We start from the raw sequence: 230,686 nt of genomic DNA on the forward strand, positions 1-230,686 counted from the left end.
CCGTCGGCGGCGGTGCCGTGGGGCGTCGCTCCGTCGGTGTCCGCCTCGTCCGCCCCGAGGGTGGCGCCGTCGTTGACGAGGGTGAGGACCGCGTCCCCGTCCTCGCGGGCGAGCGTGAGGGTGACCTCGCGGGCGGACGAGTGTCGGACGACGTTCGTCACGCCCTCCCGGACCACCCAGGCAAGGACGTCCTGCGCGACGGGCCCGACACCGTCGACGTCCCCGGTCATCGTGGTGACCGCGCCGGTCGAGCGCAGGAGCGAGCGGGCACCCTCGAGCTCGTCGGTGAGATTGACCGCGCGGTAGCCGGCGGCAACGGTGCGCACCTCGGCGAGCGCGTCGTGGGCGAGGTCGCGCACGCTCGTCATCTCCTCGGCCGCCTCCCCCCGGCCGCGGCGCGCGAGCTCGGCGGCGAGCTCGGACTTGACGGCGATCGCCGAGAGGGAGCGGCCCACGGTGTCGTGGAGGTCCCGGGAGAAGCGCAGCCGCTCCTCGGCGACGGCGAGCCTCCCCTCGACCTCGCGGGACTGCTCGAGGCGGCGCACCACCTCGACCATCCAGGCCGAGAGCCAGATCGAGGCGCCGAAGCCGAAGATGACGAGGCCGTCGGCGACCAGCACGACGAGCGCCTCGCGCCCGGCGGACGCGTCCGAGAGCAGCCGCACGACGCCGCTGAGGGCGGCCGCCGGGAGCACCGCCAGGGCCAGCGTCCGGAAGCTCCACCGCGCCCCGTAGGAGGCGAGCGCCGCCGTGATCGCCACGACGACGACGAAATCGCCGTCGCTCAACGGGTCCTCGGAGGTCGGGACGACCAGCACGGCGGCGACCACGAGGAGGGCGGTCGTCGCGACGAGCAGGACGAGCGTGGTGGCGCTCGACGTGCCCCGCCCGAGGCGCACCGACCAGGACTCGCGCGCGGCACGGACGTCCGCCAGCGCGTGCAGGACGCCGGCGCCCACGAGGACGACGATGGTCCAGGTCCGGGTGAGAGGGACCGGAGCATCCGACTCCGCGACGGTCACGCCCTCGGTGGCGGCGACGGAGGATCCGAAGGCGAAGAAGGGGACGATCCAGAGCAGGACCGCGATCGACCACCACGTGTACGCCTCGAACCGGGCGGCGTCGGTCGAGCTGCGCCAGCGGTCGAGCACCTTCATCGATCGTCCTTCCTCCGGGGTGGACAGTCTTCCAGGCCGGGCCCGCCACAGGTGGCGGACCCGGCCCGGAGGGTCGGCGGGTCGCGGTCGGTCGCTGGTCGGCGGCCGGCCGGCACCGCGGTCAGCGGCGCGGCTCGAACGGCATCTTCTTCGAGACGACGACGGCGAGGACCGCGATCCAGATGGCGAGGACGGCCGCGGGGCGGGCCGCGTGGGTGAAGGTCTCCATGAGGCTGAGCTCCTGTCCGGCCAGCGAGGTGCCCCCGAGGCCGATCGTGACGAGCTCCGTGATCGGCATGACCGGGAGGAGCTCGAGGACGGTGGCCGCGGTGTCGGGGAGGACCGACATCGGCACGAGCGCGCCGGAGATGACGAGGCCGACGAGCATCATCGGCATCGTGGTGAGCTGGGCGGACTCGGCGGTCCGGGTGACGATGGTCGTCACGTAGGCCAGCAGGGCGAAGACGATGGCGCCGAGGAGGACGCCGACGACGGCGACGAGCGGGTTGGTCAGCGCCGGCATCTCCATGCGGGTGGCGACCACGGCGAACGCGATGACGACCTGGGCGAGGAAGACCGCCGTGTTGGGGATCGCCAGGGCGGTGAGCACCTCCCAGGGCCGGGCGGTGCCGGAGACCTGCCGCTTGAGGGCGAGGGACTCGCGGCGGGCGACGGCCGCCGTCGTGAGGTTGAAGTAGATCGCCATGACGATGCCGAAGATCGCGAGCATGCCCAGCGCGCGCACGGACATCGAGGGGCCGGCGACGGACGCGATGTCCTCCCAGACGGGGAGGGTCGTCATCAGCAGCAGCATGGCCGGCGCCATGGCGATCGCGTAGAACGCGGCCACGGAGTTGCGGCGCAGGACCTTGAGCTCGGCGACGGCGAGGGAGGCGATGCGGCCGAGCGGGCCGGTGCGGCGCGGGGTCGCCGTGGGCGGCTCCTCCGCGCCGGCCGCGGGGCGGGGCCGCCCCGCGCCGTACGGGTTCTCGGCGGTGGCGCGGTCGGTCGTCGCGACGGACTGGTCGGTGGTCATGACGTTCTCCTGACGGTCGGTACGGTCGGTGGCGGCCCGGGCGCTCATGCGGCGGCCTGCTGGTCGAGCTCGGAGCCTGCGACGCCGAGGAAGACCTGCTCGAGCGAGGCGTGGCGGGCGTCGAGCCCCTCGATGCGGACGCCGGCGTCGGACGCGGCGGTCAGCAGCGCCGTGAGGGTGGCCTGGAGGTCGTGGGTCTCGAGGACCGTGCGGCCGCGCTCGTGGGCGGGGCGGGCGAGCAGGTGCGGCAGTCCGGCGACGGGCAGGTGCTCGGTGCCGGCGGTGGTGAAGGAGATCCGCTCCGGCTCGTCGGCGACGATGTCCGCGAGCGTGCCCTCCCTGACGATCTCGCCCTGGTGCATGATGGCGATCCGGTCGGCGAGGGACTCGGCCTCCTCGAGGTAGTGCGTGGTGAGGACGACGGTCGTCCCGCTCGCGAGCCGGGCGCGCACGAGGTCCCACAGGACGGCGCGCGACTGCGGGTCGAGGCCGGCGGTCGGCTCGTCGAGGAAGAGGAGCTCCGGGTCGCCCATGAGCGCGAGCGCGAGGTCGAGGCGGCGCCGCTCGCCGCCGGACAGGGACGGGACGCGGACGTCGAGGCGGTGGTCGAGCTCGACCATCGACAGCGCGGCCTCGGGCCCGATCGAGCTGGGCAGCGTGCCGTGCCACGAGCGGGCGGTGTCCATGACGGTGAGCTCGGCGACGAACCCGCCCTCCTGGAGCAGGACGCCGGTGCGGGGACGGATGCGGGCGCGGTCCTTGACGGGGTCGCCGCCGAGGACGGAGACGGTGCCGCCGCTCCTCCGGCCGAGGCCCTCGAGGACCTCGAGGGTGGAGGTCTTGCCGGCGCCGTTGGTGCCGAGCAGCGCGAACAGCTCGCCGCGGCGGACGGTGAGGTCGATGCCGCGCACGGCCTCGTAGGCGTCCTTGCCGGAGCCGTAGGACCGGCGCAGGTCGCGCGCCTCGATGACGGTGTCGGTCTCGGTGCCGGGGCCGGGTCGGTGGGGTGCCTGGGTGCTGGTCGTCGTCGTCATGGCATCCACGATGCCGCCGGTTACCCGCTCCCCCCAGTGCGTGCACTCACCGGCTCTCCTGGCCCCGTCACGGCCGCCCCATGAGGTTTGTCATCCCACCCCGTCGTCGAGATTGCGGTTCGTCGTCGTCGAGATTGCGGTTCGTCGTCGTCGAGATTGCGGTTGGTGCGCGCCGTGGTCTCGGTTCGTGCACCAACCGCAATCTCGATGAACCCCCGTGACGGCACCCGGCCACCGAACGACCCGACGCCGGAGCGCGAGGTGCGCTCCGGCGTCGGGCGGGGTGGTGCTTCGGGACCCGGAGGGGCCCGGCGGTGTCAGTCGGACATCGATCAGTCGGTCATCGAGGCGGCGGCGCCGAGGGCCTCGAGCTTGTCCATGAAGTGCTCGTACCCGCGGTTGATGAGCGTGATGCCGCTGACCCGGGAGGTGCCCTCGGCGGCGAGCGCCGCGATGAGGTGGGAGAAGCCGCCGCGCAGGTCGGGCACGACGATGTCGGCCGCCTTGAGCGGGGTCCGGCCGGAGATGACGGCCGAGTGGTAGAAGTTCCGCTGCCCGAACCGGCACTGCGAGCCGCCGAGGCAGTCGCGGTAGACCTGGATCTCGGCGCCCATGCCGCGCAGCGCCTCGGTGAAGCCGAACCGGTTCTCGTACACGGTCTCGTGGACGATCGACAGCCCCTCGGCCTGCGTGAGCGCCACGACGAGCGGCTGCTGCCAGTCCGTCATGAAGCCCGGGTGCACGGCCGTCTCGAGGACGATCGGCTGGAGGTCGCCGCCGGGGTGCCAGAAGCGGATGCCGTCGTCGCGGACGTCGAACGCGCCCCCGACCTTCCGGAAGGTGTTGAGGAAGGTCATCATCTCGGGCTGGGTCGCGCCCTTGACGAGGATGTCGCCGCCAGTGGCGAGCGCGGCGGAGGCCCAGGACGCGGCCTCGATGCGGTCGGAGAGGCTGTTGTGCCGGAAGCCCTCGAGGCGGTCGACGCCCTCGATGCGGATCGTGCGGTCGGTGTCGACCGAGATGATCGCGCCCATCTTCTGCAGGACGGCGATGAGGTCGAGGATCTCGGGCTCGGTCGCGGCGCCGCGCAGCTCGGTGCGACCCTCGGCGCGCACGGCGGTGAGCAGGGTCTGCTCGGTGGCGCCGACCGACGGGTAGGGCAGCTCGATGACGGAGCCCTTGAGGCCCTTCGGCGCCGTGATGGCGATGCCGGAGGGCTGCTTGTCCACGACCGCGCCGAACTCGCGCAGGATGTTGAGGTGGAAGTCGATCGGTCGGTCGCCGATGCGGCAGCCGCCGAGGTCCGGGATGAAGGCCTCGCCGAGGCGGTGCAGCAGCGGGCCGCAGAAGAGGATCGGGATCCGCGAGGACCCCGCGTGGGCGTCGATGTCCGCGACGTGCGCCGACTCGACGTTGCTCGGGTCCATCCGCAGGACGCCGGCCTCGTGGTCGTGCTCGATGCCGACCCCATGGATGCTCAGCAGGCCGGAGACGACCTCGACGTCGCGGATGTCGGGGACGTTGCGCAGCTCCGAGGGCGTCTCGCCGAGCAGCGCGGCCACCATCGCCTTGGAGACGAGATTCTTCGCGCCGCGGACCGTGATCTCGCCGCTCAGGGGCCGACCGCCCTCGATCGTCAGGACGTCGTTCATCGTCAGCAGGTCGCTCATCGAGCCTCCGATCCGTGCGCCGCGGGCGGTCGCCGGACGCGGTGGGCCCCTGGGCCAGCCGGGGGCGGTGCCGCGCACCGGTCGGCGCGTGACGCCGTTCAGGATACGTCGCGCCTCCCCCGGACCGCCGTGAGGGCACTCACGGGGCGTCGCGGGGAGAGAGCTCTCATCCCCGCCTCACGTCGGGACGGCGAGGACCGGGGCGTCCGACGACGACGAACGGCCGCCGGCGCGGGCGCCTCGTCGGGCGTCCCGCGCCGGTGCCGACCGACGCGGCTCAGCCGAGAGCGGCCTCCTCGCCGACCGGGCGGGCGAGCGTGACCTCGCCCGGGCCCAGCGTGCGGGCGGGCAGCGTCTTGGGGCGCCAGTCGGCGCGCGTCTGCTCGAACGCCTCGATGCTGTCCTCCTTCTGGAGGGTGAGCCCGATGTCGTCGAGGCCCTCCATCAGGCGCCAGCGGGTGTAGTCGTCGATCTGGAACGGCACGGTGACGTCGCCCGCGGTCGCCGTGCGCGACTCGAGGTCGACGGTCACGGGCGTGCCCGGCTCGGACTCGAGGATCTTGAACAGCACCTCGGCGTCCTCGGCGGCGAGCTGGCCGGCGACCAGGCCCTGCTTGCCGGAGTTGCCGCGGAAGATGTCGGCGAACTTCGTGGACAGCACCACGCGGAAGCCGTAGTCCTTGAGCGCCCAGACGGCGTGCTCGCGGGAGGAGCCGGTGCCGAAGTCCGGGCCGGCCACGAGCACGGACGCCCCGGCGTAGGCCGGCTGGTTGAGGACGAAGTCCGGGTCGCCGCGCCAGGCGGCGAACAGGGCGTCCTCGAAGCCGGTGCGGGTGACGCGCTTGAGGTAGACGGCCGGGATGATCTGGTCCGTGTCGACGTTGCTGCGCCGCAGCGGGACGCCGACCCCGGTGTGGGTGGTGAACTTCTCCATGGCGTGCTCCTCCTCAGGCGCCGGCGCCGACGGGCTCGGCGGCCGGCTCCAGGTCGGCGGGCGTGGACAGGGTGCCGCGGATCGCGGTGGCGGCGGCCACGAGCGGCGAGACGAGGTGGGTGCGGCCGCCCTTGCCCTGGCGTCCCTCGAAGTTGCGGTTCGAGGTCGACGCCGCGCGCTCGCCGGGGGCCAGCTGGTCGGGGTTCATGCCCAGGCACATCGAGCAGCCCGCGTTGCGCCACTCGGCGCCGAACTCGGCGAACACCTGGTCCAGGCCCTCGGCCTCGGCCTGGAGGCGGACCCGGGCCGAGCCCGGGACCACGAGGACCCGGACGTCGTCGGCCTTCTTCTTGCCCTTGATGACCTCGACGACGGAACGCAGGTCCTCGATCCGCCCGTTCGTGCACGAGCCGATGAACACCGTGTCGACGGCGATGTCCTTGAGCGGCGTGCCCGGGGTGAGCGCCATGTACTCCAGGGCGCGCTCGGCGGCCTTGCGGGAGTTCTCGTCGGCGATGTCCGCGGGGTCCGGGACGGCGCCGGAGATCGGCAGGCCCTGGCCGGGGTTCGTGCCCCACGTGACGAACGGCTCGAGGTCCGCGGCGCTGAGGGTGACCTCGGCGTCGAAGACCGCGTCGTCGTCCGTGCGCAGCGTCCTCCAGTGCTCGACGGCGGCGTCCCAGTCCGCGCCCTGCGGCGCGTGCGGGCGGCCCTTGACGTACTCGAAGGTCGTCTCGTCGGGGGCGATCATGCCCGCGCGGGCGCCGGCCTCGATCGACATGTTGCAGATCGTCATCCGCGCCTCCATGGAGAGCTTGCGGATCGCCTCGCCCCGGTACTCCAGGACGTAGCCCTGGCCGCCGCCGGTGCCGATCTTGGCGATGACGGCGAGGATGATGTCCTTCGACGTCGTCCCCGGTCGCAGCTCGCCCTCGACGTTGATCGCCATCGTCTTGAAGGGCGCGAGCGGGAGGGTCTGGGTGGCGAGGACGTGCTCGACCTCGGAGGTGCCGATGCCGAACGCGAGCGCCCCGAACGCGCCGTGGGTCGAGGTGTGCGAGTCGCCGCAGACCACGGTCATCCCGGGCATCGTGAGACCCAGCTGCGGGCCGACCACGTGGACGATGCCCTGCTCGGCGTCACCGAGCGAGTGGATCCGGACACCGAACTCCTCGGCGTTGGCGCGCAGCGTGTCGATCTGCTTGCGCGACGTGCGGTCGGCGATCGGCAGGTCGATGTTGACCGTGGGCGTGTTGTGGTCCTCGGTGGCGATCGTCAGGTCGGGGCGACGCACCTGGCGGCCGGCGAGCCGAAGGCCCTCGAAGGCCTGCGGGCTCGTCACCTCGTGCACGAGGTGGAGGTCGATGTAGAGGAGGTCGGGGGCGCCGTCCTCCCCGCGTGCCACCACGTGCTCCTGCCACACCTTCTCGGCGAGCGTGCCGCTCATCCGTACTCCTTCATCCGGTCCGAACCGCACGTCCGTCCAACGTGCGTGCATCTCAGGGGCTGAGATAGTAGTCTTGATCCATGGACAACTCTAGCGGAGTCGGCGTCCTTGACAAGGCCGCGGCAGTGCTCGCGGCCCTCGAGTCGGGGCCGGCCACCCTCGCCCAGCTCGTCGCTGCCACTCACCTCGCCCGCCCGACGGCGCACCGCCTCGCGGTCGCCCTCGAGTTCCACCGCCTCGTCTCGCGCGACATGCAGGGGCGGTTCGTGCTCGGCCCACGCCTCGGTGAGCTCGCGTCGGCCGCGGGCGAGGACCGGCTGCTCGCCGCGGCCGGCCCGGTGCTGCTCGCGCTGCGCGACCACACGAGCGAGTCGGCCCAGCTCTTCCGCCGGCAGGGCGAGCAGCGCATCTGCGTGGCCGCCGCCGACCGGCCGGTGGGCCTGCGCGACTCGATCCCCGTGGGCGCGACCCTGTCGATGCTCGCCGGCTCCGCCGCCCAGACGCTGCTCGCGTGGGAGGAGCCGGACCGGCTCCACCGCGGGCTGCACGGGGCCACCTTCACCGCGACGATGCTCTCCCAGGTCCGACGCCGGGGCTGGGCCCAGTCCGTCGGCGAGCGGGAGGCCGGGGTCGCCTCGGTGTCGGCGCCCGTACGCGGGCCGTCGGGGCGCGTGGTCGCCGCGGTGTCCGTCTCCGGGCCGATCGAGCGGATGGGCCGGCAGCCGGGCCGCCACTTCGCACCCGCCGTCATGGCCGCGGCGAACCGCCTGAGCGAGGTCGTGCGCACCACCGACGAGGACGCCGAGGAGTAGCCGCGTCGGGCCCGTCCCGTCCCGTCCCGGCCAGGCTCGGGACCGGTCCGACGACGAGCGCGCGGCCGGCACCCGGGTGGCCCGCCGGCGCGGCCGCGGCCGGGCATGACGACGGCCCCCGGACCATGTGGTCCGGGGGCCGTCGATCTGTACCCCCAGCGGGATTCGAACCCGCGCCGCCGCCGTGAGAGGGCGGTGTCCTAGGCCGCTAAACGATGGGGGCCTGCGATGTGCTGTTGTGTCCTGCGATCGTGCTGTGCGCCGCGGCGCCCGGGAGACATTACCGGACCGACGCCCCGCCGTCACCCGATGGGCTCCGACGTGCCGGTGAGGTCAGTCACCGTGTACCCCCAGCGGGATTCGAACCCGCGCCGCCGCCGTGAGAGGGCGGTGTCCTAGGCCGCTAAACGATGGGGGCCTGCCACCGAACGAGGCGGTGACGTCCGACGCCGGGGCGCCGGAGGAGCTGGGGTACCAGGACTCGAACCTAGAATAACTGGACCAGAACCAGTCGTGTTGCCAATTACACCATACCCCATGGGGGTAGTCGGTCGTCCGATGGTCAGCTTCCGGAGCACGCTCCGGGGCCGAACTCGCGACCTCGTACCGGCGTTGAACTTTACCCTCTTCAACCGGGTCGTCCAACCGGATCGGGCCTCCGGTGAGGGACCTCACGACCCCGACGTGACGCCGGTCCCCCGCCGGTCCGTCCTACTCCCCCAGCTGCCCGGCGAGCCGGTCGATCCGCGCGAGCGTCTCGTCGCTCCCGAGGATCTCCATCGACTCGAACAGCGGCGGGGAGACCTGACGCCCGGTGACGGCCACGCGCAGCGGACCGAACGCGTGGCGCGGCTTGATCCCCAGTCCCTCGACGACAGCGGCCCGCAGCGCGGCCTCGATGTTCGCCGTCGTGAACCCGTCCGCGGGAAGCGCCGCGAGGGCCTCGCGGCCCGAGGCGAGGACGGACGGCGCGGTGTCGGCGAGCTTGCCGACGGCCTTCTCGTCGTAGGTGAGGTCGGCGCCGTCGACGAAGAGGAAGCCGGCCATGTCGGTGACCTCGCCGAGCACCTGCATGCGGGTCTGCACGAGCGGGGCGACGGCGTCGAGGATCTCGCGCTCGCGGTCGGTCAGCGCCTCGTAGGAGTCCGCTGCCACGAACCCGCCGGAGTGCAGGAACGGCACGAGCCGGCGCGCGAGGTCGCCGACCTCGAGGCGGCGTACGTGCTCGGCGTTGATGGCGGTGGCCTTGTCGTTGTCGAAGCGCGCCGGGTTGGCCAGGACGTCGCGGATGTCGAAGGCGGCGACCATCTCCTCGCGCGTGAACAGGTCGTTGTCCGGCGCGATCGACCAGCCGAGCAGGGCGAGGTAGTTGAGCAGGCCCTCGGGGATCATCCCGCGCTCGCGGTGGAGGAAGAGGTTGGACTCGGGGTCGCGCTTGGAGAGCTTCTTGTTGCCCTCCCCCATGACGTAGGGCAGGTGCCCGAACTCCGGGACCTGGGCCGAGACGCCGAGCTCGGCGAGCGCGCGGTGCAGCGCGATCTGCCGCGGGGTCGAGGAGAGGATGTCCTCGCCGCGCAGGACGTGGGTGATGCCCATGAGCGCGTCGTCGACGGGGTTGACGAGCGTGTAGAGCGGCTGCCCGTTGGCCCGCACGACGACGAAGTCCGGCACCGACCCGGCCGTGAACGTGATCTCGCCGCGGACGAGGTCGTCGAAGGTGATGTCCTCGGCCGGCATCCGCATCCGCAGGGACGGTTCCCGGCCCTCGGCGCGGAACGCGGCCACCTGGTCGTCGGTGAGGTCGCGGTCGAAATTGTCGTAGCCGAGCTTGGGGTCACGCCCGGCCGCGCGGTGACGGGCCTCGACCTCCTCCGGCGTCGAGAAGGACTCGTAGAGGTAGCCGGCCGCACGCAGCTGCTCGATGACGCCCGCGTGGATCTCGCCGCGCTCGGACTGCCGGTAGGGGCCGTGCGGGCCGCCGACCTCGACGCCCTCGTCCCAGTCGAGGCCGAGCCAGCGCATCGTGTCGATGAGCTGGTCGTAGCTCTCCTGGCTGTCGCGCGCCGCGTCGGTGTCCTCGATGCGGAAGACGAACGTGCCGCCGGTGTGCCGCGCCCAGGCCCAGTTGAACAGGGCGGTGCGCACGAGGCCCACGTGGGGCGTGCCGGTCGGGGACGGGCAGAAGCGGACGCGGACGTCGGGGCGCGGGGCGGCAGTGTCAGTCATGGTGCGCCCAGGGTAGTCGGGCGCCCGGTCGGTCTCGGGTCCGGTCCGAGCGCGGCCGGGGCCCGGTCCGGGCTCGGTCCGAGCGCGGTCAGTCCCGGGCCCGCGCGGGCGCCGCGGTCAGTCCCGGCGCAGGATCGGGTTCGTGAACGACCCGATGCCGTCGACCTCGACCTCGACCCGCTGCCCCTCGGTGACGATCCCGTTGCCGGCGGGCGTCCCGGTGAGCACGACGTCGCCCGGCAGGAGCGTGAAGACCTCCGAGACCTGGGCGACGATCTCCCGCACCGTCGAGACGAGCTGCGAGGTGCGGCCGTCCTGGGTGAGCCCGCCGTCGACCCGCGCGCGCACGGCGAGGTCGTCCGGCTCGAGGTCGAGCGCGAGGTACGGGCCGATCGGCGTCGACGTGTCCCAGGCCTTCGCCCGCGTCCACGACGTGCCCGGGGCGAGCTGGTCCTTCGCCGTGTAGTCGTTGGCGGCGGTGTACCCGAAGATGATCTCGTCGGCGCGCTCGACGGGCACGTCCTTGCCCATCCGGCCGATGACCACGGCGAGCTCGGCCTCGTACCAGACCTCGCTGCTCCACCGCGGCAGCACCACCGGGTCGTCGGGGCCGATGACGGAGGTGTTGGGCTTGATGAACAGCACCGGCTCCGGGTCCGGCATCTCGTCGGTGCGGTAGCTGCGGGCGAGGCCGATGACCTTCGAGCGCGGGATGACCGGCGAGAGCAGCCGGGCCGAGTCGAGCGGGACCCGCTCCCCCGTCGTGTCGAACCCGGCGAACAGCGGGTCGGACTTGAGGACCACGAGCTCGGCGGAGTCCTCGTCGAGGACGCCGTAGCGGGGGTTGCCGTCGGTGACGAAGCGGGCGATGCGCATGCCCCGATCCTATGGCTCGCCGAGATTGCGGTTCGTGCTCGTCGAGATTGCGGTTGGGAGCAGCCCCGGTGGTCGAGAGTGCGGTTCAGGCCCACCACGGATGGTCGAGAGTGCGGCTCAGGGCGGCGGCCACCCACGGAACGCGCGGTTCGTCGTCGTCGGGGGCGGTGAGGTGACCTGCCTACCCTGGGCGACGTGCGACTGACGGCGAGGAACTGGCGGGCGCGCGCCGCCGAGCACGCCGCGCGCGCGGACGCGTTCACCGCCGGCCATCGCGCTCGGCGCTCGCGCCACGAGAAGCACGCGGTCGAGGACTTCCTCTACGAGTACTACCCGTTCAAGCCGGGCAAGGCACGTCGGTGGCACCCCGGGGTCGGGGTGGAGCTCCTGCCCGACGACGACGCGCACCCCGCCGATGCCCACCCCGCGGGCGAGGGCGCGGAATCGGTCGCCGACCTCGACGAGCGCTCCGCCTGGCGCTGGCACCGCCGCACCGAGGACGGCGGCGTGACCCTGGACGTGCCCGCGTTCGTGGCCGACCGCGGCGACGGCGTGCGGTGGGTCGACCAGCTGCTGCGCCGCACGGCCGGCCGGGCGCCCACCCTCGGCTGCTTCGGCTGGCACGAGTGGGCGATGGTCTACCGGCAGGAACGGCACCGGCACCCGCTACCGCTGCGGCTCGGGCAGGCGGCCACGGACGCCGCGGTCGAGTCGGCGACGATCCGCTGCAGCCACTTCGATGCGTACCGGTTCTTCACGCCCGACGCCGAACCCCTCAACACCCTCACGCCCACCCGTGAGCGACAGATCGAGCTCGACCAGCCCGGCTGCCTGCACGTCAACATGGACCTGCTGCGGTGGTGCCTCACGCTGGGGCCCGCGGTCCCCGGCGAGCTGCTGCTCGACTGCGCCGATCTCGCCCTCGACGTGCGGCGGCTCGACATGGCCGCGGCGCCGTACGACGTGTCGGGCTACGGGCTTGCGCCGGTGCGCATCGAGGAGCCCGCCGGGAGGGCGGAGTATGCGCGCCGGCAGAAGGAGATGGCGGTGCGGGCGGCGCCGCTGCGGGAGCGACTCATCGAGGTGACGAGCGCGCTTCTCGCAGACGAGTGAGCGCCGCCCGGACCGTGGTCCGGGCGGCGCTCACTCGCCATCAGCTGGTGATCGGTCAGCGGCGGATGCCGACGGTGTCGGTGCCGTTGCCGTCCCAGTCGCCGACGAAGACCTCGTCACCGGAGCGGCCGTAGTCCTGCTCGATCTCGGCGTTGACCGCCGTGAGCGAGTTCGAGACGAAGAACGTGATCCCACGCCGCACCGCGAACGTGTCGACCGCGTCACCGTCCCAGTCACCGACGTACACCTCGTCCGTGGCCCGGCCGTAGGCGAGCTCGGAGTCCGCGTTCCCACCGGTCAGCGAGTTGGCGATGAAGTACCGGTTCCCCCGACGCACCGTGAACGTGTCGATCGCGTCGCCGTCGTAGTCACCCACGAGGACGGCGTCGGGGGCGCGGCCGTAGTCCAGCTCGGTCTCCGCGTCCCCGGACTCCAGGGTGTTGGACACGAAGTAGCTGTTCCCCCGGCGCACGGCGAAGGTGTCCACGCCGTCACCGTCCCAGTCACCCACGAGCACCGTGTCGCTCGCCCGGCCGTAGTCGAGCTCGACGTCCGCGTTCCCGCCGTACAGCGAGTTGGACAGGAAGTAGCTGTTCCCGCGACGGACCGCGAGCGAGTCGCTCCCGTCACCGTCCCAGTCACCCACGAGCACCTCGTCACCGACCCGGCCGAAGGAGAACTCGTGCTCCGCGACCGCGTCCCAGCCGTCGTTGAGGTAGAACCCACGCCCCGGAGTCGGCGGCACCGGGTCACCCGGCTCCTCGGGCTCCTCCGGCTCCTCGGCGCTGCCGGCGGTGGTGAAGCTCGAGACCGGGGAGACGGCCGAGCCGCCGGTGGCGCTCTCGGCGACCGCGTACCAGCCGTAGGACGTGCTCGGCTCGAGGCCGGCCCACTGCGCGGTGGCGGTGCCCTCGCCCGCGACGTCGGCGGAGCCGATGACGTCGTCGGTGAGGACGGCGACGGAGACGGCGTCGGTGGCGATCGAGGTCGTGCGCGTGGACAGGTCGACCGGGACGGTGAACTCGTCCTCGGAGCCGTTGTAGCGCTCCTTCGGGTCGAACTCGGTGGCGCCGTGGTTGTCGAGCCACGGCGAGTAGGTGTCCACGGTCATCTCGGAGCGGTCGACGTCGAACTGCAGCAGGCGCAGGAAGCCGGTCATGAACTCACCGTCGACCTCGTAGGCCTGGTAGTCCGCGAGGAGCTCGACGACGTTGTGCCCGGGCTCGGCCACGTCCGTGCGGACGTTCATGCCGACGCCGTGGATGTGCCCGGTCAGGGTGAGAAAAATGTTCGGGCTCTGCGAGACGACCTCGTCGTAGATCCGCTGGCCGTCGGGGTTGGCGAACGGAGCCCCCCGACCGTCGGGCGAGTCCGAGCCGTTGAGGTAGTCGTGCGAGGCGAGGATCGCGTTGCGGTCCGGGTGATCGGCCAGCGTCTCGCGGGCCCAGGTCAGCTGGGCGTCGGAGGCCCAGAACGGGAGGTGGACCGCGATGAACTCGAGCCCGCCCGCGGTGAACAGGTCGTAGTGCGCGGAGTTGTCCCCCTCGCGCCACGGGCCGCCGTACTCGGCGTTCTCCCAGCCCTCGGACAGCGCCTCGTACCGCTCCGGACCGAAGTACTCGTTGTACAGGTCGTTGTCCAGGCCGTAGACGTTGTCGTGGTTGCCGGGCAGCACGCCGTTCGGCATGCCGGAGTCGTCGAGGATGCCCTGCAGCTCGTCGGCGAGCTCGAACTCGCCACGCACCTGCTCGTTCCACTCCTCGTTCTCGGTGAGGATGAAGTGGTTCTCGGTGATGTCACCGGTGTGGAACGTGTAGGCGATGTTGCGCTCCTCGGCGTTGTCCACCACCCAGTTGACCATCCCGCGGTACGCGGCCTCGAAGTTCGCCCGCTCGGTCTCGTCCTCGCGCTGGATCGCACCCTCGGTGTAGTACTGGGTGTCGGTCATGTGCACGAGCGAGAAGTCGTACGTGCCCGGGTCGCGGAAGGCGCCGTCGGGGGCGTCGTCGATGTCGTCGGCGAACGGGTCGTAGCCCTCGACGAGGAGGTGCACCTCGCCGGCGTCGACGTGCTGCATGCCGACGGTGCCGCCGAGCCGGGTCTCGGCGCCCGCGGTGCCGCGGGTGTCGCCGATCTGCTCCCAGGACGCCTCGGTGACGTCCCAGGCGTAGAGCCGCACGCCGCGGGCCGGGTCGACCTCACCGGCCCACGAGAGGACCATCTCGTCGTCCTCGGCGGCCTCGACGGGCACGTCGAAGCGCTGGAAGGTGACGTCCTCACCGGCAGGGCTGCGGAGCACCTCGCCGTCGACGCTGTCGAGCGCGTCGGTTGCTGCCTCCTCCTGCCCGGTGAGGTCGAGCTGACCGAGCGGGACCTCGCGGAGGGTTCCCTGGTGGGCGGCGCTCGGCGCGGCGCTGTCCGCCGCGTAGAAGGTCGTCGTGAGGTCGGCGCCGTTCGGGTCGGTCACCTCGGCCGACAGCTCGACGGCGTCGCCCACGTCGGTCGTGCCGTCCGCCGGCGCGAGCTCACCGAAGGCGGGGGTGCTCGGGGCGGTCGTGAACGCGACGACGTGGCGCGCGCCGTTCCCGAGCCGGTCCTCGGCCTCGACGACGAGCTCGTGCTCGCCGGCCACGAGGTCGTCGGTGGCGAGGGTGTCGCCGGCCGTGACGGGCTCGCCGTCGAGGGTGAGCACGGTCTCGCCGCGCAGGCCCGCCTCGTCGGCGACCTCGGCCGCGATCGTCAGGTCGCCGATGACAGTGTCGCCGGCGGCGGGGCTCGACGAGACGAGCGCGGGCCCGGTGTTGTCGACCGTGTAGGTGTGGGTCGTCTCGGCGCCGGACTCGCTCGCGGCGGTGACGACGTGCTCGCCGTCCGACAGCGAGGTGGTGTCGAGCCCGTGGAGCAGGCCCGAGTCGTCGCCGGGCTCGCCGGGGATGGTGAAGGTGAGCTCGACGGACTGGGGGCGGTCGGGGATGTGGCCGCAGTTGCCGTCGCCGAGGGTGATGACGGGGTGCTGCTCGTCGTCCCGGATCCGGGTGCCGTCGGCCAGCTCGAGGTTGAAGTTGGAGACGCCGAAGTCGTCGTAGTTGAGGCCGCAGGACCCCGGCGTGGCGCCGGAGTGCAGGACGATCGTGTTCTGGCCGTGCACGAGCAGGTCGTAGGGCACGGGGATCTGCGTGGTCTCGCTCACCCAGGTGTCGAGGATGGCGACGCGCGAGCCGTTGACGATGAGGTAGTTGCCGTTGCCGCGCGCCATGGAGTTCGACCCGACGCCGGCCTGGAAGTAGGCGACCTCGTCGCCGCCGAGCGTGGGCGCGGATACGAGCTCCTCGCCGTCGACCGCGATGGACGCCACCGGGTCGTCGGCCGAGGTGCGGGCGGCGACCAGGGTCTCCGCACCGGCGATGCGGGTCCCGTCGGCCGGGGTGAGCGTGGGGGCGCCGGAGGCCTCCTGCTCGGGGGTGGCCGTCGCGGCCTCCCACTCGGTGGGAAGGACGGGGCCGGCGGCCTCGTCCTCCGCCGTGGCCGGTGCGTCCGGCTCGAGCGGGGCCGGGCCTGGTACGGCGGCGGCCGGTAGTGCGACACCGATGAGGGCGGTGCCGAGCGCCGCCGCGGCGAGGCGGCGCGATCGTGCGTGACTCATGTGACTGCTCCTTGAGGGGTGGAACCGGGCAGCGCAGCCCGGCGCGCGCACATTGCGCCGCGTGAGCGACCCGGGGACGTCCGAGATGTGACGAGCAAGTGAACTGACCTGCGACGATGCGTACGATGTCCCGAAATTCGGCCGGATCATGCGCCTGTCGGACGGCGTGCGCAGATGAGCGTTCTCGCCCGACCGACCTCCGCGACACAGAACCGCTCCGCGGAGCGTGAGCGGCGGCACATGGGGAGCGCTCCCCCGCCCGCGCGGGCACGCGAGGTCGTGCCCACGGCGCCTCGCGCGGCAGGATGCGCGCATGAGTCACACGCCCGCGGCGCCCATGTCCGCACCGGCCTCCGCGGGCCACGCGAACGGCAGCGTCTCGCCGTACGCCGGCGCCTCGCCGTACGGCAACGCCGGACCGAGCACCAACGCCTCGCCGTACGGCAACGCCGGACCGAGCACCAACGCCTCGCCGTACGTCAACGGCCGTCCCGCCACGAGCGGCGCGAGCGCCGCGACCGCCGCACGCACCACGGAGTCCGGCCCCGCGGCCCCGCGCAGCACGGGCCGCCTCGTCGGCCTCGACCTCGCGCGCGGCATCGCCGTTCTCGGCATGGTCACGGCGCACGTCGGCTACACGACCGACGACCTGTCGACCCTGTCCGGCTGGCTCGGGTTCGCCCACGGCCGCAGCTCGATCCTCTTCTGCCTCCTCGCCGGCGTCTCGCTCGGCATCCTCACGGGCGGGCGCACGCCGTACACGGGCGTGCGGGCGCTCCAGTCGCGCACCCGCATCCTCGTCCGTGCCGTCCTCCTGCTCGCGATCACGGCGCTGCTCGCGATGCTCGACACGTTCGTCGCGCTCATCCTCGGCTTCTACGCCGTGTGGTTCATGTTCTCGCTGCCGTTCCACCGGTGGCGCGCCCGCCGGCTCCTCGTCGTCGGAGGGGTGTGGACGCTCGTCGCCGCCATCGCGAAGCCGTACCTGCTCACGCTCATCACGGCGTCGGGGATGGTGAGCGACTCCTGGGGCGTCAACGGGGCCGTCCTCGACGCCCTGCTCGGCCTCTACCCCGGCCTCGTCTGGTTCGGCCTGGTCCTCGTCGGCATGGGGGTCGCGCGGCTCGACCTGCGCAGCTGGAAGGTGCTGCTCATCCTCCTCGGGGCCGGGCTGCTCTCGGCGGGCGTCGGCTACGGCGGCGGGGCGGCGTTGCGCGCGGCGAACGTCGGCACGATGGCGTTCGGCGAGGAGAGCGCGGACGACCCCTTCCCCGGCGAGCAGCAGTCCGGCCAGTTCCTCTGGGTCGGCGAGCAGCCGGATGCGGTGATCGACGAGTCCTCCCCCGGCGCCGGCGACGCGACGACCGGCGGCGGCGAGCCGTGGCACTTTCCCGGGCTCCCGGGGGCCACCTTCGACACGGACGTCGTCTGGCCGGGCACCCTCGACCTGTTCCAGGCCACGGCCCACTCGGCGTCGCCGGTCGAGATGGTCGGCTCCGGCGGCGTGGCCCTGACGATCCTCGCGGCCTGCCTCCTCCTGCCGCGCGTCGTCCACCTGGCGCTGCTCCCGATCCGCGCGATCGGGACCATGTCGCTCACCGCGTACTCGGCCCACGTCATCGCCATCGACTGGTGGCCGGACACCTTCGCCACGTTCGAGGAGACGAACCGGCCGCTCGCCTACCTCGCCGGCGGGCTCGCGATCGGCTGCCTCGCCTGGTACCTCACGCTCGGCCGCGGGCCGCTCGAACGCCTCATGCACGCGGCTTCCGTCCGGGCCGCCCGCACGGACGCCGGGGAGCGAGTCTCCCCGGTCGCGCCCAGCCCGGGCACGCACCCATGGCCGACGACGAACGGCGCCTCCGCCTCGTACGCCGCCCCCGCTCCGTCCCGGGCGCCCGCCGCGGGCCGCCCCGACGTCGAGGACACGTCCCGGTTCGCCCCGCCGCCCGTTCATCCGGCGGACACCGGTCCGGCCTAACCTTCGCGGGTGACCGCACCCCCCACGCCGTCGGCTCCCCCGGGCCCGTCCGGCTCGCTCGACCGGCGGCTCGGACTGCCCGGGGCCGTCGCCATCGGCCTCGGGTCGATGATCGGCGCCGGCGTCTTCGCCGCGTTCGGCCCCGCGGCTGGAGCGGCCGGCGGCCTGCTCCTCGCGGGCCTCGCGATCGCGGTCGTCGTCGCGCTGTGCAACGCCACGTCGACGGCGCAGCTCGCCGCCGCCTACCCCACCTCGGGCGGGGCCTACGTCTTCGGCCGCGAGCGCCTCGGCGAGTGGGCCGGGTTCACGGCCGGCTGGGGCTTCGTCATCGGCAAGACGGCCTCGGCCGCCGCGATGGCCACGACCTTCGCCGCGTACGCGGTCCCGCCGGGGTTGGCGCGGCCGGTCGCCGCCCTCGCCGTTCTCGCCCTCACCGCGGTCAACCTCCGCGGCATCAGCCGCACCGCCCGGGCGGCCGCCGTCATCGCGGGGGTCGTCCTCGCGCTTCTCGTCGTCGTGCTCGTGGCGATGTGGGCCGGCGGGGGCGCGGACCCGGGCACCGCCCTCGGGAGCTGGGACGCCCCCGGCGGCGCGTACGGCGTGCTGCAGTCCGCGGGACTGCTGTTCTTCGCGCTCGCGGGGTACGCGCGGATCGCCACGCTCGGCGAGGAGGTCCGCGACCCGCGCCGGACGATCCCGCGCGCCATCGTCACCACGCTCCTCGCCGTCGTGCTCCTGTACGCGGTCGTCGCGCTCACACTGCTCGGCACGCTCGGGCCGGGCGACCTCGCCGCCTCGGCGGCCCCGCTCGTCGACGCCGCCCAGGCAGCCGGCCTCGGCCCGTGGTCGGAGGGGCTCGTCCGCGTGGCCGCGGCCGCCGCCTGCCTCGGGGCGCTCCTCGCCGGGCTCGCGGGGGTCTCCCGCACGGCGCTCGCGATGGCCCGGCACCGCGACCTGCCCGGGGTCCTCGACGCCGTGCACCCCGTCCACAAGGTGCCGCACCGGGTGGAGATGGTCATCGGCGCGGTCGTCGCCGTCGCGGTCCTGCTCGTCGACCTGCGCGAGATGATCGGCTTCTCCTCGACCGGCGTGCTCGTGTACTACGCGGTGGCCAACCTGTCCGCGCTCACGCAGGCGGGCGACGACCGGAGGTACCCGCGGGCGCTGCAGGTGGTGGGGCTGATCGGGTGCGTGGTGCTGGTGGCCACGCTGCCGTGGACCTCGCTCGTGGCCGGCCTCGCGGTCCTCGCCGTCGGCCTCGCGGGCCGGGCGGTCGTCGTCTTCCGCCGGCGCAGCTGACGGGGCGTGACACCCTGGGCCGGTGACCACCTCCCCCGAGCCCGACGTCGAGACGCCCGCCGCCCCCGCGCCGGAGGCGCCGTCGTCGGACGAGGTCGCCGGTCCGCCGCTCAACGTGCTCCTCGACCGCCTCGAGGACGAGGCCGACGGCACGCCCACCGGCGACGCGATCCTCGAGGGCTTCCTCGACTGGGTCTCCTCGACCGGCCGTGAGCCGTACCCGCACCAGGAGGAGGCGCTGGTCGCGCTGGCCACCGACGCCCACGTCGTCCTCGCCACGCCGACGGGCTCGGGGAAGTCGCTCGTCGCCGTCGGGGCCCTCACGCACGCGCTCGCCCAGGGCCGCCCGGGCGTCTACACGGCGCCGATCAAGGCGCTCGTCTCGGAGAAGTTCTTCGAGCTCGTCGACCTGTTCGGCGCGGCCAACGTCGGCATGGTCACCGGCGACAGCTCGATCAACCCCGACGCCCCGATCATCTGCTGCACGGCCGAGATCCTCGCGAACACGGCGCTGCGCGAGGGGCCCGACGGTCCGACGTCGGAGGCCACCGTCGTCATGGACGAGTTCCACTACTACGCGGACCCGCAGCGCGGCGGTGCCTGGCAGATCCCGCTGCTCGAGCTGCCCCACGCCCGGTTCCTGCTGATGTCCGCCACGCTCGGCGACGTCACGTGGCTGCGCGAGGACCTCACGCGGCGCACCGGCCGTGAGGTCGAGCTCGTCGACGACGCCGTACGGCCCGTCCCCCTCACCTTCACGTGGTCGGTCCAGCAGCTGCAGGACCTGCTCGTCGAGCTGACCTCCACGCACCGGGCTCCCGCCTACGTCGTCCACTTCTCCCAGAAGGACGCGGTCACCCGCGCCCAGGCGCTCACCTCGGTGAAGATCGCGACCCGCGAGCAGCGCGACGCCGTGGCCGAGGCGATCGGGGACTTCCGCTTCGGCCCCGGGTTCGGTGTCACCCTGTCCGGCCTGCTGCGCAAGGGCATCGGCGTCCACCACGCGGGGATGCTGCCGCGCTACCGCCGGCTCGTCGAGCGCCTCGCCCAGCGCGGCCTGCTCCCCGTCATCTGCGGGACCGACACCCTCGGCGTGGGCATCAACGTGCCGATCCGCACCGTGGTCCTCACGGCGCTGACGAAGTTCGACGGCGAACGGGTCCGCCACCTCACCGCCCGCGAGTTCCATCAGATCGCGGGGCGTGCGGGGCGCGCCGGGTTCGACACCCTCGGCGAGGTCGTCACGCAGGCGCCGGAGCACGAGATCGAGAACGCGCGCCTCCTCGCCCGCGCCGGCGACGACGAGGCGAAGAAGAAGCGGATCCAGCGCAAGAAGCCCGAGCCGGGCCTGGTCAACTGGACCGAGAAGACGCACGACCGGCTCGTCGAGGCCACCCCGGAGCGGCTGACCAGCCAGCTCCAGGTCAGCCACACCATGATCCTCGCGCTGCTGGCCCGCCCCGGGGACCCGGTCGCCGCCGCGTACCGCCTGCTCACGGACAACCACGAGCCGGACACGCCGCGGAACATGCACGTGCGCCGGGCGATCGAGATCTACCGGTCGCTGCGGCTCGCCGGCGTGGTCGAGCATGCCGACGCCGCGTGGCGCCGGGCGCACCCCGGCGAGCCCTACGTCCGCCTCACCCTGGACCTGCCGAAGAACTTCGCGCTCACCGCGCCGCTGGCCCCCTTCGCGCTGGCGGCGATCGACCTGCTCGACGTCGAGGACGAGCTGCACGCCCTGGACGTGATCTCCGTCGTCGAGGCCACCCTCGAGAACCCGCGCCCCGTCCTCTACGCGCAGGAGCGCGCCGCCCGCGGCGAGGCGATCGCCGCGATGAAGGCCGAGGGCGTGGAGTACGAGCAGCGGATGGAGGCGCTCGAGGAGGTCACGTGGCCGCGGCCGCTCGACGAGATGCTCACCGCCGCGCTCGCGACCTACCGCCAGTCCAACCCGTGGGTCGCCGACCTCGAGCTCGCCCCGAAGTCCGTGGTCCGCGAGATGGTCGAGAGCGCGTCGACGTTCTCCGAGCTGATCTCCCGCTACGACCTCGGCCGCTCCGAGGGCGTCGTGCTGCGCTACCTCACCGACGCCTACCGGGCCCTGCGCCAGGTCGTGCCCGACGCGCACCGGACCGAGGCCGTGACCGAGATCGTCGACTGGCTCGGCGCGCTCGTGCGGTCGGTCGACTCCTCGCTGCTCGACGAGTGGTCGGCGCTGGCCGACGGCACGGTCGACCCAGGGGACGCGCAGGCGGCGGCGCACGCGGTCGGGGGGCTCGAGGAGCCGCGGCTGGGGGCCGACGCCGACGGCAACGTGGCGCTCACGCGCAACACGCACGCGTTCCGGTCGGCGGTCCTGCGGGCGAGCACCGCGTACGTCCGGCAGATCGCCAACGACAACCCAGGCGCGCTCGCTCGGCTGGTGGCCGGCTCCGGCTGGCCCACCTCTTCCGTCGAGAGTGCGGTTGGGAGCAACCCTTCCGTCGAGATTGCGGTTGGGAGCAAACCTTCCGTCGAGATTGCGGTTGGGAGCGTGGCGGCGGCCCTGGCGCCGGGCGCACCGGTGACCGAGGACGACTGGACGCGGGTCCTCGACGACTTCTACGACGCCCACGAGTGGCTCTCGACCGGGCCCGACGCGACCAGCCGCCAGGTCGTCACGGTGACGACCGACCCCGACGACGCCGACCTCGAGCTCGCGGGCGTGGACGTCGACGCGGCCCCGGAGCCGGGCGAGCGGCGCTGGTGGCTCGTCACGCAGCGGCTCGTCGACGAGAACGAGGAGCTCGACTGGGCGCTGACGGGGGTGGTCGACCTCGCGGCGTCGGACGAGGCGGGTCGCGTCATCCTCGCGGTCGTCCGCGTGGCCGCCGCCTCCTGACCCCCGTTCGTCGAGATTGCGGTTGGTGCACGTCGAAACTGCGGTTGGTGCGACACACACCGCGATCTCGGTGCGCACGAACCGCACTCTCGATGACGGGACCTGTCGAGAGTGCGGGTGTGGCCCGCGAACCGCACTCTCGACATGGTCCGGGCGGGGCACGATTCGCGCTGTTCGTCGTCGTCGGGTCGATCGAAGGGATGACACCGCGCGTCGATCGGACGGCGGACGCCTGCCCCCTCCCCGCCTGCTTGACTCGGTGCCGTGACATCCGACGGCCCGAAGGGCGAGAAGCCCGGCGACGAGAGTGAGCTGCGCCCCGTGACCGGCTGGCAGTGGCTCTGGCGTGCGCAGCTGGGCACGACGCTCGGCGGGACCACCTGGGACGTCGACGTCGACCTGTTCGACCTCTCCGAGAAGGTCCACCTCTACCGCGACGGCGTGCAGGACCGCGTCCAGCGCGGCAAGTCTCGGTTCGAGCTCCCGCACGGGCATCGGATCGAGGTCGCGTGGAGCACGTACGGCCTCTCGCGCGCACACCTCGTCGACGCCGTGGGTCAGGAGGTCCAGCTCGAGCCGCGCCCCGGGACGGGCGAACGGTGGCGGGCCGACCTCGAGCGCGAGCGCCCCGCGGCCAGCAGGCTCCTCGCAGTGGTCTCGTGGACGATCCTGGCCCTCGCGCTGCTGCTGGAGCTTCCTCAGCTCGTGCAACTCGTGTCCGGCTGGACCGGGTGGTTCGACTTCACCTCACCGGTGTCCCTGCCGAGCTGGGCGAACGTGACGCTCATGGTCGCCGGCGTCGTCGCCGCGCTCGAACGGGCCCTCGGGATGCGCAACCACTGGCTGCTCGACGAGTAGGCGCGCCGACGAACCGCAATCTCGGTAAGCACGAACCGCAATCTCGATGAGCACCAACCGCAATCTCGACGACAGCGGGACCGACTGGCACGCGTGAGGTGAGGCTCGCCTCACCCTCTCTTGACGTTGTGAGGTAAGGCTCACCAACCCATCGCCCGACGACGAACGACGCACACCCAGGTCGGCACGTGAGGCCAGCCTTTCCAACGGTGACAAGCACCTGGGCGCGGCGTACGGTCAGTGTCATGACCCTCTTCCTCGACCCCGCCCCGAGCGGCACCATCCGTCCGAAACCTGACGTCCCGACGTCGAAAGGCGCCTCGCCGGACGCCCCCTCCGAGCACGCCCTGGCCGCTGCGAGCGCCCACGACGAGCGCGTGGGGTCGAGCGCGCGCCTCAACCAGCTTCGCGCCGGGGTGCTCGGCGCGAACGACGGCATCGTCTCCGTGGCCGGCCTCGTCGTCGGGGTCGCGGGAGCCAGCTCGTCGGTCACCGCGCTCGCCATCGCGGGCGTGGCCGCGCTGGTGGCCGGCGCCCTGTCGATGGCCGCCGGCGAATACGTCTCGGTCTCCACCCAGCGCGACACGGAGCGGTCGATGATCGCGCGCATCCGCTCCGGGCTCGCCACGGACCCCGAGCGCGAGCGCCTCGCGCTCATGGGGTCGCTCGAGCACACCGGCGTCCCGGCCGAGCTGTCCGGCCAGGTGGCCGACGCGATGACCGCGCACGACGCCGTCGACGCCCACCTCAACGTCCGGCTCGGCATGGACGAGGAGCAGCTCGTCAGCCCGTGGCAGGCCGCCGTGGCCTCGCTCGTGGCGTTCACGCTCGGCGGCCTCGTCCCGCTCGCCGCGATGCTCCTGACCCCGGTGTCGCTGCGGGTGCCGGCGACGATGCTCGCCGTCGTCGTGGCGCTCGCCCTCACCGGGCTCGTCTCCTCCCGCCTCGGCGAGGCCGCGCAGGGTCGCGCGACCGTCCGAACGATCGCGGGCGGACTGATCGCCATGCTCGTCACCTACGGCATCGGCTCGCTCGTCGGCGGCGCGATCGGCTGACGGTCTCGCGCGTCGGGGCCGGCCGGGGACGCCGATCCCGGACCGGCACGACGGGAGCGCCGGATCAGCCCGGTCGTTCGTCGTCGTCCCGGCGAGCGCCCCCGCTCGGCAGGACGGGGAAGATGTCGGGCCGCGGGAAGCCGGCGCCCTCCACCGCGTCGGTGACCTCGGCGGCGATGCGTTCGGCGTCGGCGGCGTCGACGAGCGCGATCGACGCCCCGCCGAACCCTCCCCCGGTGAGCCGGGCGCCGTGCGCGCCGGCGGCCACCGCGGCGTCGACGGCGGCGTCGATCGCCGGCACCGAGACCTCGAAGTCGTCCCGCAGGGACGCGTGCGCCTCGGTGAGCACCGGCCCGACCGCGCGCGGCTCACCCGCCGCGAGGAGGCGCGCGACCTCGTGGCACCGGGCGGTGTCGGTCACGACGTGCCGCATCCGGCGCAGCTCGACGTCGGGCATCCGCCCCGACCAACCGGCCACCTCACCCGGCGCGACCTCGGCCAGGTGCTCCACCCCGGCGATCCGGGCCGCCCGCTCGCACTCGGCCCGCCGCGTTCCGTAGCCACTGGTGGCGTGGTCGTGGCGCACGGTGGAGTCGACGACGAGGATCGCGAGCCCAGCGTCGTCGAGGTCGAGCGGGACCTGGGACACGGTGCCGCGGCCGAAGTCGAGGAGGATGCCGGCCCCGGGCCGGGTGAGCAGCGCGGCAGACTGGTCGAGCGTGCCGGTCGGCGCCCCGGCCACCACGTTCTCCGCGCGCTGGCACACCCGCACCATCGTCTGCCGGTCGAGGCCGAGGCCCCACAGCTCGTCGAGGGCCACGCACATCGCGGCCTCGACCGCGGCCGACGACGACACCCCCACACCGACAGGGACGGTCGAGTCGATCCACGCGTCGAACCCGGACAGGCCGTCGAGCGGTCGGACCTCCCCGAGCGCCCAGACGACGCCAAGGGCGTAGGCGCCCCAGCCCGTCGGGCGCTCCGACCCGCTCGCGAGCCCGCCGAGATCGAACGTGACGGAGTCCGGGGAGAAGCTCGTGCCGGCGCGCACCACCCCGTCCTCGCGCAGGGCAACGGCGACCCGGGCCCGACGGTCGATGGCGAACGGCAGGCTCGCGCCGCCGTTGTAGTCGGTGTGCTCGCCGACGAGGTTGACGCGCCCGGGGGCCGACCAGACGCCCGTCGGTGCGTGCCCGAACGTGGCGGCGAAGGCGTCGCGCAGCCCGGTGGCGCTCAATCCAGTGGAGCTCGACCCTGTGGCGCCCGTGCCGTCACTCATCCGAGCCGTCCCCGTCGCGCGCGGCCTCGTCGGCATCGAACCGAGCCGCGTCCGCGTCGACCCGTGCGAGCGCCTCCCGCAGCCGCTCCGCGCCGGCCTCGGGCACGATGTCGGCAACCCAGGCGCCCATCGCGGCCTCGGAACCCGCGAGGTACTTCAGCCGATCCACGGCGCGCCGCGGAGAGGTGATCTGCCAGGTCAGCCGGACGTCGTCGCGCCCCTCGCGCACGGGCGCCTGGTGCCACGCGGCGATGTACGGCGTCGGGGTGCCGTAGAGGGCGTCGACCGCCCGCAGCAGGCGCAACGACAGTCCCGCGAGCTCGGTGCGCTCGTCGTCGTCGATGGCGGCGAGGTCGGGGATACGACGTCTCGGCTGCACGTGCAGCTCGATCGGCCAGCGGGCCGCGAAGGGCACGTAGGCGACCCACCGATCGGTCTGCGCCACCACGCGAGGGCCGGCGAGCTCGCTCGCGAGCACGTCGCCCTGGAGGTCCCCGCCGTGGGCGCGCACCTGGTCGAGCAGTGCCCGCGTGCGCGGGGTGACGTAGGGGTAGGCGTAGATCTGGCCGTGCGGGTGGTGCAGGGTCACACCGATCTCGACGCCGCGGTTCTCGAACACGACCACCTGCTCGACGCCGTCCATCGCGCTCAGCTCCGCCGTGCGCTGCGCCCACGCGTCGATGATCGTGCGGGCCCGCCGCTCCGTCTGCGTGGCGAACGAGCCCGTGCGGTCGGGGCTGAAGCAGACGACCTCGCACCGGCCGACCGCGTCCCGCACCTGCTCGAGGCCGCCGGTCTTCGCCGGCTCGCCGAGCCCCGGTCCGAACGACGGCGAGCGGTTCTCGAACACCGCCACCTCGTAGTCGTCCGGGATCTCGCTGGGGTTGGTGGGCGTCTGCGGCGCGAGCGGGTCGAACTCGGCCGGCGGCAGGAAGGCGCGGTTCTGCCGCGCGCTCGCGACGGTCACCCAGTCCCCCGTCAGCGGGTCGCGCCGGAGCCGGGGTGTCGCGGGCCGGGGGGCGAGGGTGCGCGGGTCGGGGCTCGGCACGCGCGGAGGAGCACCGGGCGCGTCGAAGTAGATGAGCTCGCGGCCGTCGGCGAGCGCCGCCCGGGTCATCGTCGTCCCGGTCGTCGTCGTCCCGGTCGTCGTCGTCCCGGTCGTCGTCGTCCCGGTCGTCGTCGTCCCGGTCGAGAGTGCGGGTGAGGGCGCGGGCCCGTCGCCCGAGGGGGTGCTGCTGACCACGTCGTCTCCGTCGGAGGTGTCCGGTTCGTCGGCACATGGCATGCCGTTCCATGACGCTACCGCGCCCGCGGGTACCCGTGTCACAGCCCGACGTCGGACGGTCCCGCGCTCCGGCGTACCGACCGGTGCCGGGGACCGAGCACGCGAGCTCACGGACCGGTCGTCCGGCGTCGGAGGCATCTCCGACGCGACTCCCCCGCAGCGATAAGGTGCCCCGATGACCGAGTCCGACCTCTTCGCGCGGATGCGCACCGTGCGCGACCGCGTGGTCGCCGCCGCGGATGCCGCCGGCCGCGACCAGCGCGAGGTCCGCGTGCTCGTCGCGGTCAAGACGCAGGCGATCGCCGACATGCTCGCCGTGCTCGACGCGGGCGCCACGATCCTCGGCCACAACCGGGTCGACGAGCTTGTCACGTCCGGGCCCGAGCTCGCCGCCCCCGAGGTCCACAGCCACGAGATGCATCTCATCGGGCACCTGCAGTCGAACAAGATCAACGCGGCGCTGCCGTGGACCACGTGCGTGCAGTCCGTGGAGTCGCCCCGACGCGCGCGCAAGATCGACGAGGCAGTCGGGCGCCGCCTCGACGCCGGGGACGGGATCGGGCCGCGGGCCGAGCAGCGTCTGCTCGACGTGATGATCCAGGTCAACACCTCGCGCGAGCCGACGAAGCACGGGGTCGAGCCCGCGTCCGCCGTCGACCTCGCCGCCTACGTCGGCCAGTGCGAGAACCTCCGGCTGACCGGTCTCATGACGATCGGCGCCAACAGCCCCGACGCCGGACTCGTGCGGGCCTCCTACACCGAGCTCGCCGAGCTGCGCGAGCGGATCGGTCAGGAGGTCGGCGGGCTCGGGGCGCTCGAGCTGAGCATGGGGATGTCGAGGGACATCGAGCCGGCCGTCGCCGCCGGCGCGACGATCATCCGCGTCGGCACGGCTGTCTTCGGCCCGCGCCCCACCCCCGCGTAGGGAGTCCCGCCACCCGTTCGTCGAGATTGCGGTTGGTGACCGTCGAGATTGCGGCTGGTGACCGTCGAGATTGCGGCTGGTGCACACCCGACACCACAACCCCACGCCCGACGACGAACGGCACCCGTCAGGACGAGCTCCGCTCGTCCGCGACGAAGGCCGTGATCTCGTCGGCGACCTGCGTCCCCTCGCGGACGAACAGCGCCGGCCGCCCGATCGGTGCGTCAACCTCGACCTCGGTCACGCCGTCGTCCTCCCCGTGCACGCCCCCGCTCCACGCATGAACCCAACGACCGGGCGGCAGCACGGCCTCCACGCTCTCCGCCCCGGGCTCGAGCACGGGCGTGAGCAGCACGTCGGGCCCCATCGCGATCTCGGCACCCGCCCCCTCGAGGAGCTCCGCACCCCCGTGGATCATCCACGGGTGGTGCTGCGCGGCGCCGAGCGGATCGTCCTCCGTCAGCCGGGCCCGCTCGGGTGCGAGCGCGACGAACAGCCGCGCCGACGCTGCGAGATCCGCGGCAGTCTCCGCCGATCCCGCCGCCTGCACCACCTCTGCCGGCCGGTTGCCCTCGTGCGTCCTCAGCACCGGCCCGAGCACCGAGAGCTCACCCCATCGGGCGAGCAGCTCGTCGTCGCGCCCGATGTCCGGGACCACGGGTAGGGCGAGGGAGGTGTACCCGCCGACGTCGGAATGCATCTGCGCCATCCCGCTCGCCGCGGTCGCCTGCAGCATCGCCGGGACCGAGGCCAGCCCGTCCTCCGCCGACCAGTCCTGCATCTGGTCCCCGAGCCACAGCGCGTCCGCGGCCCCGGCGGACGCCGAGTGCCCGCTGCGGTGCCACACGAGCCCCTCGGACTCGAGCCCGGCAAGCTCGAGTGCCCGGGCGTTGACCTCCTGCCAGAGCACGGGCCAGGCGGCGCGCCACTGCTCGCCGGACCCGGCGTCGAGCACGGCGTCCGGCGGCGGCCCCTCGGCGAAGTCGGCCATCCACCCGCTCGCGCCCGCGTCGGCCACCTCGTCGGCGATCACGCGGGCGAACCACTCCCGGGCGTCCTCGCTGGTGAGGTCGACCATCGCCGCGTCGAACCCCTGCTGGTCGAGCTCGTACACCTCGCCCGCGGGGTCGAGGACGAGGTGCCCGAGCTCGGCGGCCTCGGCGTGCAGGTCGCGCCCGCCCCGCTCGGCCGCGGCCGCCCCGCTGTCCGCCGTGACGAACGCGTTCGTGTACGTGAGTACCCGGATCCCCTCGGCCTCCAGCTCCGCGACGAGCTCGTCCCACCCGGGATAGCGCTCCTCGTCGAGCACCCAGTTCCACTGGAGACGGTCGCCGAACGAGGTCACGCGCCGCCCCGTCCAGTCCTGCAGCCACACCGCGGCGACCGGCACGCCCGCGTTCCGCAGCGTCTCGAGCTCGGCGCGCACCTCGTCGGTCCCGCCCTGGAGCCCGACGATCGCGCCCTCCTGCGTCCAGCTCGGCGGCGGGTCGGCCGCCCCCGCCCAGCCCGACTGGATCTCGACCGCCTCGAGCGGCGTCCCCGCGGCAGCGAGCGAGAACGACGCCTCGTCCGCCCAGACCTCCCACACGAGACCCTCACCGGTGAGGTCGACGCTCGCGATCCGCTCGCCCCGGTAGGCGAGGCTGCGCGCCTCGCTCGTCACGTTGACGCCGCTGACCAGGTAGGTCGTGTCCTGCCCGCCCGCGGCGGCCTCCGCCAGGTCAACGGCGAACGACAGCGGCTGGTTCCCGCGCCCGACTCCCTGCTCGCGAGAGACGATCGGCACCCGCCGGCCGCGCAGGTCGAAGTCGCCGCTCTGCGCGCCGAGCCCATGCACGCTCTCGTCCTCGGCCAGCACGGAGGAGAGGTAGAGCCGGTTCGGCGCGCGGCCGTCCGCCTCGCCGTCGCCGGACTCCCCAGCGGCCCCCTCCGCAGCGATCCGCACGTCGACGTCGAGCCGCCCGGGCGCCCCCTCGCTCAGCGCCATCTCCCAGCCGACCGGGCCGAGATCGCCGTCGTCCCCGGTCAGGGTCCCGGTCAGCCGCAGGGTGTCGCCGTCGGGCTCGACGGAATCGATCGTCTGCGCCGCCCACGTCGCGTCGTGCTCGTCGTCGATCCGCAGCAGTCCGACGTCGTCCCGGTAGGTCGTCTCCCCAGCCGCCGCGGTGAGGAACGCGTCCCCGGGCGCGGTCTCCCAGACCGGGCCGTCGGCGTCGTCGTGCGTGACCGTGAGCGAGTCCCCCACGACGACGTCGAACCCCCCGACCTCCCACGTCCCCCCGTCCCCGGCATCGAGGTCGCCCGTGGGCGGATCGGCGAGGTCGGTCGCCGGTGGGGGTAGTCGCCACAGGATCCCCGCGGTCACGCCGACGACCAGGACGAGTGCGACGACGAGCGTGATCCGGCGCCATCGCCTCGGGCGTCGTCGCCCCCGTCGTCGCCCGGCATCGCTGCTCGTCACCGCGTCATCGTAGGTCCGCGTCGCGTTGTGGCCCGGACCGCCTGGTGGCAGCGTGGAGACACTTGCCGACGAAGTGGGCACGACGATGACCATGCGACCGCAGGAGACCGCCACCCGCGACCGCCGTCCGCTCGACGGGATCTGGGACTTCGCCCTCGACCCCGACGGCCGCGGTCGCACCGACCGCTGGTTCGCCGGACGGCTCCCCGGCGCCCGGGACATGGCCGTGCCCGCGAGCTACAACGACCTCGTCCCCGACCGTGCGGTCCGGGAGCACGTGGGCGAGGCCTGGTACCAGCGCACGGTCCGTGTCCCGCGGGGCTGGGCCGGCGAACGGATCGTCCTCCACCTCGAGTCTGCGACGCACCGCGCCACCGTGTGGGTGGGCGAGACCGAGGTGGTCTCCCACGAGGGCGGCTACACGCCGTTCGAGGTCGACGTCACCGTCCACGTACGCCCCGGGGAGACCGTCCGCGTCACCGTCGTCGTCGACAACACGCTGACCTTCCGGTCGATCCCGCCGGGCGTCGTCGAGGACACCGAGGACGGGCGCCGCCAGACCTACTGGCACGACTTCGTCAACTACGCCGGGCTGCACCGCTCGGTCTGGCTCCACTCGACGCCGCGCGACCACCTCACCGACATCACCGTCGTCCCCGGCCTCGACGGCACCACCGGGACGATCGACTGGCTGGTCGAGGCGTCCTCGCAGGCCACGGAGACGGTCGCGGTCATCCTGCGGGACGCCGACGGCCGGGTCGTCGCGGAGGACGACGCCGAGGCCGGCCCGGGCGGCGCCGCCGGCACGCTCACCGTCCCGGACGTCCACCGCTGGGCGCCCGGGAACGGCTACCTCTACGACCTCGAGGTGCGGCTCATCGACGGCGAGGAGGTGCTCGACAGCTATCACCAGAGCGTCGGCGTCCGCACGGTCGAGGTGCGCGGCACCGAGCTCCTCATCAACGGCGAGCCGTTCTACTTCCGCGGCTTCGGCATGCACGAGGACCACGACGTCATCGGCAAGGGGCACTCCGACGCCCACCTGGTCCACGACACCGAGCTCCTGCACTGGATCGGCGCCAACTCCCTGCGCACCTCCCACTACCCCTACAGCCAGGACGTCCTCGAGCACGCCGACCGGCACGGGCTGGTGGTCATCGACGAGGTGGCCGCCGTCGGGCAGAACATGGGACTGGGCGGCGGGATCTTCGGCGCGCAGGGGTACACGACCTTCTCGCCGGAGACGATCAACGACGAGAGCCGCGAGGTCCACGCCCGGGCGATCCGCGAGCTCGTCCACCGGGACAAGAACCACCCGAGCGTGGTGCTGTGGTCGATCGCCAACGAGCCGGAGTCGGACACGGAGGCCGCCGAGGCGTACTTCCGGCCGCTGTTCGCGCTCACCCGCGAGCTCGACGCCACGCGCCCGGTCGGGTTCGTCAACGTCATGCTCGCCCCGCACGGGACGTGCCGGGTCTCGCAGTTCGCCGACGTCCTCATGCTCAACCGCCACTACGGCTCGTACGTCCACACCGGGGAGCTCGCCGCCGCCGAGCGAGCCTGGACCGAGGAACTCCAGGCGTGGGCGACCGACCGCAAGCCGATCATCATCACCGAGTACGGCGCCGACACCCTGGCCGGGCTCCACTCCGACCCGGCCGAGCCGTGGAGCGAGGAGTACCAGGTCGAGTACCTCGAGATGAACCACCGGGTGCTCGACTCGATCGACGCCGTCATCGGCGAGCACGTGTGGAACTTCGCCGACTTCGCGACCAAGGCCGGGGTCATGCGGGTGGGCGGCAACAAGAAGGGCGCGTTCACCCGCGACCGGCGCCCCAAGGCGGCCGCGCACGCGCTGCGGGAGCGCTGGCGGGCGGCTCGCGATCGAGACGCAGGGCCCGACGACGACCACCGCACCGACCGACCCGCGCGGTAGTCGCCGCCGAGCGGTCAGCGGATGGTGAATCCGCCGTCGACCACGAGGTCGGCGCCGTTGATCATCGCCGCAGCATCGGAGGCGAGGAACACGGCGGTCGCCGCGATCTCCTCGGGGTAGGCGAAGCGGCCGGTCGGGATCTCGGCCTTGTGCGCGTCGCCCTTCGGGCCGGCCCACGCCTTGCGGCCCATGTCCGTGAGGACGACGGTCGGCGAGATCGTGTTGACCGTGACGCCGCGGCCGCCCCACTCGTTGGCGAGGTTCCGCGTCAGGCCGATGACGCCGAACTTCGAGGCGCCGTAGGCCACGTGCTGGTCGAGGGCAACACTCCCTCCCTGGGAGGCCATGTTGATGACGCGGCCCTGACCGGCGGGCAGCATGTGCCGGGCCACGGCCTGGGCCACGAGGAACGAGCCCGTGAGGTTGATGTCGATCGTCTTCCGGAAGTCGGCCGCGGGGAGCTCCTCCGCCGGGCCGAGGAGGGCGATCCCCGCGCTGTTGACGAGGATGTCGATGCGCCCGGTCTCGGCGATCACCGCGTCGACGGCGCGCTGCACCGACGCCTCGTCGGAGACGTCGCAGGCCTCGGCGAGCCCGCCCTCGAGGTCGGCGACCTTCGCGGCGGCGGCCTCGCCGTCGAGGTCGAGGACGGCGATCCGGGCGCCCTTCGCTGCGAAGGCGTCGACGATCGCGGATCCGATGCCGGCGGCTCCGCCGGTGACGAGCGCAACCTTCCCGGCGAGGCTGAAGTCGAGGTCGACGGTAGGTGCGGTCTCGGACACGGTGGTCTCCTTCGTTCGGTCGACGATCCGGCGCCCGGCACTCGACCGGCGCCTCGTCCACCGTCTCACCCCGGATGGGTTCGTGCACCAGGACCTCGGTCCTGTGCCGCGTCCGAGGCCGACGGCGACATCCGGGCGTTCATCGACGACGAAGTGACCTCTGCGATTCGCGGGCTCCTGCTGACGGCACAACCCAGAGCCCGGCTCACTCCGGCGCGCCGAGCAGATGCTCGAGGATTACGCGGACCTGGCTCTAGCGAGGCCGCCAGGGTCTGCCCCTCGTCAGGCCGAGGACGCCGCCGCGAGGTCGTCCGCGAGCAGCTCGGCGGCGTCGTCGTCGAGGTGATGGACCGTGAGGCGGAGGTGCCGCGACCCCTCGGCGTCGTCGATCGCGAACTCGTCCCCGGGGCGGGCGAGCCAGCCGCGCCGCATGAGGCGCTCGGCGACCTCCCGGGCGGGCGCGGCCACCGGCACCCACAGGCTGAGCCCGTCGGAGCCCGGCACGTCGATGCCGCGCTCGGCGAGCAGCCCCGCGAACGCCGCGTTCCGCGCCCCGTAGTGAGCCGCCGCCCGCTCGATGGTGGCCAACGCGTCCGCATCCGTGAGGAGCGCGTGCGCGAGCCTCTGGAGGACGTGGCTCACCCACGTGGTGCCCGGGCTCAGGCGCAGGGCGAGCCGCTCGGCCGTGCCCGGGTCGGTGGCGGTGATGGCGAGCGACATGTCCGGGCCGAGAAACTTGGACACCGACCGGACGAGTGCCCACCGCCGGTGGTCCGGCCCGACGATCGTGCGGAACGGGCGGCGCGAGAGCCGGGAGAAGTGGTCGTCCTCGATGACGAGCACGTAGGGGTGGTCCACCAGCAGCGCCCGCAGCTCGGCCGCCCGCGCCTCGCTCAGGCTCGCGCCCGTCGGGTTCTGCGCCCGCGGCGTGCAGACCACCGCGCGCACGCCCTGCTCGAGCGCGGCCCGCAGCCCCTCGACGGTCATCCCCTCGGCGTCCACCGGGACCGGGACGGGGCGGTAGCCGGCCAGCCGCACGGTACGCAGCGTGGCGAGGAAGCACGGGTCCTCGAGCGCGACGGCGTCGTCCCTCGTCAGCGCCTGCGCGAGCAGCCGCTCGACGGCATCGAACGCCCCGCCCGTGACGGTCAGCCGGGCCTCGCCCTCGGCCCCGACGTCGGGCAGCAGCCACTCCCGCGCCAGCCCCTCGAGCCCGGCGTCGATCACGCGCTCCCCGTACATCACCGGCCGGCTCGACAGCGTGGCGAGCGCCCGCTCGATGCCCGGGACGAGCGTCGGGTCGGGGTTCCCGGTCGCGACGTCGCGCAGCACGCTGTCTGCGGCGTACCCCTCCTCGGGGACCGACGCGAGCCCGGCGACGTGCGTCCCGGCGCGCCCGCGTGTGACGACGAGCCCCGCCTGGCCGAGGAGCCGGTAGGCGGAGACCACGGTGTTGCGGTTGAGCCCGAGGCGGTCGGCGAGGGACCGGACCGACGGGAGCTGCTCCCCCGGCGCCAGGCGTCCCCGCTCGACGAGGCCGCGGACGCTCTCGACGATCTCGGCCGCCGTCGAGCCCGTGATCTCGCGGGCGGTCTCAGATGTCGTCATCGGGTACGAGCCTACTGACAGGACAGGTAGGCTGTTTGGCCTAGGTCAAAACCCTGCCCCCGCACGACGACGAACGGATCCCTCGCCATGACCACCGCACCTGCCTCCGCCACCCGCCTCTCCCCCGACGCCCTCACCGACTCCCTGCGCGGCGGCGTCATCATGGACGTCGTCACCCCGGAGCAGGCGACGATCGCCGAGAACGCGGGCGCGGTCGCCGTCATGGCCCTCGAGCGCGTGCCGTCCGACATCCGCGCCCAGGGCGGCGTGGCGCGGATGAGCGACCCCGACCTCATCGACGGCATCATCGCCGCCGTCTCGATCCCCGTCATGGCCAAGGCGCGCATCGGGCACCTGGTCGAGGCGCAGGTGCTCCAGCACCTCGGGGTCGACTACGTCGACGAGTCCGAGGTCCTCTCCCCCGCCGACTACGCCCACCACATCGACAAGCGGAAGTTCACCGTGCCGTTCGTGTGCGGGGCGACGAACCTCGGCGAGGCCCTGCGCCGCATCACCGAGGGCGCGTCGATGATCCGCTCGAAGGGCGAGGCCGGCACCGGCGACGTGTCCGAGGCGACCAAGCACATCCGCCAGATCACCGGCGAGATCAACGCGCTGCGCTCACGGTCGGCGGACGAGCTCTACCTCGCCGCCAAGGAGCTGCAGGCGCCCTACGAGCTCGTCGTCGAGGTGGCGCGCGAGGGCCGGCTGCCCGTCCCGCTGTTCACCGCCGGCGGTGTCGCCACCCCGGCCGACGCGGCGATGATGATGCAGCTCGGCTCCGACGGCGTGTTCGTCGGGTCCGGCATCTTCACGTCCGGCAACCCCGAGGCGCGCGCATTGGCGATCGTCAAGGCGACGCAGTCCTACCAGGACCCGGCCGTCGTCGCGGAGGTCTCGCGCGGGCTCGGCGAGGCAATGGTGGGCATCAGCGTGGCCGACCTGCCGGCCCCGCACCGGCTCGCCGAGCGCGGGTGGTGACGGCGGGCGCGGGCCGGCGGCGGTTCGACCATCCGCCGGCTCACGGCACCCGGTAGGTCCACTTCTCGTCGGTGAACTTCTCGTCGACGAGCCTCTGCGCGGCCTCGAGCTCCTCGGGCCGTATCCCCGACTCGACGGTCGAGTACCGCAGCCGCAGATGGTCGAGGAAGGCGGAGATGATCGCCTCGCGCGCCATGCCGGTCTGACTGCGCATGGGGTCCACGCGCTTGGCGGCGGACCGCACGCCCTTGTCGGACAGCTTCTCGCGGCCGATGCGCAGCACGTCGAGCATCTTCTGGGCATCGATGTCGTAGCTCATCGTCACGTGGTGGAGCACCACGCCGTTCGCGAACCGCTTCTGGGCTGCTCCGCCGATCTTTCCGACGTCGGAGGCGATGTCATTGAGCGGCACGTACCGGGCGTTGACGCCGATCTCCTTCAACGCATCGAGCACCCACGCGTCGAGGAAGGCGTACGACTGCTCGAAGCTGAGGCCCTCGACCAGCGACGTCGGCACCACGAGCGAGTACGTGATGCAGTTGCCGGCCTCCATGAACATCGCGCCGCCGCCGGAGACGCGGCGGACCACCGACATGCCGTACCGCTCGAGCGCCTCCTCGTCGACCTCGTTGCGCACCGACTGGAACGAGCCGATGACGACCAGCGGCGCGTCCCACTCCCAGAACCGCAGGGTGGGGCCGCGGCGTCCGGCGGCGACCTCGGCGGGGAGCACCTCGTCGAGGGCCACGTGCATCGCCGGGTGGAGGGTGGGGCCGTGGACGAGCTCGAGGGTGAGGTCGTCCCAGGAGATCGCGCGGCCGAGCGCCCGGCGGACGGCGATGCCGACGCCCTCGGCGGTGAGCCCGAACGGGTGCACGTCGGGCCGGTCGAGGACGGTGGCCGCGACAGCGGCGAGGTCCGCCGCCGACGCCGACTCCGGCTGCCCGGTCAGGGCCGCGTCGAGGTCGGCGAGCGCCGAGTCGGGCTCGAGGAAGAAGTCGCCGGCCAGGTGGACGTCGCTCAGGCGCCCGTCGCTCACCTCCATGTCGACGACGACGAGCTTGCCTCCGGGGACCTTGTACTCACCGTGCACGCGCTCGAGCCTACGCACTCACCGAGATTGCGGTTCGTCGGCATCCATGCCGAGAGTGCGGCTCAGGGGCGCTCTCACCCGCACTCTCGACATGCCGTGGGGCTCCCAACCGCAATCTCGACGTGCACCAACCGCAATCTCGACGAGCGGGGGACGGTCACGAGCCCGACGCGTGGCGGTCGAGGAACTCGTAGACCTCGGTGTCGTCGACCCCGGGGAACGTGCCCGGCGGCAGCGCGGCGAGCAGGTGGGAGTGCGCACGGGCGCTCGGCCAGGCGTGCGACTTCCACCGGCCGGCGAGCTCGGCGGGCGGGCGCCGGCAGCAGGCCGGGTCCGGGCAGCTCGACCGGGCCCGCTCCCCCGTCTCGCGACCGCGGAACCACTTGGCGTGGTCGAACGGCACGCCGACGTCGATGGCGAAGTCCCCGGCGTCCGTGCGCTCCACGTGGGTCGTGCACCAGTACGTGCCCCGCCCCATGTCCGTGTACTGGAAGTGGGTGGCGTAGCGGTCGACGTTGGCGAACACCCGACGCGAGGCCCACCGCCGGCAGACGATCTGGCCCTCGACGGCGCCGGTGACGTCGGTGGGGAACGTGACGTCGTCGTTCTCGTAGGCCTTGTAGATCACCCCGTCCTCGCCGACCCGCATGAAGTGCACGGGCAGCCCGAGGTGCTCGGTGGCGAGGTTGGTGAACCGGTGGGCGGCGGTCTCGTAGGACACGGCGAAGGCGTCGCGCAGGTCGTCGATCGCAAGCGCCCGCTCCTTCTTGGCGGCGGCAAGAAAGTCGACCGCCGCCCGCTCGGGCACGAGCAGCGCGGCGGCGAAGTAGTTCGCCTCGACCCGCTGGGCGAGGAACTCCGCGTACCCGCGCGGGTCGGCGTGGTTCAGGGCGAAGTGACCGAGGGTCTGCAGGACGATCGTGCGCGGGTCGTGCCCGCCCTGGGCGGTGAGCGGCAGGTAGATCCGGCGGTGGTGGAGGTCGGTGACCGAGCGGGTCGAGCGCGGCAGGTCGTCGGTGCGATGGATCGTGAAGCCCAGGTGCTCGGTGACGGCGGAGACGCCGCGGTCGGTGAGCGGCCCGCCGCGGTGCCCCACGGCCGCCGAGATCTCCGCCGCCGCCGTCTCGATCTCCGCGAAGTAGTTGTTCCGCCCCCGCATCGACGCGCGCAGCTCGGCGTTCGCGCGCCGCGCCTCCTCCGGTGTGGCCGAGCGGATCGTCGCGCTGCGGGCGAGCTCGACGTGCAGGCCGACGAGCGCCTCGAGCGCGTCGGCCGGCAGCTTCGCGGTGGCGCGCACGGACGGCAGGCCGAGCGCCGCGTACCCGGGGTCGGCCTGGGCGCGCTCGAGCGCGAGCTCGAGGGCCGCCCGGCGCGAGGGCGGCTCGGACCGCATGAGGTCCGCGACCGGGACGTCGAGGGCCCGCGCGATCGCGTGGACGAGCGCGAGGCGCGGCTCGCGCTTCCCGTTCTCGATCTGGGAGAGCAACGACGGCGCCCGCTCGACCCGGACCGCGAGCTCGGCCAGCGTGAGCCCCGCCTCCTGACGGGCGTGCCGGATCCGGCGGCCGAGCACGGCGAGGTCGAGCTCGTCGTCGGAGGCGTTCGGGTCGACCTCCCCGCGAGAGTGCGGCCCGCCCGGCAGGGCGCCGGCGCGCCGCGCGGGTCCGTCGTCGTCGGGCGTGGTCGTTCGCGTCGTCGCGGCCATCTCTTCTCCTTCGGTGAAGATCGCTCGAACTTTACACATTCTCCTGCTGGCCGCGGCCAGAACGAGCCACGAGCGTGTACTCATCGCGGATTTCACCCGAGGTTCGCCGACCGCCACGAGGAAGAGGCACACCATGAGCATCGACGTCGAGACGCACCAGACGCACACGACGACCACGCCCCGCCCCGAGCCCCGCTCCGTCGAGGGCCGCATCCGCTCGGAGGCCGCGGACCTCGCGCAGGACTGGGCGTCGAACCCGCGCTGGGCAGGCGTGCGCCGCGACCACTCGGCGGAGAACGTCGTCCGGCTGCGCGGCACGGTCCGCGAGGAGCCCACGCTCGGGCGGCGCGGCGCCGAGCGCCTGTGGCAGCTGCTCCACACCCGTGACTACGTCCACGCGCTCGGCGCGATCACCGGCAACCAGGCCACGCAGATGGTCCGCGCGGGACTCGAGGCCATCTACCTCTCGGGCTGGCAGGTCGCGGCCGACGGCAACTCGGCCGGCCAGACCTACCCCGACCAGTCGCTCTACCCCGTCAACTCCGTCCCCGCGGTGGTCCGACGGATCAACAACGCGCTCCTGCGTGCGGACGAGATCAGCTTCTCCGAGGGCACGGACCCCGGCTTCGACTGGCTCGCCCCGATCGTCGCGGACGCAGAGGCCGGGTTCGGCGGGGCGCTCAACGCGTTCGAGCTGACGAAGGCGCTCATCGTCGCGGGCGCGGCCGGTGTCCACCTCGAGGACCAGCTGGCCTCGGAGAAGAAGTGCGGCCACCTCGGCGGCAAGGTCCTCGTCCCCACCTCCCAGCACGTGCGCACGCTCTCCGCGGCACGCCTCGCGGCGGACGTCCTCGATACGCCCACCCTCGTCGTCGCCCGCACCGACTCGCTCGCGGCCACGCTCATCACCTCCGACGTCGATCCCCGCGACCAGGTCTTCACCACCGGCGAGCGCACGGCGGAGGGGTTCTACCGCACCACGCCGGGCACCGAGGCCGTCATCGCCCGCGCGCTGGCCTACGCCCCGTACGCCGACCTGCTGTGGGTCGAGACGTCGACGCCGGACCTCGAGCACGCCCGCGAGGTGGCCGAGGCGGTCCACGCCGAGCACCCGGACCAGATGCTCGCGTACAACTGCTCGCCGTCGTTCAACTGGCGCAAGCACCTCGACGACGACACGATCGCCCGTTTCCAGCGCGAGCTCGGTGCCATGGGCTACCGCTTCCAGTTCATCACCCTGGCCGGCTTCCACCAGCTCAACCACGGGATGTTCGAGCTCGCCCGCGGCTACTCCCGCGAGGGCATGACCGCTTACGTCGACCTCCAGGAGCGCGAGTTCGCCGCCGAGGCCGACGGCTACACCGCGACGCGCCACCAGCGCGAGGTCGGCACGGGCTACTTCGACCTCGTCGCCACCGCGCTGAACCCGACCGCCGAGACCCTCGCCCTGCGCGGGTCCACCGAGGAGCAGCAGTTCCGCTGAGCGGCCCCGCCGCCCCGTCACGAAGGAGTGCACCGACATGACCCTCACCGACTTCCCGATGACCGCCCCGCTCCGTCGCGTCCCCGCCTCCCGGGTGCCCGACGTCGGAACCCCCATGCCCGACGACGAACGGCCCGCCCTCTCCGCCGACCGTGGCGCCCGCGTCGCGGTGGTCCGCCGGCCCGCCGGCCGTATCCCTTCGCCGGTGGCCCTCGCGCTGGTCGGCGCCCTGCACGAGCGGTTCGACGACGAGCGGCGCGAGATCCTGCGCGAGCGCCGGTGCCGCGCGCAGTCCGCGGCCGACGGCGCACCGATCGCCCCGGACCGCCGATCCAGCGGCGCGCACGAGGACCCCGCGTGGCGGGTGCTGCCGGGCTCGGCGCGCGCGGCGGTCGTCGCGCGGCCCCGCGGGTGGGAGGAGGCCGAGGACCGGCTCGAGGTCGGAGGCCGTCCCGCGTCGGCGACCCTCGTCGACGTCGCGTTGCACGTGGCCGACGCGCACGCCCGTCGGGCCGACGGCCCCGGCATCGAGGTCCGGCTGACCGGCCTGCAGGGGCGCCGGGAGGCGCGGCTGTGGGACGAGGTCCTCGCGTTCACCGAGCGGTGGCTCGGCCTGCCGGGCGGGACCGTGCGGGCGCGCATCGTCCTCGGCTGCGTCCAGGCGGCCACGGAGGCGGAGGAGGTTCTCTTCGAGCTCCGGGGCCGGGCGGCGACCTTCGCGCTCGGCGACCTCGACGCGCTGCAGGCCGAGGCCGCCGACGCCCGCGCGCGCACGGCCGCGGTCCAGCCGGGCTGCGGGGAGGTCGGCCCGACGCCGGCGTCCGTGCGGGCGCTGCCGGAGCGGGTCGCGCGGATCCGGTCGCGGCGCTACGCCGAGCCGGTCAGCGGGAGCGTCGCGATGGCCTCGTGACGCGGTCCGCCGCCGCGTCCCTCACCCAGGTGGGAGGACACGAGCTCGACGACGTCGGCCCGCCACGTGGGCCCCTCGTAGATCGCGAGCGCGGAGGCGAGGCCGGCCAGGTCGGTCCCGCGCGAGCGGCGTGACTCGCGGGCGACGGTCAGGTGGGCGCGGCGGCGGTCCTGGCCGGCGTGGGCCGACCGGCCGCGGCTCGAGCGGGAGCCATTGGGCCGGGAGCCGTTCGACCTGGAGCCGTTCGGCCGAGATCCGTTCGGCCGGCCGCGGGCCGGGGCGCCACCGGGGCGTCCCGGCTCGTCGTCGTGCTCCTCGTCCTCGTCGGCGTCGTGCTCGGGCTCGTACGGGGCTCCCGCGACGTCGGACATGAGGGCGGCGAGCGGGTCGGTGTCGCCGCCGACCCCGACCCACAGGGTGCGGCCGGTGAAGGAGCCGGCGCCGCGCAGCCGCAGGTCGAGCGGGGCGTGCCGGGCGGCGGCCTCGGCGAGGGAGTCGGCGGCGGCGTCGGCTGCGCCGTCGGGGATCTCGCCGTAGAAGGCGAGCGTGAGGTGCTGCTGGTCGGGCGGCACCCAGCGCAGGGGTGCGCCGGCGCCGAGCCGGAGGTTGGTCAGCGGGAGCTCGAGGTGGTCGAGCACCTCGGCGGGCGGCCGGATCGCGGCGAACAGGCGCATCGGGTCAGCCTCTCCCCCGCGGCGCCCGGCGTCCATCCGAATCGGGCGCCGGGCGGGATCCTGCCACGGTGCTCGGCGCGCGGTGGCCGGTTCGCGGCGGCCGGCGCGCGACTACCGGCTGAAGCGGGCGATCGCGTCGGCGACCTCCTTGAACTTGGCGTCCGCCTCCTCGTCTCCGGCGATGACGGCGTCGCGGACGCAGTGCCGCATGTGGTCGTCGAGCAGCCCGAGGCCCACGTTGCGCAGCGCGGAGGTCAGCGCCGTGATCTGCGTGAGGATGTCGATGCAGTACTTCTCCTCGTCGACCATCCGCTGGAGGCCGCGCGCCTGCCCCTCGATCTTCCGCAGCCGCGCGACGTAGCGGGCCTTGTCGTTGATGTAGCCGTGGTGGTGCGCTGGGTCGCTCTCCACGGAGTCGGTGCTCGCCCCGGTGGAGGCGGTCGCCGCGCCGGGCTCGGCGCCGACGGGCGGGTCGATGTCGGTCGTCGTCATGGTTGTCTCCCGTTGCTCTTCTGGTTCGCTGGTTCGCTACTTCGCCTCGACGAGCTCGCGGTCCCCCGCCGCGGTCTCCGCGCCGTGCTCGGCCCCGGTGGCGTCCGCCGGGCGGCCCTCGCCCAACGTCGACCGGAAGCCGCGCAGCGTCAAGGAGTTCGACACGACGAACACCGACGAGAAGCCCATCGCGATGCCGGCGAGCCCAGGGTTGAGCAGCCCGAGCGCGGCGACGGGGATCAGCGCGACGTTGTACGCGAACGCCCAGAACAGGTTGCCCTTGATCGTCCGCAGCGTACGGCGCGAGAGACGGATCGCGTCGCCCGCCGAGCGCAGGTCGTTGTTCATCAGCGTGATGTCGGAGGCCTCGATCGCGACGTCGGTGCCTGCGCCCATCGCGAGGCCGAGGTCGGCCTGCGCCAGGGCGGCCGCGTCGTTGACGCCGTCGCCGACCATCGCCACGCGCCTGCCCTCGGCCTGCAGTCGTTCGATGACCGCGACCTTGTCCTCCGGCATGACGTCGGCGATCACGTTGCCCTCGCCGACCCCGACCTCGGCCGCGACAGCGGCGGCGGCCCGGGCGTTGTCCCCCGTGAGCAGGTACGGCGTGAGCCCGAGGTCCGCGAACTGCGCGACCGCCTGCGCCGACGACGCCTTGATCGTGTCGCGCACGACCACCACGCCGGCGGGGACCCGGTCGATGGACACGACGACGGGCGTCGCGCCGCGGCCCTGCGCGTCCTCGAACGCCTGGGACAACTCCGCCGGGAGCTCGCCGTCCGGGCGGCCGACGACGACGGTCCGACCGTCGACGACGGCGCTCACGCCCCGTCCGGCGGAGTTCTCGAAACCGGTGGCCGCGGCGAGCTCGCCGCGCTCGGACGCGGCGGTGACGATCGCCTGGGCGATGGGGTGCTCCGAGCCCGACTCGACCGCGCCCGCGAGCGCGAGCACCGCGTCCTCGTCGCCGCCGGCGGCGGCGTGCACGCCGGTCACCGACATGACGCCCTCGGTGACGGTGCCGGTCTTGTCCATGACGATCGTGTCGACCTGACGCGTGGACTCCAGCACCTCGGGGCCCTTGATGAGCAGGCCCAGCTGGGCGCCGCGCGAGGTACCGACGAGCAGGGCGGTCGGCGTCGCGAGGCCGAGCGCGCACGGGCAGGCGATGATGAGCACCGCGACGGCGGCCGAGAACGCCCAGTTGACGTCGTTGCCGATGAGCAGGTGGACGATCAGCGCGATCACGGCGAGGACGATGACGGTCGGCACGAACACGGCCGAGATCCTGTCGACGAGGCGCTGCACGGGGGCCTTCTTCGACTGCGCCTCGGTGACGAGCTTCGCCATCTGGGACAGGGTCGTGTCGGCGCCGGTGCGGGTCACCTCGACCAGCAGCCGGCCGGAGGTGTTGATCGTGGCGCCGGTGACGAGGCTGCCGGGCGACGCGTCGACGGGGACCGACTCGCCGGTCAGCATCGACTCGTCGATCGCGGAGGTGCCCTCGACGACCCGGCCGTCGGTCGCGATCTTCTCGCCGGGGCGGACGACGAAGACGTCGCCGACCGCGAGCTGTCCGACGGGCACGCGGACCTCGCGTCCGTCGCGAAGAAGCGCCGCGTCCTTCGCCCCCATGTCGAGGAGCGACTTGAGCGCCGCCGAGGAGGCGCCCTTCGCGCGGACCTCGAACCAGCGGCCGAGCAGCAGGAAGGTGACGACGACGGCGACGGTCTCGAGGTAGATGTGGTCCATGCCGTCGGCGCGCGGCAGCAGGCTCATCTCCATCGTCATGCCGGGGTGGCCGGCGGTCCCGAAGAACAGCGCCCACAGCGACCACACGTACGCGGCGGTCGTCCCGAGCGACACGAGGGTGTCCATCGTGGTCGAGCGGTGGCGCAGGTTGAGGAGTGTGGCGCGGTGGAAGGGCATGCCGCCGTACAGGTAGATGAGCGTCGACAGCACGAGGATCGCCCACTGCCAGTTCGGGAACTGCAGCGCCGGGATCATCGAGATCGCCACGACCGGCACGGAGAAGATCGCCGACCAGATCAGGCGATCCTTGAGGTCCTTCTCCTCGGCGAGGCGTGCTTCCTCGTGCCGGTCGACGATCTCGTCCCCACCCGACTCGTCGACGGCCGGCTCCTCCGCCGCCGTCATCGCGAAGGCGTCGTACCCCGCGCCGCGGACGACCTCGATGAGCTCGTCCTCCGTGATCCTGCTCGGGTCGTAGTCGATCGTCGCGGTCTCGGTCGCGTAGTTGACGATCGCGTCCGCGCCGTCGACCTTGTTGATCTTTCGCTCGATCCGGGAGGAGCACGACGTGCACGTCATGCCCGTCACCCCGAGCTCGAGGTGGACGAGGTCCGTCGCGTCGACCGGTGCAGCAGTCTGTGCCATGTGCTCTCCCCTTCCCTAGGAGGTCGCTGGATCGTTCGTTATGCCCGGTATGGGTATCCCACGGGCGGCGGCGCGGGGCGTCGCGAAGGTCAGGCCTTGAGCGAGTAGCCGGCCTCGCTGACAGCTGCGGCGACCTGCTCGTCGGTGAAGTTCTCGCCCGTGACGCTGACCTTGCCGGACTCGTGCGACGCCTCGACCTCGGAAACGCCCGCGATCTCGCCGATCTCCTCCTTGACCGACATCTCGCAGTGCCCGCAGGTCATGCCGTCGACGAGGTACTCCTTGGTGCTGGCAGCCATGACTGTTCCTTTCGTCTCGAACGGCAGCGCTCACTGCCGTTACGACCGAGCATATACCCCCTATAGGTATCAAACAAGGGCAAGGAGCGGCCTGGCACCGGGCGTGCGTCCGAGCATGGGCGAGGGCCCGACGAGCGGAAGCGGCCCGGACAGTCACGTACACGTAGAAGCACCGACGGGTCAGAATGGTTAGCCTCGAGACGAACCACGACGACAGGCCGATTCATCGACACCCGAGCTTTCGGCATGCGATCGGGCCATGGAAGGAGCTGACGACCGATGCCGACCTGGTCGATCGAGTCGTTCCCCTTCGACGAAGGGTCCGTGACCAGCTGGGCCGGCCAGGATCCACGGCATCGCAACTGGCCGGTCGTCTACAGCATCAGCGGCACGGGGTCCGTCTACGTCGGTGAGACCGGTAACGCCGCCGGCCGTATGCGCCAGCATCTGTCGACACGGGACGGGCTCGACACCGCCAACGTCATCGTCGACGACACGTTCAACCGGTCGGCATGCCTCGACCTGGAGTCGACTCTTATCAGGCTCTTCAGCGGCGACGGCCAGTTCGAGGTGCTCAACCGCAACGACGGGATCGTCGACGCCGAGTACTACGACCGCGGCCGGTATCAGCTGCTGTTCGACGAGATCTTCGAGTCACTGCGCGAATCCGGGTACTTCACCCGGTCGATTCCCGAGATCGTCAACAGCGACCTCTTCAAGCTGTCGCCGTTCAAGGCGCTGAGCAACGACCAGGCGATCGTCGTCGAGAGCATTCTCGACGGGCTCTTCGAGGACCTCTCGAACGACGCCGACAGCCGAAGCCTTGTCGAAGGACACCCCGGCACCGGGAAGACGATCGTCGCGATCTTCCTCGTCAAGCTGCTCGTCGACATCGCGCTCTCCGACGACGAGGAGCAGATCTCGTCGGACTCGTTCCTCGCCGAGTACTTCACGCCCGGCCACCGTGAGCTTCTCGCGGACTTCCGAGTCGGACTCGTCGTCCCGCAGCAGTCGCTCCGACACTCGGTGCAGAACGTGTTCAGGCGGACGCCCGGGCTCGAGCCGGGCATGGTGCTCACGCCGTTCGAGGTCGGACGGAGCACCGACACCTTCGAACTCCTGATCGTCGACGAGGCTCACCGACTCACCATCTACTCGGCCCAGGCGATGGGAACGATGACGAAGGCCTACAGAGAGATCAGCCAGGAGCTGTTCGGGGAGGACTGGCAGGCAAAGACGCAGCTCGACTGGATCACCGCGAGGAGCAGGCACCAGATCCTGCTCGTCGACACCGGGCAGAGAGTCCGTCCCGCCGACATTCCCGAACAGACGCTGGCGGCACTGCAGGACGACGCGCACCGTGACGGCCGTCGTTACACCCTCACCTCGCAGATGCGAGTCAGGGCCGACGCCGACTACGTCGGATACATCCGTCGGGTCCTGGCCGGCTCTCAGCCGGGACGACAGGAGTTCGGCGAGTACGAGCTCGAGCTCTTCGACGACTTCGATGCGATGTACGAACGCATTCGCACGCAGAACGAGGAGTACGGGCTGTCGCGCCTCGTCGCCGGCTACGCATGGAGGTGGGTGAGCAGGCGCGACAACGCCGCCCACGACATCGAGCTCGGCAGCCACAAGCTCGCCTGGAACCGCGCAACACGGGACTGGATCAACTCACCAGGCTCGATCGGCGAAGTCGGATCGATCCACACCGTCCAGGGATACGACCTCAACTACGCGGGCGTGATCATCGGGAACGACCTGCGTCTCGACCCGCTCAGCGGACGAGTCGTCGCCGACCGCTCCTCGTACTTCGACGCCAAGGGCAAGGCCAACAACAACCTGCTCGGCATCACCTACTCCGACGACGACATTCTCGGGCTCATCCGAAACATCTACGGCGTGCTCCTGACCCGAGGGATTCGCGGGACCTACGTCTACGTCTGCGACGCACCGCTGCGCGAGTACCTGCGCCGGTTCTTCTGACGCCCCCGCACCTCACACGATCGCGGTCCCGTCCTCCCGCCGGTCCCGCAGGTCCTTCACGGCCACGGCCAGCGCGGCGAGCAGCATTTCGAGCCCCGTGCCATCCATCAGGCGTCGTCGTCGGACTCCTCGCGCTCAAGATGCGTCATGAACCAGGTCAGGCTCTCTGCAATCACGTCGAATGCGGCGGCATCCGCCAGCACCTCGACCGAGAAGCCGGGCCTGGGCCGGTCCAGCAGGTCCACTCCGGGCGCGCCGTTCAGTCGCTCTCTGAGCTCGTCCCGCAACAGCACGTCATCGAACGGCGGTCGACTCTCGAGATATTGGAAGACCACTTCAACCTTTCCGCTGGGGTACAGCGCGAACGGCCAGACCGAACCATCTGCGCCCTGAGCGTTGAAGAACGCCGTGACCTCCGAGGCTCGGCCCCAATCCATCTCGCCACCGATCGTTTCCCAGTGAGCGATCAGCCGGTGGACAGCGTCCACAATATCGGGCCCCTGGTACGAGCTGAGTTGTCTCTCGAACTGTTCAGGTCGCAGTTGGGGCACCGAAAGGCCAGACAGTTCGGCAAGGTCGATCGCCCTCAGGCGATCAGCCTCCAGGGCGCGCCCATCCTGACCGAACAACACCCCTTCAGCCCGCAGCACGTCGTGCGGGTCGTCCGTGCGCTGTGGATCGATCCACCTGAACCCGGACGCGACCCGCCCGTCTGCGGTCAGGACGCGGTGAGCGTTGGCCGTGGGGACGCGAGCGAGCCGCTGACCGACGGGAACAGGGTGCGTACCCGCAACGATGGCGACGTCTCCGTACGAGGTCCATCTACCGGCTGGAATCTCGGCCAGAATCTCGGCGACCGTCAGCCAGAGTTCCTCCGACGATCCGTCATCGACAAGCGCCTCGACCGGTCCCGGCCAGATCTCGATGATCGCATCAGCAATAGCCGACGCCCGCCGCTCGATCTCGTTCGGGCCCCACGTCTCGTGAGCGCCGATCAACTGATTCAGACGCAGCCCGCTGCGCGCGAGCTCGACCCGTTTGCGCGCGAACTCATCGTTGCTGAGTTCGCTGTTGTACCCGGTGAGAGTGAGGTTGCCGATCGCGTGCACCTTCGATTCGTGGAAGGCATGAATCTCCTCGACGCTGAGCCACTGCGACAGGTCTGCACGCCACTCGTCGGACAACGACTGAGGCATGACGTGCTCGATCGAGAGGCGTTTCATGTCGACCGGCTCCTTGGAGCCGAACGACTCCTCCAACCACTCGAGGATGAGTCGCTTGTGCAGCCCACGTCCCTGCCAGTAGTAGGGAACTGCATGCACCGCCTCGCGGACCTCGCGATCCGTCCCGTAGTACTTGCGACCACGTGACAGGAACTCACGAAGCCCGGCAGCGACATCATCTGCGGCGACGACTGCCTGGACGGCCTGGAGGAGAGTCCGGTTCAGACTGGCGGTTGCACGCCCGATGACGATCCGGCGCACGAGGTAGCTCTCGAGGATCCGAAGCGCGTCGGCTACCTCTTCTGCCGTCGACGTCCCGTCGGCGCGGCGAGACAGCAGCTGGAGCATGACGGGGAACGCAGTCTTCGTACCCCAGGTCCACAGCCGTTCGAGCCGCACCCGCACTCGTGGGTCCTTCTCTCGATCAGGCTCGAGAATGAGGACGAGCAGCTCCCCGAGCGCGGCGATGCGTCGCACCTCCAGCTCGATCTGCTCCGTCTCGACCATCACGTCGAGACGCCTCTGCTGCTTGTCGTAGGTCTCCGACTGCTTGACGCGCTCGTCACGCTGGACGGAATCGAGCCAGAACAGCAGCTCGATGTTGTCGGACGACAGCAGTCTCTCGAGCGGGAGCCATACCGACTGGTAAACGGAGTCACCGCTGTCGCCAAGCCGCATGAACAGGTAGTTCTTGAGCAGGTCAGCCTGGGTCAGCTGCAGACCGGTGTTGTTGAGCGACTCGAAGATCCGATGGACGTTGTCACCCTGCTGAGCGGTGACCGAGACAAGTGACAGGCCGGCAAGAACTGCATTCTCGATGCCCTCAACCTGATCGGCAGGAACCGAGCTGAGGACCGATCTGAAGTACCGGTACGCGGCCCCCACATGGTCCGTGCCGCCCGCGCTCGGGGCGGCACGGATGACCGCGAGATAGGCGTCCCTGTCCGCCTGGGTCGGGAGAAACTTCGTCGGTGTGCCCTTGTCCCAGACGTTGACGAGGTACTGCGAGTTGAGTCGGTCGAAATGCTCGCGACCGGTGTGCTCCGACTGATGGTCCCGCAGTGCCGCCAGCAGCAGGGTCAACGTGGTCAGTCGCTGCTGACCGTCGACGACAAGGAACTGCTGCACGCCCACCGGTCCGGCTGCCGGGCTCGTCGCCAGGACGAGCGACCCGATGAAGTGCGTGGCCGCCGGGTCGGTCCGACGAGTCTCCTCGAGCTCGACGATGTCGGACCACAACTTGGTGAGTTGTCTAGGCCCCCATTCGTACCGCCGCTGGAAGAGCGGGACGACGTACTGCTTCTTGCCCTCGAAGATGCTCTGGAGGTTGGCCTCCAATGCCGTAACCACTGATGTGTCCCCCGAACGTGTGAGCGTGTCGTCCACCCTATGCGGACGGGGCCCCACACCTCAGACCATCGCTGTGCCGTCCTCCCGCCGGTCCCGCAGGTCCTTCACGGCCACGGCCAGCGCGGCGAGCAGCACCACGGCGATGACCCCGAACCCGAGCGACGCGGCCGTGGGCCAGTCCGTCGCCTCCAGCGTGCCGAACACGGCCGCGGTGATGACGGCGATGCCGATCGAGGTGCCGATCCGCTGCCCGGTCTGCATGACCGCCCCCGAGCTCCCGGCGTACGCGAGCGGGACCTCGGCGAGCGTGAGGGTCTGGTTGGGGCTGACCACACACCCCTGCGCGGCGCCGATGAAAGAGAGGGACAGCAGGAGCCACCAGACGCTCAGCCCCGCCGACGCGTGCAGCTGGACCACGACGATGCTCAGCACGAGGCCCACCAGCCCCATGAGCAGCCCGCCGATCACCAGCTTGCGGCCGTAGGTGAGCACCCGCTTGCCGGCCCAGTTGGCCCCGAACGCGGACAGCACCGCCGACGGCAGCCCGATGACGCCGGCCTCCATCGCGGAGCGGCCGTCGCCCTGCTGCATGTACAGCGCGACGAGCACCCACACGCTCGTCATCCCGAGGAAGTAGAGCGTGATCATCAGGGACCCGTTGGTGAAGCTGCGGGTGCGGAAGATGGCGAGGTCGACCATCGGGCTCCGCCCGGAGCGCGCGTACCGCTTCTCCCACCACACCCAGGCGACGACGAGCAGGACACCCGCCGGCACCAGCAGCCACAGCGCGGCCGACCCGCGCCCCTCCATGAACGGGAAGAGGATGGCGAGGACCGCGGCGCCGAGCAGCAGCGCGCCGACGGGGTCGAGGGAGCGTTCTGCGCGCGTGGCGGGATCGGCCCGGCGCAGCGACCGGATGAGGGGCCGCGGGAACCACCGCAGCCCGAGGGCGATCGTCACGAGCCCCACCGGCACGTTGACGAGGAAGGTGAGGCGCCAGCCCAGGTCGGTCCCGCCGGCGCTGATGAGGACCCCGCCGAGGACCGGTCCGATCGCGACCGACACCCCGACCGCGGCGCCGAAGTAGCCGAAGGCCCTCGCCCGCTCGGCGCCCCGGAAGTATTGCTGGATCATCCCGACGCCCTGCGGGTTGACGAGCCCGGAGCCGACCCCCTGCGCGAACCGCGAGACGTTGAGCCACTCGGCGTTCGGCGCGAGGCTCGAGGTGATCGAGAAGACGGTGAAGATCGCCATCCCGACGAGGAAGATCCCGCCGCGCCCCATGACGTCGCCGGCCCGGCCGGCCGCCACGAGCACTACGCCAAACGTCAGCGCGTAGCCGGACAGCACCCACTGGAGGTCGGACTGCGAGGCGCCGAGGCCCTCCTGCATCGACGGGAGCGCCACGTTGACGATGCTCACCGAGATGAGGGCCATGAAGATGGCCCCGAGGGTGACCACGAGGATCCGCCAGCGCGCAGGGTCCGGGGTGTCGGGCGACCGGTTCGGATCGTTCTCGGCCTGCACCGACGAGCTCCTCCCTCCGAGGCGTGGGCACCTGCCGCACGCCACTCCCCGACGACGAACACCCCGCGTCGACCCGCCGAGCCTACGTCGGCGCCCGCTCGATCACCCCTCGACGTTCACTTCCGGTCGGCGCCGTCACGCACGAGGTGCGACCGAGCACCGCGCAGGCAGGACAGGGCCTACAGGCAGGACGTGATGGGCGACGGGCCGAGGTGCCGACCGTCGAACCCGGGCGACGCGCGCACTCGCGCGGTCCACCTGGCATTCGCCGCCCGATCACCCGAGATCCATGTCGGCGGTTCAGGCTCGAGGGTATGGACACCTCGGACCGGCAGCAGCTGACGAACTGGATCCGCCGTCACGGGCCCGACTACCTCGCCGACCCGAACATCACCTCGGTCGGTATCGGCTACAAGGAGACCGGCGGGGAGCGCACGGACGAAATCTCGCTCCAGTTCACCGTGACGCGGAAGGTCCCGCTCACCGAGCTCGAGGCGCTCGGTACGCGGGCGATCCCCGAGACGATCGAGGCCGAGCGGATCTCCGTCCCCACCGACGTTCTCCAGCGCGGCTTCCGGCTCTCCTACGAGATCGTGCCCGAGGCATTCGACGACGCGCGCCGGAGGCGCGTCGATCCGCTGGTGCCGGGCGTGAGCGTGTCCCACCCTCGGGTCTCGGCCGGCACCGCGGGGGCGATCGTCCACGACCGGCACACCGGGGAGCCGGTGCTGCTGTCGAACTGGCACGTCCTGCACGGTCCGGACGGCGCGATCGGCGACGCCGCGCTGCAGCCGGGCACCCACGACGACAACCGCGCCACCGACAACCGGTTCGGCCGCCTGCTCCGGTCGCACCTGGGTGCTGCGGGGGACGCGGCGATCGCGACGATCGACAACCGCGGTGCCGACCCGACGATCCTCGAGCTGGACATCGTGCCGGACCAGATCGGCGACCCGGACCTCGGCGACCAGGTGGTCAAGTCCGGACGCACGACGGGCGTCAGCCACGGGCAGGTGTCGCGGATCGAGACCCTGGTGTCGATCGACTACGGCGACGGGACCGGCGAGCAGCAGATCGGCTGCTTCGAGATCGAGCCGGACCCGCGCCGCTCCGGCACCTCCGACCGGCTCAGCGACGGGGGCGACTCCGGCGCCGTCTGGATGCTCAAGGCGGGCAACGGGCACACCTCGACGGTGATGGGCGGGCTCCACTTCGCCGGGTCCGACTCCGCCGAGGGGGAACGCGCCCTGGCCTGCTACGCCTCCTCGGTGCGAGACAAGCTCGAGTTCTCCCTGTCCGCGGAGGTCGCGGACGAGTCCGCCACGGCCGAGGCCACAGGCGGAGGATTCGACGAGGAGTTCCTTTCCCTCCCGGTCGCGGTCCCCGAGCTCGGGAAGGATCTCGCGTCCGACGCCGTCGAGGTCGACGGCTCCCCGGTCGTCCCCTACACCCACTTCAGCCTGACCCAGTCCCGGAGCCGCCGGCTGGCCCGGTGGGTCGCCTGGAACGTCGACGGCACCGGCCTGCGGCGGCTCAGTCGCGACGGGATCGAGTTCCGCTACGACGAGCGGATCGACGAGGAGTTCCAGGCGGGTGACGACCTCTACGGGGCGAACGACCTCGACCGCGGCCACATCGCGCGTCGCTCGGACCTGCTCTGGGGACCGCGCGGCGAGGCGCAGCGCGCCAACGAGGACTCGTTCAGCTTCACCAACATCGCCCCGCAGATGAACACCTTCAACCAGTCCGGCCTCGCGGGCGTCTGGGGCAAGCTCGAGGACGCGCTCTTCGACCGGGTCGAGGTCGAGGACCTGCGGATCGCCGTGGTCGCAGGACCGGTGTTCAAGGAGTCCGACCGCGAGTACCGCGGCTTCCAGGTCCCCCGCGAGTTCTACAAGATCATCTACTACGTGGTCGGCGGCGAGCTGCGGGCACAGTCCTTCCTGCTCTCGCAGGACCTGTCCGACCTCGAGGTGCTCGACCTCTCCGAGTTCGCGACGTACCAGGTGGCGCGCGCCGAGCTCGAGGAGCGGACAGGGCTGACGTTCGCCGCAGCCGCGGCCGGTGACGGTCCCGACGGGTCGGGTCCGGAGGCGGAGCGCAGCCGCGCGCTGGGGTCGGTGGACCAGATCGCCTGGTGAGGGCCTCCCGCACGCGGCGAACGCCCTCGGCGAACCGCACTCTCGATGACAGCGGGCCGAGCTAGCGCGGCGCGACCTCCGCGTGCACGAGGCCCCAGACGAACGAGTCGACGAGCGCCTCCCAGGACGCCTCGACGACGTCGGTCCCGACCCCCACCGTCGACCACGAGCGCACGCCGTCCGAGGACCGCACGAGCACGCGGATCGAGGCGTCGGTTCCCTGCTGGGAGTCGAGGATGCGCACCATGTAGTCGACGAGCGCGAACTCCTCGATCTCCGGGTAGGTGTCCACGAGCGCCTCGCGCAGCGCGTGGTCGAGCGCGTTGACGGGGCCGTTGCCCTCGCCGGTGCGGACGATCCTCCCCTGCCCGGTGCGGAGCTTGACGGTGGCCTCGGCCTCGGTCCGGCCGCGGCCGTCCAGCGAGGTCACCTGCGCACGCCAGGACTCGACGTCGAAGTACGCGCCTGCTCCGCCCTCGCCGAGCTCCTCGCGCAGGAGCAGCTCGAAGGAGGCGTCGGCGGCGTCGTAGGTGTAGCCGCGCGCCTCGGCCGCCTTCACGCGCTCGGTGACGCGGGTGAGCAGCTCGCCCCGGCCCGAGAGGTCGAACCCGAGCTCGCGGCCCTTGAGCTCGATCGAGGCCCGCCCGGCCATGTCGGACACGATCATCCGCATGTCGTTGCCGACGGCCGCCGGGTCGGTGTGCTGGTAGAGGTCCGGGTCCACGCGGATCGCCGAGGCGTGCAGCCCGGCCTTGTGGGCGAACGAGCTGTGGCCCACGTAGGGCTGGCGCGAGAAGGCGGGGATGTTCGTCAGCTCGGCGATCTGGTGGCTGATGCGGGTGGCCTCGCGCAGACGGTCGGGCCCGATCGTCTCAAGCCCGCGCTTGAGCTCGAGGTTGGCGATGACCGCCACGAGGTCGGCGTTGCCGGTGCGCTCGCCGTAGCCGTTGACGCAGCCCTGGACGTGGGTCGCCCCGGCGTCGACCGCCGCGATCGAGGACGCGACGGCGGTGCCGGCGTCGTTGTGCGTGTGGATCCCGATCCGGCCGTCCACGCCCGCGCGGACCTCGGCGACGATCCGCCCGACCTCGTCGGGCAGGGTGCCGCCGTTGGTGTCGCACAGGACGGCGGACGTCGCGCCGGCCGCGAGCGCGGTGGCGGCGACCTCGCGCGCGTACCCCGGGTCGTGCCGGTAGCCGTCGAAGAAGTGCTCGAGGTCCACGTGCACCTCGCGCCCGAGCCCCACGAGATGGGTGACGGTGTCCCGCACCATCCGCAGGTTCTCCTCGGGCGTGGTACGCAGCGCGCGCTCGACGTGCCGCGAGTCCGACTTGGCCACGAGCGTGAGCACGCCGGCGCCGGAGTCGACCAGCGCCTGGACCTGGGCGTCCTCGGCGGCCGGAACGCCGGGTTTCGCCGTCGACCCGAAGGCCGCGAGCCGCGCGCGGGTGAGCGTCAGCTCCTTCTCGGCGAGCTGGAAGAACTCCGTGTCGCGCGGGATGGCGCCGGGCCAGCCGCCCTCGATGTAGTCGACGCCGAGCTCGTCGAGCAGGGCGGCGATCGCCATCTTGTCCGCGACGGTGAGGTTGATGCCCTCCTGCTGGGCGCCGTCGCGCAGGGTGGTGTCGTAGACGTGCAGCTCGCTGGTCATCGTGCCTCCCGCCGGCTCAGACGAGCCGGTACATCCACTCGTGCGCGTCCGCCGCGCGGCCGTACTGGATGTCGGTGAGCTCGGCGTGCAGGGAGCGGGTGACCGGCCCCGGCCGACCGTCGCCGACGGTGACGTCGAAGTCCTCCCCCGCGAGCCGGCCGATCGGGGTGACGACGGCGGCGGTCCCGCAGGCGAACACCTCGGCGACGGCGCCGGAGCGGATGTCCGCGAGCAGGTCGGCGAGCGCGATCGGCTCCTGGCGCACCTCGCGGCCGGACTCGGCCAGCAGGGTGAGCAGCGAGTCCCGGGTGCCGCCCTCGAGGATCGTCCCCGTGAGCCCGGGGGTGCGGACGGTGCCGTCGGAGTCGACGACGACGAGGTTCATCCCGCCGAGCTCGTCCACGTAGGTGTTCGTCGAGGCGTCGAGGAACAGGACCTGCTCGAAGCCCTTCTCGTAGGCCTCGGCCTGCGGGAGCAGGGACGCGGCGTAGTTCCCGCCGGTCTTCGTGTCCCCCATCCCGCCGGCGCCGGCGCGGTGGTAGGTCGAGGAGACCCAGATCCCGACCGGCTCGAAGCCGTTGACGAAGTACGGCCCCACGGGCGAGGCGATGAGCAGGTACTCGACCTGCCGCCCGGCCCGCACGCCGAGGAACGGCTCGGAGGAGAACATGAACGGTCGCAGGTACAGCGAGGCGCCCTCGTCGCCGGGCACCCAGCGCTCGTCGTGCGCGAGCAGCGCGGCGAGGGAGGCGATCATGTCCTCGGCGGGCAGCTCGGGCAGCGCGAGGCGGCGGGCGGAGTGGGCGAGCCGAGCGGCGTTGAAGCCGGGCCGGAACGTGCGCACGGAGCCGTCGGCCCAGCGGTAGGCCTTGAGCCCCTCGAAGACCTCCTGCCCGTAGTGCAGGACGGACGCGGCCGGCGAGAGCTGGAGCGGGCCGTAGGGCTCGAGGCGCAGCGGCCCCCACCCGGAGTCGTGCGTCCAGGTCGCGCGGACCATGTGGTCGGTGAAGGCGGTGCCGAACGCGAGGTTCCCCATGACGTCCGCGTACGCGGCGTCGTCGGCGGGGTGGTCGCTGCGCTCCCCCGTCACGCGAGCGGCGAGCTCACCGGCGGGCGGCAGGGCGGCGGAGTCCAGGCCCGGCATCTCGAGACCGTGGCCCCGGCCGGGCAGGGGAAGGCCACCGGGCGTCGTGGCGTCGCCGGGCTCGCCGGCGGTCACCTGGGCGTCCCCGACCTCCTGGCCGACGGCGATGGGCGTCTCGTCGCTCATCGCTCGGCCCCGGTCGTGGCCGTGGCGTCGGCCGTCAGCGAGACGGCGGCGGCGATCGCGTCGCCGACCTCGCTGGTCGATCGCGGGGCGCTCCCCCGGGCGGCGAGGTCGGCCTCGACAGCGGCATCGATCCGCGCGGCCGCCGCCTCCTCGCCGACGTGGGTGAGCATGAGCGCGGCGGACAGGATCGCGGCCGTCGGGTCGGCCTTCCCGGTCCCGGCGATGTCCGGGGCGGAGCCGTGGACGGGCTCGAACATCGACGCCGACGTGCGGTCGGGGTTGACGTTGCCGGACGCCGCGAGCCCGATCCCGCCGGTGACGGCGGCGACGAGGTCGGTGACGATGTCGCCGAACAGGTTGTCGGTGACGATGACGTCGAACCGCGCCGGGTCGGTGACGAGGTAGATCATCGTGGCGTCGACGTGGGCGTAGTCGACCGTGACCTCGGGGTGCTCGGCCGCGACGGCGTCGACCGTGCGCCGCCACAGGTGGCCGGCGTGGACGAGGACGTTGTGCTTGTGCACGAGCGTGAGCTTCTTGCGCGGGCGGGCCTGGGCACGGGCGAAGGCGTCGCGGACCACGCGCTCGACACCGAAGGCGGTGTTGACGGAGACCTCGGTGGCGAGCTCGTTCGGGGTGCCCACGCGCAGCGCGCCGCCGTTGCCGACGTAGGGGCCCTCGGTGCCCTCGCGGACGACGACGAGGTCGATCGCACCGGGGTCGGCGAGCGGCGTGCCGACGCCGGGCAGGAGCTTGGCGGGGCGCAGGTTGACGTAGTGGTCGAGCTCGAAGCGCAGGCGCAGCAGGAGGCCGCGCTCGAGGACGCCGGAGGGGACGCTCGGGTCGCCGACGGCGCCGAGCAGGATCGCGTCGTGCTCGCGCAGGGCCGCGACCTCGTCGTCGGTGATCGTCTCGCCGGTGCGGTGCCAGCGCTCGGCGCCCAGCTCGTAGGGCGTCTCCCTGAGGGTGACGCCCGTGCCGTCCAGCGCGGCGCGCGCGACCTTGAGGGCCTCGGCCACCACCTCCGGGCCGATCCCGTCGCCACCGATGACGCCCAGGTCGATCTCGCGCTGCTCGCTCACAGTTGTCCTCTCCACATTCGTGCGGGCCTCGCGGCCCCGATGATCATGACGGGCCGCCCCGGCCCGGCCCACCACGCGAGGTGGCGGGCCGGGCCGGGGCGAGCTCCGGCGTCGGGCAGGTCAGCGACCGACCTGGCCCTGCGTGTAGTCCGCGTCCCGGGTCTCGACCCAGGAGAACAGGTTGCGCAGCTCGAGGCCCGTGGCCTCGATCGGGTGCTGCTCGCCCTTCTTGCGCAGCGCGGCGAACTCCGGGCCGCCCTGGTCCTGGTCGGCGATGAAGCGCTCGGCGAAGGCACCCGACTGGATGTCCGCGAGGACCGCCACCATGTTCTCCTTGACCTGCGGCGTGATGACGCGCGGGCCCGAGACGTAGTCGCCGTACTCGGCCGTGTCGGAGACCGACCAGCGCTGCTTGGCGATGCCGCCCTCGTACATGAGGTCGACGATGAGCTTGAGCTCGTGGAGGACTTCGAAGTAGGCGATCTCCGGCTGGTAGCCGGCCTCGGTGAGGACCTCGAAGCCGTACTGCGCGAGCTGGCTGACGCCACCGCAGAGCACGGTCTGCTCGCCGAACAGGTCGGACTCGGTCTCCTCGGTGAACGTGGTCTTGATGCCGCCGGCGCGCAGGCCGCCGATCGCCTTCGCGTAGGAGGCGGCGATGTCCCAGGCCTGGCTCGAGGCGTCCTGCTCGACCGCGAGGAGCACCGGCACGCCGCGCCCGTCCTCGTACTGGCGACGCACCGTGTGGCCCGGGCCCTTCGGCGCGACCATGGCGATGTCGTGGCCCGCGGAGGGCTGGATGAGGTCGTAGCGGATGTTGAAGCCGTGGGCGAAGAAGATCGCGGCGTCGTCCTTGAGGTTCGGCTCGACCTCCTCGGAGAAGATCTTCCGCTGGTGCTGGTCCGGGGCGAGGATCATGACGACGTCGGCGCCGGAGACGGCCTCGCCGACCGTCGCGACCGCGAGGCCCTGCTCCTCGGCCTTGGCGCGCGAGGACGAACCCTCGCGCAGACCGACGACGACCTCGACGCCGGAGTCCCGCAGGTTGAGCGCGTGCGCGTGCCCCTGGCTGCCGTAGCCGATGACGGCCACCTTCTTGGACTGGATGATCGACAGATCGGCGTCGTCGTCGTAGTACAGCTCGGCCACGAGGGCCCTCCTTCGTTGTGTGCTGCTGGGCTTCGTTCGATGGTGCGTTCGTGCGTGCCGCCGGCGCCGGCCGGCGGGGTGCGCGGTGGGCCGGTGGCTCCCGCGCGGGTGAGGTGGCCGCCCGCCGTCAGGCGGAACGGACGCGGTCGAGCGTGCGGTCCGTGAGCGAGCGGGAGCCGCGCGCCAGCGCGACCGACCCCGACTGCACGATCTCACGGATGCCGTACGGCCCCAGCGCGGTGAGCAGGGCCTCGAGCTTGGCGTCGCCGCCCGTGGCCTCGATCGTCACGGCCTCCGGCGCCACGTCCACCACGTGGGCGCGGAAGAGCTCGACCACCTGGAGGACCGCGGTGCGCGACTCGTCGTCGGCCCGGACCTTGACGAGCAGGAGCTCCCGCTCGACCGTGTTGCCCGGGTCCAGCTCGACGATCTTCAGCACGTTGATCAGCTTGTTCAGCTGCTTGGTGACCTGCTCGAGCGGCAGCTCGGCGGCGTCGACCACGACCGTGATGCGGGAGACGTCCTCGCGCTCGGTCGGGCCGACCGCGAGCGAGTGGATGTTGAACGCCCGCCGGGCGAACAGGGCCGTGACCCGCGTGAGGACGCCGGGCTTGTTCTCGACCAGAACGGACAGCGTGTGCCTGGTGCTCATGTCCTTCCCCTCAGTCCTCGTGCTCGAAGTCGGGCGTGAGCCCGCGCGCGTACTGGATCTCGTCGTTGGAGACGCCCGAGGCCACCATCGGCCACACCATGGCGTCCCTGCTGACGACGAAGTCGATGACGACCGGGCGGTCGTTGATCGACATGGCCTTCTCGATCGCGGCGTCGATCTCCTCGACCTTGGTCACGCGGATCGCCACGCAGCCGTAGGCGTCGGCGAGCTTGACGAAGTCCGGGATGTGCACCGTGTCGTGCCCGGTGTGCAGGTCGGTGCTCGAGTACCGGCTCTCGTAGAACAGGGTCTGCCACTGGCGGACCATGCCGAGCGAGGAGTTGTTGATGATCGCGACCTTGATCGGGATCTGGTCGAGCACGCAGGTGGCGAGCTCCTGGTTGGTCATCTGGAAGCAGCCGTCGCCGTCGATCGCCCAGACGGGCGTGTCCGGCAGCGCGGCCTTCGCGCCCATCGCGGCCGGGATCGCGTAGCCCATCGTGCCCAGGCCGCCGGAGTTGAGGAAGGTGCGCGGCTTCTCGTAGCTGATGAACTGCGCCGCCCACATCTGGTGCTGGCCCACGCCCGCCGCGTACACGGCGTCCGGGCCGGCGAGCTCGCCGAGGCGCGAGATGACGTGCTGCGGCGCGAGCTGGCCGTCGTTCGTCGGGGCCCAGCCCAGCGGGTAGCGGCTGCGCAGGTCGCTCAGCTGCGCCCACCACGCGTCGAGCTCGGGCTCGCCGTGCTGGGCCTGCGCGTCTCGCAGCGCCGACGCGAGCGCCGGGATCGTCTCCGACAGGTCGCCGACGATGGGCACGTCCGCGTGACGGTTCTTCGAGATCTCCGCCGGGTCGACGTCCGCATGGATGACCTTGGCGAGCGGCGCGAAGCTGTCGAGCCGGCCGGTCACGCGGTCGTCGAACCGGGCGCCGAGCGCGACGACGAGGTCCGCCTTCTGCAGCGCGGCCACCGCAGCGACGGTCCCGTGCATGCCGGGCATCCCGACGTTGTTCGGGTGCGAGTCCGGAAACGCGCCGCGCGCCATGAGCGTGGTGACGACGGCCGCGTTCGAGACCTCGACGAGCTCGGCGAGCGCGTCGGTGGACTGCGAGCGAATGACGCCGCCGCCCACGTAGAGGACGGGGCGCGACGCCGACGCGATGAGGCGGGCCGCCTCCTTGACCTGACGGCCGTGCGGCTTGACGGTCGGCTTGTAGCCGGGCAGGTCCATCGCCGGCGGCCACACGAAGTCCGACTCCGCCTGCTGGGCGGACTTCGCGACGTCGACGAGCACGGGGCCCGGCCGGCCGGTCGCCGCGAGGTGGAACGCCTCGGCGATGCGCGCGGGGATCTCGTCCGGGTCGGTGACGAGGAAGGAGTGCTTGGTCAGCGGCATGGTGGCGCCGACGATGTCCGCCTCCTGGAAGGCGTCCGTGCCGATCGCCGCCGCGCCCACCTGGCCGGTGATCGCGACGATCGGGACGGAGTCCATGTTCGCGTCGGCGATGGCGGTGATGAGGTTCGTGGCGCCCGGGCCCGACGTCGCGATGCACACGCCGGTCTTGCCGGTGGCGGCCGCGTAGCCGACGGCCGCGTGGCCGGCGCCCTGCTCGTGGCGGACGAGGATGTGGCGGACCTTGTCCGACTGGAACAGCGGGTCGTAGGTCGGCAGGATCGCGCCGCCCGGGATCCCGAAGATCGTGTCGACGCCGAGCTCCTCGAGCGCACGGACGATGTTGCGGGCACCCGTGGACGGCTCGACGATCTGGGCCTCCTCCGCGACGGCCTCGATGCGACCGCCCCGCAGGACGACTCCCGTGCCGCCCGTCCCGCCGTGCGCGAGCGTGCGCTCCGCGACGGCGGCCGTGGCGAGGATGTCGGCCTCGACCGGGTCGATGCCGGGCGTGGGGCCGCGGCGGGCCGGGGCTGCGCCGTTGGAACCGGAGTCGCCCGCGAGTACGGCGTCGTCGGTCCCGGTCCTGGCAGCGTCGACGACGGGGCGTGCGGCCTCGTCGTCGGGCGCGGTACGGCCCGGCGCGCTGTGCGACGTGCTCGTCATGGTCCCTCCTTCGCCTGTCCGGCCCGCGGGGCCGGTTCGTCCGCGACCCGGGTCCGGGTCATCGGGGTGGTGCTGGACATGCAAAAGCCCCTCGACCCGATGGGTGTCGAGGGGCGCGGCCGGACCAGCTCTCAACGAGGGTCGGCCGCGCGGCCGACTACGAGAATGCTGATCCGAGGCATGCATGCACTGTACGCCCGCGCGCGAAGGGGAAGCCACCCGTCTCGCATCGTGGTTCACGTTCCCACTCTGCGAGACAATTCATTCGCCGAGATTGCGGTTCGTCGTCGTCGAGATTGCGGTTGGGAGCGCCCGTCACCCCTTGACTCCCTCACGTCCACCCCCAACACTTAGGTATATGCCGAAGTATCTGGCGGAGCTCGACGCGGTGATCCGGCTCTTCCGGATTGAGGGTGTAGACGGCCTGGCGCGGTGGTGAGCGAGGTGCCGGCGTGTCAGCGTCCAGATAGGGGTCGAGGTCTTCCGATGATGGGGGTTCTCACGCCACCCACCGGGAAGACCTCGACGTGCCTGACGCTACCTTCGCCCGCCCTGATCTGACCACGTTCGCTCGTCTGGACGAGCTCGGCTTGGAGGTCGTCGGCCAGCGCATCGAGCCTGGTCGGGCGGTCCTGGCCTGCAGGGTCGTCGAACCGGACAGCTGGTGCCGGCGGTGCGGGTGCGAGGGCGTCGCGCGGGACACCGTCACGCGCGAGCTCGCTCACGAGCCTTTGGGGTGGCGTCCCACGACGCTGGAGGTGAGGGTGCGTCGGTACCGGTGCACGGGCTGCGGGCACGTGTGGCGTCAGGACACGACCGCCGCGGCCGAGCCGCGCGCTCGGCTCTCCCGCCGCGGGTTGCGGTGGGCGCTGGAAGGGATCGTGTGCCAGCACTTGAGTGTCGCTCGTGTCGCCGAGGGGCTGGGGGTCTCGTGGAACACCGCCAACGCCGCGGTCCTGACCGAAGGACGCCGCGTCCTCATCGATGATCCGACCCGGTTCGACGGCGTCAGCGCCATCGGTGTCGACGAGCATGTCTGGCGCCACACCCGCCGCGGCGACAGGTTCGTGACCGTGATCATCGACCTCACCGCTGTTCGCGAGGGGACCGGCCCGTCCCGGCTGCTGGACATGGTCGAGGGCCGCTCGAAACACGCCTTCAAGCAGTGGCTCGCGGGCCGGCCGCAGGACTGGCGCGACGGGGTCGAGATCGTCGCGATGGACGGCTTCACCGGGTTCAAGACCGCCGCCGCCGAAGAGCTGCCCGACGCGGTCGCCATCATGGATCCTTTTCACGTGGTCCGCCTCGCTGGCGACGCGCTCGATGACTGCCGGCGCCGTGTCCAGCAGGACACCTGCGGGCACCGGGGCCGCAAGGGCGATCCGCTCTACGCCGCCCGCCGGACCCTGCACACCGGCGCCGACCTGCTCACCGAGAAGCAGTCCCAGCGCCTGGAGGGCCTGTTCGACGGCGACACCCACGTAGCGGTCGAGGCCGCCTGGGCCGTCTACCAGCGCATGATCGCCGCCTACCGCGTCCCCGACCGCGCACATGGTCGCCAGCTCATGGCCCAGCTCATCGCCTCCGTCAGCTCCACCGTGCCAGCCGCCCTGACCGAGCTGCGCAAGCTGGGCAGGACCCTGAAGCGCCGCGCCGCCGACGTGCTCGCCTACTTCGACCGGCCCGGCACGTCCAACGGCCCCACCGAGGCCATGAACGGCAGGCTCGAGCACCTGCGCGGCTCGGCCCTCGGCTTCCGCAACCTGACCAATTACATCGCCCGATCACTACTCGAGACGGGCGGATTCCGACCCCAACTACACCCTCGAATGTGAAGAGCCGGTGATCCGCGCGCTCGCCGACCCGACCAGACGCGCCGTCGTCGAGCGCCTTGCGAGCTCGCCCGCCGTCGTGTCCGAGCTCGCCGCCCCCTTCGACATGTCGCTGCCCTCGTTCATGCAGCACCTCGGCATCCTCGAGAGCGCGGGCGTCGTCGCCACGGAGAAGCAGGGCCGCGTCCGCACGGTCAGCCTCCGCCCCGGCGGGCTCGACGTCCTCCACCTCTGGCTCGGCGAGCAGCGCACACCCGCCGAGCACCGGGCCGACCGGCTCGGCATCCACCTCGTGCGCACCCACCAGGACAGGAGCACGCCATGACTCGCGTCCGAGTCGACCTCAACATCTCCCTCGACGGATTCGCCACCACCACCGACCAGACGCCGGAGAAGCCGTTCGGCGAGGACTGGGAGCGACTGACCGCCGCCTACGTCGCCACCCGGACGATGCGCCGGAAGGTCCTCGGGATCACCGATGGCTCCGGCACCACGGGCGTGGACGAGGACTTCGCCGCCCGCTACTTCGAGGGGATCGGCGCCGAGATCATGGGCGCCGGCATGTTCGGGCTGCACGCCCACCCCGACGACCCCGACTGGACGGGCTGGTGGGGCGACACTCCCCCGTTCGGCTGCCCGGTCCATGTCCTCACGCACACCCCACGTGCCCCGATCGAGATGAACGGCGGGACCACGTTCCACTTCCTCGACGCCTCGCCGCAGGAGGCGCTCGAGGTCGCGGCCGCCGACGCCCGCGGCAAGGACGTGCGGGTCGGCGGCGGCGCACGCACCGTCCACGACTTCCTCACCGCGGGCCTCGTCGACGACCTGCACCTCGCCGTCGTGCCGATCGTCCTCGGCCGCGGGTTCCGGATCTGGGACGACCTGCGCGGCCTGGAGAACGACCACCGGGTCGCCTCGGTCGCCGCGCCCAGCGGCACCACCCACCTCACCTTCACGCGATAAGGAGCACCACCATGTCGACGACGACAGGCCGCACGATCGCCCACGCCGGCTTCACCCTCGTGCGGGACTACCCGGTCCCGGTCGAGAGCACGTGGGCCGCGTTCGCGGACGGCGAGCAGAAGAGGCAGTGGTTCGGCGACAGCGACGACTGGAGCACCGGCGAGTGGCGCCACGACTTCCGGGTCGGCGGCCGGGACGTCGCGGAGGGGACCTTCCACGACGGCCCGCACTCGAGGTACGAGGCCGAGTACACGAGCATCGTCGAGCACGTCCGCATCGTCACCACCTACAACATGTGGATCGACGGACGGCACATCTCCACCTCGGTGGCGACCATCGAGCTGGAGCCGACCGCGAACGGGACCCGCCTCACGCACACCGAGCACGGCGCCCACCTCGACGGGTTCGACACCGGCGCGCAGCGCGAGACCGGGACCGACGAGCTGCTCGACCGCCTCGCCGCGTTCCTCGCCCCGGGTCAGGACACCTCGGTGAGCGTCCCGTCCTCGACCGAGTAGACGAAGCCGCGCACGCTGTTGACGTGCACGTCGCCCCCTCACTCGCTAGGCAGACATCCACACGCCCCAGGCGGAACCGCGCTCACCCCCCAGATCGGGTTCCGCTCACTCCCCGCGGCCGAGGGCGCGGGCGACCGCGCGGCGCGCGTCGGAGGCGGCCGGCACGAACCGCGCCCCCTCGACCACGTCGAGGGCGGCCGTGGTGGCGACGCCGGTGACCACGAGCGCGCCGACGATCTCGGCCGCGGGGACCCCGGCGGCGAACGCCGCGGTGGCGACGGCGGCGAGCCCGAAGCCGACCACCACGATCCCCACCCCGCGCAGCGTCCCGAGCGCGTCGGCCGAGGCGGACTCGGAGGCACCGACCGCGTCGAGCGCGGCGCGGACGTCGGCCGGAAGTGCGTCGCGGTCCGGCTCGGCGGCACCGGACCCGGCACCAGCGCCGGACCCGCGGACCGCCCGGGGACGGGCCGCCTGCAGCGCCTCGTCGTCGACGGGGTCGAGGGTGTCCGCGACGGCGTCCTCCCCCGGCTCCGGCTCGTGGTCGCGTCCCTCGTGCACGACGTGCGCGTCGACGCGCATCACCTCGTCGTCCACGGCCGGCGGCGCGAGCGCCTCGGCGAGCGAGGTCGTCAGCTCGTGCCGCGCCCGACGCTCCTCACGGACGGCGCGCGAGGCCGGGACCGCGGTGGCGGCAGCGGCCGCGCCGAGCATGATGAGCGGGGCCGCGGCCACGAGGGCGAGGCTGCGGTGGACGAGCGTCAGCGCCACCGCGGCTCCGGCGAGCAGGACGACGAGCGGGACGAGCCGCGCGTGCAGGTGCGCGTTGGCGTCGCGGACCGCGCGCACGGAGTGGGCGCCGAGGCGCGAGACCGCGGCCGGGTGCTCCGCGTGGTTCTCGACGACCCCGGTGAGGAGCTGGTTCGCGTACCGGCGGGCGACCCGGTCGGACAGCGTGTGGTCGAGCCAGCGCGCCACGCCGATGAGCGCGATCGCGCCGAGCCCGACGAGGACGGTGCCCGCGAACGCCCGCGTCGAACCGGCGTCGGCCAGGTCGGTCACGACGGGGGCGACGAGGACGAGCGCGCCCGCCGAGAGGAGGCCCGCGGCGAGAAGCCCGAGCAGGTGGAGCATCCGGGACCCGGCGAACACGCCCGGCAGCGACGCCTTCGACCGTGCGTCACGCACGCCGTCCGACGCCTGCGACCGGTCGGTCCGCACGACCTCCGCCCGCGCATCCGGGCGCGTGACGGCGCGATCGCGGAACGGCACGAGGTCGGCCCGCTCGTCGTCGTGCCCGTGGTTCTCGTGCCCGTGGTCCTCGTCCTCGACGGGAGCGGCAGGCGTGGCAGCCACCGGGTCGGCGGTCGCCGAGGTGGCGCCCACGGGGCGCGCCGCCACCGGGATGGGGGCGGTCGCGGGCTCCTCCTCGACGGTGCGCAGGGGTCGCGTACCGGCGTCCGACGGCGCATACCGGGCAGCGATGCGGGCGGCCGCGGAACGGGTCGGGCGTGCGGGGGAATCGGTCATGGCTCTGCGTCCTCACGGCTGCCGGGCATCTCCCGGCTCTGGCTCGAGGTTAGGCACCCGGCCGGACCGCGAGGGTGAGTCCGCGGTGACAGCGTTCTCACGAGAGTCCCCGACGACGACGCCGCACCGTCCAGCGGGGACCGCCCGGCGGGACCGACCGCTGCCCGGGCCACCCGAACCTGCACCGCCGTCACCCCCGCACCGCCCCGGGCTACTCGAGGATCGCGCCGCGCGAGGCGGACTGGACGAGCTTCTGGTACTTGCCGAGCACACCCGTGGTGAAGCGCGGGGCGACGGGCTCCCAGGAGGCGCGGCGGCGCTCGAGCTCGTCGTCGTCGACCAGGAGGTCGAGGGTGCCGGTGCCGACGTCGAGGCGGATCCGGTCGCCGTTCTCGACGAACGCGATCGGCCCGCCGTCGGAGGCCTCGGGCGCGACGTGCCCGACGCACAGGCCCGTGGTCCCGCCGGAGAACCGGCCGTCGGTCATGAGCAGGACGGACTTGCCGAGGCCGGCGCCCTTGATCGCGCCGGTGATGGCGAGCATCTCGCGCATGCCGGGGCCGCCCTTGGGCCCCTCGTACCGGATGACGACGACGTCGCCGTCCGTGATCGTGCCGTCCGCGAGGGCGTCCATCGCGTGCCGCTCCCGCTCGAACACGCGCGCGGTGCCCTCGAAGACGTCGGACTCGAAGCCGGCGGACTTGACGACCGCACCCTCCGGGGCGAGCGAGCCGTGGAGGATCGTGATTCCGCCGCGCTTGGCGATCGGGTCGTTCATGTAGTGGATGATCTTGCCGTCCGGGTCCGGGGGCGAGAGCTCCTCGAGGTTCTCGGCGATCGTCTTCCCGGTGACCGTCATGCAGTCCCGGTTGAGCATGCCGGCCTCGTCGAGCGCCTTGAGGACGACGGGCACGCCGCCGACCTTGTCGATGTCGTTCATGACGTACTTCCCGAACGGCTTGACGTCGCCGAGGTGCGGGACGTTGGCGCTCATCCGCTCGAAGTCGGCGAGGGTGAGGTCGACGTCGGCCTCGTGCGCGATGGCGAGCAGGTGGAGCACGGCGTTGGTCGAGCCGCCGAAGGCCATGACCACGGCGATCGCGTTCTCGAACGCCTCCTTGGTCATGATGTCCCGCGCGGTGATCCCCTGCCGGAGCAGCTCGACGACGGCCTCACCCGCGGCGAACGCAGAGGTGTCGCGGCGGCGGTCGACGGCGGGCGGCGCAGCCGAGCCCGGGAGGGACATGCCCATGGCCTCGGCCACCGACGCCATGGTGTTGGCCGTGTAGAAACCGCCGCAGGCACCCTCGCCCGGGCAGATCGCCTTCTCGATGGCCGTGACGTCCTCGCGGGACATGAGGCCGCGCGCGCAGGCGCCGACCGCCTCGTACGCGTCGATGATCGTCACCTCGCGCTCCTCGCCGGTGGAGAGGCGGGCGTAGCCGGGCATGATCGAGCCGGCGTAGACGTACACGCTGGCGAGGTCGAGACGCGCGGCGGCCATGAGCATGCCGGGCTCGGACTTGTCGCAGCCGGCGAGCAGGACCGAGCCGTCGAGGCGTTCGGCCATCATCACGGTCTCGACCGAGTCGGCGATGACGTCGCGCGAGACGAGTGAGTAGTGCATGCCCTCGTGGCCCATCGAGATGCCGTCGGACACGGAGATCGTGCCGAACTCGAGGGGGTAGCCCCCGTTCGCGTGGACGCCCTCCTTCGCCTTCTTCGCGAGGCGGTCGAGAGACAGGTTGCAGGGGGTGATCTCGTTCCACGAGCTGGCCACCCCGATCTGGGGCTTGGCGAAGTCGTCGTCGCCGAGACCGACGGCGCGCAGCATGCCGCGCGCGGCGGTGGCCTCGATGCCGTCCGTGACCTGACGTGAGCGTGGCTTGATGTCGGGCGTGGCGTCGGTGCTCATGCTCGCGAGTCTAGGACCCGGGACACCAAGGGCGCGGGCCGGCGCCGTCGCCAGAGTGCGCTTCACGTACCAGGGACGGACCTGGCGCCGTCCCGGGGGCCGAGCTATCCGGACACGGCCCTCACGGGGTTCGTCAGCGACCCGAGACCGCCCACCGACACCGTCACCGAGTCGCCGTCGACAAGCGGGCCGACTCCGGCGGGAGTCCCCGTCATGAGGATGTCCCCGCGTTCAAGTCCCATGAATCGACTGACGTACTCGATGAGGAATGAGATGTCGAAGATGAGGTCGCGAGTCCGGCCACTCTGCCTCGTCTCACCCGACACGGTGCAGCTGACCTCGATGTCGGACGGATCCAGGTCGGTGTCGATCCACGGACCGACGGGGCAGAACGTGTCAAAGCCCTTTCCTCTTGTCCATTGGCCGCCCGGATCGGACTTCTGGATGTCGCGCGCGGTGACGTCGTTGCCGCACGTGTAACCACCTACGTAGGAGAGAGCGTCCGTCGCCGATACCTGAAACGCATCGGAACCCATCACGACGACGAGCTCTGCCTCGTGATCGACCCGCGAGGATTCCGGCGGGAGATTGATCGTGGCGCCCGGACCGATCACGGTGGAAGGCGGCTTGAGGAACAGGAGCGGCGCGGTCGGCACATCGTTGCCGAGCTCCTCGGCGTGCGCACGGTAGTTGCGCCCGACGCAGACGACGGCACGGGGGTGGACCGGGGCGAGCAGAGGAACGCCGTCGAGATCTCCCACCGACCGTCCGGTCGCCTCCAGGTCGACGAACGGGGTACCGGTTGCGGCACGCACGGTCTCACCGTCAACTATTCCCCATGCCGGCCGACCGGAGTCGACATATCGAACGATGCGCATGCTGTCCTCTCCGTCGATGCAGATGACCCGGGTACGCGAAAGGCCCCCACCGGTGTGGTGGGGGCCTTTCGGTAATGGTGTGTACGGCGGTGTCCTACTCTCCCGCACGGTCTCCCGTGAAGTACCATCGGCGCTGAGGGGCTTAGCTTCCGGGTTCGGAATGGGACCGGGCGTTTCCCCCTCGCTATTGCCGCCGTAACCTGGCGGAACCAATCATCCAATTATCAACCCCAACAAACCAGCCTTCCCCCGATCGGGGTGGCCTGGTCTGGGGGTGGGTGGTTCCAGAACCGTACAGTGGACGCGCAATGTTGATGTGTTGTGCTCATTGTTCTCAACAGCCACCACACACAGTTCGTGTGGGGTGTGGTGTTGGAAGTTGTCGGCCAATTAGTACCGGTCAGCTTCACGACTTTCGCCGCTTCCACATCCGGCCTATCAACCCCATGGTCTATAGGGGGCCTTCCCACCAAAGGTGGTGGAAACCTCATCTTGAAGCAGGCTTCCCGCTTAGATGCTTTCAGCGGTTATCCCTCCCGAACGTAGCCAACCAGCCATGCTCCTGGCGGAACAACTGGCACACCAGAGGTTCGTCCGTCCCGGTCCTCTCGTACTAGGGACAGCCCTTCTCAAGTTTCCTGCGCGCGCAGCGGATAGGGACCGAACTGTCTCACGACGTTCTAAACCCAGCTCGCGTACCGCTTTAATGGGCGAACAGCCCAACCCTTGGGACCTACTCCAGCCCCAGGATGCGACGAGCCGACATCGAGGTGCCAAACCATGCCGTCGATATGGACTCTTGGGCAAGATCAGCCTGTTATCCCCGGGGTACCTTTTATCCGTTGAGCGACGGCGCTTCCACAAGCCACCGCCGGGTCACTAGTTCCGACTTTCGTCCCTGCTCGACATGTCTGTCTCGCAGTCAAGCTCCCTTGTGCACTTGCACTCAACACCTGATTGCCAACCAGGCTGAGGGAACCTTTGAGCGCCTCCGTTACTCTTTAGGAGGCAACCGCCCCAGTTAAACTACCCACCAGGCAATGTCCCTGATCCGGATCACGGACCGAGGTTAGACGCTAGTAACGACCAGAGTGGTATTTCAACGATGACTCCACACACACTGGCGTGCATGCTTCACAGTCTCCCACCTATCCTACACAAGCCGTAACCAACACCAATACCAAGCTATAGTAAAGGTCCCGGGGTCTTTCCGTCCTGCTGCGCGTAACGAGCATCTTTACTCGTAATGCAATTTCGCCGAGTTCATGGTCGAGACAGCGGAGAAGTCGTTACGCCATTCGTGCAGGTCGGAACTTACCCGACAAGGAATTTCGCTACCTTAGGATGGTTATAGTTACCACCGCCGTTTACTGGGGCTTAAATTCTGAGCTTCACCCCAAAGGGTTGACCCGTCCTCTTAACCTTCCAGCACCGGGCAGGCGTCAGTCCGTATACATCGTCTTGCGACTTCGCACGGACCTGTGTTTTTAGTAAACAGTCGCTTCTCCCTGGTCTCTGCGGCCCGCCAGGCTCACACCCGCAAGTGGTGATCACCCATAGGGCCCCCCTTCTCCCGAAGTTACGGGGGCATTTTGCCGAGTTCCTTAACCATGATTATCTCGATCGCCTTAGTATTCTCTACCTGACCACCTGAGTCGGTTTAGGGTACGGGCGGCTAGTCCCTCGCGTCGAGGCTTTTCTTGGCAGCAGAGGATCACCACTTTCCACCATACGGTGTCATCATCCGGCCTGAGGCAATATGAGACACGGATTTACCTGTGTCTCGCCCTGCACCCTTGAACGATCCAAGCCATTAGGATCGCGCGGCTACCTTCCTGCGTCACCCCTGTTAATACGCTTACCTACTACCGGATCGGGTCCCACGCGCCCCACCATCTCGCCCCGAAGGGCAATGACGGTGGTTTGGGTGGTTAGCATCACCGGACTCGGTATGGGCGGTCCTTCGCCGGTCACGGGAATATCAACCCGTTGTCCATCGACTACGCCTGTCGGCCTCGCCTTAGGTCCCGACTAACCCAGGGCGGATTAACCTGGCCCTGGAACCCTTGGTCATTCGGCGGACGGGGTTCTCACCCGTCATTCGCTACTCATGCCTGCATTCTCACTCGCGTAGGATCCACCACTGGGTCACCCCGCAGCTTCACCTCCCACGCGACGCTCCCCTACCCACCACAACCCCTGAACCAAGGCTAGGGACATGCTGTGGTGCCACGGCTTCGGCGGTGTGCTTGAGCCCCGCTACATTGTCGGCGCGGAATCACTTGACCAGTGAGCTATTACGCACTCTTTCAAGGATGGCTGCTTCTAAGCCAACCTCCTGGTTGTCACTGCAACTCCACATCCTTTCCCACTTAGCACACGCTTAGGGGCCTTAGCCGATGATCTGGGCTGTTTCCCTCTCGACTACGAAGCTTATCCCCCGCAGTCTCACTGCCACGCTCACACTTACCGGCATTCGGAGTTTGGCTGACGTCAGTAACCTTGTAGGGCCCATCGGCCATCCAGTAGCTCTACCTCCGGCAAGAAGCACGCAACGCTGCACCTAAATGCATTTCGGGGAGAACCAGCTATCACGAAGTTTGATTGGCCTTTCACCCCTACCCACAGGTCATCCCCTCAGTTTTCAACCTAAGTGGGTTCGGTCCTCCACACGCTCTTACACGTGCTTCAACCTGCCCATGGGTAGATCACTTCGCTTCGGGTCTAGAACGCGCGACTAATGCGCCCTGTTCGGACTCGCTTTCGCTACGGCTTCCCCACACGGGTTAACCTCGCCACACGCCACTAACTCGCAGGCTCATTCTTCAAAAGGCACGCCGTCACCCCAACAACGGAGGCTCCGACGGATTGTAAGCATCCGGTTTCAGGTACTATTTCACTCCCCTCCCGGGGTACTTTTCACCTTTCCCTCACGGTACTAGTCCGCTATCGGTCACCAGGTAGTATTTAGGCTTAGCAAGTGGTCTTGCCAGATTCACACCGGATTTCACGGGCCCGGTGCTACTCGGGAACACACCCACACCACACACGCCACGGTACGCCTACAGGGGTCTCACCCTCTACGCCAGGCCTTCCCAGACCTTTCAGCTCCCATAGCACTGCACAGTGCTCCTTCCGGCAGGAAGGAACGGACATGCCCCACAACCCCGCACGCACAACGCCTGCCGGCTATCACGCACGCACGGTTTAGCCTCATCCGCTTTCGCTCGCCACTACTCACGGAATATCTCTTCCTGCGGGTACTGAGATGTTTCACTTCCCCGCGTTCCCTCACACGCCCTATACATTCAGGCGCGCGTGACCACCCATGACGGTGGCCGGGTTCCCCCATTCGGACATCCACGGATCACAGCTCGTTTGCCAGCTCCCCGCGGCTTATCGCAGGCTACAACGTCCTTCATCGGCTCCTGGTGCCAAGGCATCCACCGAATGCTCTTAAAAACTTCCAACCACCACCACACAACCCACATGCGGCAGCTAGTTAAGGAACACAACACTCAACAAAACATACAAAGATGCTCGCGTCCACTGTACAGTTCTCAAACAACCCACCCACACCCACACCCCCACCACCTCAACAGGCAGTGGCTCGGTGAGCAGAGCACCAGAAACAACCAACCCCACAGATCAACCCACCACAAGGGCAGGCGACCCGAATTACGGGGTGAGTGGTCTCAGGACCCAACAGCGCGTGACCATCAAAGATGTTCCACCCATGAGCACCACCCACACCCCCAACAACCGTTGGGCGGACCCGGCCGGCACACTCGGCCAACCAGACAACCCCCAGCGGCAGCTCTCAGGCCACGCACCGGCCCAGGGCCGGACACGAAGCACACGAGCCCCGCGATGCAGGGGTTTGTGGGTGCCAGATGCTCCTTAGAAAGGAGGTGATCCAGCCGCACCTTCCGGTACGGCTACCTTGTTACGACTTCGTCCCAATCGCCAGTCCCACCTTCGACAGCTCCCTCCACAAGGGTTGGGCCACCGGCTTCGGGTGTTACCGACTTTCGTGACGTGACGGGCGGTGTGTACAAGGCCCGGGAACGTATTCACCGCAGCGTTGCTGATCTGCGATTACTAGCGACTCCGACTTCATGGGGTCGAGTTGCAGACCCCAATCCGAACTGAGACCGGCTTTCTGGGATTCGCTCCACCTCGCGGTATCGCAGCCCTTTGTACCGGCCATTGTAGCATGCTTGAAGCCCAAGACATAAGGGGCATGATGATTTGACGTCATCCCCACCTTCCTCCGAGTTGACCCCGGCAGTCTCCCATGAGTCCCCACCACTACGTGCTGGCAACACAGGACAAGGGTTGCGCTCGTTGCGGGACTTAACCCAACATCTCACGACACGAGCTGACGACAACCATGCACCACCTGTATACCAGCCTTACGGGGCACCTATCTCTAGATGTTTCCGGTATATGTCAAGCCTTGGTAAGGTTCTTCGCGTTGCATCGAATTAATCAGCATGCTCCGCCGCTTGTGCGGGCCCCCGTCAATTCCTTTGAGTTTTAGCCTTGCGACCGTACTCCCCAGGCGGGGCACTTAGTGCGTTAGCTACGGCGCGGACCCCGTGGAAACAGGCCCCACACCTAGTGCCCAACGTTTACGGCATGGACTACCAGGGTATCTAATCCTGTTCGCTACCCATGCTTTCGCTCCTCAGCGTCAGTAATGGCCCAGAGACCCGCCTTCGCCACCGGTGTTCCTCCTGATATCTGCGCATTTTACCGCTACACCAGGAATTCCAGTCTCCCCTACCACACTCTAGTCTGCCCGTACCCACTGCAGGCGCGGGGTTGAGCCCCGCGTTTTCACAGCAGACGCGACAAACCGCCTACGAGCTCTTTACGCCCAATAATTCCGGACAACGCTTGCGCCCTACGTATTACCGCGGCTGCTGGCACGTAGTTAGCCGGCGCTTCTTCTGCAGGTACCGTCACTTTCGCTTCTTCCCTGCTGAAAGAGGTTTACAACCCGAAGGCCGTCATCCCTCACGCGGCGTCGCTGCATCAGGCTTTCGCCCATTGTGCAATATTCCCCACTGCTGCCTCCCGTAGGAGTCTGGGCCGTGTCTCAGTCCCAGTGTGGCCGGTCACCCTCTCAGGCCGGCTACCCGTCGACGCCTTGGTAGGCCATTACCCCACCAACAAGCTGATAGGCCGCGAGCCCATCCCTCACCGATAAATCTTTCCACCCCCACCCATGCGAGCAGGAGTCATATCCGGTATTAGCCCCGATTTCCCGAGGTTATCCCGAAGTGAAGGGCAGGTTGCTCACGTGTTACTCACCCGTTCGCCACTGATCCACCCAGCAAGCTGAGCTTCACCGTTCGACTTGCATGTGTTAAGCACGCCGCCAGCGTTCGTCCTGAGCCAGGATCAAACTCTCCGTAAAAGTATCGCACCCACGCCAACCACTAAGGGCCGGACACGGGCGACTATCCATACGAAGACCAACCCAACCCCCACAACGAGAGCCCGGCGATCCCAACCAACCCCACCAACCCCAAGGAAAAGGAGCCAGCAGAGCCAAAAAAACAAACAACAACATGAGAACACCACCCACCCGGCCCACCGATCGGCAGACCAGACACGATGACGCCCCCACATACATGGCATCAAAAACAATCACGCACTGTTGAGTTCTCAAACAACCCACCCACAACACACCAACCCAGAACCTCTAGTTCCAAGCCAGCCACATCAGGGCAACTTGACTATCTTAACCATCTGTTTCTCGGCTGTCAACCTGCTCGTTACGAGCTGGTCTTGGTCGATCTTCAGGATGGCACCGACGCGCACTGACCATTGGCCGGTAGTTGTCGGTGGGCCTTCGGGACCGGCCACCAGCTGGTGTCCGTCTCTCCCGTGCGGGCCTCGTAGAGATTAGGCCGGGCCGATCCCGATGGGCAAGCCGGTGCGCCGTGCGCTCCGTCACAGGGCCGATTTCTCCCGGGGTTGCAACGATTGCTGCCTCGACCTCGGCGCTGACCGGTAGAGATCCTCCCGTCTCGGTCCCGCCCGCAGAGACTCGCCGCGTGGCTGCTCCCCGAGCTACTCCCCGGTGTCGCCATCGATCGCCTCGCGCAGGAGGTCGGCGTGCCCCGCGTGCCGCGCGTACTCCTCGATGAGATGGGTGAGCACCCAGCGGAGAGTCGGCGCCGGTTCGTCTCCGTACACGTTGTGGCGCATCGGTGTCGCCATCGGGTCCGAGCTCTCGGCCGACGTGGGTCCGGCCTCGGAAGCCGGCCCTGTCGTCGACGGTCCGTCCCCCGTCGAGACCTCGTCCCGCGTCGGCACCCGCTCCCCCGCGAGAACGGCATCGACCGACCGGCGGGACCGGTCGACGGCCGCGAGCCACTCGGCCCGCAGGTCGGCACGGGCGCGCCCCTTCGCCGCGTGCCAGTCCCGATCGGGATCGGCGTCCCACTCCTCGTCGGTGGCGGACGTCGGGACGGGCTCTCCCCGCATGCCGTGCGTCAGCCAGAAGTCCTCGACGAAGGCCAGGTGGAGCAGCATCCCGCCGAGCGTCATGGTCGACGGAGCGTGTGTCGCCCCCAGCTGCTCCGGCGACAGCCCCCGGGTCTTCCAGTCGATCGTTCCGCGCAGGTAGTCGAGGAAGCCAAGGAGCGTCCCTGACTCACCGAGCCCGGTCGGCGGCTCGGGTCGCCCGTCCTCGTCGAGCGGCGCGACGTCCGGGTCCACGCCTCCCCAGACCGCGCGGGCACGGGCACCGTTCGTCATGCCCGCACCGTACGCGTGGCCACCAGGACGAAGTGCCTACGGAAAATTGGGACTTACTGCCCAGGACGGACGCTTCCCGGCGGGGAACCATATGCATGTACCCACCCCGCAGCGGTCCACCCGCTGCTCCGAGACAAGGAGCTCGACATGGCCACCACCACCGCCGGCACGCGGACCGCCACCGTCTACCAGGACGACATCATCAAGAGCTCGTCCGCCCGCATCTTCCTCGGGCTGTCCCGCATCGGGATCGGCCTGTACTTCCTCTGGGCATTCCTCGACAAGACGTTCGGCCTGGGGTTCGCCACGCAGTCCGAGAACGCCTGGATCAACGGCGGCACCCCCGCCCAGGGCTACATCAACGGCGTGGCCGTCAACGGCCCCCTCGGCGGCTTCTTCGAGCTGTTCGCCAACCCGTTCGGCGACATCCTGTTCATGGCCGGCCTCCTCGGCCTCGGCGTCGCCCTCGTCAGCGGCGCTGGCCTGAAGATCGCCGCCGTCTCCGGCGCGCTCCTCCTGCTGTTCATGTACCTCGCGCAGCCGCCGTTCGCGGTCGACGCCTCGTCGAACCCCATCCTCGACAGCCACGTCCTCGAGGGCTTCCTCGTGGTCATCCCCGCGCTCACCCTGGCGGGCGACACGATCGGCATCGGCAAGTGGTGGGGCGGCATCGTCGGTAACAGCTGGCTGCGCTGACCGCCTCCCCCGCCGGACCCGCTCCGCACGCACGAAGGGCCCGCCTCCCCCTGGGGAGGCGGGCCCTTCGTCGTCGTCCTTCGGGAGAGGTCACCGCGTCTCGCACGGTGATCTCGTCCGGCGGGCCGGTCCGGCCCGTGAGCCGACCAACCGCTCAGGTCACCTCAGGACGCGAGGCGCCGCTTCGGCGTCGGGCGGGGTCAGATGACCTCGGCCCACGGCTCGCGAGCGCCCTCGGAACCGACCGACGACACCGGCTTCCCGGTGGCGCCCGCCTCGAGCTGCGCCGTCGCGTAGGCCTGCACCTGGCTGGACACGGCCTCGGCCACCCGCGGGTCGAAGACGCCCGGGATGATGAACGACGCGTTGAGCTCCTGAGCCCCCACGACGTCGGCGATCGCCACGGCCGCGACACGCAGCATCTCGCCGTCGATGTGGCTCGCTCCCGCGTCGAGGAGGCCGCGGAACAGGCCCGGGAAGGCCAGCACGTTGTTGATCTGGTTCGGGTAGTCGCTGCGACCGGTCGCGACGACGGCCGCGGTACGGGCGGCCTCCTCCGGGTCCACCTCCGGGTCCGGGTTCGCGAGCGCAAAGACGATCGCGCCGTCGGCCATCGTGGCGATGTCGTCGCCGTCGAGGATCCCCGCCGACGAGACGCCGATGAAGACGTCGGTGCCCGCGAGCCCGTCCTTGAGCGAGCCGTCGAACCCGTCCGGGTTCGTGTTCTCGGCGATCCACTGCCGCTGCGCGCTCGCCTCCTGCTTGCCGGCGTGGAGGGACCCCTCGCGGCCGTAGGCCACGATGTGGCTCGCCCCCTGCGCGGCCAGCAGCTGGATGATCGCGTGGCCCGCGGCGCCGACGCCGGAGATCGCGATCTTCACGTCCTCGAGCTTCTTGTCCACCACGCGCAGCGCGTTGATGAGCGCGGCGAGGACCACGACGGCGGTGCCGTGCTGGTCGTCGTGGAAGACCGGGATGTCGAGCTCGTCGCGCAGGCGGGCCTCGATCTCGAAGCAGCGGGGCGCCGAGATGTCCTCGAGGTTGATGCCGCCGTAGGCCGGTGCGATCGCCTTGACGATCGAGATGATCTCCTCGGTGTCCTTCGTGTCGAGCGCGACGGGCCACGCGTCGACGTTGGCGAACTCCTTGAACAGCGCCGCCTTGCCCTCCATCACGGGCAGCGAGGCCTCGGGGCCGATGTCGCCGAGCCCGAGGACCGCCGTCCCGTCGGTGACGACAGCGACCGTGTTGCGCTTGATCGTCAGGCGGCGCGCGTCCTCCTTGTTGGCGGCGATCGCCTTGCAGACGCGGGCGACGCCCGGGGTGTAGGCGCGCGAGAGGTCACGACGCGTGCGCAGCGGGACCTTCGAGGTCACCTCGATCTTGCCGCCGATGTGCAGCAGGAACGTCGAGTCCGACACCTTGGACACGCTCGCGCCGTCGACGGACTCGATCGCGGCGCGGACCCGCTCGAGGTGCTCGCCGTCGATCGTGTCCGCGGTGATGTCGACCGTGATGCCGTCGGCGCTCGAGTGGACGACGTCGACGCCCATCACGGTGCCCCCCGCCGAGGCCACGGCACTCACGACCTCCGCGGTCGCCTGCGGCGAGGTGCCGACCAGCACTCGCAGGGTCGTGGTGTAGGACGGACTGGGCACTGCCATAGGGACCTCCGTGGTCAGAGAATGCGGGTGCTACGTGGGTCAGTCTGCCGCAGGGACGACAGATCCGGTGTCGATCAGGCCTGGACGCGCTCGAGGACGAGCTCCTTGACCCGCGCGGCGTCCGCCTGGCCGCGGGTGGCCTTCATGACCGCGCCGATGACGGCGCCGATCGGCCCGAGGTTGCCGGAGCGGATCTTCTCGGCGATGTCCGGCTGCGCGGCCAACGTCTCGTCGATGACGGCGAGCAGCGGGCCGTCGTCGGAGACGACCGCGAGACCGCGGGCCTCGACGACCTCGGTCGGCGAGCCCTCTCCGGCCAGCACGCCCTCGAGCGCCTGGCGGGCGAGCTTGTCGTTGACCCGACCGGAGTCGACGAGCCCCTGGAGCTCGGCGACCTGCTCCGGCGTCACGCCCACGGAGTCGAGCTCGACGCCGCGCGAGTTCGCGACGCGGGCGAGCTCGCCCATCCACCACTTGCGGGCGGCCGCGGGCGTGGCGCCGGCGGTGACGGTGGACTCGATGAGGTCGAGCGCGCCGGCGTTGACCGCGTCGCGCATCTCCGGCTCCGAGAAGCCCCACTCCCCGATGAGCCGACGACGACGAACGGCCGGCAGCTCCGGGAGGGCCGCCCGGAGCTCCTCGACCCACTCGCGCGACGGCGCGACGGGCACGAGGTCGGGCTCGGGGAAGTAGCGGTAGTCCTCGGCGTCGGACTTCACGCGGCCCGGCGAGGTGGTGCCGGTGTCCTCGTGCCAGTGCCGCGTCTCCTGGGTGACGGTGCCGCCCGCGGCGAGGACCGCCGCCTGGCGCTGGATCTCGTGGCGCACGGCCCGCTCGATCGACCGGAAGGAGTTGACGTTCTTCGTCTCGGTGCGCGTGCCCAGCGGCGCGTCCGGGGACTCGCGCAGGGAGACGTTGACGTCGGCGCGGACGTTGCCGCGCTCCATCCGCGCCTCGGAGACGCCGAGGGCCCGGAAGATGTCCCGGAGCGACTGGACGTAGGCCCGCGCGACCTCGGGAGCCCGTGCGCCGGTGCCGACGACCGGCCGCGAGACGATCTCGACGAGCGGCACGCCGGCGCGGTTGTAGTCCACGAGCGAGTACTCCGCGCCCTGGATGCGTCCGGTCGACCCTCCGACGTGGGTGTTCTTGCCCGCGTCCTCCTCCATGTGCGCCCGCTCGATGGGGACGACGACCTCGGTGCCGTCCTCGAGCTCGACGGCGAGCTCGCCGTCGTACGCGATCGGCTCGTCCGACTGGGAGGTCTGGAAGTTCTTCGCGAGGTCCGGGTAGAAGTAGTTCTTCCGGGCGAAGCGGCACGACTCCGCGATCTCGCAGCCGAGCGCGAGGCCGATCGTCACGGCGTACCGCACGGCCGTCCCGTTGACCGCCGGCAGTGCACCGGGCAGGCCGAGCGAGACGGGCGTGACGTGCGTGTTGGGCGCGCCGCCGAACTCGTTGAGCGCGCCGTCGAACATCTTGGTCCGGGTGCCCAGCTCGACGTGGACCTCGAGCCCGATGACCGGGTCGAAGCGGCGGATCGCCTCGTCGTAGTCCATGAGGGTGTCGGTCATCGCTGCGCCTCCGTCGGCTCGGTCTCGCCGGTCGTCCCGGTCAGCTCCGGGGCGCGGTCGAGCAGCGACCCGCCCCACCCGCTCGTCAGTGCCCGCTCGAGGGCGCCGCCGGCGCGGTACAGGAGGGCGTCCTGCCGGGCCGGGGCGATGATCTGGAGGCCCACCGGCAGTCCGTCGTCGTCGGACAGTCCCGACGGGAGCGACATCGCGGGCACGCCGGCGAGGTTGGCCGGGATCGTCGCGATGTCGTTGAGATACATCGCCAGGGGGTCGTCGATCTTCTCGCCGATGGGGAAGGCGGTGGTCGGCGCCGTCGGGGAGACGAGGACGTCGACCTGCTCGAACGCGGCCGCGAAGTCGCGCTGGACCACGGTGCGGACCTGCTGCGCGGCCCGGTAGTAGGCGTCGTGGAAGCCTGCGGACAGGGCGTGGGTGCCGAGGATGATCCGGCGCTTGACCTCGTCGCCGAACCCGGCGCCACGGGTCGCCGCCATCACGCGCTCGGCCGTGGCCGGGCCCTCGGCGGGCTCGACGCGCAGGCCGAAGCGCATGCCGTCGAACCGGGCGAGGTTCGAGGACGCCTCCGCGGGCAGGATGAGGTAGTAGGCCGCGAGCGCGTGCTCGAACGACGGCGCCGAGACCTCGTGGATCTCGGCCCCGCCCGCCTCGAGGACCGCGAGCGCCGCGTCGAAGGACGCCTTGACCCCGGACTGGTAGCCCTCGCCGCCGAGCTCACGCACGACGCCGACGCGCAGGCCCTCGAGCTCACCCGTGCGGGCGGCCTCGACGAGACCCGCCACCGGGTCCGTGAGCGAGGTGGCGTCCAGCGGGTCGTGGCCGCCGACGGTCTCGTGCAGGAGCGCGGCGTCGAGAACCGTGCGTGCCACCGGGCCGATCTGGTCGAGCGAGGAGGCCAGCGCGACCGCGCCGTACCGCGAGACGCCGCCGTACGTGGGCTTGACGCCGACGCTGCCGGTCACCGCCGCGGGCTGGCGGATCGAGCCGCCCGTGTCGGAGCCGAGCGCGATCGGCGCCTGGAACGAGGACACCGCCGCGGCCGAACCACCGCCCGAGCCGCCGGGGATGCGGGTGAGGTCCCACGGGTTACGGGTGGGTCCGAACGCCGAGTGCTCGGTGGACGAGCCCATCGCGAACTCGTCGAGGTTCGTCTTGCCGAGGATCGGGAGGCCGGCCGCGCGCAGGCGCGTGACGACGGTGGCGTCGTAGGGCGGGACCCAGCCCTCGAGCATCTTCGAGCCGGCAGTCGTGACCTGGCCGTGGGTGACGATGTTGTCCTTGACCGCGATCGGCACGCCGGTCAGCGGGGCGAGGTCGTCGCCGGCGGCGCGGCGAGCGTCGGCGTCGCGCGCGGAGGCCAGCGCCTTCTCGGCGGAGACGTCGAGGTAGGCGTGGACGGAGGCGTCGACGGCGGCGGTGCGCCCGAGGTGGGCCTCGGTCAGCTCGACGGAGCTCACCTCGCCGGCGGCGAGGGCGGCCGCCTGCTCGGCGGCGGACATGCGGGTCAGGTCGCTCATGCTTCCTCCCCCAGGATCTGCGGCACGAGGAACTGGTCGTCCTCGGAGGCGGGCGCGGCGGCGAGGACCTCGCCGAGGTCGAGACCCTGGGTGGGCTCGTCCTCGCGGAACACGTTGACGAGCGGCAGCGGGTGCGAGGTCGGCGGCACGTCCGGCGTGGCGATCTCGGAGACGCTCTCCACGGCCTGGGTGATGACCTCGAGCTCGCCGGCGAGACGCTCGATCTCGTCCGGGGTCAGCTCGATACGGGCGAGCGCCGCGACGCGCGCGACCTCGGCTGAGTCGAAAGAGGGCATGCCCGGAGTCTAGGTGTTCCGGGAGGGCGGGCGGCCCGGTCGTCCGGGTGGGCGGGCGGCGGCCCGGTGCCCGGGAGGCCCGGTCGTCCGGGCGGTCGGCCCGGTCGTCCGGCGGCCCGCCTACGCTGGCGACCATGCCGCGCACCGCCCTCGCCGCCCTCACCGGGACCGCCGTCCGCATCGCCGCCGCGACCGCCGCCGTCCAGCTGACCGCGGCGGGCGGCATCATGGCCGTCGACCACCTGCGCAAGCTGCGCGAGCCGCTCTCGGGAGAGTTCCCGGCCACCGAGCCCGTCGACCTCGACGTCCACGGCTCGCAGATGAAGGTCTTCACCTACGGCCAGGACCTCTACGACGACATGCTTGCCGAGATCGAGGGCGCCACCGAGTCGATCTTCTTCGAGACGTTCATCTGGAAGCGCGACGATACGGGGAAGCGGTTCAAGGAGGCGCTCGAGGCGGCGGCGCGGCGCGGCGTGGACGTCTACGTCGTCTTCGACTCGTGGGGGAACCTCAACCAGGGCCTGCACTTCTACCGGTTCGCCGACCTCCCCCACCTGCACGTGCGGCGGTTCCCACTCATTCGCCCCGGCCTGCTCATCGGGAACCTCCGCCAGACCGGGCGGGACCACCGCAAGCTCCTCGTCGTCGACGAGTCCACGGGGTACATCGGTGGGTACAACATCGGCGACCTGTACGCGACGACCTGGCGCGACACCCACCTGCGTGTGCGAGGGCCGGCGGTGTGGGAGCTGACCAACGCGTTCGTCGACTTCTGGAACGACCACCGCACGAAGAAGCAGCCCGAGCTCCCCGACCCCGGCGCCCGCGAGTGGCTCGCCCAGATCGAGGGCCGGTCGAACACCCCGCACCGGATGCTGTTCCCCGTGCGCGGCATGTACCTCGACGCGCTCGACCGCGCCGTGGAGTCCGTCGACATCACGATGGCCTACTTCATCCCCGACCGGGAGATCCTGCGGGCGCTGACCGCCGCCGCGCGTCGGGGGGTGCGGGTCCGCGTCATCATCCCGCACCGCACCAACCACGTCCTCGCCGACTGGGTCTCGCGCCCCTACTACGACGACCTCCTCGAGGCCGGGGTCGAGCTGTGGCTGTTCAAGGACGCGATGGTGCACGCGAAGACGATGTCCGTCGACGGCCGGTGGACGACGATCGGGACCGCGAACATCGACCGGATGTCGCTCCAGGGCAACTTCGAGGTCAACCTCGAGATCCACGACGACGGGCTCGCCGAGCACATGGAGCGCGTGTTCGCGACCGACCTGACGAACTCGATGCCGCTCACCCTCGAGGAGTGGCGGGCACGCGACTGGTGGCGTCGCCCGTTGGAGCGCATCGTCCGCCCCCTGGGCCCCCTGCTCTGACCCCTCCTTCGTCGAGATTGATCCTTCTATGTTTCGTCAAGCGGCCATGGTGGGTTCGGGGGTGCTGTTGAGGGTGCGGTAGATGCGGCGGGCGAGGTAGCGCTTGAGGCAGCGGCGGATCTCGGCCTTGGTGCGGTGCTCGCCGGCGCGGCGTTCGACGTAGGCGCGGGTCTCGGGGTCGTGACTCATCCGGGTCACGACCGCGGTATGCAGGACGCGGTTGAGTTGCCGGTCGCCCCCGCGGTTGAGGCGGTGTCGCACGGTGTTGCCCGAGGAGGCCGGGATCGGGCTGACCCCGGCCAGGGCCGCGAACGCGGCCTCGGAACGCAACCGGCCCGGGTGGGAGAACACGGTCAGTGACACGGCCGCGGTGATCGGCCCGACACCATGCATCTCGAGCAGCGGCGCGGCCAGGCTGGACTTGACCAGAACGGTGATGCGCTTCTTGTTCGTGGCGAGCTCGACGTCCAACGCCAGGATCTGGGCGGCCAGGCGGACGGCCTCGCTGCGGGCGGTCGCGGTGGCGATGTCCTCATCGCGCTCGCGCCACCGGCTGATCATGGCGATCACCTTCTTGCCCGGGGCCCGGCGCGCATCGATACCCAGGTCGCTGACGCGCAGCAGCGCGGTCAACGCGTTCGTGGCCGCGGTACGCTCACTGTTCATCTGCTCGCGGGCGGTGAGCAGGACCCGCAGCGCGGCCCGGACCCCACTAGCGGCGCGGAGGTGCCGCAGCCGGCTGACCTGAAGCGGGAGGACCGCGGCCGCGATGCGGTAGGCATCCAGGGCATCGGACTTACCCACGCCCCGGTTCCCGCGCGGGTTCATCCGCGCGGCCTCCACGACCTGATAGCCGGCGTCCTGGACAACGCCGGCCAGGGTCGCGCCGTAGGACGCGGCGCCCTCGATGACCCACAACGCGGCCATATCGGCCCCGGTACGGCGAGCGGCCCAGGCGATCGCGCGGGCCATACCCGCAGGCGTGGTCGGGAACTGGGCAGAATCGATCAGCTCGCCGCGGGCGGCCAGCACCGCCAACGAATGGGTCTGAGCGTGGGTATCGACCCCGATGACGAACGGATGGGAGTGCGCGACGATAGCCATAGCGGCCTGATGTCCTTCCTACCAATGAGTGAATGGTCCGGCCGCTGGTGGCCGGTGCCGTTCTGGGTAGGAGTCACCTCGGGACAACACTGTGACGAGTCACGCCACACCAGTGGCGGACAACCTTCTGATCAGGTCTCCGAGATGGGCCAGGACGGTGCCGGCCACCCCACCCATGGGCGGACAGATCAATCTCCAGACACCCCCAACAAGGGGTCTGCGGTTCGCCGAGTCACACCCACGAGCGGAACGACCAACCACCACCCTGCCAGCCAGTCCCAGACCAGCCACCCCCACACTCACAGCGGTTGGTCGTCGTCGAGATTGCGGCTTAGCGACGTCCCCATGTGTCGAGAGTGCGGTTGAGCCGCGCTTCCACGTGTCGAGAGTGCGGGTGAGGTGGCGTGTCGGGCACGCACGCGCGCACCACAGGCACGGTGCTGACCGACTTACCCACAGGCCAGGGTCCCCGACACCCTGAGGGGCCCTCACTGTCGGGAGAGTCTTCGCATGGAACTTCCTGGATGGCAGCCCCCGCCGCTCCCACATGTCTGGGCACGGACGAACGACGGGACGGTCCAGCTCTCCCCGTCACCGCGCTCGGGCACTCCCACCCTCGCGCCAAGCACGCCCGCGGACGACCCGGCAACCGCACCGCTCCCGCGTCCGGCGCCGGTGAGGTTGCGCCGCGGTGCGGTCGCGGCAGTACCAGAGATGACCGAGCGCGCGGAACGGGCTCGTCTCGAGCACCGGGCCAGGATCGTCGCTGTGCACCACAAGCTGTCGACGCCGCACGCGTTCACGCTGAGCTCGGCCGCCATCCTGCACGGTCTCCGAACGCTCAGCATCCCCGACCGGGTACACGTCCTCATCAGCCAGGGACGGGCTACTGAAAGCGCGGTCGACGTCGAACGTCATCGATTCGCGCACTCGACCGACGAGCTCACGACCGTTCATGGTCTCCCGGTGACGACACCTCGGCGGACCGTACTCGATGCCGCTCGCTTCACTGCCGCGCAGGAGGCACTTGTCGTCGTCGATCATCATCTCGCGATCGTCAGCAGCGCCGATCGATGCGACCGTGTGCGGGTCGAGGCCGAGGCCCGGCAGGAGCGCCGTGCCCTGCTGGCCGAGATCGACCGACTACCCCGGGGCACTCGTGGAAAGCTCCGCGCCCGCGCCGTGATCGAGTGGTCGAGCCCCTGGTCCGAGTCCGCCTTCGAGTCCGTCGTCCGTTGGATCATCCTCACCTGGGGCCGCCGCGACGTCGTGCCACAGCTCGAGATCTGGTGCGGCGAGAAGGTGTACTTCGTGGACCTCGCGCTCAGGATCGGCACACTGCCGGACGGCAGTCCGCGCTGGCTGCTCATCGAGTTCGATGGGGAGATCAAGTACTCGGGCGACGACGACGAGGTCGCGGACGTACTCGCGCGCCAGGAGGCTCGCGAACAGGATCTCCTGGCGGCCGGTCACGAGATCGTGCGTTTCCGTGCGATACAGGTCGGACATCCGATCGAGGTCGTGACCACGCTGGCGAGCGCGGTCGGCACAGAGGAGTTCGTCGCGCGCGAACCCGTCCTCGAACTGATGCCGACCGCGCGCCGGCGAGCTCGCCGCCAACGCTCGCCGGGCCGACGCCCGGTCCACTGAACCGCACTCTCGACCAATGAAGGTGAGCGTGCATTTGCTGACCCGCACTCTCGACCAGGGAAGGGTCAGGCGGGTGGGAGGGCTGCGTCGAGGCCGCCCTCGAGAAGCGTGACGAAGCCGGCCTCGTCGAGCACCGGGACGCCGAGCTCGCGCGCCTTCGTCTCCTTCGAGCCCGCGTTCTCCCCGGCCACCACCACGTGCGTCTTCTTCGAGACCGAGCCTGACGCCTTGCCGCCGCGCGCGAGGATCGCCTCCTTCGCCGAGTCCCGCGTGAACCCCTCGAGCGACCCGGTGACCACCACCGTCACACCCTCGAGAGTGCGGGGCGCCGACTCGTCGACCTGCTGCTCGGTCCGCACGCCGGCGGCCCGCCACCGCTCGACGATCTCGCGGTGCCAGGCGGCGTCCACGCTGTCGACGTCGTCGCTGCCGACATCGTCCCCCTCACCCGCACTCTCGACCACGGAGGGGGCGTCAGCCGCGCCCTCATCCGCACTCTCGACCACAGCAGCGTCGCCATCCACACCCTGAGCCGCACTCTCGACGTCAGAGGAGTCGTCGTCCGCACGCGCAACGACGCCGCCGTGGTACCAGGCGAGCACGGACTGCGCGATCGTCGGCCCCACGCCGTCGACCTCGGCGAGCCGCTCCAGCGGGGCGGAGAAGATCGCCTCGAGCGAGCCCATCTCGGTGGCCAGGGCACGCGCCGCCGTCGGGCCGACGTGCCGGATCGACAGGGCGACGATCACCCGCCAGAGGTCCTTGTCCTTCGCCTCGGCGAGTCCGGCGATCAGCTTCTCGGTGGTGCCGGACGGGCGCGGCTCGACCACCTCGTCGTCCTTGGTCTTGAAGCGCTTGACCTGCCGCTGCGTCCAGAACACGCGGCGCAGCACCCAGTTCCCCGTCGGCACGAACGCGGAGCTCCCGGACTCCTCGTCGCGTGCGAGCTCGGGCCGGTAGGCGAACACGTCGCGCAGGTCGTCGGCGGTGAGGTCGAACAGGCCCGCCTCGTTGGCGAGCACGGGCTCCTGCGGCGGCGGCACGTCCTCGGCGGACGTCACCTCACCGGCCTCGGTCACGAGCGCGAACCCCGCGGCGACGGCGGCGAGCGCCGGCTCCCGCCCGCCCGTGGGCCCGCCCGGTGCGTCCGGCTCCCGCGTGGCGTCGGGGTTGGTCAGCGCGAGCGCCGTCTCGTACCCGAGCGCCTCGATGTCGAACGCACCCCGCGAGCCGACGTGCTCGACCCGCTCGGTCAGCTGCGCCGGGCACGAGCGGGAGTTGGGGCAGCGCAGGTCGACGTCGGCCTCCTTCGCCGGCGCGAGGCGCGTCCCGCAGCTCGGGCACTGCGCCGGCATGACGAACTCGACCTCGCTCCCGTCCCGCAGGTCGACCACCGGCGCCACCACCTCGGGGATGACGTCGCCGGCCTTGCGCAGCACCACGGTGTCCCCGATGAGCACACCCTTGCGCGCCACCTCGGAGGCGTTGTGCAGGGTCGCCATCGCCACCGTCGAGCCCGCCACGAGCACGGGCTCCATCACCGCGTAGGGGGTCACTCGACCGGTGCGGCCCACGTTGACGCGGATGTCGAGCAGCTTCGTCGTCACCTCCTCGGGCGGGAACTTGTAGGCCACCGCCCAGCGCGGGACCCGCGAGGTGTGGCCGAGGCGGCGCTGAAGCGCGCGGTCGTCCACCTTGACCACCACGCCGTCGATCTCGTGGGCGCCCTCGTGCCGGGCCGCGCCGCGCTCGGCGATGTACCGCTCGACCGCCGAGCGGCCGGAGAGCAGCTGCGTCGCCTCCGAGACCGGCAGCCCCCAGGAGGCGAGGAGCTCGTAGAAGCCGTGCTGCGTCGTCGGGTTCTCGAAGTCGTCCCCCGGCACGACCGCCCCAACCCCGTGGGCGAGGAAGTCGAGCGGCCGCGACGCCGTCACCCGCGGGTCCTTCTGCCGCAGCGACCCGGCCGCCGAGTTGCGCGGGTTGGCGAACGGCGCCTTGCCGGACTCGACGAGGGCGGCGTTGAGCTCGGCGAACGCGGCGACGGGGAAGAACACCTCGCCGCGGACCTCCATGCTCGCCGGGTGCGGCCCGCCGGTCAGCACCTGCGGCACGGTCTCGAGCGTGCGCACGTTGAGGGTGACGTCCTCGCCGGTCACGCCGTCCCCGCGGGTGGCGGCGCGCACGAGCCGGCCGGCCTCGTAGGTGAGGTTGACGGCGAGCCCGTCGACCTTGACCTCGCAGGTGACGGGGACGTCGGGCGCCTCGTCGGCCTCCGCGCCGGTCGCGTCGCTCACCTCGGCGCCGATGCGGGCGAACCACTCGGCGAGCTCCTCGAGCGAGAAGACGTCCTCGAGGGAGTACAGGCGCTCGGCGTGGGTGACGGCGGCGAAGTCGGTGGAGTATGTGCCGCCGACCGACTGGGTCGGCGAGTCCGGCGTGCGCAGGTCCGGACGGGCGGCCTCGAGGGACTCGAGCTCGCGGTAGGCGGCGTCGTACTCCGCGTCCGCAAGGGTCGGCGCGTCGCGCATGTAGTACGCCCACCGCGCGGCCTCGACCTGCTCGACCAGCTCGGTCCAGCGCTGCCGCTCCTCGGCGCTCGCGGGCTCGGTGCCCTGCGCGTCCGCGTCCGGCGTCGTCGTCCCCGTCTCGCTCATGGGGACATCCTTGCGCAGGCCGCCCACACGGGTGGACGGGGCCGGCCGGCAGTGCCACGGTCTCCACGAGGACCACCCAGGACCACGCCCGACGACGACGAACCCCCGGTCCGCCCGCGCCCCGCCCGGCGACCGGCCGACACGCACCCGCACGACGATGTCGAGAACCGGCCGGCGGCTCCGTCCCCCGGGTGACGCGGCCGACCCGGGCCGCACCGATGAGAAGGAGTACCGAGATGGCCAAGTACCTCATGCTCAAGCACTACCGCGGCGCCCCGACCCCGGCGAACGCCGCCCCGATCAGCGAGTGGACGGAGGCCGAGATGGACGCGCACTTCGCCTACTGCGACGCCTACGTCGAGCGTCTGCGCGCGAGCGGCGAGCTCGTCGACAGCCAGGCGCTGTCCCCCGAGGGCTCGTGGGTCCGGTTCGACGGCGAGGGGCGCCCGCCGCGCACCGACGGCCCGTTCGCCGAGACGAAGGACCTCGTGGCGGGCTGGGTGATCGTCGACGTCGAGACCCACGAGCGGGCCCTCGAGCTGGCCGGCGAGCTCTCGGCGGCGCCCGGGAAGGGCGGTGAGCCGCTCGGCGAGTGGCTCGAGCTGCGCCCGTTCGTCGCGCCGGCCGTCACGTCCGCCGAGGCGGCGGAGATCATCACCCGCGAGGCCCGCTGACCGTGGGTGACGACGTGCCGGACGAGGACCTGCTGCGACGGCTCACCCCCGACGTGCTGCGGGCTCTCGTCCGGCGCGGCGCCGACTTCGCCTCCGCCGAGGACGCCGTGCAGGAGGCGCTCCTCACGGCGTGGCGCACGTGGCCGGACGACCCGCCGCGGGACCCGCGCGCCTGGCTCGTCACGGTGGGGTGGCGCGCGTTCCTCGACGCCACGCGGTCGGAGGTGTCGCGGTCCCGGCGCGAGGAGGTCGTCGACGCCGAGCCGCTCCCCGGTCCCGCGTCCGGGGTCGACGACTCGCTGTGGCTGTACTTCCTGTGCGCGCACCCCTCGCTCACGCCGTCCTCCGCCGTCGCACTCACGCTGCGGGCGCTCGGCGACCTGACCACCCGGCAGATCGCCGAGGCCTACCTCGTGCCCGAGTCGACGATGGCGCAGCGCATCAGCCGCGCCAAGCGCACGGTCGCCGAGGTGCGGCTCGACGAGGCCGGGTCGGTGACGACCGTCCTGCGCACCCTCTACCTCGTGTTCAACCAGGGGTATGCGGGCGACGTCGACCTGGCGGCCGAGGCGATCCGGCTCGCGCGTCAGCTGGCCGCGGTCAGCGACGAGCCCGAGGTGCGCGGGCTGCTCGCGCTCATGCTGCTCCACCACGCGCGGCGGGACACCCGCACCGGACCCGACGGTCGGCTCGTCCCCCTCACCGAGCAGGACCGGTCCCGCTGGGACGGGGCGGCGATCGCCGAGGGCGTCGCGCTCCTGCAGTCTGCCCTCGCGCGGGACCGCCTCGGCGAGTACCAGGCCCAGGCCGCGATCGCCGCGCTGCACGCCGACGCCGCGAGCGCCGAGGAGACCGACTGGGTCCAGATCGTCGAGTGGTACGACGAGCTGGTGGCCCTCACCGACAACCCCGTGGCCCGGCTCGGCCGCGCGATCGCCGTGGGCGAGGCCGACGGTCCGCAAGCCGGGCTCGCGGCGCTGGCCGCGATCGACGCGGACCTCCCCCGCCGCACCGCCGCCGAGGCGTACCTCCGACGCCGGGCGGGCGAGCCCGCGGCGGCCGCCCGGCTCTACGACGAGGCGGCCGAGCGCGCGAGCAGCGTCCCGGAGCGCGACCACCTGCGCCGGGAGGCCGCGCGCGCCCGGGCGGCAGGGACCGGGCGGGTCGCGGGTACCAGGGAGGACACGGGCACCTCGGAGAACGCCGGCACCGACGACGCCGGCCGGGGCGACGAGGGCGGCCCGCCGACGACGTGACCCCGTCGTCGGACCCCCGTGGCACGCTGGTCGCATGTGCGGGCGCTACGCGAGCTTCAAGCAGGCCCAGGACCTGGCCGACGTCTTCGACGTGACCCAGGTGGCCGAGGAGGTGGCAAGCCTGCGGCCGTCGTGGAACGTGGCGCCGACGCAGGACGTGCTCATCGTCGTCGAGCGGCTCGTCGATGCCGAGGGACGCATCGCGGGGCACGAGGGGTCCGGCGAGGCGGAGGGCCCGCGGCGCAGCATGGAGGTCGCGCGCTGGGGGCTCGTCCCGCACTGGGCGAAGGACCCGTCGGTGGGCAACAAGATGATCAACGCGCGCAGCGAGACGGTCGCGGAGAAGGCCTCCTTCAAGGCCCCTCTGAAGAAGAACCGCTGCCTCGTCCTCGCCGACGGCTACTACGAGTGGCAGGCGCCCGAGTCCGGGAAGGGCCCGAAGACCCCCTACTTCATCACCCGGTCCGACGGCGCACCGATCGCCTTCGCCGGCCTGTTCTCGTGGTGGCGGCCGAAGGATGAGCCCGACGCCGACTGGTTGTGCACCACGACGATCCTCACCGCCGCCGCCGAGGGCGAGATGCGCGAGCTCCATGACCGCGTGCCCGTCATCCTCGAGCCGGCGGACATCGACGTCTGGCTCGACCCGACGGTGACCGACCCGGCCGAGGCGCTCGCGGTGCTCGGCACGGGCACCCCGGACCTCACATGGCACGAGGTCTCCCGGGACGTCAACACGCCGCGCAACAACTCTGCCGAGTTGGTCGAGCCGGTCGCGTCCTGAGCCGGCTGCTTCGTGACCCGACGGCGGCGTGACGCGGTCCCGTCCTCAGCCGGGCGGCGCGTAGTCCCGGGGACGGACGGCCCCCTCCGACGGCGGACGGACGCACCCGCCCGTCCGCATGCCTAGGGTCGTCCGCATGAGTGGGGACGACGCGGCTGCGCCGCCGGCCGGGTCGGCGGACCCGGACCTGCGCGCCCCCGGCCGCGACGCGCTCATGGTCCGGGTGCCGTGGCCCGGGCACAGGGACGTTTTCATCGCCGTGCTCGCGGCGCTCGGGGTCGGGTTCGCCTCGCTGGTCCTCGGGTTCGCGAGCCGCCCCGGGTACGGGTTCGGAACCCTGAGCGACGAGGCGCGCCTCGTCCTCATGTGGCTCGACACCCTGATGATGTGCGCGGCCGTGGCATGGCGGCGGGTCGCCCCGGAGGCGTCGGCGGTGGTCGTCTACCTCGGCGCGCTCGCCCACGTCGTGGTCGGCGTGCCCTTCCACCCCGTCGACGTCCTCGTCCTGCTCTCCCTGTACTCCGTCACCGTCCACGGCACCGTGCTCGGCCACCGCCTCGCGATGGCCGGGGCCGTCGCAGGTGCGGTGGTCCTCGCGGTCGCGTTCGGCGTGCCCCGGCTGTGGAGCGGCCCCACCCTCCTCGTCGTCACACTCGCGGCCGCCGGGCTCGCCGCCGGCGCCTGGGGCCTGGGGCTCCTGCGCCGCACCGGCATCCAGGAGCGCGCCCGGGCGGAGGAGATCGAGCGGCTCGCCGAGGGGCAGCGGGACCGCGACGCCCGGCTCGCCGTGTCCGACGAGCGCACCCGCATCGCGCGCGAGCTGCACGACGTCGTGGCCCACACCCTGTCCGTCGTCATCGCCCAGGCCGACGGCGGCCGCTACGCCTCCACGAGCGACCCCGTGGCCGCCGAGCGGGCCCTGACGACGATCGGCGAGGTCGGCCGCGCGGCCCTCGGCGACATCCGCAGCATCCTCGGGGTCCTGCGCGCCGACGACTCCGGCGCCGCGCTCGTCCCCCAGCCCGTCGACGAGGACCTCGACCGCCTCGTCGACCAGGTCCGCGACTCGGGCCTGGCCGTCTCCGTCATCCGGCTCGGTGCCTCCCGGCCGCTCCCCGCCGGCGCCGGCCTCATGGTCTTCCGGATCGCGCAGGAGGCCCTGACGAACGTGCTCAAGCACGCGGGCCCGGCAGTCGCGGTGACGATGCTCGTGCAGTGGACCGACGACGGCCTCACCCTCCAGATCGACGACGACGGGCGGGGCGCCGCCGCCCGCGGCGACGGCCAGGGGCAGGGCCTGGTCGGCATGCGCGAACGCGCCTCCGTGCTCGGTGGCACCCTGCGTGCCGGGCCGCGACCCGGGGGCGGCTTCCGGGTCCGCCTCGAGCTGCCGGTCCGCCCCGGCGCGGCGGCGTCGGCGAGCGCCGCCGTCGACGCGACGAGTTCCGAGGCAGGTCCCGAGACCGGCCGCCCGGCCGGAACCGAGCACACCACGACCCCGACCCGACCCCTCGCCGAGGCGGGTGCACCGCCCGGGGCGAGCTCCGCCGTCGGGCACGGACCCGCCGGACCGACCGAGAGGACCCCCGCGTGACCGCTGTCCCCCCGCCCGAGGCGGCCGACCCGATCCGGGTCGTGCTCGTCGACGACCAGCAGCTCGTTCGCGCGGGCTTCGCGCTCGTCATCGGCTCCCAGCCGGACATGACGGTGGTCGGCGAGGCGGGCGACGGCGCGCAGGCCCTGCGGATGCTCGCCGGCGTCGAGGCCGACGTCGTCCTCATGGACGTGCGGATGCCGAACCTCGACGGGCTCGCGGCCACGCGGGGCCTCGCCGAGCGCGCGGCCGGCGGAGGACGGGTGCCGAAGGTCGTCATCCTCACGACGTTCGACCTCGACGAGTACGTCCTCCAGGCGATCCGCGCCGGCGCGTCCGGCTTCCTCCTCAAGGACGCCCCGCCGGAGGACATGCTCGCCGCGATCCGCACCGTGCACGCGGGCGACGCGGTCATCGCCCCGAGCTCGACGCGCCGCCTCATCGCGACCGTCGCCGACCTGCTGCCCGCCGAGGACCGCACTCCGCCGGCCGTCCTCGACGCCCTGACCGACCGCGAGCGCGAGGTGCTCGTCCTCATCGCCCGCGGCCGGTCGAACACGGAGATCGCGGCGGAGCTGTTCGTCGCCGAGGCGACCGTCAAGACGCACGTCGGGCGGATCCTCACCAAGCTCGACGTGCGCGACCGCGTGCAGGCGGTGGTGCTCGCCTACGAGACCGGGCTCGTCACGCCGGGTCGGTAGGTGGGCCGGGGCGAGGTAGGCGGGCCGGACTGCGGTAGGTGGGCCGGGTGACCCGGCCGCCCGCGCGTACGACCCCGGGATGACGCCCGGACCGGACGAGGGGCCGACGACGACGCACCTCCCGCCTTCGTACCGTCGGGGCAGCGCCGGGACCAGGCCCGGCGCCGGAGCGACAAGGACCGCCATGACCGCCGAGACCACGCCCGACCGCACGGGTGCCGACGACACGGGTGCCGACCCGCGCACCGACTCCCCCGGCGACGCCCCGGTGCTCCGCGCCCGCGGCCTGCGCAAGGTGCACGGTCGCGGGGACGCCTCCGTCACCGCGCTCGCCGGCGTCGACCTCGACATCGCGCCGGGGTCGTTCACCGCGATCATGGGGCCGTCCGGGTCGGGAAAGTCGACCCTGCTCCACCTGCTCGCAGGTCTCGACTCGGTGACGTCGGGGACGGTCCACCTGGGCGACACCGCGCTGACCTCCCTCGGGGACACGGCGCTCACGCTCCTGCGCCGCGAGCGGATGGGCTTCGTGTTCCAGTCGTTCAACCTGCTGCCGATGTACACGGCGCGGCAGAACATCCTCCTGCCCCTCGAGCTCGCCGGACGCGACGCGAACGAGGAGTGGCTGGTCCAGCTGGTCGACGTCCTCGGGCTCGGCGACCGCCTCACGCACCGGCCTGCCGAGCTGTCCGGCGGGCAGCAGCAGCGCGTCGCGATCGCCCGCGCGCTCGTCACCCGGCCCGACGTCGTCCTCGCCGACGAGCCCACCGGCAACCTCGACCTGCGCACCGGGTCCGAGGTGCTCGCGCTCCTGCGGACCTCGGTGCGCGAGCTCGGGCGCACGGTCGTCATGGTCACCCACGACCCCGGCGCCGCCGCGCACGCCGACCGCGTGGTCCTCATCGCCGACGGCCTCGTGCGCGGCGACATCGACCACCCGACACCGTCCTCCGTCCTCGCCGGCCTCGATGCCCTGCGACCCGAGAACGAGGTGGCGTGATGCTGCGGCTCGCCGCGGGGCAGGCACGGCACTCGGTCGGCCGCCTCGCCGCCGCCGGGCTCGCGATCGTGCTCGCGTCGGCGTTCCTCACGCTCGCACTGCTCACCGGCCGCGCGGTCGACGACGGCGCCCGCGGGGTCCTGCGGGCGGCTCTCGGTCAGGCCGACATCGTCCTCAACGGGGTCGAGGTGGACCTCGAGGACCTCTCGGCCCTGCGGGAGGTCGACGGGGTCGCGCAGGCCACGCCGACGTTCACGACCTGGGTCGGCGTGGGCGCGGGCGACTCCGCCACCTGGCTCCCGCTCGCCGCCGCACCGGAGCCCGGGGCCGAGCCGCCCGTCGACCTCGTGGCCGGGACGTGGCCGACCGCCGAGGACGAGGTCGTGCTCAGCGAGGAGGCGAGCCTCTGGGCCGCCGCCGGTATCGGGGACCCGCTCGAGGTCGGCGCGCAGACCGTCGACTCGGACGGCAACCCGGTCGAGGTCGACGGGACCGAGGTCGAGGTCGTCGGGATCGCCGAGGACCTCAGCCCGGTCCTCGGCATACCGACGACGACGATCTACGTGCCCGAGACGACCGCGTTCGAGCTCGCGCACGCGAGCGACGGCACGGGGGCGTGGGCGGTCGGCCTGTCGACACAGCCCGGGGCGGACGAGGACGCCGTCGCGTCCCGGGTGCTGGACGTCGCCCGGAGCACGGGGGCCGGCGGCGACCACGCCGTGACGGTCACGGCCGACGAGTACGTCGACGCCCGCCTGCAGGAGGTCTTCGGGTTCCGGGACGTCATCGGCATGGCAACGCTCCTGTTCGCCGGCCTCGCCCTCGTCGTCGCGGGTCTCGTCATCGCCAACACCTTCCAGGTGCTCGTGGCCCAGCGGGCCCGGACCCTGGCGATGCTGCGGGCGGTCGGGGCGACGCGGCGGCAGGTGTGGGCCTCCGTGCTCGCCGAGGCGGCCGGGCTCGGCGTGGTCGCGAGCGTCGTCGGCGCCGCCCTCGGGTTCGGCGTCATGGCGCTCGCGCTGCGGCTGTGGAGCGACTCCGGGCGAGACCTCGGCATCCCACTCGCCGGGACGGTCGGGCCGAGCCCGACGACGATCGCGCTCCCAGTCGTCGTCGGCACGGTCGTCACCGTCCTCGCAGCGCTGCCCCCGGCAAGGCGGGCGAGCGCCGTCGCGCCCGTCGAGGCGATGCGGCCCGCGCAGGCGCCGACGCTCCTGCGCGGCTCGCCGGCGCGTCGGGCCTGGGGGATCGCCCTCGCCGCCGCGGGCGTGGCCGCGATGACCGGGGCGCTCGTCGTCGCTGCGCAGCTCGGCGAGGGGACCCCGGCCGACTCGACGATCCTGCTGATGATCGGCCTGCTCGTGCTCGGCGTCGCGCTGCTCGGCCTCGGCCTGCTCGTCGGGCTCGTGTTCGTGGTCCCGCTCGTCGCGCGGGTGCTCGGCGCGGTCCTGGCCGTGCTCTCCCCCGGGCCGGCGCGCGCCACCGTGCGCCTCGCCACCGCGAACGCGACCCGCAACCCGCGCCGGACGTCCGCGACGACGATGGCGCTGGTCATCGGGATCGGCCTGGTCACCGGGGTGACGACGGGGACCGAGTCCGTCCGGGCGTCGTTGGAGCAGGAGCTGTCCTCCCGGTTCCCCGTCGACGTGGCCGTCCACAACCCCGCCTACGGTTCCGACGGGCCGGTCGCGCTCGAGGAGGACGTGCTCGCGGCGGTCGAGTCCGTTCCCGGGCTGGCCGCGACGATGCAGGTGACGTCCGCCGACCTCGTGATCGAGGTCGGCCCGGGCACTGCCGCCGGCGACGCGGGAGCGGTCGGCATCGGCTCGATCGTCTACGGCGTGCCGCCGGAGGCGGAGGACGTCCTGCGGGACGGGCTGCCCGAGGGGCTGACGGACGAGTCCGTGGTGCTGCCGGCGTCCCGGGCGCGCGAGCTCGGCGTCGAGGGCGGCGACACGGTGCTCGTCGGCCTGCCGGACCCGCAGACGTGGGAGCTCGACGAGTCCACGCAGCGGGAGATGACGGTCGTCGTCACGCAGCACGGGGACTCGCCGCTGCTGACGGAGCACGCCGTTCGCTCCCTCCTCCCCGACGCGGTTCCCTCTGCGGTGTGGGCGCGCATCGACGACGCGGCGGACGTCGAGGACGTGGTCACCGACGTCCGCGAGGCCGGACGGGCCACGGCGACGGCCGGGGCGTCGGTCGCGGTCGAGGGGTCCGGCGAGGAGCGGCTCGTGTACGACGAGGCGATCGACCGGGTGCTCGTCGTCGTCGTGGGCCTGCTGGCCGTGTCGGTCGTCATCGCGCTCGTCGGCGTCGCGAACACGCTCTCGCTGTCGGTCGTCGAGCGGCGACGGGAGATCGCGACGCTGCGGGCCGTGGGGATGACCAGGCGTCAGGTCCGGGGGGCGCTCGCCACCGAGGGGGTGCTGCTGACCGTGGTCGGGACGGGGGTCGGCGCGGCGTTCGGGCTCGCGGCCGGATGGGTCGGCATCACGTGCCTGCTCGCCGCCACCGAGCTCGCCACGCTCGCCGTCCCGTGGGCCGGGCTCGGGCTCACGCTCGTCGTCGCCCTGGTCGCGGGCGTGGTCGCGTCCGTGCTGCCGGCGCGCAGCGCGCTGGGGGTCTCGCCGGTGGCGGCGCTCGGGGCGGAGTAGGACGTCGGGCCGGACGGGCGGACGGGCCGGCGGTGTGTGAGGCCGGTGCGCGGGGCCACGGAGGTTCGTCGGAGGGCGCGTGGGGCCGCGGAGGTCCACGGACACCCGCGCCTGTGACCTGCGGCCTCGCGCGCGGCTGTCCACAGGGGCGCGGCGAGCGGTCGGCGGCGCGCGGGATCGTCGGTGGCATGCCCGAGCCGCCCCCTGCCTCCGCGACGGACCCGGAGGACCTGTCCGCCGTGCTCGCGGCCGACCGCCTCGCGGTGGTCGACTCCGGGCCGGGGGTCGGGCGGATCGTCGCCGTCGGACCCTCCCCCGTCCGGGTCGGTCGCGGTCCGGACCGGGTCGATCTCGGGGACGCCCGGCTCTCGCGGGACCACCTCGAGCTGCGGGCACGGTCCGGCCGGGTCGAGGCGCGCGACCCGGGGTCCCGGCACGGCACCCGGCGGGCGGGTCGACGGATCGGTGAGCGGCGAGGTGGGCGCGCGGTCGGCGCGCGCTGGGAGTCGGTCCCCCTCGGATCGGTGCTCCTCGCGGGCGCCGGCGCGGTGCGCGTGACCGTTGGCGCGGGGCGGCTCGTCGCGCCGCGGCCGGTCGTCCTCCCGCCCGGTGGCCGCCGGGGCCTGCGCGCGCTCGCCCGGCTCGCGCCGATGCTGCTGGCGCCGCTCGTCATGGTGCCCCTGCTCATGGGCTCCTCGGCCGGGCCGTGGCGGTTCGCGATCCTCGCCGTCCCGCTGGTCGCGGTGGGGATCTGGCTGCTGTCGGAGCGCGAGCCGGGCGCCCGCGTACCGCCCCGGCCGGGCGCCGCCGAGGTCCTGCTCCTCGCGGGCGCCGGGGTGCGGCCCACGGACGGGCCCGGGGACGTCCTCGTCCTGCGGATCGCGTCGGGCGCCGCGCGGGTGCGTCGTCGTCGGGGTGAGCTGCGCGTGAACCCGGGGGACGCCGTCGGTCTCACGGGGCCGGGCGCCGCCCGCCTCGCACGCTGGCTGCTCGCCCAGGTGCTCACCCACGAGCCGACCGCGACGGCGGACGTGCCCGCCGGGTGGGTGGTGCCGTCGTCACGCCGGCCGGTCGGTGACGCCGGGGCCGGGTCCCGTGCGGGTCCGCGGGGGGCGCCGTGGCACGTGTCGGTGGTGGTGGCCGGACCCGGTGACCGGGCTCCCGACCCGCCCCGCGACCGCCGCCACCTCGTCCTCGTGGTCGCGGACGGCCGGCCACCCGCGTGGCGCACCGCGACCATCGGCGCGGACGAGCACGCGGGCGTCTCGCCGGCCTGGTCGCGGCGGCACGCCCGGGCGCTCGAGACGTCCGGGGCGGCCGGGGACGCGCTGCCCACGAGCGTCCTCCTCACCGACCTGCTCGGACCGGTCACACCGGCCGCGGTGCGCCGCCGCTGGTCGGTGTCGTCGGGCCTGCGGGCGTCCGTCGGCCTGGGGGCGCACGGGCCCGTGGCGATCGACCTCGTCGCCGACGGGCCGCACGCCCTCGTGGCCGGGGCGACGGGCGCGGGCAAGTCCGAGGCGCTCACCGCCTGGCTCGTGGCGCTCGCGGCCACCCGGTCACCGGCGGACCTCGCGATGATCCTCGTCGACTACAAGGGCGGGTCCGCGTTCACACCGCTCGCCCCGCTGCCGCACGTGGCCGCGGTCCTCACCGACCTCGAGCCCGCCGCCACGCTCCGGGCACTCGCCTCGCTCGGCGCCGAGCTGCGCCGCCGGGAGGTCGTCCTCGCCGAGGCCGGGGCGAAGGACGTCGCCGACCTGCACGCGCGCGGGGGCGCGATGCCGCGGCTGCTCGTCGTCGTCGACGAGTTCCGGGCACTCGCCGACGATCATCCGGCCCTGCTCGCCGACCTCGTCCGGCTCGCCGCCCAGGGGCGCTCTCTCGGGCTGCACCTCGTGCTCGCCACGCAGCGCCCGTCGGGGATCGTCGGGCCGGACGTGCGGGCGAACATCACGGTGCGGCTCTGCCTGCGGGTACTCGAGGCCGCGGACTCGCGCGACGTCGTCGGGACCGCGCGGGCCGCCGAGCTCCCCGCCGTGCCGGGTCGGGCCGTGCTACGCACCGGGGTGCCCGAGGAGGTCCAGGTGTCCTGGCTGGGGCCGGCGGGATCGGGGCTCCCGTCCGATGCCGTGGCGGCGATCCGGGCGGCCGCCGACGGCGCGGCGCCACCCGCCGTGCCCTGGGCACCTGCGCTTCCGGAGCGGATCGGGCCGGGCGGGATCAACCCCGCGACCGGGGCGCCGATCTCGTCGACCACCGCGGCGCTCGTCGACGAGCCGGATCGCCTCACGCTCGAGCCGTGGGAGTGGGACGGGTCGGCGCTGCTCGTGCTCGGCGGACCGGGCACCGGGCGGACGACCGCGCTGCGCGCGCTGGGCGCCGCGGCGGGGGCGGCCGGTCGGCGCGTGCACGTGGTGGGCGGGCCGGCCGCGGTCGGGTCCGGTAGTGCCACGGCGACGATCGCCCCGACCGGAGACCCGCGCCTGGTGCTCCGGCTGCTCGAGCTGCTCGGGTCGGCGGACTCGACTCCCGGTCAGGTGCTGCTCGTCGACGACGTCGAGCTTCTCCTCGACCGTCTCGACACCGCGCTCGGGCCCGGCCAGTCGCTCGCCGCCCTGCCCGTCGCCCTGCGGTCGGTGCTCGCACGGGGTCACCATCTTGCGCTCGCCGGGGCGCCGGCGAGCGCCTCGGCCCGGTGGGCGGAGGTCGGGCGGGCCCGGCTCGTGCTCAGCCCGCGCGACGTCACGGAGGCCACGCTCGCCGGGGTCGACCGCGCGATGACGGTCGGGGCGGCGGTGCCCGGTCGGGCGGTGCTCGTGCGGCCGGCCGGTCAGCGGGTGGTCCAGGTCGTCGACGCCGCACCGGCGCTGCCCGGGGAACCCGCGGGGGACGTCGGGGGCGTGACGACAGGGACAGGCGTTCCTCTCCTCCGCCCGCTCCCCCGCACGGCCACCGACCTGGCGCTCACCGCGGCCGAACGGGCCGGTACCGAGGTGTGTGTCGGCGTCGGGGGCGACGACGCAGGTCCGGTGGCCGTGCCGTTCCCGCCCGGCGGGACGCTCCTCGTGGTGGGGCCGGCGGGATCGGGGCGGTCGACCGCGCTGGGGAACGTTGCCGGGCGCCTGACCCGTGCCGGTCATCGGGTCGTCCGGGTACGTACAGGCGGCGGCACGGGCCCGGTCGGCTCAGCGGCGGTCGGCGCGGGCACGGTCGACGCAGTTGACGTCGGTGCAGCGGCGGTCGGCGCGGAGGATGTCGTCGTCGGGGATGTCGTCGTGGTCGACGACCTCGACCGACTCACCGGCCCCGAGCTCGATGAGGTCGCCGCGCTCCCGTCGCGCGGCGCGCGGGTGGTCGCGGCCGCCGCGACCCTGGCCGTGCTCTCCGCGCACCGCCCGCCGCTGTCGACGTGGCCGGTTGGCGCGCTCCTGGTGCTCCGCCCGGATCTGCCGCTGTCGGCCCGGCTCGTGCCCGGCGGTCTCGGCGACGGCGCCGATCCACTCGCAGCAACAGTTCCGGGGCGGGCGGCACTGGTCCGTTCCGGCCGCGCGACGCCGGTCCAGCTCGTGCACGGCGCCCTCGACCCGGACGGCCGATGACCCGCCCCCTGTGTCGAGGGTGCGGGTGAGCCCCCACGTGCACGAGCCACACTCTCGACCCCGAGCCGCACTCTCGACCGAAACGGACACCCCGACCGGGTTCATCGAGAGTGCGGTTGGGGACCCAACCGCAATCTCGACATGCACGAACCGCAATCTCGACGAAGGACGCCCTGAGCCACACTCTCGACCACGAACCGCAATCTCGACGCGCACCAACCGCAATCTCGACGAAAGGCGGGGTCAGCGCGCCGGGCGGTAGCGCATGAACGCCCGGGAGGCCGGCCACAGGATCGCCCCGACGCCGACGAGGCAGGTGAGCGCCGCGGCGATCGCACCGGCGAGCGGCAGGCCGATCGTCAGCACCGAGACACCCGCGAGGATCCACCACGTGATCAGCGCGCCGCGCACCGCGGCCCGCCCCTGCCCCACCGCACGGGCACCGAGCACGAGGAGGACCGCCACCGCGACGTAGAGGACCCCGAGCATGACCACGGTCGAGCGCACGACCACCTCGCCCGAGACGAGGTCGACCACGAGCCCACCGGCCACGACGAGGAGGGCCACCGCCTGGAGGAGGCACACGACCTGCACGATGCGGACGGAGGTCGGGACGGTCGGGGAGCTCGTCGGGGTCGGCACGGCGCCACCCTAGGTCGTCGAGCGTCGGCTACCACGACGTGTCCGGCGGGTGTACGGACGGGGAGGAGACGCCCGTCATGCTGTGAGCAAACCCACGCTGCTCACCTGAGCAAGGCGCGAGACGGAGCCTTGTGGGGCGATGGTGCGCGTGGGATTGTTGGTGCTCGCAGCGACTACATACATCGCACGGCGAACACCCCCGACAACCGGTTCGGGCAGCCGTGCGTGCTTGGAGGAACAAGTGGACTGGCGTCACCGAGCCGCATGTCTGACCGAGGACCCGGAGCTCTTCTTCCCGATCGGGAACACGGGCCCGGCCGTCGTCCAGATCGAGGCGGCGAAGGCGGTCTGTGCCTCCTGCTCGGTGGTCGACACCTGCCTCAAGTGGGCGATGGAGAACAACCAGGACTCCGGCGTCTGGGGCGGACTCTCCGAGGACGAGCGCCGCGCGCTCAAGCGCCGCACCGCCCGCGCCCGCCGCGCCGGCTGACCTCCCCCGCGCCTCCGGCGCCTCCCGCGCCTACCGCAGCGGGCGACCCAGCCGGTCGGTCCGGCCCGATCCCAGCGACCTCGGCCGGCCGACCCGCACCTTCAGGTGGACCTCGGTCCCGCCGTCGGTCCCGCCGCGCCACTCGATGGTGCCGCCGAGCTCCCCGGCCACGAGGGTCTTGACGATCTGCGTGCCCAGGCCGGTGAGCACCTTGCCCTCGGCGAGCCCCACGCCGTCGTCGGTCACATAGATCTCGAGGCTCTCCTCGTGGTGCTCGACCCGGACCACCACCGTCCCCGGACGGCCGGACAGGCCGTGCTCGACCGCGTTCGTGATGAGCTCGGTGAGCACGACGGCGAGACCCGTGGCCACGTCCGCGGGCACGAGCCCGAACCGACCGTCCATCCGGGTGGTGACGTGTGCGTCGGGCACGGCGACGTCCGCGGCGAGCGCGAACACGCGGCCGAACACGTCGTCGAAGTCGACCACCTCGTCGAGCCCCTGGGCGAGCGTGTCGTGGACGAGGGCGATCGTCGTCACCCGCCGCTCGGCCTGCCCGAGCGCCTCCCTGGTCTCCTCGTTCCCGCTGCGCCGGGCCTGGAGCCGCAGGAGCGCGGACACGGTCTGCAGGTTGTTCTTCACCCGGTGGTGGATCTCCCGGATGGTCGCGTCCTTGGTCAGCAGCTGCTGCTCGCGGCGGCGCATCTCGGACACGTCCCGGCACAGCAGCACCGCCCCCCGCCGCTCGCCGTTGTCGGTGAGCGGGATCGCGCGCAGGGAGAGGATGACCCGCCCGGCCTCGACCTCGGTCCGCCAGGCGGCCCGGCCCATGACGACGACGGCGAGCGTCTCCTCGATCGCGCCGGCCTCCTCGAGCAGGTCCGTGAGGACCTCCGCGAGAACCTCGCCGTTGAGGTCGCCGATGAGACCGAGCCGGTGGACGTTGCTCAGCGCGTTCGGGCTGGCGAACGTCACGCGCCCCTCGAGGTCGAGCCGGATGACGCCGTCGCCGACCCGCGGGGTCCCGTGCCGGTCGCCCGACGGCGTCCCGGGCTGGGGGAACTCCCCCCTCGAGACCATGGCGGCCAGCGCGTCGCCCATCTCCATGTAGGCGACCTCGATGCGGGAGCGCATCATCGCGGGCGAGACGACCTGCTCGCGGCCGAGGACGGCCACGTAGCGGCCGTCGTGGTGCACCGGCTGCAGGACGGTGCGCACCTGCCGGCCGTCGTCGCGCACGAACTCCCGCGTGTGGGTCCCGCCGTCGGTCATCGCGTGCCGGACGAGCTCGGCGAGCTGGCGGTCCGGACGGGACCGGACCGCGTCGTCGTAGTGGACCGTCGCGCCGGTCTGCGGGCGGCAGTGGGCGGCGACGACGAACCCGTCCTCGCCGTCGGGCACCCACAGCAGGAGGTCGGCGAACGCGAGGTCGGCGATGACCTGCCAGTCCCCCACGAGCTGGTGGAGCCACTCCACGTCCCCCGGGGAGCCCGGGTGCGAGTCGGTGAGGATGTTGGACAGCGTCGGCACGAGCCCCAGCGTACGGCGGGCCGGACGCCTTGCGGACCAGCTGCCCGCACCCCGCCGCGCGGCTCGCCGGGGTCCGGACTCGGATCCGTGCCGCGGCCCGGCTGCGCCTACCCTGGAACCAGACCCTGGAAGAGATGGAGCACGCATGCGCTTCGACCACACCGTCGAGTTCCCCGCCTCCCCCGAGGAGGTCGCCCGGATGCTGGCGGACAAGGACTTCACCGACCGTCGGGTGCGGGCCGCCGGCGCGACCCGCCACACGGCGTCGATCACCTCGGGCGACGACGGCTCGTTCACGCTCGACGTCGAGGCCACGATCCCGACGACGATCATCCCCGCGACCTACCGCGGGCTGGTCGGTGACAGCTTCGTGGTCCGCATCGAGGAGCAGTGGTCGGCCCCGGGCGCGGACGGCGGCCGCACGGCGGAGTTCGGGCTCAACGTCTCGGGCGTCCCGGCCCGCGTCAACGGCACCCAGGCGCTCCGGCCGATCGCCGGCGGCTCGACGGCGCTGGACTACCGCGGGGACGTCACCTGCTCGATCCCGCTGCTCGGCCGCAAGATCGAGTCGGCCGTCGTCGGCGCCGTCGACACGGTCCTCGAGGCCGAGCGCCGTGTGGGGATCGCCTACCTCGCGGAGCAGGCGGACGAGCAGGGCTGACGCCCTCCGCCGACGACGACGAACCCCCCGGGAGGGCCGTCGTCGTTCGCCGTCGGACGTGTCCCCGGCGTCCGCCCGGCGCGTCGCCGACGTGGGCCGCCCGGGCCCCGACCGGGGAGGGCGTCAGCGGCCTGCGGGCAGGTGGCCGAGCCGGTGCAGGGTCGTCGAGACCGCCTGCTCCCGCAGCATCGTCAGCAGCTCGCGGCGTCCGGTGGCCAGGACGGGCGCGGTCGACACGTCGTAACGCACGTCGGCCACCAGGTCCGCCAGCTCCTCGCGCTCCGAGCCGAGGACGCGCACGCGGCCCCGGCCGCCGGCCAGCCGCCCGACGAACGCGTCGGCCCCCTCGGCCGCGGCGACGTGCTCGGTGAGCCGGCGCAGCGCGCGCCTGGCGGGCTCGCCCTCGGTGGCCCAGGACTTGAGGTGCGCCGACAGCTCGGGGTGCAGCGAGACCCGCACGAGCGTGCCCGTGACCTCCCCCGCGAGCAGGAGGCGGACGAGGTCGACCGTGCGCGCGTCGGCCCCCGCCCGCACGTGGAGGACCGGGAGCTGCCGGTAGCGCAGGACGTTCGACTCGACCTCGAGGCCGGTGGGGTCCTGCTCGCGGCCGAGGTCGTGCTCCCACACGTAGGCGTCCGATCGGACGGCCGCCCGCAGCCAGCGGCGCTCCGACTGCACGGGAACGATGCCCGTGAGGTCGGCGAGCGCCGCGCGCACCTCGGGCGAGGGCTCGGCGGCCCGCGCGGGCAGACCGTCCTCGATCCACGACCCGAGCTGGGTGACGTAGTTCGGTCCGCCCGCCTTCGCACCGGGGCCGACCGAGGAGTCCTTCCAGCCGCCGAACGGCTGCCGGCGCACGATCGCGCCCGTGCAGTGGCGGTTGACGTAGAGGTTCCCGGCATCGACCTGGTCGCTCCAGCGCTCGATCTCCTCGGGGTCGAGGGAGTGCAGCCCGGAGGTGAGCCCGAAGTCGGTCCGGTTGACGACCTCGATGGCCTCGTCGAGGGTCTCGGTGCGCACGAGAGCGAGGACTGGGCCGAAGAACTCGGTGAGGTGCGCGCGGGAGCCCGGGGCCACGTTGTCGAGGACGCCGGGCGACCACAGGCGCCCCTCGCCGTCGAGCCGGCGCGGGCGCACGAGCCAGCTCTGCCCCTCGTCGAGCTCGGTGAGCGCGTGCAGGAGCCGGCCGGATGCGGGCTCGGTCAGGGGGCCGGTCGTCACGCCGAGGTCGTCCGGCATCCCGACGCGCAGGGAGGACACGGCGTCGACGAGCTGACGGCGCAGGCGGTCGCTCGTGCCGGCCTGTCCGACGAGGACGGCGACGGAGGCGGCCGAGCACTTCTGCCCGGTGTGCCCGAACGCCGAGCGCACGAGGTCCGCGACGGCGAGGTCGTAGTCCGCCGACGCCGTGATCACCATCGCGTTCTTGCCTGACGTCTCGGCGATCACGCCGTGGCCGCCGGGCCGGCCGGCGCGCCAGCCGGCGAAGAGGCGGGCGGTCTCGGTCGACCCGGTGAGGACGACGCGGTCGACGTCCTCGTGGGTGATCAGCCGCTGCCCGACCTCGTTCTCGCGGGCGCGCAGGAACTGGACGACGTCGGGGTCCAGGCCGCCGCGCTCGAGCGCCGTGCGCAGGGTGTCGACGACGATCTCGGCGAGCACCGGCGTCTGCGGCGCGGGCTTGACGATGACGGCCGAGCCGGCGGCGAGCGCCGCGGCGGTGCCGCCCGTGGGGATCGCGACGGGGAAGTTCCACGGCGGGGTGACGACGACGAGCCGGTCGGGCTCGAAGCGCGCGCCGTCAGTGTCGAGGTGGTCGGCGAACAAGCCGAGGTCCTCCGCGCGGTCGGCGTAGTAGCGGAGGAAGTCGACCGCCTCGGAGACCTCCGGGTCGGACTCGTCGACGAGCTTCCCGGCCTCGGCGGCGGCCTGTCCGACGAGCTCGCCGCGGCGGTCCTCGAGGTCGTCCGCGGCCGCTCGCAGGACGCCCGCCCGTTCGCCCGGCTCGAGCGCCGCCCACGTGGCGCGGGCCTCGAGGGCCCGGGCGACGGCGTCGTCGACGGCGCTGACGCTCGTCGGGGCCGGTGAGGACGGCTCGCGCCGGGGCGCGGCGAGGTGCTCGGCGGCCCAGACGCGGGAGGCCGCGAGCGCCGGGTCGGTGTCGACGGCCTGGACGAACCGGGTGTCGGAGCGGACAGGTGCCCCGGTGCGGCGCGGAGCGGGGGCCGGAGACGCGGAGGCGTCAGCCGCGGCGACGTAGTCGCGCTCCTGGGCCTCGAGCTCGCCCGGGTCCCCGGAGGCGAACGCGTGGACGAAGTTCTCCGGCGCGGCCGCCTCCTCGAGGCGGCGCACGAGGTAGCCGATCGCGGAGTCCATGTCCTGCGGGGCGACGACCGGCGTGTACAGGACGATGCGGCCCGCGTCCGCGGCGACGGCCCGGGCCTGGGCGGGCGCCATGCCCTGGAGCATCTCGACGTCCACCATGTCCGCGACCCCGCGCCCGGCAGCGAGCAGGTGGGCGTGGGCCACGTGGAAGAGGTTGTGCGAGGCAATGCCGATGCGCAGGGCCCCGACGTTCTCGGGGCGCAAGGCGCGATCGAGCAGGCGCAGGTAGGCGGCGTCGGTCTCGGCCTTCGTCGTGAACGGCGCCTGGTGCCACCCGCGCAGCTCGGCCTCGACGCGCTCCATGGACAGGTTGGCCCCCTTGACGAGCCGGATCCCGATCGGTGCTCCCCCGGCGTCCCGGCGGCCGCGGGCGAACGCGACGAGGCGGTCGAGCGCGGCGGCGGAGTCGGGGAGGTAGGCCTGGAGGACGATGCCGGCCGAGAGGGCGGTGAACTCCTCCTCGGCGAGGATCGACGTGAAGGCCTCGACGGTGAGGTCGAGGTCCCGGTACTCCTCCATGTCGAGGTTGACGAACACGTGCTGCTCGCGCGCGAGGGCGGCGCGGTAGATCGGCCGCAGCCGCTCGCCGACCCGCTCGACGGTGCCCTCGGTGTCCCAGGTCGAGATCTGCGGGACCAGCGTGGAGACCTTGACGGAGACGTGCTCGACGTCGGGCCGCGAGACGAGGTCGAGGGTGCGGCGCGCGCGGTCCGCGGCCTCGGTCTCCCCCAGCACCGCCTCACCGAGGAGGTTGAGGTTGAGCCGCTCCCCGTCCCGGGCGGCGCGCTGCAGCCGGTCCGTCAGCGCGGCGTCGGTGGCGTCCACCACGAGGTGGCCGACGAGCTGACGGAGGCGACGCCGGGCGAGCGGCACGACCACCGAGGGGGCGAGCCGGCCCACCCGGGCACCCGCGCCGAGCATCGCCCGGTCGAGGCCCGAGAGGAACGTGGCCCCGGACGCGGAGCCGATGCGGGACAGCTCACGCGCCGCGACGGCCAGGTCCTCGGGCCGGGCGACCCGGTCGACGAACCGCACCGCGAGGTCGAGGCCCGCCGGGTCGGCGAGCAGGTCGGCGAGGCGCCGGGTCGCGGCCCGTTCCTCCGGGCGTTCCCCCGCGGCGCTCGCCTCGGCCCAGCTGCGGGCGAGGTCGATCGCGTCGTCGGCCGGGGGTCCCTCCGTCATTGACCGAGCATCCACCGGTGCGGGAAGGCGAGCTCGGCGGCCGCGGCGGGTCCCCACGAGCCGGGCGCGTACGGCTGCGGCTCGGGACGCTCGCCGTTCTGCAGCGGGGCGAACGCCTCGAACGCGGCGCGGAGCCCGTCAGCGGTCGTGAACAGGGACCGGTCGCCGAGCAGCACGTCGTGGATGAGCGACGCGTACGGGCTCAGGGCCTCGCTGCGGGGGACGTCGTTGAGGTCGAGCTGGGCGCGGCCCGAGGAGAAGGTGAGCTCGGGGCCGGGGGTCTTGACCGTGATGTTGAGCGAGACCGCGCCGGCTCCGGCGAAGTTGACCTCGATCGTGTTGGGCTCGAGGCCCTCGTCGAACAGCGGGCCGTCCGGGCGGCGCAGCACGAGAGTCATCCGCTGGGCCTTGACCGCCATCCGCTTGCCCGTACGCAGGAGGAACGGGACCCCGCGCCAGCGGTCGGTGTCGACCCACACGCGGGCGGCGACGAAGGTGTCCTGCGTCGAGTCGTCCGGCACGCCCTCGAGGTCCCGGTACCCCTCGAACTGGCCGAGCACGACCTCCTCGGGGTCGAGCCGCAGCGCCCGCAGCGCCCGCTCGCGCTCGACGAGGATCTGCTCGGGGTTGCGGATGTCGAACGGCGGCTCCATCGCCACCTGGCCGACGACCTGGAAGAGGTGCGTGACGAGCATGTCGAGCGCGGCGCCGGTCTGCTCGTAGAAGTCGACGCGGTCGGCCACGTCGAGGTCCTCGGGGACGTCGATCTGCACCTGCTTGACCGAGTGCCGGTCCCACTCGGAGCCGAAGAGCTGGTTGGCGAACCGGAGCACGTAGATCGTCTGCACGCCCTCCTTGCCGAGGAAGTGGTCGATGCGGAAGATCTGCTCCTCGCGCAGGACCTTCTTCACGTCCCGGTCGAGCTGCTCGAAGGACTTGAGGTCGGTGCCGTAGGGCTTCTCGAACACCACGCGGGTGGACTCGGTGATGAGCTCGTGCTCGGCGAGGCCCCGGGTCACGGAGCGGAAGCCGCTCGGCGGGACGGCGAGGAAGTGCACGACGAGGGGCTCCTCGTTGGCGGCCGCCCACATGTCCCGGTAGATGCCGTCGATGACCTCGGGCAGCTCGGACTCGTCGCCCGGGCCGAAACGTCCGGTGGCGTAGTACAGGTGCGTGAGGATCTCGTCGACGTCCTCCGGCAGTCCGCCCGGGCTCTCCGCCAGGCTCTCGCGGACGCGCTCGCGGAACTGCTCGTCCGTCAGCGGCTCGCGGGCCGAGGCGATGACCGCCCACTGCTCCGGCATGAGCCCGCGGACGCGGATCTCCGCGATCGCGGGGAGCACCATCCGATGGGCGAGGTCACCGGACGCCCCGAAGAGGGTGATGATGACTGCCTTGGGGGCGACGAGCTCTGGGGCTTCTGCGCGGCGGGCGTTCACGCCCCCCAACCTAGAGCACCGCGCACGGGCGGCGCAGTCCCTCGGCCGCGCGCGTCCGCGCCGCGCGTGCCACGATCGACGGCATGACCGCCGAGCCACGCACGCCCGCGACCTCCGCGACACCTGCGACCCCTGCCGCCGACGACCCGGACCTCACGGTCGCCCGCACCGGCGTGCGGACCGCGCTGGGCACCAACTCGCGCGGCGCCTCGGTGCGGATCGGCGGCGACGGCGCCCCGGACGCCTTCACGCCCGGCGAGCTCCTCCAGATCGCGCTCGCCGCCTGCGAGTCGCTCTCGGCCGACCACCGGATCACCCACGCCCTCGGCGAGGACGCGCAGGTCGTCACCCGGGTCCGACGTGACAAGGACGACGCCGAGAACCGGTACACCGACCTGCACGTCGACCTCGCCCTCGACCTGGCGAGCCTCGAGCCGCTCGCGCGCGAACGGCTCCTCGAGCGGATGGACAAAGCGATCGAGCGCCACTGCACCGTGGGGCGCACGCTGCGGGCCGGCACCCGGACGACGCTGACGGTGACCGACTCCGGAGCTGCGGACGGTGTCGATGCGGCCGACGGCGCTGGTGGCGACTCCGCCTCCGGCACGGGTTCCACCTCCGCCCCCAGCGCGGGTGCTGATTCCGCCTCGGGCATGGCCGCCGGGACCGACGGGGCCGCGCGATGAGCGCCGCCGACCGGACCTCGAACGACGCCGACCTGCCCGCGACGACCTCGCCCGACGACGAGACCCCCGGTGCCGACCGGGCCGTCAGCGTGACGGACGAGGGTGACCGACCGGCGTCGGGCACGGACACCACGGAGGAGGTCGTCACGCCCGGGCGGTTCAAGCGGTTCGTCGACACCGCGGTCCGGGTCGAGGGCCGCCGCGCGCGGACGAAGGTGCGCAAGCTGCGAGAGCGGATGTGGCGGCAGAGCCCGAGCCGACTGCTCAAGCAGCTCGAGCGCGACTACGTGCGGTCGGTCGCGCGGATCGGTGGGGCCGTCGGAGCCACGGCCGCGTTCCCGGTCCTCGGCACCGCGCTGGCGGTCGGGATGACGAGCGCCCAGGTCGCCGCGTTCGTCGACGCCTCCGCCCGCTACGTCCTCGCGGTGGCCGAGGTGCACGGCATCCACGTCGACGACGTCGAGAAGCGCCGCACGCTCCTGCTGTCCGCCCTGCTCGGCGAGGAAGGCTCGAAGCTCGTGTCCGGGCAGATCGGGTTGAGCGGGATCGGCTGGGCCCGCACCGCGCTCGGTCAGCTCTCGTCGGGCAGCGTGCGGTCGGTCAACCGGGCGCTCACCCGGCAGCTGACGAAGGCCGGGGCCAACCGCGGGATGCAGCTCGCGCTGGGCCGACTCGCGCCGTTCGGCATCGGCATGGTGCTCGGCTACCGGGGTGCGCGGGCGCTGGGCCGTGACGTCGTCAAGGGCACGCAGGCCGCCTTCGGCCCGCCGCCGGAGCGGTTCGCCGACGACGCCTGAGCGCACCTGCTCCTGCTCCTTCTCCCTCCCCCGCCGAGCAGTCGGTCAACGCACCGAACCGTCGGTCTCCCGCCGAGCAGTCGGTCAACGCACCGAGCCGACTGTCAACGCGCCGAGCCGACTGTCAACGCGCCGAGACATGGGTCAACGCGCCGAGCCGACTGTCAACGCGCCGAGACACCGGCCGCCGCCCCTCCACTCGACACGTCCACCGACTCTTCGGCGGCGAACCGACTCCTCGACGGGCCTCCGCACAGCCGCACCGCCGCGCACACCCGTCAGCCTTGAGCGAACGAGACTCAACTTTGCTTCCCGCATCCACTCAGGGACGCAACAATGGGGTCATGACGCCGGGCGACCCACCCGGCCCCGACCGAGGAAGGACCCCACCCATGGCCACCTACCGCACCGCCGACCCGTTCCGCGAGCTCGAGCGCATGCTCAACCCCATGCGTCAGGCGCCGAGCTCGCCCGGCATGCCGCTCGACCTCTACCGCTCCGGCGATGCCTACGTCGCCACGATCGACCTCCCGGGCGTGGACCCGGCGTCGATCGACGTCGACGTCGAGGACCGCACGCTCACCGTCCGCGCCGAGCGCACCGCCGGTGCGCCGGAGGGGGCCGAGTGGCTGACCCACGAGCGGCCCTCGGGCACGTTCGCCCGCCAGCTCACGCTCGGATACGGCGTGGCGCTCGACCGCATCGAGGCCACCTACGCCGACGGCGTCCTCTCGCTGCGGATCCCGGTCTCGGAGGAGAACCGCGCCCGCAAGATCGCCGTCACGCACGGCACGGGCTCGACCACGATCGACGCCGCGTCGACCGGCTCCGCGACCGACTCCGCACCCCAGGAGCACACCGCGCAGGCCTGATCGCCCCCGGCGCCTCGCACGACGCCGGACCGACCCCGACGGCGGCCGGACGCACCACGCGTCCGGCCGCCGTCGTACGCCGTCGTACGCCGGGCCACCGTGCTCCCCCTCCGCGCGCACACGCCGGGCCATCGCTCGTGCCGCGCCGCCGTCGTGCGTGCCACTCCGCCGCACCCGGCCGGGCCCTGTCGACTCGCCGCCCGACCGACCTACGATGACCCGGTGACGACCACTGCACCCGCGACCGTCGGCCCCACCACCGTGAGCACCGCCTACGAGGACCTCCTCCGGCTGGTCATGGAGACCGGCGCCAGGAAGTCCGACCGCACCGGCACCGGCACACGCTCGGTCTTCGGCCACCAGATGCGCTTCGACCTCGCCCAGGGGTTCCCGCTGGTGACGACGAAGAAGGTGCACCTCAAGTCGATCGTCGGCGAGCTGCTGTGGTTCCTCTCGGGCGACTCCAACGTCCGCTGGCTCCAGGACAACGGCATCCGCATCTGGAACGAGTGGGCCGGCGAGGACGGCGACCTCGGCCCCGTCTACGGCGTCCAGTGGCGCTCGTGGCCCACGCCGGACGGCAGCCACGTCGACCAGATCAGCGCGGTCCTCGAGCAGCTGCGCACCAACCCGGACTCGCGCCGCATCCTCGTCTCGGCCTGGAACGTGGCCGAGCTCGACAAGATGGCGCTCATGCCGTGCCACGTGATGTTCCAGTTCTACGTGGCCGACGGGAAGCTGTCCTGCCAGCTCTACCAGCGCAGCGCGGACCTCTTCCTCGGCGTGCCCTTCAACATCGCCTCCTACGCGCTCCTCACCCACATGGTGGCCGCGCAGGTGGGGCTCGAGGTCGGCGACTTCATCTGGACGGGCGGCGACTGCCACGTCTACGACAACCATGTGGACCAGGTGACCGAGCAGCTGAGCCGCGAGCCGTACCCGTTCCCCACGCTCCGCCTCGCGCCGCGGAAGTCGATCTTCGACCACGAGATCGCCGACGTCGTCGTCGAGGGCTACGAGCACCACCCGGCCATCAAGGCACCTGTCGCCGTCTGACCGTGCCCATCCCCGACGACGACGAGCCCGGCACCCTCGCACCCGGCCCCGACCTCGTGACCGGCCCCGGCGCGATCTGGGCGCAGTCCCTCGACGGCGTCATCGGCGACGGCACAGCGATGCCCTGGCACGTGCCCGAGGACCTCGCGCACTTCCGCACCGTCACCCGTGGCCACACGGTGGTCATGGGGCGGCGCACCTGGGCCTCCCTGCCCGAACGCTTCCGTCCCCTGCCGGGGCGGCTCAACGTCGTCCTCACCTCCGGTGACCCGGCGGACTTCCCCGGAGCCCGCACGACGCCGGAGCTCGCCGAGGCGCTCGACCTCGCCGGGGAGGACGGCTGGGTCATGGGCGGTGGCCAGGTCTACGCCGCGGCCCTGCCGCACGTGCGCCGCGCGGTGATCACCGACATCGACGTCACGCTGGGCGACGACCCGACCCTCGTGCGGGCGCCCATGTTGGACCCCGCCGAGTGGGTCGAGGTCGCCCGGGAGCCGGCCGTGGGCTGGCTGACGTCGTCCACAGGCACGCGCTACCGGTTCCGCGAGCTCCGCCGCCGCTGAGCCGACGCCGCCGGCGGTGGGGCCTCGGCCACCGCGGTCTCCCGTGCCTCTCGCCGCGACAGGGCGGACCTGGCGTGCTTACGGTGCACGTCCGGCACCACCAACCTCATGGATGGAGCGAACGATGATTCTCGGCCGCATCTCCAGGCTCGTGCGCCGCACGACCCGTCCCGCCCCCGGCCCCACCGCGCGGCGCCGAGCACCGGGCGGACGCCCCGTCTCCGGTCGCAGCATCGGCGGCACGGTCGCCCGCCTGCTCCGCGGGCGACGGCTGCCCTGACCGAACCCGGCTCCTCGGCGTCGGGCGCCCGCTAGCCAAGGCCAACGGGCGCCCCACGGCCGAACGTCCCGGATCCCCCGCCTCACCTGGTCATACACTCGAAGGTCCGCGCCCCCGCGCGGTTACTCCGTCCGACGACGCCCAGGAGGAACCGTGTCCAACGCTCGAGTCCGCACCATCGGCCTGCACATCGCCGACGTGCTCGGCCGCTACGTCGACGCCATCCCCGAGGGGCAGGGCCTCACCCTGCTCGACGAGATCAAGCTGACCGTCGCCGGCACCGCCGCCGCCCCGGCCGTCAACCTCGCCCGCCTCGGGGTGCCGATCGCGACGACCGGCGTCGTCGGTGAGGACGCCCTCGGTCAGTTCGTCCGCGACCAGATGACGCGCGAGGGCGTCGACGTCTCCGGGCTCCGCAGCTCGGCCGCTGCCCCGACGTCCGCGTCGATGCTCAACATCCGTCGCGACGGCTCGCGCCCGGCGCTGCACGTGGTCGGCGCCAACGGCCAGATCTCCGCCGACGACCTCGGGGACTCGATCCTCGAGGGCATCGAGCACATCCACCTCGGCGGGGTCGGCCTCATGCCGGGCATCGACGGCGACACGTCGGTCGAGTTCCTCCGCCGGGCCAAGGACCGCGGCATCACCGTGACTGTCGACCTCCTGCCCACCGACGGCGGGGCGTCCGACCACGCGGCGCTCGACCCGATCCTCCCTCTGATCGACTACATCCTGCCCTCGGACGACGACTCGCTGCTGCTGACCGGCGCCGAGACCTACGCCGACGCCGCCCGCTGGTTCCTCGACCGCGGCGTGGGCACGGCGATCATCACGCTCGGCGCCGAGGGCGTGTCGATCAGCTCGGGCGACAGCATCGACGTGCGCTACCCGACCACGACGGTCGACGTCGTCGACACCACCGGCTGCGGCGACGCCTTCGCCGCCGGCTTCATCCGCGGGCTGCTCGACGGCGAGCCCGTCGAGGAGGCGGCGCGCCTCGGCATGGCGTGCGGGTCGCTCGTCGCCACCGGCCTCGGCTCCGACGCCGGCCTCGAGTCGTACGAGCAGGCGAACGAGTTCCGCAAGCAGCACATCCCGACTGTCTGACGGCGCTCGGCCGGGTGCGCGGCGAGGTGCACCCGGCCGGATCGCCCCACACATGCACGAAGGCCCGGACCATGTGGTCCGGGCCTTCGTGTGCGCCTGGCGCGTAGTAGCGGGGACAGGATTCGAACCTGCGACCTCCGGGTTATGAGCCCGGCGAGCTACCGAACTGCTCCACCCCGCGGCGACTCCTCAACATTACGACACGGGAAACGGGGACTCAACCGGCGTGGACGTGGGTCCGCTCACCATTGGCTCCGACGCTCCTCCTCACCGGTGGGGGGCAACCGGCACGAATCAGGGCCTATTCGTGCCGCCCTCCCCCCCCCATCGGTGGAGCTCGGTGGAGCCGGCTCGCGTGGAGCAACCCCGGGTCGAGCACGCCCACCTCCCACGACAACGGCCCCCGACGACGAGCACGCAGCTCGTCGTCGGGGGCCGTCCTCGTCAGGCGATCCCGCCTGTCCTACTCGCTCGGCGTCTCCACGCCGGCCGAGGGCGCCTCGGAGGCGGACTCGCCCACCGACTCGCCGCCGGTGGCCGACGCGATCTCGTCCTGCGCGGCGATCGCCTCCTCGACGGCCGCCGTGAGCCGCTCCTGCGCCTCGCCGTACGCCGCCCAGTCGCCGGCCGCCATGGCCTCGTTCGACTCGGCCAGGGCGGTCTGCATCTCGGCGAGCGCCTCGTCGAGCCGCTGCTGTGCCGCCGCCGGGACCTCGACGGACCCCGTGGGCTCCTCAGGCTCGGCCCCCTCGGACGGGGACTCGACGCCCGCGCCCTCGCTCGTGGCCGCGCCGGACTCGCCGTCGAAGATCTGGTCGAGCGCCTCGTCGAGGGTCGGGGCGAACCCGATCTCGTCGCCGAAGCCGACCAGCACGCGCTGGAGCGTCGGGTACGCGGTGCCGCCGGAGGACTGGACGTACACCGGCTGGACGTAGAGCAGGCCGCCACCCACGGGCAGGGTGAGCAGGTTGCCGAGGAGGACGTCGGACCCGCCCTGCCGCAGCAGGTTGAGCTCCGTGGAGACCTCCGGGCTGGAGTTGAAGTTGTTCTGCACCTGCCCGGGTCCCGGCACGGTCGAGTTCCTCGGGAGCTCGATCAGTCGGAGGTCCCCGTAGCCGTCCCGCACCTCCCCCGGGGTGTCGCCGGTCTCCGAGTCGACGGCGAAGAAGCCCGTCAGCACGTTCCGCGGGTTCTCACCGCCCGGGATGTAGGCGGTCGAGAGCGAGAAGGTCGCCTCGTCCTGTCCGGGCATCTGCAGCGTGAGGTAGAAAGGCGGCTGCTGGACGCCGTTGTCGGACGCCGTCGGGTCGGTCGGGATGTTCCAGAAGTCCGAGCCGGAGTAGAAGGTCGCCGCGTCCGTGACGTGGTACTCGGCGAGCAGCGAGCGCTGCACCTTGAACAGGTCCTCCGGGTAGCGCATGTGCGCCATGAGGTCGCCGCTCATCTCTGAGATCGGCTGGATGTTGCTCTCGGGGAACACGGACTGCCACGCCTCGAGGACGGGGTCCGGGTTCTCCCCCTCCTCCTGCTCCCACTCGTAGAGCGTGACCGAGCCGTCGTAGGCGTCGACCACGGCCTTGACCGAGTTGCGGATGTAGTTGACCTGCTCCGGCACATAGGCGGTGCCGGCGACACCCGCCTGCCCCTCGGACAGCGAGTCCTCGGTGGCCTCCTCGAGCGACTCCCGCGCGGAGTAGGGGTAGTCGTTCGACGTCGTGTACCCGTCGATGATCCACACGAGCCGCGACGGCGTCTCGGGATCGTCGTCGTCGTCCACCACCGCCGGGTAGGCCCGCGAGTCGAGGGTGAGGTACGGGGCGGCGCGGGCCACGCGCTCGTGCGGGTCGCGGTGGAAGAGGATCTGGGACTCCGAGGTCACGCGGTCGGAGAACATCAGCTGGACGTCGCCGAACCGCATGGCGAACATCGCGCGCTCGAAGATGTTGCCGATCGACGGGCCGCCGTCGCCGGTGAAGGTCGAGTTGACCTGGCCGTTCGGGGCGGAGTCCGCGGGGTAGTCGAGCTCCCACGGGTCCGTACCCTCGGGCGCGCCGACGATCGAGTAGAAGTCGGTGTCCTGCCCGAAGTACACGCGCGGCTCGTAGTCGCCGAGCGCGCCCTCCGACGGGATGCCCTCCTGGAAGAACAGCGGACGCCCGTCGGAGTCGACCGAGTTGCCCTGGGCCGCGACCACCCCGAACCCGTGGGTGTAGACCGTGTGCTCGTTGACCCAGGTGCGCTGCTCGGCGCTGAGGCCGTCGTGGTTGACCTCGCGGACGGAGATGACCGTGTCCTGCATCTCGCCGTCGAGCTCGTACCGGTCGACGCTCAGCTGCGGCGGGAAGCCGTAATACTGGCGGATCTGCTGGAGCTGGTCGAAGGTCGGCGAGACGAGGTTCGGGTCGAGCAGACGGATCTGCGTGGTGGCGGCGCTGTCCTGGCCGAGCTGGCCGCGCTCGACGTCGGTCGTGGGCTCGTAGGCCTCCGACTGCACCCCGTCGAGCCCGTACGCCGCCCGTGTGGCCTCGATGTTGCGCTGGATGTACGGGGACTCCGCCTCGATGGCGTTCGGCTCGACCTCGAAGCGCTGGACGATCGCCGGGTACGCGGTCCCGACGACGATCGCCGCGACCACCATCATCGCCACCCCGGCGGCGGGCAGGCGCCACGTGCCACGCACGGCCGCGACAACGAACATCACGGCGACGAGGACCGCGATCGCGGCGAGCACGCCACGGCCCGGGAGCGCGGCGTTGACGTCCGCGTAGGACGCACCGGAGAACCGCTGGTTGTTGCCGACGAGCAGCGAGTACCGGTCGAGCCAGTACGAGGCGCCGAGCAGGAGGGCGAAGATCGCGGCGAGGACGCCGAGCTGGACCCGGGCGCCGCGGGAGACGCGGCTGTCCTTGCGGGCGAGCGAGAGCCCGCCGTACAGGTAGTGCGCGACCACCGTGGCGACGAGGCCGAGGACGACGATCGTCATGACGACCCCGAGGAGGGCCCGCAGCGCGGGGAGCGTGAAGACGAAGAACCCCATGTCGAGGCCGAACTGCGGGTCCGTGGTGCCGAACGACTGACCGTTGAGCCACAGGAGGATCTCGCGCCAGGCGGCCTGCAGACGCATGCCGACGAACACGCCCGGGACGAGCGCGGCCGCGAGGAACAGCAGGCGGCGGCGCGGCTCGATCATGCCGCGGTAGCGGTCGAGGTTGCGCTCCTCCGGTGTGGTGGGCGCATAGACCTTGCGCGACCGGTAGGCGATCTCCAGGCAGGCGAGGACGACGGCCGCGGTGACGACGAGCCCGATGAGGAACAGGACGGCGCGCGAGCCCCACTCGCGGTAGACGACCCCCTCGTACCCGACCTGGTAGTACCAGGACAGCTCGGTCCACACCTGCGCGAACGCGAACACGAGGGCGCCGAGCACGCCGATGACGATGATCGTCATCGCGAGGGTGCCGATCGTGCGCTCGTTGGACCCGGAGGAGGGCCGTGGGCCCTGCGCGCGGCCTGGTCGGGACATGGGTGGAATGGTCACGCGGAAGGCACCTCACGAATGTGCGGTCGCGCGACCCGGCATCGGGACCCACGACTGTCGACGGTCTCCCCCAGGGTAAGCGGTGGGACGACCGCGACGAGGCGCGCCCGGGAGGCGCTCACCACGTTGTTCGCGCACGGCGCAGCACCGGGGACCGACGCACGACGGCGACACCCCCGCCGGGTGGGCGAGGATGGCTCCATGACCGACGCCGCGAGCCCCGCCACCCCCGAGAACGACGGCCCGACGACGAACCCCCCGCCCGGTGCCGGTTCGCCCGGCGAGGGCGCGGACGCCCCGACGCCGCGGACCTCCGCCGTGCGGGCCGCCGTGATGGACCTCGAGCGGCACGCCGCGCGGTCCGGGTGGGACGGGCCCGTCGTCGTCGCGGCGCTCGTGCGCACGGGCGAGGCGCTCGCGGCGGACCCGTCGATCGAGTCGAGCCTCGGCGTCGAGGCGGTGCTGGCGGGGCGCGCGGACCCCGAGCATCTCTTCGCTGTCGAGCAGGAGGGACTGCCGGAGGCGGACACCCTCGACGAGCTCCTCGGCCGGCTGGCCTGGCCGGACGAGGTCGCCGGGGCCGCGATCGTCGTCGAGCGGATCGTCGTGCCGCCGGAGGCCGAGGCCGGGCTGCCGAGCGACCCCGAGGAGTCGCTCGCCGCCCTGCGTGCGCACCCGGCCCGCGAGGACGTGCGGATGGCGGTCGGCGTGCTGCGCAGCGGGGAGTCCTGGTGCGCGCTGCGCACCCGGGCCCACGACGACGACACGATGGTCGCCGGCTCCCCCGACGCCGTGCCGGGACTCGTCCACGCCCTGGCGGCGACCTTCGAGTAGCGGGCGCGGGCGGGCGATCTCGGGGCCGGCCGGTCGCCGCCCTCGGTACGGGCCCTCGACGGACGGCCGTCGAGCGCCGCGCGGCGCTCGACCTCAGTCGCCGACGGCCTCGCAGCCCGGCAGCTCGTCGCCGCGTCCGGCCGCGATCTCCTCGACCGCGGTCTGTGCCTCGGCCAGCGTGGTCACGCGGACGACCTGCAGGCCGTCCGGCACGTAGCCCACCGTCTCGGCGCAGTTCGCCGCGGGGGCGAGGAACCACTCGGCACCGTCGTCGACCGCGCCGACCATCTTCTTGCGGATGCCCCCGATCGGGCCGACGCGGCCGGCGAGATCCATCGTCCCGGTCCCGGCGATCTCCTCCCCGCCCGTCATCTCGCCCTCGGTGAGCATGTCGATGATCGCGAGCGCGAACATCGTGCCGGCCGACGGGCCGCCGATCCGGTCGATGTCGAACGCAATGTCGACGGGGACGTCCGGGTCCGGCAGGATCCCGACGCCGAGGAGCGAGCCCTCCTGGACCGGCGCGCCCGAGGCGTCCACCGGCGGCGCCGTCGTCACGACCTCGACGACCTCCTCCGCGCCACCGCGCTCGACCCGGACCTGCACCGTCTCTCCCGGCGGGACCTCCCCCAGGGTGCCGACGAGCTGCTGATAGTCGGCGACGTCCTCGACCTGCCCGCCGGGCGCCGCGATGCCGGTGATGACGTCGTCGACCTCGATCTGCCCCGCCGCCCCGGACTCCTCCGCGACCGCCGAGACCGTGAGCGTCATCGGGATGTCGTACCCGAGCTCGGTCAGCGCGGCCACGGTGGCGTTCGTCTGCGAGGAGAGCATCTGGGCCTCGCCGCGCTGCGCGATCTCCTCCGACGTCTCCGACGGGGAGAACACCGCCTCGCGCGGGACCACGGTCTCGGAGCCGAGCACCCAGGCACGCACGACGTCGCCGGCCGTCACGGGGTGGCCGGGGCCGCCGACGGTGGAGACCGTGGTCAGGCGCAGCTCGCCGCTGGTGGGGTAGGTCTCCGCGCCGTCGACGGTGATGAGCGGGTGGCCGTCGAGCTCACCGAGCGTGTCGACGGTCGGACCGGGCCGCTCGACCGCGTACGGGAGCGGGACGAGCATGATGACGAGGAGCAGCAGGACCGACAGGCCGCCGGAGATCGCGAGCGTGAGGGTGCGGGCGGTCAGCGGGCCGGGCGCGTCGTCGGGGCCGTCGTGGGCGTCGGGGCCCACCGCGTACGGGCCGTCCGCGCGCGAGGGTGCGTAGGCGTCGTCGCCCGACGGGTAGAGGTGGTTCGGGTTCGGCACCCGGACATCATGCCTCCGGCGGGCACCGCGCGGTCGCGCGCCGGCCTTAGCCGTGGGCGAACCGGGCGCGGCGCGGGGCTCGCGGCGCACTACCGTGGGAGTCCGATCGAAGCCGAGGAGTGCCATGAGCCAGGACCCCGCCCCGCGCGAGCCCGAGGACGGCGACGCCGACAGGAGCAGCTGGGAGGAGATGCTCTCCTCGATGCTCGGCCCGGAGGCCGCCGCGCAGGCCGTCCAGGCGATGCGCAGCGCCGGCATGGACCCAGCGGCCATGGGCCAGGCGGCCGGCCTGCCCGGCGACGCCGCGTCCCTCGGCCCGCTCATCGCGCAGGTCCAGGCGATGATGCGGCCCGACGGCAGCGGCCCCGTCAACTGGCGGCTCGCCACCGACCTGGCGCGACGCACCGCCACCGCGGAGGGCGACCCTGCGGTCACGTCCGCCGAGGCCGACGCCGTCCGCGCGGCCCTGCGCGCCGCGGACCTGTGGCTCGACGTCGCCACCGAGCTCCCGCCGGCCGGCGGCCCGCGCGAGGCCCTCACCCGGGCGGCCTGGGTCGAGCGCACCCTGCCGATGTTCCGCTCGCTCGCCGAGCCGGTCGCGGCCTCGATGTCCCACGCGCTCGCGGGGGCCATCGGCAAGCAGCTCGAGGACGCCCCCGAGGAGATCAAGGCGTTCGGCGCGCAGCTTGGCGACGAGAGCGGGCTGCTCGGCCAGATCGGGCAGGCCGTCTACGGCATGCAGCTCGGCCAGGCCGTGGGCACGCTCGCCCGCGAGGTGGTCGGCACGACCGACATCTCGATCCCGCTGCTCGCCGACCCCGGCGCCGCCCTCGTGCCCGCGAACGTCGCCGCGTTCGCCGAGGGGCTCGAGATCCCGCTCGACGAGGTGCGCCACTTCCTCGCCGTCCGCGAGCTCGCGCACGCCCGGGTCTTCGCGCACTCCCCGTGGCTGCGCGCCGGGGTGGTCGACGCCGTCACCGCCTACGCGCGCGCGATCACGATCGACACCTCGAAGATCGAGGACGCGGTTCGGTCCGTCGACCCCACCGACCCGGACGCGCTGCGCGGGGCGATGTCCGGCGGCGTGTTCGACCAGGACGACACCCCCGAGCAGGAGGCGGCCCTCGGCCGGCTCGCCACGCTGCTCGCGCTCGTCGAGGGCTGGGTGGAGGAGGTGACGGCCCGCGCCGTCGCCCCGCACCTGCCGCACGGGGTCCAGCTGCGCGAGATGCTCCGCCGGCGCCGGGCGGCCGGCGGCCCCGCCGAGCAGACCTTCTCCACCCTGGTCGGCCTCGATCTGCGGCCGCGCAGCCTGCGCGAGGCCGCGCGCCTGTGGGAGCTCTACGGCGCGGAGCGCGGCCAGGAGGCCCGCGACGAGCTGTGGTCCCACCCGGACGTCCTGCCCACGGCCGAGGAGCTCGCCGACCCCGAGGGCTTCGCCGCCGGGCGGGAGAAGGCCGCCGAGGAGACCTCCGACGTCGACTCCTTCCTCGCCGAGCTCTTCGCCGAGGACGGCGACGGGCAAGCAGGTGGCGACGCGGGCGACGGCGCGGGTGACGGCGCGGCCTCGGACGATGCCTCCGATGAAGACGCGGGCTCGAGCGAGACCGGGGACGGCTCGGGCGAAGGCGACTCCCGAACGGACGGTTCGGGCGGGGATGGCTCCGACGACGAGGCCCCTCCGGGCGGCTGACGCACCGCCGTCCACAGCCCGCGCGACCTGGGGACGACCCGGGCGCGCGCCCCCGTCCGGGTGGCAGCGTCTGCCCCGGGGGTGGTCGAGATGCGACTGGTGTCCGGGATGGACGTGCTGTGGCGGGGAGCCGGTTCCTCGCAGGTCGGGAGCGACCCTCGGTGCGCCGTGGTGCTCGAGGGGCTCAGCGGCGCCGAGCAGCAGCTGATCGAGGCCCTGGCCGGCTCCCCCTCGCGGCAGGACCTGCGCCGCCGGGGTGCGGCGTCGGGCGTGAGCTCGGCCCGGGTGGACCGCCTCGTCGAGCTGCTCACGCGCGCCGGAGTGGTGACGGAACCTCCGTCGGTCGACGGGCGGACGGCGCACGGCGGGTCTCCCTCCCTGCGCCCCGCGGGAGACGGGACGACCGGCGACGCGCAGTGGCGAGAGCGGGCGGGGCTCGCGGGGGCGGCCGGTCTCGCTGGGGCGGCCGGTATCGCGGGAGCGGCCGGTGCTGTCGACGCGCTCGCATCCGCGGTCGTCGGCGTCACCGGCCTCGGGCGCACCGGCGCGCTCACGGCCGCCGGACTGGCCGCGGCCGGGGTCGGCACCCTGCTGCTCTCGGACCCCTCCCCCGTCCTGTCGACCGACGTCCTCCCCTACCGGTCGACCGACGTCGGCCGGCCGCGGGAGTCGCGGGTCGCCGAGGACCTGCGCTCCGCCGCACCGCTGCTCCGGTTCGGCGCCCCGGCGGGCACCTGGCCCGATCTCGTGGTGGTGACGACCTCCCGCGTGAGCGACCCGCCCCTCCTCCGCCGCCTGACGCAGGAGGACGTACCGCATCTGGTCGTCGTCGTCGGGGAGCTCGCCACGACCGTCGGTCCGCTCGTCGTCCCCGGCCGGGGGCCGTGCGCGCGGTGCCTCGACCTCGCCCGCGCTCGGTCCGAGCGGGCGTGGCCGGCGGTCGCCACCCAGCTGCGGGTCCTGCCGGAGCAGGCCGAGCCCTACACGCAGGCGAGCTGGGCGGCCGGGACCGCGGTGCGCGCCGCCCTCGAGCTCCTGCGGGCGCCGGGCGGGCGGCCCGCGCTGACCGGGGCGTCGGTCGAGCTCGACCTCGACGGGGCCGAGCTGCGGCGTGAGTGGCCGGTGCACCCGGACTGCGGGTGCACCGGTCCGGAGCCCACGAGGGGGTCCGGGGTCACGGGATGAGCGGGTCACCGGGTGAGGTCTCACGAGGCGACCGGTCGTCGTCTTGAGGGGTTCGTCGTCGTGAGGGGTTCGTCGTCGGGCTCCCAGCCCGCGCGGGTGACGGGCGGCAGCACACAGGTGACGGGCGGGCGCTCGGCAGGTGTGCCGGGCGCCCGCCCGCCCCTCACTCGTCCCTCAGGCGGCGGCGTTCTTCCGCGGACGACCGCGGCCGCGCTTGACGGCCACGACGACGCCGTCGACGAAGACCTCGCCGCCCCAGACGCCCCACGGCTCACCGCGCTCGACGGCGCCGGCCAGGCAGGCCTCCCGCAGGGGGCAGGGGCCGCACATGGACTTGGCCAGCTCGACCTCGGTGGTCCGCTCGGCGAACCACAGGTCGGGGTCGTCAGAGGTGAGGCAGGGCAGGGCCGCCGGGTCGCCCTCGTCGGTGCTGTGCGACGGGCGCGCGAGGCCGATCGAGGCGGTGGTGGGGCGCGTCGTCGCGTCGGTCCTGATGGATGGGGCCAGGTACGCAGTGGTCTGCGTGGTCATCGGGTGCTCCGGTGGTGCGTCGGTCTCCTGGTGGGGGACGGCGACGAGGCCGTCGGGTTGTCCCGACGGCGCACGCGGAGCGTGTCAGCCCAGGTCGGGACGGAGGTGCGCCGTGGGGCGCGCGAGGTTCCGCGGACGGGGGAACGCAGAGTTCTCCCCGGCAGCATCGGCGCCGCGATCACGAAGGCCCGCAGCGGCGACGCCACCTGCGCACGCGGAGGTGCTCGCGAACGCATTGCGCGCGTTCACAGCGGACACGGCGAGATCGATACCGATCGCGTAGCTGCTGTTCCTCATCTCGAGCACCTCCTTCTCCTCACCAGGGGATCGTCGTGGCTGGCTAGACCCGATCCCGTTCGACACGGACAACAGCGACAGTAGGCGGCCCCCATCCGAGGCACAAGGGAATTAACGGACGGACTTTCGAGATCGCCACGCGGCGGTCCGGGCGGCGGTCCTGGGTACGTGTCGGACGACCGTCGGGCGCCCCGTCCTGCTCACCCCTCCGTGCGGCTCAGCCACTCCTCCGCGTCGACCTCCTCGCCGCGCACGACGGCGAGCACCTGGCCGCCGAAGCGGTCGAGCTTCGTGGCCCCGACGCCCCGGATGAGTCCGAGCTGGCGCAGGTCAGCGGGCTGGTGGACGGCGATCTGCTGCAGCGTCGCGTCGGGAAGCACCGAGTAGGCGGGCCACCCGCGCAGCCGCGCGGCCTCCGAGCGCCACGTGCGCAGGCGCTCGAAGAGCTCGACCGCCTCGGGGTGCTCCGTCGCGAAGCTCTCGGCCCGGGCCTTGGCCGCAGCCTTCTTGCTCGACCGGTCGCCGCCGCCGCGGCCACCGCGCTCCTCCTCGGGCCACATGCTGTCGAGGAACCGCGAGCGCTTGCGGCTCGCCCGCCCGCCGGCCTGGCGTGCACGCGCGAAGCTCAGCTGGAGGTGCTCCCGGGCCCGGGTCACGCCCACGTACAGCAGCCGGCGCTCCTCGGCGATCTCGGCGTAGTCGTCGGCGTGGGAGATCGGCATGAGCCCCTCGGAGACGCCGACGAGGAAGACCGCGTCCCACTCCAGGCCCTTCGCCGCGTGCAGGGAGGCAAGGGTGACGCCCTCGACCGTGGGGGCGTGCTGCGCGGACGCGCGCTCGTCGAGCTCCGCGACGAGGTCCCCGAGGTCGGCCTGACGGGTCGCCGCGAGCGAGTCGGCGAGCTGGACGAGCGAGTCGAGCGCGTCCCACCGCTCCCGGGCGGCACCGCGCTGGGCGGGCGGCTCGGGCGACCATCCGGCGCCGGACAGCAGGTCCCGGACCGTCGGCCCGAGCTCGGCGTCCGCCATCGACCGGACGGCACCGCGCAGGAGGACGATCGCGTCGCGGACCTCGCGCCGCGAGAAGAACCGCTCGCCGCCCCGCAGGAGGTAGCCGATGCCGCGCTCCGCGAACGCCTGCTCGAACGCCTCGGACTGGGCGTTCGTCCGGAACAGGACGGCCATCTCGCTCAGGGCCACCCCTTCCTTCTGCAGCTCACCGATCCGGCGGGCCACCCCCGCCGCTTCGGCGGCGTCGTCGTCGTAGGTCTCGTACCGCACGGGGACCGAGCTCGGCCGCTGGGCGACGAGCTCGACCGCGGCACGGTCCCGGTCGCTGCCGGCGCGGGCGAGGATCTCGTTGGCGACCCGCACCACCTGCGGGGTGGATCGGTAGTCCCGCACGAGACGGACGACGGCGGCGCCCTTGTAGCGCCGCGGGAACTCGGTGAGGAAGCGGGGGGTCGCGCCGGTGAACGAGTAGATCGTCTGACTCACGTCCCCGACGACGCACAGCTCCTTGCTGTCCCCGAGCCACAGATCGAGGAGGCGCTGCTGAAGGGGCGAGACGTCCTGGTACTCGTCGACGACGAACCGGTTGTACTGGCCGCGCACCTCGTCTCGCACGTCGGTGCGCTCGAGGAGCATCGCGACCATCGACAGCAGCACGTCCTCGAAGTCGATGACGCCGCGCTCGGTCTTGACCGACTCGTAGAGCTCGAGGAGGCGGGCGATGGTCGCGCGATCGTGGCCGCCGACCTCGTCGCGGTCCTTCGACGCCGCGATGCGCGGGTAGTCCTCGGGCGTGACGAGGCTGACCTTGGCCCACTCGACCTCGGCCGCGAGGTCGCGCACCGTCACGCGGTCCGCCCCCAGGCCGAGGCGCCCCGCGGCCTCCGCGACGAGGCTCGCCTTGTGGGGGGCGATCTGTGGCACGGGTCCGCCGACGACACGGGGCCAGAAGTAGGAGAGCTGGCGCAGCGCGGCGGAGTGGAAGGTGCGGGCCTGGACGGCGCCCGCGCCGAGGTCCCGCAGGCGCGACCGGAGCTCGCCGGCCGCGCGGGCGGTGAAGGTGACGGCGAGCATGCGGCGCGGGTCGTAGGCGCCGGTGCGGACGCCGTAGGCGATGCGGTAGGTGATGGCGCGGGTCTTGCCGGTGCCCGCGCCGGCGAGGACCGACATGGGGCCGGTGAGGTGCTCGGCGACGGCCCGCTGGTCCGGGTCGAGCGCGTCGAGCAGCCGGGCGGGGTCCTCCGGCTCGGGCGCTCCGGAGGCCGGGTCGGAGCCGGCCAGGTCGGATCCGGCGGGGACACGGGTGGGATCGAGGGCATCGTTCAGCGGCGCGGACATCGGGTCCAGTCTCTCAGGGGGCGACGACACCGCCGGGCCGGCCTGTGGACGGGCAGGCGGTGGCGTGCGGTGGCGCGTCGTGCCGTGGCGCGCGGTCGCGCGCCGGCACGGACGGACGGACGTCACGGCGCGACGTCGGCACGGGGCACGACACGCCGACGGGGAAGAATTCGGACGGCGTACTGTGTTGGTGCAGGCAGGACCGGCCCCCGCCGGTCGGCGCACGACGCCTCACCCCCTTCCGAAGGATGACGATGACGGTCACCGCCCCCCAGCCCGGCTCGGTCACGATGTTCACCACCACCTGGTGCGGATACTGCAGGAACCTCAAGAAGCAGATGACCTCCGCGGGCATCGCGTTCACCGAGATCGACATCGAGCAGACGCCGGACGCCGCGAGGCTCGTGGCCGAGGTCAACGACGGAAACGAGGTCGTCCCCACCGTCCTGTTCACGGACGGGACGACCGCGACGAACCCCTCCCTCAGCGAGGTCCGCAAGCGCCTCGAGGCGTGAGTACTACGTGCGGCCGCACTCTCGGCAGATCGACACCGCACTCTCGACCCGCTGCACGACGACGAACCGCAATCTCGGCGGCTCCCAACCGCAATCTCGACGGGCACCAACCGCAATCTCGACGGAACGGGTGGGTCAGCCGAGGAGCTCTCCGCCGTACCAGTCCTCGATGAGCGAGCGGGCGATCGAGCTGCGCATCGGCAGGTAGACCTCGCCGAGGCGCACCGCGCTCTCGAGCTCCTCGCGCGTGAAGAGCCGCAGCTCGGTGACCTCCTCGCCGTCCGGCCGCGCGTCCTCGACGCCCTCGATGCGCGCGGTGTAGCCGAGCATGAGCGAGCACGGGAACGGCCAGGGCTGCGAGCCGCGGTACTCCATCTCGACGACCCGGACGTTGGACTCCTCCATGATCTCGCGCCGCACGGCCTCCTCGGCGGACTCCCCCGACTCGACGTAGCCCGCGAGCGTGGAGAACCGGCCCTGCGGCCAGTGCACGGCGTGGCCGAGCATGAGGCGGTCGCGGTCGTCGACGAGGGCGACGATGACGGCCGGGTCGGTGCGCGGGAAGTGCGGCACCTCGTCCTGGGCGCACCACCGCATCCACCCGGCGCTGCGGACCTCGGTCGGCTCCCCGCACCGCGGGCAGCGCGGGTGGCGGCGGTGCCAAGCGCCGAGCGCCACCGCGGTCGTGGCCAGCCCGGCGTCGCGGTCGCTCAGCGCGTCCCCGACGTCGCGCAGGTGGAGTGTCTGCAGCCCGTGCACGAGCTCGACGAGCGCCGCGTCCTCGACGATCGGCACGCCGTCGAGGTCCCGCTCGCGGCCGAGCTCGTCGGGCAGGACGACGGACAGGTAGGTGTGCTCGTCGTCGGCCCCGAGGAGGTGGACGTGCTCCGGGGTCCAGGTGATTCCCGGGACGTCGGCGGGGGCGAGCAGGACGAGCGCGTCGTCGGCGACCGCCACCTCGCCCTGGGACACGAGCAGCACCCGGGTCGTCGGGTCCTCACGCAGCCGCTCGTAGAGGCCGTCCTCGTCGCGCCGCTCGGCGGCCTGGTCGACGGTGGATCGGGCGAGGGGCAGGTCCGCGAGCATGACCCCACGGTAGGCCCGAACGGGCCGCGGCGTCCCTCCTCGGTCAGCCCCGGCCGCTGATCGTCGCCTGGCCGAGCACCCGGTCGCCGAGGTAGACCACGGCACTCTGACCGGCGGCGACGCCTCGGATCGGCTCGCGCAGCTCCACGGCGAGCGTCTCGCCGTCGTCGCCGGCCGTGCGCGTGACGACGGCCGGGTGCGCCGCGCCGTGCGCGCGGATCTGCACCGCAGCCTCGGTGGGGACCTCCGCGGGGTGGTCCTCGGCGAGCCACACGACGTCGGTCGCGTCGATCCGCCGGGTGGAGAGCAGCTCGGCGGGCCCGACGACGACGCGCGCCGCCCGCGTGTCGACGTCGAGGACGTAGCGCGGCCTCCCGTCCGGCGCCGGGCGGTTCAGGCCGAGGCCCTTGCGCTGGCCCACGGTGTAGGCGTAGGCGCCGGTGTGCTCCCCGAGGACCGCGCCGTCGGTGTCGACGATCTCGCCCGGCCGCTCGCCGAGGCGCTCACGCAGGAAGCCGGCGGTGTCGCCGTCGGCCACGAAGCAGATGTCGTACGAGTCCGGCTTGGCCGCCACCGGGAGGCCGCGCGCCTCGGCCTCGGCCCGGACGTCGGCCTTCGCCGCGACGTCGCCGAGCGGGAACAGCGCGCGGGACAGACCCTCGCGGCCGGCCACGGCGAGCACGTAGGACTGGTCCTTGTCCGGCTCGGCGGAGCGGAACAGGCGCGGCCCGGCGCCGTCGTGCTCGAGGCGGGCGTAGTGCCCCGTGGCCACGGCGTCGAACCCGAGGGCGCGGCCGCGGTCGGCGAGGACGGAGAACTTCACGTGCTCGTTGCAGCGCACGCACGGGTTGGGCGTGCGGCCGGCGGAGTACTCCTCGAGGAAGTCCTTGACCACGAGGTCGTCGAACTGCTCGGACAGGTCCCACACGTAGTACGGGATGCCGAGGATGTCGGCGGCCCGGCGGGCGTCGGAGGCGTCCTCGATCGAGCAGCAGCCCCGCGAGCCGGAGCGGTGCTCGGCGCGGTTGCGGGACAGCGCCATGTGGATGCCGACGACCTCGTGGCCGGCCTCGACGGCGCGGGCGGCGGCCACGGCGGAGTCGACCCCTCCGCTGAGGGCGGCGAGCACGCGCATGGGGGTCCTTCCGTCTCGCGCGGCCGCCGGGGCGCCGCGCAGGGGGTCGTTCGGGCGGCCACCATTGTCGCGCACCGCGCCGATCGCCGCGGCGGCTCAGGACGAGAGCGCGCCCACCGCTCGGGCGGCCTCCGCGGCGCCGGGGAGGGCCCGGACCACGGCGGCGACGTCGTCGGGCGTGGTGGTCCGCCCCATCGACAGGCGCAGCCCGGTGCGGGCGTCGGCCTCGGACAGGCCCATCGCGAGGAGGACGTCGCTCGCGCCGAGCACGCCGGTGGTGCAGGCGGCGCCGGGCGAGGCGTCGATCCCGGCGGCGTCGAGGGCGAGGAGCAGGGCGTCCGGGTCGGCGCCGGGGATGCGGACGTGCACGACGGCGGGGCTCACCTCCGCGGACTCCGGCCGGTCCGGGTCGGGGCCGGAGACGACGAGACCCGGGATGCGCGACGCGATCCCGGAGACGAGGTCGGCGCGCAGGGCGGACAGCCGGGCGGCGTGCGCCTCGCGGGTGGCGACGGCGTGCTCGACGGCGACGGCGAGCGCCACCGCGCCGGCCACGTCGAGCGTGCCGGAGCGGACCGAGCGCTGCTGCCCTCCCCCGCCGCCGACCGGGGCGAGCTCGAGGTCGCGGCGGGCGATGAGCGCCCCCGTCCCCACGGGCGCGCCGACCTTGGGGCCGGCGATCGTCATCGCGTCGAGGTCGCCGCCGTGGAACCGGACGGGCAGGACGCCGAGCGCCTGGGAGGCGTCGGTGTGGACGGGGACGCCGCGCGGGCGCTCCGTGCTCGTCGCGGAGCGCGCGATGCCGACGAGCTCGGCGAGGGGCTGGACGACGCCGGTCTCGTGGCACACCGCCGTGACGGAGAACAGGGCCGGCGGGCAGGAGAGGACATCGCGGGCGGCGTCGAGGTCGAGCCGGCCGTCGGGGTGGACGGGGAGCTGGTGAGCGACCGTCAGGCCGTCGTCCTCGAGGTAGCGGGCGGTGCGCAGGACGGAGGGGTGCTCGACCGCCGAGTGCGCGACGCAGCGCGGGGTGCGGCCGGCGAGGTGGGCGGCGCGGACGACGCCCGTGATCGCCAGGGTGTCGGCCTCCGTGGCGCCGGAGGTGAGGACGACCTCGGCGGCGTCGGCGACCAGGGCGGCGGCGATCCGCTCGCGCGCCTCCTCCCAGCGGGCCCGGGCGGCGCGCCCCGCGGCGTGACCGCTCGACGGGTTCCCCGGCGCCGCGACCTGCCGGGCCAGCTCCTCGGCGTGCGCCCCGGCGGCCTCGGGCAGGAGGTCGGTCGCGGCGGCGTGGTCGAGGTAGTGGCGCACGGTCCCCAGCGTAGAAGCCCACGGGTGCGGGGAGATTCCCGCAGTCTCGATGAGCAGTGACAGGGTCGCGCGGCGCGCCGCCACCGTCCGCTGGGGTTGGATAGGACGGTGGGTCCCATGCACTCCCCTCCGACCGCGGACCGCGCGCCCGCCCCCCGGCTATACGAGGACGCCGGCGCCTCTCCCGCGCCCTCCCCGGCGAGCCGACCGGACCGCCGCGGGGTCCACCTCGTCGGTGACGGGGTCGACGTCGCGGTGTTCGCCTCGCGCGCCACCCGGGTCGATCTCTGCCTCGTCGACGTCGCCTCCGACGGCGGGCTCAGCGAGCGCCGGTACACGCTGCGCGGCCCCGTCCACGGCGTCTGGCACGGCCACGTCCCGGGCGTCCGCGCCGGTCAGCGCTACGGCTTCCGGGTGCACGGGCCGTGGAGCCCGCCGCGCGGGCAGCGGCACAACCCGGCCAAGCTCCTGCTCGACCCGTACGCGCGCGCCGTCGTCGGCGCGCCGCGGCTCACGCCCGCGCTGTACGCCCACGTCGTCGGCGAGGACCTCGTCCCCGTGGACGGCACCGGCTCGCCCGACCCCCGGGACTCGGTCGCGGACGCGGCCCACGGCGTCGTCGTCGACGACCGGTTCGACGGAGCCGTCCCCGCCCCGCGCACGCCGTGGCGGGACACGGTGATCTACGAGGCCCACGTCCGCGGCCTGACGATGCACCTGCCCGGGGTGCCCGAGCACCTGCGCGGGACCTACGCCGGCCTCGCCCACCCGGCGACGATCGCCCACCTCCGCTCCCTGGGCATCACCGCGATCGAGCTGCTCCCCATCCACGCGAAGATGGACGAGCCCCACCTCACGGCCAAGGGCCTGACGAACTACTGGGGCTACAACACGCTCGGCTACCTCGCGCCCGAACCGTCCTACGCGAGCCCCGCCGCGCGAGCCGCCGGCCCCGCCGCCGTGCTCGCCGAGGTCAAGGGAATGGTCGCGCTCCTGCACGCGGCGGGCATCGAGGTGCTCCTCGACGTCGTCTACAACCACACGTGCGAGGGCGGCGTGGCCGGCCCCACCGTGTCCTGGCGCGGCCTGGGGGCGAGCGACTACTACCTGCACGACGACGCCGACCGCGGCCGCATGCTCGACACCACCGGCTGCGGCAACACCCTCGACATGCGCCGCACCGAGGTCGTCCGCCTCGTGCTCGACTCGCTGCGCTACTGGGTGCGCGAGGTCGGCATCGACGGGTTCCGCTACGACCTCGCGGTCACGCTGGGCCGCAACGCCGACCAGTTCACGCCGTACCACCCGCTGCTCGTGGCGCTCGCGACCGACCCCGTCCTGCGCGAGGTCAAGCACATCGCCGAGCCGTGGGACCTCGGCCCGGACGGCTGGCGCACCGGCCAGTTCGCCGCCCCGGTCGCCGAGTGGAACGACCGGTTCCGCGACTCGGTGCGCTCGTTCTGGCTCGCCGACCCGGGCGCAGCCGCGAAGGGCGGGACCGGCCGGGACCTGCGCGACCTCGCCACCCGCCTGTCCGGCTCCGCCGACATGTTCGGCTACGGCGACGTCCCCGGCGGCCGCGGCCCGCTCGCGTCGATCAGCTACGTCACCGCCCACGACGGCTTCACGCTCGCCGACCTCGTGGCCTACGAGCACAAGGACAACTCGGCCAACCTCGAGGACAACCGCGACGGGACGACCGACAACCTCTCGTGGAACCACGGCGCCGAGGGCCCGGTCCCCGGCGACTCCCCCGCCGCCGACGTGCTGCCGCTGCGCCGCCGCTCGATCCGCAACCTGCTCGGCACCCTCCTTCTCTCGCCGGGCACGCCGATGCTCACGGCCGGCGACGAGATCGGTCGCACCCAGCGCGGCAACAACAACACCTACTGCCAGGACAACGAGCTGTCCTACCTCGACTGGGACCTGGGCCGGTGGCGCGAGGACCTCCTCGCCACCGCCCGGTACCTCCTGCGGCTGCGCCGCGAGCACCCGGTCCTGCGCCCCGAGCGCTTCTACACCGGCCGCGCCACGGACGGCGACCCCGTGCCCGACCTCGCCTGGCTGGGCGCGGACGCCACCGAGATGGGGGCGCACCGGTGGCACGACCCGCGCGCCCGGGTCCTGCAGATGCTGCGCTCGGGCGGCGGGCGGGACGCCGACGTCCTCCTCGTGCTCTCGAGCTCGCTGGACTACGAGTCGGTCCGGCTCCCGGTCGGCCGCGGGGCGGACTACGAGCTCGCGTGGAGCTCGGGCTGGGAGGCCCCCTCGTTCGCCGAGGCCGAGGAGGACTCCGACCCCTGGTCGCTGACGGCCGCCCCCGGCGAGGTCGTCCGCCTCGACCCGCTCTCGATGCGCGTCTACGTCACCCGCCCGGCGTCGGCGCCGTTGCTACGCTGACCTCACGACAGCCTCCGGCGACGACGCCGGTCTCCCCGTCGCGGATGCGGCGGGGCGGGCAGGGCACGACGGGACGAGGACGCATGGACGCGTGGACGTACGAGGGACATGCCGGACAGGTCGCCGCACGGGTGTGGCGGGTCGACCATCCCCGTTACGCGGCGGTGCTCGTGCACGGCTACGGGGAGCACATCGGCCGCTACGAGTGGGTGGCCGCCACGCTCGGCGCGCACGGCGCGGTCGTCTACGGGCTCGACCACGCGGGGCACGGCGAGTCCGAGGGCGAGCGGGTGCTCGTGCGCGACTACGACGACGTGGTCGCCGACCTCCACCAGCTCGTCTCGACCGCGCGCGCCGACCACCCGGACGTCCCGCTCGTGATGATCGGCCACTCGATGGGCGGCCTCATCGCGACCCGGTACGCCCAGCTGCACGCCGAGGAGCTGACCGCGCTCGTCCTGTCCGGCCCCGTCATCGGCAGCTGGGCGGTGGTCGACGAGCTGCTCGCCCAGGACCCGATCCCGCCGACGCCCATCGACCCCGCCACGCTGTCCCGCGACCCGGAGATCGGGCGGATCTACGCCGAGGACCCGCTCGTGTGGCACGGCGACTTCCGCCGCGAGACCCTCGAGGCCCTCAACGAGGCGATGGCGCGGATCTCCGCGCACGGATCGCTCGGCGACCTGCCGCTGCTCTACCTGCACGGCGAGGAGGACCGGCTCGTGCCGATCGGGCCGAGCCGGGAAGGGGTGGCCGAGATCGCCGGCCCCGCCACCGAGAGCGGGACCTACCCGGGCGCGCAGCACGAGATCTTCAACGAGACGAACAAGGAGGAGGTCCTCGCGGACGTCACGGCGTTCGTCGACCGCGTCCTCGAGGCCTGACCGTCGCGGTCCCCGAGGGGGTGCTCGGGGCGTCCTCCCGCCCGCGCCCGGACATCGACCGACGGACGCCCCACGGGCCGGCCGCCGCGCAGCGCCTAGTCTGGGCCGGTGACCGACGCACCTCCCACGACCGACACCACCGACGAGCTCTCGGGCGCCGACTCCGCCACCTTCGCGCGCTCCCAGTCGCGCAGCGACGCCATCGAGGCCGACCTCCGGGAGAACCCGGGGCGCTACCGCATGCTCACCGGCGACCGACCCACCGGCCAGCTGCACATCGGCCACTACTTCGGGTCGCTCGCCAACCGCGTCCGGATCCAGGAGCTCGGCGTCGAGTCGTTCATCCTCGTCGCCGACTACCAGGTGATCTACGACCGCGACGGCGTGGGCGACCTGCGCACCAACGTGCTCGAGATGCTGGCGGACTACCTCGCCGTCGGGCTCGACCCGGCGCGGTCGACGATCTTCTCGCACTCGAGCATCGCGGCCCTCAACCAGCTCATGCTCCCGTTCCTCTCGCTCGTGACCGACGCGGAGCTGCGCCGCAACCCGACCGTCAAGGACGAGCTCGCCGGGTCCACCCGGCCGATGTCCGGGCTCATGCTCACGTTCCCCGTGCACCAGGCCGCGGACATCCTGTTCTGCAAGGCGAACCTCGTGCCCGTGGGCAAGGACCAGCTGCCCCACATCGAGGTCACGCGGCTCATCGCGCGCCGGTTCGACGAGCGCTACGGCCGGGTCGACCCCGAGCGGCCCGTCTTCCCGCAGGCCGACGCCCTGCTCTCCCCCGTCCCCCTGCTGCTCGGCATGGACGGGCAGAAGATGAGCAAGTCCAAGGGCAACACGATCGAGATCGGCATGGACGCCGACACCACCGCGAAGATCATCAAGAAGGCCGTCACCGACGCCGACCGGCACATCACGTTCGACCCCGCCGGCCGGCCGGAGGTGTCCAACCTCGTCCAGCTCGCGGCCCTGTGCCTGGGCCGCGACCCGGTCGACGTGGCCGACGAGCTCGGCGACGCGGGCGGCGGCGGGCTGAAGAAGCTCGTCACCGAGGCCGTCAACGACCACTTCGCCCCGATCCGCGAGCGCCGCGCCACCTACGCGAACGACCCGGCGCAGCTCACCCAGATCCTGCACGACGGCAACGAGCGGGCCACCGCCGTCGCCGAGGCCACGCTCGCCGAGGTGCGCGCGGCCATGCACATGGACTACTGAGCGACCCCACGAACGACGAACGGGGGCCCGGCCGCACGGCCGGGCCCCCGTTCGTCGTCGTGGTGATCAGCCCTGGGCGGAGGCCGCCAGACCGAGCTCGGTCACGCCGTCGAGCAGCTCGTGCTGCGGGACGACCCGGACCGAGTAGCCGAACGCGCCGGCGGTGTCGAGGGTGACGTCGCCGCCGAACGTGTGCCGGCCGTCGATGCTGCCGCGGTGCGCGAGCGGGGTGACGGTGAGGTCGCCGAGCTCGTCGGAGTCGTCGACCCGACCGGACACGACCTGCACGAGGACGTCCTCCGGCGCGAGCTCCCCGAGCGCCACCGTGGCCGAGACCTTGATGGAGTCGCCGACCTTGACGACGTCGGGGACGTCGTGCGCGTCGACCGTGTCGACGCGCACGGCCGGCCACGCGGAGCGGACCTTGCGCTTCCAGCGCGCGAGCTCCTTGGCGCCGCGGTACTCGTCGGCGCCGTCGAGCCGTCGGCCCGCCGCCGCGACCGGCGTGTAGAGCTCCTCGACGTAGTCGCGGAGCATCCGGGTGGCCTGCACCTTCGGGCCGAGCGTGGCGAGCGTGTGGCGGACCTGCTCCATCCAGCGGGCGGGCACACCGTCCTCGTCGCGGTCGTAGAAGCGGGGCACGACCACGTTCTCGAGGAGGTCGTACAGCGCGGCCGCCTCGAGGTTGTCGCGGTGCTCGGTGTCCTCCACGCCGTCGGCGGTGGGGATCGCCCAGCCGTTGACGCCGTCGTACATCTCGTCCCACCAGCCGTCGAGGATCGAGAGGTTGAGCGCGCCGTTGATCGCGCACTTCATGCCCGACGTCCCCGAGGCCTCGAGCGGGCGCAACGGGTTGTTGAGCCACACGTCGCAGCCCGGCATGAGGGTCTGCGCCATCGCGATGTCGTAGTTCGGCAGGAACACGATGCGGTCGCGCACGCCCACCTGGTCGGCGAACGTGACGAACTTCTGGATGAGGCCGACACCGGGCTCGTCGTCGGGGTGCGACTTGCCGGCCACGACGATCTGGACGGGCCGCTCGGGGTCCGTGAGCAGGCGAGTGAGCCGCTCGGGGTCCTTGAGCATGAGCGTGAGCCGCTTGTAGGTCGGGACGCGGCGCGCGAACCCGATCGTCAGCGCATTCGGGTCGAGCGCGTCGGCCGTCCAGCCGAGCTCGGCGGGCGAGGCGCCGCGGTCGAGCCACGCCTTGCGGAGCCGCTCGCGGGCGCTCGTGACGAGCTTGCCGCGCAGCTCGTTGCGGGTCTCCCACAGCTCGAGGTCGGAGAACCCGCCCTCGGCCTCGGTGCGCTCCCAGCCCTCGCCGAAGGTCAGCGAGCGCTCGCCGAGCCGCTTCGTCGCCTTCGCGGCGAACGAGGCATCGACCCAGGTCGGCCCGTGGACGCCGTTGGTCACCGAGGTGATCGGCACCTCGGTGACGTCGAAGCCCGGCCACAGCTGAGCGAACATGCCGCGCGAGACGGAGCCGTGGAGCTTGGCCACGCCGTTGGCGCGGCGCGCGACGCGCAGGCCCATGACGGCCATGTTGAAGACCTCGGGGTTGCCGCCCTCGAAGTCCTCGGCGCCCAGGGCGAGGATGTCGTCGAGCCCGACGCCGGGGATCGAGGCGTCGCCGCCGAAGTAGGTCGAGACGAGCTCGCGGGAGAACCGGTCGATGCCGGCGGGCACGGGCGTGTGCGTGGTGAACACGGTGGCGGCCCGGACGGACTCGAGGGCGGCGCCGAAGTCGAGGCCGCCCGCCTGGACGTGCTCGCGGATGCGCTCGACCGAGAGGAACCCGGCGTGGCCCTCGTTGCAGTGGTAGACCTCGGGCTCCGGCGCACCGGTGAGGCGGGAGTACAGGCGCACGGCCCGCACGCCACCCATGCCGAGGAGCAGCTCCTGCTCGAGGCGGTGCTCGGCCGAGCCGCCGTAGAGGCGGTCCGTCACCTTGCGCTCGCGCTCGTCGTTGTCGGGGACGTTGGAGTCGAGCAGGAGCAGCGGGACGCGGCCGACCTGCGCGACCCACACCTGGGCGCGCAGCGTGCGGCCGCCCGGCAGGGTGAGCTCGACGCGCGACGGGGTGCCGTCGGGCTCGCGCAGGAGGACGAGCGGCAGGTTGTCCGGGTCGAGCAGCGGGTAGGTCTCGTGCTGCCAGCCCTCGCGCGTGAGGGACTGCTTGAAGTAGCCGGCCCCGTACAGGAGCCCGACGCCGACGATCGGCACGCCGAGGTCGGAGGCCGACTTGAGGTGGTCGCCGGCGAGGATGCCGAGGCCACCCGAGTACTGCGGCAGCACGGAGGTGATGCCGTACTCGGCAGAGAAGTAGGCGATCGCGGCGGGCTTGTCCGCCGGGCCCTCGGTCTGGAACCAGCGGGGCTCGCTCATGTAGGTGGCGAGGTCGGCGTCGAGCTCGCGGACGCGGGCGACGACCTCGGGGTCGGCGGCGAGCTCGTCGAGACGCGTGCGCGGGAGCGCGCCGAGGAGGCGGATGGGGTCCTCGTGCACCTCCGACCACACGGTCGGGTCGAACGACTCGAACAGGGCGCGGGTGGGCTCGTGCCAGCACCAGCGCAGGTTCGTGGCGAGCGTGTCGAGAGGCGCGAGCGCCTCGGGGAGGACGGTGCGGACCGTGAAACGGCGGATGGCTCTCACGGGGACGAGCCTATCCGTTCGCTTGTCCCGTTTCTGTCGTGTTGCAGGGCGTCCTCCGAGAGGTCGCACGACGTTCACCCGGGCCGGCCACCGTGGCTGCCGCAGGGCGTCCCGAGCCGCACTCTCGACCAGATTCATCGAGACTGCGGGTGGTGCGCGCATCCCGCGCTCGACCAGGGGCGCCCGTTCGTCGAGCGTGCGGTCGGGGCCCCGACCACGTGAGACCGCCCGGTCTCGACGTCCACGAACCGCAGTCTCGACGTGCACGAACCGCAGTCTCGACGCGCACGAACCGCAATCTCGACGACGACGAACCGCAATCTCGATGCACGGGGGCACCCGCCGGGAGCGTGAGCGGACGCACGCGCGCGAGCGACTCGGTAGGTTGGTTGCGTGAGCCACACGCAGCCTCCCGCGTCCATCTCCGCGCCCGGGTCGACCGGCCCGCTGACCCCCTGGCCCGCCTCCGCCCGTCCGCCCGCGCCCGCAGCCTTCGTGCCGATCGGACGGATCCCCGTGGTCGAGGTCGCCCCGGTCATCGAGGACGGCCGCTGGCCGGCGAAGGCCACGGCCGGGGAGGCGCTGCCGATCTCGGCGACCGTCTTCCGCGAGGGCCACGACCTGCTCGGCGCCACCGCGGTGCTCCTGCGCCCGGACGGCTCGGAGCACTCGCGCGCGCGGATGGTCGACGTCGCGCCGGGTCTCGACCGCCTCGAGGCCTGGCTGACGCCGGACGAGCCGGGCGACTGGTCGTTCCGGGTCGAGGCGTGGTCCGACCCGGTCGGCACGTGGATCCACGACGCGACGGTGAAGATCGAGGCGGGCGTCGACGTCGACCTCATGCTCGCCGAGGGCGCGATCGTGCTCACCCGCGCCGCCGAGGAGGACCGCCCCGCCGCCGACCGGGACGTGCTCCTGCGCGCCGCGGCCACCCTCGCCGACGACTCCCTCACCCCGGGCGAGCGCATGGTGCGCGCGACCTCGGACGAGGTGCAGGCGGTCCTCGAGGCGGCCCCGCTGCGGGACCTCCTCTCGCCGTCGGCCACCTACCCGCTCCAGGTCGACCGCCTCAAGGCCCTCGTCGGCTCCTGGTACGAGATCTTCCCGCGCTCGACGGGCGCCTACCGCGACCCGGCCACCGGGCAGATGGTCTCGGGCACGCTGCGGACGGCGGAGGAGGACCTGCCGCGGATCGCGGACCTGGGGTTCGACGTCGTCTACCTCACCCCGATCCACCCGATCGGCACGACGAACCGCAAGGGCCGCAACAACACCCTGGGCGCGGAGCCCGGCGACCCGGGGTCCCCCTACGGCATCGGCTCCCCCGAGGGCGGGCACGACGCGATCCACCCCGAGCTCGGCACGTTCGCCGACTTCGACCACTTCGTCTCGCGTGCGCGCGGCCTCGGGATGGAGGTCGCGCTCGACGTGGCGCTCCAGGCCTCGCCGGACCACCCGTGGGTCGCCGAGCACCCCGAGTGGTTCACCACGCGCGCCGACGGGTCGATCGCGTACGCCGAGAACCCGCCGAAGAAGTACCAGGACATCTACCCGCTCAACTTCGACAACGACCCCGAGGGCATCTACACCGCCGTCCGGGACGTCCTGCAGACGTGGATCGACCACGGGGTCACCCTGTTCCGGGTCGACAACCCGCACACGAAGCCGCTCGACTTCTGGCACCGGATCCTCACGTACTTCCACGCGCGCCACCCGGAGGTCGTCTTCCTCGCCGAGGCGTTCACGCGCCCGGCGATGATGCGCACCCTCGGCGCCATCGGCTTCCACCAGAGCTACACGTACTTCACGTGGCGCACCACCAAGGAGGAGCTCGAGACCTACCTGGTGGAGGTGGCCCACGAGACCGACACGCACATGCGCCCGGCATTCTGGCCGACCACGCACGACATCCTCACGCCGTACATGCAGCAGGGCGGCGCGGCGGCGTTCGCCGTGCGGGCCGTCCTCGCGGCCACCGGCTCGCCCACGTGGGGCATCTACTCCGGCTACGAGCTCGTGGAGAACGTGCCGCGGCCGGGCGCCGAGGAGCAGGTCGACAACGAGAAGTACGAGCTCAAGGCCCGCGACCACAGCCAGGACGAGGTCCGCGGCATCGCCCCGCTGCTGCGCACCCTCAACCGCGCCCGCCGGGAGCACCCCGCCCTGCAGCGGCTGCGCAACGTGGCGATCCACGAGACCACGAGCGACCAGATCCTCGCGTTCTCGCGGCACCTGCCGGCCGAGCAGTCGCCCACGGGTGAGCAGGACACGGTCATCGTCGTGGCCAACCTCGACCCGTTCACGACCCGCGACGGCCTCGTCCACCTCGACCTCGAGGCCCTCGGCATCGAGGTCGCCCCTGGCACCGGCCCGGACGCCCACGTGCTCACCGTCCGCGACGAGCTCGACGGCGCCGTCTACGAGTGGGGCGCGAGCCCGTACGTGCGCCTCACGCCCTCCGAGCGCACCGCCCACGTGCTGACGGTGCTGCGATGAGCGCGCCCACGATCCCCGACCTGCCCGACGACGCGGTGGGCGCGGGCCGCCCCGGGCTGTCCGACGACCCGGAGTGGTACCGCACCGCCGTCTTCTACGAGGTCTACGTCAAGACGTTCTCCGACAGCACGGCGGACGGCATCGGCGACCTGCGCGGGCTCACCTCGCGGCTCGACTACCTCCAGTGGCTCGGCGTCGACTGCCTGTGGATCCCGCCGTTCTACCCGTCCCCGCAGCGCGACGGCGGGTACGACGTCGCCGACTTCACCGCGGTCGACCCGCAGTACGGCACGCTCGAGGACTTCGACGACCTGATCTCCGAGGCGCACGCCCGCGGGATCCGCATCCTCATCGACGTGGTCGCCAACCACACCTCGGACGCCCACCCGTGGTTCCAGGCCTCGCGCAACAACCCGGACGGGCCGTACGGCGACTACTACGTGTGGTCCGACTCCAACGAGCGGTACCAGGACGCCCGGATCATCTTCGTCGACACCGAGGAGTCGAACTGGACGTTCGACCCGGTGCGCCGCCAGTACTTCTGGCACCGGTTCTTCTCCCACCAGCCGGACCTCAACTACGAGAACCCGGCGGTGCAGGAGGCGATCTTCGACGTCGTGCGGTTCTGGGCGCGCCGGGGTGTGGACGGCTTCAGGCTCGACGCGGTGCCCTACCTCTTCGAGGAGGAGGGGACCAACTGCGAGAACCTCCCGCGCACGCACGAGTTCCTCGCCTCCCTGCGCACGATGATCGACGCCGAGTTCCCCGGCACGCTCATGCTCGCCGAGGCGAACCAGTGGCCCGAGGACGTCGTGGACTACTACGGCACCCCCGAGGCGCCCGAGTGCCACATGTGCTTCCACTTCCCGGTCATGCCGCGGATCTTCTACGCGCTGCGCGACCAGCGGGCCTCGGCGATCCGGGACATCCTCGCGGCCACGCCCGAGCTTCCCCAGGGCGCCCAGTGGGCGACCTTCCTGCGCAACCACGACGAGCTCACGCTCGAGATGGTGAGCACGGAGGAGCGCGCGGCCATGTACGGCTGGTACGCCGAGGACCCGCGCATGCGCGCGAACGTCGGCATCCGACGTCGGCTCGCCCCGCTGCTGGGCCACTCCCGCGCCGAGCTCGAGCTCGCGAACGCCCTGCTCCTGTCCCTGCCCGGCTCCCCCTACCTCTACTACGGGGACGAGATCGGGATGGGCGACAACATCTGGCTCAACGACCGCGACTCCGTCCGCACGCCGATGCAGTGGACGCCCGACCGCAACGCCGGGTTCTCGACCGCGCCGGACCCCGGGCGGCTCTACCTGCCCGTCGTCCAGTCGCTCGTCAGCACGTACACGGCCGTCAACGTCGAGTCCCAGCTCGCCCAGCCCACCTCGCTCCTGCACTGGGTGCGGGGCATGCTCGACGTGCGCCGGCGCTTCCCCGTGTTCGGCGACGGCGACTTCGTCCCCCGCGACGTGGACAACGAGGCCGTCCTTGCGTTCACCCGCTCGAGCCTCGACAGCACGGTCCTGTGCGTCTCCAACCTCGCCAACACACCGCGCACCGCTCAGGTCGAGATCCCCGAGCACGCGGGCTGGGAGGCGACCGACGTGTTCGGCGGCGCCCGGTTCCCGGCGGTCGGCGCCGACGGGACGCTCGAGCTCACGCTCGGCTCGCGGGACTTCTTCTGGCTCGAGTTCACCCGGCCCGGCACCTCGCCGGCCGCGCCGCTCGAGGGCCGGACCGACGAGCCGCACCCCGACTTCCAGGGGCCGCCGAGCGTGGCCACCGGCCCCTCCTACCCCGGGTCGTCGCCGCGCACCGCGCCGAGCACGCCGCCGATGCCGACGCGCCGGCCGACCACCGGCATGTTCCCGGGACTCGACGCCGGGATCACCGCCGGGCCCACCCCACCGCTGCCCGACGACCGCGCCGAGCTGTCCCCGGTCGAGGAGGCGGTCGCCGCCCGCGACGCGGCCGAGCGCGGCGAGGAGAGCACCTCCGGGCACGAGGCGAGCGGCGCCGGCACCGAGGAACCGACGGACACGAAGGAGCACTGATGCCGACCGTCACCCCCGGGTTCGAGACGTTCCTCCCCCCGTGGATCGCCCGCCAGCGGTGGTACCGCGGCGGGGCGGACCCGGTGCTGTCGAAGGTGGGCTCCGCCCGCCTGGAGGACCCGGACGGCGAGGTCGGCATCGAGTGGTGGATGCTCCGCGACGACGCCGGGCCCGAGCGCGTCGTCTACCTCGTCCCCCTCACCTACCGGGGCGAGCCGCTGGCCGACGACGCCGGGCTCGTGGCCCGGACCACCCACTCCGAGCTCGGCGAGCGGTGGATCTACGACGCACCCCAGGACCCGCTGTTCGGCCGGCTCGTGCTGGGCGCGATCGCGGGTGACGTCGACGCCCCGGGCCTGGACGCCGAGCCCGCGGACACGGCGACCCTGCCGGCCGGCGACGGCCGGCTGCTGACCGGCGAGCAGTCGAACTCCTCGATCGTCGTCGGCCCGGCCGCCGGTCAGGACGCGGCCCCGGTCATCGTCAAGGTCTTCCGCGTCCTCGACGCCGGGGCCAACCCCGACGCCGAGCTCACCGCCGCCGTGTCCGGCGCGGGATCGACCGCGGTGCCGCGGGTGGTCGGCGCGCTCGCCGGGACGTGGCGGACCGGGGACGAGGACGGAGGCCAGGACGCGGCCGGCCGGGACGCCTCCGGGCACGTCGCCGTCGCCACCGAGTTCCTCGCGGGCGCGGACGACGCGTGGGAGGTCGCCGTCGAGTCGGCCCGCACCGGGACCGACTTCCGCGCGCGGGCACGTGCGCTCGGCGCCGTCGTCGGAGAGATCCACCGGCACCTGTTCACCCTCGGCACCGCCGTCCCCGGCTCGGGGGCGCGCAACTCGCTCACCGCCGAGGTCGAGGAGCGCCTGGCGCGCGCGAGCGCGAGCGCCCCCGAGGTGGGCGGGCTCGCCGAGAAGGTGCGCTCCGCGGTCGCCGGCGGCGTCGAGGCCGACTGGCCGGTGCTCCAGCGCATCCACGGCGACCTCCACCTCGGCCAGGTCCTCGACGTGCCCGGCCGCGGCTGGGTGGTGCTCGACTTCGAGGGCGAGCCGCTGCGGTCGCTGGCGGACCGCCGCCTGCCGGACACCCCGGAGCGCGACGTCGCCGGGATGCTGCGTTCGTTCGACTACGCCGCGGGGACCGCCCGCGCGGCCGGCGCCGAACCGGCCGCCACGCGCGCGTGGGCCGCCGGCGCGCGTCGCTCGTTCGTCGCGGGCTGGGAGTCCGTGGCGGGCCGCTCCGTCCGCGGCCCGCTGCTCGACGCCTCCGAGGTCGCCAAGGCGCTCTACGAGATCGACTACGAGGCCCGCTACCGCCCCGACTGGCTCGACGTCCCGCTCGACGGCCTGCGCACTCTCCTGTCCGTTCGAAGCGCCCCGGGCGACGCGGTGGGGAACAATGACGGCATGAGCGCCGAACCCGCCGCCGTCCACGCAGACGTCCTCGCCGCAGTCGCGGAAGGGACGTACCACGACCCGCACTCGGTGCTCGGCGCCCACCCCGGTGCCGAGGGCGTGACGATCCGCGCCCTCGCGCACCTCGCCGACGCCGTCACGATCGTCACCGCCGAGGGACGGGTCCCCGCGGAGCACGAGCACGGCGGCATCTGGTCCGCGCTCCTGCCCGGCACCGCCGTGCCCGACTACCGGCTCGAGGTCACGCACGCCGGCGAGCGGACCGTCGTCGACGACCCCTACCGGTTCCTGCCCACGATCGGTGAGGTCGACCTCCACCTCATCGCGGAGGGCCGGCACGAGACCCTGTGGACGGCGCTCGGCGCACACGTGCGCCGCTTCCCCTCCGTCCTCGGCGAGGTCACCGGCGTCTCGTTCACCGTCTGGGCCCCCAACGCGCAGGCCGTCCGCGTGGTCGGCGACCACAACGGCTGGGAGGGCCGCCGCCACGCGATGCGCTCGCTCGGTGGCTCGGGCGTGTGGGAGCTGTTCGTCCCCGGCGTCGCGGCCGGGCAGCGGTACAAGTTCCAGATCCGCACGCCCGAGGGTCACTGGGTCGACAAGGCCGACCCGATGGCCCGCCGCGCCGAGGTCCCGCCCGCCACGGCGTCCGTCGTCACGGAGACGGAGTACACCTGGCGCGACGACGAGTGGATGGCCGCGCGCTCCGCCTCCGACCCGCACGCCGGACCGATCTCGGTCTACGAGGTCCACCTCGCCTCGTGGCGGCCCGGGCTCAGCTACGTCGAGCTCGCGGACGAGCTCGTCAAGCACGTCACCTACCTCGGCTTCACGCACGTCGAGCTCATGCCCGTGGCCGAGCACCCGTTCGGTGGGTCGTGGGGCTACCAGGTCACCGGCTACTACGCCCCGACCTCCCGCATGGGCACGCCGGACGAGCTCCGGTTCCTCATCGACACCCTCCACCGTGCGGGCATCGGCGTCATCGTCGACTGGGTCCCGGCGCACTTCCCCAAGGACTCCTTCGCGCTCGCCCGCTTCGACGGGACCGCCCTGTACGAGGACCCGGACCCGCTGCGCGGCGAGCAGCCGGACTGGGGCACGTACGTCTTCAACTACGGGCGCCGCGAGGTGCGCAACTTCCTCGTCGCCAACGCCACGTACTGGCTCGAGGAGTTCCACGTCGACGGCCTGCGCGTCGACGCCGTCGCCTCGATGCTCTATCTCGACTACTCCCGCGAGCCCGGCCGCTGGCGGCCCAACGAGCGCGGCGGGCGCGAGAACCTCGAGGCGATCAGCTTCCTCCAGGAGACCAACGCGACCGCGTACCGCCGCTCGCCCGGCGTGATGATGATCGCCGAGGAGTCCACCGCGTGGCCCGGCATCACCGCGATGACCTCGGCCGGCGGCATCGGGTTCGGCCTCAAGTGGAACATGGGGTGGATGAACGACACCCTCCGCTACCTCGCGGAGGAGCCGATCAACCGCCGCTACCACCACGGCGAGCTGACGTTCTCCATGGTCTACGCCTACTCGGAGCAGTTCATCCTGCCGATCAGCCACGACGAGGTCGTGCACGGCAAGGGGTCCCTGCTCGCGAAGATGCCCGGCGACTACTGGCAGCAGCGGGCCGGCGTGCGCGCCCTGCTCGGCTACCAGTGGTCCCACCCGGGCAAGCAGCTGCTCTTCATGGGGCAGGAGTTCGCCCAGGGCGCCGAGTGGAACGAGGGAACCGGGCTCGACTGGGCGCAGGCCCAGCAGCCGGAGCACGACGCGATCGTCCAGCTCGTCCACGAGCTCAACCGCGTCTACCGCGAGCGGCCCGCCATGTGGTCGCAGGACTTCCGGCCCGAGGGCTTCGAGTGGATCGAGGCCGGGGACGGCGACCACAACGTGCTCACCTACCTGCGCCGCTCGGCCGACGGCACGGACCACGTGATGGTGGTCGTCAACTTCGCCGGCACCGCCCACGAGGACTACCGCGTGGGCGTGCCGGACAACGTGCCGGGCAGCTCCGCGTGGCGCGAGATCCTCACCACCGACGACGAACGGTTCGGCGGCTCCGGGATCCTCAACACCGGCGACCAGGTCGCCACCGACACCCCGTGGAGCGGCCGGTCCCGGTCGATCACCCTGCGGGTGCCGGCGCTGTCGGCCATCTGGCTGGAGCCGGTCGGCGGGGAGGCGACGCCTCAGGGCTGAGCGGCAGGTGCGGCGTCACCTCGAACCTGAGGTGAGGCGAGCTCCTTGACGAGCAGCCGGTCGACCTCGACCTCGTGGCGGACCTCGCCCGACGGCGTGGTCCAGGAGTACCTCGAGACGTCCTTGACGCCGGCGCGTCGGTACCCCAGGCGCTCGTAGATCCGCTCGGCTCCGGGATTGTCGACCGACACACCAACCGCGACGGTCACTGCGCCGGCGTCGACGACGAGCACCTCGGCACGGTGGATGATCGCGGTTCCGACGCCGCGGCCGCGAGCCCCCTCACGCACCTGGAGGTGGCAGATCTCCACCGCGGACGGGAACGCTGCCGCGGCGTTCTCCCCGACCGGCCCGGTCCACCGCACCAATCCCGAGCCGAGCGGTTCCTCGCCGTCCCACGCGACGAGGTAGCTGGCATCGCCGGACGCCGCCCGCGCGACGTGCGCCTCGTGCACGCCGGAGGTCGGCCACACGCGGACCAGGACCTCAAGGTCCGCATCCGTGCACGGCCGGACGACGACCGCCGACGCAGCAGCGGGCATCAGTACAGCGCGCTGGCGAGCAGGCGACGCGCCTTCGCGACCTCGGGATCAGCCGTCCCCTGGACGTCGAACAGCTCGAGCAACCGCTTCCGCACGGTCTCGCGCTCGTCCCCCGCGGTCCGGCGCACCACGCCGACCAGCCGGCCGAACGCGGCGGTCGCATCGCCGGAGACGATCTCGACGTCGGCCGCGACGAGCTGCGCGTCCACCCCGGCTCCCTCCGCGTTCCCGGCCGCGACCGCCTCCTGCGGGTCCTCGACCTCCGCGAGCCGGCGGGCCAACGAGACCTGGGCGAGCGCCGAGATCGCCTCGGCGTCCTTCGGGTTCTGCGCGAGCGCCTTGCGATAGGCCTCGGCGGCGGCGTCGAGGTCGCCCCGCTCGATCGCGGCCACGCCCTCGGCGTGCAGCGGCGGCAGCGGCTCGGGCTCCGGCTCGGCGGGCGCCTCGTCCCCCTCGCCCACCGGCAGGCGGCCGGTCAGCCCGTTCTGCTCGGCGACGGTGAGGATCTCGGACATGACGGGCCGCAGCTGGTCCGCCGGCGGGTTGCCGGTGAACAGGGGCATCGGGCGCCCGCCCATGAGGGCGACGACGGACGGCACCTGGCTGACCTGCAGCGCCTGCGCGATGCGCGGCTGCGCGTCGCCGTCCACCACGGCGAGCTGGACCCGGCCGCCCTGCTCGCGCACGAGCGTCTCGAGCGTGGCGCGCAGGTCGTCCGACCCTTGGGCGCGCGCGGAGAGGATCGCGACGAGCACCGGCAGCTCCTGGGAGCGCTGGACGACCTCGCCGAGGAGCTCCTCGGTCAGGTCGACGACGAGCCCGTTCGGGTCCGTGGCGGGCGCGGCACCACCCCCGGCCGGGGCGGCGGGCGCAGCAAGGGCGGACAGGTCGACGGCACCGTAGAGCGAGGGCTGAGACATGCGGCCATTGTCCCCCGATCCGGCCGCCTCGCGCAGCAGTCTTGGCCCACAGCGGAGCACGACGACGACCGGCGCCCACATCAGGGCCGGCGATCAGCCGGACGCACCCGCCCCTGCCGTCAGGAGCCGCGCGCCCGGCGGATGCGGGATCAGCCCTCGGAGGCGGACTCCGAGCCGGACTCCGTCGGCGACTCCGACGGCGACTCGACCACGGACTGGCCGGACGCGACCGCCTCGGTGAGCACCGACGTCGCGCCGAGGACCTCGATCGTCTGGTCCTCCGCCTCGGCGGACGGGACGTGGAAGGCGACCGACACCTGGGCGATCGCGCTCACCTCGTCCTCGACCACGCCGTCGTTGCCGAGCAGGTCGCCGAACACGCCGCCGACGGTGAGCGTGCCCTCGGGCTCCGTCTTCGTCACCGTGGTGGTGGTGCGGATGACGCCGACGACGATCGCGCCGCCCTCGACGGTCTGCAGCGAGAGCGGGCCGTCGACGACGGGCTCCGCCGACACGGTGGCGTTCCCCGCGGCGGAGACCGCCTCGTTGAGGCCGGCGGTCTCGGCGAACACGTCCGAGCGGAACTCGTCGGGCGCGAACGTGTCGGCCTGAGAGCCCTCGGGGTCCGAGATCAGCTGGGCGTACGCGTCGACGACCTCGGCTGGGCTCAGCGCCAGCGAGTCGTCGTCGGGGGTGAGCGCGTCGGCGCCGACGTCCGGGGAGAGCGTCTCCGGGACCGTCGCGCCGGGGAAGAGCTCGACCCACGACCACAGGCGGTAGTTGTCCCGCACGTCGGAGGTGGCGAGCGTGAGCAGCAGGGGCAGGTTCGAGCCGTCGGGGATCTGGCTCACGGCCATCGCCACGCGCGGGTACTCCTGGCTGCCGCCGACGATGTCGACCTGGGTGTCGAGCGAGAGCGGGTCGGGCTGGACCGTGCCGCCCGTCGCCTCGGCGATCCGGTACTCGGCCGAGCGCAGGCGCAGGGCCGGACCCATCACGCGCTCGCGCAGGAGCTCGGGGTCCTGCGCCTCGTCGGCCTCCTCGACCGAGGTCGAGATGCCGTCGAGGACGACCTGCATCGTCTCCTGGTCGAGCGCGGGGCCGGCCGAGTCGGACGGGCTCTCCGACGACGCGTCCGGGGTCGGCAGCTCCTCCTCCCCCTCGGTGCAGCCGGCGATCAGGCCGGCCGAGAGCAGGACGGCAAGGGTGGTCGTGGTGCGGCGGTTCATCGCGTCACCTCCGGTTCTCGGTGGCGTCCTTGGGGCCGAAGCCCCACAGGTCGCGCCATTCGTCGTCCGTCGACCGGCCGTGGCCGGGCGTCGGGGTGGTCGTGTCGTCGCCGTCGGCCGCCCGGTCGGTGCCGGGCGCGGCGGGGTCGTCGGTCGTGGTCTGCTCGGTCGTCCCGACGCCGGTGGGGGTGGAGGCGTCGGTCGCAGTCGATGACTCGTCCCCGCCGAGGGCGGGAGCGTCGGCCGCGCCGGCCGGGCCGCCGAGCCGTGCCCGACGGTCCAGCGCGCGCCGCTCGCGGCGGGACAGGGGCCGACCGGCGGCGCGGGCGGCCTCGGCGTCGGCGAGCGCCTGGTCCTCGACCGGGGCGGTCGGGGTCTCCTCGGCCTGCGCGGCGTCGTCGCCCGGTGCCACGCGGAGCTCGTCCGCGCGGGGCGAGTACGGGAGGATCCCGGCGCCGCGGGCCGACCCGGCCGAGCGCAGCTCGTCGCGGACGGGCGTGTCGACGCCGGTCCTCAGGTCCTCGCGGGTCTCGCGTCGCGCCTCGGCGAGCACGCGACGCTCGTGACGGCGCAAGGACTCGCCCTCGCGCTCGCGGCGCGCGAGGTCCGCCATGTCCGCGCTCAGCGCGGCGTCGACGGCCTCGGGCGAGACGTCGACCGGGTCGGCGACGGGGATGTCCTCGGTCTCGTCGTCCTTCGGGGCGAAGGGCGACGACGACGAACGGCCGCCGGCGGACCTGCTCGCTCCGGCGAGGGCCGCACCGGCCCCGGCCGCAGCGCTACCGGCGACGGCTGCCGCGGCACCGCGGCCGCCCGACGCGGTGGTGCCCGCCTCGCGAGCACCCTCCGCGCGGTCACGGGATCGGTCGCCGGATCGGTCGTCGGACCCGGCTGCCTCGGACCGGTCCTCTGCCGCGCCGCGCTCGTCGTCGTCGGTCCCGTCCGCCTCGGCCCCGTGGCTGGTGTCGACGGAGGGGGCGTAGGGGTCCGTCGTCGGGTGCCCCGCGGCCGGCGCCGCGGCGTAGGCGCCGGACTCCGCGCGCGTGGCCGCCACGTCGTCGTCGACGGCCGGCTCGGGCGAGACCGGGACGGCAACGCCCTCGCCGTCACCCGCGACGCCCACGTCCCGACGCCGGGACGGCCACAGCAGCAGGGCGAGCGCGGTGAGCAGGAGCACGCCGCCGACGATCAGGCCGGGCACGAGGTAGGGGGTGGACACCTCGCGGGGCCAGGACAGGGTGATCGACGGGGCGTCGGCCTCGCCGTCGACCACGGCGAACAGGGTGTGCCGGCCCGGCTCGGCGGTCCACTCGATCTCCACCTCGCCGGTGGCCGTCTCCGCGTCCCGGAACATGTCGGAGCCGCCGGGGTGCGGGACCGGGGACTCGGTGCCCGCGGTGCTCGAGTCGAGCTCGGTGCGCGAGAGCAGGCCGCTGACGGACGTGCGCTCGCCGTCCCCCACCCACTCCGTCACCCGGTCGGTGGGCGTGATCGTGTACCAGATCTCCTCGCCCGGGTCGGCGGTCAACGTGATCGTCACCTGGTCGGCGCCCATCTCGAGGACGCCCGGGTCCGTGGTGAGGATCGGCGTGCCCGGCCGCTCGGGGAGCGTCGCCGTGAGGTGGTCCTCGTCCTTCCAGGTGGTGGCGGACATGACCGCCAGGACGATCGCGGTCACGCCGAGGACGGCGAGAAGGGCCGCGAGGATGCGTCGGATCACGGGGCGGGCGTCCTTCCGGTCGGCGGCCGCCGGCGGCGACACGGGTCGACTGGACAGGATACGGCGTGATAGCCGCGCGCGGAGGGTGTGACGGCCCACGCCCGGGCGCGGCCGCCCGGCGGCGACGTACCCTGGTCGCCGATACCTGCCCGTGACGTGCCCGCAGCACGACCCGGGCGCTCCCCGACCGTGAGGACCGTCATGGACGAGCAGGCCAGCTTCCCCGTCGTCATGCGGGGCTACGACCGCGCCCAGGTCGACCACCGCATCAACGACCTCACGAGCCGGCTCGGTGCCGCGCGCGAGCACGTCGAGAGCCTCGACGCCCGCGTCCTGCGCCTGACCACGGAGCTCGAGGACGTCCGCGGCCAGCTGGCTGAGTCGGGGACGCCGACCTACGCCGGGCTCGGCTCGCGCACCGCCCACCTGCTCTCGGCGGCCGAGCAGCAGGCCAACGAGGTCGTCGAGCAGGCGGAGAAGGACGCGCGTCGCACGACGGAACGCGCGCAGTCGATGGCCGACCGGCTCGGCGAGCGCTCCGAGCGCGAGGCGGCGGCTGTCCTCGGCGACGCCCGGCGCGCGGCCGACCTGCTCACCTCCCGCTCCGAGTCCGAGGCCGCGGCCCGCGTGCAGGACGCCGAGGTCCGGGCGGAGGAGCTGCTGACCGCGGCGGAGCGCCGGGTGGCGTCGATCCGCCGCGAGATCGAGGCCGAGGAGATCACGCGGCGCGCCGACCTCGAGCGCGAGCTCGGGCTCGCCCGCACCGCTGCCGCCGAGGAGCTGGCGTCCGCCCGGGCGAGTGCCGAGCGCGACCTCGCCGCCGCGCACGAGGCGGCGACCATCGCGCGGGTCCAGGCCGTCGAGCAGGCCGAGCAGCGGGCTGACGAGGCCGAGCGTCGGGCCGCCCAGGCGCTCACGCTCGCCGAGGAGGTGACCCGGGAGGCCGACGAGGAGGCCCGGTTCCGCGTCTCCGAGGCCACCGAGGAGGCCGAGCGCCTGCTCGCCGAGGCCCGCGAGGAGGCCGAGCGCACCCGCGGCGACGCCGCCGAGGAGGCCGACCGGTCGCGCATCGGCGCCGGGGTCGAGGTCGCCCGCCTCGAGCAGCGCCACACCCTGCTCACCGAGTACCTCGAGCAGATCCGACGCGCGCTCCACGAGGTCGTCGAGGTCGGCGCCACGGACGGCACGTCCGCGGCCGCCCGGGCCGACGACGCCCTCGCGGCGGCCGCCGCCCCCGGCCCGACGACGGACCGCACCGCCGACGCCGATGCCCTGGGATCCACATCCGAAGGCACCGACGACGTGTCCGACGACGACCGGCCCGCCGACCACCACGCGACGGTCGAGCACCCGACGACCGAGGAGCCCGCGGACGAGGACGCCGATGAGAATGCCTCGGGAGCCGAGCACGACGCCGCTGGGGCCGAGACCGACGCCGAGGACGCGGCGTCACCGGCCGAGGACCGCACCTCCTCGGCGAACGACACCGCCGACACCCCCGCCGACGACGAGCAGCGCGCCTGACGCCTCCGCTCAGCGCACCATCCGCACGGTCGGCAGCGGCCCGAACGCGCCGGTCTCCCCGTCCTCGACGAACCCGTGGCGGCGGTAGAACGCCCGGGCCCGGGCCTGACCGTCCCACACCCACAGGGACGCCGGCGCGTCACCGAGCGCCATCTGCATGAGGTTGTCGGCCGTGCCGCTGCCCTGCTCGTCGACGTCGAGGTAGATCGACTCGAGCTCGAGCGGGCGCACGTGACCGGCACCGACCGCGGTGGCGCGGGCGAACCCGACCGCGCGTCCGTCGCGGTGGGCGAGCCAGGTCGGCGCCGCCTCGTCCTCCGCGAGGAGCTCCGCCCACATCTCCGGGTACCGCGCGAGGCGCGCGTCGAGCCACGCGGCGTCGACCGAGTCGGCGTAGGTCGCGCGCCAGACGCGGGCGTGCAGCTCGGCCAGGGCCTCGGCGTCGAGGACGGTCGCGGGGCGGATCTTCGCGGTGGTCACCGCGTCACCCTACGGCCGCCCCGGACCTCGCGCCGCCAGGGCCCTCGGCCCTCCGGCCGACCGCACCGTCCTCGGCCGCTCCGGCGGTCACGCCGCCGCTGTGGCCGCCCGCTCGTGGAGGTCGCGCAGCGCCCGGCCGACCGCCTCCGGGTCCTCGAGCGGGGCGAGGTGCCCGACGCCGTCGACCTCGAGGACCTCGGTGCGCAGCGCCTCGGCCATGTCGAGGGCGTCGTCGTCGGAGGCGAGGCCGTCCTCGACCCCGCGCAGCACGAGGGCCGGGACGCCCCGCTCCCCCAGGGCGCGCAGGTCGGCGAGCGAGTCGGGCCGCTCCGCCATCGCGCGCGCGGCGAACGCGACGCCGTCCGGGGTCGCCTCCCCCGCCCACTGCGCGACGAGGTCGACGAGCTCCGGCGAACGATCCGCCGTCGTCGGTCCGAGCAGGCCACCGAGCGTCGGCATGACGGCGGACACCCCCGCCGGCCCCAGGACGTCGGCGGCCAGGCGCTCGCGCCTGGCCCGCGCCTCGTCGGTGTCCGGGGCCGCCTTCGTGTCGAGGAGACCGACGCCCGAGAGCCGCTCCGGGGCGAGCGCGGCGAGCCGCATGGAGACGTAGCCGCCGATCGAGGTGCCGGCCACGACGAACCGGTCGACGCCGCGCGCGTCGAGCGCGGCGAGGACGGCCCGGGCCACCAGCTCGAGGGAGGGGCCGCCGGCCCAGTCGACGGCGTCGGCCACCTCGGCCGGGCCCGGCGAGTCGCCGAAGCCGGGCGAGTCGAGCGCGAGCACCGGGACGTCGCCGAGGTGGGACAGGGCGCGGTCGTACATGCGCGCATCGAGCGGGAACGCGTGGAGGAGGACGAGCGGGAGGCCGTCCGCGGGGCCGTGGGGGTGGGCGGCGAGCATGCTCATGCCGTCAGGGTCCCACCGCTCGGCCGCCGCGGCCAGCCGTGGAGGTGCGGAGTCGACGGGAGGCAACGCCGGACCGTCGCGGATCGCTGCCGGGCCGCGGGCGACGGAGGCTGCCGCGTACGCCGGGCGAGCAGGCTCAGCCCCGCCGAGCGACCCGACTCAGCGCCGCCGTGTCGGCCGCCGGGTCCCCCGGGCACGCCAGCAGGCGGTGTGCCAGTGCCGACGGTCCTCCGCGCCGGCGTCCACGCCCCAGATGTGCTCGGCGGGCCAGGCCACCACGTGCGAGGTCCCGGGCAGGATCTCCTGGTCGCAGCCCGGGCAGCGGTAGGTCTTGTCCGACGAGCGGACGGTGCGGACCTTGAACTCCTCGCCGCCGGGACCGGCCTCCTGCCGCGGCACCGAGGCGAGCCGGTCCATGTCGAGCGGCACGTGCTCGGAGGAGTACGGCCGCTTGCCGGAACGCCGGTTGCGGGCCATCAGCGCACCACCGTGACGATCCCGCGCACGTCCGCACCGTCCTCCGCGGCGCGGCGGGCGGCCGACTCGTGCGCGGCGAGCCCGTCCCCGTCCCCCACCTCGCCGGTCCCCGTGGCGACGAGCGCGAGCAACGGGGTGCCGAGGTAGGCGTTGTCGAGGGCCGTGAGCACCTCGTACAGGCCGCCGGCGTCCACGGAGCGGCCGCCCGGGGTTTCGGCGGTGTGGACGAGCTCGACGTCGTCGGCGCCGGGCGCGTCGGAACGGCGCACGACGGCGGCAGGCGCGGACGGGCCACCGCCCCGTGCGTCCGCGGGGATGCCCGCCCCTCCGCCGGCAGCCGCTCCCCCACCGGCGCCCGACCGTCCGCCGGCCCGCCGCACCGTGCGCGTCCCCGCGTGCTCGACGAGCAGGACGTCGAGCCCCCGCCGGATCGCGACGAGGTCGCCGGGGCGGACGTGGTCCCAGGGGGCCGGCGCGGTGGCCGCGCGCGCCTCGACCGGGTACGTGCCGTCGAGCAGCGGGCCGAGGACGAGGTGGTTGCTCACGAGGTCGACCTCGTGCGCCGCCGCGAGGTCGTGCACCGACCCGGGATCGGCGGCGCGCGTCACCTCGAGGTGGACGGACGTCCCGACGACGCCGGCGCCCGCGTCCCGCAGCGCCTCCGCCGCGGCGCCGTGACCGAGCAGCGCGTGGTGCAGGGCCGCGAGGGTCGCGCCCACGTCGCCGCCCCCCGCGGCGCGCGCGGCGCCGAGCGGGTCGCGGCCGGTGAGCCACACCGCGCCCTCGTCGTCGGCCAGCTCCGTAGCGGCACGCGAAAGCTCCGCCCGGCGCGCGACGCCCGCGCGCGTGGTGTCGGCCCCGGGCCCGAGGACGACCACCGGGGTGCGCCCCTGCGCCCGCACGCGCCCGACCTCGGCGGCGAAGGCGCGGGCCGCGGCGTCGTCGTCGAGCAGGGACTCGTGCGCGGTGACGAGGGCGGCTGCGTCGGGCGCGAGCCAGGTGCCGGGGGCGAGCGTGGTCACGGCGTTCCCTAGAACAGGCGCGAGTCGACGTCGTCGACCCCGCGCATCGCGTCGTAGTCGAGGACGAGGCACCGGATCCCCCGGTCCTCGGCCAACGTGCGGGCCTGCGGCTTGATCTGCTGCGCCGCGAACACCCCGGAGATCGGGCTCAGCAGCGGGTCCCGGCCGAGGAGCTCGAGGTAGCGGGTGAGCTGCTCGACGCCGTCGATCCCGCCCACGCGCTTGATCTCCACCGCCACGGCGGCGCCGGCCGGGTCGCGCACGAGGAGGTCGACGGGGCCGATGGGCGTGGGGTGCTCGCGCCGCACGAGCCGGTGACCGTCGCCGAGGAGCTCGACCTGCTCGGCGAGGAGCGCCTGGAGATGGGACTCGACGCCGTCCTTGACCAGGCCCGGGTCGACGCCGAGCTCGACGCTCGTGTCCGAGATGACCTCATGGAGACGCACGACGAGCCGGTCGTCCGTCTTGGCGGCGCTGACCTCCCACACGAGGGCGGTGCCGTCGGCGGCCTCCGCCTCGTCGGGCTCACGCTCCTTGAGGGTGCACGGCGCGGTCATCCAGTTGAGCGGCTTGTAGCTGCCGCCGTCGGAATGGACGAGGACCGAGCCGTCGGCCTTGACCATGATGAGGCGCGGGGCCAGCGGCAGGTGCGCCGCGAGCCGTCCCGAGTAGTCGACGGAGCAGCGGGCGAAGACGGTACGCACAGCGAGCCACGCTACCCCGGGCCCCGCGGCGCAGGGAGCAGCGGCTGGGACGGGCGGTGCGGATCACGCGCCCCGCACCCCACCGACCGTTCGAGAGTGCGGCTCAGGTCTCGCGGACCCGGGGCGGGGCGCCCTCGCTCCACCCGATGAGACCCTGCATCGCCGACGGCGCCATGCGCAGCTCGGCGGTCACCCGCCCGTCCGAGAGCCGGGTCTCGACCACCGCGCGGCCACCGGGGTCCGGCGGCCGCCGGTCGTGCCCGAGCAGCTCGAGCGCCGAGCGCTCCATCCGCAGCCGCGGTCCGGGCGAGAGGGACGCCAACTGGTACCAGAGGAGCTGACGCGCCCCGAGCTGTGCGAGCCCGCGGCGCCAGCGGTCCTCCCCCACGCGCAGGCGGCACTCGACGGTGCCGCCCCTGCGGTAGAGACGCAGCGCGCGCCACAGCACCGCGCACGCCACGGCCGCGCACAGCACGAGGACGGCGAGGATCCCGAGGACCACCAACCATCCGGTGCGCGGCATCGCGACCTAGGCGAGTGTCGAGTCGTCCGCGGCGCCCTCGACCGAGAGCGACCCGGCGCCGGTCGAGGCGTCGGACACGACCACCGTCACCACGTCGTCGTCGACCGACACGAAACCGCCGTGGACGTCGAGGCTGACCGTGGACCCGCCGGACGTCACGCGGGCCGTCCCCTGCGTGAGCACGGCGAGGACGGGCTCGCGGCCCGGCAGCACGCCGAGCTCGCCGGCCGCGGCGGGCACCACGACCGAGGACGCCTCGCCCGACCAGAGCACCCCGGTCGGGGAGACGACGTCGACCGTCAGCGATCCGTTGCCCGCCACGTCAGCGCTCGTCGGCCTGGATCTTGGACCATGCGCGCTCGAGGTCCTCGATCCCGCCGATGTTGAAGAACGCCTGCTCCGGCACGTGGTCGTACTGGCCGTCCGCGATGCGCTTGAACGCCTCGACGGTCTCGGCGACCGGCACCGTGGAGCCCTCGACACCGGTGAACTTGATGGCGGTGTAGGTGTTCTGCGAGAGGTACTGCTCGATCCGGCGCGCGCGGGCCACCGTGACCTTGTCCTCCTCGGAGAGCTCGTCGACGCCGAGGATCGCGATGATGTCCTGCAGCTCCTTGTTCTTCTGCAGGATCGACTTCACGCGGGTGGCGACCTCGTAGTGCTCCTGGCCCACGAACTCCGGCGCGAGGATGCGCGAGGTCGAGGTCAGCGGGTCCACGGCCGGGTAGAGACCGCGCGAGGCGATGTCGCGCGAGAGCTCGGTCGTCGCGTCGAGGTGCGCGAACGTCGTGGCCGGCGCCGGGTCGGTGTAGTCGTCGGCGGGCACGTAGATCGCCTGCAGCGAGGTGATCGAGTGGCCGCGGGTCGAGGTGATGCGCTCCTGGAGCTGGCCCATCTCGTCCGCGAGGTTCGGCTGGTAGCCCACCGCCGAGGGGACGCGGCCGAGCAGCGTGGAGACCTCGGAGCCCGCCTGCGTGAAGCGGAAGATGTTGTCGATGAACAGCAGCACCTCCTGCTGCTGGACGTCGCGGAAGTACTCCGCCATCGTCAGGGCGGACAGGGCGACGCGCAGGCGGGTGCCCGGCGGCTCGTCCATCTGGCCGAACACGAGGGCGGTCTTGTCGAAGACCCCGGCGTCGTCCATCTCCTCGATGAGGTCGTTGCCCTCACGGGTGCGCTCGCCGACACCGGCGAACACCGACACACCACCGTGGTCCTGCGCGACGCGCTGGATCATCTCCTGGATGAGGACCGTCTTGCCGACGCCGGCGCCGCCGAACAGGCCGATCTTTCCACCCTGGACGTAGGGGGTGAGGAGGTCGATGACCTTGATGCCGGTCTCGAACATCGTGGTCGAGCCCTCGAGCTCGTCGAACCGCGGGGGCTTGCGGTGGATCGGCCAGCGCTCGGTGACCTCGAGGGTCTCGCCCTCGGCGAGGTTGAGCGGCTCGCCGGTCACGTCGAAGACGTGGCCCTTGGTCACGTCGCCGACGGGCACGGAGATCGGGGCGCCCGTGTCGCGCACCTCGCCGCCGCGGACGAGGCCGTCCGTCGGCTTGAGGGCGATGGCGCGCACGAGGTTGTCGCCGAGGTGCTGGGCGGTCTCGAGCGTGATCTCGGCGGCCTGCTCCTGCCCCGGCAGCTGGAGGGTGGTCTTCAGCGCGTTGTAGACCTCGGGGATCTGGCCGGCCGGGAACTCGACGTCGACGACGGCACCGATCACTCGGGCGATGCGGCCGACGCCGGCGGCGGTGGCCTGCGGCGTCTCGGACTGGGTGGCGGTCATGAGTGGTGTCCTCGGTCTCGGGTGCTCGTAAAGGTCGGTGGTCGGTGCGGTCAGCCGTTGCTCAGGGCGTCGACGCCCGAGACGATCTCGGAGATCTCCTGGGTGATCTCACCCTGCCGCGCCTGGTTCGCCAGACGCGTGTAGTCGCGGATGATGTCCTCCGCGTTCTCGGTGGCGGTGTGCATGGCGCGCTGGCGGGAGGCCAGCTCGGAGGCGGCAGCCATGAGCAGCTGCGCCCGGATGCGGTCGGACACGTACATGGGCAGCAGCTGGTCGAGGACGTCCTCGGGGCTCGGCTCGAACTCGTACAGCGGGAGCGCCTTGTGCTCCGGCTCCGCCACCCCCTCGACGACCTCGAGCGGGAGGACCCGGCGCCGCTGGACCACCTGGGTGACCATCGACTGGAACCGGGTGTAGACGACGTGCACCTCGCTGACGGCGCCCTCGCCGGGCTCCGCCCGGTAGGCGTCGAGCAGCGCCCGCGCGATCTCCTGGGAGACCTCGACGGACGGGCTGTCGGACTCGCCCGTCCACGTACGCACGATCGGACGGCCGCGGAACTTGAAGTAGCTCTCGCCGCGGCGGCCGAACACGTACACGTGCGGGGTCTTGCCCTCGGCCTCGAGGTCCTCGACGAGGCGCTCGGCCTCGCGCAGCACCGTCGCCGAGTAGGCCCCGGCCATGCCGCGGTCGGAGGTGACCACGAGGACCGCGACGTCGGTCGTGTCCTGCCGGCCCGAGATCAGCGGGTGGTCGAGGTCCGCGTGCGAGGCGACCGCCGACACCGCGCGGATGAGCGCCCGGGTGTAGGGGTCGGACCCGAGCGCGGCGTCGCGGGCCCTGCCGATCCGCGAGGCCGCGATGAGCTCCATCGCGCGGAAGACCTTCTTGAGCGTCTGGGTCGCCCGGATCTTCTGCTTGTAGACGCGCTGCTGTCCCGCCATGGATCAGGCCTTGGCCTTGACGATCTGCTCCTGCGCGACCTCGGCCTCGGACTCCTCCTCGCCCTCGACCTCCTCGAGGAGCTTGCCCTCCCCGGTGGTGAAGCCGGAGCGGAACTCCTCGATGCCGGCGCGCATGGCGTCGACCGTCTCGTCCTCGAGCTTCCCGCTCGAGACGATCGACTGGAGCACCTGGGTGGACGACCGCATGTGGTCGAGCATCTCGGACTCGAAGCGGGAGACGTCCGCGACCGCGACGTCGTCGAGGTAGCCGTTGGTGCCGGCCCAGATCGAGACGACCTGGTCCTCGACCGGGTACGGGGAGGACTGCTGCTGCTTGAGCAGCTCCATGAGGCGCTCACCCCGGGTGAGCTGGCGGCGCGTCGTCGGGTCGAGGTCCGAGGCGAACATCGCGAAGGAGGCCATCGCGCGGTACTGCGCCAGCGTGATCTTCAGCGTGCCCGCGACCTTCTTCATCGCCTTGATCTGGGCGTCGCCACCGACCCGCGAGACGGAGATGCCGACGTCGACGGCGGGACGCTGGTTCGCGTTGAACAGGTCCGACTGGAGGAAGATCTGGCCGTCGGTGATCGAGATGACGTTCGTCGGGATGTATGCCGAGACGTCGTTGCCCTTCGTCTCGATGATCGGCAGGCCCGTCATCGAGCCGGCGCCGAGCTCGTCGTTCAGCTTGGCGCAGCGCTCGAGCAGCCGGGAGTGCAGGTAGAAGACGTCACCCGGGTAGGCCTCGCGGCCCGGCGGGCGGCGCAGGAGGAGGGAGACGGCGCGGTAGGCCTCGGCCTGCTTCGACAGGTCGTCGAACACGATGAGGACGTGCTTGCCGTCGTACATCCAGTGCTGGCCGATGGCCGAGCCGGTGTACGGGGCGATGTACTTGAAACCGGCCGGGTCGGAGGCGGGCGAGGCCACGATCGTCGTGTACTCCAGCGCGCCGGCGTCCTCGAGCGTCTTGCGGACGGCCGCGATCGTCGAACCCTTCTGGCCGACGGCGACGTAGACGCAGCGGACCTGCTTGCTCGGGTCCCCCGACTCCCAGTTGGCCTTCTGGTTGAGGATGGTGTCGAGCGCGATGGCCGTCTTGCCGGTCTTGCGGTCGCCGATGATGAGCTGACGCTGGCCGCGCCCCACCGGGATCATCGCGTCGATCGCCTTGAGACCGGTCTGCAGCGGCTCGTGGACCGACTTGCGGGCCATGACGCCCGGGGCCTGGAGCTCGAGGGCGCGGCGGCCCTGGATGTCGGCGATCTCGCCGAGGCCGTCGATCGGCGTGCCGAGCGGGTCGACCACGCGGCCGAGGTAGCCGTCGCCGACGGGCACGGAGAGCACCTCGCCCGTGCGGTGGACCTCCTGGCCCTCCTCGATGCCGGTGAACTCACCGAGCACGACGACGCCGATGTGGCGCTCCTCGAGGTTCATCGCGAGGCCGAGCGTGCCGTCCTCGAAGCGGAGCAGCTCGTTCGCCATCGCGCCCGGGAGTCCCTCGACGGTCGCGATGCCGTCGGCGGCGGAGATCACGTGGCCGATCTCGTCCGTGCTCGCGGCCCCCGGCTCGTAGGAGCTCACGAAGCTGTCCAGCGCCGCCCGGATCTCGTCGGGGCGGATCGTCAGCTCTGCCATCTCAAGTTTCCTCACCTTGTCCGGTCCCGTGCGGTCCCGGTTGTCTTCGTGCGTGGGGTCGATCAACCGGCGATGCGCCGGCGGGCCTCGTCGAGGCGCGTGCGGACGGTGCCGTCGAGGACGGTGTGCCCGACCTCGACACGCAGACCACCGATGACCGCGGGGTCGATGTCGACGTGCAGGGCGATGTCGCTGCCGTGCTCAGCGGCGAGCACGGCGACCAGCCGGTCCCGCTGCTCGCCCGTCAGGGGCACGGCCGCCGTCACGCGGGCGACCTTCCGTGCCCGACGCTCCGCGGCGCGCTCGGCCGCGTGGGCCAGCGCCGTCAGAGCGGTGCGCTCGTGGCGCGAGCCGACGGCCCGCTGCGCGATGAGCAGGGCCTGCGGCGACACGCGGTCGCCCATGACCCGCGCGAGCAGCTCCCGGCGACCGGCCAGGTCCCGCGACTCCTCCGCGAGGGCGACCTCGAGCTCCGGGGAGCCGGAGATCACGCCGCGCACGTCGAGCAGCTCCGCGCCCAGCGCGTCGAGCCCGTCGCCGCGCTCCGCCGCCGCGAGGACGGTGTCCTGGCCGAGGATCTCGAGAGCCTCGACGATGTCGAGGTCCTCGGACCACCGGTCGCGCGCCAGCCCCGCGACGAGGTCGTTCACGCGACCGTCGACGGCCCCGCCGACGATGCGCGACGCGAGCGCGGCCCGGTCCTCGCCGGAGCGGGACGGGTCGGTCATGGCACGGCGCAACGCGGTGTTGTCGGCGAGCAGGTCCGCGACCGCGAAGATCGACCCCGCGAGGTCGAACGCGTCGTGGGCCTCCCGGACGACCGGGTCCCACCGGCCCTGGGCCTGCCCGAGTGCGACGGAGCTGGAGGCGCGCATGAGGGTCAGCCCTCCTGGGTGGTGCGGGTGGTGCCGGGCGTGGCGCCGGCCGAGCTGCGGGCCTCGAGGTCGTCGAGGAACCGGTCGACCACCCGCGACTGCGCGGCGGAGTCCGCGAGGGACTCGCCCACGATGCGGGAGGCGAGCTCGACGGCGAGCGAGCCGACGTCGGTGCGCAGGCTCTGCGCCGCCTGGCGGCGCTCGGCCTCGATCTGACGCTCGGCCGCGGAGGTCGTGCGCTCGGCCTCGTCCTGCGCCTTGCGCTGCGCCTCGGCCTCGATCTCCTTGCCGCGCGCGTTCGCACGCTCGCGGATCCCGGCGGCCTCGCGGCGCGCCTCGGCGAGCTCGCTGGCCGAGGACTCCTCGGCGTTCGCGAGCATGGCCTCGGCGTCCTCCGCCTTGCGCAGGCCCTCGGCGATCTTCTCGGAGCGCTCGTCGAGGATGCCGGTGAGACGCGGCACGCCCCAGCGGACGACCGCGAAGGCGATGACAGCGACGACCACCAGCGACCAGATGATGTCGTACCAGGCGGGGATGAGGAGGTCGATGCCGTCCCTCACCTCCGCGACGACGTTGCCGCCGGCGGGCATCAGAAGATGAGGCCCGCGATGAGGCCGAGCAGACCGAGCGCCTCGGCGAAGGCGGCGCCGATGAACATGTTGGTCATCAGGCGGCCCGCGACCTCGGGCTGACGAGCGGTGGCCTCCTGGGTCTTGCCGACGAGGTAGCCGATGCCGATGCCGGGGCCGATGGTGCCGAGGCCGTAACCAACTGCGGAGAGCGAGCCGTCCATGTGGTGGTTCCTTACTTGTGTGGGTGGAGATCGGTCGGGAAAGGGTCGGTGCCGGCCGGGGCCGGGCGCGCGGCCTGGATCAGTGGTCGGCCACGGAGAGCTGGATGTACACGGCGGCGAGCAGCGTGAAGATGTACGCCTGCAGCGCCCCGATGAAGATCTCGAAGAGCGTGAACGCGAGGCCGGCGATCAGCGTGACGCCACCCATCGCCGCGAGCGCGCCCGAGGCCTGGAAGAAGAAGTAGTGCGTGGCCGAGAAGCAGAGCACGAGCAGGATGTGCCCGGACATCATGTTCGCCAGGAGACGCACGGTGAGGGTGACCGGCCGCAGCAGGAAGGTCGAGATGAACTCGATCGGCGTGAGGATCACGTAGATCGGCTTCGGCACGCCGGCGGGGAAGAGCTGCCCGCCGAAGTACTTCTTCGCGCCCAGCTCCTTGATGCCCGCGTACATGAACGCGATCCAGGCGATGATCGCGAGCGTGAGCGGCAGGCCGACGACGGACGTGCCCGCGATGTTGAGGAACGGGATGACGCCGGTGAGGTTGAAGAAGAGCACGGACACGAAGATGACCGTGAGCACCGGCGTGTACTTCCGGCCGAGCCGCTCCCCCAGCGAGTCGAACGCGATGTTGCGGCGCACGAACTCCTGGACGAGCTCCATCATCGACTGACCGCGGCCCGGGACGAGCCGGAGCTTGCGCGTGCCGAGCCAGATGATGAGGACGGCCGCGATCGCCGCGATGAAACGGACCAGCATGATCCGGTTGATGGCGAACGGCGTGCCCTCGAAGAGGAAGGGCTCCGGGAAGAACTCCGTGAGCCCGGGGGCGTGCCAGCCCTCGCCCCCCTCGGCGGTGACGATGCGGACGTGCGCGGCAGTGGCGGCGTTCGTCAACGCATTCAGCACAGGTCGTCTCCCGGGTTCCTGGTGGGCGGCGTGGCGGCGACCTGCCGAGTGCTTCCTCGGGGCGCGCCGACGGCAGTCAGACTAACCCATCGCCCCGGCCCCTCCACCCCCGATCCCGCCCCTGGTGGAGCGACACGGGTCACGTTCGGGGGCGCTGCGCGCCGGCGCAGGCGTCAGTCCTGGTCGGCGGTCCGCGAGTACGGCTGGGTGTAGGGGATGCGTGCCGTCATCACGGCGTGGGAGTCGATGAGGACCGATCCGAGGACGGCCACGGCGGCCGAACCGAACAGGACGCCGCGGTGGAAGAATTCCGCGTCGCGCACCGCGAGCAGCACGAGGATGACGAGCACGGTCTTGAGCAGCCACGACCCCATGACCGCGATGACCATGAGGTCGAGGGGGCGCTTGGCGGCCGCGCGCACCGCGACCACGGTGGTCACCGCGAAGATCGCCGCGAGCCCGGTCCCGATGACGCCGCCCCACATCCCCCGCGAGCCGCCGACGAGGATGCCGATCCCGATCGACCCCACGGCGACGACGAGAAGGAAGAGGCTGAGGCGCTTGAGGATGCCGGTGAACAGCTCGGGCGGCAGCGCCGGGTCGTTGGGGTCGGCCCGGCGCGGGCCCCCCGGCTCGTCGGTGTCGGGGACGTCGGCGCCGGGGGCGTCGTCGGGGACGTCGGGCGCGTGCGCGGCGACGGGGGTGTCGACGTCGTGCGCGTCGACGTCGTGCGCGTCGTCGTTCGTCGCGGGGTCGCGGGGGGCGTGGTCGGTCACTGGGAGCTCCGGGAGGTGGGCTTGCGGTAGGTGGGCAGGAGGCGCGCGGTGAGCACGAGCGCGACGAGCACGGCCGCGCCGGCACCGATCGCCACCTGCTCGAGCTGGAAGAAGGCGAGCGAGACCGCCGTGCCGGACACCACCGCGGTCCACAGGTGGAGGATCCCGACGGCGGCCCGGTGGCTGTGCCCGAGCCGGAGCAGCCGGTGGTGCATGTGCGAGGCGTCGGCGGCGAAGGGCGAGCGTCCCGCGCCGACCCGGCGCACGACCGACGTGACGATCTCGATCAGCGGGACCGCGAGAACGGCGACGGGGATGAGGATCGGCACGAACGCGGGCAGCGCCCGGCTCGTCGAGAGTGCGGCGGGGTCGATCTGGCCGGTGACGATGATCGCCGCCCCGGAGAGCACGAGGCCGAGGAACATCGCGCCCGAGTCGCCCATGAAGATGCGGGCCGGGTGGAGGTTGTGCGGGAGGAACCCGAGGCAGACGCCGGCGAGCGCGGCGAGGACCGCGGAGGCCACGTTGGCGTAGTTCCCGGGCGAGGCGTCGCGCGCCAGCAGGTAGGTGAAGAGGAAGAACGACGAGGCGCCGATGAGGATCATCCCGGCCGCCAGCCCGTCGAGCCCGTCGACGAAGTTCACGGCGTTGACCACGACGACGACGATGAGCACCGTCGCGATGAGCGAGAACGCGGAGGACCCGATGGTGAGGCCGAAGATCGGGAAGGTGATGAGCTGGACGCCCTGCCAGGCCATGAGACCGGCCGCGAGGAACTGCCCCGCGAGCTTGGTCAGCCAGTCGAGGTCCCACACGTCGTCGGCCACGCCGATGAGGCAGATGACGGTGGCGCCGAGCAGCACTCCCCACGCCTGGGAGGACTGGGCGAACACGGCCTCGAGGTAGGGGATGCGCGAGGCGAGGACCATCGCGGCGGCGAAGCCGAGGAGCATCGCGAGCCCGCCGAGCCGGGGCGTGGGCACCGCGTGGACGTCCCGGTCCCGCACGGCCGTCAGCGCGCCGATCCGGACCGCGAGCCGGCGCAGGACCGGCGTGAGCAGGTACGTGACGACGGCGGCCAGCGCTGCGACGAGCAGGTAGGTCCTCATGCCGGGGCGGGCGCTCCCGCATCGGTGTCGGACCCGGAGGAGGGGTCGGGCCCCGCGCCGGCGTCCGGCCCGGAGGCGTCCTGTCCGGAGGCGTCCGCCCCCACGTGGGAGTCCGGCCCGGAGGCCTCGTCCTCGGCGAGCTCGGGCACGACCTCGGCGAGCTCGGCGAGGGAGAGCGCCCCGAGGCGGAGGACCCGGACCCGGTCGCCCGTCAGGTCGAGGATCGTCGACGGCTGCCCGCCGCCGACCGCCCCGCCGTCGAGGTAGACGGCCACGGACTCCCCCAGCTGCTCGCGGGCGTCCGTGCAGGTCGACGGCGCCGGCCGGCCGGTCCGGTTCGCGGAGGAGACCGCCGTGGGGCCGGCCCGGCCGAGGAGCTCGCGGGCGAGGGCGTGGTCGGGCATCCGCACCGCCACGGTCCCGCGGGTGTCCCCGAGGTCCCAGCTCAGCGCCGGCTGCGCGCGGCACACGAGGGTGAGCGCGCCGGGCCAGAACCGCTCGGCCAGGGCGTGCGCCGAGGGCGGCAGGTCCGTGGTCAGTGCGGGCAGGACGGCGAGGTCGCCGACGAGGACGGGCGGCGGCTTGTCGCGGCCCCGGCCCTTGGCGGCCTGGAGGACCTCGACGGCGGCGGGGTCGAACGCGTTCGCCCCGACCCCGTACACGGTGTCCGTCGGCAGCACGACGAGCTCACCACGGCCGAGGGCGGAGACGGCGGCGTCGAGGCCGACCGCGCGCTCGCGCGCGGAGGACGTGTCGAAGACGGTCACGAGGCCGAGTGTTCCACGCCGCGGGCGGGGCGCAGGGGCGCCCCCGCCGTGAGGAAGCGCTCCCGGCCGGTGAGGTCGCGGTGGGTGCGCGGGTCGGACAGCCCGAGCGCGTCCGCGTGGGCACGCAGCGCCGCCCCCTGCTCCTCGGCGTGCTCGAGGACCACGACCCCGCCGGGCGCGAGCAGCGCCGCCGCCCGCGCGAGCACCGCGCGGGGCACGTCGAGGCCGTCCGCTCCCCCGCCGTACAGGGCGCGGGCCGGGTCGTGGTCACGGACCTCGGGATCGCGGGGCACGGCGTCGTCGGGCACGTAGGGCGGGTTGGACACGACGACGTCGCACGTGCCGTCCAGCTCCGGGAGCGCGTCGCGCGCGTCGCCGGCCACGAGCCGCACCCCGGGCGCGTGGCGCTCGACGTTGCGGCGGGCGATCGCGAGGGCCTCCGCGGAGAGCTCGACGGCAGCGACCTGCGCGGTCGGCACCTCGGTGGCGACGGCGAGCGCGATGGCGCCGGAGCCCGTGCACAGGTCGACGACGACGGGCCGGCGCCCCTTCCGTGCGACGGCTCGCGCGGCCTCGATCGCGGCGCCGGCGACGAGCTCGGTCTCGGGCCGGACGACGAAGGCGCCCGGACCGGCGTGGAGCTCGAGGCGGCGGAAGTGCATCGTGCCGGTGAGGTGCTGGAGCGGCTCGCGCCCGGCGCGGCGCTCGACGAGGTGCGCGAGCGCGCCGAGCTGGTCCGCGCTCGGGTCCGGCGCCATGAGCAGCGGGGACCGGCCGGCGACGTGCTCGGCGAGCAGGCGGGCGTCGACCTCGGGGCTCGGCACCCCGGCGTCGGCGAGCAGCCCGGCGGCGGCCCGCACCGCGGCGCGCCACGTGGGCGCCGGCGCGGTCACGACCCGGCGGCGTCGGCGAGGCGGGCGGCCTCGTCGGCCTCGACCGCGGAGGCGAGGACGGGCCCGAGCTCGCCGTCGAGCACCTGGTCGAGGTTGTAGGCCTTGAACCCGGTGCGGTGGTCGGCGATCCGGTTCTCGGGGAAGTTGTACGTGCGGATCCGCTCGGAGCGGTCGACCGTGCGCACCTGGGAGCGGCGGGCGTCGGCCGCCTCGGCCTCGAGCTTCGCGTTGCGCTCGGCGAGCAGCCGGGCCCGCAGCACGCGCATGGCGGCCTCGCGGTTCTGGAGCTGGGACTTCTCGTCCTGCATCGACACGACGATGCCGGTGGGCTCGTGCGTGATGCGGACGGCCGAGTCGGTCGTGTTGACGGACTGGCCGCCCGGCCCCGACGAGCGGTAGACGTCGATCCGCAGGTCGCTGACGTCGATCTCGATCTCGCCGGGGTCGTCGACCTCGGGGAGGGCGAGGACGCCCACGGCGGAGGTATGGATGCGGCCCGCGGACTCGGTGACGGGCACGCGCTGGACGCGGTGGACGCCGCCCTCGTACTTCAGGCTCGCCCAGGCACCGTCCTCGGGTGCCACGTCGCCCCGGGTGCGCACGGACAGGGCCACGTCCTTGACCCCGCCGAGGCCGGTCTCGGTCAGGGAGAGGACCTGGGTGGTCCAGCCGCGTCGCTCGGCGTAGCGCGTGTACATCCGGAGCAGGTCGCCGGCGAACAGGGCGGACTCCTCCCCGCCCTCGCCGGCCTTGATCTCGAGGATGACGTCGCGGGAGTCGTCCGGGTCGCGCGGGAGCAGGACCTCGCGCAGGCGCTCGAGGGCGGCGGCGTGCACGGACCCGAGATCGCCGAGCTCGGCGCGCATCTGGTCCGCGTCCTCCCCCTCGGCCAGCTCGACGAGCTCCGCCGCGGCCTCGAGGTCCTCCCGAGCGGCGGTCTCGGCAGCCGCGGCGGCGGACACGCGGCCGAGCTCGGCGTAGCGGCGGGCCAGCGAGCGGGCCCGGCCGGCATCGGCGTGGACGTCCGGGTCCGCGAGCGCGACCTCGAGCTCGGCGTGCTCGGCGAGCAGCGGTGCGAGGGCGTCGTCCAGCTCGGGGGTGCTCATGGGGCCTCCCGGTGGGCCTGGGTCGCGTCGAGAAGTGGGTGGGAACGAACGAGCGCCGGTGGTGACGCCGCCGTGGGGCGGCGCCACCACCGGCGCGTCGTGGGAGCTAGCTGGTGGCCTTCTTCTTGCCGTAGCGCGCCTCGAAGCGGGCCACGCGGCCGCCGGTGTCGAGGATCTTCTGCTTGCCCGTGTAGAACGGGTGGCACGCGCTGCACACCTCGACGTTGATCGAGCCGGACGTGGCGGTCGACCGCGTCTCGAAGGTGTTCCCGCACGTGCACGTCACCGTGGTGGCGACGTACTCGGGGTGGATTCCCTGCTTCATGTACTACTCCAAGGGGTCTCACGACGTACCGGGTCGCCGCGCTGGTGCGAGGCGTGAACCGGAGGCCGACGGGACATTCTGCCAGTCCGGGCGCCCCCGGGTAAGGGGGGCCGCCCGTGACGTGGGTCGCGCCGAACTACTGGATCGCGTAGTCGGGGTCCGAGTTCGAGGGCGTGGTGGGGGTGTTCTTCTGCACGGTCATGAGGAACTCGGCGTTCGACGTGGTCTCGCGCAGCTTGCCCAGCAGCAGGTCGGAGGCCTGCTGGAGGTCGAGCGCGCCCATGACGCGGCGCAGCTTCCACATGATCTTCAGCTCCTCGGAGCCCATGAGCAGCTCCTCGCGGCGGGTACCCGACGCGTTGACGTCGACCGCCGGGAAGATCCGCTTGTCCGCCAGCTGGCGGGACAGGCGCAGCTCCATGTTGCCGGTGCCCTTGAACTCCTCGAAGATCACCTCGTCCATCTTCGAGCCGGTCTCCACCAGCGCGGAGGCGAGGATCGTCAGCGAGCCGCCGTGCTCGATGTTGCGGGCGGCACCGAAGAACTTCTTGGGCGGGTAGAGCGCCGCGGCGTCGACACCGCCGGAGAGGATCCGACCCGACGCCGGTGCGGCGAGGTTGTAGGCGCGCGAGAGCCGCGTGAGCGAGTCGAGGAGCACGACGACGTCCTGACCGAGCTCGACGAGCCGCTTGGCCCGCTCGATGGCGAGCTCGGCGACCACCGTGTGGTCCGAGGCGGGCCGGTCGAATGTCGAGGCGATGACCTCGCCCTTGACGAGGCGCTGCATGTCCGTGACCTCCTCCGGGCGCTCGTCCACGAGGACGACCATGAGGTGCACGTCGGGGTTGTTGACGGCGATCGCGTTGGCGATCTGCTGCATGATGATCGTCTTGCCGGCCTTGGGCGGCGAGACGATGAGCCCGCGCTGGCCCTTGCCGATCGGCGAGACGAGGTCGATGACCCGCGGCGTGATCGCCTTCGGGGTCGTCTCCAGCCGCAGCTGGTCCTGCGGGTAGAGCGGGGTCAGCTTGCCGAACTCGGGGCGCTGCCGGGCCTTCTCCACCGTCATGCCGTTGACGGTGTCGAGGCGCACGAGCGGGTTGAACTTCTGCTTCTGGTTCCGCCCGCCGCGGCCGCCACCGCCGCCGTGCTGCCCGCCGTTGCCGTCCTCGCCGGTCTGCCGCACAGCGCCGGTCACGGCGTCGCCGCGGCGCAGCCCGAACTTCTTGACCTGGTTGAGGGTGACGTAGACGTCGCTCGAGCCCGGGAGGTAGCCGGAGGTCCGCACGAACGCGTACTGGTCGAGGATGTCGACGATGCCGGCCACGGGCAGGAGCACGTCGTCCGCGGAGACCTCGGTCTCCTCGACGACGATGTCCTGGTCCTGGTTGCCACGGCCACGACGACGCCGGTCGCGGTTGCGGTCCCGGTTGCGACGACGACGCCCGCCGGGCCCGCCGTCGTCGTCCCAGTCGTTCCCGCTGCCGCCGTTGCCCGCGTTGCCGCGCTGATTCTGCTGGCCGGAGCTCTCCCGGCGCCGCGAGGCCGCCTCGCCGAGGTCGTCGAGCGTGAAGTCGGGCGTGCCGGAGTCGCCGCGGCGCTGCTGGTCGTTGCCGCCGTTGCGGTCGCGGCCCTGCTGCGAGCCGTTGCGGTCGTCGCGGCCGCCGTTGCGGTCGTCGCCGCGGCCACCGTTACGGTCCCGGCCCTGCTGCGAGCCGCCGGAGCGGTCGTTCTCCCGGCGCTCGGAGGCCTGGTCGGGGCCGTCCGACGCGGCCCGGGCGGAGGACCCGCCCTCGGCGGCCGCCGCGGGGGCGGAGCGGTCGGGCAGCGCGATGCCGAGGTCCGGGACCGGGTCGGCGGCGCGGGCGGTCGGGCTCGCGGGGGCCGAGGTGGCCCGGCGGGAGCGCCGCTGGCGGGGCTCGGGGCGCTCGTCGACGGCGCCGCCGGCGGTGGCGGGAGCCGTCTCGGCGGCGCTCGGGTCGTCGGCGGCGGGTGCCTCGGGGGCGCCGGCCGCCGCGGCCCGTGCGTCGGCGGGGGCCGACGGCTTGTCGGTCGAGGTCGACGAGCCGGACCGACCGGCCCGGATCGCCTCGACGAGGTCACCCTTGCGCATGCGGGCGGTGCCCTTGAGCCCCATCTGGGACGCGATGGCCTGCAGCTCCGCGAGCTTGAGGGTGGTGAGCGCGCCCTGTCGGGCGGCGTCGATGGTGTCTGTCACGAGGTGCCTTTCCTCGGTCGGCACCCGCTGACAGCGGGTGCGCTGCACACCCGGCTCGGTGCCGGGGAGATAGGTCTGCGCTCCTGTTGCACGACACGCTCGGATGCGGTCGGAATCGTGGAGGCTGACCGGCTGCGTGGGACACGGGGGCGCGCGTGGCGTACCGCCTGTCGTGCACGTGCCGGTGGCTTGATGATAACAGGCCGTGCCGCCGTCGGCGCGCCCCGCGCGCCCGAGGCGGCGGGGAGATCTCCCCCACCGGCCCCGGGCGTCATCGGTGAGGCGTCAGGCGTCGATCGTGCGGACCTGCGCGCCGACGAGATCGACGCCCGGGGCGACGACGCGCCAGCCGCGGGCCACGAGCAGCCGCGCGGGCGTCGGGTCGACCGGGGCGAGCACGAGGACCGACGGGCCGGCACCGGAGACGACGGCGGGCAGTCCCTGGGCGCGCAGCTCGTCGACGAGCGCGAGGGTCGCCGGCATCGAGGCCCGGCGGTGCTCCTGGTGGAGCCAGTCGACGGTCGCGGCGAGCAGCCGCTCCGGCGCACCGGCGAGGGCGTGGACGAGGAGCGCCGCGCGCCCGGCCGTCCGCGCGGCGTCCGCGTGCGGGACCGACGCCGGCAGCGCGGCACGCGCGGTCGTCGTCGAGAGCCGGTCCACGGGGACGACCACGGTGGGGTCGATCGCCGGGGCGAGGGCGAGGCGGACCGCGGTCGGGCCCTCGTCGTCGTCGATCCAGGCCACGGTGGCGCCGCCGAGCAGGGCGGGCGCCGCGTTGTCCGGGTGCCCCTCGAGCTCCGTCGCCAGCGCGAGGACCGAGGGGTCGTCGAGCGGGCCGCCCGCCTCGCCCGCGCCGGGGTCGAGCAGCCCGCGCGCGGCGAGCAGGCCGGCGACGACGGCGGCGGCCGAGGAGCCGAGCCCCCGGCCGTGCGGGATCCGGTTGGTGGCGCGCAGGTCGAGGCCCACCTGCGGGGCGCCGGCGGCCTCGAGGCCGAGCCGGACCGCGCGGACCACGAGGTGGTCCTCCCCCTCGGGCAGGGAGTCGGCCCCTTCCCCGGTCACCGTCACGCGGGCGGCTCCCGTCGTCGCGCGGACCTCGAGGTCGTCGTGGAGTCCGAGCGCGAGCCCGAGCGAGTCGAACCCGGGGCCGAGGTTGGCGGAGGTCGCCGGGACCCGGACGGCGACGGCGTCGGCGACGACGCGGCTCACGGGCGCAGACCGAGCGCCTCGGCCGCCGCCTCCACCGTTCCCGGCACCTCGGTGAGGGTGAGGCCGGTGTGGCCGAGCGCCGTCTCGGTGTCCTTGAGGCCGTTGCCGGTCACGGTGCAGACGATGCGGGCGCCGGCCGGGACCTCGCCGCGGCGGGCGGCGGCGAGCAGGCCGGCGACGGAGGCCGCGGAGGCCGGCTCGCAGAACACGCCGACCTCGGCCGCCAGCAGCGCCTGCGCCTCGAGGATCTCGTGGTCCGTGACGGAGTCGATGCGACCGCCGGAGTCGTCCCGCGCGGCGACGGCGAGGTCCCACGAGGCGGGGTTGCCGATGCGGATCGCCGTGGCGACCGTCTCGGGGTGCTCGACCACCGCGCCCTTGACGAACGGGGCGGACCCGTCGGCCTGGACGCCCCACATCTGCGGGACGCGGGTGGACACCGGGGCACGCCCCTCGGTGGTCCCCGCCATCGAGGCGGCGGTGGTCCGCCCGGCGTACTCGTTGTAGCCCATCCAGTAGGCCGAGATGTTGCCCGCGTTGCCGACGGGGAGGACGTGGATGTCCGGCGCGTCGCCGAGGGCGTCGACGATCTCGAACGCGGCCGTCTTCTGCCCCTGGAGGCGGAAGGGGTTGACCGAGTTGACGAGTGCCACGGGGTAGTCCTCCGCCATCTGCCGCACGATGCGCAGGCAGTCGTCGAACGAGCCGTCGACGGCGAGGAGCGTGGCCCCGTGGACCGCCGCCTGGGCGAGCTTGCCGGCGGCGATCTTCCCGGCCGGCAGGACCACGGCGCAGGTCAGGCCGGCGCGGACCGCGTAGGCCGCCGCCGAGGCGGAGGTGTTACCGGTGGACGCGCACACGACGACCTCGGCGTCCGTGGCGAGGACCTTCGTCATCGCGGTCGTCATCCCGCGGTCCTTGAACGACCCGGTCGGGTTCGCGCCCTCGACCTTGACCCACACCCGGGCACCGGTGCGCTCGGACAGGGCGGGTGCCTCGACGAGCGGCGTGCCGCCCTCGCCCAGGCTCACGGGCGTGTCGCCCTCGACCGGGAGCCGGTCGGCATACTCGGTGATGATGCCGCGCCACGGCTGGGCCACGTCAGACTCCTTCGACTCGGCGCACGGGCAGGACCGCTCGGACACCGTCCGACTCGGCCAGCTCGGCGAGGCACGCGGCGAGGGTGGCCTCGTCCGTGCGGTGGGTGGTGATCGAGAGCGTCGTGCTCTCCCGGTCGGCGGCGGTGGCCCGGGCGGGCGAGGCGCCGTCGTAGGCATCGTCGAACACGTCGTAGAGCTCGTCACCGTAGGCGGTCGGCTCGGCGTGCGCGGCCTGGCGGACCGCCTCGATCGAGATGCCGTGCCGGGCGAGGACCGCCGCGACCATCGAGAGCATCCCCGGCCGGTCCTCGATGTCGAGGTCGAACCAGGCGGTGACCTTCTGCCGCTCGGGCGGCAGCGGGGCGAGGTCGGCGTAGGCGGACTCCCGCGGGGCACGGCCGCCCCCGACCACGTGGCCGGCCGCGGCCACGAGGTCGGAGAGCACGGCCGAGGCAGTCGGCGCGCCGCCGGCGCCCTGTCCGTAGAACATGAGCCGGCCCGCGGCCTCGGACTCGACGACGACCGCGTTGAACGCGCCGCGCACCGAGGCGAGCGGGTGGTCGGCGGGGACGAGCGTGGGGCCCACGCGCACCGAGATGCCCTCGGGCGACCCGGTGCGCCGGGCGACGGCGAGGAGCTTGAGCGCCCAGCCGTGGTCCTGCGCGGCGGTCATCTCCTCCGCCGTGATGGACCGGATCCCCTCGACCGGGACGGTCTCGAGCGGGACGCGGGTGTGGAACGCGAGCGAGGCCAGCAGGGCCGCCTTCGCCGCGGAGTCGTGCCCGTCGACGTCGGCGGTCGGGTCGGCCTCCGCGAAGCCGAGGGCCTGCGCCTGGGCCACGGCGTCGTCGAAGCCGAGGCCGTTGGTCACCATCTCGTCGAGCACGTAGTTGGTCGTGCCGTTGACGATGCCGAGCACCTCGGTCACGGTGTCGCCCGCGAGCGACTCGCGCAGCGCGTAGACGATGGGGATCGCCCCGGCCACGGCGGCCTCGTAGTAGAGGTCGACGTCGGCGGCGGCCGCCGCGTCGTGCAGCTCGGGCCCGTGGGCGGCGAGCAGCGCCTTGTTCCCCGTCACCACGGAGGCGCCGGCCTCGAGCGCGGCGTGCACCAGCGCGCGCGGCGGGTCGATGCCCCCGATGAGCTCGACGACGACGTCCGCCCGGCGCACGAGCCCCTCGGCGTCGGTCGTCAGCAGGTCGCGCGGGATCCAGGGCTCGCGCTCCTTGTCGGCGTCGGACACCGCGATGCCGACGAGGCGGAGCGGGGCGCCGGCGCGGGCGGCGAGGTCGTCGGCGCGCTCGGCGAGGAGGCGCACGACCTGCGCGCCCACGGTGCCGGCACCGAGCAGGGCGACGCGGACGTCGGTGGGCGGGGTGGCCACGGGGGCACTCACATCCTTGGCGGGTCGGGCGACTGGTCCGCCCCGCGCCTGCGGGGCCGGGGGCCAGCATAGGTGCGCGCGCCCCGGCGGCCGTGGCCCGTCCGGGAGCGGAGCAGCGGCGACGGGCCGTCAGTCCCCGGTCGTGCGGTCCGCGTCGAGGGCGAGGAGGTCGTCGATCGTCTCGCGCCGGACCATCACGCGGGAGCGACCGTCCTCGACCCCGATCACGGGCGGGCGCGGGACGAGGTTGTACTGGCTGGACATCGAGCGCCCGTACGCGCCGGTGGCCGGCACGGCGAGGAGGTCACCCCGGCCGGCGTCGCCGGGGAGCGCGACGTCGCGGACGACGATGTCGCCGGACTCGCAGTGCTTGCCGACCACCCGGGTCGCGACCGGGGCGGCGTCCCCGGGCCGGCCCGCGAGCGCCGCGGTGTACTCGGCCTCGTAGAGCGCGGTGCGGACGTGGTCCGACATGCCGCCGTCGACGGCGACGTACCGCCGGGACGCGCCGCCGTCGAGGGCGACGTCCTTGACGATGCCGACCCGGTAGAGCGTGAGTCCGGCCGGGCCCACCACGGAGCGGCCGGGCTCGACCGAGACGCGCGGGACGGGCGAGCCGAGGCGCGCGCACTCGGCGGCGACGACGCGGGCGAGGGTGGCGGCGACCTCGTCGGGCGTGGGCGGGGTCGCGTCGGCACCCGTGTACCGGATGCCGTACCCGCCGCCGAGGTCGACCTCGGGCAGGACGCGCCCGGTCTCGCGGCGCACGTCCTCGCGCAGCTCGAGCACCGCGCGGGCGGCGGCCTCGAAGCCGGCGAGGTCGAGGATCTGGCTCCCGATGTGGCTGTGCAGGCCGATCAGCTCGAGCGCCGGGAGGGCGAGGATCCGGTCGACCGCCTCGCGGGCCGCCCCGGAGGCGAGCGAGAGGCCGAACTTCTGGTCCTCGTGGGCCGTGGCGATGAACTCGTGCCCGCCGGCGTGCACGCCCGTGGTCACCCGGACCATGACGGGGACCGAGGTGCCGCGCTCGGCGGCGATCATGGCGACCCGGTCGATCTCGGCAAGCGAGTCGAGGACGAGCCGGCCGACCCCGGCGTCGATCGCCGCGGCGATCTCGTCGTCGGACTTGTTGTTCCCGTGCAGGCCGATGTCCGCGCCGGGCACGCCGGCGGCGAGCGCGGTGGCGAGCTCCCCGCCGGTCGAGGTGTCGACCCTGAGTCCGGCGGCGTGCACGAGCCGCGCCACGCCGACGGTGAGCAGCGCCTTGCCCGCGTAGTAGACGTCGGCGCCCGCGAGGCCGCGCTCCGTGGCGAAGTGCCGGTCGAACGCGTCGGCGTAGGCGGCGGCCCGCCCGCGCAGGTCGGCGAGGTCGAGGACGTACGCCGGGGTGCCGTGCTCGGCGGCGAGGTCGGTGATCGCCACTCCCCCGACGGTCAGGGCGCCGGCGTCGTCGCGCTCGGTCGTGGTCGACCACGGGCCGGCGACCGAGCCGTCGGGCTCGGGCGCGACGAGCGCGGACAGGTCCACCGGGGACGTCCCCGCCGCCTCCCCGCTCACATGCGCTCCGGGGCACTGACGCCGAGCAGCCCGAGGCCGGTGGCGATGACCTGGGTGGTGGCGTCGTTGAGCCACAGCCGCGTGTGGTGCGCGTCCTCGACCGGGCCCTCGCCGCGGGGGGTGACGCGGACCTGGCCGTACCAGTGGTGGTAGGCGGTGGCGAGGTCCTCGAGGTAGCGAGCCACGCGGTGCGGCTCGCGCAGGTCGCCGGCCATGGCCACGATCTGCGGGAACGAGCCGAGCACCCCGAGCAGCGCGGCGTCGGCGGGGTCGTCGAGGAGCTCGGGCGCGAAGCCGAGGTCCCGGCGCACGCCGTGCTCCTCCGCGTTGCGTGCGACGGCGCGGGTGCGGGCGTGCGCGTACTGGACGTAGTAGACGGGGTTCTCGTTCGACCGCTCGGTGAGCAGGTCGAGGTCGAGGTCGATCGAGGAGTCGGTCGACGAGCGCGCGAGCGAGTAGCGGGCGGCGTCCACGCCGACGGCGTCGACGAGGTCCTCGAGCGTGACGACCGTGCCGGCGCGCTTCGACATCCGCAGGGGCTCGCCGTTCTTCAGCAGGTAGACCATCTGGCCGATGAGCAGCTGGAGGTTGACCCCGGGCTCGTCGCCGAACGCCGCGCAGACCGCCATCATGCGGCCGACGTACCCGTGGTGGTCGGCGCCGAGCATGATGACGACCTCGTCGAAGCCGCGCTCACGCTTGTCGAGGTAGTACGCGATGTCGCCGGCGATGTAGGCGGTCTCGCCGTCGGACTTGACGACCACGCGGTCCTTGTCGTCGCCGAAGGAGGTGGTGCGCAGCCAGGTGGCGCCGTCGGCCTCGAACATGTGGCCGGCGTCGCGCAGCCGCTGGATCGCCCGGTCGACGGCACCGGACTCGTGGAGGGAGTCCTCGTGGAAGTAGACGTCGAAGTCGACCCCGAAGTCGTGCAGCGCCGAGCGGATCTCGCCGAACATGCGCTCGACGCCTCGGGACCGGAAGGCCTCCTGCGCCTCGGCGTCGGGCAGGGTCGCGGGCTCGGGCTCACCGGCCGCCACGGCGTCGGCCGTCACCGCGTCCGCGATGTCGGAGATGTACTGGCCGCCGTACCCGTCCTCCGGTGCCTCCTCGCCGCGGGCGCGGGCGAGCAGCGAGCGGGCGAAGCGGTCGATCTGCGCGCCGTGGTCGTTGAAGTAGTACTCGCGGGTGACCTCGGCGCCGGTGGCCTGCAGGACGCGGGCGAGCGAGTCCCCCACGGCGGCCCAGCGCACGCCGCCGATGTGGATGGGACCGGTCGGGTTGGCCGAGACGAACTCGAGGTTGATGCGGCGGCCCGCGTTCTTCTCCGATCGCCCGTAGGCTGCGCCGGACTCGACGATCGTCCGGGCGAGCTCGCCGGCGGCGCCGGCCTCGAGCCGGATGTTGAGGAAGCCGGGACCGGCCACCTCGGCGGCGGCGACACCGTCCTGGCCGGCCAGGCGCTCGGCCAGCAGGGTGGCGAGCTCGCGCGGGTTCGTGCCCGCCTTCTTCGCCAGCTGCATCGCCACGTTGGTCGCCCAGTCGCCGTGCTCGCGCTGGCGGGGTCGCTCGACCTTGACGGTGGCGGGGACGGCGTCCGCGGGCAGCGCGATCGTGCCGTCGGCGGCGAGGGCCGCCAGCTGGGCGGCGATGAGGTCGGCGAGTGCTTCTGGGGTCACGCCCCCAGGGTAGTTCCGCGCGGGCGCCGTTCCGCGCCGGGCCGGCCCTCCCGGGTGCGAGCCCTGCTACAGCTCGTGGGCGACGTACATCTCGTAGACGGGCCAGTCCTCGCCGGCGAGCGTGAAGACGAGGCCGCGCCCGTTGTCCCACAGGTACTGCACCGGCGCGTTCGGGTCGGCCGTGTCGAGGATCCGCAGCGTCCCGGTGCCGTCCGTGTTCGTCTCGCCCTCGCTGCGCACCGTCGCTCCGGCGGCCTCGAGCTCGCTGGTGAGCTGCTCGGTGAACGCGTCGACGTCCTCCTGCGAGGTGAACCGGGCGGCCCCGTAGGCGACGGAGTCGGAGCCCGACGAGTAGGTCCCCTGCCAGCCCTCGACCGCTCCTGCGGTGGTGGCCCCGTCCCACGTCTCCCAGTCGCCGGTGAGGGAGTAGGTCGTGGCCGCGCCGTCGTCGGTGTAGACGACGCTGGTGGGGATGCGCGGGCCGAGGTTACGGTCGTCGATCGACGGCCCGCGTGCGCCGTCGAGGACGAGCGTGCCGCCGATGATGACCGCGAGCAGGACGAGGGTCGAGACGATCATCGTGACGATGAGTCGGGTGTCGGACCGACCCCCCGTCCGTGCCGCCATCCGTGCGCCCCTCGTGCTCGACCTCGTGCGGCCGTGGCCGCCGCGGCCCGTGCGGCCGCCGGTGGACAGGGTACGTGGTCGGGAGCACTCTCACCTGCGACCGTGGCACGCCGTGGGCGGGATAGGATGTCCGGGCGCCTGCGGGCGTATGCCCCCGTAGCTCAGTGGATAGAGCGTCTGCCTCCGGAGCAGAAGGTCGCTGGTTCGAATCCAGTCGGGGGTACTTTCGCGCCCACCCGCGATGAGTGCGGGGATTCTTCTCGGCGAGCGAGCGGACGTCCTCCCGACGAGTGAGCACGCGCCCCCCCCCGTTCGGGCGTGCCGGACCGGTCAGTGCCAGGGGCCGCGCGCGGAGAGCACCTCGACGAGCAGGGTCGGGCGGTCGGTGATGATCCCGTCCACGCCGAGGTCGAGCAGCCGCTCCATGTCCACCTTCTCGTTGACCGTCCACACATGCACCTGGAGCCCGCGCCGGTGCGCGGCGGCGACGAACCTACGGGTGACGACGGGGACGACGCCCCGGTAGCGCTCGGGAACCTGGACGGCCACGACGCCGGCGTCCGGGCCGGGCACGCGCCGCGCGAGCATCGGGCCGACGACCGGGAGGACGGACCCGACGACGAGACGCGCCACGTCTCCTGGCCCGAGCGACGCCGGGACCGGCAGGAGCTCACGCATGCGGGCGAGCCGCGCGTCGGAGAAGGCCGCGAGGCACACGCGGTCGGCGGCGCCGGCTGCGGCGACGACCTCGACGAGCGGCGCGGCGACCTCGTCGGTCTTGGCGTCGATGTTGAGCCGGAGGTCGGGGTGCGCGGCGAGGACGTCGGCGAGCCGCGCGGGCGCTCCCCCGCCCTCGACGCTCAGCTCCTGGACGCGGGCGAGGTCGAGGTCCTCGATCGGTCCGGTCGCGGACGTCGTGCGCGCGAGGTCGTCGTCGTGGAAGAGGACGACCTCGCCGTCGGCGGTCAGCCGGGCGTCGGTCTCGAGCACCACTCCGAGGGCGGCGGCGTGGGCGACCGCGGCCGCCGTGTTCTCCGGGACCTCCAGGCGCCCGCCCCGGTGGGCGATCGCGACCGGTCCGACGCCGTCGAACAGGTGCCCGGCCACGGTCAGCAGGCCTGGGACGGGTCGACCGCGCCGAGGGACTCGAGGAACTCGATCGGAGCGACCGTCTCGCCGTCGACTTGCACCTCGAGGTGCAGGTGCGGCCCGGTGGAGTTGCCCCACGAGCCGACGTCGGCGAAGTGCTGGCCGGCCGAGACCTCGTCGCCCACCGTCACGTGGACGCCGGAGGGCGACATGTGGGTCGACCACGTCTCGAAGACCTGGCCGTCGACCTCGTGCTCGATGATGACGAGCGTCCCGGAGCGGCCCTCGATGCCGGGGCCGGCGTGGGTGACGACGCCGTCGGCGACCGCGTAGATCGGGGTGCCGAAGGGAGCCGCGAAGTCGTCCCCGGGGTGGAAGCTCCGGCCGCCCGAGATGGGGTGGGTCCGCCAGCCGTACGGGGACGAGAGGCGGTAGGTGTCGGCCGTCATCGGCATGACGGTGCCGGAGCCCTCCGAGAGCGCGGCGCGGGCGCCGGACGCCGCGAGCTCGGGCGAGCAGCGCAGGTCGTCGCGGGCCTCCGAGCGGCTGGCGGCCGCGTAGGTCGCCCGCGCGCCGGCGCCGTCGGACTCGCGCAGCTCCGACGCGACGGTGGTGTCCTGCCCCGCGCCGTCGGTGAGCACCGAGTAGGTCGGCGCGGTCAGCGCGGTGACCGGCTGGCCGGACTGGAGCTGGGCCTCGGCGGGCGCTGCGGACTGCTGGACGATCGGGAGACCCACGGCGACGACGCCGACGGCCGCCGCCGCGACCACCGAGGTCCGGACGAGCGGGCGGCGGTGGCGGGCACCCGCACGCACGAGGCCGGCGATCCCCTGCCGGCTCGCGGGCCGACGCGCGGCGGCACGGCGCTCGCGGCGGGTGGTAGCCGTCGAGGGGGTGGTGGCGGCCAAGGGAGTGGTGGCGGCCAAGGGAGTGGTGGCGGCCGAGCGGGTGGTGGTGGCCGAGCGGGTGGTGGTGGCGGACCGGGTGGTGGTGGCCGGTGCGGCGGCCGCCCGGGCGCGCAGCTCCCGACGCGTCGGGTAGCGACCCGGGCCGACGACGGGGCGTCCGGCGTCCGCTCCCGGCTCCGGAGCCCGGCCGGCTGCCTGGTCGGTGGTCGGCATGGGGGCCGTCACGGACGTCGAGGTCGCGCGCAGGTCACGGCGACGGACGCGGGTGGCGGGCACCGACGAGCCGGACGGCTCCGCCGCGGTCTCACGAGCGGGGGCGGTGGCCGGCGTACCGAGGTCCGCGGCGTCGGTGTCCGGTCCGACCTGGGGGTTCGTCGTCGTCGGGCCGGTCATGGTGCCGACCGACCGGAGGTCCCGTCGCCTGAGCCGGGGGCTCGAGGTGGCGGAGTCAGGCATGACGACAGGGACCTTCCAGCGGGGGCGACGGGCGCGGGTCCGCCCCGGCGGCGCGGGCAGGCCCGCACGCGGAAGCGGTTGATCACGAAACGATAACTGCCGGGGTCGGTCCGGTCCAGGGATCCGGCGGCTCGGTGACCAAGCACACCCGCCCGACGCGCACCAGGGTACCGAGGGTCGCGCACCGCCCGGACCGCCCGTCCACAGTCCGGCAGCAGGACGATCGGGACCATCGCACGGCACGCCCCAGGGTGGGTCTTTGCCGCTGCTTGGGACGTGGGCCCCCGCGGCGCCCGCGAACACCCGAACTCCGGCCCGAAACCGCGCGTGGCTGGGGTTTCGGCACTGCTTCGCCCTAACCTTGAACGGCGGCAGAACGCGCTCCCCCACGACTCGGAACAAGGCGGTTTCCCACGGTGTCCACCCAGGATCACGACAACTTCGGCCCGAACGCATGGCTCATCGAGGAGCTGTACGAGCGGTACCGGCAGGACCCCACGTCGGTCGACGAGTCGTGGCAGACGTTCTTCGCCGAGCGCGCGGCGGGCGAGCCCGCGCAGGCGCAGCCGGCCCCTGCCGCCCGGGCTCAGGTGCCCGCCGCGCCTGCTGCCGCGCCCGCGGCTCCCGCCGCCGGCAGCCCCGTCCGGTCGACGCCGGCGGCTCCGGCGCAGGCCCCGGCCCAGGCCCAGGCCCCGGCCCCGGAGGGTCGGGCCGAGCAGGCTCCGGCGCCGCAGGACGCCCCGACGGAGCACGTCTCGTCCGCACCCGAGCCGCAGACCCGGCCGGCCGACCCCCAGGGCCGCCCGACCGACTCCGCCGTCCAGGTCGTCCGCGGCGACCTCCCGCCGGCCCCGCCGGTCGAGGCGCAGGCCGCGACGGCCACCTACCGCGACTCGTCCAAGCCGATCGCCCGGTACAACAGCGAGGGCCGTGAGGACGAGGTCGTCAAGCTCCGCGGGGCGAGCCAACGCACCGCGAAGAACATGGAGACCTCGCTGGAGATCCCCGTCGCCACCTCGGTGCGCGCCGTCCCCGCGAAGGTCCTGGTCGACAACCGCCTCGTCATCAACTCCCACCTCACGCGCTCGCGCGGCGGCAAGGTGTCCTTCACGCACCTCATCGGCTACGCGATGGTCGAGGCGCTCGCCGAGGTGCCGGACATGAACAACTCCTACGGGAGCACCGAGGACGGGAAGCCCGCCCTCGTCCGGCCCGCCCACATCAACTTCGGGCTCGCCGTCGACCTGCCCCGCCCGGACGGCACCCGGACCCTCGTGGTGCCGAGCGTGAAGAAGGCCGACACCCTCGACTTCGCCGAGTTCGTCGCCGGCTACGAGGCGCTCGTGGCCAAGGCGCGCACGAACGAGCTGACGGTCGAGGACTTCCAGGGCACGACCGCCACGCTGACCAACCCCGGCGGCATCGGCACCGTCCACTCGATCCCCCGCCTGATGAACGGGCAGGGCGTCATCGTCGGCGTCGGCGCGATGGACTACCCCGCCGAGTACCAGGGCGCCTCCGAGCAGACGATCGCCCGGCTCGGCGTCTCGAAGATCCTCACCCTCACCTCGACCTACGACCACCGCATCATCCAGGGCGCGGCGTCGGGCGAGTTCCTCCGGGCGATCGCCACGAAGCTGCTCGGCGAGGACGGCTTCTACGACCGCGTGTTCGTCGCCATGCAGGTGCCCTACGAGCCCGTGCGCTGGAAGAAGGACACGGAGTTCGACGCCGAGACCGAGCTGGGCAAGCCCGCCCGCATCGCCGAGCTCATCCACGCCTACCGGTCCCGCGGCCACCTCATGGCGAACACCGACCCGATCTCCTACCGCCAGCGCATGCACGCGGACCTCGACATCACGAACTACGGGCTGAGCCTGTGGGACCTCGAGCGCAAATACCCCACCGGCGGGTTCGGGGGGAGCAACCGCGCCACGCTGCGCGAGATCCTCAACAACCTGCGGGACGCGTACTGCCGCACGGTCGGGATCGAGTACATGCACCTCGCCGACCGCGCACAGCGCACGTGGTTCCAGGAGCGACTCGAACGGCCCTACGCGAAGCCGTCCTCGGAGCAGCAGCTGAGGATCCTCTCGATGCTCAACAAGGCCGAGGCTTTCGAGACGTTCCTGCAGACGAAGTTCGTCGGCCAGAAGCGGTTCTCCCTCGAGGGCGGCGAGTCGCTCATCCCGCTGCTCGACACGATCCTCAACGGCGCCGCCGCCGAGGGGCTCGACAGCGTCGCGATCGGCATGCCCCACCGCGGCCGGCTCAACGTGCTCGCGAACGTCGCCGGCAAGTCCTACTCCCAGATCTTCGGCGAGTTCGAGGGCAACTTCGACCTCGCCGGGTCGGGGGACGTCAAGTACCACCTCGGCACGGAGGGCAAGCACGAGTCGCCCGACGGCGGGGTCACGAGCGTCTACCTCGCCGCGAACCCGTCCCACCTCGAGGCGGTCGACGGCGTCCTCGAGGGCGTGGTCCGCGCGAAGCAGGACCGCATCGACCTCGGCGACAAGGGGTTCTCGGTGCTGCCGGTGCTCATCCACGGCGACGCGTCGTTCGCCGGGCAGGGCGTGGTCACCGAGACGCTCAACCTCTCCCAGCTGCCCGGGTACCGCGTGGGCGGAACGGTCCACGTCATCGTCAACAACCAGATCGGCTTCACGACCTCGCCGTCGTCGTCGCGCTCGTCCTACTACGCGTCCGACATCGTCAAGGGCCTGCAGATCCCCGTCCTCCACGTCAACGGCGACGACCCCGAGGCGGTCGCCCGGGTGGCCGAGCTCGCGTTCGAGTTCCGCGAGGAGTTCCACAAGGACGTCGTCATCGACCTCGTCTGCTACCGCAGGCGCGGCCACAACGAGGGCGACGACCCCTCGATGACGCAGCCGGTGATGTACCGCCTCATCGACGAGAAGAAGTCGGTGCGCACGCTCTACCAGGAGTCCCTCATCGGGCGCGGCGACATCACCGAGGAGCAGAGCGCCGAGGCGATGGCGGAGTTCCAGCGCACCCTCGACGAGGGCTTCGCGGCGTCGAAGGACCGCAACGGGCGCGACGGCGGCGACTCGGTCGCCGGCCTCGAGAAGCCGTCGGCCCAGCAGGAGGACGCCGGCCTCATGGTCGGCTGGTCGACGGCGGTGAGCCCCGCGGTCGTCGAGCGCGTGGGCGAGGCCCACGCCCGGGTGCCCGAGGGCTTCACCCTGCACCCCAAGCTCAAGCAGCTCACCGAGCGGCGCGTGAAGATGGCCAAGGAGGGCGGCATCGACTGGGGCATGGGCGAGCTCATCGCCTTCGGCTCGCTGCTCATGGAGGGCACCCCGGTGCGCCTCGCGGGCCAGGACTCGCGGCGCGGCACGTTCGTCCAGCGGCACGCGGTCTTCCACGACAACGTCGACGGCAAGGAGTGGACGCCGCTGCGCTTCCTCACCCCCGACCAGGCAAAGCTGTGGATCTACGACTCCTCGCTCAGCGAGTACGCGGCGATGGGCTTCGAGTACGGCTACTCGATCGAGCGGCCCGACGCCCTCGTGCTGTGGGAGGCGCAGTTCGGCGACTTCGCCAACGGCGCGCAGATCATCATCGACGAGTTCATCTCCTCGGCCGAGCAGAAGTGGGGGCAGTCCTCCTCGCTGGTCCTGCTCCTCCCCCACGGCTACGAGGGGCAGGGGCCGGACCACTCCTCGGCACGCATCGAGCGCTTCCTCACCCTGGCGGCGCAGGACAACATGCTGCTCGTCCAGCCCTCGACGCCGGGCAACTACTTCCACTTCCTGCGACAGCAGGCGTACGCGCAGCCCCGCCGCCCCATGGTGGTCTTCTCCCCCAAGCAGCTGCTGCGCCTCAAGGCGGCCGCGTCGTCGGTCGAGGACTTCACCGAGGGCGCGCTGCAGCGCGTCATCGGCGAGGTCGACGAGCAGGTGGTCGCGGGCGGCGGACAGGTCGACCGCGTGCTGCTGTGCTCGGGGCGCGTGTTCTACGACCTGGCGGCGGCCCGGAAGAAGGCCGGCGACACCCGCACCGCGATCGTGCGTCTCGAACAGCTCTACCCGGTCCCGACCGAGGACGTCCTCCGGGCGATCGAGCCGTTCGGTGACGCCGAGCTCGTGTGGGTCCAGGACGAGCCCGCCAACCAGGGCGCGTGGCCCTTCCTCGCGGCGAACCTGCACGTGTTCGGCCGTCCGATGAAGCTCGTCTCGCGCCCGGCGGCGGCCTCCCCGTCGGCCGGCTCCGCGAAGACCCACGCGGCCGAGAACGCGCAGCTCGTGGCCGACGCGTTCGCGCGCTGACGGTCGAGCGACGACGCCGCGGGCGGCCGCTCCTCACGGGGTGGCCGCCCGCGGCGTGTCAGCGGTGGGGCAGGATGGAGCGTCCCCGTGCACGACGGGGCCCGGTGAAGGAGGGGTATGAGCGACGGCGTGCGGATCTGCGTGCTCGGCGACGAGCTGGTGGCGGGACAGGGGGACGCGCGGGCCTTGGGCTGGGTCGGCCGCGTCCTTGCGCGGACGCGCCACGAGGTCGACCCGTTCGTCGCCGCGCTGCCCGTGCCCGGAGAGACCTCGACGAACCTCGCCGCACGCTGGGAGAGCGAGACCGCGAGCCGGTTCGACGCCCTCGACGACAACCGGCTCGTCATCGGCCTCTCCGCCTCCGACGTCACCTCCGGCGTCTCGACCGCGCGCTCGCGGCTCAACCTCGCAAACGTCCTCGACGCCGCATCGGCCTCGGACGTGCGGACCTTCGTGGTCGGTCCCCCGCCCCGGCTCCGGGTCGACGAGCGCGCGCTCGGCACGGTCTCGGACGCGTTCGCGGACGTGTGCCGCCGCCGCCACGTGCCCTACGTCGAGACGTTCGAGCCGCTGCGCTCCCACGAGCAGTGGCTCGCGGACATGTACGGCGGCAACGGCGTGGTGCCGGGCCAGGCCGGGTACGGGCTGCTCGCGTGGCTCGTCCTCCACGAGGGCTGGCACGGCTGGCTCGGCGCCGAGGACCGCGCGGCCTGACCGGTCTCGGCCGGCTCAGCCGCACTCTCGACAAGTAGGGGGCGACTCCCAACCGCACTCTCGACACGTGAGGGCGGCTCCCAACCGCAGTCTCGACGGGAACGAACCGCACTCTCGACGGGTCAGGGGGCGGGCTCGACGACGAGCTTGCCCGCGATCTCGCCCCGCTCCATGCGAACGAGCCCCTCGGGCACGGCGTCGAGGGAACCGATCACCTCGGCGCGCGGCCGCACGCCGGTGGCCACGAGCGCGCGCTGGAGCGCCTCGAGCTCGTCCCGCGTGCCCATCGTCGAGCCGAGCACGGCCAGCGACCGGAAGAACACCCGGCTCAGCTCGGCCGGGGGCGCGTCGCCCGACGTCGCGCCGCACACGACCACCCGCCCGCCAGGACGCAGCGACCGCAGCGAGTGCCCCCACGTGGCCCGGCCCACCGACTCGACGACGAGGTCGGCCCGCTCCGTGAGCCGCCCGCCGCTCGGCAGCACCTCGTGCGCGCCGAGCTCCGTGGCCAGCGCGCGACCGGCCTCGCTCCGCGAGGTGGCGACGACCCGAGCGCCCATGAGGCGGGCCAGCGAGATCGCGGCGCCCGCAACCCCGCCGGTCGCGCCCTGGACGAGCACGGTCTCCCCCGCGCGGACCCGACCCACCGTCGTCAGCATCCGGTAGGCGGTCAGCCACGCGGTCGGCAGGCACGCGGCCTCGGCGAACGAGAGCTCCGGCGCCTTGTCGACGAGGTTGCGCGCGGGGACGTGCACGTGCTCGGCCAGGGTCCCGGGGTACCGCTCCGAGAGCAGGGTCCGCGCCGGGTCGAGGGTCTCGTCGCCCTCCCACGCCGGGTCGCCGACGACGGAGTGCACGATCACCTCGCGGCCGTCGTCGGTCACGCCGGCCGCGTCGCAGCCGAGGACCATCGGGAGCCGGTCGGCGGGCAGCCCCACGCCTCGCAGCGACCAGAGGTCGTGGTGGTTGAGGGCGGCGGCGCGCACCTTCACGCGCACCCAGTCCTCCGGCACGTCGGGCGCGGGGACGTCCCCGACGACGAGACCCGCGAGCGGCTCGTCCGGATCCTGGCTGACGACGGTGGCGGCACGCATGCGGTCAGCCTAGGCGGCACCGCCGTGTCGTCCCGGATCGTCGGTGACCCGCGGCCCCCTGCCCGCTGCACCGCCCGCCGCCCCGCTCCCCCACGGACGAGAACGGCCCCCGGCATCGCCGGGGGCCGTCGTCGCGATCAGGCGTTGGGCCGCTTGCCGTGGTTGGCAGCGCCGTTCTTGCGGGCCTTCCGCTTGCGTCCGCGCTTGGACATGAGTGCTCCTCGAGGACTCGGAGGTCTCCCGCTGCGCGGGAGGACTGGACGGGCCATCCTCCCACACGGCGCGGACGGGCGCGACGGTGCCGTGCGTGACGCGGGTTGCGCGCACAGCGCGGTGCGCGGCACCGCGGGCAGCCCGCTCGTTCAGCGGCGCTCGACCGTCACGCTGACGACCGAGAGCTGCGAGACGATGCGCGCGCGCAGCGATTCCGGCGCCTGCTCGGTGCACGAGCGGCGCAGGATCGTCTTCACGTGCGCGGCGGCGTCGACCTCGCCGCGACAGGTCTCGCACGTCTGGACATGCCGCCGCAGGCGCTCCCGGTGGGCGTCGCCGAGCTCGGCGTCGATGAACTCGTACACCTGGTCGGTCAGCTCCTCGCAGGAGCACGGGCCCGCGGGCACGTCCGCCTCGACGGCCCGCACGATGCGGTCCGCGAGTGCGTCGTCGTCGTAGGGCGTGGTCACTTGGTCACCTCCGTCCGGATACCGAGCTCGCGGGCGTGGTCGGCCAGGAGCTCGCGCAGCTGGCGGCGCCCGCGGTGCAGGCGGGACATGACGGTCCCGATCGGGGTCCCCATGATCTCGGCGATCTCCTTGTAGGCGAATCCCTCGACGTCGGCGAGGTACACCGCGAGCCGGAAGTCCTCCTGCAGCTCGGCGAGCGCGTCCTTGACCTCGGAGTCCGGCAGGGACTCCAGCGCCTCGGTCTCCGCCGAGCGCAGCCCGGTCGACGTGTGCGAGGCGGCCGCGTGCATCTGCCAGTCCTCCACCGCGTCGGCGTCGGTCTGCATGGGCTCGCGCTGCTTCTTGCGGTACGTGTTGATGTAGGTGTTCGTGAGGATCCGGTACAGCCAGGCCTTGAGGTTCGTCCCCGGCCGGTACTGGTGGAAGGCGGCGAACGCCTTGGTGAACGACTCCTGCACGAGGTCCTCGGCGTCGGACGGGTTGCGGGTCATCCGCATCGCCGCGCCGTAGAGCTGGTCGATGTACGGGAGCGCCTCGGCCTCGAACCGGGCGGCCCGGTCGTCGTCGCTCTCGCCCGCGGGCGCGCGGTCGAGATCCTCCCCGACGTCGTCGGGCGTGGTCACGGCGCCGGTGCGCGGCGCGTCGTCGGTGGTCATCCCGGCCCAGACTAGACCGCGGCGGGCCACGGGCCGCTCGAGGGTCGCCATGCTCATGCCCTGGACAACCAGGTGGCGGTGCCGATGTATTCCGTCCGCGTGCCTCGCGGCCCCGGATGTGGCAAGAATGGTGACATGAGCCTCCACGCGATCATCGCCCGCCCCCTGCTCGCCGCGCCCTTCCTGGCCGACGGCATCGGGGCCGTCACCAAGCCGCAGAAGCACGCCGAGAAGGTGGAGCGCATCCGGCCGACACTGGAGAAGCTGGGCGTCCCCGAGCAGGTCACGGCCGCGCCCGAGCTGCTCACGCGCGCCCTCGGCGTCGTCACCACCGTGTCCGCGCTCGCGCTGGCCACGGGCCGCAAGCCGCGCACCGCGGCCTTCACGCTCGCCCTCGTCTCGGCCCCCGTCGCCGTCGCGCGCAACCCCGTGTGGACCGCGGAGGGCGAGGAGCGCAAGGAGATGACGTCCGACCTCCTCGCCTACGCGGGCCTCGTGGGCGGCCTGTTCACCGCCGCCGCCGACCGAGGCGGCGAGCCGTCGCTGCGCTGGAAGCTCGGGAACAGCCTCGAGCAGCGCGCCGAGATCCGCGCGGCCAAGGCCGAGGTCAAGGAGAAGTACACCGACTGAGCCCGGTGCGGCCGGCGGCGACGGCCATGTCCCGCCGCCGGCCGGGGCCCTACCCTGGGCACGTGACCACCTCCGACATCTGGCCCGCCCCGCGCTCGAGCGGCCCCCTGGACGCCACCGCCGACGTCCCCGGCTCGAAGTCCCAGACGAACCGCGCGCTGCTCCTCGCCGCGATCGCGGACGGTCCCACCCTCCTGCGCCGCCCGCTGCGCTCGCGCGACACCCTGCTCATGGCCGAGGCGCTGCGCGCGCTCGGGGCCTCCGTCGAGGACGTCGGCACCGACTGGCGCGTCACGCCGGGCCCCGTCGTCGGCGGCACGTCGATCGACTGCGGACTCGCCGGCACGGTCATGCGGTTCGTCCCGCCGCTCGCTGCGCTCGCCCCCGGGGACACCCGGCTCGACGGCGACCCGCACGCGCGCGTGCGCCCGATGGCACCGCTCGTGGCCGCCCTGCGCGGGCTCGGGATCGAGGTCGACGCGGCCGGCGGGCCCGGGTCCGAGGTCCTGCCGCTGACCGTCCACGGGCGCGGCCGGGTCGAGGGCGGGGTCGTCGACGTCGACGCCTCGTCGTCGTCGCAGTTCGTCTCCGCCCTCCTCCTCGTGGCGCCCGCCTTCGCGCGCGGGATCGACCTGCGGCACGTCGGCGCACCCATGCCCTCGCTCCCCCACGTCGCGATGACGGTGGCCACGCTGCGCGAGCGCGGGGTCGAGGTCGAGGTGCACGAGGAGGACGGCGTGCCGGTGCGCTGGGTCGTCTCCCCCGGGCCGGTCCGCGGCGGCGAGGTCGCCATCGAGCCGGACCTGTCGAACGCGGGCCCGTTCCTCGCCGCGGCCGCCGTGACGGGCGGGACCGTGCGGGTGCCGGGCTGGCCGACGAGCACGACGCAGGCGGGCGACGCGATGCCCGGCCTGCTCGCGATGATGGGCGCCGAGGTGGACTGGCCGGCCGAGGACGTCCTGTCCGTCACCGGTCCGGACGCGGGCGACCTGCGCGGCATCGAGGTCGACCTGCACGACGTCGGGGAGCTCACCCCGACGATCGCGGCCGTCGCCGCCCTCGCGACGACCCCGACCCACCTGCACGGGATCGCGCACCTGCGCGGCCACGAGACCGACCGCCTGGCCGCGATCGTCACGGAGCTGCGCCGGCTCGGGGGCGCGGCGCACGAGACCGAGGACGGCATCGTCGTCGAGCCCGCCTTCCTCCACGGCGCCACGGTCGAGACGTACGGCGACCACCGCATGGCGACCTTCGCGGCGATCCTCGGGCTGCGGGTCGACGGGGTCGGGATCCGCGACGTGGGGACGACGGCGAAGACCATCCCCGACTTCGTCCCGCGCTGGAACGCGCTGCTGGGATGAGCAGGTCGCGCGCGTGAGCCGCCGGGACGTCGGGACCGACGACGAGCGGGTCCGGGTCCGCCCCGGGAGGGGGACGCGCCCGCGCACGAAGACCCGGCCCGCCCACGAGGATGCCACCGACGGGACCGTGCTCGCGGTCGACCGCGGCCGCTACCGCGTCCGGACGGCCGAGGGCACCCGGGTCACCGCCGTCAAGGCGCGCGAGCTCAACCGGACGCGGACGGCGATCGTCGTCGGGGACGAGGTCGCCCTCGTGGGAGACGTGACCGGCGACGTCGACACGCTCGCCCGGATGGTGGCCGTCCGCGAGCGGCGGACCGTGCTGCGGCGCAGCGCCGAGGACGGGGACACGGTCGGGGTCGAGCGGCCCGTGGTGGCCAACGCCGACCAGCTGGCGATCGTCACCGCGCTCGCCGACCCGCCGCCGCGGCCCCGGATGATCGACCGGTTCCTCGTGGCCGCCTACGACGCCGGGATGGACCCGCTCCTCGTGCTCACCAAGGCCGACCTGACCGGGCCCGAGGAGCTGCTGGCGGCGTACGCGGCGCTCGACGCGCGGTTCGTCGTCGTCGGGGGCATGGACACGGCGGGCGAGGACACGGCCGGGCCGGCGGACGTGCCCGCGGCGACGGACGGCTCCGGGGCGACGGGTACGCCCGCCCGGGACGACGGCCTGACCGAGGTCCGCGAGCTGCTCGCCGGGCGCTCGACCGTGCTCGTCGGACACTCCGGGGTCGGCAAGTCGACGCTCGTCAACGCGCTCGTCCCGGACGCCGAGCGCGCCACGAGTCACGTCAACGAGGTCACGGGCCGGGGCCGGCACACCTCCAGCTCGGCCGTGGCGCTCGAGCTCCCCGGCGGGGGCGTGGTCATCGACACACCGGGGGTGCGCTCGTTCGGGCTCGCCCACGTCTCCGCGGGCTCCCTGCTCGCCGGGTTCGCCGACCTCGCGGAGGCCGCCGAGCAGTGCCCGCGCGGCTGCACGCACGCGGCCGACTCCCCCGACTGCGCGCTCGACGCATGGGTGGTCGGGGCCCGTGAGCCCGGGACGGACGCGGCGGGCGGCGGCACGGCGGGCGCGCACCCGGCGGACGGCGTGGCGGCGGACGCGCGCGCGGCGCGCCTGGAGTCCTTCCGGCGGTTGGCGGCGGCGTTGCACGGCGGGCCGGGTACGGTCGAGCGATGAGCACCGGCCCCACCAGGCGTATCGACGACGACCTGCGCCTCGCCCACGTGATCGCCGACCAGGTGGACGCCCACACGACGGCGAGGTTCGGCGCCGTCGACCTCGAGGTCACGTCCAAGCCCGACCTCACCCCCGTCACCGATGCCGACCGCGGCGCGGAGGAGCTCGTGCGTGCCCAGCTGGCCCGCACCCGCCCGCGCGACGCGATCATCGGCGAGGAGATGGGCGCCACCGGCCACTCCCAGCGGCAGTGGGTCATCGACCCGATCGACGGGACGAAGAACTTCGTCCGCGCCGTCCCCGTGTGGGCCACGCTCATCGGGCTGGTCGAGGACGGCGAGGTCGTGCTCGGCGTGGTCTCCGCCCCGGCGCTCCAGCGCCGCTGGTGGGCGGGGTCCGGGACCGGCGCCTGGACCGGCCGCTCCCTGTCCTCGGCGAGGCAGATCCACGTCTCCGCCGTGCCCGAGGTCGCCGACGCCTCCCTGTCCTACTCGTCCCTGGGCGGCTGGGCGCAGCGCGGCCGGCTGCGGGCCTTCCTCTCGCTCGCGCAGGAGTGCTGGCGCACCCGCGCCTACGGCGACTTCTGGAGCTACATGCTGCTCGCCGAGGGCGCGGTGGACATCGCGACCGAGCCGGAGCTCGCGCTGCACGACATGGTCGCGCTCGTCCCGATCATCACCGAGGCCGGCGGCCGGTTCACCTCGCTCGACGGCGAGGACGGCCCGTGGGGGTCCGACGCGGTCGCGACCAACGGGCACCTCCACGACCTCGTGCTCGAGATCCTCTCGGGCCAGGAGGACTGAGAACCGGCCCGGCACCGGGCACCGGCGCTCGCCCTCGTGACGCGCCCGCCCTGGTGACGACGCCGGCACGGTGTCGGCGGCTCCGCCTACCGTGAGCGCATGCGGATCCTGCACACCTCGGACTGGCACCTGGGCCGGACGCTGCACGGCGTCGACCTCACCGAGGCGCACCAGGCCTACCTCGACCACCTCGTCGAGGTCGTGGCCGCCGAGCGGGTCGACGCGGTGCTCGTCGCCGGGGACGTCTACGACCGGGCGATCCCCCCGACCTCGTCGATCACGCAGCTCTCCGAGGCGCTCGCCCGGCTGACCGAGCTCACCCGCGTGGTCCTCACGCCGGGCAACCACGACTCGGCCGTGCGGCTCGGCTTCTCCGCCGCGCTCCTCGACGAGCGCCTGTCGATCCGCACCCGGGTCGCGGACGTCGCACGGCCGACGATCCTTCCCGGCGCGGACGGCGGGGTCGGCGCCTACGTCTACCCGCTCCCCTACCTCGACCCGGACATGGCGCGCGCCGACCTCGCCGAGGCCGGGCCGGACGGCGCACCGCTCCTGCCGCCGCGCAGCCACGAGGGGGTGGTCACCGCGGCCATGGGCCGCGTCCACGCGGACCTCGCCCGACGGCGAACGGCGGACCCCACCCGGGTGCCCGCCGTCCTCATGGCGCACGCGTTCGTGGCCGGCGGCCAGGCGAGCGAGTCGGAGCGAGACCTGAGGGTCGGCGGCGTCGAGGTGGTGCCCTCGGGCGCGCTCGCCCATCCCGAGGCGACGATCGACTACGCGGCGCTCGGGCACCTGCACGGCCCGCAGCGGGTCGGCGGGGACGTGCCGGCGCGGTACTCCGGCTCGCCGGTGGCGTTCTCGTTCTCCGAGGAGCACCACGTGAAGTCGAGCGTGCTCGTCGACCTCGGCGCGCCGGGCTCGGAGCCCGAGCTCGTCGAGGCTCCCGTGCTGCGCCGGCTGACCACGCTGCGCGGGACGATCGACGAGCTGACCTCGGGGGCGTTCGACCACCACGCCGAGGACCACGTGCGGGTGACCGTCACCGACGCCGCGCGGCCCGCCCACATGCGCGCCCGGCTCCTCGACCACCTCCCCCACCTGCTCGTCCTCGCCCACGAGCCCGAGGGGGCCGTGCCGCTCGGCGGCCCGGTCCGGGTGACGGCCGCGGAGGACCCGGTCGAGATCGCCGCCCAGTTCGTGGCCGACGCGGGCGGGGCGGAGGCGACGGCCGCCGAGCGGGCCGCGCTCGGCTCCGCGGTCGAGGCCGCCGAGGCGATGCGGAGGTCCGCCTGATGCGGCTCCACCGCCTGACCATCGAGGCCGTGGGGCCGTTCCCCGGCCGGCACACGATCGACATCGACGCCCTCGGCGCCTCGGGCCTCTTCCTCCTCGAGGGGCCGACCGGCTCGGGCAAGACGACGATCATCGACTCGATCGTGTTCGCGCTGTACGGCGACGTGGCCGACTCCGGGGGGTCGCACCGCTCGCGGATGCACTCGCAGCACGCGGAGCCCGGCGTCGAGCCGGTGGTCGACCTCGTCCTGTCGACCGCCCGTGGCGTCTACCGGATCCGCCGCACGCCGTCGTTCGAGCGCCCCAAGCAGCGCGGGAGCGGCACGACGACCGTCAACCCCACGGCGCGCCTGTGGCGGCTCGCGTCGGACGACCTCTCGGGCGTCCCCGCAGGCGAGGACCCGCCGGGCGAGCCGGTCTCGGCGGGCGTCCAGGAGGTCGGCACCGAGCTCGGCTCGATCCTCGGCCTGACCAAGGAGCAGTTCACGCAGACGGTCGTGCTCCCCCAGGGGCAGTTCGCGCGGTTCCTCCGCGCCGGCGTGGCCGACCGCCAGCAGGTGCTCCGGCAGATCTTCGCCACCTCGCTGTACGACGACGTCCAGTCACTCCTCGCGGACCGCGCCCGGGAGGCTCGCGCCTCGACGGAGCGTGCGGCGCAGTCCGCCGGCCGCGCCGCCTCGGCGGTCGCCGAGCACGCGCGGCCGGGCGAGACGGAGCGTGCGGCGCTCGTGGCCGCCGCGGAGGCGTTCGACGCAGACGGGGTCGAGGCGATAGTCGGGCCCCTGCTCGCGCGGCTCACCGACGAGCGGGCGGCCGCGGGAACCGCGCACGAGGCGGCCCGGGCAGCGGACCGCGCTGCGCAGGAGACGCTCGACACGGAGCGCCAGGTCGCCCGGGCGATCGAGCGGCGCACCGCCCTGCGCGCGGGCCGGGACGAGCTGGCCGCGGCCGCGGAGGACGTCGCCCGCACCCGCGCCGCCCTGGCCGCGCACGCCGGCGCCCGGCCCGTCGTCGTCGCGCTCGATGCCGCCGACCGCGCGCGGGAGGCGCTCGAGGGTGCGGCTCAGGGGCTCGACCGGCGCGTCCGGGAGGCGCGGGAGGCCCGCGACGACGAGGCTTCACGTGTCGAGGGTCGTTCTCGTGTCGCGGACGCTCCCCGCGGCGGGGAGGGCGGGGGCGACGACCCCCTCGGCACGAGCCCCGTCGGTTCGGGCCTGGTCGACTCGGTCCTGGTCGACGCCGGTCTCGACACCGGGGCGGCCGCCGACCCGGACGCCGAGGTCGACACCGACCTCGCCGCGCACGCCGACCGGCTCGAGGACGAGCGCCAGCGGGCGACCGCCGAGCAGGGCCGACTGTCCGCGCTGGTCGCGACGGAGGCAGGGCTCGCCGCGCGCCGGGAGCGCCTCGCGGCCACGGAGCGCTCAGTCGGCGACCTCGACCGCCGGCTCGCCGACCGGGCGACCGTCCTCGCCGGCCTGCCCGAGGCGCGGGCGGCGATCGTCGAGCGTCGGGCGACGGCGCAGAACGCCGCCGCCGAGCTCTCGGGGGCACGCGCGGCGACCGACGACGCCGAGACGCGACTCGCCGCCGCTCGCCTGGCCGAGCGGCGCCGCGCGGAGCTCGCCGCCGCGACCGAGGCGCTCGACGCGGCCCGCACGACGGCCGAGGAGGCGCAGGGGCACGAGAACGACCTCCGCGCCCGCTGGCGCGACCAGGTCGCCGGCCGGCTCGCGCGCGAGCTGACGGACGGGGCGCCGTGCCCGGTGTGCGGGTCGCTCGACCACCCTGCCCCGAGCCCCGACTCGGACAGCCCCGTCGGGGAGGAGGACCTCGCGGCGGCCGAGGAGTCGCGCGCCGGCGCCGACCGCGCCCTGTCGGCCGCCTCGTCCACGAGGGCCGCGGCCGAGGAGCAGGTCCGTGCCGCCGCGGAGGCCGCCGGGGACCGGAGCGTCGACGACGCCACGCAGGCGCTCACCGCCGCCCGGGAGGCCGTGCGCCTCGCCGAGCAGCAGGCCGCCGAGGTGGTCCGGCTCGACGAGTCGCTGGCCGCCCACGACGTCCGCGCGGCGCGGGAGGCGGAGCTCCGCACGGCCGACGAGACCGAGCGGGCGTCGCTGATCGCGGCCATCGAGTCGCTGCGCGCCGCCCTCACCGAGGACGAGGAGGCCGTCGTCGCCGCCCGCGGCGCCCACGGGTCGGTCGCGGACCGGGCCGCGGCGCTCGGCACCCGCGCCGCACGGGCGCGCGGCCTCGCCGAGGCCGTCCGGACGCTCCTCGACCGCCGCCGCGCGGCCGCGGACACCCGGGACCGGGCCGCGGCGGACCTCGCCGCCTCCGAGCTCGCCGACGCCGCGAGCGCCCGCGCCGCCGTGCTGCCCGACGGCGAGCGGGCCGCCGCGGAGCGCCGGGTCTCCCACCACGAGGCCGAGACGGCCCGGGTGACGGCCGGCCTCGCGGAGACCGAGATCGCCGGTCTCGCGGAGGACGCGAGCGCCGACCCCGCGGCCGCGGCAGCCGCGCGCGAGGACGCCGCCACGGTCCTCGAGGCGGCCGCCGCCGCCCACGACGCCGCGCGCCGCACCCTGACCAGCACGACCGGCGCCGTCGAGACGCTGCGGGCCGAGCTCGAGCGGCACGCCGCCCGCGCTCTCGCCGATGCGCCGCTCGTGCGCGTGGCGGACCTCGCAGCCGGTCGCGAGTCCCGGACCGGCGTCACCCTCGCCACCTACGTGCTCCTCCGCCGCTTCGAGGAGGTGCTCGCCGCGGCCAACGACCGCCTCGCGTCGATGTCCGCGGGCCGGTACGTGCTCCGACGCACCGACGACCGGGAGGAAGGCGTCCGGGCCCGCGCGGTCGGGCTCGGGCTCGAGGTGCTCGACACTCACACCGACGCCCCGCGCGCGACCCGCACGCTCTCCGGCGGGGAGACCTTCTACGTCTCGCTCGCCCTGGCACTCGGTCTCGCGGACGTGGTCGGCGCCGAGTCCGGCGGCATCGAGCTCGGCACCCTGTTCGTCGACGAGGGGTTCGGCACCCTCGACCCGGAGACCCTCGACTCGGTGATGAACGAGCTCGGCGCGCTCCGGGACCACGGCCGCACGGTGGGCCTCATCAGCCACGTCGCCGAGCTCAAGCAACGGATCCCCGACCAGGTCACGGTGCGCCACCGCGGCGACGGACGAGGATCGACGCTGACGGTCCGGGCGGGCGACTGAACGTCGCGGCCGCTGGCCCTCCTGCCGGTCCGGGAGCCGGACGGTCGGTCAGGACGCCGGACGGGCGCCCCGATCGCGCAGGTCAGGCGCCGAGGATCGCGGCACGCTCGGAAGGGTCGAACCAGAGGAGGTCGAGCTCGGCGACGCGCTCGAACGCGTCGTCGTCCCCGGCCACCGCCGCTGCGACCTCGACCTCGGCGGACTCCTCGTCCACGTGGATCGCCGCCACCGACTCCCAGCCGATCGGGGCGTCGAGCCGCACGAGGCTCGGCAGGTCGCCGGGCTCGGGCGTCGCGGAACCCTCGGGCACGTCGGCGGCCAGGACGACCCGCCGGGCGGGCGGGCCCTCGCCGAGCTCGGCGAGGCGGCGCACGGAGTCGTCCGCGGCGGCGAGGAGGGCGATGACCTCCAGCCCCTCCTCGTCCTCGTCCGGCACGGCGGAGACGAGGTCGGCCGTCACGGCGTGGGCGCGGGTGGCGGCGGGGTCGGCGGCGAGCTCGGCGGGCGTCGCGGGCAGGTAGATGCGCACGGGGCGATCATCCCGCGACGGTCGGCGCGGGTCGCGCGCCACGCCGCCACCAGCGCGAGCGCGTGGTGCTGCCCGCCGGGAGGTCGAGCACGCGCCGGGCGAGGGCCTCGACCGCCTTGCGTGCCGCGCTCGAGTGCGACTGCTCGCGCCAGGTCGCGCCGGCGAGCAGCGCGGCGTCGGCGGTCGACGGGTCGTCGGGCACGAGGACCGGCTCCTGGTCGCCGCCGTAGCGCCACAGGGCCTCGCGGACCGCGCGCTCGTGGTCGGGCCCGGCGGCGGCCCGGCGCACGCGGTTGACGACCACGCTGCGTCGGGCGTCCGGGGCGAGGTCCCGCTCGCGCAGGTCGGTGAGCGCGAGCACGAGCCGGCGCACTCCCACCGGGTCGCCCGCGCCCACGACCACGACCTCGTCCGCGGCGGCGAGCGCCGACAGCGTGGCCTGGTGGCGGACCGGTCCGAAGTCCGTCCCGTCACCCTGCTCGGCCCCGGCGGCGACGTCGACGACGACGAGCGGCGCGACCTCGCGGAGCACCTCCCAGACCGACTCGAGCGATGCGGTCTCGAGCTCGCGCCACCGGTCGGGCCTGGTCAGGCCTGTGAGCGCACGGAGGTTGTCGGAGACCTCGGCGAGGGCGGAACGCGCGACGTCGGCGTCGAGGCGGCCGTGCGTCGCGTGACGCGTCACGGCCGCGATCGACGAGATGTCGTCGGGGATCCCGAGGACCTGGGCGAGCGCCGGCGCTTCGGTGTCCGCGTCGACGACCACCGCACGGACGCCGAGGGCGGCGGCTTCCGCCGCGAGGTTGACGGCGAGGGTCGTGCGGCCGGGCGCACCGCGCGCGCCCCAGACCACGACGATCCGCCCCGGCGCCTCCTCGGGCTCGATGACGGGCGGCGGTCCGGCCTCGTCCACGACCTCCTCGGGGGTGCCCGCGGGGGGCGTCGGCGCCGGAACCGTGGGTGAGCTGCCGCCGGAGGACAACCACCACGGCACCTCCGAGATGACCGCGTCGTCCGTGTCGCCGCCCGGGTCTCCCGAACCCGAAGCGCCCGAACCTTGCGAGGTCGGCTCCGGCGAGGTCGGCTCCGGAGACGCCTGGTCAGCGGGGCGGGACGACGGGGAGCCGGCCGCCGTGCCGCCCGCCGCGGCGTCCGGACGGCCCGCCTCCGACGGCGTCGCCGCTCCGTCCGGCCCGGCGTCCTCCCCGAGGGCCGGCCGGGCCGGGGCGTCGGGGCGGTGCAGCGCGCGCCGGCTGGTCGGCCGCTCGGGTGTCCGGGGTGCCGCCTCGTCACCACCGCCCGAGCCCGCGTCACCCCCGCTCCTGCGTGCGCTCCCGGCCCCGCTCCCGCTCCCGCCTCCGTGTGCGGAAGGACCTCTGGGGCCGCCGGCGCCCTCGCGGGTCCAGGCCTCGGGCACCGAGTCCGGGACCGCCACCGTGGTCGGGAGGCCCGCCGGCGGTGGCCTGTCGCCGTCGGGCGCGTGTCCGCCCGGGCCCGCGGCCCCGTCCCCCGGGCGACCGGGCACCCGCTCGCCCGGCCGCCCCCGGACGTTCTCACCTCGGGCGAGAGCGATCGCCATCGCGGCGAGCGTCCCCGGCTCGTCCGACTCCGCCGCCACCGCGTGCGCACCGAGCTGGGCGAGCCGGCCGGCCTCCGCGGCCGGGCCGACGAGCAGCACGCGTGCACCCGCCGCGACCAGGCGTCCGATCGACGCGCGGTCGACCCCGTCCACCCGGCTGCCGACCACGGCGACGGTGCCGATCCCGGCCCCGACCCCGCCGAGCAGCTCGGGCAGGTCCGCGCACCGCCGGACGACCCGCGCGCCGGAACCGGGCGCGTCGATCGCCCGCACCACCTCGGCCTCGCCCTCGGTGAGCGCGAGCAGGATCCCGTGGCTCACGAGCCCTCCACACCGGCGGCGTGGTGCGGGACCACGGTCAGCTCCTCGCCCGCGGCGACCGCGCCGAGGACGTCCTCGACGAGCTCGGCGGGGACGAGGAGCTCGACGCTCGCCCCGCCCGTCGCGGCGAACACGCCCTCCTCGGTGCCGATGTCGACGACGAGGACCTCGGGCGCGAGGACGACCGGGGGCGCGACCTCCTCGGAGCGGTCCCCGACGGCGGCCCTCGGGGCGCGCCAGAGGTCGACGGTCGAGCCTGCCCCGAGCCCGGACGGCAGCGCGGCACCGACCGGGACGACGACGGGGCGCAGGTCCTGCTCGGTCGCCTCACCCGTCGCGGCGAGCGGGACGAGCTCGCCGGCCCCGACGAGACGGGTGGCCACGAGGTGGTCGGGCAGGTCGCCGTCGGCCACGAGGTAGTGGTCCCCCGCCGACCCGACGTTGACCTCGACGACCTCGAGGCCGGCCTCCGCCAGGCGTTCGCCCGGGGTGACGACGTCGGCGGCCGCCCACACCTCGGTCGTCCCGCCCGCGCTGTCGACCGCCCAGACGCCGATCCCGACCGAGGCCGCCACGAGCAGCACGCCCACGCCGAGGCGTGGGTCCCGCCACCCGGGCCGTCGCATCCGCCGGGCCGTCCCCGCGTTCTCCGTCATCCGAGCTCCCCCTTGCTCACCTGGCACGTCGGCCCATCGTCCCGGCCCCCGACCGGGCCCGCCGGCGTCATCCACAGCCCCGCACCGCGACGCGCCGCGCGACCTTCCGTCCACATCCTGCACGCGCCGGGCCGCCGAAGCGGCGATACTGGACCCGTGGCCCGCTTCCTCACCATCGCCGACGTCGCCGAGCAGCTCCAGCTCTCGGTCTCGCAGGTGCGCGCCCTCCTGCGGAGCAAGGAGCTCGTCGGCGTGCAGATCGGCGGCAAGGGACTGTGGCGCATCGAGGACGTCCAGCTCGAGGCGTACATCTCCCGCCTGTACGCGCAGGCGGAGGCGAGGCCGGCCGACCAGGCGGTCGAGGAGTCGGCCGAGGGCTGACCCACCCGCCCCGGCGCCGGGGTGGTCACGCCGTCCGCACCACGTGCACGGCCGCGAGCGCGACGGCGACCACGTGCGCGCCCGGGTCGGTGAGCAGGTCGAGGTGGTCGGCGCCGACGCGCACGATCCGGCCGGTGCGTCCGCCGGCCGTGTCGTCGAGCCGCACGACCGAGCCGGCGCGCGCGATCCTGCGCAGCGCGGCGGCGAACGAGTGCCGGGCGGCGACCACGCCTGCGGCCCCCGCCGTCCGTCCGAGCCCGCGCACCGCGACCACGGCGTGCGCGGGGACGAGGGCGCGGCGTTCCCCCTGGGCGAGGAGCAGCCAGTGAGCGTTGGCGTCGAGCAGGGTGCCGGCGACGTCGTCCCCACCCGGTAGCGCGATCGACAGCTCGGCACCCGTGCGCGCCCGCCAGCGGACCTCGAGCGTGACCGTGGCGGCCTCCGCCTCGACGAGCTCGCCCGCCTCCGCGAGCTGCTCCGCCCGCCGTTCCGCCTCGAGCTCGCCGGACAGGTCCGCGAGCAGCAGGTCCTCCCACGCCACCCGGCCAACCTAGGTCGTCGCGCGCCACCGTGGGCCCGGACGACGCACGGATCTCACGAACGCCGGACGGCATCGTCCCGCGCGACACGCCGACACCCTTGCGCATCTCGTCACACCTGTGCCAGCGTTCAGCCATCATTCGACACGAACGAGCACGAACGGACACGTTCGGCGGGACGGCGGCGACATGGCACGGAGCGAGCGCACGAGAGAACCGAGACCGCACGCGCGATCGGCACCACCGCCCGGCGACGGGCGCCCGGCACGGGTCGGCGGCACCGCCCTCGCCCTCCTGGCGACCGCCGCGGTGACCGCCCCGCTCGCCGTCGGGCTCGGCCGGACCGGGTGGAGGGCGGTCGTCGACCTGGCCGCCCGGCCGGTGCTCGGCGCGAACGACGTGCCCGACCTCGTGGCGGGGCCGCTCCTCGTGGCCGGCGCCGCGGCGGCCGCCTGGTACGCGCTCACGGCGATCGCGGGCCTCGGCGTGCTCCTGCTCCCGCGGGCGGGGGCGGGCGCCCACCTGCGCCGATCGCTGACAGGTCTCGTCGGCAGCATCGGCGCTCCTGTGCTGCGGCGCGTCGCCACGGGCAGCGCGGTGGCGGGCCTGTCCCTGGGGCTGGCCGTCGCGCCCGCCGGGGCGACCACGGGCGGACCGGAGGGCACCGGCGACGGGCCCGACCTGCCGGCGGTCCCCACCCTCCCGGAGGTGCCGGACGCCCCCGACACCCCCGGCGGGCCCTGGGTCGACGGCCCGTCGCCCGCGGAGGCCGAGCCGGCGGGCGACGAGCCCACGGGGAACGAGCCGGCGACGTCGGCGTACACCGTCGCGCCGGGTGACTCCCTCTGGACGATCACCGAGGACCACCTCGGCCCCTCGGCCACCAGTGCGGAGATCGCCGAGGCATGGCCCGAGCTCTACGCGGCCAACGCCGATGCGGTCGGCGCCGACCCCCATCTCGTCCGCCCCGGCACCCACCTGACGGTGCCCGCCGCCCTGGAGTCCCGATGAGCGCCCAGCCCACCCACGAGCTCCGTCCGGTCCCCCTCCCGTCGGGACCCCGGCTCGCGGCGGTCCCCGACGCCCCCGGCCGTGTCACCCGCACGACGCCGCGCACCGGACCCGCCGTGGCACCTCACGCCCCGCGCACCTCCGACGAGCGGCCGTGGGACCGGGTGCGCTTCAGCGGCGAGTGCCGCAGGGGCGCCGAGCAGTTCGAGGAGGAGCCGACCGGCGAGCATGCCCCGTCGACCGACGAGGGGCTCGACCGCCTGGCGGCCGGGATCGCCCAGCACGCGGTCGAGGCGCTGCTCGGCTCCCGGTCGGCGGCGCAGCTGTCCCGGTGGCTCGCCCCGGACCTCTACGAGTCGCTGTCGCGGCGGGTCGGGCTCGCCGGCCGCCTCCAGGGACGCCCGCGACTCGTCCGGCACGTCGCCGTCCGGCACGTGCACGGGTGCGCGCCGAGCGAGCGTGCCCGCGAGGTCAGCGTCGTCCTCCACGACGGCGAGCGGGTGCGGGCGGCCGCCGTCCGGCTCGAGGCGTTCCGCTCGCGCTGGCGGGCCGTGGCCCTCGAGATCGGCTGACCGGCGGGCGACGCGCGACCCGGACGACCGGACGGCCGTGACCCCGGGGGGAGGTCACGGCCGTCCGGCAGCGGGTGGGCGGCCGGGCCACGGGGCCCGGCGCCGTCGGTGTCGCGGGGTCAGGCCCCCATCGACCGGAGCATCGAGGAGAAGTCGGGGACGGCGTCGAACTCGTCGGCCGTGTTCCGCGGGTCGGCGGCCGCCACGGCCGTGGCCAGCTCGCCGCCGGCGCGGGCGATGCGGCCGGGCAGGCTGCCGCCGTCGCGCCCCTCGGCGTCGCCGGCCCAGTCGTCCGTCGCGGCGTACACGCCGGTCGACATCGCGCGTCCCCGCAGGTAGGCCACGAGCGGCCGCACCGCGTAGTCGATCGCGAGCGAGTGCCGCGGGGTCCCGCCGGTCGCGCCGATGAGCAGCGGCGTGCCGTCGATCGCCCCCTGGTCGAGGATGTCGAGGAACATCTTGAGCAGGCCGGAGTACGACCCGGAGTAGACCGGGGTCGTCACCACGAGCCCGTCGGCCGAGGCTGTCGCGGACATCGCGTCCTCCAGGGCGCCCGTCCGCACCCCGGTGAGCATCGCGTTGAGGATGTCGTGGGCATGGTCGCGCAGGTCCACGGTCGTCACCTCGGCCGCGACCCCCTGCTCCCGCAGGGCGGTGACGGTGGCCTGGCCGAGCCGGTCGGCGAGCATCTGCGTCGAGGACGGCTGCGAGGTCCCGGCCGAGACCGACACGATGCGCCGGCCGGGAGCTCCGGCCGCGGCGCGGTCGTCGCCCAGGGGGCCCGGGCCGGCCTCGCGCGCGGCGTCGTCGTCGGGCAGGTCGAAGGGGAACGTCATGCTCAGACCTCCAGATCCTCGGCGCGGCGGCCGGTGACGTCGTCGCCGGTGCCGCCCACGTGGGCCGCGCCGGCCGTCCCGCCGGCGAGGGCGGCGGCGACGCGCTCGGCGTGGGTGGGGGCGGCGGCAGGCACGTGCGCGGGGCGGGTCGACTCGGCCTCCCTGCGCAGGGCCGGGACCACCTCGGTGGCGAGGAGGTCGATCTGCTCGAGCACCGTCTTGAGCGGCAGGCCCGCGTGGTCGATGAGGAAGAGCTGGCGCTGGTAGTGGCCGACGTTCTCCCACATCTTCCCGTAGCGGTCGATGACCTCCTGGGGCGAGCCGACGGTCAGCGGCGTCTCGGCGGTGAACTGCTCCATCGTCGGGCCGTGGCCGTAGACGGGCGCGTTGTCGAAGTAGGGGCGGAACTCCGTCTTCGCGTCCTGGCTGTTCGCGCGCATGAAGACCTGACCGCCGAGCCCGACGATCGCCTGGTCAGCCTGACCGTGGCCGTAGTGCTCGTAGCGCTCGCGATAGAACTGCACCATCCGCTTCGTGTGCCGCATCGGCCAGAAGATGTTGTTGTGGAAGAAGCCGTCGCCGTAGTACGCGGCCTGCTCGGCGATCTCGGGGCTGCGGATCGAGCCGTGCCAGACGAACGGCGCGACGCCGTCGAGCGGACGGGGGGTCGCCCTGAAGCCCTGGAGCGGGGTGCGGAACTTGCCCGACCAGTCGACGACCTCCTCGGTCCACAGCCGGCGCAGGAGCGCGTAGTTCTCGATCGCGAGGTTGATGCCCTCGCGGATGTCCTTGCCGAACCACGGGTAGACGGGGCCGGTGTTTCCACGGCCCATCATGAGGTCCATCCGCCCGTCCGAGATGACCTGGAGCATCGCGTAGTCCTCGGCGATCTTCACCGGGTCGTTCGTCGTGATGAGGGTGGTCGAGGTGGACAGGATGATGTTCTTGGTCCGCGCCGCGAGGTAGCCGAGCATCGTGGTCGGCGAGGAGGCGACGAACGGCGGGTTGTGGTGCTCGCCGGTGGCGAAGACGTCGAGCCCGGCGGCGTCGGCGTGCTCGGCGATGGTGAGCATCGCGCGCACCCGCTCGGTGTCCGTCGGCGTGCTGCCGGTCGTCGGGTCCGTCGTGACGTCGCTGACGGTGAAGATTCCGAACTGCATGTCGCCCCTCCTCGTGCTCGCTCGGTTCGATGCTTTTGCATCGATACTACCGCCAACGTCGCCGCCCCCGCATTCATTCCCCGCCGGCCGGGAGGGAGGTCACACCGCGGCCCGGGCGGGCACGGACGCGCCCGCGAGACCGGTCGGCGGGCGCCGGCAGGTCGGCGGGCGCCGGCAGGTCGGCGGGCGCCGGCAGGTCGGCGGGCGCCGGCAGGTCGGCGGGCGCCGGCGGGTCGGCAGGCGTCGCCCGGCGGGCGCACGAACGACGACGGCGACCCACCGTGGTGGGTCGCCGTCGTCGGGGTGGCGCGGGCCGCTCGGGGCCGGACCCTGCGTCAGCCGCGCTTGCGGGCCTTCTTCGCCTGCGCGCGCCGCTGGGCGCGGTTTAGCCCGTCAGCCCCGCCGTCGCCGTCCGCGGCGGAGTCGCCTCCTCGGGCCGGCCGACGGGTCGGCGCGTCGTCGTCGGCACCGGACGTCGCCGAGCTCGTGCCCGAGTAGGTCAGCCCGGTGGGGCGCCGCGGGGCGTCCAGGCCGAGCAGCTCGTCGTCCGTCGGTGTGGCGCCGGACCCCTCGCCCGCCGGGGCGTCGTCGGCGTCGCCCGTGGCGTCCTCGCCGAGGCCGGCGGCGTCCGGGGCGAGCCCGGCGGCGTCGTCCGAGGCGAGCGAGGCGGAGTCCTCCGGCGCCCCGCCGGCATCCGAGGACGCGTCCTCCGACGTGCTCGCGGACGCCGACGCGGCACCCCGCGCGCCGATCGCGGCGCCGGCCGCCGCGCCTCCGCCGGGCACGGGCGGCGCGGGCGTGGCCCCGCCGAGCGCGGACGCGGCGAAGGCGGACCCGGCGGCCGCGGCCTTCTGGGTCGCGGCGGTGCCGGTCCCCGTGCGGGGAGCGGCCGCCCCGGTGCGGGGAGCGGCCGTCGCGCGGCCCGCGGCCGAGACCGCCGTGGCCGCGGCGGAGGAGGCGTCGACCGCCGTCTGCCCGGCCGGCTTGATCTCGAGGTTGAACACGTAGCGGACGGTGTCCTCGCGGATGGCCTCGTTCATCGCCTGGAAGAACGTGAAGCCCTCGCGCTGGTACTCGACCAGCGGGTCGCGCTGACCGGCGGCGCGGAGCTGGATGCCCTGGCGCAGGTAGTCCATCTCGTAGAGGTTCTCGCGCCAGTGCCGGTCGAGGACGGACAGGACCACGCGGCGCTCGAGGCGGCGCATGAGGTCCTCCCCCACCTCCTCCTCGCGGGTGTCGTAGGCGACCGAGATGTCGGAGCGCAGCTCGGTGCGCAGGAGCTCGGGCGTCACGCGGTCACGGTGGCCGGCCTGGTCGACGAGGTCCTCCTCGGTCACCGACACCGGGTAGAAGGCACCGAGCTCCCCGAGGATCGCGTCGAGGTCGCTGTCCTCCGCCGCACCGCCGCCCGCGTGCTGGTCGACGATCGCGTCCACGAGGTCGGAGGCGAAGGTGCGCACCTGGTCCTCGATGTCCTCGCCGTGCAGCACCCGGCGGCGCTGCTCGTAGATGACGGTGCGCTGCTTGTTCATCACGTCGTCGTACTTGAGGACGTTCTTGCGCTGCTCGAAGTTGCGTGCCTCGATCGCCTCCTGGGCGCGCCGGATGCCCGACGACACCCACTTGTGCTCGAGCGCCATGTCGTCGGGGTAGGACGCGTTGTCCATGAGGCGGGCGGTCGGGCCGGAGCCGAACAGCCGCATGAGGTCGTCCTCGAGCGAGAGGTAGAACCGGGACTCGCCGGGGTCGCCCTGACGCCCGGCACGGCCGCGCAGCTGGTTGTCGATGCGGCGCGACTCGTGCCGCTCGGTGCCGAGGACGTACAGCCCGCCGGCGTCGAGCACCGCCTGGTGCTCGTCCTTGACCTGCTCCTGGGCGGCCTCGAGCGTCTCGGCCCACGCCGCCTCGTACTCCTCGGCGTTCTCGGTGGGATCGAGCCCCCGGTCGCGCAGCACGTTCTGGGCGATGTGCTCGGGGTTGCCGCCGAGCATGATGTCGGTGCCTCGGCCGGCCATGTTGGTGGCGACGGTGACGGCGCCCTTGCGGCCCGCCTCCGAGACGATCGCGGCCTCACGCTCGTGCTGCTTGGCGTTGAGGACGTCGTGCGCGACCCCGGCCTCCGACAGCAGCTCCGAGAGCCGCTCGGACTTCTCCACCGAGGTGGTGCCGAGGAGGACCGGCTGCCCGGTCTCGTGACGCTCCTTGACGTCGGCGACGATCGCCTTGTACTTCTGCTCGATGTTCTTGTAGACGAGGTCGCCCTCGTCCTTGCGGATCATCGGCTTGTTCGGCGGGATCGGCACCACGCCGATCTTGTACGTCGAGGAGAACTCGGCGGCCTCGGTCTCGGCCGTACCGGTCATGCCGGAGAGCGTGTCGTAGAGCCGGAAGTAGTTCTGCAGCGTGATCGTGGCGAGCGTCTGGTTCTCCGCCTTGATCTTCACGCCCTCCTTGGCCTCGATGGCCTGGTGCATGCCCTCGTTGTAGCGGCGTCCGCGCAGGCGACGGCCCGTGTGCTCGTCGACGATCGTCACCTCGCCGCCCTCGACGATGTAGTCCTTGTCCCGCTGGTAGAGCTCCTTGGCCCGCAGCGAGTTGTTGAGGAACGAGATGAGCGGGGTGTTGAGCGACTCGTAGAGGTTGTCGATGCCGAGCAGGTCCTCGACCTTCTCGATGCCGGGCTCGAGTATGCCGATGGTCCGCTTCTTCTCGTCGACGTCGTAGTCGACGTCCACCTCGAGCTTCGGCGCGATCTTCGCGAACGCCGCGTACCAGGGGTTGACGTCGCCCTCGGCCGGGCCCGAGATGATGAGCGGGGTGCGCGCCTCGTCGATGAGGATCGAGTCCACCTCGTCGACGATGACGAAGTTGTGACCGCGCTGGACGAGGTCGTCGGTGCTCAGCGCCATGTTGTCGCGCAGGTAGTCGAACCCGAACTCGTTGTTCGTGCCGTACGTGATATCGGCCGCGTACATCTCGCGCCGCTGGGCGGGCGTCTGACCGGAGAGGATGCAGCCGGTCGTCAGGCCGAGGAAGCGGTGGACACGCCCCATGAGCTCGGACTGGTAGGAGGCCAGGTAGTCGTTGACGGTGACGACGTGGACGCCCTTGCCCTCGAGCGCGTTGAGGTAGCTCGGCAGCGTGGCGACCAGCGTCTTGCCCTCACCGGTCTTCATCTCGGCGATGTTGCCCTGGTGGAGCGCGGCGCCACCCATGATCTGCACCCGGTAGTGCCGCTGGCCGAGCACGCGGCGGGCGGCCTCACGGACGACGGCGAACGCCTCGGGGAGGATGTCGTCGAGCGTCTCGCCGTCCTCGAGGCGCTCCCGGAACTCGGTCGTCTGCTCCTTCAGCTCCTCGTCGGTGAGGTCGACGAAGGAGTCCTCGAGCAGGTCGACCTGGTCGGCGATGGTGCCGAGCCGCTTGACGACCCGCCCCTCGCCCATCCGCAGGATCTTGTCGAGGATCGTTGCCACAGCGGCACTCCGTGAGGTGGTCCGTCGCCCCGGCGGGGCGGGCGCGCCGAGCTGCCGCGCCACCCGCCATGGTAGGCGTGCCGCACCGGGCCCGGGGCACGGCGGGTCACCTCCGGCGCCACGGGCGCCTCACACGCCTCCGACGGCGGAGCTCACCGGCCCGGCGAGATCCCCCTCGGCGCCGCTCGCGTCGATCCGGTCGGCCCCCACCCAGCGCGCGACCTCGGCGAGCTCGGCCGCGAGCGCCGCCGCGATCTCCTCCGCGCCGGGCCAGGCCGCGGGACCGCGGGTGGGCAGGTCGGGGACCTGCCCGGGGTCCTCGGCGTGGACCTCCTTGACGAGGAGCGCGCCGGCCGCCCGGTCGGCCTTGAGGTCGACGCGCGCGACGAGGTGCTCACCGAGCAGGAAGGGCAGGACGTAGTAGCCGTGCGTGCGCAGGTGGGCGGGGGTGTAGATCCCGATCCGGTAGTGCATCCCCCACAGGGCGGCGAGCCGCCCGCGCTCGAACACGAGCGGGTCGAACGGCGCCAGCAGCGCGCGGGCACGCACCGGTGACGGGGCCGGGGCGCCGGGAAGCCGGTAGTGGGGTCGGGCCAGGCCGCGGACCGCGACCTCCTCGAGAAGTCCGTCCTCGACGAGCTCGCCGACCGCCGTCGTCGTCGTCCCGATACGCAGCCGGTGGTAGTCCGCGAGCGCCCGGACGTCCGCCACCCCGTGGGCGCGGGCGGCCGCGAGGGTGAGCTCGCGCACCGCCTCCGGCCAGGACGGTGCGGGCTCGAGGGCGGCGGGCGGGAGCACCCGCTCCGGCAGGTCGAGGCGCTGCTCGAACGAGGCGGTCCGGCCGGCCACGGCGAGCCGTCCGGTGCGCCACATCCGGGTGACGGCGATCTTGAGCGGGGACCAGTTCCAGCCCCACTGGGTCTTCTCCGCCCGGTCGTGCGCGAGCGCGTCGTGCAGCTCGGTGGCCGACATCGCCCCACGGTCGGTGATCGCCGCCTCGACCTCGGCCATCACCCGCGGGTCGCCGAACTCGTCCGCACGGAAGCGCTCCTCCTCGGCTGCGCGGCGCGCGGCCTGGAGCGCGTACGTGCGCGGGGGAACGAGGGAGGCCTCGTGGCACCAGGTCTCGACGAGGAGGCGAGGTGCGCGGCCCGTCGCGCGCTCGAGGATCGCCGGGTCGTAGGGGCCGACGCGTGCGAGGACGGGCAGCGTGTGCGCACGAGCGAGGACGTTGACCGAGTCGATCTGCAGCAGCGCGGTGTCCGCGATCGCGCGAGCGACATGCCGCCGCGCGGGCCAGGCGGGACGGCGCCGGGCGAGGCCCTGCGCCGCGATCGCGACTCGGCGCACCTGACGGATCGACATCTGCTGGACCGGCATCGCGCCATCGTGCCACCGGGCGCCGACATGCCCCCGCCCGGCAGGTCGGCCGGGCGGGAGCGCGGGTCAGCAGGTGGAGTCGAGCCGGAGCACGCCGTACGACCAACCCTTGCGGCGGTAGACCACGCAGGGCTGACGGGTCTCGGAGTCGACGAAGAGGAAGAACGGGTGCCCCACCATCTCCATCTCGTACAGGGCCTGGTCCACCGTCATGGGCTCGGCCTTGTGCAGCTTGTCCCGCACGATGACCGGCGAGTCACCGAGCTGGGTCTCGACCGCCTCGCCGGGGCTCGTCGACGGGGCCGGGTGCTCCGCGATCGGCGCGTCGCCGGCCAGCCCGTCCTGGGGCTCGTGCTGCTCGACGTCGAGCGGGGGCGCGGCGGGCAGCGCACGGTTCGCGTGCCGCTGCCGGTCCTTGCGCCGGTCGTGGTGCCTCCGCAGCCGCTCGAGCAGCTTGCCGGTCGCGAGGTCGAGCGCCGCGTACCGGTCGGCGGCGCTCGCCTCCGCCCGGATCACCGGCCCCTTGTCCCGCAGCGTGATCTCGATCCGCTCGGCCTGGTCGGCCAGCCGGGGGTTCTTCTCGAGCGTGAGCTCGACGTCGACGCGCTGCGTGCGCGGAGCGAGCTGGGTGACCTTCGCGAGCTTGTCCTCCACGTGGGAACGGAAGCGGTCGGCGACATCCGTGCCGCGGCCCTTGACGACGATCTCCATGGTGACCTCCATCGGTCGGTGCGGGGGCGGACGTGACGGGCCCGCCTCTCGAAACTCCGGCGCCGTGGGCGCCGGTCAGGGTGCGTGCGACCTCCTCCCTCCCGGGGGACGGAACAGCCACCCGTCGCGTCTCCGCGTCCCGGGTGGCTCCATGCACCAACGTTACCCGGTTCGCCCCGTCCCGGACACCTGGCGGACACCCTGGCGCGTGCCCGGTCGCAGGTCACCGGCCCGGAGCCCGCGCCCCGGCGACGACGAGGGCGCCGAGCACGTCCGCACCGGCCCCGCGCAGGGACTCCGCGCAGGCGGCGAGGGTCGCGCCGGTGGTCAGCACGTCGTCGACGAGGAGCACCGCGGTGCCGGCGGGGACCGGCGCGCGCAGGTCGGGCGGGCGGCTCCGGTTCGCCACGCGGGAGCGGGCCGACGAGCCGCGCTGCCGGGCCGGGCCACCCGCACGCCGCAGGAGGTCGACGGACGCGATCCGCAGGCGCGCCCGCGGGGTCGGACCTGACGACGGGGCATCGGCTGCGCGGGCGGCGGCGTCGGCCAGCCCGGCAACCACGGCGTCGGCGAGCTCGACGGCGACGAGCATGCCGTGCCGGCGTCGCATTGCGCCTGAGGGGGCGGGGACGACGAGCAGCGTGCCCCCGGCGTCGTCGCCCCGGACGTCGCCGGCCAGGAGGGGCCACATCCGTGACCCGGCGAGCCGTCCGGCGTCGACCAGCTCGCGCCGGAGGTGGCCGCACCGGCCCGTCTTCCAGTCGATGACGATGCGACGGAGCGGGCCGTGGTAGTCGCCGAGGGACCAGGCACGCAGGACGGGCTCGTCGAACCCGGCGAGCAGCGGAGCGCCGTCCGTGCACTCCGCGGGCCCGGCGGTGAGCAGGCGCCGGCACGTCCGGCACAGCGCGACGCCCCACGTCCCGCACCCGGCGCACTCGGCGGGCACGACGAGCTCGAGCGCGGCCAGGAGCGGCGCGGGCAGGCGTGCGCGGGAGCGGTCGCGGGGATCAGGTGGTCGCACCCGGGCAGGATCGCCGCCGCATGCGCGCCCCCGCGGGCCGCACCCGTCCGGGCGGTGGATCGCCCTGCCGGTGCGACGCCTGTGGACCCGCGTGCCGGGGTCAGCCCGGATAGGCCGGGTCGGCGAGATCGTCGGCCACGCGCGTCCAGGAGGCGCCCGTGCGCTCGTAGATCCCGTCGTCCGACGTCTGCACGACGATCGAGGTCTCCCCGCGCCCGCCCGTCAACGACACCGCGCCCTGGAGCACGGGCAGCGGCTCGGTGTCGCCGCCGATCCGGACGAGGTAGGGGCGGGGGCCGGGGTCGGTGGCCGTGCGGCCGAGCACCACCAGGGTGGTGGAGTCGATCCACGCGAGGTCGGTCGCGTCGACGAGGCCGACCCCGACCCGGGCCTGGGCCGTCCCGAGCGAGCGGGGCGTGTCGTCCGTCGCGCGCTGGACGCCCGCGACCTCGACGAGCACCGAGCCGCCCTGCTCCCGGATCACCGCGACCCGCGACCCCTCGCGGGACACGCGCAGGGCCCGGACGACCGACCCGTCGAGCCACGGGGCGTCGACCTCGGCCGTGCCTCCGCTCGGCACGGCGGTGCGCAGGGAGCCGGTGTTCGTCGTCTCGCCGGTCCACGCCCAGCCGTAGCGGTCCATCGACGGCGCGACGAGGTTCGAGCCCGAGACGACGAGGCGGGCGCTGCGGCCGGCCGTGGGCGCCGCCATCATCCGGGTCGGGCCGTCGAGGTAGACCTGCCCGTCGGGCGGGTCGGCGGGCGAGCCCGCCGGTGCCGACGCCTCGCCGGTGCGGGGCGCGGCGGCACCGGTCACGCGCACGGCCAGCCCGCCGTCGAGCTCGACGAGCTCGCCGTCGGATACCGCGAGCAGCGGCTGCGGCCTGTACGGGTAGGCGGGCAGCTGCGGCACCGAGCCGATCGCGAGCGCGTTGCCCCCGACTGTGACGGTGACGTCGGAGACGCCGGGCACGGCCGCGAGCGTGCGGCGCAGCTGCGCCACGAGCAGCTCGCGCTCCCGGCTCGAGGCCTCGAGGACGTCGTCGGTGAGGTCGACCGTGGCGACTCCGTCGGCCACGTCCACCGAGCTGAGCACGAGCCGGGTCGAGAGCGGGGCGGGCGTGAGGACCGCCGGCTCGAGCCAGGCCGAGGGACCGGACAGGACCCCCTGGACGAGGGAGGCGGCCAGGTGCTGGCGCGGGTAGTGGCGCAGGTCGGCGACCACCGTCTCGCCGTCCGCCGCCGGGAAGTACAGCGGGGCGGCGGTGTACTGCACGGAGAACGACTCGGCCGAGAGCAGGACGCCGTCCTCGAGGTCGATGATCCGCCACTCGCCGTCGTCGTCGCGGGCCAGCGTGAAGTCCGTGACGATCTCGTGGTCGCTCGCCGACTCCGTGTAGTGGCCCGACCCGTCGACGACCGCGAGGAGCTCGGTGCTCACCGAGACCCCGCCGTCGTCCGTCGTCGCGATCGACGGCTCCACGTGGTCCGCGTAGACGCGCGCCTGGGCGAGGGGCTGCCAGCCGGTCGTGGCCTGCCCGCCGAGGAACTCCCGGGCGACCGAGAAGTCGTCGGCGAACCCCGTGGCGCTGGCCGCGAGGAAGCCCTGGACGACCTCCTCCGGGGTCGCGCCCTCCTGCGGCCCGCGCGCGTACAGGCCGAGCGACGGCGCGGCCGAGACGGTCGGGTCGGCGGCGACGACGGGCCCCGAGCCGGGCAGCTGCGCGCAGCCGGCGAGCAGGGCGAGGGCCAGGAGCGGCGCGAGCACCTTCGCCGCCGCGCGCCGGAACGCGGAAGCGGGTACGGCACCGGGCGGCGACCCGGCCCGGGACGGGAGCCGGCGCGCCGTCATCGCTCCTCCCCACGCGCGTCGAGCGCCGGCGGGACGAGCCCGACGAGCGGGGCGGCGAGCGCCGGCTCCACGCTGGCGTCGTCGGGCCACAGCTCGATCGGCGAGGGACCGACCTCTCCCCCGTCCTCGCGTGGGAGCGTGAGGAGGAAGGCGGCGCCCTCGCCGGGCCGCCCCGCGGCGGCGAGCGTCCCGCCGTGCAGGCCGACGTCCTCCTGAGCGATGGACAGCCCGAGACCGGTGCCGCCGGTCGTGCGGGTGCGCGCGGTGTCGCCGCGCCAGAAGCGGTCGAAGACCCGGTCGGCCTGCTCCTCGGACATCCCCACGCCGTGGTCGCGGACGAGCACCGCGACCGACCGGTCGTCGGCGGCGACGGTGAGGTCGACGGGACGTCCCTCGGAGTGCTCGATCGCGTTGACGAGCAGGTTGCGCAGGACCCGTTCGATGCGGCGCGCGTCGACCTCGGCGATGCAGACCGGGGTCACGCGGTGCACCCGGACCTCCGTCCCCTTGCTCTCCGCGAGCAGGATGTGGCCCTCGACCACGCCCTCGACGAGCTCGCCGAGGTCGGTCGGTCCGACCTCGAGGGTCGCCGCGCCGGCGTCGAACCGCGAGATCTCGAGCAGGTCGGCGAGCATGTGGTCGAAGCGCTCGATCTGCGCGACGAGGAGCTCCGCCGACCGGCGCACCGGCGGGGGGAACTCGTCGCGCTGGTCGTGGATGAGGTCCGCGGCCATGCGGATCGTCGTCAGCGGCGTGCGCAGCTCGTGCGAGACGTCGGAGACGAACCGCTGCTGCAGCCGGGACAGCTCGGACATGTCCTTGATCTGCTGCTGGAGCGAGTCGGCCATCTCGTTGAACGACTCGCCCAGGCGGGCGACCTCGTCCGAGCCGCTGACGTCCATCCGCTCGTCGAGGAGCCCGGCCGCGAGGCGCTCGGCCGTGCGCGATGCCTGCCGCACCGGCCGCAGCACCCACCTGAGGACGAGGGCGGCGATCGCGGCGACGAGGGCGACCAGGGCGAGTGCCGCGACCCCGAGGACGGAGGTGACGACGGCGATCATCTGCTGCTCGGGCTGGAGCCCGTAGACGGTGTAGAGCTCGTACTCGCCAGCCACCGGGAGGACCACGGGCGCCCCGACGACGATCGCCGGCACCTCCTCGCCGTCCATCGACACCGTGGCGGACTGCCAGTGCAGCGACGCCCCCGGCTCGACGGCCGCGTGCATCTCCGCGGAGATGACGTCGCGGATGGCGGCCGAGCTCGTCGGCTCGAGGATCGTGGGCCCGGACTGGTGCTCCTCGTCGCGGGTGATGACCGTGCCGATCACCCCCGGAGCCGCTCCCTGACTGAGGTCGACGATGTCCGTCGCGGCCTGCTGGGCCTCGCTGGGGGTGGAGGAGAGCGAGTCGTCCAGGGTCGCCTGGGCCCGTGCGGCGCGGTCGGCGGCGTCACCGACGACCTGCTCGACCCGGGCGTCGAAGAGCCGGTCGCGGATCTCCACCGAGACCACGGCTCCGATGATCCCCAGGCCCAGCATCCCCCCGATCGCGGTCACGGTGACGACGCGGACCGCGAGGGAGCCGCGCCACCGGCGCGCGAGGTCGAAGGCCCGTCGGCGGAGCCGGGCGCGCCATGACCTCTTGCGTGCCGGCCGCGCGGGCGTCCGTCCCGCCGTCCCGGTGGCCTCCGGCACCTCACCGCCGGCCCCCTCCGCGCGGGAGGGGCGGGAGTGGGTGGTCGAGGTCGAGGCCTCCGACGTCGGGGCCGGTCGCTCCGACCCCGCCGGCGTCGGCTCGTCGGGCGAGCTCACGCCTGGACGGGCCCGGCCCGGTAGCCCACGCCGCGGACCGTGACGACGACCTGGGGGTTCTCCGGGTCGAGCTCCACCTTGGCGCGCAGGCGCTGGACGTGGACGTTGACGAGCCGGGTGTCCGCCGAGTGCCGGTAGCCCCACACGGTCTCGAGCAGCTGCTCGCGCGTGAAGACCTGTCGAGGCTTGCGGGCGAGCGCCACGACGAGGTCGAACTCGAGCGGCGTGAGCGAGATGAGCTCGTCACCCCGCCGCACCTCGTGGGCGGCCACGTCGATGTCGAGGTCGCTGATCCGCAGGCGCTCCGGGTCCACGTCCTCCTGCCGGCGCAGGCGCGCGCGGATGCGGGCGACGAGCTCCTTGGGCTTGAACGGCTTCTGGACGTAGTCGTCCGCACCGGCCTCGAGCCCGGCGACCACGTCGAGCGTGTCGGACCGCGCCGTGAGCATGACGATCGGGACGTCGGACTCCGCGCGGATGATGCGGCAGATCTGGATGCCGTCGAGCCCCGGCAGCATGAGGTCGAGCAGCACGATGTCCGGGTGCGTCTGCCGGAAGGTCTCCGGCGCCGCGGCGCCGTCGGCGACATGCACGACGTCGAACCCCTCGGACTGCATGACGATCCCGATCATCTCGGCCAGGGCGACGTCGTCGTCGACGACAAGGAGTCGAGCACTCATGGCCCCAGTGTCCTACACGGACCGGGCAGTTCAGTCGGCGGGCGCGCCGTGAATGCGTGGCACGATGTCGCGCAGGTGACGACGACGGAGGCGGGATGACGCAGGGCGGCGCGGGGAACGACCCGCGGGGACCGTACGGCGGGTGGGACGGGCAGGCCTCGTCCCCCTCCGGAGACGGCGACCCCGGTGGGTACGGGCAGTACGGCGCGGACCCCACCGCACCCGTCGAGCAGCCCCCGACGGGGCAGTACGGCCAGTACGGAGCCGGCCCCACCGCGGGTCCTCCCGCACCGGGCGCGTGGGGCGCCCCGGGCGGGACGACGCCGGGCACGGCGTCGTCGGGCTACGGCCAGTACGGGGCGGCCGACGCCCCGGGCTCCGGCGCCTGGGTGGCCGACAGCCTCGCCGGCGGCCGGCCGGGGATCATCGCGCTGCGCCCGCTCGGCGTGGGCGAGATCCTCGAGGGTGCGTTCCGCTCCGTCCGGCACAACCCGGGCACGATGTTCTTCTACGCCGGGGTCGTCAGCGTCCTCACGCTGGTCCTGTCCCTGGCGACCAGCTGGCTCTCGGTCAACGCCACGCAGTCGATGACCATCGAGGAGTCGGCCGGCGTGCAGGGCTTCTCGAGCTTCGCGCTCGGCATCGTCACGGCACTGACCTCGCTGATCGCGACCGGCGCCCTCGTCGTCTCGGTCAGCCGGTCGGCGATCGGGAAGAAGGCGTCGATCGGCGAGGTCTGGACGGCGGTCAAGGGCCGGATCCTCTCGCTCGTGGGTCTCAGCCTCCTGCTCGGCCTCATCATGACGGGCCTGGCGTTCGTCACCGGCATCATCATGTCGGTGGTCGCCTTCGCGTTCCTCGCGGCCGTCATCGGATCGTTCGACGGCTCGACGACCGGTATCACGACGGCGGTCGCCGTCGTCGTCATCGCCCTGCTCGCGTCGTCGATCCCGGCGATCATCATCATGATCCGGCTGTCACTGTCCTACCCGGCGGTCGTCCTGGAGAAGGCCGGGCCGGGACGCGCCCTGTCCCGCTCCTGGTCGCTGACGTCGCAGTCCACGTGGCGGCTCGTCGGCGTGTACCTGCTCACCGCCATCATCGCGATCGTCATCGCGGGGGTCGTCTCGCTGCCCGTCGGGCTGCTCGGCGGCGCCGCGGGACTGTCCGACACGGTCGTCCTCGTGCTCACCACCGTGGTGTCCGTGCTCGTCAACCTCATCATCACGCCGTTCACGGCCGGCGTGACGTCGCTCGTCTACATCGACCAGCGCATGCGGCGCGAGGGGCTCGACGTCCAGCTCGCCCGCGCCGCCTCGGACCGTGCCTGACCTCCTCACCGGTCGGATCGCGGAGGTCCCCGTCACGCCGGACGCCCCCGAGGCGCACGAATGGGCCGTCGACGAGCTCTCCCGCCGGATGTACGACACCTCGCCGGGCCTCCTCTCGCGCGTGCTCGACAGCATCGGCGACGCCCTGCGCAGCCTGCTCGAGGGCATCACGAGCGGTGGCTCGTCGGTCTCCCCGAGCCTCCTGCCGTTCGTCGTCGTCGGGGCGATCCTCGCCGTGGTCGTCATCGCTCTCGTCCTCGCCGGACCGGTCCGGACCCGCATGCGGCCCCAGGTGCCGACGGCGTCCGGGGTGCTCTTCGAGGACGAGCGCGGCTCGCGGGACCTGCGCGCCGCGGCGGACGAGGCGGCCCGCGCGGGCGACTACTCGCTCGCCGTGATCGAGCGGTTCCGGGCGATCGTCCGTGCCCTCGACGAGCGGGCCCTCATCGAGGACCGCCCGGGGCTGACCGCGCACGAGGCCGCCGGCCTCGGCTCGCGCGCGGTGCCCGGGCTCGCGGACGAGCTGACCTGGGGCGCGCGCCTCTTCGACGCCGTGCGGTACGGGGACACGACGGCCGCCCACGACGACGACGAGCGCCTGCGGGCCCTCGACGACGCCGTGCAGCGCGTCCGCCGGCCCGCCGGGCAGGAGTCCGTCGAGGCCGGCGCCGCCGAGCTGCCGCCCTCGCTGCACGGGGTGCTCGGATGAGCGCGGACGCGTCCGGCGGCACCGTACCCACGACGGACGCCGCGACGACCGACGCCGCGGACCGGTCCGACACGGTCGACGAGCTCGTCCCCGAGATCGGCGAGGTCACCTCGGGCGCGCCGACCCGCCGCACGTCCCGGCGCAGGACGATCCTGCGCGTGGGCATCCTCGCCGTGGTCCTCGCCGCCCTCGGGCTCATGATGTTCCTCCGCTCCGCGGAGCGCGACGCGGACCCGCTCTCGGCGCACAACCCCCGACCGGGGGGCGCCCAGGCCACCGCCGAGATCCTGCGCGACCAGGGCGTGGACGTCGCGGTCGTCGACAGCCAGCGGGAGGTCCTCTCCCTCGCCGGCGAGGGGACCACCGTGCTCGTGACGAACGCCCGCCTGCTCACCGAGGACGCGGCCGCCCAGCTGGCCGGCACGGGGGCCGACCTCGTCCTCGTCAACCCGACGACCCCCGTGCTGCGCGGACTCGGGTCGCCGCTCGAGACCACCGGCGGCGGCAGCCAGGACCCGGTGCAGGCCGACTGCGAGGACCCCGACGCCGCGGCGGCGAGCCGGATCGGCCCGTTCCGCGGCGGCCTCGCCGGCTCCGGCGCCGACGTCACCACGTGCTTCACGCCCGACGACGCCTCCGCGTACGCCGTGTGGGACGGGGAGGGGCCGGCCGTCCGCGCGCTCGCCGACGGCTCCCTCATGTCGAACGAGCGCCTCGACGAGGACGGCCACGCGGCGCTCGTGCTGCGCGCCCTCGGCCACCACGAGAACCTCTACTGGTTCACCCCCGTCGACCCGGTCGAGGCCGTCGACCTCTCGGCGACCCCGCCCCCGGAGCCGCTGTCCCCGCGCTGGATGCTGTACGTCGGCTGGGCGGCGGGGTTCGCGGTCCTCGTCCTCGCCCTCGCGCGCGGGCGCAACCTGGGCCGCGTCATCCCCGAGCCCCTGCCCGTGGTCGTCCGGTCCGCCGAGACCGTCCGCGGGCGCGGGGCCCTCTACCGCCGGTACGGCGCGACCGCCCACGCCGCCGCCGGGCTGCGCGGCGGCGCCGCGGCACGGCTCGCCCGACGCCTGGGCCTGCCCCCGTCGGTCCACCGGACCGACCTCACCGACGCCGTCGCCCGCGCGAGCGGACGCGACGAGGCCTGGGTCCGCGACCTCTTGTACGGCGCACCGCCGACCACGGGCGCGGACCTCGGCCGCCTGGCCACCGACCTGGACACCCTGGAGAGCGAGGTTCACCGACCGTGACCCACCACCCCGAGAACGACCGGTTCGCACCGCGTGACCAGCAGGCCTGGGGGCCGGGCCGTCCCGGGCCGGGCTCCCCCGGCGCTCCCGGCGGGCCGGCCCGGCCCGGGGCCCCCGCGGGCCGCCCCGCCCGCGGCCACGACGAGTCGCCCGAGGCCCGGGCCGCCCGCGACCGGCTCGGCGCCCTGCGCGCCGAGGTCGGCAAGGCGGTCGTCGGCCAGGAGGGGGCGGTGACCGGGCTGCTCATCGCGCTCGTCTCGGACGGCCACGTCCTCCTCGAGGGCGTCCCCGGCGTCGCGAAGACGCTCCTCGTCCGCACCCTGGCGACCGCCCTGTCGATGGACACCAAGCGGGTCCAGTTCACCCCCGACCTCATGCCCGGCGACATCACGGGCTCGCTCATCTACGACGCCCGCGCCGCCGAGTTCTCCTTCCGGCCGGGCCCCGTGTTCACCAACCTCATGCTCGCCGACGAGATCAACCGCACGCCCCCGAAGACGCAGTCGGCGCTGCTCGAGGCCATGGAGGAGCGTCAGGTCACCTCCGACGGCGAGGCCCGCCGCCTCCCCGACCCCTTCATGGTCATCGCGACGCAGAACCCGGTCGAGCACGAGGGCACCTACCCGCTGCCCGAGGCCCAGCTCGACCGCTTCCTCCTCAAGCTCGTCCTCGACCTGCCCGCACGGGAGGAGGAGATCGAGGTCCTGCGCCGCCACGCCGCCGCGTTCGACCCGCGCAACCTCGCGGGCGCCGGCGTCGTCCCCGTCGCAGGTCCCGCCGACCTGGCCGTCGCCCGCGCCGAGGTGGCCCGGGTGGAGGTCGCGCCCGAGGTGCTCGGCTACGTGGTCGACCTCGTGCGCGCCACCCGGACCTCACCCGCGCTCTCCCTCGGGGTCTCCCCCCGCGGCGCCACCGCCCTCCTGGCCACGGCCCGCGGCTGGGCCTGGCTCACGGGTCGCACCTACGTCACGCCCGACGACGTCAAGGCGCTCGCGGTCCCGACCCTTCGGCACCGCGTCGCCCTCCACGCGGAGGCCGAGCTCGAGGGCGTCACCGCCGTGGGCGTCCTCCAGGGCCTGCTCTCCTCGGTCCAGGTCCCGCGCTGATGCTCCCCACCCCGCTCGCCGCGGCGCTCGCCGGGCTCGGGGTGGTGGCCGTGGCGCTGCACCCCACCTGGGTGACGCTCGCGATCTGGATCGCGGTCGTCGTCCTGGTCGTGCTCGGCGACGCCCTGCTCGCGCCGAGCCCGAAGGCGCTGCGCATCACGCGCGACGCGCCCCGGGCCGTGCGCCTGGGCAACCCCGCGACGGTCACGCTCACGGTGTCCAACGACTCCCGGCGCCGTGCCCGCGGCACGCTGCGGGACGCGTGGCCCCCGTCCGCGGGCTTCGGAGAGGACGCCGGTCCGGACCGGGCCGGGGCCGACCGCCACCGGCTCGACGTGCCCCCGGGCGAGCGCCGGCGCATGCGCACCGTCCTGCTCCCCCTGCGCCGCGGCGAGCGTGTCGCCGGCGCGGTCACCGTCCGGCTGACCGGCCCGCTCGGCCTCGGCTCCCGGCAGGCCTCGCTCGACGTCCCCGCGACCGTCCGCGTGCTGCCCGCGTTCCGCTCGCGCCGGCACCTGCCCTCGCGGCTCGCCCGGCTGCGCGAGATGGACGGCCGGGCGAGCGTGCTCGTGCGCGGCCAGGGCACGGAGTTCGACTCGCTGCGCGAGTACGTCCTGGGTGACGACGTGCGGTCGATCGACTGGCGGGCCACGGCCCGGCGCGGCGACGTGCACGTGCGGACGTGGCGGCCCGAGCGGGACCGGCGGGTGCTCGTCGTCGTCGACTCGGGACGCCTGTCCGCCGCGCGGCTCGGCGACGAGCCCCGGCTCGACGCGTCCATCGAGGCGGTCCTCCTGCTCGCGGCGCTCGCCTCGCACGCGGGCGACCGGGTCGACGTCGTCGCGGTCGACGCCGAGGTCCGGGCCCGCATCACCGGCATGGCCGGCCCCCGGCTCATGAGCGGCCTCGCGGACGGCCTCGCGGTGGTGGAGCCCGCGCTGCTCGAGACCGACTGGACCACCGTGGCGCAGACGGTGGGCGAGACGCTCTCGCAGCGGGCGCTCGTCGTGCTGCTCACGGCGATCGACCCCTCGACGATGAGCTCCGGCCTCCTGCCCGTCGTGCGCCGCCTCGCGCGGGACCACACGGTCGTGGTCGCCGGCGTCGAGGACCCGGCCGTCGAGGAGCTGCGGCAGGACCGCTCGGACTCCCTCGCCGTGTACGACGCGGCCGCGGCGGAGCGCGCCGGGCTCGAGCGCGAGGCCGTGGCGACCCGGGTACGGCAGGCGGGCGCCGACGTCGTCCAGGGCCTGCCCGACCAGATCGCCCCGCGCCTGGCCGACGCCTACCTCGCGCTCAAGGCGGCCGGCCGCCTGTGACCACCCGCGGGTGACGACCTGACCGCGGCGACCCGCCCGTGACGAACGGCCGGTGACGAACAGCCGGTGACGGCGTGCCCGTGACGCGGCGCCGACGGTGCCGTCAGCCGGCCTCGGCGACCCGGTAGCCGGCGTCGTCGTCGGCGAGGTCGGCGGTGAGCTGCGCACGGTGCGCCCGGCCGCCGGCCCACAGGGTCCACACCCAGAAGGCCACCCAGACGATCGCGCCGATGACGATCTTCACCCACCAGTCCAGGGCGGTCGTCCCGGTCACGTACCCCTCGACCAGGCCCGAGACGAGCAGGACGACGACGAGGGCCCCCGCCACCGTGATCGTCGTGCGTCCCTCGACCGCCAGCGCCGTCTGCCGGCGCCGCCCCCCGGGCACGAGCATCGTCCAGAACAGCTTGAGACCGGCCCCGCCCGCCACGAAGATCGCGGTCAGCTCGAGCAGTCCGTGCGGCGCGAGGAGCGAGAAGAACACGGACAGGTCGCCGTGGACGGCCATGACCGCGCCGGACTGCCCGATCGAGACGGCGTTGAGCGCGAGGACCTGGACCGGCCAGACGCCCGTGATGCCCAGCCCGATGGTCTGGGCCGCGATCCACGCGTTGTTCGTCCACACCTGGGCGGCGAAGTCGTGGGACGGGTAGTTCGAGTAGTAGGCCGCGAACTGCTCGTCGGCGTAGCTCTCCAGCTGGGCCGTGGACCCGAGCTCGGCGAGCGCCCCGGGGGTCGTCGCGAAGTACCAGCCCGCGGCGAACGCGACGAGGAGGAAGGCGACCGTCACCCCGTGGGTCCACCACCGCACGCGCCACAGGGCGAGCGGCATCGTCACGAGGAACAGGTCGCGCACGGCCCGCCAGCTGATCTCGTGGGTCCCGGTGATCCTCCCGCGCGCGCGGGCGAGCATGTCCGAGAGCCGTCCGGTGACGTAGGCGTCGGCCGAGCGCGTGCGGACCCGGGAGAGGTCGGCCGAGGTCGCCTGGTAGAGGCGGACGAGCTCGTCGGCCTCCTGGCCGGTCAGGGTGCGCCGGCCGGCGAGGTCGTCGAGCCGCTCCCAGCGGCCGGACCGCACCGCTCCCAGCGCCTCGGCATCCACGCGTCGTACCCTGCCACACGTGGCCGCCTCCCCCGCTCCCCCCGCCCGTCGCGGACGACCGCGCGACCAGGCCGGGGCGCTGACGTCGGCGGGGCTCGCCGGGGACGTCGTCGTCACGTCGGAGGCGGTCGCGCTCGACCTCGCGCCCACCGGGTTCGCCACGCGCGTGCTGTCCGGCCTGCTCGACGGCTTCGCCTACCTCGTCGGGCTGCTGGCCTCCCTGCTCATCGTCGTCGGGCTGCTCGACGACGGCATCAACGAGGCTCAGCTGCAGACCCTCGTCATCTCCTTCATGGCCCTGTGGTGGGTCGTCGCGCCGATGACGGTCGAGGCGATCAGCCGCGGCCGCTCGCTCGGGCGGATCGCCACCGGGACACGGGTGGTGCGCGACGACGGCGGACCCGTCCGGCTGCGGCACTCCGCCGTGCGCGCGCTCGTGGGGGTCGGCGAGCTGTGGCTCACCGTCGGCGGCGGGGCGATCATCGCCTCCCTCGCCTCGGCGCGCGGGCAGCGGCTCGGCGACCGGCTCGCGGGGACGATCATCGTGTCCGTGCGCGCCTCGGAGGCGCTCCGGCTCCCCCTCGTCATGCCGCCCGAGCTCGGCACCTGGGCGAACGGTCTCACCGTGCGCGCGATGCCGGCGACCCTCGCGGCCGCGGCCCGCGACCTGCTCGGCCGCACGGCCCTGATGACGCCTCAGACGCGTATCCGGGTCGCCCGCTCGCTGGCCGCCCAGGTCGAGCCATTCGTCTCCCGCCCGGCACCGCCCGGGACGCACCCGGAGCGGTTCCTCGCGGCCGTCCTCGTCGTGCGGCGGGACGCCGAGCGGAAGAGGCTCGCGGCGGCGCAGGAGCTCGAGGACCGCTCGGCGGCGCTCATGCTCCGTCTCCCCCACGAGGTGACCGACTACGCCTGACCGGTCACCGCCGGCCCGTTCGTCGTCGCGCCCTTCGTCGTCGGGCCGTTCGTCAGTCCCGCCCGGTGAACGTGAGCGGACGCCGCCGGTTCGTCAGTGCCCGCCGGTGGAGTCCTGGACCCCCTCCGGGTCCGGCGCGGGATCGACCTCCCAGGTCTCCCGCCCGGCGGGGATCGCCCCCTCATCGAACGGCGCGGGCTCGATGTAGATCTGGAGGCGCAGCGGCACGGAGTCCCGCGCCCGCACCTCGGCGGCATCGATCGCGCGTGCGACGTCGGCGGCGGTCTCGACCGCGGGGACGGCGACCTTGGCGGCCACGAGCACCTCGTCGGGCCCGAGGTGGAGGGTGCGCATGTGGATGATGCGCTCGATGTCCTCGCCGTCGACCAGCGACCGCTCGATGGCGTCGTGGTGCTCGGGCAGCGCGGACTCGCCGACGAGCATGGAGATCATCTCGCGGGCGAGGAAGATCGCGATGACGACGAGGAGCACGCCGATCGCGCCCGAGCCGATGGCGTCCCACCGGCCGTCGTCGGTCGCGAGGGTCATGCCGACCCCGAACAGACCGAACACGAGGCCGAGGAGCGCCCCGGTGTCCTCGAGGATGATCGTCGGGATCTCCGGCGAGCGGGACTCCTTGAGGTACCGGAACCACGAGCGGTCGCCCTTGACCGCGGCCCCCTCCTTGAGGGCCGTCCGCAGGGCGAAACCCTCGAGCACGAGCGCGAGGAGCAGGACCGCGACGGGCACCCACTTCCAGTCGGTGATCGGGTGCGGGTCGCTGAACTTGTGCCACGCCTCGTACATCGCGAACAGGCCGCCGAGCGAGAACAGGACGATCGAGACGACGAACGCGGCGACGTAGCGCACCCGTCCGTAGCCGAACTGGTGGACCTCGGAGGCCTTCTTCGTCGCCCGGCGCCCGCCGATGAGGAGCAGCGCCTGGTTGGAGGAGTCCGCGACGGAGTGGACACCCTCGGCGAGCATCGAGCTCGAGCCGGTGAGCAGCCAGCCGAGGAACTTCAGCACGGCGATGCCGAGGTTCGCGAACAGAGCGGTGATGACGGACTTCATTCCGGAGCCGGCGGCCATGGTCGTCCTTCGTGGGCTGGTGGCTGTCGCCCGCGGTCCCGGGCGGCACGAGTGTAGGGGCACGGTGGCTCGGCCGGTCGCACGCGAGGGCTCACCTCCCACCTCTGCGAGCCTGGTCACATGGGGCGAACTCCCCGCCCTTATCGCTCGACGGATCCGGTCCGGTCCGTCAAGGTGGTCGCCATGCGGTCCATGTCGCGGGTCCTCGTCGTGCCTGCGGGCATGCTTGCGCTCGCCCTGACCCTCGGCGCCTGCTCGGACGGCCCGTCCGTCAGCTCCCGGTCCCCCTACGCGGACGACCCGGCCCCCTCGGCGCCCTCGCTCCCGAGCACCCCTCCCGGCACGGACCCGGACGCCGACCCGTCGGAGTCGCCGACCGAGGACGGGACGGACCCCGCGGACTCGCCCGACGGCACGGAGACGCCGTCCTCCGGCGAGGCGCCCACCACGGACGACGAGGAGTCCACGGAGACCCCGACCGCCACGCCGGACACGCGCCCGGAGGACCCGACCGAGGCTCCGAGCGAGGCGCCGACCGCCGCCCCCACCGAGGCACCGACCTCGGGCGAGGAGGACGAGCCGGTCGAGCAGCGCCCCGGCGGCCAGGACATCCGCGCGGCCGCGGGGGCCGCCCTGTCCGCCTACCCGGGGGCCGCGCTCGTCTCGGTGGTGCACCGCGACGACAACTCGGGCGAGGTCCCGCCGCCGGACACCGGCTACGTCGTGGTCCTCGTGGCCGGCCCGGACCGGGTCGAGGTCTCGCTCGACTCCGCGTACGGGGTGGTCGGGGCCGAGGTGAGCCCCGCCGACACCGTGCTGCGGGCACTCGCCGAGGAGGACGTCATCAGCGCCGACACCGCGCTCGACCAGGCCCTCGCGAGCGGCCTGCTCGAGGGGGAGGTCGTGCGCAGCATCGAGCTCGTGTCGTTCTCCGGGGCGCTGACGTGGGACATCCACGTGTTCGGCACGTCCGAGCGCGTGGCGTCGATCGCCGCCGAGGCCGCCGGGTCCGAGGAGAGCTCGTCCGCGGTGCCGTCCGCCCCGGGCTCCGAGTCGCCCACGGACTGACCGGCCGACCAGGTCGGGAGGCGCGCGGCGTCAGTCGTCGTCGCGCGGGGGTCAGTCGTGCGGGCCGAGCGAGGCGGGACACGGCCCGAGAGCGGGCAGCGCCCGGCAGCGGTCAGAGCCGGGCAGCGGTCAGAGCGACCGGGCCTCGTCCTCGAGGAGGATCGGCACGCCGTCACGCACCGGGTAGGCCAGGCCGGCCGCGGCCGAGCGAAGCTCCGCGGTGCCGTCCGGTGCCACGGCGTCCGTCAGCTCGTCCCCGGTGACCGGGCAGCGCAGCAGCGCCCGCACCCACGGCTCGAGCTCGCCGCCGCCGACGGTCACGCCGTCGGCCCGCACCGCCTGGGCGACCGGTCGGTCGGTCGGCTCCTGGGCAGCCTTCCCGCGGAGCGCCTGTTCCTGGCCGTCCCGTCCGACGGACTCGTCGTGGGTCATCGCTGCTCGCTCTCGTCGGTCGTCGCGTCGTCGCCGCCACGCAGGAGGCGCAGGTGCCCGCGCCGGGTGATCTCGTGCTCCCGCGCCGGCGGCTCACCGGTCAGGGGGGCGGGTGTCCCGCGGTGCATCGCGACGGCGCGCTCCGCCGGCCGGTGCTCGCGCGGACCGCGCGCGGCCGCGGCCCGGACCGCGTCGGCGAGCGCCTCGATGTCGTCCGACGACGGCGGTGCCGCCTCGAAGGAGGTGCTCAGCCGGACGACGTCCCAGCCGCGCGGGACGGACAACCGCGAGGCGTGGACGTCGCACAGGTCGTAGGCGTGAGGCTCCGGGGTCGCCGACAACGGACCGAGCACGGCGGTGGAGTCGGCGTACACGTAGGTCAGGGTGGCGGCGGCCGAACGGGTGCACGACGGCTTGGTGCACTGGCGGACGGCTCTCACACCTGCTGACGCTACCTGGTCCACCGGCCCGGGCGCGGCTCCGTCACGCGTCTCGTGCGCCACTGCCGGGGTGCGGGGTGGCAGGTCCCGGCGGCGACGCGGCAGCCGGACGACGACGGCACGGCCGCTCGTCCTAGGATCGCCAGGTGTCCGAGTCCACGGGCCCCGCGGTGGGGCCGCACCTGCCCGCGCTCCCCGCGCGACGCGACGGCCGCCGCCGCGAGCGCCACGGTCGCGGACCACGTGGCCCGCTCCTCCCGTGGCAGCTGCCCGGCTGGCGGACCCGGGCGGACCGGTTCGACGACCTCCTGCTCGACGCCGTCGAGCGCCTGGAGAAGGGCTGGGCCGCGGAGCTCTCCGGCGTGGAGATCGCGGTCGAGGACGTCCCGCCGTCGGACCCCGCCCCGTGGGAGCACCGGGCGATCGCCCTGGGCCGGTACTACGCCGGCGACCGGGCCGCCGGGCTGCCCCGGCGCATCGTCGTCTACCGGCGCCCGGTGGAGTCCCGCGCCGTCGACGCCCACGACCTCGGCGAGCTCGTCACCGCGGCGCTCGTCGAGCAGGTGGCGGCGATGCTCGGCCGCACGCCCGGCGAGATCGACCCGGACCACCCGGGCGCCTGAGCGACGCCTGCCGGCGGACTCCCCCCGTGCCGGGCGAGCGCCGTCACCGGTCGCGAACGTGCCGGACCTTGCAGGGCCCGGCCGTGATCACCGGACGAGGACGTCGATCTCGCCGGACTCGCGCGCGTCGGGCACGGCACCGAGCACCCCGACGAGGCGGCCGGTCGGCACCTCGGTGTCGAGGAGCACGGCCGACAGCACGCCCGGGCCGTCCGCCGCGTCCGGGGCGCCGTCCTCCCCGCCGGCGTCGGAGCCCGCGTCGTCGCGCGCCCCGTCCGCCTGCTCGGTGGCCACCCGAACGACGGTCGCTCCTTCGGGAGCATCGGCGAGCACCGTGCTCCCCGGCGTCACCTCGATCTCCTCGGCCGCGCCGGGTCGGGCGAGATCGCTCACCGTGACGACCGTCGGCGCCTCGCCGGGGTTGGTCACCGCGATCCGCGAGCGCACCCCGAGCGCCCCGCCGGGCAGGACGTGGACGGCGGACGACGCGGGCTCGGCGGCCGCCGTCCACGCGAGGTCGACGGCGAGGTCGCCGCTCCCCTCGGGGCTCGCGCCCTCCTGGGTCGTGACGGCGGAGGCCGCCACCGCGCCGTCGGTCCGCACGCGCACGCCGTGCACGCCCTCGGCCACGCCGGTCAGCGGGACGTCGAGCACGACGCCCGGGTCGAGGACGACGTCCTGCGCCCCGCCCAGGGGCGTCCAGCCGTCCTCCGTCGTCAGGTCGAGCGACGCCGTGACGACCTCGTCGGCCGGGTTGACGAGGCGGACGGCCGCGGTGCCCCCGGGCGCCACCTCGACGACGGGGACGTGCACCTCGCCGGCGGGTCCGGTGCCGGCGGTGACGACGTCGAGCCCGGCGGACGCGAGCCCCTGCGTGCGCAGGTCCTCGAGCGACGCGGCGAGCCGTCCGCCCCTGCCGTCGACCCGCAGGGCGATCGCCGGGCTCTCGACCGAGGCCTCGACGGGCAGCTGGACGGTGGAGCGGGGCGGGACGACCACGTCGCTGAGCGCGGGGGCGTCGACGATCCCGACCGCGGTGTGCACCGTGACGTCGGCCGTCACGGGCACGGGCCCGGCGTTGGTGAGGCTGAGCAGCGCGGTCGACCCGAGCTCGGTGGACCCGCCGACGAGCCACGCCGACGCCGCCGGCGCCTGGCAGGTCGCGGCGGCGATGCCGCGCAGGTCGCCGGCGTCGGTCCGCACGACGACGGCACCGCCGCCGCTGCCCGGCGCGGTCGCCCCCGCCTCGTCGACCGGCGCGACCGTGAGGACGCCGGGGTCGGCGGTCGCCGTCGCCAGGCTCCGGATCGCGGACTCCCCCGCGGCCACGGTGTCGAGCCCGACGCTCTCGCCGGCACCGGAGCCCTCCGCCCACTCCGCCTCGGCGACCGGGGCGTCTCCGACGGCCCACGTGTGCAGCTGGGTGGTCGAGCGGACGGTGCGGTCGCCCTCGTCCTGGTCCGGGTCCGCCGGGCCCGTGTCCTCGGTGGTGGGGACGGGGACGGGCGCACACACGTGGGTCGACCCCGTGGCGGGCAGCGCGATCCCGGAGGCCTCGGCCGGGCGGAGCTCGGGCGCCGGGAGTGCCTGCCCGGCCCACAGGGCTCCCCCGGTCAGGGCGAGCACCGCCACGGCCCCGACGGCCGCCCCGGCCGCGCGTGCTGCTGTCCTACCGGTCACCACTCCTCCTCCCGGCGCACGCGCAGCGGCAGGGCGAGGAGCACGACGACGCCCAGCACCACCGCCTGCGCGGCGCCCATCCACACCGACCACGGCTCGCGGTGGACCACCGACAGCTCGCCACCCTCGCCCGCCGGCACGGCGAACGCCTGCCGGCCCTCGACCTCGACCACCTCGAGCGGCGCGCCGTCGAGCGTGGCCTCCCAGCCCCGGTGGGGCGTCTCGGCCAGCAGCAGCACGCGGTCCGCGTCCGTCGACTCGACCACGGTGTCCACCTCGACCGCCTCGGCGTCGACGTCGGTCACGACCACCGCGTCGTCCGCAGCATCACCACCAGCGTCGTCGCCGTCCGCGCCGTCGCCCTCCGCCCGGCCGCCGTCCGGCAGGTCGGCGGCGTCGACGAGCCGCACGCGCGCGATCGAGCTGGCGCTGCCCTCGACCTCCGGGTCGCGCGAGAGCCGCAGCACGGTGCCGGACCCGTCGTCGGTCACGCCCTCGAGCCCGGGGACGGTGGCGAGCCGGGCGACGAGCGCCTCACGGTCGGCGTCGGTCGCCCCGGGCATCGGCTCCGGGTCGACGACGACGACGCCGACGGCGTGGTGCGAGAGCTCCTCGACGGCGCCCGGCTGCCCGCCGTCCGCCAGCAGGGCCACGACGTGTGCAAGGTCGTCGGACGCGCGCTCGTCGGCCGTGCCGAGCCTGATCGTCACGGCGGCGTCGGCCTCGCGCCGGCCGTCACCGCGCCACAGCTCGGCGGCGACCTCGTCCGCGCCGGCCTGGAGGTGGAGGACCCGTGAGCGCAGGCCGGACGCCTGCTGCTCGACCGACAGCGCCGGCACCGCGCCGCCCGCCCGGGGGGCGAGGTGGTTCCACGTGCCCGCGGACGCGACCCACGTGCCCGCGGAGGCGAGCGGCACGAGCACGAGCACGATCGCGCCGACGGCGGCAAGGCCCTGACGCAGCCCGAGCTCCTGACCGCCGAGGGCCTCGGGGATGCCGTCGGCCGCGGCGACGACCGCGAGCAGGAGGCCCAGCAGGGCGAGGGTGGCCCCCGGGCCGGCCCACCCGGCGATCTCGGCGCCGTCGATCCCCGTGCCGCCCGGCACGCGGGTGGCGGCGACCGCAGTGGCGACCCCGAGCGCCGTGACGACCCAGCCGGCGCGGACCGCACGCGCCCGGCCGAGCCGGAGGAGCGCGAGGAGAGCGAGGACGAGCAGCAGGACGCCCGGCACGAGGAGGAGCAGGTCGCGCCAGGGCAGGTCGAGCACCTGGGTCGGGTCGGCGGGTGCACCCGAGGGCAGGTCCTGCGGGAGCCCGAGCAGGGCGAGCCACGCGGGCCCGGGGGCCGACGCGAGCCCGTGGCCCGGGTCCGCGACGGCGATCGCGAGGGGGCCGCGCTCGAGCGCCGTGACGATCGTCGGCGCGAGCAGCGCCAGCGCGGGCACCGGGACGAGGAGCAGGAGGCCGCGGCGCCGCGGGACGAGCGGCGCGAGCACGAGCAGCCCGACGAGCGCGGCGGGCAGGAGGATCGGCGCGCCGGCGCTCGCGAGCGCCAGGGCGAGCCCGGCGCCGGCGGCACCCGTGATCGCGCCCGCCCGCGTCGTGCGGCGCGGCCGGACGACCGCACCGTTCCCGGGGTCGTTCGCCGCGGCACCGTCGTTCCCGGGACCGTCGTCCTCGAGCGGCTCGCCGTCGACGTCGACCCGACGCGCGTCGACCATCCCGGAGCGGATGACGTCCCGGCGCCGCACGCCGGCCACCCAGGCGATCCCGAGGCCGACGAGCGGGAGCGCGACGTGCGCGAGGACGGCCCCGAGCCGCCCCTCGCCGAGGGCCAGCCACAGCGTGGGGGCGACCGCCCAGGCGAGCGCGGCGGCGGCGCGCAGGAGGAGGGAGCGCGTGGCGGCGCCCGTGGCGGCCCACGCCGTGAGGGCCGCGGCCGGCACGGCGAGCAGGACCGCGAGCGTGGCCACCCAGCCCGGGGAGAGGCCGACGAGGCCGAGCACCCAGGCGGCCGCGGCGAACAGGGTGAGCATCGGGTCCGCCGGGCCGGGGGCGCCGACCCCGGAGTCCATCCAGGTCGAGCGTGCCGTGATCCACAGGTCCTCGGCCGACCGGCCGAGGTGGGCGAGCGCGCCGCCTACGGGCTGGCCGCCGCCGACGAGCGGGAGCACGAACGGCAGCGCGAGCGTGAGGGCGACGACGACGACCAGGCCGAGCGTCACCCGGCGGCGTCGGCCGAGCTCGGCCCGCTCGGCGAGCTCGAGCTCCGAGGGCGCCTCGGCGAGCCGGCGCGCCGTGGCGGTCTGCCGGCGGATGGCGGCGCGCGCGGCGCGGACCTCGCCCGGCGTCGCCTCGAGCTCGCGCAGCGCGGCCCGGGAGCCGCGGCCGGCGGATGCGATCCGCCGGCGCGCGGCGGGGACCTTCGGCAGGCGGGCGACGAGCCGGCCGACGGCGGAGAGCTCGGCGACGGCGAGCGGCGTGTCTTTGCCGAGCATCCGCCACAGGGCGCGCAGCGGCCCGAGCAGGACGTAGCCGAGCGCGAGCAGCGGCCAGGTGCCGCGCGCGGCGAGCAGGGCGTTGTAGAGCTGGGCGGTGCGCCGCGCGGAGAAGGAACGGGCGGGGCTGCCGCGGTGGGCGCCGCCGGTCCCGGGGTCGCTCGCCCCGTCGAAGCCGGGGTGGGCGTCGGCCGGGCCGCCGTCCCGCACGTCCCCGTCCACGGCGAGGGCGCCGCGGGCGGCGTCGTCGTCATCGTCGGCGTGGTCGACGACCCGGACGCCGCCGTGCCCCGAGTCGCGCAGCCCCAGGTAGGAGGCCCGCCGGTGGAGCACGTGGGCGGTGGGCTCGACGACGACCCGGTACCCCGCGGCACGCACGCGCCGGGAGAGTTCGAGGCCGTCCCCGAACGGGCCGAGCACCTCGTCCGTGCCGCCGAGCCGCTCCCACACCTGCGCGCCGACGAGCATGCCGGCGGTGCCGACCGCGAGCACGTCCTGGCGGTGGTCGTGCTGGCCCTGGTCGATCTCCTTCGGTTCGACGTCCGCCACGCGGCGCGCCCGGCGCGTGGCCCGCACGCCCACCTCGAGCAGCCGGCCGGGGTCGTCCCAGTCGACCTGCTTGGCGCCGACCACGGCGAGCGACCGGCCGGCCTCCGCGGCACGGAGCTGACGGTCGAGCGCCCGGGGTGCCGGCGCGGAGTCGTCGTGCAGCAGCCAGAGCCAGTCGGGGTGCGACGCGGCCCCGGCATCGAGCACACCGTCGGTCACCGCGCGCATCTCACCGGTGGTGACGGGCGACATCTCGCCCGTGGCCGCGCGGAAGCTCGAGCCCGCGGTCGTCGCACCGCCGGTTCCCGCGTCCGTCCGGCCGGAACGGCGTGCGGCCCGCTCGACCAGCTTCGCGTAGGCGTCCAGGCCCGCGGAGACGGCGCCGCCGAACGTGCTCGCGCCCTGCGCGGTGACGAGGCGGACGCGCGAGACGTCCTCGAGCCCGGACCGGTGGACGACCTCGACGATCGGCTCGCCGGTGCCGATGTCACGGCCCGGGGCGGCGACGTCGACGACGACGACGACCTCGGGGTGATGGGACTGCGCGGCGACGGCGGCGAGGGTGCGTTCGAGGTACGGCGTCACCCCGCAGGTGACGACCACGGCGAGCGTCGTCGCCCGCGCGGGTGCAGCGGTGGTGCGGTCGACCACCTGCTAGACGGCGAGACGCTTGACGCGGCGGCGCTCGCGCTCCGAGAGGCCGCCCCAGATGCCGAACCGCTCGTCGTTCTCCAGCGCGTACTCCAGGCACTCCGAGCGCACGTCGCACGACGAGCACACCCGCTTGGCCTCCCGGGTCGAGCCACCCTTCTCGGGGAAGAACGCCTCGGGGTCCGTCTGCGCGCACAGGGCGCGGTCCTGCCAGGACAGGGGTCCCTCGTCACCGTTGTCGAGGTGCTCGAGCCCCGAGAGGTCGGTGTCCTCCCAGGACGTGGTCAAGGGTCCGTCACCCAGGATGTTCCACATGTCAGTCACTGCTCCAGTCGCCGCCGTTGGCGTGAATTACACCCGTGTCATCCGCACCCCGTCAAGGGGAGGGACCAGCATCACGGCGCGTCGCCCGGCGTGTCGCCCTGGGACGTAGCCTGGTCCGGTGCACGATGCCCTGCTGATCATGGACCATCTCGCGACCCTCGGAGCCGCGCCCGCCGTCACCGCCTACGCGCCCGACGGGCGGCTCGAGGTCTCGGGCCGCGTCGCCCGCCAGTGGGCGAGCAAGATCGGCGGTCTCCTGCGCGACGAGCTGGACGCCGAGCCCGGCGACCTGCTGGCCGTCGACCTCCCCCCGTCCTGGCGGGCGCCGCTGTGGACGCTCGGGGCCCTGGTCGTCGGAGTCACGCCCCACCTGTCCGGCGCCCCGGCCGCCGACCACGGTGCGGGACCGGCGGGCTCAACGGGTGCCGCGGGCTCCACGGGTGCCGGGCCGTCCGCCACGGCCCCTGCGACGGCCCCGCTGGCCACCGTCACG

Annotated in this window: 177 protein-coding genes, 5 tRNA genes and 3 rRNA genes (2 of these 185 cut by a window edge); 70 read left to right on the forward strand and 115 right to left on the reverse strand. The window is 73.5% G+C overall.

Annotation, left to right across the window (positions count from 1 at the left end; genetic code table 11):
• The 6 genes from AC24FB_RS03100 to leuC all read right to left on the reverse strand — a co-directional run.
• A protein-coding gene (locus tag AC24FB_RS03100; protein ID WP_425712838.1) for a sensor histidine kinase crosses the window boundary here: on the reverse strand, nt 1–1,157 show its 5' portion. The gene continues 280 nt to the left of window position 1, outside the view; 1,157 of the gene's 1,437 nt are visible here — the first part of the coding sequence; its start codon is at nt 1,155–1,157; the stop codon falls past the left edge of the window.
• Nucleotides 1,158–1,278: 121 nt separating this feature from the next.
• Nucleotides 1,279–2,193 carry an ABC transporter permease gene (locus AC24FB_RS03105; RefSeq protein WP_425712837.1) on the reverse strand — a complete coding sequence of 305 codons (915 nt, stop codon included), beginning with the start codon at nt 2,191–2,193 and terminating at the stop codon, nt 1,279–1,281.
• Between the two features lie 44 nt (nt 2,194–2,237).
• Nucleotides 2,238–3,227, reverse strand: a complete 990-nt coding sequence (locus AC24FB_RS03110) for an ABC transporter ATP-binding protein (protein ID WP_425712836.1) — start codon at nt 3,225–3,227, stop codon at nt 2,238–2,240.
• Between the two features lie 332 nt (nt 3,228–3,559).
• Nucleotides 3,560–4,879, reverse strand: coding sequence for a UDP-N-acetylglucosamine 1-carboxyvinyltransferase (murA, locus tag AC24FB_RS03115; protein ID WP_425713186.1), 1,320 nt, complete (start codon nt 4,877–4,879; stop codon nt 3,560–3,562).
• A 295-nt stretch (nt 4,880–5,174) separates the two neighbouring features.
• Nucleotides 5,175–5,831, reverse strand: a complete 657-nt coding sequence (gene leuD / locus AC24FB_RS03120) for a 3-isopropylmalate dehydratase small subunit (protein WP_425712835.1) — start codon at nt 5,829–5,831, stop codon at nt 5,175–5,177.
• A 13-nt stretch (nt 5,832–5,844) separates the two neighbouring features.
• The gene (gene leuC / locus AC24FB_RS03125) at nt 5,845–7,278 is read right to left on the reverse strand and encodes a 3-isopropylmalate dehydratase large subunit (protein ID WP_425712834.1); all 1,434 of its coding nucleotides are present in this window, start codon (nt 7,276–7,278) and stop codon (nt 5,845–5,847) included.
• 80 nt (nt 7,279–7,358) lie between these two features.
• Here leuC and AC24FB_RS03130 point away from each other — a divergent pair, with 80 nt between their 5' ends.
• On the forward strand, nt 7,359–8,090 hold the full coding sequence (locus AC24FB_RS03130; RefSeq protein ID WP_425712833.1) for an IclR family transcriptional regulator: 732 nt from the start codon (nt 7,359–7,361) through the stop codon (nt 8,088–8,090).
• A 150-nt stretch (nt 8,091–8,240) separates the two neighbouring features.
• Here AC24FB_RS03130 and AC24FB_RS03135 read toward each other — a convergent pair.
• The 5 genes from AC24FB_RS03135 to AC24FB_RS03155 all read right to left on the reverse strand — a co-directional run bounded on the left by AC24FB_RS03135 (nt 8,241) and on the right by AC24FB_RS03155 (nt 11,192).
• Nucleotides 8,241–8,313, reverse strand: a tRNA-Glu gene (locus AC24FB_RS03135).
• A 122-nt stretch (nt 8,314–8,435) separates the two neighbouring features.
• Nucleotides 8,436–8,508, reverse strand: a tRNA-Glu gene (locus AC24FB_RS03140).
• A 48-nt stretch (nt 8,509–8,556) separates the two neighbouring features.
• Nucleotides 8,557–8,628, reverse strand: a tRNA-Gln gene (locus AC24FB_RS03145).
• A 173-nt stretch (nt 8,629–8,801) separates the two neighbouring features.
• Nucleotides 8,802–10,316 carry a glutamate--tRNA ligase gene (gene gltX, locus AC24FB_RS03150; RefSeq protein WP_425712832.1) on the reverse strand — a complete coding sequence of 505 codons (1,515 nt, stop codon included), beginning with the start codon at nt 10,314–10,316 and terminating at the stop codon, nt 8,802–8,804.
• A 117-nt stretch (nt 10,317–10,433) separates the two neighbouring features.
• Complete coding sequence (locus AC24FB_RS03155; protein ID WP_425712831.1) at nt 10,434–11,192, reverse strand: fumarylacetoacetate hydrolase family protein; 759 nt, start codon at nt 11,190–11,192, stop codon at nt 10,434–10,436.
• Between the two features lie 195 nt (nt 11,193–11,387).
• On the opposite strand from AC24FB_RS03155, the gene AC24FB_RS03160 reads away from it, so the two are divergent.
• Nucleotides 11,388–12,305 carry a 3-methyladenine DNA glycosylase gene (locus AC24FB_RS03160; RefSeq protein ID WP_425712830.1) on the forward strand — a complete coding sequence of 306 codons (918 nt, stop codon included), beginning with the start codon at nt 11,388–11,390 and terminating at the stop codon, nt 12,303–12,305.
• Nucleotides 12,306–12,360: 55 nt separating this feature from the next.
• On the opposite strand, the gene AC24FB_RS03165 is transcribed toward AC24FB_RS03160, so the two are convergent.
• Nucleotides 12,361–15,948: a metallophosphoesterase family protein gene (locus AC24FB_RS03165; protein ID WP_487560938.1), complete on the reverse strand. Its 3,588-nt coding sequence runs from the start codon at nt 15,946–15,948 to the stop codon at nt 12,361–12,363.
• 313 nt (nt 15,949–16,261) lie between these two features.
• On the opposite strand from AC24FB_RS03165, the gene AC24FB_RS03170 reads away from it, so the two are divergent.
• The 5 genes from AC24FB_RS03170 (at nt 16,262) to AC24FB_RS03190 (ending at nt 24,025) form a co-directional block, all read left to right on the forward strand.
• A complete protein-coding gene (locus tag AC24FB_RS03170; RefSeq protein ID WP_425715841.1) occupies nt 16,262–17,929 on the forward strand; it encodes a heparan-alpha-glucosaminide N-acetyltransferase domain-containing protein in 1,668 nt (555 codons plus the stop codon).
• Nucleotides 17,930–17,938: 9 nt separating this feature from the next.
• Nucleotides 17,939–19,228, forward strand: a complete 1,290-nt coding sequence (locus tag AC24FB_RS03175) for an APC family permease (RefSeq protein WP_425715840.1) — start codon at nt 17,939–17,941, stop codon at nt 19,226–19,228.
• Between the two features lie 115 nt (nt 19,229–19,343).
• A complete protein-coding gene (locus AC24FB_RS03180) occupies nt 19,344–22,112 on the forward strand; it encodes a DEAD/DEAH box helicase (RefSeq protein WP_487561392.1) in 2,769 nt (922 codons plus the stop codon).
• A 264-nt stretch (nt 22,113–22,376) separates the two neighbouring features.
• A complete protein-coding gene (locus tag AC24FB_RS03185; RefSeq protein ID WP_425715838.1) occupies nt 22,377–22,970 on the forward strand; it encodes a hypothetical protein in 594 nt (197 codons plus the stop codon).
• 245 nt (nt 22,971–23,215) lie between these two features.
• Nucleotides 23,216–24,025, forward strand: a complete 810-nt coding sequence (locus AC24FB_RS03190; RefSeq protein WP_425715837.1) for a VIT1/CCC1 transporter family protein — start codon at nt 23,216–23,218, stop codon at nt 24,023–24,025.
• A gap of 64 nt (nt 24,026–24,089) precedes the next feature.
• Here AC24FB_RS03190 and AC24FB_RS03195 read toward each other — a convergent pair whose 3' ends face one another.
• Together AC24FB_RS03195 and galT are read right to left on the reverse strand one after the other, a co-directional pair.
• Nucleotides 24,090–25,304 (reverse strand): galactokinase, encoded by a 1,215-nt coding sequence (locus tag AC24FB_RS03195; RefSeq protein WP_425715836.1) that lies wholly within the window; start codon nt 25,302–25,304, stop codon nt 24,090–24,092.
• Complete coding sequence (gene galT, locus AC24FB_RS03200; RefSeq protein ID WP_425715845.1) at nt 25,297–26,421, reverse strand: galactose-1-phosphate uridylyltransferase; 1,125 nt, start codon at nt 26,419–26,421, stop codon at nt 25,297–25,299. The genes AC24FB_RS03195 and galT overlap by 8 nt, the downstream gene beginning before the upstream one ends.
• A 343-nt stretch (nt 26,422–26,764) precedes the next feature.
• Here galT and AC24FB_RS03205 point away from each other — a divergent pair, with 343 nt between their 5' ends.
• The gene (locus AC24FB_RS03205) at nt 26,765–27,514 is read left to right on the forward strand and encodes a YggS family pyridoxal phosphate-dependent enzyme (protein WP_425715835.1); all 750 of its coding nucleotides are present in this window, start codon (nt 26,765–26,767) and stop codon (nt 27,512–27,514) included.
• A 127-nt stretch (nt 27,515–27,641) separates the two neighbouring features.
• Here AC24FB_RS03205 and AC24FB_RS03210 read toward each other — a convergent pair whose 3' ends face one another.
• On the reverse strand, nt 27,642–29,975 hold the full coding sequence (locus tag AC24FB_RS03210) for an alpha-glucosidase (RefSeq protein WP_425715834.1): 2,334 nt from the start codon (nt 29,973–29,975) through the stop codon (nt 27,642–27,644).
• A gap of 85 nt (nt 29,976–30,060) precedes the next feature.
• Between AC24FB_RS03210 and uidA the strand changes: the two genes are divergently transcribed.
• On the forward strand, nt 30,061–31,911 hold the full coding sequence (gene uidA / locus AC24FB_RS03215) for a beta-glucuronidase (protein WP_425715833.1): 1,851 nt from the start codon (nt 30,061–30,063) through the stop codon (nt 31,909–31,911).
• Nucleotides 31,912–31,925: 14 nt separating this feature from the next.
• Here uidA and AC24FB_RS03220 read toward each other — a convergent pair whose 3' ends face one another.
• A complete protein-coding gene (locus AC24FB_RS03220) occupies nt 31,926–32,693 on the reverse strand; it encodes a GolD/DthD family dehydrogenase (protein ID WP_425715832.1) in 768 nt (255 codons plus the stop codon).
• 282 nt (nt 32,694–32,975) lie between these two features.
• Complete coding sequence (locus AC24FB_RS03225) at nt 32,976–34,301, reverse strand: aminotransferase class I/II-fold pyridoxal phosphate-dependent enzyme (protein WP_425715831.1); 1,326 nt, start codon at nt 34,299–34,301, stop codon at nt 32,976–32,978.
• Between the two features lie 87 nt (nt 34,302–34,388).
• On the opposite strand from AC24FB_RS03225, the gene pdxS reads away from it, so the two are divergent.
• A complete protein-coding gene (gene pdxS / locus AC24FB_RS03230; RefSeq protein WP_425715830.1) occupies nt 34,389–35,282 on the forward strand; it encodes a pyridoxal 5'-phosphate synthase lyase subunit PdxS in 894 nt (297 codons plus the stop codon).
• Nucleotides 35,283–35,322: 40 nt separating this feature from the next.
• On the opposite strand, the gene lplAB is transcribed toward pdxS, so the two are convergent.
• Entirely contained in the window at nt 35,323–36,375 is a 1,053-nt protein-coding gene (lplAB, locus tag AC24FB_RS03235) for a lipoate-protein ligase LplAB (RefSeq protein ID WP_425715829.1), read from the reverse strand.
• A 157-nt stretch (nt 36,376–36,532) separates the two neighbouring features.
• Nucleotides 36,533–38,164 carry a helix-turn-helix domain-containing protein gene (locus tag AC24FB_RS03240; protein WP_487560946.1) on the reverse strand — a complete coding sequence of 544 codons (1,632 nt, stop codon included), beginning with the start codon at nt 38,162–38,164 and terminating at the stop codon, nt 36,533–36,535.
• Between the two features lie 49 nt (nt 38,165–38,213).
• Between AC24FB_RS03240 and aceA the strand changes: the two genes are divergently transcribed.
• Together aceA and AC24FB_RS03250 are read left to right on the forward strand one after the other, a co-directional pair.
• Nucleotides 38,214–39,563 (forward strand): isocitrate lyase, encoded by a 1,350-nt coding sequence (gene aceA / locus AC24FB_RS03245; protein WP_425715827.1) that lies wholly within the window; start codon nt 38,214–38,216, stop codon nt 39,561–39,563.
• A gap of 37 nt (nt 39,564–39,600) precedes the next feature.
• The gene (locus AC24FB_RS03250; protein WP_425715826.1) at nt 39,601–40,473 is read left to right on the forward strand and encodes an aldolase/citrate lyase/malate synthase family protein; all 873 of its coding nucleotides are present in this window, start codon (nt 39,601–39,603) and stop codon (nt 40,471–40,473) included.
• On the opposite strand, the gene AC24FB_RS03255 is transcribed toward AC24FB_RS03250, so the two are convergent.
• From AC24FB_RS03255 to AC24FB_RS03270, 4 genes are all read right to left on the reverse strand, one after another.
• Entirely contained in the window at nt 40,431–41,147 is a 717-nt protein-coding gene (locus tag AC24FB_RS03255; RefSeq protein WP_425715825.1) for a 2'-5' RNA ligase family protein, read from the reverse strand. The two genes, AC24FB_RS03250 and AC24FB_RS03255, sit on opposite strands and share 43 nt — an antisense overlap.
• A gap of 111 nt (nt 41,148–41,258) precedes the next feature.
• Nucleotides 41,259–41,639, reverse strand: coding sequence for a metal-sensitive transcriptional regulator (locus AC24FB_RS03260; protein WP_425715824.1), 381 nt, complete (start codon nt 41,637–41,639; stop codon nt 41,259–41,261).
• A 36-nt stretch (nt 41,640–41,675) separates the two neighbouring features.
• A complete protein-coding gene (locus AC24FB_RS03265) occupies nt 41,676–44,036 on the reverse strand; it encodes a heavy metal translocating P-type ATPase (RefSeq protein ID WP_425715823.1) in 2,361 nt (786 codons plus the stop codon).
• Nucleotides 44,037–44,125: 89 nt separating this feature from the next.
• Nucleotides 44,126–44,335 carry a heavy-metal-associated domain-containing protein gene (locus tag AC24FB_RS03270; protein ID WP_425715822.1) on the reverse strand — a complete coding sequence of 70 codons (210 nt, stop codon included), beginning with the start codon at nt 44,333–44,335 and terminating at the stop codon, nt 44,126–44,128.
• Nucleotides 44,336–44,614: 279 nt separating this feature from the next.
• On the opposite strand from AC24FB_RS03270, the gene AC24FB_RS03275 reads away from it, so the two are divergent.
• Complete coding sequence (locus AC24FB_RS03275; protein WP_425715821.1) at nt 44,615–46,321, forward strand: DNA/RNA helicase domain-containing protein; 1,707 nt, start codon at nt 44,615–44,617, stop codon at nt 46,319–46,321.
• A 107-nt stretch (nt 46,322–46,428) separates the two neighbouring features.
• Here AC24FB_RS03275 and AC24FB_RS03280 read toward each other — a convergent pair whose 3' ends face one another.
• Both AC24FB_RS03280 and AC24FB_RS03285 read right to left on the reverse strand, forming a co-directional pair.
• Nucleotides 46,429–48,882, reverse strand: coding sequence for a GmrSD restriction endonuclease domain-containing protein (locus AC24FB_RS03280; RefSeq protein ID WP_425715820.1), 2,454 nt, complete (start codon nt 48,880–48,882; stop codon nt 46,429–46,431).
• 72 nt (nt 48,883–48,954) lie between these two features.
• Complete coding sequence (locus AC24FB_RS03285; protein ID WP_463654035.1) at nt 48,955–50,331, reverse strand: MFS transporter; 1,377 nt, start codon at nt 50,329–50,331, stop codon at nt 48,955–48,957.
• A gap of 404 nt (nt 50,332–50,735) precedes the next feature.
• Here AC24FB_RS03285 and AC24FB_RS03290 point away from each other — a divergent pair, with 404 nt between their 5' ends.
• Nucleotides 50,736–52,562: a DNA/RNA non-specific endonuclease gene (locus tag AC24FB_RS03290; protein WP_425715818.1), complete on the forward strand. Its 1,827-nt coding sequence runs from the start codon at nt 50,736–50,738 to the stop codon at nt 52,560–52,562.
• A gap of 61 nt (nt 52,563–52,623) precedes the next feature.
• Here the strand turns inward: AC24FB_RS03290 and cimA are convergent, their stop codons facing one another.
• From cimA to AC24FB_RS03320, 6 genes are all read right to left on the reverse strand, one after another.
• On the reverse strand, nt 52,624–54,213 hold the full coding sequence (cimA, locus tag AC24FB_RS03295) for a citramalate synthase (protein WP_425715817.1): 1,590 nt from the start codon (nt 54,211–54,213) through the stop codon (nt 52,624–52,626).
• Between the two features lie 16 nt (nt 54,214–54,229).
• A complete protein-coding gene (locus tag AC24FB_RS03300; protein WP_425715844.1) occupies nt 54,230–55,357 on the reverse strand; it encodes a branched-chain amino acid aminotransferase in 1,128 nt (375 codons plus the stop codon).
• Nucleotides 55,358–55,479: 122 nt separating this feature from the next.
• Nucleotides 55,480–56,565: a 3-isopropylmalate dehydrogenase gene (locus tag AC24FB_RS03305; RefSeq protein ID WP_425715816.1), complete on the reverse strand. Its 1,086-nt coding sequence runs from the start codon at nt 56,563–56,565 to the stop codon at nt 55,480–55,482.
• 120 nt (nt 56,566–56,685) lie between these two features.
• Nucleotides 56,686–57,714: a ketol-acid reductoisomerase gene (ilvC, locus tag AC24FB_RS03310; RefSeq protein WP_425715815.1), complete on the reverse strand. Its 1,029-nt coding sequence runs from the start codon at nt 57,712–57,714 to the stop codon at nt 56,686–56,688.
• Between the two features lie 127 nt (nt 57,715–57,841).
• The gene (gene ilvN, locus AC24FB_RS03315; RefSeq protein ID WP_425715814.1) at nt 57,842–58,366 is read right to left on the reverse strand and encodes an acetolactate synthase small subunit; all 525 of its coding nucleotides are present in this window, start codon (nt 58,364–58,366) and stop codon (nt 57,842–57,844) included.
• A 10-nt stretch (nt 58,367–58,376) separates the two neighbouring features.
• Entirely contained in the window at nt 58,377–60,425 is a 2,049-nt protein-coding gene (locus tag AC24FB_RS03320; protein WP_425715813.1) for an acetolactate synthase large subunit, read from the reverse strand.
• Between the two features lie 527 nt (nt 60,426–60,952).
• Between AC24FB_RS03320 and AC24FB_RS03325 the strand changes: the two genes are divergently transcribed.
• From AC24FB_RS03325 to AC24FB_RS03340, 4 genes are read left to right on the forward strand one after another with little or no spacing between them, the layout of a single operon-like run.
• The gene (locus AC24FB_RS03325; protein WP_425713489.1) at nt 60,953–62,260 is read left to right on the forward strand and encodes an ISL3 family transposase; all 1,308 of its coding nucleotides are present in this window, start codon (nt 60,953–60,955) and stop codon (nt 62,258–62,260) included.
• A gap of 7 nt (nt 62,261–62,267) precedes the next feature.
• Nucleotides 62,268–62,582, forward strand: coding sequence for an ArsR/SmtB family transcription factor (locus AC24FB_RS03330; RefSeq protein WP_425715924.1), 315 nt, complete (start codon nt 62,268–62,270; stop codon nt 62,580–62,582).
• Nucleotides 62,579–63,223: a dihydrofolate reductase family protein gene (locus AC24FB_RS03335; protein WP_425715925.1), complete on the forward strand. Its 645-nt coding sequence runs from the start codon at nt 62,579–62,581 to the stop codon at nt 63,221–63,223. The genes AC24FB_RS03330 and AC24FB_RS03335 overlap by 4 nt, the downstream gene beginning before the upstream one ends.
• A gap of 11 nt (nt 63,224–63,234) precedes the next feature.
• Nucleotides 63,235–63,741: an SRPBCC domain-containing protein gene (locus AC24FB_RS03340; RefSeq protein ID WP_425715926.1), complete on the forward strand. Its 507-nt coding sequence runs from the start codon at nt 63,235–63,237 to the stop codon at nt 63,739–63,741.
• 105 nt (nt 63,742–63,846) lie between these two features.
• Here AC24FB_RS03340 and AC24FB_RS03345 read toward each other — a convergent pair whose 3' ends face one another.
• The 7 genes from AC24FB_RS03345 to AC24FB_RS03375 form a co-directional block, all read right to left on the reverse strand.
• Complete coding sequence (locus tag AC24FB_RS03345) at nt 63,847–65,271, reverse strand: hypothetical protein (RefSeq protein WP_425715927.1); 1,425 nt, start codon at nt 65,269–65,271, stop codon at nt 63,847–63,849.
• A gap of 211 nt (nt 65,272–65,482) precedes the next feature.
• Entirely contained in the window at nt 65,483–67,186 is a 1,704-nt protein-coding gene (gene ilvD / locus AC24FB_RS03350; protein ID WP_425715928.1) for a dihydroxy-acid dehydratase, read from the reverse strand.
• Between the two features lie 104 nt (nt 67,187–67,290).
• On the reverse strand, nt 67,291–68,064 hold the full coding sequence (locus AC24FB_RS03355) for a fumarylacetoacetate hydrolase family protein (RefSeq protein WP_425715929.1): 774 nt from the start codon (nt 68,062–68,064) through the stop codon (nt 67,291–67,293).
• An 81-nt stretch (nt 68,065–68,145) separates the two neighbouring features.
• Nucleotides 68,146–68,262: ribosomal RNA gene (rrf, locus tag AC24FB_RS03360) — 5S ribosomal RNA — on the reverse strand.
• A 172-nt stretch (nt 68,263–68,434) separates the two neighbouring features.
• Nucleotides 68,435–71,534, reverse strand: a 23S ribosomal RNA gene (locus AC24FB_RS03365).
• Between the two features lie 434 nt (nt 71,535–71,968).
• Nucleotides 71,969–73,489: ribosomal RNA gene (locus tag AC24FB_RS03370) — 16S ribosomal RNA — on the reverse strand.
• Together the 16S, 23S and 5S rRNA genes form the textbook arrangement of a ribosomal RNA operon.
• A gap of 659 nt (nt 73,490–74,148) precedes the next feature.
• Nucleotides 74,149–74,838, reverse strand: coding sequence for a DinB family protein (locus AC24FB_RS03375; protein ID WP_425715917.1), 690 nt, complete (start codon nt 74,836–74,838; stop codon nt 74,149–74,151).
• 147 nt (nt 74,839–74,985) lie between these two features.
• On the opposite strand from AC24FB_RS03375, the gene AC24FB_RS03380 reads away from it, so the two are divergent.
• On the forward strand, nt 74,986–75,534 hold the full coding sequence (locus AC24FB_RS03380) for a DoxX family protein (protein WP_425715918.1): 549 nt from the start codon (nt 74,986–74,988) through the stop codon (nt 75,532–75,534).
• A gap of 200 nt (nt 75,535–75,734) precedes the next feature.
• Here AC24FB_RS03380 and AC24FB_RS03385 read toward each other — a convergent pair whose 3' ends face one another.
• The 4 genes from AC24FB_RS03385 to gatC all read right to left on the reverse strand — a co-directional run bounded on the left by AC24FB_RS03385 (nt 75,735) and on the right by gatC (nt 80,603).
• Nucleotides 75,735–77,198 (reverse strand): NAD-dependent malic enzyme, encoded by a 1,464-nt coding sequence (locus AC24FB_RS03385; protein ID WP_425715919.1) that lies wholly within the window; start codon nt 77,196–77,198, stop codon nt 75,735–75,737.
• A gap of 74 nt (nt 77,199–77,272) precedes the next feature.
• Complete coding sequence (gatB, locus tag AC24FB_RS03390; RefSeq protein ID WP_425715920.1) at nt 77,273–78,772, reverse strand: Asp-tRNA(Asn)/Glu-tRNA(Gln) amidotransferase subunit GatB; 1,500 nt, start codon at nt 78,770–78,772, stop codon at nt 77,273–77,275.
• Nucleotides 78,769–80,307 (reverse strand): Asp-tRNA(Asn)/Glu-tRNA(Gln) amidotransferase subunit GatA, encoded by a 1,539-nt coding sequence (gatA, locus tag AC24FB_RS03395; protein WP_425715921.1) that lies wholly within the window; start codon nt 80,305–80,307, stop codon nt 78,769–78,771. The genes gatB and gatA overlap by 4 nt, the downstream gene beginning before the upstream one ends.
• A complete protein-coding gene (gene gatC, locus AC24FB_RS03400; RefSeq protein ID WP_425715922.1) occupies nt 80,304–80,603 on the reverse strand; it encodes an Asp-tRNA(Asn)/Glu-tRNA(Gln) amidotransferase subunit GatC in 300 nt (99 codons plus the stop codon). Before gatC ends, gatA begins: the two co-directional genes overlap by 4 nt.
• Before the next feature lie 125 nt (nt 80,604–80,728).
• On the opposite strand from gatC, the gene AC24FB_RS03405 reads away from it, so the two are divergent.
• Nucleotides 80,729–81,988, forward strand: a complete 1,260-nt coding sequence (locus tag AC24FB_RS03405) for a phospholipase D-like domain-containing protein (RefSeq protein ID WP_487561395.1) — start codon at nt 80,729–80,731, stop codon at nt 81,986–81,988.
• A 36-nt stretch (nt 81,989–82,024) separates the two neighbouring features.
• On the opposite strand, the gene AC24FB_RS03410 is transcribed toward AC24FB_RS03405, so the two are convergent.
• The gene (locus tag AC24FB_RS03410; RefSeq protein ID WP_425715765.1) at nt 82,025–83,092 is read right to left on the reverse strand and encodes an IS110 family RNA-guided transposase; all 1,068 of its coding nucleotides are present in this window, start codon (nt 83,090–83,092) and stop codon (nt 82,025–82,027) included.
• Nucleotides 83,093–83,806: 714 nt separating this feature from the next.
• On the opposite strand from AC24FB_RS03410, the gene AC24FB_RS03415 reads away from it, so the two are divergent.
• A complete protein-coding gene (locus AC24FB_RS03415; protein WP_425714474.1) occupies nt 83,807–84,742 on the forward strand; it encodes a type IV toxin-antitoxin system AbiEi family antitoxin in 936 nt (311 codons plus the stop codon).
• Between the two features lie 65 nt (nt 84,743–84,807).
• Here AC24FB_RS03415 and ligA read toward each other — a convergent pair whose 3' ends face one another.
• Nucleotides 84,808–87,396, reverse strand: coding sequence for an NAD-dependent DNA ligase LigA (gene ligA, locus AC24FB_RS03420; protein ID WP_425714475.1), 2,589 nt, complete (start codon nt 87,394–87,396; stop codon nt 84,808–84,810).
• A 236-nt stretch (nt 87,397–87,632) separates the two neighbouring features.
• Between ligA and AC24FB_RS03425 the strand changes: the two genes are divergently transcribed.
• The 8 genes from AC24FB_RS03425 (at nt 87,633) to AC24FB_RS03460 (ending at nt 99,664) form a co-directional block, all read left to right on the forward strand.
• Nucleotides 87,633–88,070, forward strand: a complete 438-nt coding sequence (locus AC24FB_RS03425; protein ID WP_425714476.1) for a YciI family protein — start codon at nt 87,633–87,635, stop codon at nt 88,068–88,070.
• A 2-nt stretch (nt 88,071–88,072) separates the two neighbouring features.
• Complete coding sequence (locus tag AC24FB_RS03430) at nt 88,073–89,326, forward strand: RNA polymerase sigma factor (RefSeq protein WP_487560969.1); 1,254 nt, start codon at nt 88,073–88,075, stop codon at nt 89,324–89,326.
• Nucleotides 89,327–89,360: 34 nt separating this feature from the next.
• Nucleotides 89,361–90,110: an SOS response-associated peptidase gene (locus AC24FB_RS03435; RefSeq protein WP_425714478.1), complete on the forward strand. Its 750-nt coding sequence runs from the start codon at nt 89,361–89,363 to the stop codon at nt 90,108–90,110.
• A gap of 136 nt (nt 90,111–90,246) precedes the next feature.
• Nucleotides 90,247–91,704 carry a sensor histidine kinase gene (locus AC24FB_RS03440; RefSeq protein ID WP_425714479.1) on the forward strand — a complete coding sequence of 486 codons (1,458 nt, stop codon included), beginning with the start codon at nt 90,247–90,249 and terminating at the stop codon, nt 91,702–91,704.
• Nucleotides 91,701–92,405 (forward strand): response regulator, encoded by a 705-nt coding sequence (locus AC24FB_RS03445; protein WP_425714480.1) that lies wholly within the window; start codon nt 91,701–91,703, stop codon nt 92,403–92,405. Before AC24FB_RS03440 ends, AC24FB_RS03445 begins: the two co-directional genes overlap by 4 nt.
• A 184-nt stretch (nt 92,406–92,589) precedes the next feature.
• Nucleotides 92,590–93,405, forward strand: coding sequence for an ABC transporter ATP-binding protein (locus AC24FB_RS03450; protein ID WP_425714481.1), 816 nt, complete (start codon nt 92,590–92,592; stop codon nt 93,403–93,405).
• Nucleotides 93,405–96,062: an FtsX-like permease family protein gene (locus AC24FB_RS03455; RefSeq protein WP_425714663.1), complete on the forward strand. Its 2,658-nt coding sequence runs from the start codon at nt 93,405–93,407 to the stop codon at nt 96,060–96,062. The genes AC24FB_RS03450 and AC24FB_RS03455 overlap by 1 nt, the downstream gene beginning before the upstream one ends.
• A 188-nt stretch (nt 96,063–96,250) precedes the next feature.
• Nucleotides 96,251–99,664 carry an FtsK/SpoIIIE domain-containing protein gene (locus AC24FB_RS03460; RefSeq protein WP_425714482.1) on the forward strand — a complete coding sequence of 1,138 codons (3,414 nt, stop codon included), beginning with the start codon at nt 96,251–96,253 and terminating at the stop codon, nt 99,662–99,664.
• Nucleotides 99,665–99,907: 243 nt separating this feature from the next.
• Here the strand turns inward: AC24FB_RS03460 and AC24FB_RS03465 are convergent, their stop codons facing one another.
• A complete protein-coding gene (locus AC24FB_RS03465) occupies nt 99,908–100,306 on the reverse strand; it encodes a hypothetical protein (protein WP_425714483.1) in 399 nt (132 codons plus the stop codon).
• Nucleotides 100,307–100,547: 241 nt separating this feature from the next.
• Between AC24FB_RS03465 and AC24FB_RS03470 the strand changes: the two genes are divergently transcribed.
• Nucleotides 100,548–100,796, forward strand: coding sequence for a WhiB family transcriptional regulator (locus tag AC24FB_RS03470; RefSeq protein ID WP_425714484.1), 249 nt, complete (start codon nt 100,548–100,550; stop codon nt 100,794–100,796).
• Between the two features lie 30 nt (nt 100,797–100,826).
• Here the strand turns inward: AC24FB_RS03470 and AC24FB_RS03475 are convergent, their stop codons facing one another.
• Nucleotides 100,827–102,326: a sensor histidine kinase gene (locus AC24FB_RS03475; RefSeq protein ID WP_425714485.1), complete on the reverse strand. Its 1,500-nt coding sequence runs from the start codon at nt 102,324–102,326 to the stop codon at nt 100,827–100,829.
• A gap of 145 nt (nt 102,327–102,471) precedes the next feature.
• Here AC24FB_RS03475 and AC24FB_RS03480 point away from each other — a divergent pair, with 145 nt between their 5' ends.
• A complete protein-coding gene (locus tag AC24FB_RS03480; RefSeq protein WP_425714486.1) occupies nt 102,472–102,987 on the forward strand; it encodes a DUF2505 domain-containing protein in 516 nt (171 codons plus the stop codon).
• 123 nt (nt 102,988–103,110) lie between these two features.
• Here the strand turns inward: AC24FB_RS03480 and AC24FB_RS03485 are convergent, their stop codons facing one another.
• Both AC24FB_RS03485 and AC24FB_RS03490 read right to left on the reverse strand, forming a co-directional pair.
• Nucleotides 103,111–106,554, reverse strand: a complete 3,444-nt coding sequence (locus tag AC24FB_RS03485) for a bifunctional proline dehydrogenase/L-glutamate gamma-semialdehyde dehydrogenase (RefSeq protein WP_425714487.1) — start codon at nt 106,552–106,554, stop codon at nt 103,111–103,113.
• Nucleotides 106,551–107,993: a glucose-6-phosphate dehydrogenase gene (locus tag AC24FB_RS03490; protein WP_425714488.1), complete on the reverse strand. Its 1,443-nt coding sequence runs from the start codon at nt 107,991–107,993 to the stop codon at nt 106,551–106,553. Before AC24FB_RS03490 ends, AC24FB_RS03485 begins: the two co-directional genes overlap by 4 nt.
• A gap of 83 nt (nt 107,994–108,076) precedes the next feature.
• On the opposite strand from AC24FB_RS03490, the gene AC24FB_RS03495 reads away from it, so the two are divergent.
• The 7 genes from AC24FB_RS03495 (at nt 108,077) to AC24FB_RS03525 (ending at nt 113,354) form a co-directional block, all read left to right on the forward strand.
• A complete protein-coding gene (locus AC24FB_RS03495) occupies nt 108,077–108,679 on the forward strand; it encodes an OsmC family protein (RefSeq protein WP_425714489.1) in 603 nt (200 codons plus the stop codon).
• The gene (locus AC24FB_RS03500; RefSeq protein WP_425714490.1) at nt 108,676–109,476 is read left to right on the forward strand and encodes a hypothetical protein; all 801 of its coding nucleotides are present in this window, start codon (nt 108,676–108,678) and stop codon (nt 109,474–109,476) included. The genes AC24FB_RS03495 and AC24FB_RS03500 overlap by 4 nt, the downstream gene beginning before the upstream one ends.
• A gap of 392 nt (nt 109,477–109,868) precedes the next feature.
• A complete protein-coding gene (locus AC24FB_RS03505) occupies nt 109,869–110,348 on the forward strand; it encodes an Hsp20/alpha crystallin family protein (RefSeq protein ID WP_425714491.1) in 480 nt (159 codons plus the stop codon).
• Nucleotides 110,349–110,645: 297 nt separating this feature from the next.
• Complete coding sequence (locus tag AC24FB_RS03510; protein WP_487561398.1) at nt 110,646–111,404, forward strand: thymidylate synthase; 759 nt, start codon at nt 110,646–110,648, stop codon at nt 111,402–111,404.
• A gap of 119 nt (nt 111,405–111,523) precedes the next feature.
• On the forward strand, nt 111,524–111,967 hold the full coding sequence (locus AC24FB_RS03515; protein WP_487561400.1) for a dihydrofolate reductase: 444 nt from the start codon (nt 111,524–111,526) through the stop codon (nt 111,965–111,967).
• Nucleotides 111,968–112,091: 124 nt separating this feature from the next.
• The gene (locus AC24FB_RS03520) at nt 112,092–112,247 is read left to right on the forward strand and encodes a hypothetical protein (protein WP_425714494.1); all 156 of its coding nucleotides are present in this window, start codon (nt 112,092–112,094) and stop codon (nt 112,245–112,247) included.
• 153 nt (nt 112,248–112,400) lie between these two features.
• Nucleotides 112,401–113,354, forward strand: a complete 954-nt coding sequence (locus AC24FB_RS03525; RefSeq protein ID WP_425714495.1) for a carbohydrate kinase family protein — start codon at nt 112,401–112,403, stop codon at nt 113,352–113,354.
• Nucleotides 113,355–113,461: 107 nt separating this feature from the next.
• Here AC24FB_RS03525 and AC24FB_RS03530 read toward each other — a convergent pair.
• Both AC24FB_RS03530 and AC24FB_RS03535 read right to left on the reverse strand, forming a co-directional pair.
• Nucleotides 113,462–113,535, reverse strand: a tRNA-Met gene (locus AC24FB_RS03530).
• Nucleotides 113,536–113,817: 282 nt separating this feature from the next.
• The gene (locus tag AC24FB_RS03535) at nt 113,818–116,877 is read right to left on the reverse strand and encodes a UPF0182 family membrane protein (protein ID WP_425714496.1); all 3,060 of its coding nucleotides are present in this window, start codon (nt 116,875–116,877) and stop codon (nt 113,818–113,820) included.
• 216 nt (nt 116,878–117,093) lie between these two features.
• On the opposite strand from AC24FB_RS03535, the gene AC24FB_RS03540 reads away from it, so the two are divergent.
• Nucleotides 117,094–117,726, forward strand: coding sequence for a PPA1309 family protein (locus AC24FB_RS03540; protein WP_425714497.1), 633 nt, complete (start codon nt 117,094–117,096; stop codon nt 117,724–117,726).
• A 93-nt stretch (nt 117,727–117,819) separates the two neighbouring features.
• Here the strand turns inward: AC24FB_RS03540 and AC24FB_RS03545 are convergent, their stop codons facing one another.
• Nucleotides 117,820–119,034, reverse strand: coding sequence for a YlbL family protein (locus tag AC24FB_RS03545; RefSeq protein ID WP_425714498.1), 1,215 nt, complete (start codon nt 119,032–119,034; stop codon nt 117,820–117,822).
• Nucleotides 119,035–119,158: 124 nt separating this feature from the next.
• On the opposite strand from AC24FB_RS03545, the gene AC24FB_RS03550 reads away from it, so the two are divergent.
• Both AC24FB_RS03550 and AC24FB_RS03555 read left to right on the forward strand, forming a co-directional pair.
• Nucleotides 119,159–120,727 carry a zinc-dependent metalloprotease gene (locus AC24FB_RS03550; protein WP_425714499.1) on the forward strand — a complete coding sequence of 523 codons (1,569 nt, stop codon included), beginning with the start codon at nt 119,159–119,161 and terminating at the stop codon, nt 120,725–120,727.
• A 90-nt stretch (nt 120,728–120,817) separates the two neighbouring features.
• Nucleotides 120,818–121,912 carry a thiamine biosynthesis protein ThiF gene (locus tag AC24FB_RS03555; RefSeq protein ID WP_425714500.1) on the forward strand — a complete coding sequence of 365 codons (1,095 nt, stop codon included), beginning with the start codon at nt 120,818–120,820 and terminating at the stop codon, nt 121,910–121,912.
• A gap of 174 nt (nt 121,913–122,086) precedes the next feature.
• On the opposite strand, the gene AC24FB_RS03560 is transcribed toward AC24FB_RS03555, so the two are convergent.
• The 3 genes from AC24FB_RS03560 to AC24FB_RS03570 all read right to left on the reverse strand — a co-directional run bounded on the left by AC24FB_RS03560 (nt 122,087) and on the right by AC24FB_RS03570 (nt 125,088).
• Nucleotides 122,087–122,443 (reverse strand): WhiB family transcriptional regulator, encoded by a 357-nt coding sequence (locus AC24FB_RS03560; protein WP_425714501.1) that lies wholly within the window; start codon nt 122,441–122,443, stop codon nt 122,087–122,089.
• Nucleotides 122,444–122,527: 84 nt separating this feature from the next.
• Nucleotides 122,528–122,749, reverse strand: a complete 222-nt coding sequence (locus AC24FB_RS03565; RefSeq protein ID WP_487560984.1) for a hypothetical protein — start codon at nt 122,747–122,749, stop codon at nt 122,528–122,530.
• Nucleotides 122,750–122,940: 191 nt separating this feature from the next.
• Nucleotides 122,941–125,088, reverse strand: coding sequence for an ATP-dependent DNA helicase UvrD2 (locus AC24FB_RS03570; protein ID WP_425714503.1), 2,148 nt, complete (start codon nt 125,086–125,088; stop codon nt 122,941–122,943).
• 254 nt (nt 125,089–125,342) lie between these two features.
• Between AC24FB_RS03570 and AC24FB_RS03575 the strand changes: the two genes are divergently transcribed.
• Complete coding sequence (locus tag AC24FB_RS03575) at nt 125,343–125,603, forward strand: mycoredoxin (RefSeq protein ID WP_425714504.1); 261 nt, start codon at nt 125,343–125,345, stop codon at nt 125,601–125,603.
• 135 nt (nt 125,604–125,738) lie between these two features.
• Here the strand turns inward: AC24FB_RS03575 and nudC are convergent, their stop codons facing one another.
• The 3 genes from nudC to AC24FB_RS03590 form a co-directional block, all read right to left on the reverse strand.
• Nucleotides 125,739–126,689 carry an NAD(+) diphosphatase gene (gene nudC, locus AC24FB_RS03580; RefSeq protein WP_425714505.1) on the reverse strand — a complete coding sequence of 317 codons (951 nt, stop codon included), beginning with the start codon at nt 126,687–126,689 and terminating at the stop codon, nt 125,739–125,741.
• A 43-nt stretch (nt 126,690–126,732) separates the two neighbouring features.
• Entirely contained in the window at nt 126,733–127,824 is a 1,092-nt protein-coding gene (gene mnmA, locus AC24FB_RS03585; protein ID WP_425714506.1) for a tRNA 2-thiouridine(34) synthase MnmA, read from the reverse strand.
• A 96-nt stretch (nt 127,825–127,920) separates the two neighbouring features.
• Complete coding sequence (locus tag AC24FB_RS03590; protein WP_425714507.1) at nt 127,921–129,135, reverse strand: cysteine desulfurase family protein; 1,215 nt, start codon at nt 129,133–129,135, stop codon at nt 127,921–127,923.
• Between the two features lie 117 nt (nt 129,136–129,252).
• Between AC24FB_RS03590 and glgX the strand changes: the two genes are divergently transcribed.
• The 3 genes from glgX to trpS all read left to right on the forward strand — a co-directional run bounded on the left by glgX (nt 129,253) and on the right by trpS (nt 133,640).
• On the forward strand, nt 129,253–131,535 hold the full coding sequence (glgX, locus tag AC24FB_RS03595; RefSeq protein WP_425714508.1) for a glycogen debranching protein GlgX: 2,283 nt from the start codon (nt 129,253–129,255) through the stop codon (nt 131,533–131,535).
• Nucleotides 131,536–131,618: 83 nt separating this feature from the next.
• On the forward strand, nt 131,619–132,419 hold the full coding sequence (locus tag AC24FB_RS03600) for an alpha/beta hydrolase (RefSeq protein ID WP_425714509.1): 801 nt from the start codon (nt 131,619–131,621) through the stop codon (nt 132,417–132,419).
• A 108-nt stretch (nt 132,420–132,527) separates the two neighbouring features.
• On the forward strand, nt 132,528–133,640 hold the full coding sequence (gene trpS / locus AC24FB_RS03605; protein ID WP_425714510.1) for a tryptophan--tRNA ligase: 1,113 nt from the start codon (nt 132,528–132,530) through the stop codon (nt 133,638–133,640).
• A 66-nt stretch (nt 133,641–133,706) separates the two neighbouring features.
• On the opposite strand, the gene glgP is transcribed toward trpS, so the two are convergent.
• Nucleotides 133,707–136,292, reverse strand: a complete 2,586-nt coding sequence (gene glgP, locus AC24FB_RS03610; RefSeq protein WP_425714511.1) for an alpha-glucan family phosphorylase — start codon at nt 136,290–136,292, stop codon at nt 133,707–133,709.
• 393 nt (nt 136,293–136,685) lie between these two features.
• On the opposite strand from glgP, the gene AC24FB_RS03615 reads away from it, so the two are divergent.
• Genes AC24FB_RS03615 through glgB form a run of 3 tightly spaced genes read left to right on the forward strand, consistent with a single transcriptional unit; the run spans nt 136,686 to nt 144,456 of the window.
• Complete coding sequence (locus AC24FB_RS03615) at nt 136,686–138,788, forward strand: alpha-1,4-glucan--maltose-1-phosphate maltosyltransferase (RefSeq protein WP_425714512.1); 2,103 nt, start codon at nt 136,686–136,688, stop codon at nt 138,786–138,788.
• Nucleotides 138,785–140,839, forward strand: coding sequence for a maltose alpha-D-glucosyltransferase (gene treS / locus AC24FB_RS03620; RefSeq protein WP_425714513.1), 2,055 nt, complete (start codon nt 138,785–138,787; stop codon nt 140,837–140,839). Before AC24FB_RS03615 ends, treS begins: the two co-directional genes overlap by 4 nt.
• Nucleotides 140,839–144,456, forward strand: coding sequence for a 1,4-alpha-glucan branching protein GlgB (gene glgB, locus AC24FB_RS03625; RefSeq protein ID WP_425714514.1), 3,618 nt, complete (start codon nt 140,839–140,841; stop codon nt 144,454–144,456). Before treS ends, glgB begins: the two co-directional genes overlap by 1 nt.
• Here the strand turns inward: glgB and AC24FB_RS03630 are convergent.
• The 4 genes from AC24FB_RS03630 to AC24FB_RS03645 form a co-directional block, all read right to left on the reverse strand.
• Nucleotides 144,447–144,998, reverse strand: coding sequence for a GNAT family N-acetyltransferase (locus tag AC24FB_RS03630; RefSeq protein WP_425714515.1), 552 nt, complete (start codon nt 144,996–144,998; stop codon nt 144,447–144,449). The genes glgB and AC24FB_RS03630 overlap by 10 nt on opposite strands.
• Nucleotides 144,998–145,918 (reverse strand): co-chaperone YbbN, encoded by a 921-nt coding sequence (locus tag AC24FB_RS03635; RefSeq protein WP_425714516.1) that lies wholly within the window; start codon nt 145,916–145,918, stop codon nt 144,998–145,000. The genes AC24FB_RS03630 and AC24FB_RS03635 overlap by 1 nt, the downstream gene beginning before the upstream one ends.
• A 149-nt stretch (nt 145,919–146,067) precedes the next feature.
• Nucleotides 146,068–147,147: a DUF8094 domain-containing protein gene (locus AC24FB_RS03640; RefSeq protein WP_425714517.1), complete on the reverse strand. Its 1,080-nt coding sequence runs from the start codon at nt 147,145–147,147 to the stop codon at nt 146,068–146,070.
• A gap of 4 nt (nt 147,148–147,151) precedes the next feature.
• Nucleotides 147,152–148,867: a hypothetical protein gene (locus AC24FB_RS03645; RefSeq protein ID WP_425714518.1), complete on the reverse strand. Its 1,716-nt coding sequence runs from the start codon at nt 148,865–148,867 to the stop codon at nt 147,152–147,154.
• Between the two features lie 201 nt (nt 148,868–149,068).
• Between AC24FB_RS03645 and AC24FB_RS03650 the strand changes: the two genes are divergently transcribed.
• Nucleotides 149,069–150,391: a coiled-coil domain-containing protein gene (locus AC24FB_RS03650; RefSeq protein WP_425714519.1), complete on the forward strand. Its 1,323-nt coding sequence runs from the start codon at nt 149,069–149,071 to the stop codon at nt 150,389–150,391.
• 9 nt (nt 150,392–150,400) lie between these two features.
• On the opposite strand, the gene AC24FB_RS03655 is transcribed toward AC24FB_RS03650, so the two are convergent.
• The 27 genes from AC24FB_RS03655 to AC24FB_RS03785 form a co-directional block, all read right to left on the reverse strand.
• Entirely contained in the window at nt 150,401–150,871 is a 471-nt protein-coding gene (locus tag AC24FB_RS03655; RefSeq protein ID WP_425714520.1) for a GNAT family N-acetyltransferase, read from the reverse strand.
• Between the two features lie 87 nt (nt 150,872–150,958).
• Nucleotides 150,959–151,780, reverse strand: a complete 822-nt coding sequence (locus AC24FB_RS03660; RefSeq protein WP_425714521.1) for an alpha/beta fold hydrolase — start codon at nt 151,778–151,780, stop codon at nt 150,959–150,961.
• 159 nt (nt 151,781–151,939) lie between these two features.
• Complete coding sequence (locus tag AC24FB_RS03665) at nt 151,940–152,257, reverse strand: hypothetical protein (protein WP_425714522.1); 318 nt, start codon at nt 152,255–152,257, stop codon at nt 151,940–151,942.
• Nucleotides 152,257–153,279 (reverse strand): family 1 glycosylhydrolase, encoded by a 1,023-nt coding sequence (locus AC24FB_RS03670; RefSeq protein WP_425714523.1) that lies wholly within the window; start codon nt 153,277–153,279, stop codon nt 152,257–152,259. Before AC24FB_RS03670 ends, AC24FB_RS03665 begins: the two co-directional genes overlap by 1 nt.
• 8 nt (nt 153,280–153,287) lie before the next feature.
• The gene (gene nucS, locus AC24FB_RS03675; RefSeq protein WP_425714524.1) at nt 153,288–153,983 is read right to left on the reverse strand and encodes an endonuclease NucS; all 696 of its coding nucleotides are present in this window, start codon (nt 153,981–153,983) and stop codon (nt 153,288–153,290) included.
• A gap of 103 nt (nt 153,984–154,086) precedes the next feature.
• Nucleotides 154,087–154,506: a DUF2550 family protein gene (locus AC24FB_RS03680; protein ID WP_425714525.1), complete on the reverse strand. Its 420-nt coding sequence runs from the start codon at nt 154,504–154,506 to the stop codon at nt 154,087–154,089.
• 6 nt (nt 154,507–154,512) lie between these two features.
• On the reverse strand, nt 154,513–154,827 hold the full coding sequence (locus AC24FB_RS03685) for a F0F1 ATP synthase subunit epsilon (protein WP_425714526.1): 315 nt from the start codon (nt 154,825–154,827) through the stop codon (nt 154,513–154,515).
• 1 nt (nt 154,828) lies between these two features.
• Entirely contained in the window at nt 154,829–156,292 is a 1,464-nt protein-coding gene (gene atpD, locus AC24FB_RS03690; RefSeq protein ID WP_425714527.1) for a F0F1 ATP synthase subunit beta, read from the reverse strand.
• Between the two features lie 50 nt (nt 156,293–156,342).
• Nucleotides 156,343–157,236 carry a F0F1 ATP synthase subunit gamma gene (locus AC24FB_RS03695; RefSeq protein WP_425714528.1) on the reverse strand — a complete coding sequence of 298 codons (894 nt, stop codon included), beginning with the start codon at nt 157,234–157,236 and terminating at the stop codon, nt 156,343–156,345.
• Nucleotides 157,237–157,239: 3 nt separating this feature from the next.
• Complete coding sequence (atpA, locus tag AC24FB_RS03700) at nt 157,240–158,871, reverse strand: F0F1 ATP synthase subunit alpha (protein ID WP_425714529.1); 1,632 nt, start codon at nt 158,869–158,871, stop codon at nt 157,240–157,242.
• A 62-nt stretch (nt 158,872–158,933) separates the two neighbouring features.
• Nucleotides 158,934–159,746, reverse strand: a complete 813-nt coding sequence (locus AC24FB_RS03705) for a F0F1 ATP synthase subunit delta (RefSeq protein ID WP_425714530.1) — start codon at nt 159,744–159,746, stop codon at nt 158,934–158,936.
• Nucleotides 159,747–159,751: 5 nt separating this feature from the next.
• Nucleotides 159,752–160,336 (reverse strand): F0F1 ATP synthase subunit B, encoded by a 585-nt coding sequence (locus AC24FB_RS03710; RefSeq protein WP_425714531.1) that lies wholly within the window; start codon nt 160,334–160,336, stop codon nt 159,752–159,754.
• Nucleotides 160,336–160,539, reverse strand: a complete 204-nt coding sequence (atpE, locus tag AC24FB_RS03715) for an ATP synthase F0 subunit C (protein WP_425707879.1) — start codon at nt 160,537–160,539, stop codon at nt 160,336–160,338. The genes AC24FB_RS03710 and atpE overlap by 1 nt, the downstream gene beginning before the upstream one ends.
• 79 nt (nt 160,540–160,618) lie before the next feature.
• A complete protein-coding gene (gene atpB / locus AC24FB_RS03720; protein WP_425714532.1) occupies nt 160,619–161,437 on the reverse strand; it encodes a F0F1 ATP synthase subunit A in 819 nt (272 codons plus the stop codon).
• Between the two features lie 185 nt (nt 161,438–161,622).
• Nucleotides 161,623–162,225 carry a Cg1360 family ATP-synthase-associated protein gene (locus AC24FB_RS03725; protein WP_425714533.1) on the reverse strand — a complete coding sequence of 201 codons (603 nt, stop codon included), beginning with the start codon at nt 162,223–162,225 and terminating at the stop codon, nt 161,623–161,625.
• A complete protein-coding gene (locus AC24FB_RS03730) occupies nt 162,222–163,334 on the reverse strand; it encodes an MraY family glycosyltransferase (RefSeq protein WP_425714534.1) in 1,113 nt (370 codons plus the stop codon). The genes AC24FB_RS03725 and AC24FB_RS03730 overlap by 4 nt, the downstream gene beginning before the upstream one ends.
• Nucleotides 163,331–164,101, reverse strand: coding sequence for an L-threonylcarbamoyladenylate synthase (locus AC24FB_RS03735; RefSeq protein ID WP_425714535.1), 771 nt, complete (start codon nt 164,099–164,101; stop codon nt 163,331–163,333). The genes AC24FB_RS03730 and AC24FB_RS03735 overlap by 4 nt, the downstream gene beginning before the upstream one ends.
• Nucleotides 164,098–164,994: a peptide chain release factor N(5)-glutamine methyltransferase gene (gene prmC / locus AC24FB_RS03740; RefSeq protein ID WP_425714536.1), complete on the reverse strand. Its 897-nt coding sequence runs from the start codon at nt 164,992–164,994 to the stop codon at nt 164,098–164,100. The genes AC24FB_RS03735 and prmC overlap by 4 nt, the downstream gene beginning before the upstream one ends.
• Nucleotides 164,991–166,100 (reverse strand): peptide chain release factor 1, encoded by a 1,110-nt coding sequence (prfA, locus tag AC24FB_RS03745; RefSeq protein WP_425714537.1) that lies wholly within the window; start codon nt 166,098–166,100, stop codon nt 164,991–164,993. The genes prmC and prfA overlap by 4 nt, the downstream gene beginning before the upstream one ends.
• 106 nt (nt 166,101–166,206) lie before the next feature.
• Nucleotides 166,207–166,425 (reverse strand): 50S ribosomal protein L31, encoded by a 219-nt coding sequence (gene rpmE, locus AC24FB_RS03750; protein WP_425714538.1) that lies wholly within the window; start codon nt 166,423–166,425, stop codon nt 166,207–166,209.
• A gap of 136 nt (nt 166,426–166,561) precedes the next feature.
• Nucleotides 166,562–168,643: a transcription termination factor Rho gene (gene rho, locus AC24FB_RS03755; protein WP_425714539.1), complete on the reverse strand. Its 2,082-nt coding sequence runs from the start codon at nt 168,641–168,643 to the stop codon at nt 166,562–166,564.
• A 285-nt stretch (nt 168,644–168,928) separates the two neighbouring features.
• Nucleotides 168,929–169,852: a homoserine kinase gene (gene thrB / locus AC24FB_RS03760; protein WP_425714540.1), complete on the reverse strand. Its 924-nt coding sequence runs from the start codon at nt 169,850–169,852 to the stop codon at nt 168,929–168,931.
• Nucleotides 169,849–170,952: a threonine synthase gene (gene thrC / locus AC24FB_RS03765; protein ID WP_425714541.1), complete on the reverse strand. Its 1,104-nt coding sequence runs from the start codon at nt 170,950–170,952 to the stop codon at nt 169,849–169,851. The genes thrB and thrC overlap by 4 nt, the downstream gene beginning before the upstream one ends.
• A 1-nt stretch (nt 170,953) precedes the next feature.
• Nucleotides 170,954–172,348, reverse strand: a complete 1,395-nt coding sequence (locus AC24FB_RS03770; RefSeq protein WP_463652774.1) for a homoserine dehydrogenase — start codon at nt 172,346–172,348, stop codon at nt 170,954–170,956.
• Between the two features lie 117 nt (nt 172,349–172,465).
• A complete protein-coding gene (lysA, locus tag AC24FB_RS03775) occupies nt 172,466–173,863 on the reverse strand; it encodes a diaminopimelate decarboxylase (protein WP_425714664.1) in 1,398 nt (465 codons plus the stop codon).
• A gap of 26 nt (nt 173,864–173,889) precedes the next feature.
• A complete protein-coding gene (gene argS / locus AC24FB_RS03780) occupies nt 173,890–175,569 on the reverse strand; it encodes an arginine--tRNA ligase (protein WP_425714543.1) in 1,680 nt (559 codons plus the stop codon).
• Nucleotides 175,570–175,635: 66 nt separating this feature from the next.
• The gene (locus AC24FB_RS03785) at nt 175,636–176,196 is read right to left on the reverse strand and encodes a hypothetical protein (RefSeq protein WP_425714544.1); all 561 of its coding nucleotides are present in this window, start codon (nt 176,194–176,196) and stop codon (nt 175,636–175,638) included.
• A 150-nt stretch (nt 176,197–176,346) separates the two neighbouring features.
• Between AC24FB_RS03785 and AC24FB_RS03790 the strand changes: the two genes are divergently transcribed.
• Nucleotides 176,347–176,419: transfer RNA gene (locus tag AC24FB_RS03790), tRNA-Arg, on the forward strand.
• A 107-nt stretch (nt 176,420–176,526) separates the two neighbouring features.
• Here AC24FB_RS03790 and AC24FB_RS03795 read toward each other — a convergent pair.
• Nucleotides 176,527–177,303 carry a glycerophosphodiester phosphodiesterase family protein gene (locus tag AC24FB_RS03795; protein WP_425714545.1) on the reverse strand — a complete coding sequence of 259 codons (777 nt, stop codon included), beginning with the start codon at nt 177,301–177,303 and terminating at the stop codon, nt 176,527–176,529.
• 2 nt (nt 177,304–177,305) lie between these two features.
• A complete protein-coding gene (locus AC24FB_RS03800; protein ID WP_425714546.1) occupies nt 177,306–178,649 on the reverse strand; it encodes a M23 family metallopeptidase in 1,344 nt (447 codons plus the stop codon).
• A gap of 416 nt (nt 178,650–179,065) precedes the next feature.
• Between AC24FB_RS03800 and AC24FB_RS03805 the strand changes: the two genes are divergently transcribed.
• Both AC24FB_RS03805 and AC24FB_RS03810 read left to right on the forward strand, forming a co-directional pair.
• Entirely contained in the window at nt 179,066–182,941 is a 3,876-nt protein-coding gene (locus AC24FB_RS03805; RefSeq protein WP_425714547.1) for a multifunctional oxoglutarate decarboxylase/oxoglutarate dehydrogenase thiamine pyrophosphate-binding subunit/dihydrolipoyllysine-residue succinyltransferase subunit, read from the forward strand.
• A 117-nt stretch (nt 182,942–183,058) separates the two neighbouring features.
• Complete coding sequence (locus AC24FB_RS03810) at nt 183,059–183,655, forward strand: GDSL-type esterase/lipase family protein (protein WP_425714548.1); 597 nt, start codon at nt 183,059–183,061, stop codon at nt 183,653–183,655.
• A gap of 122 nt (nt 183,656–183,777) precedes the next feature.
• Here AC24FB_RS03810 and AC24FB_RS03815 read toward each other — a convergent pair whose 3' ends face one another.
• The 4 genes from AC24FB_RS03815 to AC24FB_RS03830 form a co-directional block, all read right to left on the reverse strand.
• Complete coding sequence (locus tag AC24FB_RS03815) at nt 183,778–184,749, reverse strand: zinc-binding dehydrogenase (RefSeq protein ID WP_425714549.1); 972 nt, start codon at nt 184,747–184,749, stop codon at nt 183,778–183,780.
• 137 nt (nt 184,750–184,886) lie between these two features.
• The gene (locus tag AC24FB_RS03820; RefSeq protein ID WP_425714665.1) at nt 184,887–184,961 is read right to left on the reverse strand and encodes a 50S ribosomal protein bL37; all 75 of its coding nucleotides are present in this window, start codon (nt 184,959–184,961) and stop codon (nt 184,887–184,889) included.
• 150 nt (nt 184,962–185,111) lie between these two features.
• The gene (gene rsrA, locus AC24FB_RS03825) at nt 185,112–185,432 is read right to left on the reverse strand and encodes a mycothiol system anti-sigma-R factor (protein ID WP_425714550.1); all 321 of its coding nucleotides are present in this window, start codon (nt 185,430–185,432) and stop codon (nt 185,112–185,114) included.
• Nucleotides 185,429–186,088 carry a sigma-70 family RNA polymerase sigma factor gene (locus AC24FB_RS03830; protein ID WP_463652775.1) on the reverse strand — a complete coding sequence of 220 codons (660 nt, stop codon included), beginning with the start codon at nt 186,086–186,088 and terminating at the stop codon, nt 185,429–185,431. Before AC24FB_RS03830 ends, rsrA begins: the two co-directional genes overlap by 4 nt.
• Nucleotides 186,089–186,223: 135 nt before the next feature.
• Here AC24FB_RS03830 and AC24FB_RS03835 point away from each other — a divergent pair, with 135 nt between their 5' ends.
• From AC24FB_RS03835 to AC24FB_RS03860, 6 genes are all read left to right on the forward strand, one after another.
• Nucleotides 186,224–186,718: a DoxX family protein gene (locus AC24FB_RS03835; protein ID WP_425714552.1), complete on the forward strand. Its 495-nt coding sequence runs from the start codon at nt 186,224–186,226 to the stop codon at nt 186,716–186,718.
• Between the two features lie 26 nt (nt 186,719–186,744).
• Nucleotides 186,745–188,082 (forward strand): 3-phosphoshikimate 1-carboxyvinyltransferase, encoded by a 1,338-nt coding sequence (aroA, locus tag AC24FB_RS03840; protein ID WP_425714553.1) that lies wholly within the window; start codon nt 186,745–186,747, stop codon nt 188,080–188,082.
• Between the two features lie 13 nt (nt 188,083–188,095).
• A complete protein-coding gene (gene rsgA, locus AC24FB_RS03845; RefSeq protein WP_425714554.1) occupies nt 188,096–189,268 on the forward strand; it encodes a ribosome small subunit-dependent GTPase A in 1,173 nt (390 codons plus the stop codon).
• Nucleotides 189,265–190,071, forward strand: coding sequence for a histidinol-phosphatase (hisN, locus tag AC24FB_RS03850; protein ID WP_425714555.1), 807 nt, complete (start codon nt 189,265–189,267; stop codon nt 190,069–190,071). The genes rsgA and hisN overlap by 4 nt, the downstream gene beginning before the upstream one ends.
• A gap of 99 nt (nt 190,072–190,170) precedes the next feature.
• On the forward strand, nt 190,171–191,367 hold the full coding sequence (locus tag AC24FB_RS03855; RefSeq protein ID WP_425714556.1) for an exonuclease SbcCD subunit D: 1,197 nt from the start codon (nt 190,171–190,173) through the stop codon (nt 191,365–191,367).
• Complete coding sequence (locus AC24FB_RS03860) at nt 191,367–194,585, forward strand: AAA family ATPase (protein ID WP_425714557.1); 3,219 nt, start codon at nt 191,367–191,369, stop codon at nt 194,583–194,585. Before AC24FB_RS03855 ends, AC24FB_RS03860 begins: the two co-directional genes overlap by 1 nt.
• Nucleotides 194,586–194,667: 82 nt before the next feature.
• Here AC24FB_RS03860 and AC24FB_RS03865 read toward each other — a convergent pair whose 3' ends face one another.
• From AC24FB_RS03865 to AC24FB_RS03875, 3 genes are read right to left on the reverse strand one after another with little or no spacing between them, the layout of a single operon-like run.
• A complete protein-coding gene (locus AC24FB_RS03865) occupies nt 194,668–195,114 on the reverse strand; it encodes a DUF6912 family protein (protein WP_425714558.1) in 447 nt (148 codons plus the stop codon).
• A gap of 7 nt (nt 195,115–195,121) precedes the next feature.
• On the reverse strand, nt 195,122–197,014 hold the full coding sequence (locus AC24FB_RS03870) for a CpaE/TadZ family protein (RefSeq protein ID WP_425714559.1): 1,893 nt from the start codon (nt 197,012–197,014) through the stop codon (nt 195,122–195,124).
• The gene (locus AC24FB_RS03875) at nt 197,011–197,670 is read right to left on the reverse strand and encodes a hypothetical protein (protein ID WP_425714560.1); all 660 of its coding nucleotides are present in this window, start codon (nt 197,668–197,670) and stop codon (nt 197,011–197,013) included. The genes AC24FB_RS03870 and AC24FB_RS03875 overlap by 4 nt, the downstream gene beginning before the upstream one ends.
• A 156-nt stretch (nt 197,671–197,826) precedes the next feature.
• Between AC24FB_RS03875 and AC24FB_RS03880 the strand changes: the two genes are divergently transcribed.
• Complete coding sequence (locus AC24FB_RS03880) at nt 197,827–198,051, forward strand: helix-turn-helix domain-containing protein (protein WP_425714561.1); 225 nt, start codon at nt 197,827–197,829, stop codon at nt 198,049–198,051.
• Nucleotides 198,052–198,076: 25 nt separating this feature from the next.
• Here AC24FB_RS03880 and AC24FB_RS03885 read toward each other — a convergent pair whose 3' ends face one another.
• The gene (locus AC24FB_RS03885) at nt 198,077–198,592 is read right to left on the reverse strand and encodes a hypothetical protein (RefSeq protein WP_425714562.1); all 516 of its coding nucleotides are present in this window, start codon (nt 198,590–198,592) and stop codon (nt 198,077–198,079) included.
• Between the two features lie 307 nt (nt 198,593–198,899).
• On the opposite strand from AC24FB_RS03885, the gene AC24FB_RS03890 reads away from it, so the two are divergent.
• Together AC24FB_RS03890 and AC24FB_RS03895 are read left to right on the forward strand one after the other, a co-directional pair.
• On the forward strand, nt 198,900–199,601 hold the full coding sequence (locus AC24FB_RS03890; RefSeq protein WP_425714563.1) for a LysM peptidoglycan-binding domain-containing protein: 702 nt from the start codon (nt 198,900–198,902) through the stop codon (nt 199,599–199,601).
• Complete coding sequence (locus tag AC24FB_RS03895) at nt 199,598–200,173, forward strand: Rv3235 family protein (RefSeq protein WP_425714564.1); 576 nt, start codon at nt 199,598–199,600, stop codon at nt 200,171–200,173. Before AC24FB_RS03890 ends, AC24FB_RS03895 begins: the two co-directional genes overlap by 4 nt.
• A 119-nt stretch (nt 200,174–200,292) precedes the next feature.
• Here AC24FB_RS03895 and AC24FB_RS03900 read toward each other — a convergent pair whose 3' ends face one another.
• From AC24FB_RS03900 to mtrA, 9 genes are all read right to left on the reverse strand, one after another.
• On the reverse strand, nt 200,293–201,009 hold the full coding sequence (locus tag AC24FB_RS03900) for a CE1759 family FMN reductase (RefSeq protein ID WP_425714565.1): 717 nt from the start codon (nt 201,007–201,009) through the stop codon (nt 200,293–200,295).
• Between the two features lie 2 nt (nt 201,010–201,011).
• Nucleotides 201,012–202,169: an LLM class flavin-dependent oxidoreductase gene (locus AC24FB_RS03905; RefSeq protein WP_425714566.1), complete on the reverse strand. Its 1,158-nt coding sequence runs from the start codon at nt 202,167–202,169 to the stop codon at nt 201,012–201,014.
• 335 nt (nt 202,170–202,504) lie between these two features.
• Nucleotides 202,505–205,615, reverse strand: coding sequence for a preprotein translocase subunit SecA (secA, locus tag AC24FB_RS03910; RefSeq protein WP_425714666.1), 3,111 nt, complete (start codon nt 205,613–205,615; stop codon nt 202,505–202,507).
• A gap of 159 nt (nt 205,616–205,774) precedes the next feature.
• The gene (locus tag AC24FB_RS03915; protein WP_425714567.1) at nt 205,775–207,025 is read right to left on the reverse strand and encodes a winged helix-turn-helix domain-containing protein; all 1,251 of its coding nucleotides are present in this window, start codon (nt 207,023–207,025) and stop codon (nt 205,775–205,777) included.
• Nucleotides 207,026–207,091: 66 nt separating this feature from the next.
• Entirely contained in the window at nt 207,092–207,736 is a 645-nt protein-coding gene (gene hpf, locus AC24FB_RS03920) for a ribosome hibernation-promoting factor, HPF/YfiA family (RefSeq protein WP_425714568.1), read from the reverse strand.
• A gap of 223 nt (nt 207,737–207,959) precedes the next feature.
• On the reverse strand, nt 207,960–208,760 hold the full coding sequence (locus AC24FB_RS03925; RefSeq protein ID WP_425714569.1) for a ComF family protein: 801 nt from the start codon (nt 208,758–208,760) through the stop codon (nt 207,960–207,962).
• A 100-nt stretch (nt 208,761–208,860) separates the two neighbouring features.
• Nucleotides 208,861–210,612 carry an LpqB family beta-propeller domain-containing protein gene (locus AC24FB_RS03930; RefSeq protein ID WP_425714570.1) on the reverse strand — a complete coding sequence of 584 codons (1,752 nt, stop codon included), beginning with the start codon at nt 210,610–210,612 and terminating at the stop codon, nt 208,861–208,863.
• Nucleotides 210,609–212,423 (reverse strand): MtrAB system histidine kinase MtrB, encoded by a 1,815-nt coding sequence (gene mtrB / locus AC24FB_RS03935; protein WP_425714571.1) that lies wholly within the window; start codon nt 212,421–212,423, stop codon nt 210,609–210,611. The genes AC24FB_RS03930 and mtrB overlap by 4 nt, the downstream gene beginning before the upstream one ends.
• The gene (gene mtrA, locus AC24FB_RS03940; RefSeq protein WP_425714572.1) at nt 212,420–213,103 is read right to left on the reverse strand and encodes an MtrAB system response regulator MtrA; all 684 of its coding nucleotides are present in this window, start codon (nt 213,101–213,103) and stop codon (nt 212,420–212,422) included. Before mtrA ends, mtrB begins: the two co-directional genes overlap by 4 nt.
• Before the next feature lie 95 nt (nt 213,104–213,198).
• Here mtrA and AC24FB_RS03945 point away from each other — a divergent pair, with 95 nt between their 5' ends.
• From AC24FB_RS03945 to AC24FB_RS03965, 5 genes are read left to right on the forward strand one after another with little or no spacing between them, the layout of a single operon-like run.
• The gene (locus tag AC24FB_RS03945) at nt 213,199–214,434 is read left to right on the forward strand and encodes a DUF7847 domain-containing protein (RefSeq protein WP_425714573.1); all 1,236 of its coding nucleotides are present in this window, start codon (nt 213,199–213,201) and stop codon (nt 214,432–214,434) included.
• The gene (locus AC24FB_RS03950) at nt 214,427–215,143 is read left to right on the forward strand and encodes a DUF4129 domain-containing protein (protein ID WP_425714574.1); all 717 of its coding nucleotides are present in this window, start codon (nt 214,427–214,429) and stop codon (nt 215,141–215,143) included. Before AC24FB_RS03945 ends, AC24FB_RS03950 begins: the two co-directional genes overlap by 8 nt.
• Nucleotides 215,140–216,393 (forward strand): DUF4350 domain-containing protein, encoded by a 1,254-nt coding sequence (locus tag AC24FB_RS03955; RefSeq protein WP_425714575.1) that lies wholly within the window; start codon nt 215,140–215,142, stop codon nt 216,391–216,393. The genes AC24FB_RS03950 and AC24FB_RS03955 overlap by 4 nt, the downstream gene beginning before the upstream one ends.
• Entirely contained in the window at nt 216,390–217,499 is a 1,110-nt protein-coding gene (locus AC24FB_RS03960; RefSeq protein ID WP_425714576.1) for an AAA family ATPase, read from the forward strand. Before AC24FB_RS03955 ends, AC24FB_RS03960 begins: the two co-directional genes overlap by 4 nt.
• Nucleotides 217,499–218,818 (forward strand): DUF58 domain-containing protein, encoded by a 1,320-nt coding sequence (locus tag AC24FB_RS03965; protein ID WP_425714577.1) that lies wholly within the window; start codon nt 217,499–217,501, stop codon nt 218,816–218,818. Before AC24FB_RS03960 ends, AC24FB_RS03965 begins: the two co-directional genes overlap by 1 nt.
• A 103-nt stretch (nt 218,819–218,921) precedes the next feature.
• Here AC24FB_RS03965 and AC24FB_RS03970 read toward each other — a convergent pair whose 3' ends face one another.
• Nucleotides 218,922–219,920 (reverse strand): stage II sporulation protein M, encoded by a 999-nt coding sequence (locus AC24FB_RS03970; RefSeq protein ID WP_425714578.1) that lies wholly within the window; start codon nt 219,918–219,920, stop codon nt 218,922–218,924.
• Nucleotides 219,921–219,939: 19 nt separating this feature from the next.
• On the opposite strand from AC24FB_RS03970, the gene AC24FB_RS03975 reads away from it, so the two are divergent.
• Nucleotides 219,940–220,836: an RDD family protein gene (locus tag AC24FB_RS03975; RefSeq protein WP_425714579.1), complete on the forward strand. Its 897-nt coding sequence runs from the start codon at nt 219,940–219,942 to the stop codon at nt 220,834–220,836.
• A gap of 93 nt (nt 220,837–220,929) precedes the next feature.
• Here the strand turns inward: AC24FB_RS03975 and AC24FB_RS03980 are convergent, their stop codons facing one another.
• Nucleotides 220,930–221,928 (reverse strand): cation diffusion facilitator family transporter, encoded by a 999-nt coding sequence (locus AC24FB_RS03980; RefSeq protein WP_425714580.1) that lies wholly within the window; start codon nt 221,926–221,928, stop codon nt 220,930–220,932.
• A 183-nt stretch (nt 221,929–222,111) separates the two neighbouring features.
• Between AC24FB_RS03980 and AC24FB_RS03985 the strand changes: the two genes are divergently transcribed.
• Nucleotides 222,112–222,996, forward strand: a complete 885-nt coding sequence (locus AC24FB_RS03985) for a hypothetical protein (protein ID WP_425714581.1) — start codon at nt 222,112–222,114, stop codon at nt 222,994–222,996.
• 129 nt (nt 222,997–223,125) lie between these two features.
• Here AC24FB_RS03985 and AC24FB_RS03990 read toward each other — a convergent pair whose 3' ends face one another.
• On the reverse strand, nt 223,126–223,428 hold the full coding sequence (locus AC24FB_RS03990; protein WP_425714582.1) for a Trm112 family protein: 303 nt from the start codon (nt 223,426–223,428) through the stop codon (nt 223,126–223,128).
• On the reverse strand, nt 223,425–223,868 hold the full coding sequence (locus tag AC24FB_RS03995; RefSeq protein ID WP_425714583.1) for a DUF3499 domain-containing protein: 444 nt from the start codon (nt 223,866–223,868) through the stop codon (nt 223,425–223,427). The genes AC24FB_RS03990 and AC24FB_RS03995 overlap by 4 nt, the downstream gene beginning before the upstream one ends.
• 146 nt (nt 223,869–224,014) lie before the next feature.
• Between AC24FB_RS03995 and AC24FB_RS04000 the strand changes: the two genes are divergently transcribed.
• A complete protein-coding gene (locus tag AC24FB_RS04000; RefSeq protein WP_425714584.1) occupies nt 224,015–224,491 on the forward strand; it encodes a metallopeptidase family protein in 477 nt (158 codons plus the stop codon).
• Between the two features lie 87 nt (nt 224,492–224,578).
• Here the strand turns inward: AC24FB_RS04000 and AC24FB_RS04005 are convergent, their stop codons facing one another.
• From AC24FB_RS04005 to AC24FB_RS04015, 3 genes are read right to left on the reverse strand one after another with little or no spacing between them, the layout of a single operon-like run.
• Nucleotides 224,579–226,171 (reverse strand): DUF5719 family protein, encoded by a 1,593-nt coding sequence (locus AC24FB_RS04005; RefSeq protein ID WP_425714585.1) that lies wholly within the window; start codon nt 226,169–226,171, stop codon nt 224,579–224,581.
• A complete protein-coding gene (locus AC24FB_RS04010) occupies nt 226,168–229,869 on the reverse strand; it encodes a glycosyltransferase (RefSeq protein ID WP_425714586.1) in 3,702 nt (1,233 codons plus the stop codon). The genes AC24FB_RS04005 and AC24FB_RS04010 overlap by 4 nt, the downstream gene beginning before the upstream one ends.
• A 3-nt stretch (nt 229,870–229,872) precedes the next feature.
• Nucleotides 229,873–230,184 carry a WhiB family transcriptional regulator gene (locus AC24FB_RS04015; RefSeq protein ID WP_425714587.1) on the reverse strand — a complete coding sequence of 104 codons (312 nt, stop codon included), beginning with the start codon at nt 230,182–230,184 and terminating at the stop codon, nt 229,873–229,875.
• Between the two features lie 127 nt (nt 230,185–230,311).
• Here AC24FB_RS04015 and AC24FB_RS04020 point away from each other — a divergent pair, with 127 nt between their 5' ends.
• Nucleotides 230,312–230,686, forward strand: partial view of a TIGR03089 family protein gene (locus AC24FB_RS04020; RefSeq protein ID WP_425714588.1) — the 5' end (the start) only. 384 nt of this gene lie beyond the right edge of the window; the window shows 375 of its 759 coding nt (coding positions 1–375); the start codon lies at nt 230,312–230,314; the stop codon falls past the right edge of the window.

The sequence above is a fragment of the Georgenia sp. Z1344 genome (assembly GCF_057652375.1).

Coding starts and splice junctions, on each gene's coding strand:
- AC24FB_RS03105 (WP_425712837.1), bottom strand. CDS start 2,193: ATGACCACCGACCAGTCCGTCGCGACGACCGACCGCGCCACCGCCGAG.
- AC24FB_RS03110 (WP_425712836.1), bottom strand. CDS start 3,227: ATGACGACGACGACCAGCACCCAGGCACCCCACCGACCCGGCCCCGGC.
- murA (WP_425713186.1), bottom strand. CDS start 4,879: ATGAACGACGTCCTGACGATCGAGGGCGGTCGGCCCCTGAGCGGCGAG.
- leuD (WP_425712835.1), bottom strand. CDS start 5,831: ATGGAGAAGTTCACCACCCACACCGGGGTCGGCGTCCCGCTGCGGCGC.
- leuC (WP_425712834.1), bottom strand. CDS start 7,278: ATGAGCGGCACGCTCGCCGAGAAGGTGTGGCAGGAGCACGTGGTGGCA.
- AC24FB_RS03130 (WP_425712833.1), top strand. CDS start 7,359: ATGGACAACTCTAGCGGAGTCGGCGTCCTTGACAAGGCCGCGGCAGTG.
- gltX (WP_425712832.1), bottom strand. CDS start 10,316: ATGACTGACACTGCCGCCCCGCGCCCCGACGTCCGCGTCCGCTTCTGC.
- AC24FB_RS03155 (WP_425712831.1), bottom strand. CDS start 11,192: ATGCGCATCGCCCGCTTCGTCACCGACGGCAACCCCCGCTACGGCGTC.
- AC24FB_RS03165 (WP_487560938.1), bottom strand. CDS start 15,948: ATGAGTCACGCACGATCGCGCCGCCTCGCCGCGGCGGCGCTCGGCACC.
- AC24FB_RS03170 (WP_425715841.1), top strand. CDS start 16,262: ATGAGTCACACGCCCGCGGCGCCCATGTCCGCACCGGCCTCCGCGGGC.
- AC24FB_RS03190 (WP_425715837.1), top strand. CDS start 23,216: ATGACCCTCTTCCTCGACCCCGCCCCGAGCGGCACCATCCGTCCGAAA.
- AC24FB_RS03195 (WP_425715836.1), bottom strand. CDS start 25,304: ATGAGTGACGGCACGGGCGCCACAGGGTCGAGCTCCACTGGATTGAGC.
- galT (WP_425715845.1), bottom strand. CDS start 26,421: ATGACCCGGGCGGCGCTCGCCGACGGCCGCGAGCTCATCTACTTCGAC.
- AC24FB_RS03205 (WP_425715835.1), top strand. CDS start 26,765: ATGACCGAGTCCGACCTCTTCGCGCGGATGCGCACCGTGCGCGACCGC.
- uidA (WP_425715833.1), top strand. CDS start 30,061: ATGACCATGCGACCGCAGGAGACCGCCACCCGCGACCGCCGTCCGCTC.
- AC24FB_RS03225 (WP_425715831.1), bottom strand. CDS start 34,301: ATGACGACATCTGAGACCGCCCGCGAGATCACGGGCTCGACGGCGGCC.
- pdxS (WP_425715830.1), top strand. CDS start 34,389: ATGACCACCGCACCTGCCTCCGCCACCCGCCTCTCCCCCGACGCCCTC.
- AC24FB_RS03240 (WP_487560946.1), bottom strand. CDS start 38,164: ATGAGTACACGCTCGTGGCTCGTTCTGGCCGCGGCCAGCAGGAGAATG.
- aceA (WP_425715827.1), top strand. CDS start 38,214: ATGAGCATCGACGTCGAGACGCACCAGACGCACACGACGACCACGCCC.
- AC24FB_RS03250 (WP_425715826.1), top strand. CDS start 39,601: ATGACCCTCACCGACTTCCCGATGACCGCCCCGCTCCGTCGCGTCCCC.
- AC24FB_RS03255 (WP_425715825.1), bottom strand. CDS start 41,147: ATGCGCCTGTTCGCCGCGATCCGGCCGCCCGCCGAGGTGCTCGACCAC.
- AC24FB_RS03260 (WP_425715824.1), bottom strand. CDS start 41,639: ATGACGACGACCGACATCGACCCGCCCGTCGGCGCCGAGCCCGGCGCG.
- AC24FB_RS03265 (WP_425715823.1), bottom strand. CDS start 44,036: ATGGCACAGACTGCTGCACCGGTCGACGCGACGGACCTCGTCCACCTC.
- AC24FB_RS03270 (WP_425715822.1), bottom strand. CDS start 44,335: ATGGCTGCCAGCACCAAGGAGTACCTCGTCGACGGCATGACCTGCGGG.
- AC24FB_RS03275 (WP_425715821.1), top strand. CDS start 44,615: ATGCCGACCTGGTCGATCGAGTCGTTCCCCTTCGACGAAGGGTCCGTG.
- AC24FB_RS03285 (WP_463654035.1), bottom strand. CDS start 50,331: ATGGCCCTCATCTCGGTGAGCATCGTCAACGTGGCGCTCCCGTCGATG.
- AC24FB_RS03290 (WP_425715818.1), top strand. CDS start 50,736: ATGGACACCTCGGACCGGCAGCAGCTGACGAACTGGATCCGCCGTCAC.
- cimA (WP_425715817.1), bottom strand. CDS start 54,213: ATGACCAGCGAGCTGCACGTCTACGACACCACCCTGCGCGACGGCGCC.
- AC24FB_RS03300 (WP_425715844.1), bottom strand. CDS start 55,357: ATGCCGGGCCTGGACTCCGCCGCCCTGCCGCCCGCCGGTGAGCTCGCC.
- ilvN (WP_425715814.1), bottom strand. CDS start 58,366: ATGAGCACCAGGCACACGCTGTCCGTTCTGGTCGAGAACAAGCCCGGC.
- AC24FB_RS03320 (WP_425715813.1), bottom strand. CDS start 60,425: ATGACGAGCACGTCGCACAGCGCGCCGGGCCGTACCGCGCCCGACGAC.
- AC24FB_RS03335 (WP_425715925.1), top strand. CDS start 62,579: ATGACTCGCGTCCGAGTCGACCTCAACATCTCCCTCGACGGATTCGCC.
- AC24FB_RS03340 (WP_425715926.1), top strand. CDS start 63,235: ATGTCGACGACGACAGGCCGCACGATCGCCCACGCCGGCTTCACCCTC.
- AC24FB_RS03345 (WP_425715927.1), bottom strand. CDS start 65,271: ATGACCGATTCCCCCGCACGCCCGACCCGTTCCGCGGCCGCCCGCATC.
- ilvD (WP_425715928.1), bottom strand. CDS start 67,186: ATGAGCACCGACGCCACGCCCGACATCAAGCCACGCTCACGTCAGGTC.
- AC24FB_RS03355 (WP_425715929.1), bottom strand. CDS start 68,064: ATGCGCATCGTTCGATATGTCGACTCCGGTCGGCCGGCATGGGGAATA.
- AC24FB_RS03375 (WP_425715917.1), bottom strand. CDS start 74,838: ATGACGAACGGTGCCCGTGCCCGCGCGGTCTGGGGAGGCGTGGACCCG.
- AC24FB_RS03380 (WP_425715918.1), top strand. CDS start 74,986: ATGGCCACCACCACCGCCGGCACGCGGACCGCCACCGTCTACCAGGAC.
- AC24FB_RS03385 (WP_425715919.1), bottom strand. CDS start 77,198: ATGGCAGTGCCCAGTCCGTCCTACACCACGACCCTGCGAGTGCTGGTC.
- gatB (WP_425715920.1), bottom strand. CDS start 78,772: ATGACCGACACCCTCATGGACTACGACGAGGCGATCCGCCGCTTCGAC.
- gatA (WP_425715921.1), bottom strand. CDS start 80,307: ATGAGCGACCTGACCCGCATGTCCGCCGCCGAGCAGGCGGCCGCCCTC.
- gatC (WP_425715922.1), bottom strand. CDS start 80,603: ATGCCCTCTTTCGACTCAGCCGAGGTCGCGCGCGTCGCGGCGCTCGCC.
- AC24FB_RS03410 (WP_425715765.1), bottom strand. CDS start 83,092: ATGGCTATCGTCGCGCACTCCCATCCGTTCGTCATCGGGGTCGATACC.
- AC24FB_RS03415 (WP_425714474.1), top strand. CDS start 83,807: ATGACCGAGCGCGCGGAACGGGCTCGTCTCGAGCACCGGGCCAGGATC.
- ligA (WP_425714475.1), bottom strand. CDS start 87,396: ATGAGCGAGACGGGGACGACGACGCCGGACGCGGACGCGCAGGGCACC.
- AC24FB_RS03425 (WP_425714476.1), top strand. CDS start 87,633: ATGGCCAAGTACCTCATGCTCAAGCACTACCGCGGCGCCCCGACCCCG.
- AC24FB_RS03435 (WP_425714478.1), top strand. CDS start 89,361: ATGTGCGGGCGCTACGCGAGCTTCAAGCAGGCCCAGGACCTGGCCGAC.
- AC24FB_RS03440 (WP_425714479.1), top strand. CDS start 90,247: ATGAGTGGGGACGACGCGGCTGCGCCGCCGGCCGGGTCGGCGGACCCG.
- AC24FB_RS03450 (WP_425714481.1), top strand. CDS start 92,590: ATGACCGCCGAGACCACGCCCGACCGCACGGGTGCCGACGACACGGGT.
- AC24FB_RS03455 (WP_425714663.1), top strand. CDS start 93,405: ATGCTGCGGCTCGCCGCGGGGCAGGCACGGCACTCGGTCGGCCGCCTC.
- AC24FB_RS03460 (WP_425714482.1), top strand. CDS start 96,251: ATGCCCGAGCCGCCCCCTGCCTCCGCGACGGACCCGGAGGACCTGTCC.
- AC24FB_RS03480 (WP_425714486.1), top strand. CDS start 102,472: ATGCGCTTCGACCACACCGTCGAGTTCCCCGCCTCCCCCGAGGAGGTC.
- AC24FB_RS03485 (WP_425714487.1), bottom strand. CDS start 106,554: ATGACGGAGGGACCCCCGGCCGACGACGCGATCGACCTCGCCCGCAGC.
- AC24FB_RS03495 (WP_425714489.1), top strand. CDS start 108,077: ATGACCGCCGAGCCACGCACGCCCGCGACCTCCGCGACACCTGCGACC.
- AC24FB_RS03500 (WP_425714490.1), top strand. CDS start 108,676: ATGAGCGCCGCCGACCGGACCTCGAACGACGCCGACCTGCCCGCGACG.
- AC24FB_RS03505 (WP_425714491.1), top strand. CDS start 109,869: ATGGCCACCTACCGCACCGCCGACCCGTTCCGCGAGCTCGAGCGCATG.
- AC24FB_RS03510 (WP_487561398.1), top strand. CDS start 110,646: ATGGAGACCGGCGCCAGGAAGTCCGACCGCACCGGCACCGGCACACGC.
- AC24FB_RS03515 (WP_487561400.1), top strand. CDS start 111,524: ATGCCCTGGCACGTGCCCGAGGACCTCGCGCACTTCCGCACCGTCACC.
- AC24FB_RS03520 (WP_425714494.1), top strand. CDS start 112,092: ATGATTCTCGGCCGCATCTCCAGGCTCGTGCGCCGCACGACCCGTCCC.
- AC24FB_RS03535 (WP_425714496.1), bottom strand. CDS start 116,877: ATGTCCCGACCAGGCCGCGCGCAGGGCCCACGGCCCTCCTCCGGGTCC.
- AC24FB_RS03540 (WP_425714497.1), top strand. CDS start 117,094: ATGACCGACGCCGCGAGCCCCGCCACCCCCGAGAACGACGGCCCGACG.
- AC24FB_RS03550 (WP_425714499.1), top strand. CDS start 119,159: ATGAGCCAGGACCCCGCCCCGCGCGAGCCCGAGGACGGCGACGCCGAC.
- AC24FB_RS03555 (WP_425714500.1), top strand. CDS start 120,818: ATGCGACTGGTGTCCGGGATGGACGTGCTGTGGCGGGGAGCCGGTTCC.
- AC24FB_RS03560 (WP_425714501.1), bottom strand. CDS start 122,443: ATGACCACGCAGACCACTGCGTACCTGGCCCCATCCATCAGGACCGAC.
- AC24FB_RS03570 (WP_425714503.1), bottom strand. CDS start 125,088: ATGTCCGCGCCGCTGAACGATGCCCTCGATCCCACCCGTGTCCCCGCC.
- AC24FB_RS03575 (WP_425714504.1), top strand. CDS start 125,343: ATGACGGTCACCGCCCCCCAGCCCGGCTCGGTCACGATGTTCACCACC.
- nudC (WP_425714505.1), bottom strand. CDS start 126,689: ATGCTCGCGGACCTGCCCCTCGCCCGATCCACCGTCGACCAGGCCGCC.
- mnmA (WP_425714506.1), bottom strand. CDS start 127,824: ATGCGCGTGCTCGCCGCCCTCAGCGGAGGGGTCGACTCCGCCGTGGCC.
- glgX (WP_425714508.1), top strand. CDS start 129,253: ATGCACTCCCCTCCGACCGCGGACCGCGCGCCCGCCCCCCGGCTATAC.
- AC24FB_RS03600 (WP_425714509.1), top strand. CDS start 131,619: ATGGACGCGTGGACGTACGAGGGACATGCCGGACAGGTCGCCGCACGG.
- treS (WP_425714513.1), top strand. CDS start 138,785: ATGAGCGCGCCCACGATCCCCGACCTGCCCGACGACGCGGTGGGCGCG.
- glgB (WP_425714514.1), top strand. CDS start 140,839: ATGCCGACCGTCACCCCCGGGTTCGAGACGTTCCTCCCCCCGTGGATC.
- AC24FB_RS03630 (WP_425714515.1), bottom strand. CDS start 144,998: ATGCCCGCTGCTGCGTCGGCGGTCGTCGTCCGGCCGTGCACGGATGCG.
- AC24FB_RS03635 (WP_425714516.1), bottom strand. CDS start 145,918: ATGTCTCAGCCCTCGCTCTACGGTGCCGTCGACCTGTCCGCCCTTGCT.
- AC24FB_RS03640 (WP_425714517.1), bottom strand. CDS start 147,147: ATGAACCGCCGCACCACGACCACCCTTGCCGTCCTGCTCTCGGCCGGC.
- AC24FB_RS03650 (WP_425714519.1), top strand. CDS start 149,069: ATGGACGAGCAGGCCAGCTTCCCCGTCGTCATGCGGGGCTACGACCGC.
- AC24FB_RS03660 (WP_425714521.1), bottom strand. CDS start 151,780: ATGAGCATGCTCGCCGCCCACCCCCACGGCCCCGCGGACGGCCTCCCG.
- AC24FB_RS03665 (WP_425714522.1), bottom strand. CDS start 152,257: ATGGCCCGCAACCGGCGTTCCGGCAAGCGGCCGTACTCCTCCGAGCAC.
- AC24FB_RS03680 (WP_425714525.1), bottom strand. CDS start 154,506: ATGCCGCGCACCGGATGGTTGGTGGTCCTCGGGATCCTCGCCGTCCTC.
- atpD (WP_425714527.1), bottom strand. CDS start 156,292: ATGACCGCCACCCAGTCCGAGACGCCGCAGGCCACCGCCGCCGGCGTC.
- AC24FB_RS03695 (WP_425714528.1), bottom strand. CDS start 157,236: ATGGCGGGACAGCAGCGCGTCTACAAGCAGAAGATCCGGGCGACCCAG.
- atpA (WP_425714529.1), bottom strand. CDS start 158,871: ATGGCAGAGCTGACGATCCGCCCCGACGAGATCCGGGCGGCGCTGGAC.
- AC24FB_RS03705 (WP_425714530.1), bottom strand. CDS start 159,746: ATGCGCGCCTCCAGCTCCGTCGCACTCGGGCAGGCCCAGGGCCGGTGG.
- AC24FB_RS03710 (WP_425714531.1), bottom strand. CDS start 160,336: ATGCCCGCCGGCGGCAACGTCGTCGCGGAGGTGAGGGACGGCATCGAC.
- atpE (WP_425707879.1), bottom strand. CDS start 160,539: ATGGACGGCTCGCTCTCCGCAGTTGGTTACGGCCTCGGCACCATCGGC.
- AC24FB_RS03730 (WP_425714534.1), bottom strand. CDS start 163,334: ATGAGGACCTACCTGCTCGTCGCAGCGCTGGCCGCCGTCGTCACGTAC.
- prfA (WP_425714537.1), bottom strand. CDS start 166,100: ATGAGCACCCCCGAGCTGGACGACGCCCTCGCACCGCTGCTCGCCGAG.
- rpmE (WP_425714538.1), bottom strand. CDS start 166,425: ATGAAGCAGGGAATCCACCCCGAGTACGTCGCCACCACGGTGACGTGC.
- AC24FB_RS03785 (WP_425714544.1), bottom strand. CDS start 176,196: ATGGCGGCACGGACGGGGGGTCGGTCCGACACCCGACTCATCGTCACG.
- AC24FB_RS03800 (WP_425714546.1), bottom strand. CDS start 178,649: ATGCCTGACTCCGCCACCTCGAGCCCCCGGCTCAGGCGACGGGACCTC.
- AC24FB_RS03810 (WP_425714548.1), top strand. CDS start 183,059: ATGAGCGACGGCGTGCGGATCTGCGTGCTCGGCGACGAGCTGGTGGCG.
- AC24FB_RS03815 (WP_425714549.1), bottom strand. CDS start 184,749: ATGCGTGCCGCCACCGTCGTCAGCCAGGATCCGGACGAGCCGCTCGCG.
- AC24FB_RS03830 (WP_463652775.1), bottom strand. CDS start 186,088: ATGACCACCGACGACGCGCCGCGCACCGGCGCCGTGACCACGCCCGAC.
- AC24FB_RS03835 (WP_425714552.1), top strand. CDS start 186,224: ATGAGCCTCCACGCGATCATCGCCCGCCCCCTGCTCGCCGCGCCCTTC.
- aroA (WP_425714553.1), top strand. CDS start 186,745: ATGTCCCGCCGCCGGCCGGGGCCCTACCCTGGGCACGTGACCACCTCC.
- hisN (WP_425714555.1), top strand. CDS start 189,265: ATGAGCACCGGCCCCACCAGGCGTATCGACGACGACCTGCGCCTCGCC.
- AC24FB_RS03855 (WP_425714556.1), top strand. CDS start 190,171: ATGCGGATCCTGCACACCTCGGACTGGCACCTGGGCCGGACGCTGCAC.
- AC24FB_RS03860 (WP_425714557.1), top strand. CDS start 191,367: ATGCGGCTCCACCGCCTGACCATCGAGGCCGTGGGGCCGTTCCCCGGC.
- AC24FB_RS03875 (WP_425714560.1), bottom strand. CDS start 197,670: ATGACGGAGAACGCGGGGACGGCCCGGCGGATGCGACGGCCCGGGTGG.
- AC24FB_RS03895 (WP_425714564.1), top strand. CDS start 199,598: ATGAGCGCCCAGCCCACCCACGAGCTCCGTCCGGTCCCCCTCCCGTCG.
- AC24FB_RS03900 (WP_425714565.1), bottom strand. CDS start 201,009: ATGACGTTCCCCTTCGACCTGCCCGACGACGACGCCGCGCGCGAGGCC.
- AC24FB_RS03905 (WP_425714566.1), bottom strand. CDS start 202,169: ATGCAGTTCGGAATCTTCACCGTCAGCGACGTCACGACGGACCCGACG.
- secA (WP_425714666.1), bottom strand. CDS start 205,615: ATGGGCGAGGGGCGGGTCGTCAAGCGGCTCGGCACCATCGCCGACCAG.
- AC24FB_RS03915 (WP_425714567.1), bottom strand. CDS start 207,025: ATGCCGGTCCAGCAGATGTCGATCCGTCAGGTGCGCCGAGTCGCGATC.
- hpf (WP_425714568.1), bottom strand. CDS start 207,736: ATGGAGATCGTCGTCAAGGGCCGCGGCACGGATGTCGCCGACCGCTTC.
- AC24FB_RS03930 (WP_425714570.1), bottom strand. CDS start 210,612: ATGACGGCGCGCCGGCTCCCGTCCCGGGCCGGGTCGCCGCCCGGTGCC.
- mtrA (WP_425714572.1), bottom strand. CDS start 213,103: ATGAGTGCTCGACTCCTTGTCGTCGACGACGACGTCGCCCTGGCCGAG.
- AC24FB_RS03945 (WP_425714573.1), top strand. CDS start 213,199: ATGACGCAGGGCGGCGCGGGGAACGACCCGCGGGGACCGTACGGCGGG.
- AC24FB_RS03955 (WP_425714575.1), top strand. CDS start 215,140: ATGAGCGCGGACGCGTCCGGCGGCACCGTACCCACGACGGACGCCGCG.
- AC24FB_RS03965 (WP_425714577.1), top strand. CDS start 217,499: ATGCTCCCCACCCCGCTCGCCGCGGCGCTCGCCGGGCTCGGGGTGGTG.
- AC24FB_RS03980 (WP_425714580.1), bottom strand. CDS start 221,928: ATGGCCGCCGGCTCCGGAATGAAGTCCGTCATCACCGCTCTGTTCGCG.
- AC24FB_RS03985 (WP_425714581.1), top strand. CDS start 222,112: ATGCGGTCCATGTCGCGGGTCCTCGTCGTGCCTGCGGGCATGCTTGCG.
- AC24FB_RS03990 (WP_425714582.1), bottom strand. CDS start 223,428: ATGACCCACGACGAGTCCGTCGGACGGGACGGCCAGGAACAGGCGCTC.
- AC24FB_RS04015 (WP_425714587.1), bottom strand. CDS start 230,184: ATGTGGAACATCCTGGGTGACGGACCCTTGACCACGTCCTGGGAGGAC.